Below are 228,937 nucleotides of genomic sequence, written 5' to 3'. Positions count from 1 at the left end.
CGCGATCGCCCCGGCCGTCGTACCGCCGCAGCCGTTCGGGCGGCCGGACTCGTACGACGCGGGGCTGAAGGTCCGCCGGGAGGTGCTCGGGGACGCGCACGTGGACCGGGCGCTGGCGCAGGCCGACGAGTTCTCCGGGGACTTCCAGGAGTTCATCACCCGCTACGCCTGGGGCGAGATCTGGGACCGGCCCGGCCTCGACCGGCGCTCGCGCAGCTGTGTCACGCTGACCGCGCTGGTCGCGGGCGGCCACCTGGAGGAGCTCGGCTTCCACGTCCGGGCGGCCCTGCGCAACGGCCTCACCCCGGACGAGATCAAGGAAGTACTGCTGCAAGCGGCGGTGTACTGCGGGGTGCCGGCGGCGAACAGCGCCTTCCGGGTCGCCCAGCAGATCATCCGCGAGGAGACCACCCCCGAGGACTGAGGGCCGGCATGGGGGCAGGATGGTGACCATGAAGCTCACCAAGAAGTCCCACTCGTGCGTGCGCCTGGAGAAGGACGGGCGCACGCTGGTGATCGACCCCGGCGGGTTCAGTGAGCAGGACGCGGCGGTCGGCGCCGACGCGATCCTGGTCACGCACGAGCACGTCGACCACTTCGACGAGGGCCGGCTGCGGGCCGCGATGGACGCCGACCCGGCCACCGAGATCTGGACCCTGAAGTCCGTCGCGGACCAGCTCGCGGCGGCCTTCCCGGGCCGGGTGCACACCGTCGGCCACGGCGACGCCTTCACCGCGGCCGGCTTCGACGTCCAGGTGCACGGCGAACTGCACGCGGTGATCCACCCGGACATCCCGCGCATCACCAACGTCGGCTACCTCGTCGACGGCGGCAGGGTCTTCCACCCCGGCGACGCGCTCACCGTCCCCGACCACCCGGTCGAGACGCTGATGCTCCCCGTGATGGCCCCCTGGAACAAGATCTCCGAGGTCATCGACTACGTCCGCGAGGTGAAGCCGCAGCGTGCCTACGACATCCACGACGCCCTGCTCACCGACCTGGCCCGGCCGATCTACGACCGCCAGATCGGCGCCCTGGGCGGCGCGGAGCACCTGCGGCTGGCCGCGGGAGGCTCGGCGGACGTCTGAGGCGCGTTGTCAGAGGGGCCCGGTAGGTTGTGGGACATGCGCATCGCGACCTGGAACGTGAACTCGATCACCGCCCGCCTGCCGAGGCTCCTCGCCTGGCTGGAGAGCAGCGGCACCGACGTGCTCTGCCTCCAGGAGGCCAAGCTCGCCGAGGCGCAGTTCCCGTTCGAGCCGCTGCGCGAGCTGGGCTACGAGGCGGCGGTGAACGCCACCGGCCGGTGGAACGGCGTGGCGGTGCTCTCCAGGGTCGGCCTGGAGGACGTCGTCAAGGGCCTGCCCGGCGACCCGGGATACGACGGGGCCGAGGAGCCCCGCGCGATCTCGGCGACCTGCGGGCCGGTCCGCGTCTGGTCGGTGTACGTACCGAACGGCCGCGAGGTGGACCACCCGCACTACGCCTACAAGCTCCAGTGGTTCGAGGCGCTGAAGGCCGCCGTCGCCGGCGACGCGGGCGGCAGCCGCCCCTTCGCGGTCCTCGGTGACTACAACGTGGCGCCGACCGACGACGACGTCTTCGACAGGGCCGCCTTCGAGGGCCTCACCCATGTCACCCCGGCCGAGCGCGCCGCCCTCACCGCCCTGCGCGAGACCGGCCTGTCCGACGTCGTGCCGCGCCCGCTCAAGTACGACCACCCGTACACCTACTGGGACTACCGCCAGTTGGCCTTCCCGAAGAACCGCGGCATGCGTATCGACCTGGTGTACGGCAACGAAGCGTTCGGCAAAGCCGTGAAGGACGCCTATGTCGACCGCGAGGAGCGCAAGGGGAAAGGCGCTTCCGATCATGCCCCGGTGGTGGTGGACCTGGAGGTGTGAGTGTCAACCTGGGACCATGAACATCCCCTTTCTGGGCAACAGGCACGGCCAGGCCGGTGGCGTCCACCACACCGCAGACCCCGATCTGCTCGCCGAGTGCGAGCTGCTGCGCGCCCAGGCGGCGGAGGAGGGTGTCGCGCTGGACGACACCCCGGCCTCGCTGGAGGCTCTCGACCAGCTGCTGCCGCGCTGGCGCGACGACGAGGAGACCGTGGCCTGGCTCGGCACCGACGCCGGTCTCTATCTGGGCACCGTCCTGATCCGGACCGTGCCGGGCGCGGAGTGGGAGATCCGGGCGGACGGGGAGCCGGTGGTACGGCTGGCCTCCGGGCGGGAGTTCGAGGTCGTCGCGTCCGGCCAGGACTGGGCGGCGAGCGGTGTACCCGAGCTCTCCCAGCTCTACGCCGAGGTCGCCGAGGCCTGATTGCCGTAAATACGGCTAATGCCCGAAAAGTGCGTGTCGTGCCCCCGGTTCAGTCGTCGCTGGATAGTTTGCGGCAACCACGACACGGCTGAGAGTGGGTAGGGCTGCGGATGGCCGTCGATCCTCTGATCGAACTGCGGGACGTCAACAAGTACTACGGGGAGCTCCACGTCCTGAGGGACATCGCTCTCACCGTCGGCAGGGGCGAGGTGGTCGTCGTCATCGGCCCCTCGGGGTCGGGGAAGTCGACGCTGTGCCGGACGATCAACCGCCTGGAGGCCGTCGAGTCCGGGACGATCACGCTCGACGGGCAGCCGCTGCCCCAGGAGGGCAAGGCCCTCGCGAGGCTCCGCGCCGAGGTCGGCATGGTCTTCCAGTCCTTCAACCTGTTCGCCCACAAGACCGTCCTGCAGAACGTCTCCCTCGCCCAGATCAAGGTCCGCAAGCGCAAGAAGGAACAGGCCGACCGGCGCTCGCGTGAACTCCTCGACCGGGTGGGCCTGTCGGCGCAGGCCGAGAAGTACCCCGCACACCTCTCCGGCGGCCAGCAGCAGCGGGTGGCCATCGCCCGCGCCCTCGCCATGGAACCCAAGGCCCTCCTCTTCGACGAGCCCACCTCCGCCCTCGACCCGGAGATGATCAACGAGGTTCTCGAAGTCATGCGGCAGCTCGCCAGGGACGGCATGACCATGGTCGTCGTCACCCACGAGATGGGCTTCGCCCGCTCCGCCGCCAACCGGGTCGTCTTCATGGCCGACGGCAGGATCGTGGAGGACCGCACCCCGGAGGAGTTCTTCACCAACCCGCGCAGCGAGCGCGCCAAGGACTTCCTTTCCAAGATCCTCAAGCACTGAGCGGGGAGCACCACCCATGGTCCGTACCACCCGTGTGCCCGCCGCCCCGGCCCGGTCCGCCGCCCGGGCCCTGCTCGCCGTGCTGCTGGCCGGCGCCGGCCTCGCCGCCGGCGGCTGCGGCAAGGAGGGCAGCCCGCCGGGCAAGGGCCCCGCGGCCGACAGGCTTCCCCACTACGAGATCGCGCAAGGCTTCCAGCTGCCCGACTCCCCGACCTGGACCCGGGCGAAGAAGCGCGGCTACTTCGTCGTCGGGGCCAAGGAGGACCAGCCCTACCTGGGCCAGAAGGACCCGGCCACCGGCGTCTACTCGGGCTTCGACATCGAGATCGCCCGGATGATGTCCGCCTCGCTCGGCCTCGACCCCCAGAAGATCCGCTTCCGGACCATCGCCTCCGCCAACCGCGAGACCGCCCTGCAGAACGGCCAGATCGACTACTACGTCGGCACCTACACCATCAACGACAACCGCAAGAAGCTCGTCGGCTTCGCCGGTCCCTACTACATGGCGGGCCAGTCCCTGCTCGTGCGCCGGGACGAGAACGACATCCACGGCCCCGAGGACCTCGCCGGCAAACGCGTCTGCTCGGCGGCCGGTTCGACGCCGTACCAGCGGATCAAGACCGACTACCCGAAGGCGATCCTGGTCGCCTACGACACCTACTCCGTCTGCGTCGACAACCTGCTCACCTACCAGGTCGACGCCGTCACCACCGACGACGCCATCCTCATCGGCTATGCGGCGAAGGCCCCCGACGAACTCAAGGTCGTCGGCAAGCCCTTCTCGAAGGAGCCGTACGGCATCGGCGTCCCGCGCGACGACAACGCCCTGCGCTTCGCGATGAACGACGCCCTGGAGGCACGTGAGAAGAACGGCGACTGGAAGCGGGCCTACGAGGCGACGCTCGGCCTCTCCGGCGTACCGGCCCCGCAACCGCCCCCGATCGACCGCTATCCCGCGAGCTGAGCGAGGACGGCATGAACGTACTGACCGACAACTTCCACACCTACGCTGAGGGTTTCCTCGGCACCGTCGAACTCACCGTCTACGCCTCGCTGCTGGCGCTGGCCCTCGGCTTCCTGATGGCCGCCTTCCGGGTCGCCCCGGTCGGCTCCCTGCGGATCTTCGGCACGGCCTGGGTCACCGTGCTCCGCAACACCCCGCTCACGCTCCTGTTCTTCGCGGTGCTGCTCGGCCTGCCCCGCTTCGGACTGGTGCTGCCCTTCAAAGTGTTCGCGGTCCTCGCCCTCGGCTGCTACACCTCCGCCTTCATCTGCGAGGCACTGCGCTCCGGCATCAACACCGTGCCCAAGGGACAGGGCGAGGCCGCCCGCAGCCTCGGCATGACCTTCGGACAGACCCTCAACCTGGTGATCCTGCCCCAGGCGTTCCGGTCGGTCATCCCGCCGATCGGCTCCACCCTCATCGCGCTCGCCAAGAACTCCGCGATCGCGGGCGCGTTCAGCGTCACCGAACTCCTCGGCACCTACAAGACGTTGAGCGAGCTCGGCTACAACATCGTCTGGACCTTCGTCTGGATCGCCGTCGGCTACCTGATCATCACCCTCGCCATCAGCGCCCTCTTCCACGTGATGGAACGCACCTGGGGAGTCGCCCGATGACCGAGGCCGCCACCGCGCTCTACGACATCCCCGGCCCCCGCACCCGCAGGCGCCACCGGCTCTACGGCGCCCTGGCCACCGCCCTGCTCCTCGCCCTGCTCCTCGCCCTGCTCGCCTGGATCCTGTACCTCCTCTTCGACACCGGGCAGTTCACCTACACGAAGTGGGCGCCCTTCGCGTACAAGGGAATCCAGGAACTCCTCCTGCGCGGCCTGGGCAACACCCTCAAGGCCTTCGCGATGGCGGCCGTCCTCTCCCTCGCCCTGGGCGGACTGCTGGCCACCGGACGGCTGTCGGACCACCGCCCGGTACGCTGGCTCGCCACCGTCGTCGTGGAGTTCTTCCGGGCGATGCCCGTCCTCGTGATGATCTTCTTCATCTTCGTGGCGCTGAAGGTCCAGCCGCTGCCCGCCCTGGTCGCCGGACTCACCCTCTACAACGGCTCGGTGCTCGCCGAGGTGTTCCGTTCCGGGGTGCTCAGCGTGGAACGCGGCCAGGGGGAGGCCGCGTTCGCGCTCGGCATGCGCAAGACCCAGGTCATGTCGTACGTCCTGGTGCCCCAGGCCGTCCGGGCCATGCTGCCTGCCATCATCAGCCAGCTCGTGGTGGCCCTGAAGGACACCTCGCTCGGCTATCTCATCACCTACGAGGAGTTCCTCCATGCCGGGAAACTGATCGCGTCGAACCTCGACTACGATTTGCCCTTCATCCCGGTGGTGATGGTGATCTCGCCGATCTACATCGGGATGTGCATGTTGCTCTCGTGGTTCGCCGGCTGGGTGGCCCGGCGGGAGCAGCGCAGTCCGCGGACCGAGGCCGTCGAGGTGGCCCCGGCCGAACCAGGGACGCTGTTGCCGTAGGGGGCAGCAGCCAGGGCCAGGCCCGGCCGGCGGCAGCCGGAGATCACTGCTCGCGCAGCGGGACGGACACGTACGACGGGTCGTCCACCGGCGAGGAGAAGGTCAGCTGCGCGCCGGACGGGTTGTGCTCGATGTAGAGCGGGTCCACCGTGTCGACCACCAGCGCGAGCCGGTGCCCGGCCGGCACGTCGTAGGCCGTGGAGAACAGGTCCAGGTCCACGTCGAACGCCTTGCCGGGCGTCCGGCCGTGCCAGGTGTACGGCGCGTGGGTGACCAGCTTGCCGAGGCCGAGCGGGCCCACGTCGTAGAGGTAGGCGACGAGGGTGCCGCTCTCCTCGGTCGGGGTGAGGGTGGTGTGCAACCGGGAGGTGCCGCGCACCCGCTGGGCGCCGGCGTACCGCTCGGACTGCCAGACGGCGGCCCAGCGGCGCGGCAGCAGCGGGATCGAGGCGACCGGGGGCAGCTGGGCGACCTGGTCGAGGATGCTCGACAGGAAGACGATCCCGCCGTCCGCGCCCGAGTCCACGTTCGCGTGGACGGTGGCCGTGCCCGCGAGGTCGACCTTCCGGCGCGTGGCGCCGACCGACTTCCAGTCCGGATAGCCCTCGTAGCCGCCCGTGGAACGGGACTTGAGCTCCACCGGCTGCTCGCGGTCGATCCCGTTGTCCGCGCCCTTGAGGTAGTGGTCGAACCAGCGCTCGGTGTCCGTCCACACGTCGTTGGGCAGCCCGAACAGTCCGGTCAGCTCGGCGGTGGCGTGGTCGCCGGGGCGCAGCTCCAGCCGCTTGGGGCCGGTCAGCCTGCCGTAGAAGCCGGCGATCTGGTTGGGCGGGAAGATCGTGTCGCCCCAGGCGTTGGCGAGCATGATCGCCGCGCCGTTCTTGTTGATCTGGTCGACATAGGTGGCGGCGGATCGTTTCTTTCCCCAGTCGATCAGTTCCTGTTCCTTGGACAGGTCGGCGGCGAAGAAGTCCTTGAAGACCTGGCTGGTCTCCGCGCTCGGGCGGCCGGTGACGAGGCCCACGCCGTCAAGGAGGGCGGTCGCCTGGGAGTGCTCTGTGCGGCCCGAGTAGATCGAGTCGATCAGGTCGGCCCAGCCGCTGAGCGAGGCGACCGCCTTGATCCGCCGGTCGTGCGCGGCCGCGAGCAGGCTGATGCCGGCGCCGTACGACACGCCCGCCATGCCGATGTGCCCGGCGTCGGAGGGGGTGTTGGCGAGCGCCCAGTCGATCACCTTGGACGCGTCGGCCACATCGGGCGGACCCGCCACCTCGATACCGCCGCCGGACTGCCAGAAGCCCCGGACGTTGTAGGCCACCACCACATAGCCGGAGTCGGCCAGTTTCTGGGCCTGGGCGAGGTACTGGACCTGGGGGAAGCCCCAGCTCGTGGGCATGACGAGCAGCGGATAGCGGTGCGTGCCGTCGGCGCCCGCGGGCGTGACGACGTTCGCCTTGAGCGTCGTACCGCCGTCACCGCTGATGTCGACGAACCGGACGCTGTTCTGGGCGGCCTGGGCGACGGGGGTGAGCCCGAGGACGCCTCCGGCGATCAGGGTCGCGGAGACGGCGCCCACGGCGGTCGTACGCAGGGCCTTGCGATGGGTTCCCACAGGTCACTCCCCGTATGTGTCAAAGCAAAGTGACCCGACGGTAACCGCGACCTCTTACTGCAAGTAACCCGTCGGTAAGTTACGTGCGGGTAAAGATTGTTGAAGGGTGCAGGTGTTCAGGTGGCGCGGTGCGAGGCGGGTGCGGGGTCGGTCGCGGCGGGCGGCAGCGGGGCCTGGGCGGCGCGGCTGACGTCCGAGACGAGTTCGACCACGTCAGGGCCGTACGCCTGCGAGTTGACGACCTTGAGGAGCAGCACGAAGGTGTTCTTGCCGTGCTTGCGGGCGAGCCGCTCGTGGTTGCGGGCCAGGTAGCGGGTGGCCGCCTGGTTGGTGATCGCGCGCTGCCCGCAGAAGAGGAACACCGGGCGGGCGTCGGGGCGTTGGCCGGCGGTGAGGCGCGCGAGGAGCACGTACTCCGTGATGCCCGGGTCCAGCCGGTAGCGCTCGGTGCCGATCTGGAAGGCGCCGCGGTCCGGACCCGGCTCCGGGTCCACGTTGACGCGCACGCCGGGCAGCATCGCCGACATGTGGGCCAGCATCCGGCGGTTCGACCCCGGCCCGCCGACGCAGAACTCCGTGCGTTCGCCGAAGCCCTGCTGGACGTTGTCCTGGGTCACCATCTGGAGGTTCGCGCCGCAGTCCTTGATCAGCGCGGCCAGCTCCAGGAGCGCGAACACGTCGAAACGGTGGACCGCCGGTTCGGAGGTGGCCGGATCGCGGTTGACGACCAGCAGCGACTCCGAGTTCTCCGGCAGCCCGAAGAAGGCCTGCTTGCGGCGCAGCCTCCGCCGCCAGATGTAGGTGCGGGCCAGCCAGCCGAGGGCGGCGCTGATGCCGGCCGCCACCACACCGAGGACAATGTTGCGCAGGTCGTCATTCATGGGCGCGCATGCTAGCGGGCACAGGTGGCCGGAACGTACCCGTGTTCGAAGTGTGGCGGTCATATGACAGTGCCCTGAATGTGCCTGTCGGGGCCATGGCCCCGCAGATACGCTGCGCGGACGTTCCCGAACTGGAGGTGCGGATGCGTCGCCCTGTCACGCGGAAACTGACGGTCCTGGCGGTCTCGGCCGCCGTGGTGTCGGTGGGAGCGGCAGCGCCGCCGGGCACCTCCGGCGGGAGCGCGGTGACGAAGGTCCCGGTGGCCGTCGGCTACGGCGGTGCGGTCGCCAGCGTCGACGCGGACGCCTCCGCCGCCGGTATCGAGGTGCTGCGCAAGGGCGGCAACGCGGTCGACGCCGCCGTCGCCACCGCCGCCGCGCTGGGCGTCACCGAGCCGTACTCCTCCGGCATCGGCGGAGGCGGCTACTTCGTCTACTACGACGCCAAGTCCCGTACGGTGCACACGATCGACGGGCGCGAGACCGCGCCGCTGACCGCGGACTCCAACCTGTTCGTCGAGAACGGGCAGCCGCTCGCCTTCGCGGACGCCGTGAGCAGCGGGCTGAGTGTCGGTACGCCGGGTACACCGGCCACCTGGCAGACGGCGCTGAACCAGTGGGGGAGCGAGCGGCTCGCCACCGTGCTGAAGCCGGCCGAGCGGATCGCCCGCGACGGGTTCACCGTCGACGACACCTTCCGGACGCAGACCGCCGCGAACGAGACACGGTTCCGGTACTTCCCGGACACCGCGAAACTGTTCCTGCCGGGCGGGCAGCTGCCGGTGGTCGGCTCCACCTTCAAGAACCCCGATCTCGCCCGTACCTACGAGGAGTTGGGGAAGAAGGGGACCGGGGCCGTCTACCGGGGAGACCTCGGCAAGGACATCCTCTCGACGGTCGACAACCCACCGGTGGACCCGAGTTCCGGGTGGAAGGCGCGCGCGGGCAAGCTGTCCGCGCAGGACCTGGCCGCCTACCGGGCCAAGCTGCAGGCGCCGACCGAGACGTCGTACCGCGGGCTGAAGGTCTACTCGATCGCGCCGTCGTCGTCAGGCGGCACGACGGTCGGGGAAGCCCTCAACATCCTGGAGAACACCGACCTCTCCAAGGCCGGCGAGGTGCAGTACCTGCACCACTTCATCGAGGCGAGCCGGATCTCCTTCGCCGACCGCGGACGGTGGGTCGGTGACCCCGCGTTCGAGGACGTGCCGACGAAGGGGCTGCTGTCCCAGCGGTACGCCGACGAGCGGGCGGCACTCATCCACGACGACTCGGTGCTGACCAGCCCGGTCGCGCCGGGTGACCCCAACGACCCGGGCTCCACGGGAACGGCGGCGCCGACCACGTACGAGGGCGAGAACACGACGCACCTCACGGTCGCCGACAAGTGGGGGAACGTCGTCTCCTACACGCTGACCATCGAGCAGACCGGCGGCAGCGCGATCACCGTGCCGGGGCGGGGGTTCCTGCTCAACAACGAGCTGACCGACTTCTCGTTCGCCCCGGCGAACCCCGCGGTGCACGACCCGAACCTGCCCGGTCCCGGGAAGCGGCCGCGGTCCTCCATCTCGCCGACGATCGTGCTGGACAAGGCGAACAAGCCGGTGGTCGCGGTGGGGTCGCCCGGTGGGGCGACCATCATCACCACCGTGCTGCAGGTGTTGACCGAGTTCATCGACCGGCATCTGCCGTTGGTGGACGCGATCGCGGCGCCGCGGGCGTCGCAGCGGAACGCGGCGAAGACGGAGCTGGAGCCGGCGCTGTACAACGACCCCGAGTTGAGGGGGAAGTTGGAGGCGATCGGGCATGTGTTCAGTCTGAATCCGGAGATCGGTGCGGCGACTGGGGTGCAGCGGTTGCCGGGTGGGAAGTGGCTTGCGGCTGCTGAGACGGTGCGGCGGGGTGGGGGGTCCGCGCAGGTGGTGGATCCGGTGCGGTAGTCGGGCGGGTGCGGGTGCGTGGGGGCTGGGCGCGCCCGCGCGGCGGTAGCCGCAAATCGATACAGCCCCGCGCCCCTAGAGGGGCGCCTTGCCCGGCCGGAACTCCAAGTGGCCGTTGGTTTCGTCCACGGTTACCTGGCTGCCTTCTGCGATCGTGCCGTCCAGGAGGAGGCGGGAAAGGTGGTTGTCCACCTCCCGCTGGATGGTCCGTCGTAGTGGTCGGGCGCCGTACTCCGGTTGGTAGCCGTGTTCCGCGAGCCAGTTGACCGCCGGGTCCGTGAAGTGGGCGGTGATGCCCTGGGCGTGGAGCATGCGGCGAGTGTGTTCCAGGAGGAGTTCGGTGATCTGGCGGAGTTGCTCGCCGGTGAGCTGGCGGAAGACGACGATCTCGTCGATGCGGTTGAGGAACTCCGGGCGGAAGTGGTCGCGGAGGGGGCGGAGGACCTGCTCGCGGCGGGCCTCCTCGGTCGCCTCCTCGTCGCCCAGGCCGAAGCCGATGCCGGCGCCGCGGCGGTTGATCACGTCCGAGCCGAGGTTGCTGGTCATCACGATGACCGTGTTGGTGAAGTCCACGGTGCGGCCCTGGGAGTCGGTGAGGCGGCCGTCGTCGAGGACCTGGAGCAGGACGTTGAAGACGTCCGGGTGGGCCTTCTCGACCTCGTCGAGGAGGAGCAGTGAGTAGGGGTGGCGGCGGACGACCTCGGTGAGCTGGCCGGCCTCCTCGTGGCCGACGTAGCCGGGTGGGGCGCCGACCAGGCGGGAGACCGTGTGGCGCTCCTGGTACTCGCTCATGTCGAGGCGGACCATCCGGTCCTCGCTGCCGAACAGGACCTCGGCGAGCGCGCGGGCCAGTTCGGTCTTGCCGACGCCGGTCGGGCCGAGGAAGAGGAAGCTGCCGATCGGGCGGTTGGGGCTGGCGAGTCCGGCGCGGGAGCGCAGGACCGCCTCGGAGACGGCGGCGACCGCCTCGTCCTGGCCGATGACCCGATGGTGCAGGTGGGCCTCCAGGCCGAGCAGGCGCTCCTTCTCCTCCTGGGTGAGGCTGCTGACCGGGATGCCGGTCTGGCGGGACACCACCTCGGCGATCGCCTCGGCCGTCACCTCCAGGTGCTGGCCCTCGTCGGCCTCGTCCTCGCCGGAGACATCGGTGATGCGGGTCTTCAACTCGCTGATGCGGTCCCGGAGTTGGGTGGCCCGTTCGTACTGTTCGTCGGCGACCGCCTGGTCCTTGTCCCTGGTCACCTGTTCGATCTCGCGCTCCATCGCCCGGACGTCGCTGCCCTTGGTGCCGGCGCCGAGGCGGACGCGGGCGCCCGCCTGGTCGATGAGGTCGATCGCCTTGTCGGGCAGCCGGCGGTCGGTGAGGTAGCGGTCGGAGAGTTCCACGGCGGCGACCAGGGCCTCGTCGGTGTAGCGGACCTGGTGGTGGGCCTCGTAGCGGTCGCGCAGGCCGCGCAGGATCTCGATGGTGTCCGGGACCGTCGGCTCGGGCACCAGGATCGGCTGGAAGCGGCGGGCCAGCGCCGCGTCCTTCTCGATCTTGCGGAACTCCTCCAGGGTGGTCGCGCCCACGATGTGCAGCTCGCCGCGGGCGAGGGAGGGCTTGAGGATGTTGCCCGCGTCCATCGCCCCGCCCTCGCCACCGCTCCCGGCGCCGACCACGGTGTGCAGTTCGTCGACGAAGACGATCAGCTGGTCGGAGTGGGCGCGGATCTCGTTGACGATGGTGGTCAGGCGCTCCTCGAAGTCGCCCCGGAAACGGGTGCCCGCGACCACGCCCGGCAGGTCGAGGGCGACGACCCGGCGGCACGACAGCACGTCCGGCACGTCTCCGTCGGCGATCCGCTGGGCCAGGCCCTCGACGATCGCGGTCTTGCCGACGCCCGCTTCACCGATCAGCACGGGGTTGTTCTTGCCGCGCCGGGAGAGCACCTCGATGGTCTGCTCGATCTCGTCGTCGCGGCCGATGACCGGGTCGATCCGGCCCTGCCCGGCCTGCTCGGTCAGATCGCGGCCGTACTTGTCGAGGGTGGGCGTGTTCGTACGGCGCCGGGTGTCCGGGCCGGTGAGGGAACGGTCGGTCTCCGTGGCGTCCGCGGGCAGGCCGGCGGCGGCGAACCGGGCGGCGTTCAGGATGTGCCCGGCGGCCGAGTCGGGGTTCGCGGCGAGGGCGCCCAGGACGTGCTCGGGGCCGATGTAGCCGGTGCCGCTGGCCCGGGCCAGGTCGTGCGCGTCCAGCAGGGCCCGCTTCACGGCGGGGGTGAGCGCGAGCGAGGTCGGCGGGGGTGCCTCGCCGGGCGGGTGCTGGACCGGGCCCGCGCGGTCGTCGATCTCCGTCGCCAGCGAGTCGGGATCGGCGCCGGACCTGCTGAGCAGGGAACGGGTGGGCTCGGCCGAGAGGGCCGCGCGCAGCAGGTGCTCGGTGTCCAGGTCGCGGCTGCCGTGTTCGGCGGCGTACTGGGCGGCGCCCCGGACCAGCTCCCGGGCGGGCTGGCTGAGCAGCCTGCCGATGTCGATCTGGCGGGGACCCTGACGTGCCCCGCCCTCACCGAAGAAGCGGGCGAGGAACTCGCCGAAGGGGTCCTGTCCGTTGTCGCCCGGTCCGGGGTAGCCGCTGGTCATGAGCGTTCGTTCCGTTCCGGCGTCCCGGCGCCTTGGGGGACGCGCTCGCTGGTCGACGGGCCGGCCCACGCGGGTGCCCCGGCAGGGCCCGGTCACACCACCTTCGCACGCCCGCCGTAGGCGGGCACGTCCAGCGGTTCGGGCGGCGGACCGACGGGCAGGACGGCGTCGGCCTGGGCGGCCAGTTGGGGATCGTGGGTGATCAGGAAGGTGGTGCGGGACGCCATGAGGCGGCGCAGCGGCTCCATCACCCGGCGCGCGGACTCGGCGTCCAGGCCGGTCGTGGGCTCGTCCAGGACGAGGACCGGGGTGTCGCGGACCAGCGCCCGGGCGATGGCCACCCGCCGCTGCTGGCCGCCGGACAGCTGCCGCCCGGCGGGGCCCACCGGAGTGTCGTAGCCGTCGGCGAGACGCCGGACGAAGTCGTCCACGTCGGCGGTAGCGGCCGCGCGCAGCACGCTCCGCTCGTCGGCGCCGGGACGGCCGTAGGCGATGTTCTCGCGGATGGTGCCGTCGAGGAGCATGGGGTCCTGCGGTACGAGGGTGACCAGCTCGCGCAGCCTGCGCAGCGGCAGGCCGGTGATGTCCCGGCCGTCCAGGAGGATCCGGCCCTCGGTGGGGTCGTAGAAGCGCAGCAGGAGCTTCGCCAGGGTGGACTTGCCCGAGCCGCTGGGGCCGTCGATCAGGACCAGCTGCCCCGGGTAGGCGGTGAAGCCGAGGCCGGTGACGATCCGCCGGTCGCCGCCGGGGTAGCTGAAGCCGACGTTGTCCAGGGTCACCACGCCGGGGCCGGTGCCGTACGCCGGTCGCACCCCGCTCTCCGCACGGGGGCTCCGGGTGACGGCGGGGCGGGTGTCCAGCACCTCGAAGAGGCGCTCGCAGGCCGCGGTGGCGGCGGAGACGCTCACGGCGAGGCCGCCGAGCGCCTGCATCTGCGGGTAGAGGTAGCCGAGGTAGGCGGCGAAGGCCAGCAGCCCGCCGACCGTCAGCCGGCCCGCGGCGATCTCCCAGGCGCCGACGCGCCGACCACGGCGAGCACGGACACCGACTCGACGACATTGGCGAGGGGCAGATAGGCGTTGGCCAGCCGGGCGCGGGCCAGGCTGCTGCGCATCCGGGCGGCACCGCGCCGGTGCACCCGGTCGCGCTCCGTGCGCGACAGCGTCCGGATCGGCCGGGAGAGCCGGCGCGTGGCCAGCCACAGCAGCGGGGCCGCGGCGAAGGTGAGCAGGGCCGGCTCCCAGCGCAGCCACAGTGCGGCGCCCGCGAAGAAGAGCAGGCTGACGGCGGTGTTGAGCAGTTGCACCGGGCCCGAGGCGACCACGTGCTCCGCCTCGTCGATGTCCCCGGTGAACCGGGCCAGCAGGTCGCCCGGCGGATTGTTCTCGTAGTAGTGCGGGGGCAGCCGCTGCGCGTGCTGGAACACCTCGTCACGACAGCGCAGCCGGAAACCCTCCTCGGCCCGGCTGGTCAGCTGATGGGCGGCGAACGTCACGGCGGCGCCCAGCAGAGCCATCGCGAGCCATAACGCGGCCGGTCTCCAGAATTTCGCCGGCTCGGCCGAGGTGAGCACCTCGTCGGTGAGATAGGAGAAAACCTGAATGGCCGCCGTATCGCATCCGACGGATATCGTCTGACAGGCCACGGCGGTCCAGAGATGAATTCTTTCCGGCCGGGTGAGCGGCCACAGTCTGCGAAATGTGGTGACCGGGGAGATTTTCGCGTGCCGCCGGAACATCGCCGTCCTCCCGCCCCGATTCGGCCCGGGCGCGGACCGGCGAAGGAGGGCATCCCTTCGCCGGTCCGGCTGCCACGGGTGGTGTTACGTCACGCGATCAGCGGCCGGCGGTATTCGGCCGGGGCGGCCGCTGACCCTGGGGCGGAGGCGGCGGAGGTACCGGGCGTCGCCGCGTGGGCCGGGGGACCGGTACTCGCATGCGCACGTTTTCCATGAGAACTCCTTCGCTGATTTGGGCGGCCTTTTCTCCGCCCGTCACGGATATGTGTACGGGCGCATTGCGGGGGCCGCTCAGTGGCACAGCCAATTCATGGTTCGGCACGCGGTGATAGGAGATGCTCGGGGATGAGCTGTGTCAGACCTTTGAATTCCGCTCGGTGAGGATCCGCGGCCGGTCCGCCGTCACGGCCACCGTGTGCTCGACGTGGGCGGCGCGGGAGCCGTCGTCGGTGCGCAGGGTCCAGCCGTCGGGGGCCGCGTGGTAGCCGTCCCGGCCGCTGCCGATCAGCATCGGCTCGATCGCGATGACCATGCCGTGGCGGAGCGGGAGCCCGCGGCCGGGGCGGCCCTCGTTCGGCACCTCCGGGTCCTCGTGCATCCGGCGGCCGACACCGTGCCCGCCGAAGCCGTGCGGGACGCCGTAACCGGCCTCGCGGCAGACCCGGCCGATCGCGTGCGCGATGTCGCCGATGCGGTTGCCGACGACCGCCGCCGCGATCCCGGCTGCCAGCGCCCGCTCGGCCGTCTCCACGAGCCGTACGTCCTCCGGGCGCGCCCTGCCGACCGTGAAGCTGACCGCCGAGTCGCCGACCCAGCCGTCCAGTTCGGCACCGCAGTCGATGGAGACCAGGTCACCGTCGCGCAGCCGGTAGCCGGTCGGGATGCCGTGCACGATCGCGTCGTTGACCGAGGCGCAGATGACGGCGGGGAACGGGGTCGGCGCGAAAGAGGGCCGGTAGCCGAGGAAGGGGGACGAGGCACCGGCCTCCCGCAGCACCTCCCGTGCCACCTCGTCCAGCTCCAGGAGCGAGACGCCGACGCCGGCGGCCTCCCGTACGGCCGTCAGGGCCCGCCCGACGACCTGGCCCGCCTCGTGCATCGCGTCGATCGACATGTCCGTCTTCAGTTCCACCATGCCAATTAATATACCGGTTTACTCGACGGGATTAGAATGACGGCATGGTACGCACCCCTCTCACCCCGGAAGAGCGAGAACGCGGCGAGCGGCTCGGGCAGTTGCTGCGCGAGGCGCGCGGCGGCCGGAGCATGACAGAGGTGGCGGCCGTGGCGGGCATCTCGGCCGAGACCCTCCGCAAGATCGAGACCGGCCGGGCGCCGACCCCCGCCTTCTTCACCGTCGCCGCGCTGGCCCGGGCGCTGGGCCTGTCGATGGACGACCTGGTGCAGCGCTGCGCCCTGGTCGTCGCCTGACGCGCATCGGTCAAGATCGGGCAATGAGGTCTCTGCACGCCCGCGGAAAACTCCCCGTAGCAGCCCCGTAACACAACTGGTGTTGCCTACGGAACCGGAGTGTTCCGGTCGGGCGGGAGTCGAGCGATGGCTGTGCATCAACTCCCCGGCCGGGTGCGGGAGTTCGCGAACTACCTGAGCGGCCTGCTGGCGCGGCTGGACCAGGGCGCCGGCTGGTGCGCGGTGTTCTGGCAGCGCGACCCCGACGGAATGCAGGCCTGTCTCGGCGGCCGGGAGATACCCCCCTGGGACGTCGTGGAGGCACTCCTCCAGGACCTCGTCACCCTCTATGGCAGCGACGCCGTCGCCCGCGAGGCCGCGCAGGCCCGCACGCTCCACGCCGAGGCCATCGCCGCCTACGATGCCCGCCCGGGCGCCCGGGAGGATCTCAGCGACCGCCTCGACAGCACGCTCCGCGAACAGCGCTACGCCGCCGAACGGCTGGCCCAGCTCGGCCGCGACCTCCGCGCCGCGCGCTCCCACGAGGAGGCCGAGGCCCTCAACATCGACCTCGCCTGGGCCCGCGACGACCACGAACGCGCCTCCGCCCGGTGCGCCGAACTCCGGTCCCGGCTCGGGGCGCTGGAAGCACGGATCGGCCTCGCCGGACGACTGCGCGGCGCACCGGCGGTGCGGCGTGCGGGCGGCGACGGGGCCGTGCTCCGTGCCGACGGAGACTTCTCGGCGGGCGGGGCGGCGGATCCGGATGCACCGGGCGCGGGCGACCTGGCCTCGGCCGGTCCGGCGACGAGGGCATCGTGGCCGGGCGTCCCGGGCGGCGAACCCTCGACGGGCGCACCGGCTCGCGGCGAGCCGGTGGCGGGCGACCCCCCGTCCCCTGGCCCGGCCGATCCCTGGACGACCGCGACCGCGACCGTGACCGCGACCGGCGACGGCGCCCCCGCATCCGCCCCCACCGACGCTCCCCAGCCGTCCCCCGCCCCCGCCAAGCAGCGCAAACGGCGGCGGGGCAGTGCCCGGTTCGCCGGCATGGCGGAGGACGAGGCAGCACCGTCCGTCGTACCGCAGGCACCGGACGTGGACCTGCCCGCGGCCCCCGAGGGCCGGCGCACCCCGCGCGGAGCCCGGTTCGCCGGGGCCGCCGAGGCGCCGGCGCGACCGCGACCGCCGGAGGCGCAGCCTGACGAGGAGGCGGGACAGGCCGTCGCCGGGGCCGTGGAACGGCTGGTACGACTGCGCTCTGAGGGCCGCACCGGCGAGGCGCACGCGCTCCTGGCCGAGGTCGCGCTGTGGCCCGCCCCCCGGTTCCCGCTGCTCGCGGAGGCCCTCCAGCGGTCCGGGCTCGGCGCCGACTGGGCCACGCTGCTGTGGGAGGCGGCCTCGCTGCCACCCGTCCGGCTGGTGGCCGCCGCCGACGCCCTGACCGCAGCGGGCCGGACCGACGACGGCCGGCAGATCCTGCGCCAAGGCGTCGTCCGCCCCGCCACCGAGATCGGCGAGGCGGTCCTCGCCCTGGACGCCGAGGGCCGCCACCGCGAGGCGCGCGCCCTCCTCGACACCTACGTCCAGGTCCGCACCCCGGAAGAAGCGGCCCACAGCGCCGAACCCGACCCCCAGCGCCTCGTCCCCCTCCTCCTGCGCTCCGCCCAGCACATCTCGGACCAACGCCACTGGGACCTGCTCCACGCGTTGCGGGTTGCGGGCCTCGCCGCTTGAGCGCCCTGTAGGGGCGCGGGGAGCCACAGCGCACCCGCAGCCCGAAGCGCTCCCGAGCCCAGGCGGCGTTGACGAATCGCCCCCGCATCCGCCAGCCAGGTAAGAAACGCGATCGACTCGGCGGCTTAACGACGATGGTCTTGGCAAGGACTCCAAGGAGGCTTACTTTCGACCCTCTACGGGCGTAGAAGGAGCAGCTCATGGCCAACGTCGTACGCGCCGCTCTGGTCCAGGCCACCTGGACCGGCGACACCGAGTCCATGGTGGCGAAACACGAGGTGTACGCCCGCGAGGCGGCCCGCCAGGGTGCGAAGATCATCGGATTTCAGGAAGTCTTCAACGCCCCCTACTTCTGCCAGGTCCAGGAACCCGAGCACTACCGCTGGGCCGAGCCGGTCCCCGACGGCCCGACCGTCGGTCGTATGCAGGAGCTGGCCCGCGAGACCGGCATGGTGATCGTCGTCCCGGTCTTCGAGGTCGAGCAGTCCGGCTTCTACTACAACACCGCCGCCGTGATCGACGCGGACGGCACCTTCCTCGGCAAGTACCGCAAGCACCACATCCCGCAGGTCAAGGGCTTCTGGGAGAAGTACTACTTCAAGCCTGGGAACATCGGCTGGCCGGTCTTCGACACCGCCGTCGGCAAGGTCGGCGTGTACATCTGCTACGACCGCCACTTCCCGGAGGGCTGGCGGCAACTCGGTCTCAACGGAGCCCAGTTGGTCTACAACCCGTCGGCCACCTCGCGCGGTCTGTCGGCCTACCTCTGGCAGCTGGAGCAGCCGGCCGCCGCCGTCGCCAACGAGTACTTCATCGCCGCCATCAACCGGGTGGGTCAGGAGGAGTACGGGGACAACGATTTCTACGGGACAAGCTATTTCGTTGATCCACGTGGGCAGTTCGTGGGGGAGGTGGCGAGCGACAAGGGCGAGGAACTCGTCGTACGCGACCTCGACTTCGACCTGATCGAAGAAGTGCGGCAGCAGTGGGCCTTCTACCGCGACCGCCGTCCCGATGCCTACGAAGGGCTGGTACAGCCGTGAACGACCTCTTCGCCCGCCACCGCCAGGTCCTGCCCGACTGGCTGGCGCTCTACTACGACGAGCCGCTGGAGATCACCCACGGCGAGGGCCGGCACGTCTGGGACGCGGAGGGCAACCGCTACCTCGACTTCTTCGGCGGCATCCTCACCACGATGACCGCGCACGCGCTCCCCGAGGTGACGAAGGCGGTGAGCGAGCAGGCCGGCCGGATCCTCCACTCCTCCACGCTCTACCTCAACCGCCCGATGGTCGAACTCGCCGAGCGCATCGCCCAGTTGAGCGGCATCCCGGACGCCCGGGTCTTCTTCACCACCTCCGGCACCGAGGCCAACGACACGGCGTTGCTGCTCGCCACCACGTACCGCCGTACGAACACCGTCCTGGCGATGCGCAACAGCTACCACGGCCGTTCCTTCAGCGCGGTCGGCATCACCGGGAACAAGGGCTGGTCCCCGACCTCCCTCTCGCCGCTGCAGACGCTGTACGTCCACGGCGGCGTCCGCACCCGCGGTCCGTTCGCCGAGCTGAACGACCGTGACTTCATCGCGGCCTGCGTCGACGACCTGCGCGACCTCCTCGGCCACACCCGCCCGCCGGCCGCGCTGATCGCCGAACCCATCCAGGGTGTCGGCGGCTTCACCTCCCCGCCCGACGGGCTCTACGCGGCCTTCCGCAAGGTCCTCCAGGAGCAGGGCATCCTGTGGATCGCCGACGAGGTGCAGACCGGCTGGGGCCGCACCGGCGAGCACTTCTGGGGCTGGCAGGCGCACGGACAGAGCGGCCCGCCGGACATCCTCACCTTCGCCAAGGGCATCGGCAACGGCAGTTCCATCGGCGGTGTGGTGGCCCGCGCCGAGATCATGAACTGCCTGGACTCCAACAGCATCTCGACGTTCGGCGGCACCCAGATCACCATGGCGGCCGGCCTCGCCAACCTGTCGTACCTCCTGGAACACGACCTCCAGGGCAACGCCCGCCGTGTCGGCGGCCTCCTCATCGAACGCCTCCGCGCCGTCGCCGCCCAGCTGCCCGGCGTACGCGAGGTCCGGGGCCGCGGCCTGATGATCGGCATCGAACTCGTCAAGCCCGGCACGGACGAGGCCGACCCCAAGTCCGCCTCGGCCGTCCTCGAAGCGGCCCGCGAGGCAGGTCTCCTCATCGGCAAGGGCGGCGGCCACAACACGAGCGCGTTGCGCATCGCCCCGCCCCTCTCCCTGACGGTGGCGGAGGCGGAGGAGGGCGCGGCGATTCTCGAACAGGCCTTGAGGAGTGCCTACTAGGCGCTCTGCCGGAGGCGCCGTGACCAGCCCCCACCGGCCCGCAGGCCTCCACACGCACCGAACCCGACCAAGGGACCACGCAAGATGACCGCCACTTGGGATCCCCCGCACACCACAGACCCCATACTGTCGGTCCGCCAGATCCTCGCCCTGGAACGGGTCCTCGCCGGCGACCCCGAGGTGGTCGCCGGCGCCACCCACCTCGACCGCCCCGTCCGCTGGGTGCACGTCGCCGAGGCCCCCGACGTCGGCGTCATGCTCACCGGCGGCGAAATGGTCCTCACCACCGGCGTCCTGCTCGCCGGCGACGAGCACAAACAGGCCGAGTACATCCAGTCCCTGCACCGGGCCGAGGCCGCCGCGGTCGTCCTCGGCCTCGGCCGTGCCTTCCCGGCACCCCCCGACGCCATGCGCCGTGCAGCGGACCGCTGTGGCCTCCCCCTGGTGGTCCTGCACCGCCCCTTCCCCTTCGCCGAGCTGACGGAGGAGGTCCAGTCCCGCCTGGTCCGCAGCAAGTTCGCCGCCGTCAGCCTCTCCGAGGCCGTCCGTACCGCCCTCACCGGACTCATCACGGCCGGCGTACCCCTCCAACGGCTCCTCGACGAAGTCGCCGTGCACAGCGCCTGCCCGGTCGTCGTCACCAACCTCGCCCACCGGGTCCTCGCCACCGCGGGTGAGCGGTCGGCCGTCGACGACGTGCTGCGGGACTGGGAGCGCATCGCCCGGCAGGCCGGCGGCGGCACGGGCGACGGCTGGATCCGCGCCGAACTCGGCGGACGCGGAGAACGCTGGGGCCAGATCATGCTGTGCGGCTACCGCGGCGACACCGCCACCGGCCGGCTGCTCGCGGACCGTGCCGCCGAGGCGCTCGTGCTGCACCGCATGCTCGGCGGCGGCTCCGCCCACACCTGGGAGGAACAGTCCGCGCAGAGCCTGCTGACCGACCTGGTCTCCGGGGTCGTACCGGCACGGCAGCTGCTGCCCAGGGCCCGGGCGGCCGGACTGCCGGTCAACCGGCGGACCTTCGTACCCCTGGTGGTACGGGACAGCGAACCGGCCCAACTAGAAAGAATCCTGCGTCTGTTGGGCCTGCCCGGCCTGGTCGCCGAACTCACCGAGCGCACCACCGCCGTCCTCCTCAGCCTCGCCCGCGACCAGGACGCGGACGCCCTGGCCGCCCACTTCGCCGCCCGGCTGCACGGCGAGTCGGCGGGGCCCAGGGGCGTGGTCGCCGCCGCGGGCTCCCGCACCGCCTGGGACGACGTGCCCGCCGGGCTGCGCGAGGCCCAGCACGTGGCCGCCGCGGTCGCCGACTCGACCGCGGCCCTCGACCTCCCGGCGGTCGTACGCCTCAAGGACGTGCACCTGCGGGGCCTGGTCCGGCTGCTGCGCGACGACCCGCACGTGCAGTCCTTCGCCGAGCGCGAGCTGGACGGACTGCTCTGCGGAACGGGCACCGACCAGGACCTGCTCGGCGTGCTGCGGACCTACCTCGCCACCGGCCGCAACAAGTCCCGCACCGCCCAGCTCCACCATGTCTCCCGGCCCGCGCTGTACCGCCGGCTGGAGGCGATACAGGCCCGGCTCGGCGTCGACCTCGACGACTTCGAGCAGGCGGCCTCCGTGCACATCGCGCTCCTCGCGCATGACGCGCAACAGGGGTGAAACATGCGACGACCTGGGAAAACGGCGGTGAAACATGGGCCATCCGCAGCGTGACACGGTGGCACGCCGGGCGCCCGCAGACGTGACACGATGGCAATCGAAGCCCGCTTTCGGACTTTCTAGGCTCCTCCCACATCGAGCGACGCACGCCCGAGCGACCGGAGGTCCCGATGAGCCGAGTGATTCGTGCCGCCCTTTTCCAGACCGCCTGGACCGGCGACAAGGAATCGATGATCCAGGTCCACGAGCAGGCGGCCCGCGACGCGGCCGCGCAGGGCGCCCAGGTCCTGTGCTTCCAGGAGCTGTTCTACGGGCCCTACTTCTGCCAGGTCCAGGACAAGGCGTTCTACGAGTACGCCGAGCAGGTCCCCGACGGCCCGATCGTCCAGCGTTTCCAGGCCCTCGCCCGCGAACTGGGCCTCGTCCTGATCCTGCCGGTGTACGAGGAGGAGCAGCCCGGCGTCCTCTACAACACCGCCGCAGTGATCGACGCGGACGGCTCGTACCTCGGCAAGTACCGCAAGCACCACATCCCCCAGGTCCCGGGGTTCTGGGAGAAGTTCTACTTCCGTCCGGGCAACGCGGGCTGGCCGGTCTTCGACACCGCCGTCGGGAAGATCGGCGTCTACATCTGCTACGACCGCCACTTCCCGGAGGGCTGGCGGGCGTTGGGCCTCGCCGGCGCCGAGATCGTCTTCAACCCGTCGGCGACCTCGCGCGGACTCTCCCGCTACCTCTGGCAGTTGGAGCAGCCGGCGGCGGCCGTCGCCAACGAGTACTTCGTCGGTGCGATCAACCGGGTCGGGGTCGAGGACCTCGGCGACAACGACTTCTACGGGACCTCGTACTTCGTGGACCCGGAGGGCCAGTTCGCCGGCGAGGTGGCCTCCGACAAGGAGACCGAACTCGTCGTCCGCGACCTGGACCTGGCCAAGCTCCGCGAGGTCCGCGACCGCTGGCAGTTCTTCCGGGACCGCCGCCCGGACGCGTACGGCCCGCTGACGGCGCCGTAAAAGCGCCCGTCGTAAGAGCGCCCCGTCAGGGGCGCGGGGCAGTGTCGAACTTGCGGCTGCCGCCGCGTGAGCGCGACCAGCCACATCGGACCGGCACGTGACCACGAACGAGAGGACCCCATGACCACCGGCCGAACCCTCATCCACGGTGGACTCGTCATCACCGCGTCCGACGAGATCCACGCCGACGTCCTGATCGAGGACGGCCGTATCGCCGCCCTCGCCGCCTCCGGCACCCCGGCCGCCGAGGCCTTCACCGCCGAGCGGACCATCGACGCCACCGGCAAGTACGTCATCCCGGGCGGCGTCGACGCCCACACCCACATGGAGCTGCCGTTCGGCGGCACCTTCGCCTCCGACACCTTCGAGACCGGCACCCGGGCCGCCGCCTGGGGCGGTACGACCACCATCGTCGACTTCGCCGTGCAGAGCGTCGGCCACAGCCTGCGCGAGGGGCTCGACACCTGGCACGCCAAGGCCGAGGGCAACTGCGCCATCGACTACGGCTTCCACATGATCGTCTCCGATGTGAACCAGGAGACGCTCAAGGAGATGGACCTGCTGGTGGAGGAGGGCGTGACCTCCTTCAAGCAGTTCATGGCCTACCCCGGCGTCTTCTACTCCGACGACGGCCAGATCCTGCGCGCCATGCAGCGCTCCGCCGAGAACGGCGGCCTGATCATGATGCATGCCGAGAACGGCATCGCCATCGACGTGCTGGTGGAGCAGGCGCTGGCGCGCGGGGAGACGGATCCCCGGTACCACGGCGAGGTGCGCAAGGCGCTGCTCGAAGCCGAGGCCACGCACCGGGCCATCAGGCTCGCCCAGGTCGCCGGCGCGCCCCTGTACGTCGTGCACGTCTCGGCGATGGAGGCGGTGGCGGAGCTGGCGAGGGCCCGCGACGAGGGGCTTCCCGTCTTCGGCGAGACCTGTCCGCAGTACCTCTTCCTGTCCACGGACAACCTCGCCGAACCGGACTTCGAGGGCTCGAAGTACGTGTGCTCGACGCCCCTGCGGCCCAAGGAGCACCAGGCCAAGCTCTGGCAGGGCCTGCGGACCAACGACCTCCAGGTCGTCTCCACCGACCACTGCCCCTTCTGCTTCGTGGGCCAGAAGGAACTGGGCCGCGGCGACTTCTCGAAGATCCCCAACGGCCTGCCCGGCGTCGAGAACCGGATGGACCTGCTCCACCAGGCCGTCGTCGACGGGCACATCTCGCGCCGCCGCTGGATCGAGATCGCCTGCGCCACACCGGCCCGGATGTTCGGGATGTATCCGAAGAAGGGCACCATCACCCCGGGTGCCGACGCGGACGTCGTCATCTACGACCCGCACGCCGAGCAGGTCGTCTCCGCCGAGACCCACCACATGAACGTCGACTACTCGGCGTACGAGGGCAAGCGGCTCACCGGCCGGGTCGAGACGGTCCTCTCGCGCGGCGAACCCGTCATCACCGAGCGGGAGTACACCGGACACGCCGGGCACGGCGTCTACACCCCGCGCTCCACCTGTCAGTACCTCAACTAGGAGTGGCGCCCATGGACTTCGGACTCGTCCTGCAGACCGACCCACCGGCTTCGAAGGTCATCAGCCTGATGAAACGGGCCGAACGCAACGGCTTCCGCTACGGCTGGACCTTCGACTCCGCCGTGCTCTGGCAGGAACCGTTCGTGATCTACAGTCAGATCCTGGCCAACACCAGCAAGTTGACGGTCGGGCCGATGGTCACCAACCCGGGCACCCGCACCTGGGAGGTCACCGCCTCCACCTTCGCCACCCTCAACGACATGTTCGGCAACCGCACGGTCTGCGGCATCGGCCGTGGCGACTCCGCGATGCGGGTGGCGGGCCGCAAGCCCAACACCCTGGCCCGGATCAGCGAGGCCATGAAGGTCATCCGCGCCCTCGGCAGCGGGGGAGAGGCCGACCTCGGCGGTACCGTCATCAAGTTCCCGTGGATCAAGCCGGGCGCCCAGCTCCCCGTCTGGATGGCCGCGTACGGGCCGAAGGCCCTGAAGATGACGGGTGAGGAGGCCGACGGCTTCATCCTGCAGCTCTCGGACCTCTACCTCACCGAGTACATGGTCAAGGCGGTGAAGGACGCGGCGGTGGCCGCCGGACGTGACCCGTCCGAGGTGACCATCTGCGTCGCCGCCCCCGCCTACGTCACCGAGGACGACTCGCCCGAGGCCCTCGCGCACGCCCGCGACCAGTGCCGCTGGTTCGGCGGCATGGTCGGCAACCACGTCGCCGACCTGGTCGACAAGTACGGCGAGCACTCCGCCGCCGTCCCCGACGAACTCACCGACTACATCAAGGCCCGCCAGGGGTACGACTACTCGCACCACGGGCGCAGCGGCAACCCCGACACCGAGTTCGTACCGGACGAGATCGTCGACCGGTTCTGTGTCATCGGGCCGCCGGAGAAGCACATCGAGAAACTGAACGCGCTGCGCGCGCTGGGCGTCGACCAGTTCGCGATCTACGACATGCACGACGCGCAGGAGGCCACCATCGACGCGTACGGGACGAAGGTCATCCCGGCCGTCAACGGCTAGCCACCGCACCGCAGTTGGTTTCCCCCTTCCCGCTGTCCCGGGAAGGGGGCCCGCCCCCCACGGCGAACCCCCCTAGGAGTCCCCGCACGGCCTCTCTCCCGTCCCACCTCACCCCGATTGGCCTGCCCATGACCGACACCGCTCCCTCGGCCATACCCACGTCCAGTCAAGTCGCCCTCCCCGACGGGCGCGTCGAGCTCACCCCGGGCTCCCCGCCGCCCAGCGGTCCGTACGCCAACGAGGACCTGCTGCCGGTCCCGGTCGAGAAGCGCACCTGGACCACGTACAACTTCTCCGCGCTCTGGGTCGGCATGGCCCACAACACGGCCTCCTGGACCCTGGCCTCCGGCCTGATCGCGGTCGGCATGGACTGGAAACAGGCCGTGTTCACCATCGCCCTGGCCAACCTGATCGTCCTCGTCCCGATGCTGCTCACCGGGCACGCCGGACCGAAGTACGGCATCCCCTTCCCGGTCTTCGCCCGCGCCTCCTTCGGGGTGCGCGGCGCCAACCTCCCCGCCGTCGTACGGGCGTTGGTGGCGTGCGGCTGGTTCGGCATCCAGACCTGGATCGGCGGCGAGGCGATCTTCTTCCTGGCCGGCAAACTGATCGGCGACAGCTGGGCGAACGCCTCGCACATCGGCGGCTATGCCTGGACCATGTGGCTGTCGTTCGCGCTCTTCTGGGTGCTCCAGGTCGCGATCATCTACCGGGGCATGGAGACGATCCGCCGCTTCGAGAACTGGGCCGCGCCCTTCGTCCTGGTCGGCGCGATCGTGATGCTGGTCTGGATGAGCAACAAGGCCGGCGGCCTCGGCCCGCTCTTCGACCAGCCCTCCAAGCTGGGCTGGGGCGGCGGCTTCTGGAAGATCTTCTGGCCGTCGCTGATGGGCATGATCGGCTTCTGGTCGACGCTGAGCCTGAACATCCCGGACTTCACCCGCTACGGCAAGAGCCAGAAGGCGCAGACCTGGGGACAGGCGCTGGGTCTGCCGACCACCATGACCCTCTTCGCCTTCCTCTCCGTCCTGGTGACCTCCGGTTCACAGGCCGTCTACGGCCAGCCGATCTGGGACCCGGTCCAGCTGGCCGCCAAGACGGACAGCGTGGTGGGCCTGCTCTACGCCCTGGTCACCGTGCTCGTCGCGACCCTGTCCGTGAACATCGCGGCCAACCTGGTCTCGCCCGCGTTCGACTTCTCCAACATCGCGCCCCGGAAGATCAGTTTCCGTACCGGCGCGCTGGTCACCTGTGTCCTCGGGGTGCTGATCTTCCCGTGGAAGCTGTACTCCGACCCGCAGGGCTACATCTTCACCTGGCTCGGTCTGGTCGGCGGTCTGCTGGGCACGGTCGCGGGCATCCTCATCGCCGACTACTGGGTGCTGCGCCGCACCCGCCTCGACCTGACCGACTTGTACCGCACGGGCGGCCGTTACTGGTACGACGGCGGCTGGAACTGGCGGGCGGTCCTCGCCTTCCTCGTCGGCGGCATCCTCGCGATCGGCGGCGCCAGCTTCAAACCGCTGATCGACGGCCGGCCCATCCCGGCGCTGTCCTCGCTCGCCGACTACGGCTGGGCGGTCGGTCTGGGCACGTCCCTGGTGCTGTATCTGGGGCTGACCCTGCTGACCCGGACCCGGACCGGGCCCAAGCAGGTCTGAACAAGCGCGAAGGGCAGCCGGGGCCGGTGGGCTACTGGCTGCCCTGCAGCGCGGTCACCGCGCTCTTCGCCGCCCTGATGGCACCCTTGTTGATCTCGTCCGTGCTCGGTGCCTTCTTGGTCTCGAAGTCGCTGCCGTTGTAGGTGATGATCACCAGCGCGTTGGAGACCTGGGCCATCACCACGCCCTCACGGGTCTGCTGCTTGTCCTCGGTGGTGAGGTTGACGACGGAGTAGCCGCTGTCGCCGAGCCCCGGCACGGCCCCGCCGCCGCTCTTCTCGGCGACCCGGTCCTTGTACTCCTTCGCCGCCGCCGCGTCCGTGTCCATGATCTCGAAGGAGACGTCCAGCCAGCGGTAGTCGTACCCCTTGAGCGCGTTCCAGGAGCAGGTGCGGCGCAGCTTGGTGTCCGTGGAGGGGATCTCCTTGCCGGCCGTCTTCGCGCCGGGCACCAGCGACTTGACGGTGGCCGCGGGGATGCTGCCGCAGGGGGCGGGCGCGGCGGAGTACGTCTTCGTGGCCGCCGTGGAGGACGAGGACGACGAAGGGCTGTCGCCGGCGGACTGGGAGGCCGTCTGCTGGGTCGAGGTGTTGCCGGAGGCTGCGGTGTCGGACGTCTTGTCCGGGCCCGACGTCATCGCCCAGCCCGCACAGGCGAGCACGGCGACCGGCGTCAGGCGCGCGGTGAGGGCGAGCGGCAGTGGTAGAGAACGCAAGTCGCACTTCTCGCTGGGGGGACGGTGTGCGGAGGAGTCCACACTGCGGACGGGACGCCAGTTTCACACGACTCCCTGTGGTGCGGAAGTGGAATCGGTGCCTTGCCTGTGAGGCACACGTGGAGCCCTGTTGACAGCCTCCGCGGGCCGTCCCCCTACGTCCGACATGTCGTGCGCCCGCGGTCCCTGTACATCCGGAATGTCGTGACTGCATCCGGCCCGCGGGGGTGACCGGCGTCACCGTGCCGCGGGCCGGCGCTCAGTCGCGTGAGTTGCCGAACAGCAGCCGGTAGCCGACGAGGAGGACCAGGGAGCCGGCGATCGCGGCGCCCCAGGTGTAGAGGTCGAAGAAATGGTTCTGCACCGGGCGGTCGAGGAAGCGGGCGGAGAGCCAGCCGCCGACGAAGGCGCCCGCGATGCCGATGAGGGTGGTGCCGATGAGGCCGCCCGGGTCGCGGCCGGGCAGCAGGATCTTGGCGATGCCTCCGGCGAGGAGGCCGAGGATGATCCAGCCGATGATGCCCACGTTCGTTGTCCTCCCAGTACGGGGTGGTTCCTTGCTGAGTTGCCTTGTTGCGCAAGCTTAGGAACGACGGCGGGTCCCGGCATCGTCCGACGTCGAGCCGTCGATGATCTGTCACCCGCTCATGACAATGCGGGGAACACGTGGAGGACATTGCGGGGAGGTCGTATCGGGGCCGGTGACCGCACGCCTACACTGAGTGTGCTTCTGTGCGGCCGCTGTGATGGGAGGGAGTGGACTGTGGGGGAGATCGTCGACTGCGCGGACCCCTCCGACGGGGTGCTGACGGAGGCGGCCGCCATGTTCGGGCTGCTCGCCTCGCCGGCCCGGCTGCACATCGTGTGGGCGCTGTCCCAGGGCGAGAGCGATGTGACCCGCCTCGCCGACCGGGTCGGCGGCGCTCTGCCCGCGGTCAGCCAGCACCTGGCCAAACTCAAGCTGGCCGGGCTGGTGCGGTCCCGCCGCGAGGGACGACGGCAGATCTACTACGTGGACGATCCGGACATCGTGACCGTGGTGCGGGTCACCGTCGGCCAGTTGACCGCGCGCTCCCACCAGCTCCCCGCGCCTGTGCGCCGGCTCCACGAGGCGGGTGTCTGACCGCACCGCGACGCACGCGTGGACGAGGGCCGACGGAATGGCCGCCCCCGGGGTTGCATGACATCCCTCACCTGTGAATTCGGGCGGGGTCTGTCCTGCTCCCGCTGTGGGTTTGTTAGATTGCGCAATCACGCAACCTAAGTGGGCCCACCTCAAGCCTGTCCGGACACCACCGTGTACCCGGCCGTACCGTCCGCGGGCCTGACCGTTCATGGGAGTGGAAGATGACCGACCCGTGGGACGGCCCGGGGGGCCAGGCGACGCGCAGCCGCACCGACCGGGTGCCCGGACAGCGCGGTGCCCTGCCCGACGGGACCCGGCCGACCGGTGGCCGCGCCGCGGCCCGGCAGGCGGCCAAGTCCCGCGGCGGCAGAGGCTCCCGGCGAGCCAGGCCGACCGGTCGCGGCAGACGGGTCCTGAAGGTCGTCGGCCTGGTCACGGCCGTCCTGGTGCTGGTCACGGCCGGCGCCGGCTGGTGGTTCTACCAGCACCTCAACGGCAACATCAACAGCGTCTCCCTGGACGGCAAGGGCGGCACCGAGAAGGCCGACGCGTTCGGCCGGACCCCGATCAACATCCTGGTGATCGGCTCGGACGGCCGGACCAGTGCGGCGGACTGCAAGCTGGGCGGTGGCTGCAAGGCGACCGGGGTGCAGACCGGCAACGGCAACGCGGACGTGGAGATGGTCGTCCACATATCCGCGGACCGCTCCAACGCCACGGTCATGAGCATCCCGCGTGACACCATGGTCGACGTGCCGGCCTGCAAGGACAGCACGAGCGGCCAGTCCACGTCCGGCTACTACGGCCAGGTCAACAGCGCCCTCCAGTACGGCGCCGCCTGCCAGGTCGCCACCGTGCACCAGCTCACCGGCGTCCCCATCGACCACTTCGTCAAGCTGGACTTCTCCGGTGTGGTCAAGATGTCCGACGCGGTCGGCGGTGTCTCCGTCTGCGTCAACAGCAACGTGTACGACACCTACTCGCACCTGAAGCTCTCCAAGGGCACCCACACCCTCAAGGGCGAGGCCGCGCTGGAGTTCGTCCGCTCCCGGCACGGCTTCGGCGACGGCAGCGACCTCGGCCGTACCGTCTCCCAGCACATCTTCCTCAGCGCGATGATCCGCAAGTTCAAGAGCGCGGGCACCCTCACCGACCCCACCGCGGTCTACAAGCTCGCCGACGCGGCCACCAAGGCGCTGACCGTGGACGACGACCTCGACAGCGTCAAGAAGCTGATCTCGCTCGCGGCCGACGTGAACAAGGTCCCCACCAAGCGGATGACCTTCACGACCATGCAGACCGCGCCCGACCCGAACAACAGCAACCGTGTGGTGGTCGGCGAGGGAGCCAAGGACCTGTTCGCCACCATGGCCAACGACCAGTCGCTGACCACCAGTTCGGGCAAGAAGTCCTCGGCAGCCTCGGCGGCCGCGAGCGCGAAGCCGACGCCCACCGCGACCGTCCCCGCCTCCCAGATCGCCGTGACCGTCGAGAACGGCACCGACATCACCGGCCGCGCCTCCGCCGTCGCGAACTCCCTGATCTCCCAGGGCTTCAGCACCGGCACCAGCACGGCCAACGCCCCGAACTCCGCGAGCACGACCACCCTGACCTACGGCAGCGGTGACAAGGCCGAGGCGCAGACCGTCGCCAAGGCCCTGGACGTGCCCAGCTCGCACATCAAGGCGGGCAGCGGCACCGGTGTGGTCCTGGTGATCGGCAGCGACTGGACGAGCGGCACCACCTACCCGGCCAGCTCCGGCGACACCAAGGCGGCCGTCTCCAACGCCAACGCCTCGACCGCCGACGACTCCAAGACCTGTGCCAAGGTCAGCCAGTACAAGACGGTCAGCCTCAACGGGATCGCGATGACACCGTCCCAGGCGTACGCGGCGGCGACGAACAAGGCCGACTCGGACAAGTGAGCAGGGGGCGCCGCCGCGGCGATCACGGCCGAGGGGGTTCGCGCGCCGGCGGCCGGGAAACGATGTAGCCGCCGGGCAGTCGGCCGCCGGGCAGTCGGCCGCCGGGCAGTCGGCCGCCGGGCAGTCGGCCGCCGGGCAGTCGGCCGCCGGGCAGTCGGCCGCCGGGCTGTCGGCCGCCGGACAGGCGGCGGTCGGCCGTCGGTCGTCGCGCGAGCAGTGAGGTGAGAGATGCCGTTCACCACCCGTCCCACGCTCCAGGGCACCTTCGGGATGGTGTCGACCACCCACTGGCTGGCCTCCCAGTCGGCGATGGCGGTCCTGGAGACCGGCGGCAACGCCTACGACGCCGCCGTCGCCGGCGCGTTCGTCCTGCACGTGGTCGAGCCGCACCTCAACGGCCCGGCCGGCGAGGTCCCGATCCTGCTCGCCCCGGCCGGCGGCGAGGTGGAGGTGCTGTGCGGCCAGGGCGTGGCCCCGGCCGGAGCCACCATCGCCCACTACCGGGGGCTCGGCCTGGACCTCGTCCCCGGTACCGGCCCGCTGGCCGCCGCCGTCCCCGGCGCCTTCGACGCCTGGCTGCTCCTGCTGCGCGACCACGGCACCAAGCCGCTCGACGAGGTCCTGCGGTACGCCATCGGCTACGCCGAGCACGGTCACGCGCCCGTGGAGAACGTCGGCGCGACCGTGGAGAGCGTGCGCGAGCTGTTCGAGACCGAGTGGACGTCCTCGGCGGAGCTCTATCTGCCCGGCGGCCGGGCCCCGCGCCCCGGCGAGCTGTTCCGCAACCCCGCCCTCGCCGCCACCTGGAAGCGGCTGCTCGCCGAGACCGCGGGCGCCGGGGACCGCGAGGCGCGGATCGACGCGGCCCGTGAGATCTGGCGTTCCGGCTTCATCGCCGACGCCCTGGTCCGGCAGGCCGCCCGTCCCACCCTCGACACCAGCGGCGAACGGCACACCGGCACCCTCACCGCCGCCGACCTGGCCGGCTGGTCCGCGGCCTACGAGAGCCCGGTGTCGTACGACTGGAACGGCTGGACCGTGTGCAAGGCGGGCCCCTGGAGCCAGGGCCCCGCCTTCCTCCAGCAGCTCGCCCTGCTGCCGCCCGAGCTGCCCGCGTACGGGTCGCCCGACTACGTTCACCTCCTCGTCGAGGGCTGCAAGCTCGCCATGGCCGACCGCGAGGCCTGGTACGGGGACGCGGCCGAGGTGCCGCTGGCCGACCTGCTCTCCGAGGGCTACAACGCCGGGCGGCGCGGGCTGATCGGCGTCAAGGCCTCCGACGAGCTGCGGCCCGGCAGCCCCGGCGGGCGGGTGCCCCGGCTGCCCGGGTACGCGCGCGTGGAGGCCGCCGGGAGCGGCGCCTTCGACCCGCTGGGCGCGGGCGAGCCGACGGTCGCGCGGGTCGCCGCCGACGGCCGTACCCGCGGCGACACCTGCCACCTGGACGTCGTCGACCGCTGGGGCAACATGATCGCGGCCACCCCGAGCGGCGGCTGGCTGCAGTCCAACCCCGTCGTCCCCGAGCTGGGCTTCCCGCTCGGCACCCGGCTCCAGATGGCCTGGCTGGAGGGCGGTCTGCCGAACTCCCTCACGCCCGGGCGCCGCCCCCGCACCACGCTCACCCCCTCGATCGCCCTGCGCGACGGCGTCCCGGTGCTGGCCTTCGGCACGCCCGGCGGCGACCAGCAGGACCAGTGGCAGCTGCACTTCTTCCTCGCCGTGGCGCTGCGCGACCGGGTGCGCGGCGGCCTCGACCTGCAGGGCGCGATCGACGCCCCGAACTGGCACAACGACAGCTTCCCGAGCTCCTTCTACCCGCGCGGATACCGGCCGGGGAGCGTGACCGTCGAGGCGGGGACGGACCCCGGGGTGGTCGAGGAGCTGCGGGTGCGCGGCCATGACGTGACGGTCGGACCGGACTGGTCGGAGGGGCGGCTGTGCGCGGTGGCACGGGACCCGGAGACCGGGGTGCTGTCGGCGGCGGCGAACCCGCGCGGGATGCAGGGGTACGCGGTGGGGCGTTGACCTCGGTCTCCGGCACCGCCTGTTCGTCCGCATTCCATGTCCCGTACATCGATCCGGCGGGGATTGTCAGTGACCCGTGTTCTTATGGGAGGCATGATCGAAGCAACGGAGACCATCGACGAGTTTCTCCTGCAGCACGCCGGTGACGTCGAGGACGCGATCCGCAAGGCGGCCCGCACCGAGATACTGCCCCGCTGGCGCCGGCTCGCCGACCACGAGGTCGACCAGAAGAGCGGGCCGCACGACCTGGTGACGGACGCCGACCGGCTCGCCGAGCGGTACCTCACGGGAGCGCTCGGCGCCCTGCTGCCCGGCTCCGTCGTGGTCGGCGAGGAAGCGGTGCACGCGGACCCGTACACCTACGAGGCGCTGCAGGACGACGCGCCGGTGTGGATCGTCGATCCGGTGGACGGCACCCGGCAGTTCGTGCGTGGCGAGGACGGCTTCTGCACGCTGGTCGCGCTCGCCCACCGGGGCGTCCTGCTCGCCTCCTGGACGTACGCCGCGGCCCGCGACCAACTGGCCACGGCGGTACGGGGGAAGGGCGCCTTCCTCGACGGCGAGCGGCTCGACTCCGGTTCGCCCGCCCCGGATCGGGACCTGCACATCGCCACCTCGCACCCGGACTACACGACCGACGCGCAGAAGCGCGCGCTGCACGCCCTGTGGGTCGACGGCATCGCGCCGCGCGCCTGCGGCTCGGCGGGACTGGAGTATCTCGCCGTCGCCCGGGGCGAGTTGGACGCCACCGCGTTCTCCTGGGAGGCCGCCTGGGACCACGCGGCCGGGCTGCTCCTGGTCGAGGAGGCGGGCGGCGCCCACCTCACCCTCGCCGGTGAGCCGTTCCGCATCACGGGCGGCAACGCCCTGCCGTTCACCGCGGCCCGTGACGCGGCCACCGCCCACCGGGTGGCGGACCTGCTGCGGAACCCGGTCTGGTAACCCCGAGCGAGGGCGGTGTCAGTCCCGCGGCATATCCTGAAGCCGAGTGGCCATCGGCTGACGAAGGGGTCCGAAGGTGCCGTCGATGCTCGATGCGGTCGTGGTGGGGGCGGGGCCGAACGGCCTGACGGCCGCCGTGGAGCTGGCCCGGCGCGGTTTCTCGGTCGCCCTCTTCGAGGCGAAGGACACCGTCGGCGGCGGCGCCCGCACCGAGGAGCTCACGCTCCCCGGGTTCCGCCACGACCCGTGCTCCGCCGCGCACCCGCTCGGCATCAACTCGCCCGCGTTCCGCGCCCTCCCGCTGGAGCGCTACGGCCTGGAGTGGCTGCACCCCGAGCTGCCGATGGCGCACCCCTTCCCGGACGGCCGCGCCGCCGTGCTGGCCCGCTCCGTCGCCGAGACGGCGGCCTCCTTCGGACCCCGTGACGCGGGCACGTACCGCAGGCTGGTCGAGCCGTTCCTGCCCCGGTGGGACACCCTGGCCCGGGACTTCATGTCCCTGCCGCTGACCGCACTGCCCCGCGACCCGGTCACCCTCGCCCGCTTCGGCCTGGTCGGGCTGCCGCCCGCCAGCCTGCTGCTGCGCCGCTTCCACGACGAGCGGGCCAGAACGCTGTTCGCCGGGCTCGTCGCCCACGTCATGGCCCCGCTCAGCGGCTTCGCGACCGGCGCCGTCGGCCTGGTCTTCGCGCTCGCCGCGCATGCCCGCGGCTGGCCGGTGGCCCGCGGCGGCTCCCAGTCCATCTCCGACGCCCTCGCCGCGTACCTCAAGGACCTCGGTGGCGCGATCCACACCGACTACGAGGTCAAGCGCCTCGACGACCTCCCGCCCGCGCGGTCGTACGTCTTCGACACCTCGCCCACCGCCCTCGCCCGCATCGCCGGCCTCGGCAACTACTACCAGGGCTACCGCTACGGCCCCGGCGTCTTCAAGATCGACTACGCGCTGGACGGCCCCGTTCCCTGGACGGCCCCGGAGGCCCGTCGCGCCGGGACCGTGCAGATCGGCGCCGACAGCAAGGAGATCGGCACCGCCCTGCGCGCCGCCTCCCGCGAGGGCCGCGCCCCCGACCGGCCGTTCATGATCACCGTGCAGCCCGGGGTCGTGGACCCGTCCCGCGCCCCCGAGGGCAAGCAGGTGTTCTGGGCGTACGCCCACGTGCCCAGCGGCTGGACCGGCGACCTCACGGACGTGATGGAGCGTCAACTGGAGCGTTTCGCCCCGGGGTTCCGGGACCTGGTCCTGGCCCGCGCCACCGCGGGCCCGGCCGAACTCGCCGCCCGCAACGCCAACTACGTCGGCGGCGACATCGGCACCGGAGCGGTCTCCGGCCTCCAGATCCTGCTGCGCCCCAGACTCTCCCTTTCCCCCTACGGCACCCCGCACCCCGCCGTCTTCATCTGCTCGTCGGCCACCCCGCCGGGCCCGGGCGTGCACGGCATGTCCGGGCACAACGCGGCGAAGGCGGTGTGGAGGAGGCTGAGACAGTCATGACCCGCATCACGTTCGTCCAGGGCGACATCACCCGGCAGACCGCCGACGCCATCGTCAACGCGGCCAACTCCTCCCTGCTCGGCGGCGGAGGCGTCGACGGCGCCATCTACCGGCGCGGCGGCCCCGCGATCCTGGCGGAGTGCCGCAAGCTCCGTGCCGGCCACTACGGCAAGGGCCTGCCCACCGGACAGGCGGTCGCCACCACGGCCGGGGAACTCGACGCGCAGTGGGTCATCCACACCGTCGGCCCCGTCCACTCCGGCACCGAGGACCGCTCCGCCCTGCTCGCCTCCTGCTACCGCGAGTCACTGAAACGCGCCGACGAACTCGGCGCCCGCACGGTCGCGTTCCCCGCCGTCTCCACCGGCGTCTACGGCTGGCCCATCGACGACGGCGCCCGCATCGCCGTGACGACGGTCCAGGAGACGGACACCGCCGTCGAAGAGGTCCGCTTCGTCCTCTTCGACGCCCACGCGTACGAGGCGTTCGCCCGGCGGCTGGCCTGAGACGGGTGGGGCTCGGAGGGGTTTGACCGGCGTCGCCCTAAGACGAGGCAGGTGACCGGCGGCTGCCCTGCCGGCAGGCACAGGGTGCCGCCCCGTCGTACGCCCCTCACTCTGGACGGCAGGGAAAGGAGCGGGCCATGCCGGTCGGTGGGCGGGAGCGGGGCGGCGGGTCGCGGTTCGGTGTGTCCCGGTGGCGGGAGCGGACCGCCCGGCTGGTGGTCGCCGCGAAGGCCGCGCACCGGCGGGCGGAGGCCCGGTTCCCGATCCTCACGCACCTCGCGGACCGGGTGGTGTCCGTGAACCTCTTCGACACCGGCACCCGGCTGGCCGCCCAGTGCTTCCTCGCCGCCGTTCCGCTCCTCTTCGTGTTCGCCGCCTACGCCCCGCCGGCGGTCCGGGACCAGCTCATCCGTTCCATGCGCTCGGTGTTCGGACTGACCGGTCCGGCCGACGCCCAGCTCCAGCAGCTGATGCAGCCCCAGGCCGAGAACCTGCGGGAGACCACCGGTGTGATCGGCGGGCTGATGGTGCTGATCTCGGCCACCGCCGTCAGCCGGGCCGTGCAACGGCTCTGCAAACGCGCCTGGGAGCTCCCCCGGGCAGGCACCCGGATCGCCCCCTGGCGCTGGGTGGCCTGGCTCGGGCTCTGGATCGGCGCCCTCCTCCTGCAGGGCGCACTGCACGACGGCTTCGGCCTGGGCCCCTGGCTGGGCATCCCGGTCACCCTCGCCTGCCAGACCGGCCTGTGGTGGTGGACCCAGCACCTGCTGCTCGGCGGCCGCATCACCTGGAAACCGCTGCTGCCCGGCGCCCTGATCACGGCGATCGCGCTCACCGCCCTCACCGTGACCGCCCGGCTGTACATGCCGCTGGCGCTCGACCGCACCCTGGCCGAGTACGGCTCCCTGGGCTCGGTGTTCGTGCTCCTGACCTGGCTGATCGTGGTCTGTCTCGCGGTCACCGGCAGCGTCAGCGCCGGCGCGGTCCTCGCCCAGGAGCCGTTCCTCGCACGCCGCCTCGGCAGCCCGCCGCCGCTCCGGGAACGGGACGCGCGGACGGCGGGGACGACGGGGACGGCGCGGACGTCCTGACGCCGGGGGCCCGTCGCCCGTTCGGCCCGCCGGGGAGCGCGGCCGGGCGCCCGGACTGAGGCAATGGGGAGGACCATCCATCCCCGTACCCCGGAGGTCTCGTGGCCGAGTCGCCCGCCCCGCAGACCCCCGCCCCGGACGCCGCCGGGGGCGGGACCGGGCCGGACGGGCACCGGGGCCGCACCGCCGGCCGGATCGCACGCACCGTCTCCTCGGCCGTCCTCACCGTGCTGACCTGCGTTCTGGTGCCCGTCGCCCTGCTCGCGGTCTGGGTGCACGACATCGCCCTGGACACCGACCGGTATGTGGCCACCGTCGCCCCGCTGGCCACGGAACCCGCCGTCCAGGACGCGGCCGTGCACCGGATCACCGAGGCCGTGGGCGCCCATGTGGACGGCCCCCAGGTCGCCGGGGACCTCGCCGGCTGGCTGCAGTCCAAGGGCCTGCCGCCCCGGGCCGCCGACGCGCTCCGGGGCCTCGGCCCGCAGATCGACGCCGCCGTCGACCAGACGGTGACCAAGATCGCCACGCGGGTGGTGCGGAGCGACGCCTTCGCCGACCTGTGGCGCACCGCCAACCGCGCCGCCCACCAGGCCGTCGACCACGCCCTGACCGGACAGGGCCGGGGCGCCGTCGGGGTCAGCGACGGCACGGTCACCCTCGACCTGGGCACGGCCGTGGACCGGGTGAAGCAGGAACTGGTCGACGCCGGTCTGAAGCCCGCCGACCGGATCCCCCAGGTGGACAAGCAACTGGTGCTCTTCCACTCCGACCAGCTGGCCAAGTTCCGCAAGGGCGCGCACCTCCTCGACATCGTCGGGAACTGGTTCCCCGTCCTCGTCGTGCTGCTCGGCGCCGCCGGCGTGTTCCTCGCCCGGGGCCGGCGCCGGGCACTGGCCCGCACCGCGCTGGGCGCCGCCTTCGCCTGCCTGGTGGTGGCCGTGGGCCTGGTCGTGGCCCGCCGCTACTACCTCGACCACCTGCCGCCCCAGGTGCAGTCCAAGGCGGCCGCCGCAGCCGTCTTCGACACCCTGCTGCGGTTCCTGCGGGTCAGTCTGCGCACGGCCGTCGTGCTGGGCGTGGCCATCGCCCTCGGCGCGTACCTCATCGGCCCGGGACGGCTGCCGGTCGCCCTCCGGGGCACGTCGGAGCGTACGGCGGACTCCGCGGCCCGCTGGGCGGCCGCCCACCACGTCCGCACCGGGCGGGCCGGAACCTGGGCGCTCGCCTACCGCCGCTGGATCACCCTCGGCGCGCTGCTGATCGTCGCCCTGGTCTTCGCCCTCTGGAACCACCCGACCGTCCTCACGGTCCTGCTGCTGGCGCTCGTGCTCCTCGCCGTCCTGGCCGTCCTGGCCCTGCTGGCGGCAGGCGGCCGCGTCCCGGACGACGCCGAACCTGCCGGACCGACCGCACCCGGCGAGCCCGGCGCATCCGGGGGGCCCGGCGCACCCGGGGGGCCCGGCGGTCGGTAGTGACGGCCGGGCCACCGGGGTCCGAGGGCTCCCGTACGGTCACGTGCATCCGGCCGCCCCTGTGGTCCCGCCGTCCCCGGCGTGCCCGGCCCGCTCGGTGTGCTCGGCGGTGGGCAGTGGCGGCCGTGGCCACCGGGGTCTGAAGGCTCCCGTACGGTCCCGTGCAGCCGGCCGCCCCTGTGGTCCCGCCGTCCCCGGCGTGCCCGGCCCACTCGGTGTGCTCGGCGGTGGGCAGTGGCGGCCGTGGCCGCCGGGGTCTGAAGGCTCCTGCATGGCCCGGTGCATCCGGCCGCCCCTGTGGTTGTGCCGCCCCCGCGTGCCCGGCCCGCTCGGTGTGCCCGACGGCCGGTAGGGACGGCCGTGGCTGCCGGGAGCTGCGGCTCCCGTACGGCCTCATGACCCCGCACAGCCCCATGCCCCCCCGCACCTGCCCTGCTCCCCCCCCGGCCCGCCCGCCCCGCCCCGCCCCTCCCGCGCCCTGCGCGGACGCGGCATCGCTGGGATCCTGATCGCGTGGAGTTCCGACCACGGCCGGCCGGACACGGGTGGTGATCTCTGTGGCCGCGAGGGACGACAGCACGCGCGGACCGGCGCTCGGGTACGCCGATCCGCTGGGGGAGCCGTTTCTCCGTACCCGGCTCGCGGTACCGGCCAGGCCCGCCACGTTCGTCCGCAGGCCCAGGCTGACCGCGCACCTCGACCAGGCCCTCGACACACCGCTGACCCTGGTCAACGGGGCGGCCGGTGCGGGCAAGACCCTCCTCGTCGCCGACTGGGCGGCCGGACTCGGGCAGCCGGTCGCGTGGCTCACCACCGAGGCCGGCGACCAGGGCCCCGGCATGTTCTGGGCCTATGTGCTGCACGCCCTGCACACCGCCGGAACCCCGCTGCCCGCCGGACTCGCCGGCCCCGGGGACGTCAGCGGGGACGTCGGCATGGTCGGCAACCGGCTGCTCGCCCGCCTCGCCGACGAGCTGGGCGGACGCGACCGGCCCGCGATCCTGGTCCTCGACGAGTTCGACCGGATGGCCGCCCCGGAGACGGCCGAGCAGCTGGAGTTCGTGCTGCACCACGCCGGGCGGGGGCTGCGGCTGGTCCTCGTCACCCGTACCGAACCCCTGCTGCCCCTGCACCGCTACCGGGCGGCGGCGGCCATGACCGAGATCCGCAACGACGAACTGGCCTTCACCCCCGAGGAGGCCGCCGATCTGCTGGCCCGGCACGGCCTGCGGCTGCCCGACCAGGCCGCCCGCGCCCTGGTGGAGCGCACCCGGGGCTGGGCGGCTGGGCTGCGTCTGAGCGCCCTCGCCGCCCAGCAGAGCACGGACCCGGAGGCGTACCTGAAGGAGTTCGAGGCCGGGCACAGCGTCATCGCCGACTTCCTGCTCGCCGAGGTGCTCACCCGGCAGCCGGCCGGGACCCAGGACCTGCTGCTGCGGGTCAGCGTCCTGGACCGGTTCTGCCCCGAACTGGCCGAGGCGCTGACCGGCCGCCCCGACGCCGGGCCGCGCCTGGCCGGGCTGTGCCGCCAGAACGCCTTCGTCGAGGACCTCGGACACTCCTGGTACCGGCTGCACCCGCTGTTCGGGGAGATCCTCCGGGTCCATCTGCGGGCGGGCTCGCCGGGGCTCGAACCGGAACTGCACCGGCGCGCCGCCTGCTGGCTGCGGGCCCACGGCGCCGTCCCGGAGGCGCTGGCCCACGGCGCGGCGGCGGCCGACTGGGAGTTCACCGCCGGTGCCGTCGTCGACGACCTGGCGATCGGCCGGCTCCTCACCGGCCCGCGCGCCGACGACCTCGCCGAGCTGTTCGCCGGGATGGGCCCGGAGGCTTCGGGCGCGGCCGTGGAGCTGGTGCGGGCGGCCCGTGAGCTGTCCGGGCACGACCTCGACCGCGGCCTCGCCCACCTCGGCCACGCCGAGGAAGACCCGGCTCCGGGTGCGTCGGCCGCCGCGAGTCGGCTCAGCCAGGTGCTCCTGGAGTCCCTGGCGGCCCGCCTGACCGGCGCCCCCGGCCGCGCCGAGCACGCGACGGCGACGGCCGAGGACCTGCGCCACGAGGTGCCCGCCCGGCTGCTCGCGAAGCATCCGGAACTCACCGCCCTGCTGCTCAGCCACCTGGGCTCGGCCCGGGTGTGGGCCGGGCACCTCGACGAGGCGCGCGCCGCCCTGGACGAGGTGGCCGGGCTGCCCGCCGATGCCGCGACCCAGCTGCCCCGGGAGGACTCCCTCGGGCACCTGGCGCTGCTCGACTACTTCGAGGGCCGCCTCGGCAGCGCGGAGAGCCGGGCGCTGGCCGCGGCGGACCTGACCCGGCACTGCGGCGGACGTCCGTTCCCCGGCGCCGGACTCGGCCAGTTGGTGCTGGCCGCCGTGGCCGTGGACCGCGACGAGCTGGGGCGGGCCCGGGCCCTGCTGGACGAGGCCGCCGAGTCCGGTCCGGGTTCCGGCGTGCCCGACCCGGTGACCGAGGGCTGCCGGGCCCTGGCGACGGCCCGGCTGCTGCTGGCGCTCGGCGACACCGAGGCCGCCGCGAGCGCGGCCGTCCCGGCCGTGCGGACGCAGATGCCCTCGCCCTGGGTGCGGGCAGGCGCGGACCTGGCCGCCGCGGCCGCCCGGCTTGCCGGGGGCCGCTCCGACCGGGCCGCCGAGGTGCTGGACGGGACACCCTGCCCCGGCGTGCCCGTGTACACGGCGGAACTGGCGTGGGCGCGGCTCGCCGCCGGCCGGCGCGAGGAGGCGGTCGAGACGGCCGTCCGGCTCTGCTCGGAAGGCGGCACCGGTCCCGGGGTCACGGTCCGCGCCACCCTGGTGCGTGCCCGCGCCGCGGCCGAGGCGGGGGACGACGACACCGCCCGCAAACTGCTCGCCAGGGCGCTCCTGGAGGCCCGCCAGGACCGGCTGCGGCGCCCGTTCCTGGACGCCGGACCGCGGATCCGGCACCTCCTGGACCTGCCACCGCTGCACGGCCTGGCCGCCGGCTGGCTGTACGGCGACGGCCCTGGCGCCGATCCCGCGCCCCTGCTCGTCGAGGAGCTCAGCGGACGCGAACGCGAGGTGCTGAGCCGGCTGGCACAGATGATGTCCACCCAGGAGATCGCCGCAGACCTGTACGTCTCCGTGAACACGGTGAAGACGCACCTCAAGAGCGTCTACCGCAAGCTCGGCGTGGGCCGGCGCGGCGACGCCGTACGCCGGGCCCGCGAGCGCGGACTGCTGTGATCCACGGCGCGGACTGCTCTGACCCGCCCGGGGCCCCGGATCCCCGGATCACCTGTGCCGGGTGAGGCCGGCCGGCCCCCGCCGGGCGCACGATCGCGGGACAGACCGCAGCACACCGCGGCGGGAGACGGCTCATGCACTACGAGATCCGCGTCGAAGGGACCATGTCGGAGACGCTCACCCAGGCCTTCCCGGAACTGGAACACGTGACGATGTCCGGCCAGACGGTCCTGTTCGGTCCGGTCATCGACGAGGCGCAGCTGTACGGCCTGTTGAACCGCTGTCTGTCGCTGGGGCTGCGAGTCGTGGAGATGCGCCGCCGGCCGGAGTGACGCCGTCGGGTTCCGGCCCGCGCACGATCACCCGCACCGGGTGAGGAAGCCCGGCGTTCGTCGTGCGCACGCTGAGACGGCAGAGCGCGGCCGACCGGCCGATGCCGTGGACGGAGGACACAAATGAGCGCGCAGAACTACCTCGCGTACGACTATCCGCTGCTGAGCGCCTTCTGGACCATGCTGTGGCTCTTCCTGTGGATCATGTGGCTCGTCCTGCTGTTCCGCGTCATCGTGGACATCTTCCGGGACGACACGATGGGCGGCTGGGCCAAGGCCGGCTGGCTGGCCCTCTGCATCGTGGTCCCCTTCCTGGGCGTCCTCGTCTACGTGATCGCCCGCGGCAAGGGCATGGGGCAGCGGGAGATCGCCCAGGCCCGCGACCAGCAGAAGGCGTTCGAGTCGTACATCCGGCAGACCGCCCAGAGCGGTACCGGCCCGACCAGCAGCGTCGACGAACTGGCCAAGCTCTCCGAGATGAAGTCCCGCGGTGACATCTCCGACGAGGAGTTCCGCAGGGCCAAGCAACTGGTCCTCAGCGACGCCGGACCGGCCGGACGCCCCGGCTCGGTGCCCACCGCCCACGGGCGCTGAGCACCCCCTCCGAGAACGAATCGAGGCAGCCGTATGACCGCCACACACCCCGCGCACCACCCGCGCCAGCACACCGCCAAGATGCAGTGGGCCGGAGGACTGACGGCCTTCGCCGCCGTCATGCTGATGCTCGCCGGACTGCTCGCCGTGTTCCGGGGCATCATGGCGATCGCCCAGGACGACGTCTTCGTCACGACCCCCAACTACGTGTTCAAGTTCGACCTCACCAGCTGGGGCTGGATCCACCTGGTCCTGGGTGTGATCGCGGTGGCCGTCAGCATCGGCCTGTTCCAGCCGGCCGCGTGGGCGCGCGGCGCCGGCGTGGCGATCGCCGCGCTGGTGATCATCGCCAACTTCCTGTCCCTGCCGTACTACCCGGTGTGGTCCGTCGTGATGATCGCGCTGTCCGGATTCATCATCTGGGCGCTCTGCGTGGCCCGCGGCGACGACTCCACGGACACGGCCTGATCCTCCGGGGCCCCGGCAGCCGCCCTCGCGTACCGCGCGGGCGGCACCGGCCTAGGCGGCGTAGGCGGGGACCAGATGGGTCTCGGCCGCGCGGTGGAACGTCGGGAAGAGGGGGTGGCGGTCACCGGCCCGGGTGGCCAGGACGACCTGGACGGGGTCCGCGTCCTCGATCGGGACGACGGCGATGTCCGGCCGGAGATTGCCCCGGAACCCGGCCGGCGCCAGGGACACCACCTCGCCGCTCGCGACCAGCTCCAGCTTGTCCTCCAGCGTGTCCACCAGGGCGCCCAGGTTGGTGTGGCCGGGCGGGTTCGCCCCGGCGCGGTCGGCGCCGGCGAAGCGGGGGAGCGGCTCGTCGGCGAAGTCGGCGAGGGCGACCGACTCCTTGCCGGCCAGCCGGTGGCCGAGCGGCACCAGGAGCACCCGCGGCTCGTCGTAGAGGACCGTGATGTCCAGGTCGTCGGAGAGGAACAGGAACCGGGTCACCACCACGTCCACCCGGTGGTCCAGCAGCGCGGCGCGCGGTTCGCTCCAGTCCACGTGCAGGGTGCGGACGTCGGCCTCCGGATGGCGCTGGCGCAGTTCCCGCACGGCCGGGGTGACGATCTGGTGGGTGGTGTAACCGACGGTGAACGGGCCCTGCCCGGCGGCCGAGCGCGCGCTGGCGGCGGCCCGCCCCGCGGTCCGCAGCAGGTCCCGCGCCTGCGGGAGGAAGACCTCCCCGGCCTCGGTGAGCCGCGTCCCGCGCGGGGTGCGGTCGAGCAGCCGGGCGCCCAACTGCTGCTCCAGGCGCCGGATCTGACGGCTCAGCGAGGGCTGGGCGAGGTGCAGCGCGTCGGCCGCGCGACCGAAGTGCAACTCCTCGGCGACCACGGTGAAGTAGCGCACCAGGCGCAGCTCCAGGTCCACCGGAGGCACGGGGGATACGGGAGATTGGGTCACCCGTCGACTCTAACTCCCGCCCGCTGCTGTGAGCTGCGGTCATGACCGGACAGGCATCACCCGGTGCGGAACAGGTCTTGGACCGGCGGCCCGGGCCGGGCGCACGCTGAAGTCATCCCAGAACTCGCACTCTCCGTGAGGTGATCTGTCATGCGTGTGTTTGTCACCGGCGCCACCGGGTTCATCGGCAGCGCGGTGGTCCGCGAACTGCTCGGCGCCGGGCACCAAGTGCTCGGCCTCGCCCGCTCGGACGCGGCCGAGGCGGCCCTGAAGGAGGTGGGAGCGGAGGCGCACCGGGGCGACCTGAACGACATCGACGGGCTGCGGGTCGCGGCGGACTCGGCGGACGGCGTGGTCCACACGGGCTTCGTCCACGACTTCTCCGACCTGCACGGCGCCCTGCGCACCGAACTCGCGGCCCTGGCGGCCTTCGGCGACGCGCTCGCCGACTCCGGCCGCCCGCTCGTCATCAGCTCCGTGACCGGCCTGCTCACCCCGGGCCGGATCGGCACCGAGGCGGACGGGACCGACCCCGCCGCGCCCGGCGCGCACCGGGGCGAGTCGGAACGGGCCGCCCTCGCCCTGGCCGAGCGCGGGGTACGGGTCTCGGCGATCCGGCTCCCTCAGGTGCACGGAGCCGGCGACCACGCCTTCGTCCCGTATCTGATCGGCGTCGCCCGCGACAAGGGGGTCGCCGCCCACGTCGGTGACGGCACCAACCGCTGGTCGTCCGTGCACCGTTTCGACGCCGCCACCCTCTACCGCAAGGCCCTGGAGGCGGCCCCGGCCGGGGCCGTGCTGCACGCGACCGCCGACGAGGGTGTCCCGCTCCGCGCCATCACCGAGGTCATCGGGCGCCGCCTCGACGTGCCGGTCGTCTCCCTCGCCCGGGAGGAGGCGGCCGCCCACTTCGGCTGGATGGCGGCCTTCGTCGGCAACGACAACCCCACGTCGAGCGCCGCGACCCGGGAGCGCTACGACTGGCGGCCCGGACAGCCCGGGCTGCTGGCCGACCTCGACCAGGACCACTACTTCACCCAGGAGTCGTAGGGTTCTCGCAGGAGCCGTGGCGGCCCGGAGGTCAGCGCGCCTTCGTGTCGGATTTTCGCCAGCATCGGCCGCCTCGATGGCCGATGCTGGAGCCATGCAGAAAGCGATGCACCTCGACCGCGAGCACTGCGTACGGGCCGTGCAGTCGAAGGACGCGCGGTTCGACGGCTGGTTCTTCACGGCGGTCCTGACCACGCGGATCTACTGCCGGCCCAGCTGCCCGGTGGTCCCGCCCAAGCCCGAGAACATGACGTTCTACCCGAGCGCGGCCGCCTGCCAGCAGGCCGGCTTCCGGGCCTGCAAGCGCTGCCGCCCCGACACCAGCCCCGGCTCCCCGGAGTGGAACCAGCGCGCCGACCTGGTCGCCCGCGCCATGCGGCTGATCGCCGACGGGGTCGTGGACCGCGAGGGCGTGCCCGGCCTCGCCGCCCGCCTCGGCTACAGCCCGCGGCAGGTCGAACGCCAGCTGCTCGCCGAACTCGGTGCCGGTCCGCTGGCCGTCGCCCGCGCCCAACGTGCCCAGACCGCCCGCCTGTTGATCGAGACGACCGCCCTGCCGATGGCAGAGATCGCCTTCGCGGCCGGCTTCTCCTCGATCCGCACCTTCAACGACACCGTCCGCGAGGTCTTCGCGCTCGCCCCGAGCGACCTGCGTGCCAGGGCCCCGAAGAAGGCCGCGAGCGCCCCCGGCGCGCTGACCCTCCGGCTGCCCTTCCGCGCCCCCCTCAACCCGGACAACCTCTTCGGCCACCTCGCGGCCACCGCCGTACCCGGCGTCGAGGAGTGGCGGGACGGCGCCTACCGGCGGACCCTGCGGCTGCCGTACGGCCACGGCATCGTCGGCCTCACCCCGAAGCCCGACCACATCGCCTGCCGGCTCACCCTCAGCGACCTGCGGGACCTGCCCGTCGCCATCAGCCGCTGCCGCCGCATGCTCGACCTCGACGCCGACCCGGTCGCCGTCGACGACCAGCTGCGCGCGGACCCCTTCCTGGCACCGCTGGTGGACAAGGCGCCGGGACGCCGGGTGCCGCGCACAGTCGACGAGGCCGAGTTCGCGGTCCGGGCCGTACTCGGCCAGCAGGTCTCCACGGCCGCCGCCCGCACCCACGCGGCCCGCCTGGTCACCGCCCACGGCACCCCCGTGGACGACCCCGAGGGCGGCCTCACCCACCTCTTCCCGACCCCCGAGGCGCTCGCGCAGGTGTCCCCGGACTCCCTGGCGATGCCCCGCACCCGCCGCACCACCTTCACCACGTTGGTCAACCAACTGGCGGATGGAACACTCCACTTGGGGGTGGAGAGCGACTGGGCGGAAGCCCGCGCCAAGCTCCTCGCCCTCCCCGGCTTCGGCCCCTGGACCGTCGACGTCATCGCCATGCGCGCCCTCGGCGACCCCGACGCCTTCCTCCCCACCGACCTCGGCATCCGCCGCGCCGCCCAGGAACTCGGCCTGCCCGGCACCCCGGCCGCCCTCACGGCCCGCGCGGCGGCCTGGCGCCCGTGGCGCGCGTACGCCGTCCAGTACCTGTGGGCGACCGACAGCCACCCGATCAACTTCCTGCCCGTGTAAGGATCTTGTCGTGAAGAACCACACCGTGACCGACAGCCCGTACGGTCCCCTCACCCTGGTGGCCGAGGACGGCACCCTCTGCGGCCTCTACATGGTCGAACAGCGCCACCGCCCGCCGGAGGAGACCTTCGGCTCCCGCGACGACGACCTGTTCACCGAGACCGAGGAGCAGCTCTCCGCCTACTTCGCGGGCGAGTTGAAGGAGTTCACCCTCGAACTGCGCCTGAACGGCACGCCGTTCCAGCGCAGCGTCTGGGAACAGCTGCTCCTGATCCCCTACGGGGAGACCCGGTCGTACGGTGAACTCGCCGAGGCCCTGGGCAATCCGCAGGCCTCCCGCGCCGTCGGCCTCGCCAACGGCAAGAACCCGATCGGCATCATCGTCCCCTGCCACCGCGTGATCGGCGCCAACGGCAGCCTCACCGGCTACGGCGGCGGCCTGCCCCGCAAGCAGCGCCTGCTGGACTTCGAACAGGGCGCGGGCCTCTTCTGACGGGCCGCCGCTTCGGCAGGCCTCGGCTACTCGTTCCGCAAGCCCGCCAGCAACTCCGGCAGCGCGGTGCCGATGGGCTCGCGGATCACCTCGTCCGCGAGTTCGTCGTACGGCGTCGGTTCGGCGTTGACGATGACCAGCCGGGCGCCGTGGTCGGCGGCGACGCCCGCGAGGCCCGCGGCGGGCTGTACCTGGAGGCTGCTGCCGACGGCGATGAACACCTGGCAGGCCTTGGTGATGGCGACGGCCTCCCCGAGCACCACCGGATCCAGCCGCTCGCCGAAGAAGACGGTCGCGGACTTGAGGATGCCGCCGCACTCCAGGCACGGCGGGTCGGCCTCGCCGGCCTCGACGCGGGCCAGGGCGTCCTGCATCGGACCGCGCGCGTGGCACGCGGTGCACAGGAAACTTCGCGCGCTGCCGTGGAGTTCGAGCACCTTGCGGGCGGGCAGCCCGGCGAGCTGGTGCAGCCCGTCCACGTTCTGGGTGATGACCCGCACCGGAACCCCGGACCTCTCCAGCTCGGCCACCGCCCGATGCGCGGCGTTCGGCTCCGCCCGCAGCGTGCGGTTCTTCCGGCGCAGCTGCCACGAGCGCCGCCAGATCTCCGGATCGCTCATGTAGTACTCGTACGTCACGAGCTTCTCGGCCTCGGGATCCCTGCGCCACACGCCGCTCGGGCCGCGGTAGTCCGGGATACCGGAGTCACAAGGCATCGGCAGATGTAACACGGGGGGCTTGATACGCCACGGACGCACCTCGCTGCACGTGCTATCGCCTTCGAGTCTCACAGGTGCGGCTCGTTGTGCTTCAGACGGACTGACAGACAGGCGTCAGCCTCGAAGAGCCCCAGGTCTGCGTGGCGACGGCCCGGACGGGCTGGGTACCGTATCTCAAATCGGGGCCAGGCGAAGAAGACCTCAGCTGGCCCGCTAGGCTCCCCGCTGACTTCGGTCTCGGCGCACGCCGGGGCTTCTTACGTGGGTGTTCCCGGTCGGGGGCACCGGGGGGCGAATGATGAATGCTTCTGTGCTCGGAAGACGGGTCGTCGCGGCGGCGGGTGTGGTGTCGGTGCTGGCGCTGACCGGCGCGTGCGGCGCGGACAGTGGGGACGATGCCGGAGCACGTAAGAAGTCTGCGAGTGCTGGGTCCACCTCGCCTGCGAGCTCGGCGTCGCAGCAGGTATCCGGATTGCCCGTCTCCGCGACCGGGAAGGGGCTCGACCAGAAGGATCTCGACCGCTTGGCGCTGACCGCGCACGACGTCCCGGGCTATACCGTCGACACGGTCACGGGCAAGGGCAGCCCGGTGGACCACGACGTGCTCACGACCTACCGCGCCGTCACCCCCGCACCGTGCCGACCCGTCTACGCGGCCGCAGGGCTGGGCAGCCTGCACGACTTCACGGCCGAGGTCACCCAGGACGTCGTCTCCGCGTCCGACGATCTCGGGCAGCATGCGAGTGTCGGCCTGACCTCCTACGCCCTTGCCGACGCCCGCACGGTGATGGCCGAACTGCGCTCAGCGCTTGCGAAGTGCGCGACCGCCGAGATACGTCCGTCCGCCGCTCACCCCGGTGCTGGGCTGGGGTATTCCAGTGCCCAGTCCCGGTCCGTTTCCGGCTACGGCGACGAGACCCTCGCTTTCGACGCCACCCAGGTCGTCGGCGACGGCGGCACGGGACCAAGCATCCCCTGCACTGTCCTGGTCGTCCGCCAGGACTCGACCATTGCCACCTTCTTGTCCCTCAACCCCATCCAGCCCCCGGCCATCCCCGAGGACGTCGTCGATGCGCAGCTGAAGAAGATCGCGTAGCTCGTTCAAAGGGCGAAGAACCTCAGGGGTTCTGGCTCGCCAGAACACGAAGGAGCTGAGGCAGCGCCGTGCCGATGGGCTCGCGGACGACTTGGTCGGCGAGTTCGTCGTAGGGCGTGGGTTCGGCGTTGACGATGATGAGTCGGGCGCCGTGGTCGGCGGCCACCCCCGCGAGTCCGGCGGCGGGCTGTACCTGGAGGCTGCTGCCCACGGCGATGAACACGGTGCACGCTTTGCTGATGGCGAGGGCCTCGCCGAGGACGACCGGGTCGAGCCGCTCGCCGAACATCACGGTCGCTGACTTGAGGATGCCCCCGCACTCCAGGCACGGTGGGTCCTCCTCGCCGGCCTCGACGCGGGTGATCGCGTCCGCCATCGGTCCTCGGGCGTGGCACTTGGTGCACACCACACTCCGTGCGGTGCCATGCAGTTCGAGCACCTTGCGGGCGGGCATGCCGGCGAGCTGGTGGAGCCCGTCGACGTTCTGCGTGATGACCCTGACCGCAACCCTGGACCTCTCCAGTTCGGCGATGGCCAGGTGCGCGGCGTTGGGCTCGGCTTCGAGCGCGCGGTTCTTGCGCCGCATCTGCCAGGACCTGCGCCGGATCTCCGGGTCGCCCATGTAGTACTCGTACGTCACGAGCTTCTCGGCTTCTGGATCTCGTCGCCACAACCCGTTGGGACCGCGATAATCGGGGATTCCGGAATCGGTGGAGATTCCTGCGCCACTCAGGATGGCTACGAGAGGCCTGTTCATGGGCTGAGACTAGGACGCCCGCGCGGACGGAGGCGAACGGATATCAAGGTGCGGCTGTGTCCTCAGCGGACCGCTGCGACCGAATGCCGTGGCTCCCCCTCGATCTCAGACCTGCGCTGGTCCTTGGTGCCAGGTGCGCTCACTGTCCGAGCGCCCGCACGATGGAGAAGCCGACGGAAGGGCCGGGGCGCAAGGCACTGGCAGAAGCGGGCGCACTGTCACGAGGCGGTGCCTTTTCAGCCGAGGTTGCTCGCGGCGGTCTTGTAGTCAGCAGCCTGCTTCGGCGTCAGGTAGTGGGACACGCGCACGAGGGCCGAGCCGTGAACGTAGTCGTATTCGGTGAGCATCGGCATCGACTTGGTGACGGACCGGATGTACTTCGCGCGGGCTTGTGCGTCGGCCGGACTGCCGAACACCTCGATAGCGCCGCCACGTTCGACGTCCCCCTTGTCGGTGCCGCTGACGTCGTCGGCCGAGATCCGCGTGTCATCGAATGTGATCTTCGACGTGTACTGATTCGGGCGGCCCAGCAGGTGGTTCGGGTCGTTGTCCGCGGTGACGGTTCCGGAAAGCCTGGTCGTGCTCATGGCGGCGGAGAGCTTGGCGAACGCGACCTGTGCGGTGAGGGGCTTGGCCTGTGCTGCTGTGACTTTGGGAGAGGCGGCGTTGACGGGTGCGCCGTTGCTGCTGCGGCGAAGGTGAGGGTCTTTCTCATGCCGACGATCATGAACGTTGGCCGGATTATGTGTAAGGGATGTGGCTGAGTTGTGATGCTGCGTTCGGACGTGCCGGTCACAGGCCCGTCCGTTGTCCATGCTCGCGCCGCGCTCGGGATGCATCGACGGAATCCCAGTGTCGCAAGGCATCGGCAGATGTAACCCTTGGGCTCGATCTTCAAGCTGACGTCTCGAACTGCGCTTCAGGCCTGCTCACTCACGTTGCAACTCGCATACGCCCAAAGGCCTTTGGCTGAACATACGCGGTGCAAATTACCCGATGGGGGGAGCACCGCGATTGTTAGCATCGGGCGGCTGATCCACCTGGGGCAGCGCGACAGAAGGTGGCGAACGATGCGTTTACGAAGAGGCAGACCCCTGATATCCCGGGCGGTCGTAGGTCTTGTGACAGCGGCTTTGCTGGGCGCGGTCTCGGTGGGGCCTGCGCAGGCCGCGGAAAACGAAGGAGGACTGGAGCTCAGTGCTCTCTCGTTCAGCCCGTTGACCGTTGACGCCACGGCCGGGGATGCGATCGCGACCCTCAATTGGGCTGTGAAGGACGGCAACGCGAGCGCCGCCGCTGTCTCGGGCGACGTCTACGTCCGGCAGGTCTCCGCCGTCGGCAGCACCGTGGGGCCCGCCTTCGACATCAGCTACTCGCTGCAGCCGAACGGCTCTGCGATGACCAACTCCGTGTCCGGGAACGCCCAGTCATCCACATACAGTTACGACTTCAGTGTGCCGCAGTACGCGGCGCAGGCCAGCGCCAACTGGGCGGTCGTCAGAGTCACCGCTTCGGACGACCGGGGGAACACCCTGACGGTCGACAAAGACCGGCTCTCGGAGTTCGCAAACTTCGTCACGGCCAAGGAGTCGGTCGACTCCACCGGACCGACTTACGAAGACGTCTCCCTGCCGCCCGACGCGCCGAGGTATCTCTACAACGCGGCAAAGCCCGTCACCGTGGCCTACTACATCGACGTCGCCGATCCCGAGTCCGGCTTCTACAAGGGTGAGGTCACCGTCGCCGGGCCGGGCGGGCAGACGGCATCCGGCAAGCTCAAGGTGGTGACAGCCGACGACGGCAACACCTCCTGCGGTCCCAACACTGGTGGTTGGGGCAGCAACGAGATCATCTGCAGCGTCTCGGTCACCATCCCGGCCGGAGCCGCAGCTGGTACGTGGGCCATCTCACGCATCGGGCTGACCGACAACGCCGGAAACACCTCCGTCTACCGAAACCTGAACCTCGCGCCTGTTCACATCACTCAGAACGCGACTCTGCAGGCCGGCGACTTCTCCATCACCCCGAAGGCCGTGAACGACTGGTCCGAACAGCAGAAGCTCTCGATCACAATGAAGCCCAACGGCGTGCGCGAAGGGCTCACCTCGGTCACTGTGTGGACGGACACGGGCTGCGGCGGATCGATCACCGAGGCGCCCGCCATCAGCGATGACGGCACGATCACCGTTCCCGCCAACATGTTCAATCGCAGCAAGGAATGCATCATCACGGGTATTGCCCTCGTGGACGGTGCCGGAGACGTGGCGGCGTACGGTTCATACTTCGACGGCCCGGACCTGAACCTGGTGGCAACGCAGATTCCGGATACCACGCCCCCCGTGGCAACTTCCGCGTCGCTGAGTTTCACAACGATCGCTGCTAGTGCCCTGCCCCGGAATGTCGTGCTGACCGCTGACGTGACCTCCTTCGCGGGAGTCAACGGATTCAGCGTCACCGTCTACGACTCCGCCGGCCGTCCCGTCAGCGGAGGCTACGGCGGTCTCTCCGCGGTGACCGAGGGGACCGTGCAGATAGGGGTCGATCTGCCGCAAGGGTTGACGCCCGGCGTGTATACCGTCGGATTCGAGCTGACCGACGAGGGCGGACTTTACGCGCAGTACGGCTACTCCAACGTGGGTTCCCCGGCACCGAGCGGGCCGTTGCAGGTCACGGTGACCGACTCCTGACGCCCGAGCCTCGGAGGCGTGGCGGTCGAATGGTCCGCCACGCTCCTCCTCCGGTTGTCACTTCATGCCCGAGCGGGGCTTCCAGCAACGTGGCTGGGGGCCTCTGCGGCGAACGGGAAACCCCTGCTCGGTCGAGATACCGGCGCCGCTGAGCAGGGCGACGAGGGGCTTGGTCATGTGTTCGAGGGTAGGGCGGGGTGCGTGCGGGCGGCGAACGGATATCGCCGCCCCCGAAGCGTCACTCGAAGGAGTGAGCCTGGCTTGGGTGGCCGCTCAGCCCACCCGGTCGCCGTTCTCCAGCTCCGCGGCGCCCGAGCCCTCGGCCAGCACGTCCAGGGCGACCAGGACGCGCCCGCCCAGCGTGCCCGGGAGGTAGTCGGTGATCTCCTCGCGGGGGACCAGCCGCCAGGACAGCAGCTCCTCCTCCTGGAGCTTGATCGCCGAGAGGTCCGTGTCGGTGAGGACGCCGCCGTCGTACACGTAGGCCACGATGGGCGGCCGGCCGGTGCCGTGCACCCAGTCCACCGTGAGCAGCCGGCCCGGCTCCCGGTCCAGGCCGATCTCCTCCAGGGTCTCCCGGCGGGCGCCCTGGCGCGGGGTCTCGCCGTCGTCGGACTCGATGGTGCCGCCCGGCAGCGCCCAGCCCTCCCGGTAGTTGGGCTCGACGAGCAGCACCCGCCCCTCGGCGTCCCGGAAGAGCGCGGCGGCCCCGGCGAGGATGCGGGGGAGGCTCGCGATGTACGCGGCGTAGGTGTCGGTGGTGGTCACTCAGGAAGGGTAACCAGACCGGGCCCGGCGCCCGTCCGGGCGAGCCGCGCGGTGCGCTCCGCCAGGTCGCTGATGCGGGCCCCGTCGAAGCCGAAGACCGCGCTGCGGACCGTGTCCTCCAGCGGCTCCCGCCAGCGCGCCGGGATGGCGGCCGCGCCGGTCAGCACGCCGGCCACCGAGCCCGCCGTCGCGCCGTTGGAGTCGGTGTCCAGGCCGCCGCGCACGGTGAGCGTGACGGTCCGGGTGAAGTCGCCGTCGCCGTGGAGCAGGCCGGCGGTGAGCACGGCCGCGTTCGGGACCGTGTGGATCCAGCCGAGGCCGGCCGTCTCCTCGGCGAGGGTGTCGAGGGTGTCCTCCCAGCCCATCCGGGTCTCGTACAGGGAGACCACCCGGCGCACGGTCCGGGCCAGGCGGCAGCTCGCCGGTACGACGGTGAGCGCGGTGTCGATCGCGTCCCGCACCGTCGGCGCGGTGAAGGCCGCCGAGATCAGCGCGGCCGCCCACATCGCCCCGTACACCCCGTTCCCGGAGTGCGACAGCACCGCGTCCCGGCGGGCCAGGGCCGCGGCCCGGCGCGGGTCGGCCGGGCAGGTCCAGCCGAAGACGTCGGCGCGGATCAGCGCGCCGATCCACTCCTGGAAGGGGTTGTCGTAGGTGGCGGTGAGCGGTGGCTTCAGTCCGTTGGCGAGGTTGCGGTAGGCGGCCCGTTCCGCCGTGAACGTCTGGAGGTAGGGCAGTCGGAGCAGCCACAGCTCGCCGACCTGCTCGGTGCTGAAGCCGAAGCCGTGGGTCTCCAGGAGGTGCAGGCCGAGGACGGCGTAGTCGACGTCGTCGTCCCGGCAGCTGCCGTGGATCCGGCCGCGCACGCAACTGCGCCACTCGGGGCGCAGCGCGAGGGCGTCGGAGTCGTCGGCGGGCTCGGGGAGGTAGTCGGTGAGCGGCAGGGCACCGGCCCGCCGCAGATAGCCGTCGATGCGCTCGCGCGTCCACACCTCGCCCCGCTCGACCGGTTTGCCGAGCATGTTGCCCGCGATCCGGCCGAGCCAGCCGCCGAGCACCCGGTCGGCGAGTTCCCGGTCCGCGAGCGCGGACCCCAGGTTGCCCATGGCTGTGGTCTACCCGCTTTCCCAGGTGGTTCCCAGCCCTTTCCCAGGGTTCGGGCGGGGAATGACGGGGAGGGCGTCCTCCGGTTAAGGTCACAGCGGCGCGACTGGCCTTGACGTGCGCGAGGCCCGGAGAGCAAGGGGATACAGGTGACACAGCGCGTGCTCATCGCCGCGGACAAGTTCAAGGGCTCGCTGACGGCCGTACAGGTCGCCGAGCGGGTCACGGCGGGGCTGCGGCGGGTGGTGCCCGGCCTCGACGTGGAGGCGCTGCCCGTCGCGGACGGCGGGGACGGCACGGTGGCCGCGGCGGTCGCCGCCGGGTTCGAACGCCACGAGAGAGACGTCGCCGGGCCGCTGGGGCAGGAGGTCACCGCCGCGTTCGCGCTGCGCGGCGACACCGCGGTCGTGGAGATGGCCGAGGCGAGCGGACTGCAGCGGCTGCCCCGCGGTGTCTTCGCGCCCCTCACGGCCTCCACCTACGGCTCGGGCGAGCTGCTGCGGGCCGCGCTGGACGCGGGTGCGCGCACGATCGTCTTCGGCGTCGGGGGCAGCGCCACCACCGACGGGGGCGCCGGCATGCTGTCGGCGCTCGGGGCGCGCTTCCTGGACGAGGACGGCGAACCGGTCCCGCCGGGCGGCGGCGGCCTCGCCGACCTGGCCCGCGCGGACCTGTCCGGCCTTGACCCGCGGTTCTCCTCCGTCGACCTGATCCTCGCCAGCGACGTCGACAACCCGCTGACCGGCCCGAAGGGTGCGGCGGCGGTGTACGGCCCGCAGAAGGGCGCCTCGCCGGACGACGTGGAGCTCCTGGACGCCGCGCTGGCCACCTTCGCGAAGGTCCTGGAGGCCGAGGTCGGCCCGCGGGCCGCCGGGTACGCGTCCTCGCCGGGCGCCGGCGCGGCCGGTGGTATCGGCTACGGCGCGCTGCTCCTCGGCGCCCGCTTCCGCGCCGGGATCGAGGTCATGCTCGACGTGCTGGGCTTCGCGCCGGCGCTGGAGCGGGCCACGCTGGTGATCACCGGTGAGGGCTCGCTGGACGAGCAGACGCTGCACGGCAAGGCACCGGCCGGGGTGGCCGCGGCCGCCCGTGCCGCCGACAAGGAGGTCGTCGCGGTCTGCGGCCGCCTCGCCCTGCCGCCGGAGGCACTCGGGCGGGCCGGGTTCCGCCGCGCCTACCCGCTGACCGAGATCGAGCCGGACGTGGTGAAGTGCATCGCCGACGCCGGCCCGATCCTGGAACGGGTGGCGGAGCAGATCGGCCGGGATTTCCTGACCTGAGGGCGGCCTAGTCCAGCGGGGTCAGCTCGCCGTTCGCGTCCCGGTAGTAGCTGCCGCTGGTGAGGCCCCACACCTTGTACTTGTTCAGGAGCCAGTGCCTGGAGATCTCGTGCAGGACATCGGCGGGGCGCTCCCAGACCATGGAGTGTCCCGCGCCCTCCAGCTGGAACATCAGCTTGTGCTGCCCTGCGATGGCCGAGTAGAGCGCCGGGACGGAGAAGCGCTGGTCGTCGGGGACCGGCGAGCTCGCGGGAGTGTTGGCGGTCTGGTCCAGCTGGCCGTGGACGAGGGCCACGGGCACACGGTCGCCGAGCACGTGGGTGCCCGTCGGACTCTCGAACGGCGCGGTCTCCTTGTTCCACCCCCAGAAGTAGGTGTTCCGGTAACGGTGGACACCCTGGGCGTCGCCTGACGGCAGTATGGGGCCCCAGGTACTGCCGACGGGGTCGTTGGCCATCATGGCGGCCCAGGCCCTGTCCACCATGTCGGGGTCCCGCTGGTCGACGCTGCCCTGCTCGCGGTCCCACGCCAGCGTGAAGTTCCGCTTGCTGTTGACGTGCATCGGGAAGCCGAACACGGGGGCGGGCTGGGACACGGGCAGGGTTGTGTTCGGAGGCAGGCCGAAGGGGTCCGTGGCGCTCCCCGACCACCGACCCAGCGGAGCGAAGATCGGGGCGAGCAGGAACAGGCTCTTGACGTTCTCGGGGTGCTGGAGGGTGTAGGGCCCCATGACCGGGCCGGCCGCGGACCAGCCGACGAAGTCGATCGGCGTGGTCATGTGGGGGAGCCCCTTGATGAAGCCGACCACGGTGGCCAGCTCCGCCCACTCGCTCCCGGAGTTGCCCAGCTGGTGGGGGTACAGAGGCGGACCGGTGTACGGCTCCGGCAGGGGGTTGGGGGTGAGCGCGCCCTGCTGTGCGGGGTTGGCGTTACGGGGCTCGTCCATTTTCGGGCGCGGGGACCGGCCGCTGCCCTGAAGATCCATGAGGAACACGTCGTAGTGGTGCGAGGCCAGCTGTTGCGCCCAGCTGTACGTGATGTCGTGTCCGGGGCCGGTGAGGTCGTACCCGGCCACCACCGGCACGCTCCTGCCGTGCAGCATCAGGACGGGGGAGCGGGGCTGGTTGCCCTGCGTTCCGTTGTACTCCCGCACGAAGAGGTTCACGGAGTCGCCCTCGTTCGCCGGGATCGACGAGATGTGCGGGACGAGGTGGTCCTGGGGAGTGAGTGCGGGCATGGCTGTCCTCCGATCTTCATGAGAGTGCGCATCCCACAAATAGGAATAAATCCTCGTAAATTTCACCCCAGTCCCACCGTCCTCTTCCGTCTCGCCCTGTGCAACTCGGCCCTGGGCAAGGGTGGTTGACCGGTCAAAGGGCAACGCCGTACGACCTTGAACGCGAAACGGGTGTGGCCCGAGCCTCGAAGGCTCGGGCCACACCCGTCGGTGTCGGGGCGGGGATCAGGGCAGCTGGGCCGCCCGCGCCTCGCGGCGGTTGTCGCGGATGTTGTTCACCCGGCGGGCCGTGGCGAACAGCGGGATCACCGCGCCCATCACCAGCTGCAGCGCGCAGCCGGTCTGGAGGAGCAGCTGGCCTGCCGGGGCGTCGAAGGCCCAGGCCGCCAGGAGCCCCATGGACAGGACGATCCAGGAGAGCATCGCGCCGGCGAGCGGGCCGCGCGGCTTCGGGTACTCGACCCGGCTCACCATCAGCCAGGCGGTGCCGAGGATCGCGAGCAGCGTCGCGAAGAACGGCAGCTCCAGCAGCACGATGGAGACGACCGTCAGCGCCCCGAAGGGGCTCGGCATGCCCTGGAACATGCCGTTCGGCGGTGTCACGCACGAGAACCGCGCGAGTCTCAGCACCACGGCGAGCAGGACGACGACGGCTCCGACCGCGGCCACCTTCTGGTACGCGTCGTCCGCCACCATGCCGTAGACGAGGACGAAGTACGCCGGGGCCAGGCCGAAGCTGACCAGGTCGGAGAGGTTGTCCAGCTCCGCGCCCATGGGGGAGGAGCGGAGCTTCCTCGCCACCAGGCCGTCGAAGAGGTCGAAGACGGCCGCGCAGAGCATGAGGATGACCGCGGTCGCGGCGCTGTGGCGCGCCATGCCCGCGGACTGGTCGTCCCCGGTGAGGTGCGGGATCAGGATGCCGGTGGTGGTGAAGTACACCGCCATGAAGCCGCAGGTCGCGTTGCCGAGCGTGAGGGTGTCCGCTATCGACAGGCGGAGAGAGAGCGGCATCTCCTCCTCGTCGTCGCCGATCTCGTCGGCCTCGGGCACCCAGCCCGCCTGGGTCTCAGGATCAATCACGGTCAATGCGAGTCACCCCAGCCACGGTCTTCTGGCCGACCTCGACCGCGACCTCCACGCCCTCCGGCAGGTAGATGTCGACGCGTGAGCCGAAGCGGATCAGGCCGATGCGGTCGCCCTGCTCGACCTTCGTGCCCTGCGGGACGTAGGGCACGATGCGACGGGCCACCGCGCCGGCGATCTGGATCATCTCGATGTCGCCGAGTTCGGTGTCGAAATGCCAGACTACGCGCTCGTTGTTCTCGCTCTCCTTGTTGAAGGCGGGAACGAAGCCACCGGGGATGTGCTCCACCGACGTCACCGTGCCCGACAGGGGCGCGCGGTTGACGTGGACGTTGAGCGGGCTCATGAAGATCGCGACGCGGGTCCGTCCGTCCTTCCACGGCATGATGCTCTGCACCACACCGTCGGCGGGCGAGATGACACGGCCCTGGGCGATCTCACGCTCGGGGTCGCGGAAGAACCACAGCATGCCCGCCGCGAGCGCGGTGGCGGGCACGGCGACGGCCTTGGCGGCACCGGAGCGACGGGCGCGGAGCAGGCTGACGGCTGCGGTGGCGACGGTCGGGAGAAGCCACGGCGATGCTCCGCGCGCGAGGCGTACGCCGGCCAGGCTGTCTCGATGTGCAGAGGTTTGGCTGTGGGGCATGGATGACCTTCGTAGCGGATGATGCCGCGCTCTAAAGGGGGACGGCGGCTTTCCGGGGATCGTACCGGTCGCGGGCTACAACTGGGCAAGCCAGGAAGCCGAGTCGGCGGCTGAAGACCGTTGACGGGGTGTGATCTTCTTCTCGAAGAAAGCACCCCGTATCCGGACAATCAGCCCTGGAATCGATACTCTTCGAGCAACCTGCGCCCGATGATCATTTTCTGGATCTCGGCGGTACCTTCGCCGATCAGCAACATCGGCGCCTCACGGTAGAGACGTTCGATCTCGTACTCCTTGGAGAAGCCGTAGCCGCCGTGGATCCGGAAGGCGTCCTCCACGACCTCCTTGCAGTACTCGGAGGCGAGGTACTTCGCCATCCCCGCCTCCAGGTCGTTTCGCTCCCCGGAGTCCTTTTTGCGTGCGGCGTTGACCATCATGGCATGGGCGGCCTCGACCTTGGTGGCCATCTCCGCCAGCTTGAACTGGATGGCCTGGTGCTGGGCGATCGCCTTGCCGAAAGTGTGACGCTGCTGGGCGTACTGGACACCGAGCTCGAACGCGCGCTGGGCGACACCGCAACCACGGGCCGCCACGTTGACGCGGCCGACCTCGACTCCGTCCATCATTTGGTAAAAACCTCGGCCCGTGACGCCGCCGAGCACCCGATTGGCCGGAATCCGCAACCCGTCCATGATCAGCTCGGTGGTGTCGACACCCTTGTAGCCCATCTTGTCGATCTTGCCCGGGATGGTGAGACCGGGACGGACCTCGCCGAAGCCGGGCTCCTTCTCCACGAGGAAGGTCGTCATCGACTTGTGGGGTGCGGTGCCCTCGGGGTGTCCTTCGTCACTCCGGACCAGGACGGCCACCAGCGACGAGGTGCCGCCGTTCGTCAGCCACATCTTCTGGCCGTTCAGGACGTACTCCTCGCCGTCCTTCACCGCCTTCGACGTGATCGCCGACACGTCCGAGCCCAGACCCGGCTCCGACATCGAGAACGCGCCCCGGATGTCGCCGGCCGCCATGCGCGGCAGGAAGTGGTCCTTCTGCTCCTGCGTGCCGTGCTGCTTGAGCATGTACGCCACGATGAAGTGCGTGTTGATGATCCCGGAGACGGACATCCAGCCCCGGGCGATCTCCTCCACGCACAGCGCGTACGTCAGGAGGGACTCGCCCAGGCCGCCGTACTCCTCGGGGATCATCAGGCCGAAGAGGCCGAGCTCCTTGAGGCCGTCGACGATCTGCTGCGGGTACTCGTCGCGGTGCTCCAGCTCGGTGGCGACCGGGATGATCTCCTTGTCCACGAAGTCGCGGACGGTGGAGAGGATCTCCTGCTGGATGTCGGTCAGACCGGCGGTCTGGGCGAGACGGGCCATCGCTTACTTCCCCTGTTCCTTCAGCTCGGGGCGGCCCGGCTGCTCGCCGCCGCGCTCCTTGATGTACGTCTCGGTCGGCACCATCACCTTGCGGCGGAAGATGCACACGAGCGTGCCGTCCTGCTTGTAGCCCTTGGTCTCGACGTAGACGATCCCGCGGTCGTTCTTCGACTTGGACGGCCACTTGTCGAGCACGGTCGTCTGGCCGTAGATCGTGTCGCCGTGGAAGGTCGGCGCCACGTGCTTGAGCGACTCGATCTCCAGGTTGGCGATCGCCTTGCCCGAGATGTCCGGCACGGACATGCCCAGCAGCAGCGAGTAGATGTAGTTCCCGACCACCACGTTCTTGCCGAAGTCCGTCGTCTTCTCGGCGTAGTTCGTGTCCATGTGGAGCGGGTGGTGGTTCATCGTGAGGAGACAGAACAGGTGGTCGTCGTACTCCGTGACCGTCTTTCCGGGCCAGTGCTTGTACGTCGCCCCGACCTCGAACTCCTCGTACGTGCGTCCGAACTGCATCGCGCTCAGGGCTCCTTAGCTGACGGGGGTCTCGAACTTCGAGGTGCGCTGCATGCCGGCGGCTCGGCCCTTGCCGGAGATGACCAGGGCCATCTTGCGGCTGGCCTCGTCGATCATCTCGTCGCCGAGCATCGCGGAGCCCTTCTTGCCGCCCGCCTCGGACGTGTAGTAGTCGTACGCGTCCAGGATCAGCTCGGCGTGGTCGTAGTCCTCCTGCGACGGCGAGAAGATCTCGTTGGACGCCTCGACCTGGCCCGGGTGCAGCACCCACTTGCCGTCGAAGCCGAGGGCCGCGGCACGCTGGGCGACCTCGCGGTAGCCGTCGATGTTGCGGATCTGCAGGTAGGGGCCGTCGATCGCCTGGAGGTTGTTGGCGCGGGCGGCCATCAGGATCTTCATCAGGATGTAGTGGTAGGCGTCCGCCGGGTAGCCGGGCGGCTGCTCGCCCACGACCAGTGACTTCATGTTGATGGAGGCCATGAAGTCGGCCGGGCCGAAGATGATCGTCTCGACGCGCGGGGAGGCGGTCGCGATCTCGTTGACGTTGTTCAGGCCCTGCGCGTTCTCGATCTGCGCCTCGATGCCGATCTTGCCGACCTCGAAGCCCATCGTCTTCTCGATCTGGGTCAGGAGGAGGTCCAGGGCGACCACCTGCTGGGCCGTCTGCACCTTCGGCAGCATGATGCAGTCGAGGTTCTGGCCGGCGCCCTCGACGACCGTGACGACATCGCGGTACGTCCACTCGGTCGTCCAGTCGTTCACGCGCACCACGCGTGTCTTGCCGGTCCAGTCGCCCTCGTTCAGGAACTTGACGATGGTGTGCCGTGCCCCGGGCTTGGCGAGCGGCGCGCACGCGTCCTCCAGGTCCAGGAAGACCTGGTCCGCCGGGAGACCCTGCGCCTTCTCCAGGAAGCGGGGGTTCGAGCCGGGCACGGCCAGGCAGGAGCGCCGCGGGCGGAGCCGGTTGACGGGCGTGGTCATGCGGGGACCTCCAGGGGGTCGAGCTTGTTCGCTTTCCGGATCTCGTCGACGATGCGGCCGATGATTCCGGTGATGTCGAAGTCCTTCGGGGTGAACACCGCGGCCACTCCGGCTTCCCGCAGCTGCTCGGCATCCCCGTTCGGGATGATGCCACCGGCGATCACGGGTATATCTGTGGCACCGGCCACACGGAGTCGTTCCAGGACGTCCGGGACCAGCTGCGCGTGCGACCCGGAGAGGATCGACAGGCCGACCGCGTGCACGTCCTCGGCGAGGGCCGCGTCCACGATCTGTTCGGGCGTCAGCCGGATGCCCTGGTAGACCACCTCGAAGCCGGCGTCCCGGGCGCGCACCGCGATCTGCTCGGCGCCGTTGGAGTGGCCGTCAAGACCGGGCTTGCCAACGAGAAACCTCAGCTTGCCGCTGCCCAGGTCGCGGGCGGTGGCGTCCACCCTGGCCCGCACCTCGGCGAGGGCCGAGCCCGGCTCGACGGGGACCGCGATCGGGGCCGAGGAGACCCCGGTCGGGGCCCGGAACTCGCCGAACACCTCCCGCAGCGCGCCCGCCCACTCGCCGGTCGTGACCCCGGCACGGGCGCACTCCAGGGTGGCCTCCATGAGGTTGCCGGTGCCCTTGGCGGCCTCCTTCAGCCGCTCCAGGGCCTTGCAGGGCCGCGGGTGGTTGAACGGCGGCTGGTAGCGCGTGTCGCGCCAGCGTCCGATCGCCGCCACGACCCTCGCCTCGACCGCCGGGTCCACCGTCTGGATCGCGGTGTCCAGGTCGGCGGTGAGCGGGTTCGGCTCGGTGGTCTCGAAGATGTTGACGCCGACGATCTTCTCCTGGCCCGACTCGATCCGGGCCCGGCGCTCGGCGTGCGAGGAGACCAGCTGCGACTTGAGGTAGCCGGACTCGACGGCGGCCATCGCGCCGCCCATCTCCTGGATCCGGTCGATCTCCGCGAGGGAGTCCTCGACCAGCTGGGCGACCTTCTTCTCGATGACGTGTGAGCCCTCGAAGATGTCCTCGTACTCCAGCAGGTCGCTCTCGTGCGCCAGCACCTGCTGGATGCGCAGCGACCACTGCTGGTCCCAGGGCGTCGGCAGGCCGAGCGCCTCGTTCCAGGCCGGGAGCTGGACGGCACGCGCGCGTGCGTCCTTCGACAGCGTCACCGCGAGCATCTCGAGGACGATCCGCTGGACGTTGTTCTCCGGCTGAGCCTCGGTCAGGCCCAGGGAGTTGACCTGGACGCCGTACCGGAACCGCCGCTGCTTGGCGTTCTCGATGCCGTACCGCTCGCGGGTGATCTGGTCCCAGATGCGGCCGAACGCCCGCATCTTGCACATCTCCTCGACGAACCGGACGCCCGCGTTCACGAAGAAGGAGATACGGGCGACGACGTCGCCCATCCGCTCCTGCGGCACCTGGCCGCTGTCGCGCACGGCGTCGAGGACCGCGATGGCGGTGGACATCGCGTACGCGATCTCCTGGACCGGCGTGGCGCCCGCCTCCTGCAGGTGGTAGCTGCAGATGTTGATCGGGTTCCACTTCGGCATGTGGGAGACCGTGTACGCGATCATGTCCGTCGTCAGGCGGAGCGAGGGCCCCGGCGGGAAGACGTGCGTCCCCCGGGACAGGTACTCCTTGACGATGTCGTTCTGGGTCGTGCCCTGGAGCTTGGTGATGTCCGCGCCCTGCTCCTCCGCGACGACCTGGTAGAGCGCCAGCAGCCACATGGCGGTGGCGTTGATCGTCATCGAGGTGTTCATCTGCTCCAGGGGGATGTCCTGGAACAGCCGGCGCATGTCACCGAGGTGTGAGACGGGCACGCCCACCCGGCCGACCTCGCCGCGGGCGAGGATGTGGTCGGGGTCGTAGCCGGTCTGCGTCGGCAGGTCGAAGGCCACCGACAGACCTGTCTGGCCCTTGGCGAGGTTGCGCCGGTACAGCTCGTTGGACGCCTCGGCCGTGGAGTGGCCGGCATACGTGCGCATGAGCCACGGCCGGTCCTTCTCGCGTGCCCCGTCGGCGATCTGACGCTCAGTCATCTATGACCTCGGGTGTCTCAGATGTTGCGGAAGCGGTTGATGGCGTCGAGGTGCTTGGCCCGCATCTCCTCGTCACGCACCCCGAGACCCTCCCCGGGAGCGAGGCAGAGCACGCCCACCTTGCCCTGGTGGAGGTTGCGGTGCACGTCGTAGGCGGCCTGGCCGGTCTCCTCCAGGGAGTAGACCTTCGACAGGGTCGGGTGGATCTTGCCCTTCGCGATCAGCCGGTTGGCCTCCCAGGCCTCGCGGTAGTTGGCGAAGTGCGAGCCGATGATCCGCTTCAGGGACATCCACAGGTAGCGGTTGTCGTACTCGTGGTTGTAGCCCGAGGTGGAGGCGCAGGTGACGATCGTGCCGCCCTTGCGGGTGACGTAGACGGAGGCGCCGAAGGTCTCCCGGCCCGGGTGCTCGAAGACGATGTCCACGTCCTCGCCGCCGGTGAGTTCACGGATGCGCTTGCCGAAGCGCTTCCACTCGCGCGGGTCCTGCTCCTGCTCGTTCTTCCAGAACTTGTAGCCCTCGGCGTTGCGGTCGATGATCGCCTCGGCGCCCATCGCGCGGCAGATGTCCGCCTTCTGCGGCGACGACACGACACAGATGGGGTTGGCGCCGCCGGCCAGCGCGAACTGCGTGGCGTACGAGCCGAGTCCGCCGCTCGCGCCCCAGATCAGGACGTTGTCGCCCTGCTTCATGCCGGCGCCGTTGCGGGAGACCAGCTGCCGGTAGGCGGTGGAGTTGACCAGGCCGGGAGCGGCGGCCTCCTCCCAGCTGAGGTGGTTCGGCTTCGGCATCAGCTGGTTGGACTTGACCAGCGCGATCTCGGCGAGACCGCCGAAGTTGGTCTCGAAGCCCCAGATGCGCTGCTCGGGGTCGAGCATCGTGTCGTTGTGGCCGTCGCTCGACTCCAGCTCCACGCTGAGGCAGTGCGCGACGACCTCGTCACCGGGCTTCCAGGCGTTGACGCCCGGGCCGGTGCGCAGGACGACGCCCGCGAGGTCGGAGCCGATGATGTGGTACGGCAGGTCGTGCCGCTTGGTCAGCTCGCTGAGGCGGCCGTAGCGCTCCAGGAAGCCGAAGGTCGACAGCGGCTCGAAGATCGAGGTCCACACCGAGTTGTAGTTGACGCTCGACGCCATGACGGCGACCAGGGCCTCGCCCGGGCCCAGCTCGGGCAGGGCCACCTCGTCGAGGTGGATGGACTTGCGCGGGTCCTTGTCGCGGGTCTCCAGACCGGCGAACATCTCCGTCTCGTCCTTGTGCACGGTGATCGCGCGGTACGACTCGGGGAGCGGCAGGGCGGCGAAGTCGGCCGGCGTCGAGTCCGGCGACTGGATCGCGTCCAGAATGGCCTGAGTGGTCACGGTGTTGCCTCCGGCGATGCTTGCGCCCCTTGAGGGAAGGGGCGCTGAGGGTTACGTCGGTGCTGCTGAGGGTTTTGGGAAGGATGCCGTCGGTTCGGCGGGGTGGTGCTGTGGCAGCGCTTTGTGGCGCGGGAGGTTGCCTGTGACGCAGGCGTCCGGCGGGGGAGCTGGTGGGCTCACCGGGACAGGCCGGACTCCATCAACGTATGACACCGCGTGTCAGGCCGCAAGGCACTGAGTGCCAGGACTTCACCTCAGATGAAATCTTTACGTAACAAATGAGCGATGATCGATCGAACGGCCTCGGAGAGTTGCCTGAAAAGGTGCTCTGACATGCCAAAACGGCCACCCGGGCGGGTGGCCGTCGTCACAGCGGCGGAGTGTCCGGGGACACCCCCGAGGGTGGCTCAGCGCTCCTTGAGTGCCTGCTCGATGGTCCGCATGACCTCGTCCAGCGGGGCGTCGGTACGGGCCACCGTCACCAGCACCTCCCCCTGGGATGCCACGGCGGCCGGCGCCGACGACCGGGGCGGCGTCTCCCGACCCGCCCCGATCCCGTTCCCGAAGGTCTTCCGGACGATCGCGAAGGCGTGGTCCAGTTGCAGCTCCACGTCCCCCTGCCCGCCGGCCCGCAGCCAGCGCCGCAGCACGTGGTTGTGGGCGGTGACCACCGCCGAGGCCGCGACCTCGGCCAGCAGCGGGTCGTCGTTCGCGTCGTCCGCGTGGGCGTGCTCGTCGAAGTGGCCCAGGAGATAGCGGGTGAAGAGGCGCTCGTAGCGGGCCACCGAGGCGATCTCGGCCTCGCGGAGGGTGGGTACCTCGCGCGTGAGCTTGTAGCGGGCGACCGAGATCTCCGGCCGGGCCGCGTACATCTTCATGACTTCCTTGATGCCACGGCACACGGTGTCGAGCGGGTGCTCGTGCGCCGGGGCCGCGTTCAGCACCGCCTCGGCGCGGATCAGGGTGTCGTCGTGGTCGGGGAAGATCGCCTCTTCCTTGGAGCGGAAGTGACGGAAGAACGTGCGGCGGGCGACCCCGGCCGCGGCCGCGATCTCGTCGACGGTGGTCGCCTCGTACCCCTTGGTCGCGAAGAGTTCCATCGCGGCGGCCGCCAGTTCCCGGCGCATCTTGAGCCGCTGGGCCGCCGCGCGACTGCCTGCGGCACTCTCCGGCGCGTCGGGCGTGGCTGGTGTACGTGAGGACCTGGCGGGCTGGGACATGACCCGAACGTACTGCATGTGCGCAGCTTGATGCGCATGTCCGGGGTTTCCCCCGCCCGTGAAGGGCGGGGGACCGCCGGGCCGGGTGGCCGGGAGCCGGCCGCCCGGGTCGAGCAGTCCGCCCCAGTCGTTCTCGTCCCGGAACCAGTCGCCGACGCCGTCAGCGGCGGGCATATTCGCGGAAGCCACGGCCGGTCTTGCGGCCGAGGCAGCCTGCGGCCACCAGGTGCTCCAGGAGCGGCGCGGGCGCCAGGCCCGGGTCGCGGAACTCCCGGTGCAGGACCTTCTCGATCGCGAGCGAGACGTCCAGACCGACCACGTCGAGGAGTTCGAACGGGCCCATCGGGTAGCCGCCGCCGAGCTTCATCGCCGCGTCGATGTCGTCCAGCGACGCGTAGTGCTCCTCGACCATCTTGATCGCGTTGTTCAGGTACGGGAACAGCAGCGCGTTCACGATGAACCCGGCCCGGTCGCCGCAGTCGACCGCGTGCTTGCGGATCTTCGCGCAGACCTCGCGGACGGTCGCGTGGACGTCCTCGGCGGTCAGCACGGTACGGACCACCTCGACCAGCTTCATGGCCGGCGCCGGGTTGAAGAAGTGCATGCCGATCACGTCCTGCGGACGCGAGGTGGCGCGGGCGCAGGCGACGACCGGCAGCGAGGAGGTCGTGGTGGCCAGGACCGCGCCCGGCTTGCAGACCTTGTCCAGGGTCGCGAACAGCTGCCGCTTGACCTCCAGGTCCTCGGCGACGGCCTCGACGGCCAGGTCGACGTCGGAGAAGGCGTCGTACGAGCCCGCCGGGGTGATCAGGTCCAGGGTCCGGGCGGCCGCCTCGGCGGTCATCCGGCCCTTGCCGACCGAGCGGTCCAGGGACTTGCCGATGCGGGCCTTGGCGGCCTGGGCCTTCTCCTCGCTGCGGGCGGCGAGGACGACCTCGTACCCGGCCTTGGCGAAGACCTCGGCGATGCCGGAGGCCATGGTGCCGGAGCCGGCGACACCGACCGAGCGGACCGTACGGCCCGGGGTGAGGGCGGAGCCGTCCAGCGGGGTCTGGGCGTCACGGACGACGGTCGCGCTGCCCGGGGCCTCGTAGCTGTAGAAGCCGCGGCCCGACTTGCGGCCGGTCAGGCCCGCCTCGCTGAGCTGCTTGAGGATGGGGGCCGGGGCGTGCAGCCGGTCGCGGGACTCGGCGTACATGGCCTCCAGGACCGTGCGGGCGGTGTCGATGCCGATCAGGTCGAGCAGCGCCAGGGGGCCCATGGGCAGGCCGCAGCCGAGCCGCATGGCCGCGTCGATGTCCTCGCGGGAGGCGTACTTCGCCTCGTACATCGCGGCGGCCTGGTTGAGGTAGCCGAACAGCAGCCCGTCCGCGACGAACCCGGGGCGGTCGCCGACCGCGACCGGCTCCTTGCCCAGTTCGAGGGCGAGGTCCGTGACGGTGGCGACGGCGCTCGGCGCGGTGAGCACCGAGGAGACGACCTCGACCAGCTTCATCGCCGGGGCCGGGTTGAAGAAGTGCAGGCCGAGGACGCGCTCGGGGCGCGCCGAGTCGGCGGCCAGCCGGGTCACGGAGAGCGCGTTGGTGCCGGTGGCGAGGATGGTCTCGGGGCGGACGATGCCGTCCAGCTCGCGGAAGATCTGGTGCTTGATGTCGTACGACTCCGGAGTCACCTCGATGACGAGGTCGGCGTCGGCCGCGGCCGTGAGGTCGGTGCCGGTGCGGACCCGGCCGAGGAGGTCGGCGCGTTCCTGCTCGGTGAGCCGGCCGCGCTCCACGGACCGGGCCGTGGAGGCCTCCAGGGCGGCGAGCGACCGGGCGGCCTGGGCCTCGCTGACGTCGATGCCGATCACCTCGCGGCCGGCCGTCGCGAGGACCTCGGTGATACCGGTGCCCATGGTGCCGAGGCCGACGACGGCGACGGTCCTGAGCGGGGACAGGGAAGGGTCGGACTGGGGAGTGGCCATCGCGGGACTCCAGGAATGAGGGTGACGACTGGAAACGCGCCCGGGTGCGCCGAGGGGCGCACCGGGTGCAAGGAGAGCTGCGTGAATGCGGGTGGTGCCGGGCTGCCAGCGCACACGCCCGGTGCTGCCGCCGCGGGCGCGCACACGCCCGGGAGCGGCGGATTCCGACCGGCCCTGTCCCGGAGCCGTGCCGTACTGCGGTACCGAGGTACCGAGGTACCGAACCGACCTGATGCTCACCGCGGTTGCGTCACCAAACCGATGTGAGCGTGAGTGCGAGTGGGTGACTCGCTCGATTGAGCTTAACCGGCGGGTAACGAGCGCGCCAGCCCCCCGACTTTGTGATGTACGTCCCCCCGTCCCCGCGACCCCTCTACGCTGGGCTTCGTGGACGAAGAGTTGCGATCACTCACGGAGCGTCTGCGCCAGGAGTCGCAGGGAACGGCCGCCTACGAACGGCTCCTGGCCACCGAGGACCACGACGAGTTGGCGGAGGTGCTCACCGCGGCCGGACAGCCCCTGTGGGCCAGGGAGTTGGCGGCGTACCGGCTGGGGACGGCCGGTGACCGGCGGGCCTTCGAGACCCTGGTCCTCCTCCTGAACCACCGTGACCCACCCCGCTGCGCCTCCGCCGCCTACGCCCTTTCCCGCCTCCAGGACCCGCGGACCGCCCGCGCGGCCGCCGCCCTCGCCACCAACGAACTCCGCGTCGCCTACGCCCTGCACCCGGTCCGTCTCCTGGTCGAACTGCGCGCCCCGGAGTCCGTCCCGGCGCTCATCACCACCCTGGAACGCCGGCTGCGCCCCCACGACCCCTACCGCCGGGTCGCCCTCGCCTGCGTCGAAGGCCTCGGCACCCTGGCCGACCCCCGCGCCCGCCGCGTCCTGAGCGAGGCGCTGGCCCACCCCACCCTCGCGCAGGCGGCGGTCCAGGCCCTGACCCACATCCCTAAGCCGCGGTGACACCGAGCTCCCTGACGTACCGCACCTCGGGCACGGCCACCCCGTCGACCTCGTACGGCTCCTCGGTGCCGTCGGCCCGGAAGCCCGCGAGCTCGTAGAAGCGCCGGGCGCGCGCGTTCCCCTTCAGTACCCACAGGTACAGGCGCGCGTGCCGGGCGCACTGCTCGAGGACCGTGGCCAGCAGCGTCCGCCCGGCCCCCGTCCCGACGTGTGCCGGGTCGACGTAGATCGCGTACAACTCGGCCGCGCCGGTGCGTACGTCACCGTCCCGGTACGGTCCGTGCGCCGCCCACCCGACGATCGTGCCGGCCTTCTCGACGACCAGGTCCGTCACCCCGTCCTCGCCGTCGCGGAAACGGGCCCGCCGCCGCTCGGCGTCCCGCTCGACGCTGAGCCCGTCCAGGAACGGCTGCGGCATGAGCCCTTCGTAGGCGTACTGCCAGCCCCGGACGCGTATCTCGGAGACCCGGTCGCAGTCGTCGAGGGTCATCGGGCGGATGCGGAGAAGGTCGTCGTTCATGACGGCACCCTAGACAGCGGACGGCCCCGGCAGCCCGGGTTTTCCGGGGTGCCGGGGCCGTCGGCGGGGTCTCAGCCGCGGAAGCCCAGCAGTCCGTGCAGGGTCGAGCCGCGGGACGAGGTCGAGGCCGCCTTCGTGGTCAGGGGCTTCGGGTCGGGGCTCTTCTTGCAGACCGCGTCGGCGGTGCCGGTGCCGCGCGGGACCGTGCCGTCGGTCAGGTAGGTGGCGAGGTACTTGTCCAGGCAGGTGTTGCCGCTGAGGGTGATGCCGTGGTTGCCGCCGCCCTGTTCGACGACCAGGCTGGAGCGGGCCAGCAGGCGGTGGGCGGTGACGCCGCCCTGGTAGGGGGTGGCCGCGTCGTCCGTGGCCTGGAAGAGGAGGGTCGCGGGGAGCTTGCCGTTGGCGATGTTCGTCGGCTTCAGCGTCTTCGTCGGCCAGTGGACGCACGCCGCGTTGTACCAGGCGTTGTTCCAGGTCATGAACGGCGCCTTCTGGTACGCCGCCCAGTTGTCCTTGCTCCACTGGTTCCAGTCCCGCGGCCAGGAGGAGTCCCGGCACTGGACGGCCGCGTAGACGCTGTAGCCGTTCTCGCCCGAGGCGTCCACGGCGGCGAAGTTCTTGTACGCCTCCACCAGCGCCGTCGTCTTCTTGCCGTTGACGTACGACGAGAACGCCTCGGCCAGGTAGGGCCAGTAGCCGTTGTAGTAGCCGCCCGGGATGAAGGCGTCCTCCAGTTCGGAGGCGCCCACCTTGCCGCCGGCCGGCTTCTTCGCCAGCGCGGCCCGCATCGCGTACCACTTGGCCTCGACCTGCTCCGGGTCGGTGCCCAGCTTGTAGGTCGAGTTGTACTTGGCGATCCACGCCATCAGGGCGCGGTGGCGGTCGTTGAAGGCGTAGTCCTGGCTCAGGTTGTCCTCGTACCAGACGCCCGTCGGGTCCACGATCGAGTCCAGGACCAGGCGGTGGATCCGGTCCGGGTGCAGCTTCGCGTAGACCGCGCCCAGGTAGGTGCCGTAGGAGTAGCCGAAGTAACTGATCCGGCGGGCCCCGAGGGCCAGACGGACGGATTCGAGGTCCTGTGCGGCACTGACCGTGTCGAGGTACGGCAGCAGGCTCGCGTACTTCTTGCCGCAGGCCGCCGCGAACGACTTCACCCGCTTGAGGTTCGCCTGTTCCAGAGCGGGCGTGGCCGGGACCGAGTCGGGGCGGACCGGCTTGAAGTAGCCCGGGGCGCAGTCGATCGCGGGGCTGCTGCGGCCGACCCCGCGCGGGTCGAAGCCGATGATGTCGTAGCGGGCGGCCACCTTCTTGGGCAGCGCGGAGGCCACGAAGCCGGCGAGGCCCAGCCCGCTGCCGCCGGGGCCGCCGGGGTTGACCAGCAGTGGACCCTGAGAGGTCGTCGCGGTGTGCGGGACGCGGGTGAGGGCGAGGGTGATCTGCCTCCCGGCCGGGTTGCGGTGGTCGAGGGGCACCTTGACCGAGCCGCACTGCAGCGTCGGGTAGTCGGTGGTGCCGCACTTCCTCCAGGTCACCGCGGACACCTGGAGGGGGGCTCGGGTGGTGGCGCTCGCGGGCAGCGCGGTGACCGACCCGGCCACGACAGCGGCGGCGGCGCACAGCACGGCTGCGCGTGTTCGCATGGGGTCCTCCCAGGACGGAGGGATCGCGGACCGCACGTGTCACGGTCCTCGCCGCATCGTCCCGGAGTCGGGCCCCGGAAGAACGTGTTCAGACGATTATTGACCCAATTGGGCCGAGGGTTGGGCTCGAACGCCCTCCCGGGCGACCGCTGCTCAGAGCAGCGTCAGCTGGGTCGGTTCCGGCAGTTCGGGCTCGTCCGTCGCCGGTACCGGGATGCGGCGGGGCGTGCCCCCGTTGCCGGGGCCGATGCCGTACTCCTGGGCCAGCTCGTGCACCTGACGGGTGATCCGGCGCTGGTACCACTTGGGCGCGTAGGCGCCCTCCGCGTACAGCCGTTCGTAGCGCCGGACCAGATGCGGGTGGTGGGCCGCCAGCCAGCTCATGAACCACTCGCGGGCGCCGGGGCGCAGATGCAGCACCAGAGGCGTCACCGAGGTGGCCCCGGCCGCCGCGATCGCCCGCACGGTGGCCCGGAGTTGGGCCGGATGGTCGCCCAGGAAGGGGATCACCGGCGCCATCAGGACCCCGCAGCCGATGCCGGCCCCGGCGAGGGCGCTGACGACCTCCAGCCGGCGCTCGGGAGCCGGGGTGCCCGGCTCCACCGTGCGCCACAGCTCGGGATCGACGAAGCCGACCGAGACCGAGATGCCGACGTCCGTGACGTCCGCCGCCCGGCGCAGCAGGTCGAGGTCGCGCAGGATCAGGGTGCCCTTGGTGAGGATCGAGAACGGGTTCGCGTGGTCGGCGAGGGCGGAGATGATCCCCGGCATCAGCCGGTAGCGGCCCTCCGCGCGCTGGTAGCAGTCGACGTTGGTGCCCATCGCGATGTGGTCGCCCAGCCAGCGCCGCGAGCCCAGCTGGCGGCGGAGCAGCTCCGGGGCGTTCGTCTTGACCACGATCTGGGTGTCGAAGCCGATCCCGGTGTCCAGGTCCAGATAGCTGTGGGTCTTGCGGGCGAAGCAGTACACGCAGGCGTGCGTGCAGCCCCGGTACGGGTTCACCGTCCATTCGAACGGCATCCGCGAGGCGCCCGGCACCCGGTTGATGATCGACCGCGCCCGCACCTCGTGGAAGGTGATCCCACGGAACTCGGGCGTGTCGAAGGTGCGGGTCGTCACCGCGTCCGCACCGAACAGCGCGGTTGCGGCCCGGCCGTGTCCGGCCTCCTCGGTGAGGTTCTCCCAGCGCATTGACGCCTCCTCGGTAGCACTGCTCACACAATAGAACATCTGTTCCCATGATCGTGCGAACGATCTGTGGAGACCGCGCGGACGCCGATTCCGATCGCGTTTCCGATCGCTTGGGGACCCCGATTTGGGCGGCCGGACCCCGGGGTGGTTGGCTTGGTGCAACCCCGAGAACTCAGGTGCTGGAGGAAAGCGATGGCGCAGGTCGAGGCCACTACGGAGCGGGTCGTCGCCGCGGACGCGGAGAAGGTGTTCGACACCGTCGCCGACTACAGCGGTACGCGCGCGAACCTGCTCACCGAGCACTTCAGCGAGTACGAGGTGCGCGAGGGCGGCGACGGCGAGGGCACCCTCGTCCACTGGAAGCTCCAGGCCACCAGCAAGCGGGTGCGGGACTGCCTCCTGGAGGTCAGCGAGCCCACCGACGGCGAGCTGGTCGAGAAGGACCGCAACTCCTCCATGGTCACCACCTGGCGCATCACCCCGGCCGGCGAGGGCAAGTCCCGGGTCGTCGTCCACACCACCTGGCAGGGCGCCGGCGGCATCGGCGGCTTCTTCGAGAAGACCTTCGCGCCCAAGGGCCTCGGCCGTATCTACGACGGGATCCTCGACAGGCTCGCCGCCGAGGTCGAGAAGTAACCTCGCGATGAACAGGGGGCGTTGGCCCCCTCACCGGTTCGAGTGGATCTCCATGTCGTACGGAGTCGTGCCGTAACTCGTCGCGCTTGCTCGTAGTTGTCGCCTTACGGCGGGAATTGTGCGCAGGTGCGACGAGGGGAGCGGTACATGGGCGGAACGACGCTGGTGGAGTACGAGGAACCGGCCCTGGCGCCTCCGGACGCCCCGGTGCCGGAACCCGCCCCGGCCCCCGAACTCGGGCCGCGCCGCACCCGGTTGGTGTTCTGCGGGCTGATGTTCGCCCTGCTCCTCGCCGCGCTGGACCAGATGATCGTGGCCACCGCGCTGCCGAAGGTCGTCGGCGAACTGCACGGCCTCGACCGGATGTCCTGGGCGATCACCGCCTATCTGCTCACCGCCACCGTCGGCCTCCCCGTCTACGGCAAGCTCGGCGACCTCATCGGCCGCAAGGGCGTCTTCCAGTTCGCGATCCTCGTCTTCGTCGTCGGCTCCGGGCTCGCCGGCCGCGCCCAGAGCATGGACCAGCTGATCGCCTTCCGCGCCGTCCAGGGCATCGGCGCGGGCGGGCTGATGATCGGCGTGCAGGCGATCATCGCGGACATCGTGCCGCCCCGGCGGCGCGGCCGCTTCATGGGCCTGATCGGCGCCGCCTTCGGCCTCGCCTCCGTCGCCGGGCCGCTGCTCGGCGGCTACTTCACCGACCACCTCTCCTGGCGCTGGTGCTTCTACGTCAACGTCCCCTTCGGACTGGTCACCCTGGCCGTCATCACCGCCGTACTGAAACTCCCCAAACCCCGGGCCCGCGCCCGCTTCGACATCCCGGGCACCCTGCTGCTCGCCGCCGCCTCGACCTGCCTGGTCCTGCTGACCAGCTGGGGCGGCACGGAGTACGACTGGGGCTCGCGCGTCATCCTCGGGCTCGGGGCCGGGGCGCTGGCCGCCACGGTGCTCTTCCTGATCGCCGAGCACCACGCGGCCGAACCCCTCATCCCGCTGCGGCTGTTCCGCGACTCCGTCTTCAACGTCACCGGGCTGGTCGGACTGGTCGTCGGCGTCGCCCTGTTCGGCGCCGCCAGCTATCTGCCGACCTTCCTCCAGATGGTCGACGGCGCCTCCGCGACCGAGTCGGGACTCCTGATGCTCCCCATGATGGGCGGGATCGTCGGCGCCTCGATCGTCGCGGGCCAACTCATCAGCCACACCGGGCACTACCGGATCTACCCGGTGCTCGGCGGCGGGCTGTCCGTCCTCGGCATGTGGCTGCTCTCCCGGCTCGAAGTCGACACGCCCCGCTGGCAGTACAGCATCTGGATGGCCGTGCTCGGCGCCGGGATCGGCCTGGTGATGCCGGTGCTCGTCCTCGCCGTCCAGAACTCCGTCCCGCCCGCCGACCTCGGCACCGCCACCAGCGCCAACAACTACTTCCGGCAGATCGGCGGCAGCGTCGGCGCCGCCGTCTTCGGGACCCTCTTCGCCGGCCGGCTCACCGACGCCCTGCACCAACGCCTCCCCGCCCGCGCCGGCGCCCGCCTGCCCGACCCCGAGTCCCTCACCCCGCAGCTCGTCCACGCGCTGCCCCCGGCGCTGCGCGACGCCTACATCCGCGCCTACGCCGACGCGATGCCCCGGATCTTCCTCTACCTGGTCCCTGTGCTCGTCCTCGGCCTGCTCGTGGCCTGCTTCCTCAAGGAGAAACCGCTGGTGTCCCACCCCACCGCCGAAACCGAGTCCGTTCCCGTGAACGCACCGATCCCGCAAGCACGCCCCCAGCCTTCGGCCGGGGGGACCCCCACCTCGCTTCGCTCCCCCTACACCGGCGCCGGGATCCCCGTCTGCGGCACCGTGCAGCACCCCGACGGGACCGTGGTGCCGCGCGCCGCGCTCACCCTCATCGACGCCGTCGGCCGCCAGATCGGCCGGGGCGCCAGCGCCGACGACGGCCGCTACGCGCTGGCCACGCCCGGCTCCGGGTCCTACGTCCTGATCGCCGCTGCCGGCGGGCACCAGCCGCAGGCCGTCACCGTGACCGTCGGCGAGCGGCCCGTCGAACTGGACGTGGTCCTCGGCGGCGCCGGACGCCTCGCGGGCAGCGTGCTCACCGCCGACGGCACCCCGGTACGGGACGCCACCGTCACCCTCACCAACGTGCACGGCGAGGTCGTCGCCAGCACCCGCAGCGGGCGCGAGGGCGGCTATGTCATCAGCGAGCTGGTGGCCGGCGAGTACACCCTCGCCGCCAGCGCCCCCGCCTTCCGCCCGGCCGCCCTCCCGGTCACCGTCCAGGCCTCCCGGGAGACTCGGCAGGACGTCGAACTCGCGGGCGGCGCCGTGCTGAAGGGCACCGTCCGGGCCGGCGGCGGGCGGCCCGTGGAGGACGCCCGGGTGACCCTGCTGGACGCCGCCGGGAACGTGGTGGACACCCTGACCACCGGCGCCGACGGAACGTTCCGGTTCGTCGACCTCTCCTCCGGCGAGTACACCGTCATCGCCGCCGGTTACCCGCCGGTCGCCACGGTTCTCCAGGTCGCGGGCGGCGGCCGCACCGAACGGGATCTCCAGCTCGGCCACGAGGACTGACCGAGGACGGAACCGGGAGTGAGTGCGCACGTTGCGGGGCGCGGACCTGCGCGCCGGCGTCATCCGGTGAAACCAATTCCAGGATTGCCACACATCGCGACCGGCCCCCACCGTACGGTAGTGGCGGGCGGCACAGATCTTTTGCGGAGCCGTGGGGAGAGAGGGCCTGGGCCATGGACCATGGCGGCGAGCGGGACGCACCCCCCAGCCTCGGTGCTGGGGACGGCGCGGCAGGCCGCATCCCCCTGGCCGTGGTCGTCGTCGACCGCGACGGCCAGGTCTCCCACTGGAGCACCGGCGCCCGGCGGCTCTTCGGCGCCGCCAGGGAGGAGGCCGTCGGCCGCTCCGTGCTCGATCTGCTGCCCGTCTCCGGAGCGCTCCCCGAAGAGGACGAGATCACCCCGTACGGGGCCTACGCCGCGTATGACGGACTCGGCCCCGACCTGGAGTCCTCCCTCGACGGGCGGCTGAACTTCCCGGCCGCGGGCCGCGCCCGGCTCACCGTCCCCGACCCCGACCGCGACCGCGACCGCGTCGATGTGCTCTGGTGGGCGTATCCGCTGGTCGGTCCGGGCGACGAGCGGCTGCTGGTGCTCGCCGCCGACACCGAACGGCTGCGCCGGTCCGGGCAGGACGAGGACATGGCCTTCGAGCGCGTCGCGCCCGGGTTCGCCCTGCACACCGACTTCCCGGGCGCCGAGGAACTCGCGCGCCGGCTCCCCGAGATCCTGCCCAGCATGAGCGTCGACGAGAGCGCCAGGATCGTCGCCCAGGTCCTCGAACTCGGCTACCCGATCCTGGAGTTCAGCCAGAACGACCGGGTCCCGGTCACCCCCGACTGGGGCGTCGCCCGGCGCACCGAGCGCAAGGCCCGCCGGGAGCGCGCCGCCGCCGTCGCCGCCCAGGGGCTGCCGCTGCCCGCCGAACTCGCCGAGGACGAGGGCGAGGACCTGGAGTACGTCGCCGTACGCGAGCGCCTCGAGTTCCTCAACGAGGTCAGCGGGAAGATCGGCACCTCGCTCGACCTGTCCCGGACGATCGTCGAGGTCAGCAGAGCCGTCGTGCCCCGCTTCACCGACGTCGCCGGCACCTACCTCCGCGAACAGGTCGTCGCCGGCGAGGGGTTCCCCGACGGTGTGCCCGACACCACCACCATGTGGCACCGGGTCGCCCTCGAACACACCGACGAACCCGGCCGCTGGGACGACGTCGTCCCGGTCGGCGAGGCCATGCCGTTCCCGGCGCACACCCCGTTCTTCCAGTGCATGACCAGCGGCGAACCGGTCCTGGTGCCCCGGATCAGCGAGGAGATGGGCCATGCCATCGCCTCCCAGTTCGAGAAGCGCGACATCCGGCCGCTGATCACCGGCCGCTCGATGCTGGTCGTCCCGCTCAAGGCCCGCAACGTCGTGCTCGGCTTCATGATCCTGCTGCGCCACCCCGAGCGCGAGATGTTCAACGACATGGACCGGGTCACCGGCGCCGAACTCGCGGCCAGGGCCGGGCTCGTGCTCGACAACGCCCGCATGTACACCTTCCAGGAGAGCGTCGCCGAGACCCTCCAGGACAGCATGCTGCCGCACATCCCGCCGCGCATGGCGGGCTGCGACATCGCCACCCGGTATCTGCCGGGCACCCTGCTCGGGCGGGTCGGCGGCGACTGGTTCGACTCCGTGAAACTCCCGGGCGCCCGCACCGCCCTGGTCGTCGGCGACGTCATGGGCCACGGCCTCAACTCGGCGGCGATGATGGGCCAGTTGCGCACGGCCGTCCAGACCATGGCGGCCCTGGACCTGCCACCCGCCCAACTCCTGCGCAACCTCGACGACCTGGCCCAGCGCCTCGGCGACGGCTATCTCGCCACCTGCCTCTACGCGGTCTACGACCCGATCGAGAGCGAACTGCACCTCGCCAACGCGGGCCACATCCCGCCCGTGCTGGTGCGGGCCGTCGACGCGCGCAGCGAACTCCTCGACCTGCCCACCGGGGCGCCCATAGGCGTCGGCGGAGTCGCCTTCGAGTCGCTGCGGGTGCGCGTGGAGCCCGGCGACCGCCTGGTGATGTGCACCGACGGGCTCGTCGAGATGCGCGGCGAGGACATCGGCGTCGGCCTCGCCACCCTCTGCGAGTCCGCCGCCCACCCGGCCGCCTCCATGGACGACGCCTGCGACACCATCATCCGCGCCCTCAACACCCGCGGCGGCCGCAAGGACGACGTCGCCCTGCTGATGGCCCGGCTCAACGGCATCGAGCCCGAGGACGTCGCCGAATGGCGGCTCGCCCTCGACCCCGCCGAGGTCCGCCGCGCCCGCGCCGCCGTCCGCGAGCAACTGCACGACTGGGACCTGGACCGGCTCGCCGACCCCGCCGCGCTAATGGTCAGCGAACTCGTCACCAACGCCCTACGGCACTCCCACAGCCGCCCGGTCCAGCTCCGGCTGATCCGCGGCGAGACTCTGCTGTGCGAGGTCGATGACGACGACCACACCCTGCCCACCCTGCTCGGCACGGACCCCGGCGCCGAGACCGGACGCGGACTGCGCGTGGTCAGCACCCTCTCCCGGGAATGGGGCACCAGCCGTACGTCCGCCGGGAAGACGGTGTGGTTCGAACTCACCTCACGGCGCCGCTGACACGGAGGCGCGCGTTCCCACGAAAGTGGGGTGAAGGAACGCGCCGGGCGCTTGTGGCCGTAACCGGCGCAGGGTAGACCGTACTGGCCCGTCACCTACGACGGGTCATATGCGGCTGCACCCTGGGGAGTTGGACATGAGCGTGACGAGTCGATACCGGGATGCCTGGGAGGGGTTCTGGCGCGAGGCGCCGGACGAGCCGGGGGCGGTGTTCTGGGACGCCGAACCGGGCGTGACCGCCGCGGTCCACGTCTCCCTCTTCGAGCCCCACCTCACCGATCCCGGCCTGCCCCTGGTCGACCTGGGCTGCGGCAACGGCACCCAGACCCGCTTCCTCGCCGGCCGCTTCCCGCGGGTCCTGGGCGTCGACATCGCCGAGGCCGCCCTGGAGCACGCCCGGCACGCCGACCCCGCCGAGGTGGTCCGCTACCGGGTCCTCGACGCGGCCGAGAAGACCGAGGCCGAGGCGCTGCACGCCGAACTCGGCGACGCCAACGTCTATATGCGGGGCGTCCTGCATCAGTGCGAGCCCGGCGACCGGCAGCCGATGACCGACGCCATCGCCACCCTCGTCGGCGCCCGCGGCCGGGCCTTCCTCGTGGAACTCTCCGAGGCCGCCCGGCCCGTCCTCGGCGGCCTCGCCCAGAGCCCGGCCGGCCCGCCGCCCAAGCTCGCCCCGATCTTCCGGCACGGCATTGCCCCCGGCGAGGTCGCCGACGACGCGGTACCTGAGTACCTCCGCAACTCCGGCCTGAGCGTCCTCGCGAGCGGTGAACTCCCGCTGATGACCACCGAGTTCACCTCGGACGGGGAGCGGATCGTGCTGCCCTCGAAGTGGGTGCTGGCCGGCCGCGCGAACTGACCGCCACGGACAGCCCGAGTCCGGCCCCTCGGCGTGGCGCGGCCGAGGGGTCGGACCGCTGAGCCGGGCCGGTCGGGTGCGGCCGCGGACCTCGCATGCGGAGGGCGTGGCCATGCTCGAACCTGCGGCAAAGGGCCTTGACCTGTGCGGTCGTGGATCTGATAGGTCTGCCCGACCTCTTTCGGAGTCCCGAGCGGGTACCCGTGCGGGTTCCCCGCGGGACCTGCTCAGCGCTGCCATGTCAGGTCACCGTCCCTCCGGCGGTGTGCCACGGCACGAAGGCGTTCGTCAGCCCGGTGAGAGCCGTGCGCAGCTCCGGGTGGTGGCGGAGCAGCACCGTGATCATGCTGTTGTCGTCGATCCAGGCCATACCGGCCTTGGAGTACACCTCGGGCGTGTAGTACTCGGTGAAGAAGCGGTCGCTGTTCAGCCGGCGCGAGGCCATCAGGATGAAGATGCGGAACGCCGTGTCGCTGAAGGCGAATCCGGCCGGCAGCTTCTCCGCGTACAGCCCGACCGTGAGGTCGACCTTCTCGATGTCGCCGTCGTAGAGCCACTGGATCTGCTCGGCCCATGCCCGGTTCTCCGTCAGCTCCAGGAAGCTCGCCGCGGGCTTCAGCCGCAGCAGCCGCCGGAACTCGTTGTAGCGGGGGACGCCGAACTCCCGAGAGCGCAGGATGTCGGTGGCGGCGAGGTCCTGCAGCTGCCCGTCGGGGCGCTCGAACTCCTGGAGGAACCTGGGGAAGTTGTGCAGGGTGACCAGTCCGGGGTGGAGCGTGCCGAAGCTGTAGAGCAGATCGGCCATCCCGGTGGTCTCCATGACCTTCAGGGCCCCGGGACCCGCGATGTCCCGGAGGGTGCAGTGGCGCAGGCTCGTGTCGTCGGCGGCGGAGCGCAGATGCCAGTCGTCGCGGATGAGCGGGTGCATGCGGTAGACGGCCACGAACTCCTCGGTGAGGGAGTACGGGACGCCGTAGTGGTCCGTCCCGCCGCCGGGGATACCGCTGACGACCTCGCTGTCGCTGATCCGGCCGAAGAGGTCGTGGACGCGCTCGCCCGCGATGCCCCACCAGTTGGCGCGCAGTGCGTTGACGGTGGTGGGGTGGCTGATCACGGCCGGTGTCCACTCCACGGTGTGGATCTTGGCGAGGAGCGCGGCGTTGACGAGCCGGGCGCGCTGGAAGAGCTCCTCGTCGTTCCAGGACGGGTACGCGCCGTGCAGGTGATCGCAGATCGCGTTGTGCTCACGGGCGAACAGGTCGTGCATCATGGCGAGGCCCAGCCAGAAGCCGGGGACGTGCGAGGGGTCACGGGAGGGGTCCGAGGGGACCGGGGGCTGCTCGTCGTCCCACAGGTGCAGCTTGCCCAGCTCACCGGCGCGCATCAGGCGCTGCTCGGTCTCGTTCGTCCCGTAGATCTGCGACGCGTCCCACCAGTGGGAGGACACGTTGACGCGGGTGTCGGGCGTTCCGGCCGGTGCCTGCGGGTCGCGGGTCGGGTCGTCCGGTGTCCGCATGATCCGCATGGGGTGTTCCGGCCACGGGTCGTCGTCCATGAGGGGCACTTCCCAGGGCCGGTCCGTGGGGCTGGTCCCGTGGCTGAACCAGTCGCGGACCATGAACTGAAGCCAGGCGGCGACCAGCGAGTTGACCGATTCGGCGGGGATGAGCTCGTCGCGGGTGAGCACGGCGCGGCTGACCTCGCGCGGGTTCGGCGTGGACAGTACGTCCTCGGGTGCGGACGGTGCGATCCGGTCCAGCGGGATGTTCCGGCCGAAGCGGGTGCCCGACATGCCCATGCGAGGCTCGGCGAGGTCGTTGTGGCTGCCGTCGGCGGTCCGGTTGACCTTCTGGGTCTCGGAAGGGGGCGCGGGATCGGGCAGATTGACCGACGGCAGTCGGCCGGTGTCGTGGAGGTTCTTCTGCCGAAGCCTGACGCGCAGTCCGAGGAGCGTCAGCAGGCCCGGAATGACGGGCAGTCTGTCCCAGCCGATGCGCCGGTCCACGTATTCGGCGCCGGCGGTGATAATCCGCCAGGGCAGTGACGTACGGTATCCGGCTGCGGAACCTCGTGCGGCTCGTCGTTGTCTGCTCATCGCGATACTCCTTGGGCGGTGGCTCTCCGGGCGGTCGCGAGAATGACGTCACTCGCTTTATCGCTGATCGTGTAGATGGGGGCGGCGACGAAGGATCCGGGACGGCCGAAGGATCACGGAGCCGGCTCCGCGGTTCATCTGGCGCTCGAACCCGACGGCGTCCTTGTCCGTGCCCTGGCAGGGGTCGGTGGAGGTGAAACGGTCCTTGTGGAGGCCGCCGAAGACGAACAGGTCGGGTGCGTCCAGCCCCGGGTCGCAGTCCTTGAGGACCGGGAACTCACGGTCCGTCGGGCTGACCAAGGCGGCCTCGTACCGGTGAGGCGAGGACCCTGCACAGAGGGGGCGCAGTCCGTCACTTCCGCTTCCCCTTACCCGAGTTGGCGAGCGAAGTGGCGGCCAGGGCCGTGTTGGCGGCCGAGATGAGCGTGGTCAGTGCCGCGGTACGCGGGGGAAGCCGACCGCTCAGGCCCAGTGTGGCCGCCGTCGCGGTGTCACTGCCGTGGATCAGGACGCCGTCGCGCAGGTCCTCCCGCAGCCGCTCGTCGCGGTCGGTCAGCAGATCGAGGCCGAGCAGGATCGTGCGGATCCCGAAGAGCCGAAAGGCGTACACGGCCGCCGGACTGGGCGGCTCACGATCGGGGTCGAGGCGCCGGATGAGCAGATCGGGTGCGAGCAGCCCGGTGACTCCGTTGAAGAGCCGGATGCCGGCGAGGGCGTAGACCGAGGCAGCACGAGACCCGGTTTTCTGGGTGGCCATCATGTCTCCTGACGGTGCTGTGGGTCTGGCGGTGACGGGAACCACCGCAGACCCTTCCGACGAGGGAGAAGATCACCCGAAAACGCTGCAATTATCAGATTATGGGCATCACGGCTCCCCCGCACCTTGAGCCCCAGGGCCTCCCAGCCTCAGGCCGCCAGGACGTACACCGTGGCGTCCGGCCACGCCCTCTGGCCAGTGGCACACGCTACGCGGGCCGCGGCAGCCCGGTGCGGCGTGCAGCGCGGACACCTTCGCGCGCCGGGCGGGGGAAACGTGCGAACATCACCATGTGCGGTGATACGCCAAGTCGCCATGGGCGGGCGCCCTAAGGTGGGAGCGTTCCGGCGGTCGTGCGTTCAGCGGAGCCCTCACCAGACCATCGCCCCGCCGTGGCCGGCCAGGATCTTGGAGTGAGGAGCCGGCGTGTCTCACGCGCGGTGGCTTGGCGAGACACGCCAGCGGGCCGCCCGGTCAGTCCCAGTGGATGTCGGCCAGGTCGTCCAATGGCCTTCTCTCGGCCACCGCCTCCGGCACGAGCAGGTGATCGCCCTTGTGAAGGGCGGTGGGGAAGCGGATGTGGGCTCGTTCCTCGATCTCGTCGAGGGTGACCTGGAAGACGCGGAACTCGTCGAGGTCCAGGGCTTCGAGCTGGTCCAGGTTCTGTGTGAGCAAGAACGCCTTGGCCTTCAGCTCACCTCGCTCGACGAAGGCGATGACCTTCCAGAACTCGCGGGGGATCTTCACGTCCCGGTAGACGCGGTCGTCGTCCTGGAGGACCGGCCCACCGAAGACGCTCACCTTGAGGTCGTCGACGTCGACGTCGGCGAAGACGGCGTCCTCCAACTCGCCCCACAGGCCGTTCTTGGCGCTCTGGTTGAAGTCGTCCATCTGCGGGGTGATGTTGGTGTAGAAGAACGAGTCGGTGTTCGCCTTCTGCGCCTCGGGCATGCTGCCCCAAATCAGGTCCGCACGGCGCGCTATGTGGCCGCGGTCGAGCCTGTTGGCCTCGTACAGCTCGTTCCCGACCTGCGTGTTCGAGGGTAGCCGGGGGTCCTTGACGAAGGGTATGCCGGACCGGCTGAGCTTCTTGAGGGTCCCGCCGTCGATGTTCCAGCCCACCCAGAAGGGGAAACGCCGCTTCTTGCTGAGGGTCAGCGAGTAGTGCGTGTAGGGGATGACCTCGGAGCCGCTGAGGCGTATGGCGTCCCCGCTGATCTCTGCGGTCAGCTGAGGTATGCCGATCTGCTCGCTGAGGAAGTCGGGGTTGTAGCCCTGCAGGGGCTGTACCTCCTCGGGAGAGGGCTGCTGCAGGGTGATGTCCAGCTTCTCGAAGACGGAGCTGGAGAGGCAGGCCAGCGCGTGGTCGTCGGGGTCGCCGGCGCTTTCGCCGCCGAAGTGCAGTCCGGCGATGACTTTGCCGGGTCGGCCGTTCTGCTTGAACAGCCAGGCCGCACCCGAGTCGCCGCCGCTGCTGATCTGCCGGTCTGCCGCCGGGTGTTCGTTGTCGGGCCCGATCTCGAAGCAGCCGATGGTCTTCTCACCGACGTCGCCACCGTAGTCGATCTTGGCCATCGTGTGGATGCGGCGGACGATCCCGTGGGTGACGCCCGTGGTCCGCCCGCTCTTGACGACCTTGTCTCCCAGCGCCGCCTCACCCAACTCCTGGGGTGCCACGTCGAGTTCCAGGATCTTGGGATCGAAGGTCCGACCCTCCTCGATGGTGGTCACGGCGCAGTCGCCGGCCGGGCCGAGGTGGGACCGCTTCAGGACGCCGAGGTGGTTGTGGGAGATCTGGTTGTCGTCGAACCGGCCGGGCTGGACGACTTCCTCGCCCAGCTGGCCGTCCGGGCCTTGCAGTACATGCCAGTTGCTGAGCGCGTACGGGGTGCCGTCAGTCCTGTCGAACACGATGCAGCCGATGGTGCCGGCTGTGACCGTCACACCGCCGACACTGGCCCCCGGGGCGACGGGGTTGAGGCGGGTCTTTCGTTCGGGCTTCTCGACCTCCGCGACCACGCGGAAGTGGGCCTGGTAGCTGCGCTCGATGATGTCGGTCGGCACCTCCACCCCGTCCACCGTGACGGTCTCCGGTATCCGGGTCGTGCCCAGCGCCTCAAGTGCTTCCGGCTCGGCCTTCTGGTTGACCGTGAACTGCAGTGCGATCTGTTTCCCTCGGGTGCCGTTCTTGAGCTTGTGGCCGATCCCGACGGACGACACGTTGGGGTCCGCGAGCAGGTCCGGACCTCGCGTGCGGATGTACTGCTTCAAGGACTCGATCAGCTTGTCCTGGGAGGACGTCGATTTTTTCGGCGCCGACGCAGTGCGGGTCTTGTTGTTGGTGGGCATGAAAGGGAGACATCCCTTCGCGGAGAGGGGAGAACGGCTCGCGCGATGCACCGCAGACCGGTCAGGGCGGATGCGGTGTCGCTGCGAGCGTCCGCTGGCCACCACTCATCAAAACAGTAAAAAAAGGCATATGTCCCGATATGGTGACCCGAAAGGGGTGCGATCGTGAGGTCCCCTCTGGGGGAGCGGCGAGGGGTGATGTGTCCTGCTGGGTGGGGCGGCGCCCAGGTCTGTGGTCGCCGCGGTGCCGAGGTCCGGCAGCGGGCTCAACCTCCTCCGCGCCTTGTGGGAAGTTCCCTCGCCGACGCGTAACGTGAAGCAGCATGAAGATCCTCATCAGCGCCGACATGGAGGGCGCCACCGGGGTGACCTGGCCCGGCGACGTACTGCCCGGGACACCGCAGTGGGAGCGGTGCCGGCCGATGTTCACCTCCGACGTCAACGCCGCCGTCCTCGGCTTCTTCGACGGCGGCGCCGACGAGGTACTCATCAACGAGGCCCACTGGAGCATGCGCAACCTGCTTCTGGAGCAGCTCGACCAGCGCGCCGAGATGATCACCGGCCGCCACAAGACCCTCTCCATGGTCGAGGGCGTGCAGCACGGCGACGTCGACGGAATCGCCTTCATCGGCTACCACACCGGCGCCGGCATGGAGGGCGTCCTCGCCCACACCTACCTCCCCAACTCCGTCACCGGCGTCTGGCTCAACGACGTCCGCGCCAGCGAGGGCCTGCTCAACGCGCATGTCGTCGCCGAGTACGGCGTCCCCGTCGTCCTCTTCACCGGTGACGACCTGGCCTGCGAGGACGCCCTCGGCTACGCGCCCGAGGCCCCCAAGGTCGCCGTCAAGGACCACGTCTCCCGGTACGCGGCCGTGTGCCGGACACCGGCCAGGACCGCCGCCGACATCCGCGCCGCCGCCAAGGACGCGGCCCGGCTCGCGGTACGGCACGAGCCCGTGACCGGCGGGCCGTTCACCATCGCCCTGGAGTTCGACGCCGAGCACCTCGCCCTCTCCGCCACCGTCATCCCCGGCGTCGAGCGGACCGGCGAGCGCAAGGTCGCGTACACCAGCGCGACCATGTACGAAGGCATCCGCACCTTCAAGGCGGTCACCACGATCGTCTCGGCCGCGGTGGAGGAGCAGTATGGCTGACGAGCAGGCATTCGACGAGGTCGTCCGGTTCACGTCCGACCTGATCCGGATCGACACCAGCAACTTCGGCGGCGGCGACTGCCGGGAGCGGCCCGCCGCCGAGTACGCGGCCGAGCAGCTGGCCGGGGCGGGCCTGGAACCGGTCCTCCTCGAACGCACCGAGGGCCGTACCAACGTCGTCGCGCGCGTCGCCGGCACCGACCCGGGCGCGGACGCGCTCCTGGTCCACGGCCACCTCGACGTGGTGCCGGCCCAGGCCGCCGACTGGAGCGTCGACCCCTTCTCGGGGGAGATCCGCGACGGGGTGGTGTGGGGCCGGGGCGCCGTCGACATGAAGAACATGGACGCGATGATCCTGGCGGTGGTGCGGTCCTGGGCCCGGGAGGGCCTCCGGCCGCGCCGGGACGTCGTCGTCGCGTTCACCGCCGACGAGGAGGCCAGCGCCGTCGACGGCTCCGGCTTCCTCGCCGACCACCACCCCGAGCTGTTCGAAGGCTGCACCGAGGGCGTCAGCGAGTCCGGCGCCTTCACCTTCCACGACGGCACCGGACGCCAGCTCTACCCCATCGCGGCCGGGGAACGCGGCACCGGCTGGCTCAAGCTGACCGCGCGCGGCCGGGCCGGACACGGCTCCAAGGTCAACAAGGAGAACGCGGTCACCCACCTCGCCGCCGCCGTCACCCGCATCGGCGAGCACGAGTGGCCACTGCGTCTCACCCCGACCGTCAGGGCGGCCCTCACCGAACTCGCCGCGCTCTACGGCATCGAGGCGAGGCTGGACCAGGCCGACGTGCTCCTGGAGAAGCTCGGCCCGGCCGCCAAGCTGGTCGAGGCCACCGTCCGCAACAGCGCCAACCCGACCATGCTGAACGCCGGTTACAAGGTCAACGTCATCCCCGGCGAGGCCGTCGCCTTCGTCGACGGACGTTTTCTCCCCGGCACCGAGGACGAGTTCCGCGCCACCCTCGACCGGCTCACCGGCCCTCACGTCGACTGGGAGTTCCACCACCACGGGGTCGCCCTGCAGGCACCGCTGGACACCCCGACGTACGCCCGGATGCGGGCCGCCGTCGAGGAGTTCGCGCCCGAAGGGCAGGTGGTGCCGTACTGCATGTCCGGCGGCACCGACGCCAAGCAGTTCTCCCGGCTCGGCATCACCGGCTACGGCTTCGCCCCGCTGAAGCTGCCCGAGGGCCTGGACTACCAGGCGCTCTTCCACGGCGTCGACGAACGCGTCCCCGTCGAGGCCCTTCACTTCGGCGTCCGGGTCCTCGACCGCTTCCTGCGCACGGCCTAGGAGACCCGGTGGAGACGAAGCCGTACGGCTCCTGGCCCTCGCCCGTCGACGCCGCCCTGGCCGCCGCCCACGACGGCCACCCCGAGTGGGTGGGCTTCGTCGGCGACGAGGCCTGGTGGACCGAACCCCGCCCGGCCGAGGGCGGCCGCCGGACCCTGGTGCGCGGGACCACCGGTGAGTCCGCGCTGCCCGCGCCGTGGAACGTCCGCAGCCGGGTCATCGAGTACGGCGGACACCCCTGGGCCGGTGCCGTGCGCGCCGACGGCCGGCAGCTCCTGGTCTTCGTCCACTTCGACGACCAGCGGCTGTACGCGTACCGGCCCGGCGGCGAGCCGCGCCCGCTCACCCCGCCCGGACCACGCTGGGCACAGCCGCAGTTGCTGCTGGACCGGGACGAAGTCTGGTGCGTGCTGGAGGAGTTCACCGGCGACGGACCCGACGAGGTGCGTCGGGTGCTCGCCGCCGTGCCGCTGGACGGCTCGGCCGCCGAGGACCGGGCCGCGGTACGCGAACTCACCGACGACCGGCACCGGTTCGTGACCGGACCCCGGATCTCGCCCGACGGCCGCCGGGCCGCCTGGCTGGCCTGGGACCACCCCCGGATGCCGTGGGACGGCACGGAGCTGCTCGTCGGCGAGGTGGGCGAGGACGGCGTCCTGCACGCGGTCCGCACGGTGGCGGGCGGCCCGGAGGAGGCCGTCGCACAGGTGGAGTGGTCGGCGGACGACCGGCTGCTGTACGCGAGCGACCGCAGCGGCTGGTGGAACCTCTACCGGGACGGCACCTCGCTCTGTCGCCGCGAGGAGGAGTTCGCCGGGCCGCTCTGGAAGCTCGGCCAGCGCTGGTTCGCCCCGCTGGACAACGGACTGATCGCCGTCGTCCACGGCCGTGGCTCGACCGCGCTCGGGATACTGGACCCGGACACCGGCGAGGTCGCCGACGCCGCCGGGCCGTGGACCGAGTTCGCGCCCACCCTCGCGGTGCACGGCAGCCGTGTCCTCGCGGTCGGCGCGAGCCCGCGCACCGCCTACGAGGTGATCGAACTCGACACCGCGAGCGGCCGCGCCCGGGTCGTCGGCGCCCCGCACCAGGACGCGGTGGACCCCGCCCACTACCCCGAACCGCAGGTCCGCACCTTCGCCGGACCCGGCGGCCGCGAGGTGCACGCGCACCTCTACCCGCCCCACCACCCCGGCCACACCGCGCCCGCCGGCGAGCTGCCGCCGTACGTCGTCTGGGCACACGGCGGCCCCACCAGCCGGGTGCCCCTCGTCCTCGACCTGGCGATCGCCTACTTCACCTCCCGGGGCATCGGGGTCGCCGAGGTCAACTACGGCGGCTCGACCGGGTACGGACGGGAGTACCGGAACCGGCTGCGCGGGCAGTGGGGCGTGGTCGACGTCGAGGACTGCGCGGCCGTCGCGCTCGCCCTCGCCGCCGAGGGCACCGCCGACCGCGCCCGGCTCGCGATCCGGGGCGGCAGCGCCGGCGGCTGGACCGCCGCCGCCTCCCTGACCGGCACCGACGTCTACGCCTGCGGCACCATCGCCTACCCCGTCCTGGACCTGTCCACCTGGGGGCCGGGGGAGACCCACGACTTCGAGTCCCGCTACCTGGAATCCCTGATCGGGCCGCACGCCGAGGTGCCCGAGCGCTACACCGAGCGGTCGCCCGTCGCGCACGCCGACCGGCTCACCGTGCCCTTCCTGCTGCTCCAGGGCCTGGACGACGTGATCTGCCCGCCCGCGCAGTGCGAACGCCTCCTCGCCCGGCTCGACGGACGGCGCGTGCCGCACGCGTACCTGACCTTCGAGGGCGAGGGCCACGGCTTCCGCCGGGCCGAGACCCTGGTGCGCGCGCTGGAGGCCGAGCTCGCCCTGTACGCTCAGGCGTTCGGGCTGGACGTGCCCGGGATCCCCGAGCTGGAGCTGGTGAAGTGACCGAACCGACACGGCCGGCGCGGCTCGCCGCCGGAGCGCGGGTCGCCGTGGTGGCGCCCAGCGGGCCGGTGGTGGAGGAACGGCTCCAGGCGGGCCTGGACATCCTGCGCGGCTGGGACCTCGACCCGGTGGTGGCACCCCATGTGCTCGCCAGGGACGGGCGGCTCGGGTACCTCGCGGGCTCCGACGCCGACCGTGCCGCCGACCTCCAGCGGGCCTGGTGCGACCCGTCGGTGTCCGCCGTGCTCTGCGCCCGCGGCGGCTACGGCGCCCAGCGCCTGGTCGACCTGCTCGACTGGGAGGCCATGCGGGCGGCCGGGCCGAAGGTGTTCGTCGGCTTCAGCGACGCCACCGTGCTGCACGAGGCGTTCGCGACCCGGCTCGGGCTCGCCACCCTGTACGGTCCGGTGGCCGCGGGCGCCGACTTCGTCAAGAACACCGAGGCACAGGAGCACCTGCGAGCCACCCTCTTCGCCCCGGAGACGGTCCGCACGATCACCGGCAGGGGCACGGCACTGGTGCCCGGCCGGGCCCGGGGCGTCACCGTCGGCGGCTGTCTGCGGCTGCTCGCCACCGGCCTCGGCACCCCGCACACCCACCCCGGCGCCCGCGGCGGACTGCTCCTCCTGGAGGACGTCGGCGAGCAGCCGTACAGCCTCGACCGCAGCATCACGCAGCTGCTGCGGTCCGGCTGGCTGGACGGCGTCGCCGGGATCCTCCTCGGCTCCTGGGACCGGTGCGGGCCGTACGAGGACGTGCGGGCGACGCTCGCCGACCGGCTCGGCGGTCTGGGCGTGCCGGTGCTGGAGGAGTTCGGTTTCGGCCACTGCGAGGCCGCCCTGACCATGCCACTGGGCGTACCGGCCGAGCTGGACGCGGACGCGGGCACACTGACCCTGCTGGAACCGGCGCTGAGCTGAGGCCGCCCGGGGTGTGGTGACGGCCGCCCGAGGCTGGTGCGGCGTGCCGCGTGCCGCGCGGGACGAGGTCCATGGGCGCCCGTGCGGAGCGGCGTGGTCGCCGTGCGGGCCCGGGTGCTCGCCGTGCGGGGCCGGGGCCCCGGGCGCACTCTGGTCGTATGAGCCCGAAGACCTCGGAGAGCCGGGAGCGGACCGGTGGGCGGCACGGGGTGCTGCTGACGCCCGGCCGGATCGCGGTGCTCGTGCTCGGGGTCCTCGGTCTTGTGTTCGTCTTCGGGAACACCCGGGCGACCCGGATCCGGCTGCTGGTCCCCGTGGTCACCACGCCCCTGTGGATCGCGCTGCTCGCCACCGGTCTCATCGGCGCCCTGTGCGGCTCCTATTTCACGCGCCGCCGCCGGTAGCCCGGCGTTAGGGTGGCCGGATGCCGCACATCGCCTCCCGCTACCTCGCCGAGGGCCCCCGCGTGGGCATCCGCCCCTACACCTACGAGGACGGGGCCGAGTTCATCGCCCGGGCCAGGGAGAGCAAGGACATCCACCAGCCGTGGCTGTTCCCGCCCACCACGGACGCGGCCTACGCCGGCTACGCGGGACGGCTCATCGAGGACCGCAGCAAGGCCGGGTTCCTGGTCTGCGAGAAGGACGCCGGCGAACACGGGGGTGCCCTCGCCGGGTTCATCAACATCAACAACATCGTCGAGGGCGGCTTCCAGTGCGGTGCCCTCGGCTACGGCGTCTTCGCGCACGCGGCCGGGCGCGGGCTGATGCGGGAGGCGATGGGGCTGGTCGTCGACCACGCCTTCGGCCCGATGCGGCTGCACCGGCTGGAGATCAACGTCCAGCCCGGCAACGCCGCGTCCATCGCGCTCGCACGCGGCGCCGGGTTCCGGCTGGAGGGCTTCTCGCCCAACATGATCTACATCGACGGTGCCTGGCGGGATCACGAACGGTGGGCGATCACCGCGGAGATGCGCACCGCCGGCTGACCTTTGCGCAATCCTGACCGGCAGCGCCCCTGGCCGACTCACCCCGCTGCGGGTTCCATGGTGATCGTGACGAGGATCCGACGTGAGGTACTGACCCTGCCCGCGGCGGAGTTGGGCCCGGACAACCCGCTGCCCCCGCTCCGCCCCCTCGAAGAACTCCACCGGGTCGACGACCGCGACCGGGAGGACCTGCCACGGGACACCGCCCGGCAGATCGGTTACGAACCGCTGCGCAGCCTCCTGCCGGTACGGATCCGCGACGGCTACGGCAGAACCCGGGCACCCCGGGCCCTCGACGCCCTCGTCATCGAGAACGACCGGCTGCGCGCCACCGTCCTGCCCGGCCTCGGCGGCCGGGTCGCCTCCCTCGTCCACCTGCCCACCGGCCGCGAACTCCTCTACCGCAACCCGGTGTTCCAGCCCGCCGACCTCGCCCTCAACGGCGCCTGGTACGCCGGTGGCATCGAATGGAACATCGGCGCCACCGGGCACACCACCCTCTCCTGCGCCCCGCTGCACGCGGCCCGCGTCACCGCCCCCGACGGCGGCGAGATGCTCCGCCTCTGGGAGTGGGAGCGACTGCGCGACCTGCCCTTCCAGGTCGACCTCTGGCTCCCGGACGGCTCCGACTTCCTCTACGTCGGCGTCCGCGTCCGCAATCCGCACGAACACCCGGTACCGGCCTACTGGTGGTCCAACACGGCCGTGCCGCAGGACCGCCGCGTCGTGGTTCCGGCCGCGGAGGCCTGGGAGTTCGGGCCCGAGCGGCGGCTGCGGAGGGTGCCCGTTCCGTCGTACGACGCCCAACCCCCGTACGCCACCGACTGGTTCTACGACATCCCGGACGGGCGGCGCCGCTGGATCGCCGCGCTGGACACCGACGGGCACGGGCTGGTGCAGACCTCGACCGGCGAACTGCGCGGCCGCAAACAGTTCGTGTGGGGCTCGGGTCCCGGTGGCCGGCGCTGGCAGGAGTGGCTCACCGCACCCGGGACCGGCGGCTACCGCGAGATCCAGGCCGGGCTCGCCCGCACCCAGCTGGAGCACGTCCGCATCGAGGCGGAGAGCGAGGTGTCCTGGCTGGAGGCGTACGGACCGCTGGCGGCAGCACCGGAGCGGGTCGAGGAAGAGCTGGAACACGCCCTGCCCCGGGTTGAGTTCGAGGCCGCCCGGGCCGCGTGGCAGCCGTACGCCGACACCGAACCCGGCGAGATCCTCGCCACCGGATCCGGCTGGGGCGCGCTCGAAGTGCTGCGCGCCGACTGGAAGTTGCCGGGGACCCCGTTCGCCGAGTCGACCCTGGGCGAGGACCAGGCGCCCTGGGCGGAGCTGCTGCGCACCGGCACCCTGTCCGAACCCCGCCGGGTGCGGCCGCCCGGTCCGACCCTGGTCGCCCCGCACTGGCGGGACATGCTGGAGACGGCCCCCGCCACCCCGCACACCGAGTACCACCTCGGCATCGCCCAGTGGCATGCCGGCGACCGCGCCCAGGCCGTCCGCAGCTGGGAGCGCGCGCTCCCGCTCGCTCCGTCCCTGTGGCCGTTGCTGCGCTGTCTCGCCGTCGCCGACCAGGAGTACGGGCACCACGAGCGGGCCGCCGAGCGGTACGCCGATGCCTTCGACGACCTGTGCCGGGAGCGCCGCGACGACGGCGAGGCCTGGACGGCGGCCTGTGCGGCGCTCGGCCGTGAGGCCCTCGAAGCGCTGCTGCGGGTACGGCGGGTCGCGGACGCCCGTGTGGTGTGGGAGGCGCTGCTGCCCGCGACCCGGGAGCGGGGCCGCTTCCGGCTCCTGGAGGCCGAGTTGCTGCTCGCGGAAGGGCGGCGGGCCGAGGCCGTGGCGGTGTTCGAGGCCGGGTTCGAGGTCGCCGACCTGCGGGAGGGGACCGATCCGGTCAGCCGGTTGTGGCAGCGGCTCGGTGACGAGCCGCTGCCCGGTCGCTACGACTTCCGGATGCGGCCGCGGACCCCCTGATCAGTCGTGGTTCTGGTCGACGTACTCGAAGATCGAGCCGTCCGGGTGCATCGCGAGCAGGGTGCGGCCGACGGGGGTGGGCACCGGACCCGCGAGGATCCGGGCGCCGAGGCCGTCCAGCAGCCGGTGGGCCTCCTCCACGTCCTTCACGGCGATCGTCGCGGCCACCTTGCGCAGCACCTCCAGCTCCGACTCCGGGCCGCTCATCACCAGGAAGGAGCCGACCGCGGCGACCTGGACCCCGCCGCGTTCGAAGCGGAGGGCTCTGCCGCCGGTGAGGCGTTCGTAGAACGGGATCGCGGTCTCGATGTCGTCGACGCAGATGCGCAGGGAGGCGCCCAGAATCTCCATACGACGAGCCTAGTTGGCGGGGCGCGGGATGGCGTCACCTCCGGTGATCTCCTGTTACGGCTTTTCGCGCCCGGGTACCCGGGCGGCATGGAGCACATCGAACATCTGGAGCATCTGGACAAGGAGCTCGTCGACGAACTGGCGCAGGTCGCGCGCGAGACCGTACGGGACGAGCTGCGCGAGCAGAGCCGGAAGCGGCGGCGGGCGGCGGTGTTGTACGGCGCGTCCGGTGCGGTTGCCTTGTACGCCGGGGGTGCGGTGGCGCTGGCCGTGGTGCTGGCGTGGGCGATCGTGCTGCCGGGGTGGGCCGCGGCGCTGGTCACGGCGGTGATCCTGGGCGTGGTGGCCTTCGCGTTGCGGGAGGCGGCACGGCCGAAGAGGGCGCATGCGCCGCGTCGGGTGGTCGGGGGGACGGCGCCGGTGGCTCCGCCGAGTGGGACGGGGATGCCTTATCCGCCCATGCCGGGGGCTCCGCCGGTTGTGCCGGGTGTGGATCCGGAGTCGCCTCATCACCGGGGTTGAGGGGAGCGCCGTTTTCGTTGCGGTCGTTGTTCGCTGCGGGATGGTGGGGGTTGATTGCGCCCGCGCGGCGGTAGCCGCATATGTGTACCGCCCCGCGCCCCTTTGGGGCGCGTTTCAGCGGGCGGTGTTTGAGGGTTCTGCCTACGGTTACCTGGGAGGGCCCTGGACCTCGTTGTGTTTCCGGAGGCGTGCTGTGAGTCGTCGACCCCGGATTGTGATCGTCGGTGCCGGGTTCGCCGGGTACCGGGCGGCGCGGACGCTTGCGCGGCTTGCTCGGGAGCGGGCTGAGATCGTGTTGCTCAATCCGACCGACTACTTTCTGTATCTGCCGCTGCTGCCGCAGGTGGCCGCGGGGATCCTGGAGCCCCGGCGGATCGCCGTGCCGCTCTCCGGTGCGCTGCGCGGGGTGCGGGTCGTGCTCGGGGAAGCGGATCATGTCGACCTCGACCGGCAGGCCGTGCACTACACGGACCCCGAGGGCGCCGGTGGCGGTCTCGGCTACGAACGGCTGGTGCTGTCGGTCGGGAGTGTCAACAAGTTGTTGCCGGTTCCCGGTGTCGCGGAGCACGCGCACGGCTTCCGGGGGCTGCCCGAGGCGCTGTATCTGCGGGACCACGTGATCCGACAGATCGAGCTGGCCGCCGTCGACGGTGATCCGGAGCTCGCTGCCGCGCGGTGCACCTTCGTGGTGGTCGGTGCCGGGTACACCGGGACCGAGGTCGCCGCCCAGATGCGGATGCTCACCGTCGACCTGGCCCGCCGGATCCGGCTGCCGCACGGGGTGCGGCCGCGCTGGCTGCTGCTGGACACGGCGCCCCGGGTGCTGCCGGGGATGGACGAGAAGCTGTCCCGGACGGCCGACCGGGTGCTGCGCCGACGGGGGGTCGAGGTGCGGACGGGGACCTCCGTGAAGGAGGCCACCCGGGACGGGGTGCTGCTCTCCGACGGGGAGTTCGTCGCGTCCCGGACCCTGGTGTGGTGTGTGGGGGTACGGCCCGATCCGCTGGTGGAGGGGACCGGGCGGCCGCTGGAGCAGGGGCGGCTGATCGTCGATCCGTACCTCCAGGTGCCGGGCTGCCCCGACGTGTTCGCCTGCGGGGACGCGGCCGCCGTCCCCGACCTGGTGCGTCCCGGGGAGTTCACGCCGATGACCGCCCAGCACGCCTGGCGGCAGGGGCGGGTGGCCGCCGAGAACGTGGCCGCCTCGCTCGGCGTCGGACGGCGCCGGCGCCCCTACCGCCATCGTGACCTGGGGTTCGTCGTCGACCTCGGCGGCGTCCAGGCCGCCGCCGACCCGCTCGGGGTGCCGCTGTCCGGGCTGCCCGCCGGGCTGGTGACCCGCGGCTACCACCTGGCGGCGATGCCCTCGGGCCGGGTCCGGGTCGCCGCCGACTGGCTGCTGGACGCCGTACTGCCGCGCCAGGGCGTCCAGCTGGGCCTCGTACGGTCCTGGTCGGTGCCCCTGGACACGGCCTCGCCCGAGCTGCCCGCAGCCCCCCGATCCGTTACGGACACTCCCTCGGAAGGAGCCTCATGAACACCGCCGAACTCGTCGAACTCGCCCAGCAGTTGCGCGTGGACAGCGTGCGGGCGGCCGCCGCGGCCGAGTCCGGGCATCCGACCTCGTCGATGTCGGCCGCCGACCTGATGGCGGTGCTGTTCGCCCACCATCTGCGCTACGACTTCGACCGCCCCGCCCACCCCGGCAACGACCGCCTCATCCTTTCCAAGGGCCACGCCTCGCCGCTGCTGTACGCCGCGTACAAGGCGGCCGGCGCCCTCGACGACGCCGAACTGCTCACCTTCCGCAAGCTCGGCAGCCACCTGGAGGGGCACCCGACCCCGCGCCGGCTGCCGTGGGTGGAGACCGCCACCGGCTCCCTCGGCCAGGGCCTGCCCGTCGGCGTCGGCGTCGCGCTGTCCGGGAAACGGCTGGAGCACGGCCGCTACCGGGTCTGGGTGCTGTGCGGGGACAGCGAGCTGGCGGAGGGCTCCGTCTGGGAGGCCGCCGAGCACGCCGGGTACGAGCACCTCGACAACCTCACCGCGATCGTGGACGTCAACCGGCTCGGCCAGCGCGGCCCCACCCGGCACGGCCACGACCTCGACGCCTACGCCCGGCGCTTCCAGGCCTTCGGCTGGCACACCGTGCAGGTCGACGGCCATGACGTGGACGCCGTCGACCGGGCCTGCGGCGAGGCCGCGGCCACCGCGGGACAGCCCACCGTGATCCTCGCCCGCACCCGCAAGGGCCGGGGCGTCGCCGCCGTCGAGGACCGCGAGGGCATGCACGGCAAGCCGCTGCCGAACCCGGAGGAGGCCATCGCCGAACTGGGCGGCCCGCGTGACCTCAAGGTCCATGTGAAGGAGCCGCCGGCCGCCCGCGCGCTGCACTCCGTGCCCACGGGCCCGCTCGAACTGCCCCGCTACGACAAGGGGGACCGGGTCGCCACCCGCGACGCCTTCGGCAAGGCGCTGGTCGCGCTCGGCCACGCCCGCGCCGACGTGCTCGCGCTGGACGGCGAGGTCGGCGACTCCACCCGTACCGAGCTCTTCGGGAAGGAACACCCCGACCGCTACTTCGAGTTCTACATCGCCGAACAGCAACTCGTCGCCGCCGCCGTCGGCATGGCCACCCGCGGCTGGGTGCCGTACGCGGCCACCTTCGCCGCCTTCCTCAGCCGGGCCCACGACTTCGTGCGCATGGCATCGATCAGCGGCAGCGGCATCAACCTGGTCGGCTCGCACGCGGGCGTGGCCATCGGACAGGACGGGCCCTCCCAGATGGGCCTGGAGGACCTGGCGATGTTCCGCTCGCTGTACGGCTCGACCGTGCTGTACCCGTGCGACGCCAACCAGACCGCCCGGCTCGTCGCGACCATGGCCGGGCTCGACGGCATCCGCTATCTGCGCACCTCGCGCGGGGCGGCCCCGGTGATCTACGGCGCGGACGAGGAGTTCCCGGTCGGCGGGAGCAAGGTGCTGCGCGCCTCCGAGGAGGACCGGTTGACGGTCGTCGCCGCCGGGGTCACCCTGCATGAGGCGCTGAAGGCCGCCGACACGCTCGCCGAGGACGGCATCCTGGTCCGGGTCGTCGACCTGTACTCCGTCAAGCCGGTCGACCGGCAGACCCTGCGCCGCGCCGCCGAGGAGACCGGGTGTCTGCTCACCGTCGAGGACCACCACGAGGAGGGCGGGCTCGGCGACGCGGTCGCGGAGGCGTTCGCGGACGGCAGGCCGGTACCGCGCCTGGTCCGGCTCGCCGTCCGGACCATGCCGGGCTCGGCCGCGCCCGACCAGCAGCTGCACGCCGCCGGGATCGACGCCGATGCGATCGCGGCGGCCGGACGGCTGCTGGTCGAGGAGGCGATCGTGCGCTGACCGGCGACGTGACCTGAAGGAGGAGCGATGACCGCACAGGGCGGACTCCGGTACGTGTACGCCGTCTGCCGCCCCTTCGCGGCGGCCCTCCAGGCCCAGTGCACCGGCGTGGCCGGCACCCCGCCGGGCCTGCTCAGGCACCACGGCCTGGTCGCCGTCGTGAGTACGGTCCCGGAGGGGGACTTCGCCGCGGAGGCGCTGCGCGAACGGCTGGCGGACCCGGACTGGCTGGCCGCGACCACCCGCGCCCACCAGTGCGTGGTCGACGCGCTCACCACGGTCACCACGCCCCTGCCGCTCCCGCTCGCCACGGTCTTCCGGGACGACAGCGCCGTCCGGGTCATGATGGAGGCCCGCGAGGCCGACTTCCTGCGCACCCTCGACCGGCTCGACGGGCGGGTCGAGTGGGGCGTGACCCTGTACGCCGACCCGCCCGAGGACACACCCCGGCCCGCCGAGGAATTCGCCCGCATTCTGCACGAGCGGCTTTCCCGGCGGGCCGAGGATTCCCGGCTGAACCGTCCGCATAACGCACCGTATTCCGGCGCTCCCGGGTGGAACCTGCTCGACGCGGCTTATCTGGTGCCGCGCGCGGATTCCGAGGAATTCGTGGAGCTGGTCGACCGTGCGAAGGGCGAGACACCGGGAATACGGGTGGAACTCACCGGACCCTGGGCGGCCTATTCGTTCACGGAACCGGGAGAGCCGGACTGACCGGCTGCGGGCGGCGCCGGTCGCCTCACCACCGGTACCAGCGGCCCCGGCCGCCCGCGCTGGTCGTGCCGCGCGCCAGGAATCCGAGGAGCCACAGCACCAGTACGGCGAGCGCGACCCACCAGAGTACGTTCACCGCGAATCCGGCACCGAAGAGAATCAGGACCAGAAGCAGGACGAGAAGAATGGCAACCATAATGTGAACCTCCTGCGGATCGAGTTTCCCGAAATCCGCGGATCAGGCTCACTTACGGCAGAGAATCTCTCCGTGCAGGACGGCGAACCAGCCGTCCTCCTGCCCCGCCCACTCCCGCCAGGCCGCCGCGATCTCCGCCAGCTGCCCGGTGGTCGCGTGGCCGCCCTCCGTGGCCAGCCCGGCGTAGGAGGAGGCGACCGTGCGGTCCGCCCACAGCCCGCCCCACCACGCCCGCTCCTCGGCCGTGCTGTACGTCCAGGTCCCGGAGGTGGCCGTGATGTCGGTCAGCCCCGCCGCCAGCGCCCAGGACCGCAGCCGCCGCCCGGCGTCCGGCTCGCCGCCGTTGGCCCGGGCCACCCGCCGGTACAGCTCCAGCCAGTCGTCCAGGCCCGGCACCGCCGGGTACCAGGTCATCGCCGCGTAGTCCCCGTCGCGTACGGCGATGAAACCGCCCGGCTTGGTGACCCGGCGCATCTCGCGCAGCGCCTGCACCGGGTCGCCCACGTGCTGGAGCACCTGGTGGGCGTGGACCACGCAGAAGGTGTCGTCCGGGTAGTCCAGCGCGTGCACGTCGGCGACCGCGAAGTCCACGTTCGTCAGGCCGCGCCCGGCGGCGGTGGCGCGGGCCTGCTCCAGGATGCCCGGCGCGTGGTCCACACCGGTGACCTGGCCCTCGGGGACCAGGGCCGCCAGGTCCGCGGTGATCGTCCCCGGGCCGCAGCCGATGTCCAGGATCCGCATGTGGGGCTTGAGCGAACCCAGCAGATAGCCGGCCGAGTTGGCGGCGGTCCGTGAGGTGTGCGAACGCAGCACCGACTCGTGGTGCCCGTGCGTGTAGACGGCGGTCTCCTGTGGCTTCGACATGGCTCAACCCCTTCGCGTCACACCGGCGGACGGGGCCGGACGACCCCGTCCCGCGGTAGCCGCAACGCTACGCGCGCATGCCGAATAATGAGACCCACGTTTTACGATGTGGACTGACGGTTGGTCACCTCAGGGCAGCGGCCGGTACACGGTCAGCGCCTCCGGCAGCTTCTCCACCGTCATCTCGCCCTTCACGTCGACGACTTCACCGTCGAAGGCGAGCGGAGTCCCGGCCGCGAGGCCGGTCAGGCGCAGCCGGTTCACCTTCACCTCCGCATGCGCGGGGTGGGGGTACCTCCCGCTCGAGCGCAGCCGAGAGTGGGGGAGGGGCAGCGGGCCCGCGAGGGCGGCGGAGAGGAGCCGGAGCGCCGGGTGCCGGCCGCCGTGCACCACCCGTACGTCGAGCAGCCCGTCCGCCAGGTCGGTGCGGCGGCCCGGGGTCAGGCCCATCCGGTGGTAGAGGCAGTTGCCGACGAACAGCAGCCACAACGGGTGTGCCTCGCCACCGAGTTCGACCCGCAGCGGATGCCGGTCCGTGCGCAGCACGCGCAGCGCGGCCAGCACCTCGGCGGGCCGGCCGCCGATGCGGTGCGCCCAGCGCTCCCGCTCACGCACCAGCTCCGGGTAGACGCCCAGGCTGAGCGTGTTGAGGAAGACACCCTCCCGGTCCTGGGAGGCGAAGCGGCCGACGTCCACCCGGACCGCCTCGCCCTCGCGCACCGCGCGGCCCAGATCCCGGCCGTCCTCCACGCTCAGGTCGTAGGCGAAGTGGTTGAGGGTGCCGCCGGGCAGCACCGCGAGCGGCAGCCCGTGGCGCAGGGCGGCCCCGGCGGCCGCGTTCACCGTGCCGTCGCCGCCGCACACCCCGAGCGCCCGGGCCCGTGCCGCCGCCTTCTCCAACTCGGCCCGCACGTCCGCCGGTTCGCACTCCACGAGCTCCGCGTCCGGCAGCTCGTCGCGCAGCGCCCGCACCCGGTCGGCGCTGCCCGAGGCCCGGTTGGCCACGACCACCAGACCCTCCCCGCCGGGCAGCGCCGGGGCGTGTGCGCGGGGCCGGGGCGGCGGGCCGGTCTGCGCCCGGGTCGGCACCAGCGCCCGTACGGCGAACGCGGCGCCCGCGCCGAGCACCGCACCCGCGAGCACGTCGCTCGGGAAGTGCACACCCGTGTAGACCCGGGACATGGCGACGGAGAACGCCACCGGAGCCACCACCGCGCCCCAGGCCGGGGACTCCAGGGCGACCCCGGTCGCGAAGGCGGCCGCCGACGCGGCGTGACCGGAGGGGAAGGACGTGGTGATCGGCTGCCGCTTCAGGTGCCGTACCGCCGGCACCGGGTCCAGGAGCGGCCGGGGGCGGCGCACCGAGCGTTTGCCGAGGGTGTTGATGGTCAGGGAGGCCAGGGCGAGCGAGGCCAGGCCGCGGGCGGCGGCCCGGCGGGCGCGCGGGGTACGGGACGCGGCCACCGCGGCGGCCGTGGCGCACCACAGCACCCCGTGGTTGGCGCTCCGGCTCAGCCGGGGCAGCACCGGCTCGGCGAACGGCCAGTGCCGCTCGGCGGCCACCTCGAACAACCGGCTGTCGAGGGCGAGCAGCCGGTCGCGCAGCGCGTGCCGGCCGGGCTTCGGGACGGTCAGGTCGACGTCTGGGCTCATGCGGGTGCGGTTACCCTGAAGTGGCCGTTTCCTGCCGGAAACGCGGTGCGGTCGAGTGAGAGGAACCCTCCGGATGCGCCTGCTCCTCATACGTCACGGGCAGACCCCGACCAATGTCGAGTTCCTCCTCGACACCGCCGTACCCGGCCCCGGGCTCACCGCGCTCGGCGAGCAGCAGGCCGCGGCGCTGCCCGCGGCCCTCGCCGAGGAGGACATCGAGGCCCTCTACGTCTCCACCCTGATCCGCACCCACCGCACCGCCGCCCCGCTGGCCGCCGCCCGCGGCCTCGACCCGATCGTCCGCGACGGCATCCGCGAGGTCTCCGCGGGCGACCTGGAGATGCTGCCCGGCCACTCCGAGCACGGCGAGGAGTACATGCGGACCGTGTTCGCCTGGGCCGGCGGCGACACCGCGCTGCGCATGCCCGGCGGCGAGACCGGGGCCGAGGTCCTGGCCCGCTACGACGCGGTGGTCGCCGAGGCGGTCGCGAGCGGTGCCGGGACGGTCGCCATGATCAGCCACGGCGCGGTGATCCGCCTGTGGGCGGCGGCCCGCGCGGACAACGTCGACGTCCCCTACGCCGCCTCCCGCCCCCTCGACAACACGGGCGTCGTGATCCTGGACGGCACCCCGGAGGACGGCTGGAAGGCCCTGTCCTGGGAGGGGGCCGTGGTGGAGCCGACGGGCGTGAGCGGGCCGACGGGGGAGCGGGTGGAGTCGGTGACGGAGTGATTACGACGCACCCGCAGCCGACGACGTCGGGCCGATAACGGTTTGCCCCATGCCGGGCGGGCCCCGCAGAATCCCTGACCATGGGACATCTGGAAGCCGCGCACCTCGAGTACTACCTCCCCGACGGGAGGGCGCTGCTCGGCGACGTGTCCTTCCGGGTGGGCGAGGGCGCGGCCGTCGCGCTGGTCGGCCCCAACGGCGCCGGCAAGACCACCCTGCTCCGGCTGATCTCGGGCGAGCTGAAGCCGCACGGCGGCACCGTCACCGTGAGCGGCGGCCTCGGCGTCATGCGCCAGTTCGTGGGCTCCGTACGCGACGAGACGACCGTACGCGACCTGCTGGTCTCGGTCGCGCCGCCCCGGATCCGGGAGGCCGCGCAGACCGTCGACAAGGCCGAGCACGCCCTCATGACCGTCGACGACGAGGCCGCCCAGCTGCGGTACGCGCAGGCCCTCGCCGACTGGGCCGAGGTACGCGGCTACGAGCACGAGACCCTCTGGGACATGTGCACGACGGCCGCGCTCGGAGTGCCGTACGAGAAGGCCCAGTGGCGGCAGGTGCGCACGCTCTCCGGCGGTGAGCAGAAGCGGCTGGTGCTGGAGGCCCTGTTCCGGGGCGCCGACGAGGTACTGCTGCTCGACGAGCCGGACAACTACCTCGACGTCCCCGGCAAGCGCTGGCTGGAACAGCAGCTGAAGGAGACCCGCAAGACGGTCCTGTTCGTCTCCCACGACCGCGAGCTCCTCGCCCGCGCCGCCGAGAAGATCGTCTCCGTGGAGCCCTCACCGACCGGCGCCGACGCCTGGGTGCACGGCGCCGGCTTCGCCACCTACCACGAGGCCCGCCGCGAACGCTTCGCCCGCTTCGAGGAGTTGCGCCGCCGCTGGGACGAGAAGCACGCCCAGCTGAAGAAGCTGGTGCTGAACCTCCGGCAGGCTGCCGCCGTCTCGCACGAGATGGCGTCCCGGTACGCGGCCGCACAGACCCGGCTGCGCAAGTTCGAGGAGGCCGGCCCGCCGCCCGAGCCGCCGCGCGAGCAGGACATCAGGATGCGCATCAAGGGCGGCCGTACCGGTGTCCGGGCCGTCACCTGCGCGGGACTCGAACTGACCGGCCTGATGAAACCGTTCGACCTGGAGGTCTTCTACGGCGAACGGGTCGCCGTGCTCGGTTCCAACGGCTCCGGCAAGTCGCACTTCCTGCGGCTGCTGGCCGGCGAGGACGTGACGCACGCGGGGGAGTGGAAGCTGGGCGCGCGCGTGGTGCCCGGGCACTTCGCCCAGACCCACGCCCACCCCGAGCTGCGGGGCCGCACGCTCCTGGACATCCTCTGGACGGAACACTCCCAGGACCGCGGCGCGGCGATGTCCCGGCTCCGCCGCTACGAGCTCACCCAGCAGGCCGAACAGACCTTCGATCGGCTGTCGGGCGGGCAGCAGGCCAGGTTCCAGATCCTGCTGCTGGAGCTGCAGGGCGTCACGGCACTGCTCCTCGACGAGCCGACCGACAACCTCGACCTGGAGTCCGCCGAAGCGCTCCAGGAGGGGCTGGAGGCCTTCGACGGCACGGTGCTCGCCGTCACCCACGACCGCTGGTTCGCCCGCTCCTTCGACCGCTACCTGGTCTTCGGCAGCGACGGCAAGGTCCGCGAGACCCCGGAGCCGGTGTGGGACGAGCGCCGGGTGGAGCGCGTCCGGTAGGGAGGCCCGCGGGCCCGGATGTTCGTACAGTGGATGCAGGAATCCGGACCGCCGGGACGGACACGACGAGCGGGGTACCACCATGACAGGAGTCGACCCCAGCCGGCTGGACGACCAGCAGCTCATGAAGGAGCTGGAGAACATCCACCGGACGCGCCACGACACCCTGCTGTACGGCTCCAACGACGCGCTGCGCGCCCACAACGAACGCATGGCCCAGCTGGAGGGCGAGTATCTGCGCCGCAATCCGCGCCGCCTCGTCGCGGCCGGCCGCACCCGGGAGGGCGCCCGCGAGCGCGGCTGCGCCGAGACGGCGACACCGGGGGCCTCCGCGAGCTGAGGCCCCCGGCGGCGCGGGGGTACTTCGTCGGCGTCCCGGCTCACTCCTCGCCGAGCACCGCCTCGGCCAGCGCGAACAGGCTGTCGTAACGCTTCGCGCGCGGCAGCCGGGACACCCGCCGGACCAGGGCGTCGGGCGCGTTGCCGCGGCGCAGCACGTCGGCCAGCTCCCTGGGCTGCGCCGGGAAGTCGTGCCGGGTCAGGGACCGGGCCAGCTCCAGCCGGACCGTCGCCGGTGACGGCTGCTCGCTGGTCCACGGCCGGATCGGGGCGCGGTACACCTCCGGATCGTCCTCCGCGGGCGGCTCGGGGTCGTTCCAGTCCTCCGTACGGGTCGGATGCCCGGACCTGAGCAGTTCCCGCAGCTCGTGCTTCATCTCGTCGTCCCGGTGGACGCTCAGCCGGTCACTGCCTCGCTGCATGTCTCCCTCCAGGTGCTTCGGGGGTGCCGGACGCGTACCCGGAGAGCGGGGGCCGACACGGGGATCGGTCACCCGAAAGTGCGGGCGTGTCCCGCGAATGGGGGTCGGCCGCGCGCGGCACGGTGCGGGGCGGGCTGTGATGGCTGCGGGGGCACGAGCCGCCTGTCCCACAGCCGTACGTCTCAAGGAGCCCACCTCATGCGCCGCACCGTTCGCGCCCTGTCCGTCGCCGTCCTGGCGGGTGCCGCGTGCGGCGCCGCCGGCACGGCCGCCGCCCGGCCCGGGACCACCGTCACCGTCTCCGTGACCTGTGGGGACCGGGCCGAGGTCTATACGGAAGGCGGTACGACGAGTGCCGCCGGTCGGAACCCGGCCTCGGCCCCCGACGGGGCCTGCCCGGCGGCGGGCGGGGAGCAGCCGCAACAGCCCTGGACCGCGCCCTTCACGGTTGCCGGCGGCGACGACGCCGGCGCGCTGCCGCCGGGCGTGGGCGGCGATGTGCCGCCGGGCTTGGACGGTGCCGTGCCGCCGGGGGACGGCGGCGGTACGGCACCGCGCGGGGACGCGGGTACGGCTCCGCGTGGGGACGGCGGTGTGCCTCCGCGGGGCGACGAGGGGACGGGCGCCCACTTCGGTGACGACGGCACGGCTTCGCACGGCGACGACGGTACGGTCTCGCACGGGGACGACGGCACGGCCTCGCACGGGGACGGCGGCACGGCCTCGCACGGGGACGGCGGCACCGGTGGTCATCGGGACGACGGCACGGCCTCGCACGGGGACGACGGCACGGCCTCGCACGGGGACGACGGCACGGTGCCGTGGAAGAACGACGAGCGGCCCTGTGCGGCGGAGGGGCAGCAGCAGAAGTCGTGCGGCGGGGACGAGCAGGAGTGCGACGGAGCGCGCGGCGGCGGTGACACGTCCTGCGCCCCGCCGGGCGTGCAGCACGGGGTGGAGGCCGGGGAAGGGGGCGCCTTCACCGAGTCGGTTCCCGCCCTGGCCGCGGGCGGGGTGCTGATCGCGGCCGCGTGCGGCGGCGCCGCGTACCGGCTGTGGGGCGGTAGGTTCCGCGCGGACGGCTGACCCGGCCACCGCAGCCGGCGACGGAGCACGGCCCGGACCGGACAGCGGCACACGGCGGCACCACGGACTGCGCGGAGGCGGACATGCGGCGTACGGACCCCGAGGGCAACGGACCGGCCCGGCACCCGCTTCCACAGCGCCACGGACCTGCCCGGCACCCGCTTCCGCAGGGCCACGGCCCGGTCCGCTACGGGCCGCCCCTGCCCGACGACGGGCTGCCCGTGCTGCCCGAGCTCTCCGCCGCGCTGGCCGCCGCCGCGCACCGGGGCGGCGAGGAGCCGGTCGGCGGCGGACCGGCGCTGCTGGAGGCCGCCTGCGGCTACTGGGGGCGCCGCGGGCTGCCCGTCGGGCCCGACCGCGTCACCTCGGGACCCGGCGCCCCCGCCCTGCTGCTCGCGCTCACCGCCGCGCTCGGCGGCGACGTCCTGGTGCCGCGGCCCTGCGCCGCCTGGTGGGCGCCGTACGCCCGGCTGCTGGGCCGCCCCGTCTTCCATGTGGCGACCCCGGCCGAGTCCGGGGGCGTACCCGACCCGTACGCGCTGCTGGAGACCGTGCGCCGGGTCCGGAACGAGGGCGGCGACCCCCGGCTGCTCGTCCTGTCCGTCGCCGACGACCCCACCGCCACCGTCGCCCCGCCCGAACTGCTGCACGAGACCGTGGAGGCCGCCACCGGCGAGGGGCTGCACCTGGTCAGCGACGAGACCTGGCGCGACACCCTGCACGCCCCGCACGCCACCATGCTGCTCAGTCCCGCCGAGATGCTCCCGGACCGGGTCACCGTCGTCACCGACCTGGCGGGCGCGCTGCTGCCGGCCGGCTGGCCCGCCGCCGTCGCCCGGTTCCCGGCGGGCGACACCGGTACGGACCTGCACGCGCGCGTGCTCGACGTCCTCACCGCCCTCGGCGCCCGTCTCGCCGGGCCGGTCGCGGTGGCCGCCGCGCACGCGCTCGACGAACCCGGGCCCGTCACCGCCCGCCGCGAGGCCGCCGTACGCCTGCACGCGCGCGTGGCCGCCGCCGTGCACGGCGCGGTGGTCGCCGCGGGCGGTCTGGTCCGGCCCCCGCAGGCCGGCCGGCACCTCTACGCCGACCTGGAGCCGCTGCGCGCCGCGCTCGGTGCCCAGGGGGTCGGCGACGCACAGGAGTTGGAGGAGTTCCTCACCGCCCGGCTCGGCATGCCCGCGCCCGGCGGCCACCGTTTCGGCGACGACCTCCAGGCGTTGCGCGTACGGCTCGCCACCGGCCCGTTGCTGGGCGACACCGACACCGAACGCCTGGAATGCCTCACGTCCCCCGCACCGTTGGAACTGCCACACGTGCAACGCGCGTTGATGTCCTTGGGGTCGGCACTCGACGATCTCCGCGACGACGCTCAGCGATGGGAGCCTCCTCGATGACGCAGCAGACGCATGAGTCAGGGTCCGCCACGGCGACCGCCACGACGACCCGGGACGCGGTGACCCCCGCAGCCCCGACTCCCTCCGCGCCTCCGTTCCCGCCGCTCGCCGACCCCCGCCCGCTGGGTGAACTCCGGGTCTGGCCGCGGACCTTCCACGACCGCCTGACCTCCCCCCTGCCCGGCCTCAAGGCCATGGCCCGCTTCGCCCGCGAGGGCTCCGTCCGCCCCGGCCGCGAGGGCCTCGCCGACGTCCCCCGACTCCCTTACGCCCCCGGCCCGCTGCCGCGCGTCGACACCGACACCATCGCCGTCACCTGGGCGGGACACGCCAGTTGGGTCGTCCGGATAGGCGGCCTGACGGTCCTCACCGACCCCGTCTGGTCCCGCCGCATCATCGGTACCCCCGCCCGCATCACCCCCGTGGGCGTCGCCTGGGAGACGCTGCCGCGCATCGACGCGGTCGTCATCAGCCACAACCACTACGACCACCTGGACGCCCCCACCCTGCGCCGGCTCCCGCGCGACACCCCCGTCTTCGCCCCGGCCGGACTCGGCCGCTGGTTCCGGCGCCGCCGCTTCACCACCGTCACCGAGCTGGACTGGTGGGAGGCGGCCGAACTCTCCGGAGTCCGCTTCGACTTCGTCCCCGCCCACCACTGGTCCAAGCGCAGCCTCACCGACACCTGCCACAGCCTCTGGGGCGGCTGGGTCCTCACCGCCCCCGACGGCGGCCGCCTCTACTTCGCCGGCGACACGGGCTACGGCCACTGGTTCTCCCGCATCGGCCGCCGCTACCCCGGCATCGATCTCGCCCTCATGCCCATCGGCGCCTACGACCCCCGCTGGTGGCTCAGCGACGTCCACCTCGACCCGGAGGAGGCGGTCCGGGCGACGGAGGATCTGGGGGCGAGGCGGATGGCCCCCATGCACTGGGGCACCTTCATCCTCTCGGCAGAACCGGTCCTGGAACCGCTCACACGGGTACGGGCGGCCTGGGAACGGGCGGGCCGGGACCGGGAGGACCTGTGGGACCTGCCGGTGGGCGGATCGAGGGTCATGCAGAGGTCCTCACTGGAAAGCACGGTGGACTAGGGCGCCCCGTCAGGGGCGCGGGGCTGTATCGATGTGCGGCTCCCGCCGCGTGGGCGCGCTCAGCCCCCACCCACCCGCAGTCACCCACGCACCGCACCCCCCCGAACTCGGCGCACCACACTCGGCGTCACACTGATCACCACCGTCAGTCCCACCGCCACCACAACCCCCTCCCACGGCTCCGGAAACAGCGACCCGCCCAGAATCCCGATCACCTGGTACGTGGCCGCCCACGCCAGACACGCGGGCGCGTTCCCCCGCGCGAACCGCCTGAGCGGCCACTCCGCCAGCAGACACGCCAGCATCACCGGAATCCGCCCGGCCGGCACCAGCCGGGACAGCACCAGCACGGCGACCCCGTGCTCGGCCAGTTTCGACTGCGCCTGCGACAGCCGCTCCTCCGGCGCCCGGGCCCGGATCGCCGCCAGCCACCGCGACCCGTTCTTCGACCCCATCCCGCGCCGTCCCAGCCAGTACAGCGCCGCGTCCCCGAGGAAGGCCGCCAGCGACGCCGTCACGAACACCAGCGCCAGCGCGAACGGCGCCGTCTGGTGAAACGCCACCACCGCCGCCGAACTCACCAGCGCCCCCGTCGGCACCACCGGCAGCAACGCCCCGATCAGCACCAGCAGAAACAGCGTCGGATACCCGATCGCCTGCTGCGTCGACTCGGTGGACGACGAGGTCGCCGCCGTGGACCCGGCGGCGGCCGCCAGCACCAGCAGCGGTCTCACCGCGCGACCTCCAGCCGCACACCCTCCCCGTGGCCGAGCCGGTGCACCGCCACCTGCGGCGCGTACTCCGCCGCGAGGCGCACGAACTCCTCGCCCGGCGCATGGAACTCGTGCGGGCGCACCGCGTCCATGCCGATCGGCCAGTACGTCCCGTAGTGCACCGGCACCGCGCTGCGCGGCGTCAGGGCGGCCAGCGCCCGCGCCGCCCGTCCGGCGTCCAGGTGCCCCTCCCCGAGATACGGCCCCCACCCGCCGACCGGCAGCAGGGCCACGTCCACCGGGCCCACCGCCTCGGCCATCTCGTCGAACAGCCCGGTGTCGCCGGCGAAGTACGTCCGGGCGGCGCCCTCGACGACGTATCCGAGGGCGGGGGAGCGGTGCGGGCCGACCGGCAGCCGGCGGCCGTCGTGGCGCGCGGGTACGGCCCGTACGACGAGGGGGCCGACGTGTATCTCGTCCCCGACGCCCATCTCGGTGATCCGCAGCTGACGGAGCCTGCGGAGCGCGGGCACCGCCCGTGGTGCGCCCCGGGGCACGAGCAGGCGCGTGCCCGGGGCGAGCCCGGCGAGCGAGGGGACGTGCAGATGGTCGGCGTGCAGGTGGGAGACGAGCGCGAGGTCCGCGTGGCGGGCCTCGGACGGCGGCGGGGCGCCCCGGCGGCGGCGCAGATGCGCGAGCCGGCGCGCGAACAGAGGATCGGTGAGCACGCGTACGCCCGAATCCTCGATCGTGCAGGTGGCGTGACCCCACCAGGTGATCTCCACCGGCACCTTCTTTGCCTCCTTCGCGTGACTCCCCGAAGCCTACGTGCAGGAGTAGGGTCGGCGGCGAAACCCGGAGGTGAGGGGGACGCCATGGGACAGCCGCGGGGTGCCTCCGGCGGGCTCGCGCCGGTGCGGGTGACCGCCATCGCGAGTCTGACGCCCCTGGAGGAACTGGAGATCGACCCCTTCCTGGTCGACTCCCGCAGCCAGCACGCGATGTGCGCGCGCTGGGCCGTGGAACACGGGTACGTCATCGCCCGTGAACTCCTGGTCCGCGGCCTGCGCCACGACCACAGCGCCCTCTGGTCCGGCGTCCGCCCCGGCCTCGACGTCTTCGTCGCCCCCAGCAGACGGGTCCTGGAGAGCGCGCTGTCGTCGGTGGAGGAGTTCACGGCGGAGTGCGCGAGACGCGGGGTGCGGGTGGAGACGGTGGGCCGGGCCGAGCCCTGCTACGACGCCCAGATGAAGGCGAGGGTCCACCGCAGGCTGTCGATGCCGACGGCCGGCTACGACGGGAGGTGAGCCCGCTCGCGCCCCGCGGCCGTAGGACGCCGTATGACAGTGTTGACGCCAGCAGACCCGCGGCCGGCGCGGGTCGCGGACGTGAGGTCGGTGGCGCGTGCGGTGGCGGCGGGTCGTCAGTCAGCTCGGGCGGAGCGTCGCGGTGTGGGCGGTGTCCACCGTCACCATGCTGGTCCTCGCCGGGATCCTGCCCGACTTCCAGCTCCAGTCCCCCGACGGTGACAGCGCCACCCGCATAGCGATGACGGCCGCCCTCGGCGCCGGCGTCTTCGGTGTGCTCTCCGCCGTCGTATGGCCCCTTCTCGTACGGCTGCTGCTGCTCGTGCCCGCCCTCGTCCTCGGTCTGCTGGTCTTCTTCCTCAACGGCTCCCTCCTGCTCGTCGCCCTGCGCGTCAACCCCTCCGGACAGAGCGAGGCGGCGCCGGAGACCGCCGTGATCGTCGCCGCCGTGATGTCCGCCGTCGCCTCCGCCACCGGCGGTGCGCTCGCCGTCCGCGACGACGACGCCTACCGGCGCCGGCTCTCCCGCCTCGCCACCCGCCGCCGCAAGTCCCACCCGCCGTGCCCGGCCGTCCCCGGCACCGTCTTTCTCCAACTCGACGGTGTCGGCCACGACGTCCTCACCACGGCCGTCGCCAAGGGCCTGATGCCGACGGTGGCCGGCTGGCTGGGCGCGGGGGAGGAGCAGCCCACCCGCCGGCCCACCCACCGGCTCACCCCCTGGCGCACCGACTGGTCCAGCCAGACCGGCGCCAGCCAGCTCGGCATCCTGCACGGCTCGAACTTCGACGTGCCCGCGTTCCGCTGGTACGAGAAGGAGCACCGGGAGGTGATGGTCTGCAACCGGCCGTCCAGCGCCGCCGAACTCCAGCGCCGGGCCGTCGAGCGCACCGCCGACGGAGGCCTGCTCACCCTGGACGGCGCCAGCCGCGGCAACCTCTTCAGCGGCGGCGCCGACGAACAGGCCCTCGTGCTGTCCATCGCCACCCGGCGCCGGGGCCGGGAGAACCGTTCCCGCGCCGGTTACTTCGCCTACTTCTCCGACCCCGCCAACGCCGTGCGCACCGCGCTCTCCTTCTTCGCCGAGGTCGGCCGCGAGATCCGCGAGTCCACCACGGCCCGGCTCCGCGAACAGCGCCCGCGCGTCGGACGCGGCGGCCTCTACCCCTTCGTCCGGGCCTTCGCGACCGTCGTCGAACGGGACGTCGTCGTCGCCGCGGTCATGGGCGACCTGCTCGTCGGCCGCAGCGCCGTCTACGCCGACCTCGTCGCCTACGACGAGGTGGCCCACCACTCGGGGCCGCACAGCCGGGACACCGAGAAGGTGCTGCAACGCCTGGACCGCGCCCTCGCCCTGATCGAGAAGGCCGCCGAGCACGCCCCGCGGCCGTACAGGATCGTCGTCCTCTCCGACCACGGCCAGAGCCCCGGCGAGACCTTCCGCACCCGCTACGGCCTCACCCTCGGCGACCTGGTCCGGGCCGGCTGCGGGCTGCACGTACCGCGCCGCGCCGAGCGGACCCACAGCGGTACGGAGGCCCGGGCCGCCGTCCGCGCGGCCCTGCGCCGGCCGGTCGAGGAGGGCGGCGAGAAGCACCGGCCGACCCGGCGTTGCGAGCCGATCGTGCTCGCCTCCGGCAACCTCGGCCTGGTCTCCTTCCCGGACGTGCCGCACCGGATGACCAAGGAGGAGATCGACGCCCGCCACCCGGCGCTGCTCACCACCCTCGCCAACCATCCCGGCGTCGGGTTCCTGCTGGTGCGCAGCGAGGAGCACGGCGGGGTGGTGCTCGGCGCGTACGGGGCGGAGATACCGCTCGACCGGCTCGACGCCTGTCCGGGGCCGCTGGCCGTGTTCGGGGCGGGCGCAGCGGAAGCCGTCCGGCGGACCCACTCCTTTCCGCACGCCGCCGACATCATGGTCAACTCGTGGTACGACCCGGACTCCGGTGAAGTGCTGGCCTTCGAGGAGCAGATCGGGTCGCACGGGGGGTTGGGGGGCGCGCAGGGGCGGCCGTTCCTGTTGTCGCCGGTCGACTGTTCGGCGCCGATGGGGGAGGGAGAAGAGCTCGTCGGTGCCGAGGCCGTGCATCGGGTGCTGCGGCGGTGGCTTCGGGAGGTGGATGGGCCGCAGGTTCCGGTGGCCGAGGAGGAGAAAGCTGCGTAGTTCGTTCACTGCGGGTCGGTGGGGGCTTGGCGCGCAGTTCCCCGCGCCCCTTTGGGGCGCGTCCCTACCGGCGAGAAAATCGGCTGCGTCTGCTCGACTCCCGGCTCACACTGTTCGAGTCGCCAACCTCTCGAACACCCCCAAGGAGCGGCCTCTTGCAGGCAGCCGTGACCGTCACGCCCTCCCGTCTCCCTGAACTTCTTCTTGGCCTTGCCACCGTGCGGCCCGTGTTCATCTGGGGCGCCCCCGGTATCGGAAAGTCCTCGCTGGTGCGGGAGTTCGCCGAGTCGCTCGGGCTGGAGTGTGTGAGTCTGCTCGGTACGCAGCTCGCGCCCGAGGACCTGATCGGCGTTCCGCAGATCCGTGACGGGCGGTCGGTCTTCTGCCCGCCGGAGGTGATCGCCCGGGACGAGCCGTACTGTCTGTTCCTCGACGAACTGAACGCGGCCACGCCGGATGTGCAGAAGGCGTTCTACTCGCTGATCCTGGACCGGCGGGTCGGCAACTACGAGCTGCCGAAGGGGTCGATCGTGATCGGCGCGGGCAACCGGGCCACCGACAACGCGCTGGCCCGGCCCATCGCCTCCGCGCTCGTCAACCGGCTGGCCCACGTCCATCTGGAGGCCTCCGCGCACGACTGGCTCGCCTGGGCCGGCGCCCACGGGATCCATCCGTGGATCGTGGACCACCTCACCGACCGGCCGGACCACCTGTGGTCCAAGCCGCCGAAGACCGAGGAGCCGTTCTCCACCCCGCGGTCCTGGCACATGCTCTCCGACGCCCTGCACTCCTTCGGGCACGGCCTCGACGAGGGGACGCTCAAGGTCCTCGCGCACGGCACGCTGACGCCCGCGCACGCGACCGCCTTCTGCGGCTACGTCAAGATCGTGCGCAGCCGGTTCGGGATCGAGGCCATCCTCAAGGGGGACGCCGGCTGGCCGCACCGGATCGAGGACCGCGACCTGCTGTACTACCTCGCCGAGTCGTTCCGGGGGCGGCTGGTCAAGGACCTGCCCGCCGCCAAGGAGCACATGTCGGCGAACGGCCGGCAGACCGCGTACCGCGCCAAGTCGCTGCTGGTGCAGCTCGCCGAGATCTCCGTCGAGGTCGCCCAGACCGTCATCGCCTCCGACACCGACGGCAACCCCGTGCTGCCGGCCTGGTTCCTGGTCGAGGCGGCCCGGGACATGCCCCGCCTGGTCGAGGCCCGGCGATGAGCCGGGCCGCCGCCGGCAAAGGGCAGAAGAAGGACCAGAAGAAGGAGCAGAAGAAGGACCCCGCGGCGGAGAACTTCGCGGCCGGGGTCGAGCTGCTGCGCGCCAACCCGGCGCTGCGGGCCGTCGAGTTCACCATCTGCCGTCACGAGAAGTGCGAACTCGCTCCCCGTGACGGGCTGGTGTGCGCCGACTCGGACGGCGTGCTGCACGCGCACGCCACCCGGCGTGCCGAACCGGCCGAGTGGGCCTGGGCGTTGGCCCACTGCACCATCCATCTCGGCTTCGGGCACCTCCCGGCCGCCACCGGGCCGCGCAGCCAGCCCGACCACTACGAGCTGGCCGCCCGCTGCGCCGTCGTCAACCGGTTCCTGGGGACCTTCCCGGTCGGCGAGGCGCCGGACCACCTGCCCGCGTCCTACCCGGAGGGCGACGAGGAGCGGCTCGCCGCCGGCTGGCGGCGCGTCGGCTCCGTCCCGGCCGCCTACGAACGCGGTGGCACAGGCGGCGGCGAACCGGACCAGCTCCTGCTCTCCTGGAGCAAGTGGGCCGGGCAGATCCCGGACTGGCAGCTGGCGTTCGCACACGCGCTGACCCGCACCATGTCCCGCGCCATGGACCTGGCCGGCGGCCGGCGCACCTCCATGTCCGGCCCGCCGACTCCGCGGCGCCCCTGGGAGCGGGCGCTGAACTGGTTCGTCTCCTCCTATCCGCTGCTCGGCGGTATCGCGGCCGGCATCAAGCTGGTCGCCGACGCCGAACTGGCCCGCGCCCACGACATCGCGATCGCCGCCGTCAACCCGGAGGCGGGCGAGATCTACGTCAACCCGCTGCGCACCCTGGACGACGAGGAGTGGCGGTTCGTCCTCGCCCACGAGATGCTGCACGCCGCCCTGCGCCACGGCGACCGCCTCGGCGGCCGTGACCACTACCTCTTCAACATCGCCTGCGACTACGTCATCAACGGCTGGCTGGTCGGGATGCGCGTCGGCACCATGCCCGAAGGGTTGCTGTACGACCCGGAGTTGAAGGACCTCTCGGCCGAGGAGGTGTACGACCGGATCGCCGTCGACCTGCGCAGGATGCGCCGGCTGGCCACCCTGCGCGGCAAGGGGCGCGGTGATGTGCTGGGCGCGCCGATCAGGCCGCCCGGCGCGTACGTCGACCTCGACGAGTTCTACCGCCGGGGGCTGGGCAACGGCCTGGACCTGCACCAGACGCAGGACCGGGGCTTCCTGCCCGGCGGGCTGGTCGAGGAGATCCGCGCGCTCAGCCATCCGCCGCTGCCCTGGGACGCGCGACTCGCCCGCTGGTTCGACGAGTTCGTCCCGAGCCCGGTGGCCGTACGGTCGTACGCCCGCCCCTCCCGCCGGCAGTCCTCCACCCCGGACATCCCGCGCGCGGGCCGGTACTTCCCGCCCGAGGAGATCGCCCGCTGCACCTTCGGGGTGGTCCTCGACACCTCCGGCTCCATGGACCGCACCCTGCTCGGCAAGGCCCTCGGCGCGATCGCCTCCTACGCCGGGGCGCGTGACGTCCCGGCCGCCCGGGTCGTCTTCTGCGACGCGGCCCCGTACGACGCCGGATACCTGCCGACGACCGAGATCGCGGGCCGGGTCCGGGTGCACGGCCGCGGCGGCACCGTCCTCCAGCCCGGCATCGACCTCCTGCAGCGCGCGGACGACTTCCCGCCGAACGCACCGGTCTTGGTGATCACCGACGGCTGGTGCGACGTCCTGCGGGTGCGACGCGAGCACGCGTATCTGATCCCGGACGGTCGTCGCCTGCCGTTCACTCCCCGTGGGCCGGTCTTCCGGGTGCGGTGAGCCCGGATGTGATCGGATGGGAGGCGGCGAATCCGGTTCGATCGCCTGCAATCGCCTGCACACGCCGAAAGGAACAACCGTGGCCACCACGCGCACCGCACACACCGTCTGGGACGGCAATCTCCTCGAGGGCAACGGTGTCATCACCTTCGACTCCTCCGGTATCGGCCAGCAGCCGGTCACCTGGGCCTCGCGCTCGCAGGAGGCGAACGGCAAGACCAGCCCCGAGGAGCTGATCGCGGCCGCCCACTCCAGCTGCTTCTCCATGGCCCTCTCGCACGCCCTGTCCGGCGCCGGCACGCCGCCCACCAAGCTGGTGACCAGCGCCGACGTCGGCTTCCAGCCGGGCGAGGGCATCACCGGGATCCACCTGACCGTCGAGGGCACGGTCCCCGGCCTGGACCAGGAGGGCTTCGTCGCCGCCGCCGAGGAGGCCAAGAAGAACTGCCCGGTCAGCCAGGCCCTGGCCGGCACCACCATCACCCTGGACGCCAAGCTCGCCTGACCGCCGTCCCCCTTCGGATGCCGCGCCTCGTCACCGGGGTGCGGCATCGTTGTTTACGGCGTACCCGGCATTGACAACGGCCCGCTCAAGTTTTGTGCTGGAGTCGGGGAAGTGCCCGGGCGGAAGGGGACGGACATGGCACGTGCGGTCGGGATCGACCTCGGCACGACGAACTCGGTGGTGGCCGTCCTGGAGGGTGGTGAGCCCACCGTCGTCGCCAATGCCGAGGGTGCGCGCACCACCCCGTCGGTGGTGGCCTTCGCGAAGAACGGCGAGGTGCTGGTCGGCGAGGTCGCCAAGCGGCAGGCGGTGACCAACGTGGACCGCACCGCGCGCTCGGTGAAACGGCACATGGGCGACGCGGACTGGCGGTTCCCGGAGAGCGGGTCCGTCGACGGCACCCGCTTCCGGGCCCAGGAACTGTCGGCGCGGGTGCTGCAGAAGCTCAAGCGGGACGCCGAGGCCTACCTCGGCGAGGACGTCACCGACGCGGTGATCACCGTCCCCGCGTACTTCGACGACGCGCAGCGGCAGGCCACCAAGGAGGCCGGGGAGATCGCCGGTCTGAAGGTGCTGCGGATCATCAACGAGCCGACCGCCGCGGCCCTCGCCTACGGCCTGGACCGGGGCGAGGAGCAGACCGTGCTCGTCTTCGACCTCGGCGGCGGCACCTTCGACGTCTCCCTCCTGGAGATCGGCGACGGCGTGATCGAGGTCAAGGCGACGAACGGCGACACGCGTCTGGGCGGCGACGACTGGGACCAGCGGGTCGTCGAGCACCTCGTCAAACGCTTCAAGGGGCAGTACGGCATCGATCTCGGCAACGACAGGATGGCGCTGCAGCGGCTGCGCGAGGGCGCCGAGAAGGCCAAGATCGAGCTGTCCTCGTCGACGGAGACATCGATCAACCTGCCGTATGTCACCGCCTCCGCCGAGGGGCCGCTGCACCTGGAGGAGAAGCTGACGCGGGCTCAGTTCCAGGAGCTGACCGCTGACTTGCTGGACCGCTGCAAGAAACCCTTCCACCAGGCCGTCAAGGACGCGGGCGTGCGGCTGTCCGCGATCGACCACGTCATCCTGGTCGGCGGCTCGACCCGGATGCCCGCCGTCACCGATCTGGTGAAGGAACTCACCGGCAAGGACCCGCACAAGGGGGTCAACCCGGACGAGGTCGTCGCGGTCGGGGCGGCCCTGCAGGCGGGTGTCATACGCGGTGACGTGAAGGACGTGCTGCTCCTCGACGTCACCCCGCTGTCCCTGGGCATCGAGACCAAGGGCGGCATCATGACCAAGCTCATCGAGCGCAACACCACGATCCCCACCCGGCGTTCGGAGATCTTCACCACCGCCACCGACAACCAGCCCTCGGTCGGCATCCAGGTCTACCAGGGCGAGCGGGAGATCGCCGTGTACAACAAGAAGCTCGGCGTCTTCGACCTCACCGGTCTGCCGCCGGCGCCGCGCGGCGTACCGCAGATCGAGGTCGCCTTCGACATCGACGCGAACGGGATCATGCACGTCTCGGCGAAGGACCTCGCCACCGGCCGCGAGCAGAAGATGACCGTGACCGGCGGCTCCGCGCTGCCCAAGGACGACATCGACCGCATGATGCGGGAGGCCGAGCAGTACGCCGAGGAGGACCGCAAACGCCGGGAGGCGGCGGAGACCCGCAACCAGGCCGAGCAACTCGTCTACCAGACCGAGAAGTTCGTCCGCGAGAACGAGGAGCGGGTGCCGGCGGAGGTCAGGGCCGACGTGGAGGGCGCGGTGGCCGAGCTGAAGGCGCTGCTGGAGCGGAACGCCGACACCGCCGAACTCCGGGGCGGGGTGGAGAAGCTGGCCACGGTGAGCCAGCGGATGGGCCAGGCCATGTATGCGTCCGCCGCCGGCGGTTCGGCCGGGGAACAGCGGGCACCCGAGGCCGACGAGGAGGAGGGTGTGGTGGACGCGGAGATCGTGGACGACGAGAGGGGTACGGCTGGGTGAGGCACCGCCTCAATCCGCCGCGGTGGAGAAAAGACGTTGAAGGCGCGGCGGGGAAGGAATGAGTGTGGAGGCTAGCGGCGGGTCGTTTCCCAGCCCCGGCGCTCCGGTCTCGGGCCCAGTTGGTTCGGGTCTCTCGTGCGGTACACCACGTACGGGCGGAAGAGGTACGGGAGTGGGGCGCTGAACATGTGGACGAGGCGGGAGTAGGGGACCAGGGCGATGAGGATCATGCCGATGACCGCGTGGACCTGGTAGAGGACCGGGACGTCCGTCATCAGGGCTGTCCGCGGCTGGAGGGTGGAGAGGCTGCGGGCCCAGGGGGCGATCGTCTCGCGGTAGTTGTAGCCGTCGCCGGAGGTGTGCGTCAGTTTCGCGGTCATGCCCAGCACGATCGCGGCGACCAGGAAGAGGTACATGACCTTGTCGTTGGTGGTGGTGGCGCGGAGGACGGGGGCGCGGGTGCGGCGGCGGTGGAGGAGGAGGGCGAGGCCCGCCACCGTCAGGGCGCCCGCGAACGTGCCGCCGTAGAGGGAGAACAGGTGGTAGGTGTGTTCGCTGACGCCGACGGCGCTCGTCCAGGACGTCGGGACGAACAGGCCGACGAGGTGGCCGGCGAGGACGAAGAGGATGCCGTAGTGGAAGGCGGGGGAGGCGATGTTGAGGAGTTTCGACTCGTAGATCTGGGAGGAGCGGGTGGTCCAGCCGTACTTGTCGTAGCGGTAGCGCCAGACCAGGCCCGCCACGAGGAGGGCGAAGGCGATGTAGGGCAGGGCGCCCCACAGGAGGGTGGTCATCGGCGTGCTCCGGTGGGTGCCGGCGGCAGCGTGGCGCAGACCGCGTCCAGGACGGACGCGTAGGGCGTGCCGAAGTCCGTGAGCCGGCAGCGGAGCTGTTCCAGGCAGTCGCGGTGCTCGGTGAGCAGGTCCGTGTTGCCGGTGCGGGCCGTGAACTCCAGGACCGCGGGCAGGAAGTCCGGCAGTTCCTCGCCGGTGAACTCCATGCCGTACGCCCTGTAGAGGTCCTTGAACCGGACCAGGGACATGCCCCGGCGGCGGGTGTCGCCGTCCTGCCACCAGCTGAGGTAGAGGCTGTGCCGGTTCTTGAAGTCGAAGACCTGTACGTAGTGCGCGGCCAGCTCCTGCGGTGGGGTCACCGTCGCGTGGTCGGTGAACTCCCGCAGTTGCGGGGCGGCTTCGCGCAGCAGCGGCAGCCGGGCGACGAAGTCGTCGTCCGGGTAGGTGAGACAGAGCGCCGCCGCCTGGTAGAACACCGCGTCCGAGGGCATCAGTCCTCCTTCGCCTGGTCGGGAGTGTCGGCTGTCTGCCGTCTGCGCAGCACGTGGAAGTTCTCCACCGACACCAGAGGGAGCAGTTTGCGGCCCGAGTCCTGGCCGAAGGGTCCGTCGCCGCCCATACCCGGGCCGCCGTCGTAGTCGAGGCTGCACCCCTCGGGCAGCGCGGACTCCTCCAGGCGGCGGGCGTCGCCGACCGCCGCCGTGGGGATGACATAGCGGTCCTCGTACGTGGCGATCGCGAGCAGCCGGTACATCGCCTCGATCTCCTCCGGTGCCATCCCCACGGCGGCGGCGATCGCCGCGTCCGGCTCCTCGCCGAGGTTGAGCGCCCGCATGTGGGAACGCATCGCGGCCAGCTTCTCCAGGGACGCCCGCACCGGGACGGTGTCGCCGGCGGTGAACATCTCGGCGAGGTACTCCAGCGGGATGCGCAGGGTGTCGATCGCGGCGAAGAGGTTCCCGGCGTCCTCGCCGTCGTGGCCGGTCTCCGAGAGCGCCTCCACGACCGGCGACAGCGGCGGGATGTACCAGACCATCGGCAGGGTGCGGTACTCCGGATGCAGTGGCAGCGCCACCCGGTACCTGCTGATCAGGCGGTGCACGGGGGAGCGGCGGGCCGCCTCCAGCCAGTCGTACGGGATGCCCGCCGCCTCGCAGGCCTGCCGCACCCCCGGATCCTCCGGGTCGAGGAAGACCCCCAACTGGGCCTCGTACAGCGCCTTCTCGTCCTTGGTCTCGGCCGCCGCCGTCACCTTGTCGGCGTCGTAGAGGACCACCCCGAGATAGCGCAGCCGGCCCACGCAGGTCTCCGAGCAGACCGTCGGCAGGCCCACCTCCAGGCGGGGGTAGCACAGCGTGCACTTCTCGGCCTTGCCGGTGGCGTGGTTGAAGTAGACCTTCTTGTACGGGCATCCGGTCACGCACATCCGCCAGCCCCGGCACTGGTCCTGGTCGACCAGGACGATGCCGTCCTCCGCCCGCTTGTACATCGCCCCGGACGGGCAGGACGCGACGCAGGACGGGTTGAGGCAGTGCTCGCAGATGCGGGGAAGGTAGAACATGAAGGTCTGCTCGAACTCGAACTTCACCTTGTCGGCGGCCTGTTGGCGGGTGCGTTCGACGATCGGGTCGAGGTCGCCGTAGGCGGGGGCGCCGGCCAGGTTGTCGTCCCAGTTCGAGGACCACTCGATCTTCATCGGCTTGCCGTCGAGCTGCGAGACCGGGCGGGCCACCGGGTAGTCGTCGCCGAGCGGGGCGTCGGTGAGGTTCTTGTAGTCGTACGTCCAGGGCTCGTAGTAGTCCTTGATCTCCGGGAGCCTGGGGTTGGAGAAGATCCCGGCGAGCTTGTGCAGCCGCCCGCCCGCCTTGAGCTTCAGTGCCCCGCGCCGGTTCAGCTCCCAGCCGCCGCGCCAGGTCTCCTGGTCCTCGTAGCGGCGCGGATAGCCCTGGCCGGGCCGGGTCTCGACGTTGTTGAACCAGACGTACTCCATGCCCCGCCGGTTGGTCCACGCCTGCTTGCAGGTGACCGAACAGGTGTGACAGCCGATGCACTTGTCGAGGTTCATGACCATGGCGATCTGGGCCATCGGACGCATCAGTACTCGACCTCCTGGCTGCGACGGCGGATCACCGTCACCTCGTCACGCTGGTTGCCCGTGGGGCCCAGGTAGTTGAAGGCCCAGGACAGCTGGGCGTAGCCGCCGATCAGGTGGGAGGGCTTGAGGATGAGGCGGGTGAGGGTGTTGTGGATGCCGCCGCGCCCGCCGGTGGTCTCCGTCTTCGGGACGGCCACCGTGCGTTCCCGCGCGTGGTGCATGTACACGGTGCCGGCCGGCATCCGGTGCGAGACCACCGCCCGGGCCGTCACCACGCCGTTGCGGTTGACCGCCTCGACCCAGTCGTTGTCCCGCACCCCGATGGCGTCCGCGTCCTGCGGGGACATCCAGATGTTCTGGCCGCCCCGGGAGAGCGCGAGCATGAACAGGTTGTCCTGGTACTCGGAGTGGATCGACCACTTGTTGTGCGGGGTGAGGTGACGGACCGTCACTTCGCGTTGTCCGTCGGGGCCGAGCCGTGGCTCGCCGAAGAGCCGGTGCATGTCGAGCGGCGGCCGGTAGATCGGGAGCGCCTCGCCGAGTTCGTGCATCCAGTCGTGGTCGAGGAAGAAGTGCTGGCGGCCGGTGAGGGTGTGCCAGGGCTTGAGCTGCTCGGTGTTGAGGGTGAACGCCGTGTAGCGCCGGCCGCCGGACTCGCTGCCCGACCACTCCGGCGAGGTGATCACCGGCACCGGGGCCGCCTGGGTGTCGGCGTAGGTGACCCGCTTGCCCTCGTGCTCGGCGGCGAGGTGTGCCAGCCGCTGCCCGGTGCGCCGCTCCAGCGTGCGGAACCCTTGGGTGGCGAGCCGGCCGTTGGTGGTGCCGGACAGCGCCAGGATGGCGTCGGCCGCCTTCACCGCCGTGTCGAGGGACGGGCGGCCCTGGTAGCCGACGCCGTTCGACTCCCGCAGCCGCGCGACCTCTTCGTCCGGCTTCAGGGTGATCCCCTTGACGGGCAGGCCCAGTTGCTCCACCAGCGGCCCCAGCGCCGCGAACTTGGCGCCGATCGCGGTGTAGTCCCGCTCGACCACGGTCAGGTTCGGCATGGTCTCGCCCGGGACCGGATCGCACTCCCCGCGCTTCCAGTCCCGCACCACCCCTCCGGGCTGGGCGATCTCACCCGGGGTGTCGTGCTGCAGCGGCGCGGCCACCAGGTCCCTGCGCACCCCGAGGTGGTCCACGGCCAGCTCGCTCAGCCGCTCCGCGAGCGTCTTGAAGGTGTCGAAGTCGGTGCGCGCCTGCCAGGGCGGGTCCACGGCCGGGGTGAAGGAGTGCACGTAGGGGTGCATGTCCGTCGACGACAGGTCGTGCTTCTCGTACCAGGTGGCGGCGGGCAGCACGACGTCCGACAGCAGGGTCGAGGAGGTCTGCCGGAAGTCCAGGGAGAGGAGGAGATCGAGCTTGCCCTCGGGTGCCTCCTCGTGCCACTTCACGTCCCGGGGGCGCTCGTCCGGGGCAGCCTCCTCGGCGCGCAGCGAGGAGTGCGTGCCCAGGAGGTGCTTGGTGAAGTACTCGGCGCCCTTCGCCGACGAGCCGAGGAGGTTCGCCCGCCAGAGGGTGAGCACGCGCGGCCAGTTCGCCGGGGCGTCCGGGTCCTCGCACGCGAATTTCAGGGTCCCCGCGCGGAGTTCGGCCACCGCCTTGGCCACCGGGTCGCCGAACACCTCACCCAGTTCCAGGGGGTTGCGGTCGAAGGTCGGGTACGAGGGCATCCAGCCCGTGCGGGCCGACAGCGCGAGGCAGTCCGCGCCGGTCATGCCCGCGAGCCGGCCCTCGCCGAGCGGCGAGGCCAGGACGTCGGCGCCGAAACGGTCGTAGCGCCACTGGTCGGTGTTGAGGAACCAGTAGGCCGTACCGATCATCTGGCGCGGTGGCCGGGACCAGTCGTTGGCGGAGGCCAGCGAGGCCCAGCCGGTCACCGGGCGGCACTTCTCCTGGCCGACGTAGTGCGCCCAGCCGCCGCCGTTGCGGCCCTGGCAGCCGGTCAGCTGGAGGAGGGACAGGAAGGCGCGGTAGATGGTCTCCGAGTGGAACCAGTGGTTGGTGCCGGCGCCCATCAGGATCATGCAGCGGCCCTTGGAGCGCTCGGCGGTCCGCGCGAACTCCCGTGCGATCTTGACGCACTTGGCGGCCGGGACCGAGGTGTGCCGCTCCTGCCAGGCGGGGGTGCCCGGAACGCTCGCGTCCTCGTAGTGGGTGGGCCAGCCGCCGCCCGGCAGGCCGTGCCGCCACACCCCGTACTGCGCGAGCAGCAGATCGTAGACGGTCGTCACCAGGGGGCCGTTCGCCCCGCCCAGCCGGGTCGCGGGCACCCCGCGCCGCAGCACGGCCCCACGCCCCTGGCCGTGCTCGCCGCCGTCCGTGTCGAAGCGCGGCAGCAGCACCTCGACCCCGCTCGCGACCTCACTGCCGTACAAACTCAACTGCGGTTCGATCGCGCCGAGTTCGAGGTTCCAGCGGCCCTCGCCGGTGTCGGTCCAGCGGAAGCCGAGGGAGCCGCCCGGGACGACCGCGCGGCCGGAGGCGGCGTCCAGGACGACCGTCTTCCACTCCGCGCCCTCGCCCCGCTGCCCGAGGTCGGTGGCGCGCAGGAACTTGCCGGGCACGTGGGCGCCGTCCCGTTCGGTGAGGGTCACCAGGAACGGCAGGTCGGTGAACTTCCGTACGTAGTCCGCGAAGAACGGGGTCTCGCGGTCGACGAAGAACTCCTTCAGGATGACGTGGCCCATCGCAAGGGCCAGCGCGCCGTCCGTGCCGGGGTGCGGATGCAGCCACTCGTCGGCGAACTTGGCGTTGTCCGCGTAGTCGGGGGCGACCACGACCACCTTCTGGCCGCGGTAGCGGGCCTCCGCCATCCAGTGCGCGTCGGGGGTGCGGGTCACCGGGACGTTCGAGCCCCACATCATCAGATAGGCCGCGTCCCACCAGTCGCCCGACTCCGGTACGTCCGTCTGGTCGCCGAAGACCTGCGGGGAGGCCACCGGCAGGTCCGCGTACCAGTCGTAGAAGGAGAGCATCGGGGCGCCGATGAGGGAGTGGTAGCGGGCGCCCGCCGCATGCGACACCATCGACATCGCGGGGATGGGGGAGAAGCCGGCGATGCGGTCCGGGCCGTAGGCCTTGATGGTGTGCACCTGGGCGGCGGCCACGATCTCCACCGCCTCGTCCCAGGTCGCCCGCACCAGGCCGCCCTTGCCGCGCGCCCGCTGGTAACGGCGGCGGCGCTCGGGGTCGTTCTGGATGTCCGCCCAGGCGGCCACGGGATCCCGCAGCCGGCTCTTCGCCTCCCGGTACATCTCCAGCAGCACGCCCCGGACGTACGGGTAGCGCACCCGCGTCGGCGAGTACGTGTACCAGGAGAAAGCGGCGCCGCGCGGGCAGCCGCGGGGCTCGTACTCGGGGCGGTCGGGGCCGACCGACGGGTAGTCCGTCTCCTGGGTCTCCCAGGTGATGATCCCGTCCTTGACGTACACCTTCCAGCGACAGGACCCTGTGCAGTTCACACCATGGGTGGACTGCACGACCTTGTCGTGGCTCCAGCGGTCCCGGTAGAAGGCGTCCGCCTCCCGGCCGCCGGTCAGGGCCACACTGTGCAGGTCGGGTGCGGGCGTGCCGGGCCGGAAGAACCGGGCGGCGCCCAGCAGCGCCGCGCCCGGCTCCTTGGACGGTGTCTCGGTGTCGGTCACCTGCGCTCCCTTGCTCACCCTTCGCTTCGACGCTAGGGGCGGGCGCGGGAACGCACCTGTTCAGGGCACCCGGACGGGTCAGACCTTGCGGGCCACCCCGCCGTACACCGGCACGATGCCCTCCTGCTGGAGCGCCACGTCCTGCGGTTCCGGACGCCAGCCGGAGACCGGGATCACGCCGGGGCCGAGCAGCTCCAGGCCGTCGAAGAAGCGGGAGAACGCGGGCAGCGAACGCGGGTGGAAGGGGGTGCCGCTGCGCCGGAAGTTCTCGGCCGCCTGCGCGATGGCCTCGGGGCTGAGGTCCGGGGTGACCTGGGAGAGGATCAGGTGGCTGCCGGGGGCGAGCGCGTCGACGTACCGCTTCAGCAGGCCGTACACGTCGTCGCCGTCCGGGTCGTCGCCGAGGTAGTGGGTCAGCGCCACCAGCGACAGCGAGACCGGCTCCTTGAAGTCCAGCGTCTCGGCGGCCCGGGCCAGCAGGGTGTCGACGTCCCGGACGTCGGCGTGCACATACGCCGTGCTGCCCTCGGGCGTGCCCCGCAGCAGGGCCTCGGCGTGCCGCAGCACGATCGGGTCGTTGTCCGCGTACACCACCTTCGACTCCGCCGCCACGCCCTGTGCCACCTGGTGCAGGTTGGGCTCGGTGGGGATGCCGGTGCCGATGTCCAGGAACTGGCGGGTGCCGGACTCGGCGGCGGTCCGCACGGCCCGCTGCATGAACCGGCGGTTGGCGCGCGCCCCGCGCAGCACCGTGCCGTCCACGGCGAGGATCTTCCGGGCGAGCTCCTCGTCCACCGGGTAGTTGTCCTTGCCGCCCAGCCACCAGTCGTACACCCGCGCCGGATGCGGCCGGCTGGTGTCGACGGCGGTGGGCGCGGGCTCGGGTGCGGTCACGGTGTGTGCTCCTTGGGTCCTCAGGTGGTGCGGGTCTTCGGATGGTGCGGGTCCTCAGATCTTGTCGCGGTACTCGCGCAGCAGGTCCTCGGTCCGCTGGGCCGAGGCGGCCCGGGCCGTCATGTGGTCCAGGACCTCCAGATGGGCCCCGACCTCGTCCCGCGAGTCCAGGTACAGGGCGCCGGTCAGGTACTCGGTGAAGACCATGTCCGGCAGCTCGGGCTCGGCGAACCGGAACAGCGTGAACGGCGCGTACGTCCCCGGGTGCGGGCCGCTCGCGAACTCGGCTATCTGCAGGGTGATCCGGTCCCGTTCGACGAAGGAGAGCAGCTTGTCCACCTGCTCGCGCATCACGCCGCAGTCGATGCTGACCGGGCGGCGCAGCACCGTCTCGTCCATGATCACCCACAGGTGGGGCGGATCGTCCTGCTCCAGCAGCCGCTGCCGGGTCATACGCAGCGCCACATGCCGCTCGACGGCCGTCGGGTCGGCGTGGCCGATCGTCCCGGCCTCCATCACGGCCCGCGCGTACGCCTCGGTCTGCAACAGGCCGGGGAAGAAGTGCGGTTCGTAGGAGCGCACCACCCGGGCCGCGCCCTCCAGGCTCACATACAGGCTGAACCAGTCCGGCAGCACATCGTGGAACCGCTGCCACCAGCCCGGCTGGTTGGCCTCCTCGGCCAGCCGCACGAACGCGGCCTGCTCCTCCTCGGCCACCCCGTACGTCTCCAGCAGCACCTGTACGTACGGGATCTTCAGCGCGACCTCGGCCATCTCCATGCGCCGTACGGTCGCCTGTGCCACCCGCAGCACCCGCGCCGCCTCGTCCCGGCCCAGGCCCGCCGCCTCGCGCAGCTCCTGGAGCCGCTTGCCGAGCACGACCTGACCTACCGTGGGCGCAGCACGCCGCTCACTCACGCCACGCCTCCCCTACGTGCACAAGTACGCGTGCAGTCTGACACGCGATGCCGCCGTCGCACACGTTGTCGAGGCAGACTCCTGTGTCTACGCGCGGAGCACCCTTTGCGTCAACCCACCAGCGCGTGCAGGTACTTGGCCGTCGCCGGGTCCGCCGGCAGGAACGTCTCGATGGCCAGCTCGGCGACCGTCACGTCCATCGGCGTGTTGAACGTCGAGATCGACGACACGAACGACAGCACCCGCCCCTCGTGCTCGATCCGCATCGGCAGCGCGAACCAGGCCACCGGTTCGGCGGGTTGTCCGTCGTCCGCACCCGGCGGCGCCGGATAGGCGGCGACCTCCTCGTACAACTCCCGCAGCGCGGCCGAGCGGTGCAGCGCGATCTGCCGTTCCATCTGCTCCAGCAGATGCCCGCGCCACGCGCGCAGGTTCCGGATGCGCGGCGCCAGGCCCTCCGGGTGCAGGGTCAGCCGCATCGCGTTCGGCGCGGGGGCGAGCAGTGGCTCCGGTACGCCCTCCAGCAGCAGCGCGATGCCCCGGTTGGCGGCGACCACCGTGTACGTGGCGTCCACGACCAGCGCCGGATACGGCTCGTAGCCCCGGATCAGCCGCTCCATACCGTCCCGCAGCGCGGCCAGCGCCGGGTCGTCCAGCGGGGTCTCCGGGTAGTGCGGGGCGTAACCGGCCGCCAGCAGCAGCGCGTTGCGCTCCCGGACCGGGACGTCCAGGTGCTCGGCCAGCCGCAGCACCATCTCCTCGCTCGGCCGGGAACGGCCCGTCTCGACGAAGCTGATGTGCCGGGCCGAGGAGTCGGCACGCAGTGCCAGCTCCAGCTGGCTCACCCGCCGCCGCTCCCGCCACGCGCGCAGCAGCGGGCCGACACCTTTGCCGTCGGGGGCGGTCGGGGAGGAGGCGGGACCGGACGCGGCGGTGGTCATGGACGCGACGGTAGTCGAGGAGCGGTCTCTTCGGCGACGCGCTGGTGACGGCGTGCGCACGACGCCCGCAGGGCCCGTCCATGGCAGGCTGACCCCACATACGCCCCCGTCGGACCAGGGAAGGAAGCCGCACCATGGCCGTCGCACCGCTGTCGCAGCAGGAGATCGAGGACCGGCTGACCGAGCTGCCGGGGTGGTCGCTGGACGGCGACCGGCTCGCCCGCGCCTACCGCCTCGACTCGCACTTCGCCGCCACCGCACTGGTCGTGCACATCGCCCGCATCCAGGACGAGCTCGACCACCACTCCGACCTCACCCTCGGCTACCACACCGTCACCCTCACCGTGAACACCCACAGCGTCGGCGGCGCCGTCACCACGCTGGACTTCGGACTCGCCCGCAGGGTGGAGGACATCGCCCCAGGTCACGGCGCACACTGAGCCGTGTGCTCGACTACGACAAAGAAGCCGAGGCCTACGACGCGTCGCGCGGCGGCGAAGCCCGCGCCGAGGCGGCCGCCGACGCCGTCCTCGGCCTGATCCCCGACAGCCCGGCAGGCCCCGGCGGCCCGGCAGGCCCCGGCAGCTCCGCTGCCCCCGACCGCTCCGGCCGTCTCCTCGACCTCGCCTGTGGCACCGGCATCGTCACCCGCCGCCTCGCCGCGGCCCGCCCCGCCCTCCAGGTCGTCGGAGCGGACCGCGCGCCCGGCATGGCACGGCGGGCGGCGGCCCGGCTGCCGGGGTCGATCGCGCTGGCCGACAGCCGTCAACTTCCCTTCAACGACGGCACGTTCGACGCCGTGACCACCGTCTGGCTGCTCCACCTCATAGCGGACACCGGCGAGGTCCGCGCGATCGTCTCCGAGTGCGCGCGCGTGCTGCGCCCCGGCGGGGTGTACGTCACGACCGTCGACAAGGCGGCCGCCCACGACGTCGGCAGCGACATCGACGCGGTCCTCGCGCCGCGCCCGCGCCGCCCGGTCACCGACGCCGCCGACGCCGTGACGGCACACGCGGCCGCCCACGGCCTGCTCCCCGCCGGACAGGCCGTTTTCACCGGCCGCGGCCAGGGCCGCAGCCCCCGCTCCACCATCGCCGACCTGCGGCGCGGCTGGTTCACGGTGCTGCGGCCCGGCGACCCCCGCGTCGAGGAGTTCGCCGCGCGGCTGGCGGCCCTGCCCGACCAGGACCGCCGCCGCCCCGACCCCTGCTTCGCCGTCCGGGCGTTCAGGAAACCGGCGGCCGGCTGAAGTCCATCGTCCAGTTGGTCACCCAGCTCTCCCCACCGTCCACCGAGAACGCCTGCTCCCAGCGCGCGCCGGTGGGGGAGACCTCCGACCACACGAACCGCACCCGGACGTCCCTCCCTTCATGCGTGTCGTCGCCGTAGAACTCCCCCCGGTCGCCCTCGAACCGCCCGACGACCGGCGGGAACAGCGTCCCGCTCCGGCTCGCCGCCCAGTTCAGCGACCACGCGTGGGTCTCCCGGTCGAAGAGTCGCAGGGTCGCGCCCTTCGCGCCCAGGGCCGGCATGTCGATCTCCTCGATGTTCGCGGCACCGTCGAACAGCGGCCGGCAGTGGCTGACGGCGGGGAACTCCTCCCAGTCGCCGTCCGGGGCCAGGAAGTCGGTCCGGCGGCGGTTGCGCACCTCCCAGTCGCCGTGCAGGAAGTCGAAGTCGTGCGGGCTGCTCATCGGTGGTCTCCTGTGGTTCCCTCGGGCAGTGAGTCGGCCAAGTAGGCGTCCAGGTCCGGGACTTCGGGCGCGAGCAGATGCCGTACCCAGGCGTCCCGTTCGTGCTGGATCGGCGGCAGCTCCCACACGCAGCCGATCCACGGCAGGTCGGGCCTGATGAAGTGGGCCGGGTCCGTGTCCGGGCAGCCGAGCGCCGGCTGGCCCGCCGAAGCGCCCTTGAAGTGCAGCACGTTGTCCCAGACCCAGCTGTAGGCGTTGAGGTAGGCGCCGGTGTCCCCGCCCCGGTGCAGGACCACGAAGGTCGCGGGCGGGGTGCCGTCCGGCTCCGGCAGCAGCTCGGGCAGGATCGCGTAGGCCGCCTTCTCCACCTCGGGCGCGATGCCCGCGGGGTCGGAGGTGACGTGGTAGCGCTTGACGCGCCGGCCGGCCACCTCGATCGGGGGCGGTACGGTCAGCAGCTTTTCCGTGAAGCTCATGGGCAGGACGCTAGGCCCGCTCCACTGACACCTTCTGTCAGTGGGAACCGGCACCCTGATGCGATGAAGTCCAGCCGGCTCGTCTCGATCCTCCTCCTGCTCCAGACCCGGGGCCGGATGACCGCCGCCCAGCTCTCCGAGGAGCTGGAGGTGTCCGTCCGCACGGTCTACCGGGACGTCGAGGCGCTGGGCGCGGCCGGCGTCCCGCTGTACGGCGACGCGGGCCACGCCGGCGGCTACCGCCTCCTCGACGGGTGGCGCACCCGTCTCACCGGCCTCACCACGGGGGAGGCCGAGGCCCTCTTCCTGGCCGGCGCCCCCGGCCCCGCCGCCGACCTCGGGCTCGGCCCGGTCCTTGCCGCCGCCCAGCTCAAGGTCCGCGCCGCCCTGCCGCCGGAGCTGCGCGCCCACGCCGACCGGATCAGCGGCCGCTTCCATCTCGACGCCCCCGGCTGGTACGCGGACGGCGACGAGGCGCCGTACCTCCCGGCGGTCGCCGACGCGGTCTGGAACAGCCGGGTCCTGCAGGTCCGTTACCGCCGCTGGGCCGAACCCACCGACGTGGACCGCCGCCTGGAACCGTACGGACTCGTCCTGAAGGCCGGCCGCTGGTACGTGGTCGCGGGCCCGGGCCCCCGCACCTTCCGCGTCGACCAGATCCTCGAACTCAGCGCCTCCGGCGAGAAGTTCACCCGCCCCGACGACTTCGACCTGGCCGCGTACTGGGCGGCCTACCAACGCGACTTCCACGACCGGCTGTTCCGCGGCGAGGCCCTGGTCCGGCTGGCGCCGGGGGTGACCCTCCCGAGGGCGGAGCCGGTCGGGACGACCGTGCCCCTCCCGCGAGCGGAGCCGGTCGGGACGACCGACGCCTGGACACTCGCCCGGGTCCCCGTCGAGTCGGCCGACCACGCCGTAGCCGAATTCCTGCGCCTCGGCACGGACATCGAGGTCCTGGGCCCGCCCGAGCTGCGCGAACGCATCGCCCGGACGATCGCCGAACTGGCCGAAAGATACGGCAACGCCGAGCCGGACGGCGGCCACTGAGAGGGGAATCCGTCCGCCCCGCCGGAGGTACCCCCGTGCAGCACCCGCATCGCAGACGCCGTTCCGCCGCGCTGTCGGCACTGACCGCCGCGGCCGCCCTGATCGCCGCCGGCCTCACCGCCCTCACCACGACGACCCCCGCCGAAGCGGCCACCGCCCGTCAGGTCGAAGCCCTGGACCGGGGCGTGGTCAGCGTCCACACCGACGCCGGCAACCTGGTCAGCTGGCGCTGGCTGGGCACCGACCCCGACGACGTCTCCTTCAACGTCTACCGCGCCGGTACCAAGGTCAACTCGACCCCGGTCACCGGCTCCACGAACTACTTCCACTCCGGCGCCCCGGCCCAGGCCGACTACACGGTCCGCGCGATCGTGAACGGCGTCGAACAGGCCGACTCGGTCCACGCGATCCAGTTCCGCGCCGGCTACAAGGACGTCCCCATCACCCCGCCCGCCGGCGGCAACACCCCCGACGGCGTCTCCTACACCTACGAGGCCAACGACGCCTCCGTCGGCGACCTCGACGGCGACGGCCAGCTGGACTTCGTCCTCAAGTGGCAGCCCACCAATGCCAAGGACAACTCCCAGTCCGGCTACACCGGCGACACCGTCCTCGACGGCGTCAAACTCGACGGCACCCGCCTGTGGCGCATCGACCTGGGCCGGAACATCCGCTCCGGCGCCCACTACACCCAGTTCCAGGTCTACGACTACGACGGCGACGGCAAGGCCGAGGTCGCCATCTGCGTCGCCGTACCCGCCGTCCCCGTCGACTCGTCGAAGGTGACCCAGACGATGCCCTGGTTGTCGGAGGCGTAGCCGGTGGTGTCGGTCGAATCCTGCACGTAGTTACCGACGTTGGGGAAGTTCGTGACCTGCGACCAGGTCACCCCCGAGTCCGTCGACCGCCACAGCCCCTTGCCGCTCGGGGCGCCCAGGTACAGCACGCTGTCCTTGTTCGGGTCGATCGCCAGCCGCTCGCCCATGCCCCGGCCCGGCATGTTGCCGCCCAGCTTGAAGGGCAGATCGGTCTTCTGCCAGCCGGCGCCCCGGTCGGCGGAGCGCAGCACCGCGCCGTTCGTCGGGTCCCAGCTGTTGGTGTACGTCCCGACGGCCGCGTACACCTTGTCCGGGGCGACCGGGTCGGAGGCCAGGCTCACCACACCCGTGTGCCCCCACTCGTCCCAGCCGACCGGGTCCAGCAGCGGCGTCCAGGTCTTCGTCGACTCCGACCAGCGGTACGCACCGCCGATGTCGGTGCGGGCGTAGGCGAGGTTCTTCTCGGTGCGGTTGAAGACGATCCCGGGGACGAATCCACCGCCGTCGATCCGGGCGTTGTTCCAGGTGTAGGTGTCGGCGGCGAGTGCCCCCCGCGGGGCGGCGGCGAGTGCGGGCGGGGTGCCCACGATCAGACCGGCCGCGAGGGCCAGCACGGCGGTGAGGATGCGGGTTCTTCGCACGGGGTTCCTTTCCAGGAAGGCAAGCGCTTTCTGTCCGGTGTGAGAGATGCCGGGCGACCCCCTGTGCGGGTGGGGATCGCCCGGCGGTCGGTCCCACCGTCAGGTGGCGGGACCACGCACGCGGAGCTCTTTCGGACGGTTCCTCGGGAGAGACGGTGCCCACAGCGCCCCGAAAGGGGCGCGGGACTGCGTTTGATATGCGGCTACCGCCGCGCGGGCGCGACCAGCCGAAACGGACCGCAGCCGACACACGCCCCACCCGCGGAGCGCCCGGCGGGGGCTATTCGAGAAGCTCCGCGTACGACCCCATGGCCAAGGCGATGTCCGCCTGGGCCCAGAACCGGTGATACGTGAAGACAGGCGCGGCCCCGCCCGCCAGATAACTCTCGATCTTCGACCAGGCGGGATCGTCCTGGTAGAAGCTCCGCAGCGACGCGAACGTCGACGACGAGTTGATCGCGTCCCCGTTCGGCATCTTCCCGGACCACCCGCTCGGCACGTACACCGTGTCGTCGAACCGGTTGTAGTCGGCCCGCGTCTCCGGCACCGCGATCCCCAGGCTGTCCTGGTAGTGGCCCCACATGCCGTCGAGCAGCGCCTTGGCCGTCGACTTCGCCGTCGCGTCACCGGACTTGGCGGCGTAGTACGTCAACGTCTTGGCGTACGCGGCCGCCACGCCCACGTCGTTCGTGTAGTCGGCGACGGTCACATGAAGTCCGCTGTTCGAACCCGGACTTGACGCGTTCCAGGTGTCGGGCTGGCCCGACCACTGGAGCGTCGACGGGATCTGGTACGTGCCGTCCGGGTTGATGGTCGTCTTGGACACCGCCCAGGCCACCCACTTGTCGAGGATCGCCTTGGCCGTCGCGTTCCCGGTCTGCTGGTAGTACTCGGCAACCCGCTCCATCGACCAGGCCTGGAAGCCGAACCACTGGTTGGAGGGCGGGTCGTGGTACACCGGTTCCCAGTCGTAGTACATGCCGTAGAACGTCGACGTACCGGACGGCGGGCTCGCGTACCGCCCCTGCCAGCTGTTGGTCGCGCCACCGGCGATCGCGCCCTCGGACGACTGCAGCCAGCGGTAGAACTCCAGCTGCCGGGTGAGCGAGGTGCCCCAGTCCGAGGCCCCCGTGGCCGACTTGGGCTTCAGATCGGCGTACGAGCTGAGCGCATACGCGGCGAGCGGGTTCTGATAGCCCCCGTGCACATGGCTCGACCCGATCCGCCACGCCCAGCCCGCGCTGGTGTCGGTCGCCCCGCCCCACGCGTAGTACCAGGACAGCAGATAGTCCGAGGCGTCCTTGCCGGTGCCGGCCGCACAGGTCGTCGGCCCGACACAGTTGCCGATCTTCTTGAAGTACTTGTCGTACATGGCGTAGCGCAGATAGTCGCCCATCTTCGCCGCCTTGCCCACGGTGGCGGAGACGTCGCTGCCCTTGCCCTGCTGCTTGGCCCACACGTCCGCCCAGTACGCGGCCTGCACCGCACGCGCGTCGGCGTCCGGGGCGTCCGTGTACTTCCACTGCTTGGCGTAGGACGAGTCGCCCGTGAAGAGGTCCAGGTAGCCGTTGGTGCCGCCGTACTTGAAGGCGTCGCAGGTCGGCTGCGGAACCGTCTCCCACACCGACTCCTGCGCACCGCGCTGGAAGGTGTTGATGTACGACGGACCGTCGGCCGTCGGCCCCGCCTCGCAGCCGCCGCCCGGCGTGTCACCGTAGCCGTAGACGTTGTCGACGTCCTGCAGCCAGTGCATGCCGTAGACGTCGTCGGTGCCGTACGCGCTCTTCAGTTCGGCGGCGATGGGATCCGATCCCACCGACACCGACGTGTCCAGCTTCGCCGGGTACTCGTTCGGGGTGTCCAGCTCCGGCGCGTACGTGGCCGGTTTGGACGCGTTGTAGAAGGAGTTGGTCGGCTGGTCGGCGTGGGTCGGGATCATGTACTTCTCCATGAGGGCCCACGCGCCGTTGAACTTGGACCAGTCACCGGTGACCTTGCCGTACATGGCCTGCAGCCAGAGAAGGTAGCTGTATGCCTCGGAGGTGGTCTCGTGGCCCTGGTCGGGGGCCTCGACGATCAGCGTCTCCACCGAGTGGTAGGGGATGCCCTCGGGGGAGAAGTAGCCGTTCGCCGGGTTGGTGATCTTCCCGTAGAGGTCCAAGAAGCGCGCGTCGTACGCCTTCGACGCGGCCAGTTCCGTCACGGTGACCGTCGCGCCGGTGTAGCCGGTCGCGGACGCCGTGAAGGTCGCGGTGCCGGTGCCGGAGGAGTCCGCCGCGATGGTCACGTTCTGCGCGGTGCTCCAGTTGGACGGAGTGAACGTGAGCGGCGAACCGGCGCTCACCGAAAGGCCGGTGTTGCCGCTCGCGCGGGCCACGGACACCGTCACATTCGCGCTCGGCTGCTTCGACAGGCTCACCCCGAAGGTGCCCGTCGCACCCTGCTGGATGCCCAGCTGGGTCGGCGAGGCCACCAGCGCGGGGCCCGAGGCGACCGTGATGCCCACCGGCGTCGAGGACGCGGAAGCGCCCAGGCTGTCGTACGCCTTCGCCACCAGGGAATGACTGCCCACGGTCAAACTCGAGACCGAGAGCGAGTACGGCGACGAGGTGTCGGTCCCCAGCAGTGTGGTGTCGTCGTAGAACTCCATCTTGCTGATCGTCGCGCCGTCGGCCGCCGCCGCGGTCGCCGCCAGCGGCACCGCGTCGCCCTGGGTGTACACCGCGCCCGCGGTCGGGCTGGTCAGCACGGTGACCGGGGGCTGGTGCGCGCCGGCGCAGGTGGTGCCGTTGATCGCGAAGCTCGTCGGGGCCGTGTTGCCGCCGGTGTACGAGAACTGGGCGCCCGTCGACACGGCGGCGCCCGCCGCGATCGTGCCGTTGTACGACGCGTTCTGCACCGTGATCGAGGTGCCGGACTGGGACCAGGTGCCGTTCCAGCCGTTCGACAGCCTCTGGTTGCCCGTGTACGCGTACGTCAGCGTCCAGCCGTTGATCGCGTCCGTACCGCGGTTGGTGATCGTGAGGTCGGCGGTGAAGCCGGTGCCCCAGTCGTTGGTCTTGTAGTCGACGCTGCACTGGACCGTCGCCGCCTGGGCGGGCGTCGTTCCGGTGGCGAGCATCGACAGCGGCAGGGCGAGGGCGGCGACGACCGCCGTCCACAACCGGCGCACGGCTCTGCGCCGCCGCCCGGTACCTCCGGGATGTGCGGGATGCATGTGCTGGTTCCTCCTTGCGCTTGCGGCTCGGGGAGAAGTCAAGGCTTGAACCAGTGGGAGCGCTCCCATAGTGGAGACGTGGCATGGTGCGGTCAAGGCAGTTGAAGAGTCGAAAAGATTCGACGGAGGCCGCTGGAGAAAAGTCAAGCAACTCCCCTGTTCTTTGCAGTCGCTTGGCGCTACCTTCCTTCGCACCAGTGGGAGCGATTCCGTTCAGTCGACGCGTCCGTCACGACGCGCCCGAGCTGCAAGGAGTCGCTCATGCGACACCCCCCGCGTTCAGTTCTTTTAGCCGTCACCGGTGCGGTCGCCCTCGTCGGGTCCGCGCTGGTACCGGTGGTGTCGGCGTCCGGTGCGACGCCGGCGTGCACGGTGCAGTACACGGTCACCAGCCAGTGGGACACCGGCTTCCAGGGCTCCGTGACCATCACCAACAACATGGCCGCCATGAGCAGTTGGAGCCTGGGCTTCGACTTCGCGAACGGTCAGAAGGTCACCCAGGGCTGGAGCGCCAAGTGGTCCCAGTCCGGTACGACGGTCACCGCCGCGAACGAGAGCTGGAACGGCTCCCTCGGCACCGGCGCGAGCGTCAGCGCCGGGTTCCTCGGCTCCTGGTCGGGGAGCAATGCCGTACCGACGGCCTTCAGGCTCAACGGCACGACCTGCAATGTGGACACGGAGCCCACCCCGACTCCGACGCCCACCGAACCGCCCGCCACCGGATCGGCCCCGGCCCTGCACGTCTCCGGCACCAAGCTGGTGGACGCCGAGGGCACGGCCCACCGCCTGCTCGGGGTGAACCGCTCCGGCGGCGAGTTCATGTGCGTGCAGGGGTACGGGATCTGGGACGGCCCGGTCGACGACGCGGCGATCAAGGCGATCGCCGACTGGAAGGCCGACGCGGTCCGCATCCCGCTCAACGAGGAGTGCTGGCTCGGCCTGTCCAACGTCAAGTCCGAGTACGGCGGCGCCCATTACATCAACGCCGTCAAGGACCTGGTGGCCCGTGTCGAGTCGTTCGGCATGACGCCGATCCTGGAACTCCACTGGTCCTACGGCCAGTACACCGGTAACTCGGCGGGCTGCTCCGACGTGCACGCCACCTGCCAGAAGCCGATGCCGGACGCCCAGTACACCCCGTCCTTCTGGTCCTCGGTGGCCGGTACCTTCAAGGACGACCCGGCGGCCGTGTTCGACCTGTTCAACGAGCCGTACCCGGACCGGGCGACCTCGACGACCACCCAGGCCTGGGAGTGCTGGCGCGACGGCGGCACCTGCTCCGGGATCGGCTACCAGGTCGCCGGCATGCAGGACCTGGTGGACAGCATCCGGGGCGCCGGCGCGAAGAACGTCATCATGATCGGCGGGCTGGCGTACTCCAACGACCTCAGCCAGTGGCTGACGTACAGGCCCACCGACCCGGCCGGCAATCTCGTCGCCGCGTACCACGTCTACAACTTCAACACCTGCGCCAGTGAGAGCTGCTGGAACTCCACCCTGGCCCCGGTCGCGGCCCAAGTGCCGCTGGTCGCCGGGGAGATCGGCGAGAACACCTGCTCGCACGCCTTCGTGGACCAGGTCATGAAGTGGTTCGACGACCGCGGTCTCTCCTACCTGGGCTGGACCTGGAACACCTGGGACTGCTCCTCCGGCCCCTCCCTGATCTCCGACTACAGCGGTACGCCCACGGCGTACGGCGCCGGACTGCGCGACCACCTGCAGGCGATCAACCCGTAAGCACGCCCACCGAAGAAGAAGGAACCCGCACTCATGAGTCGTACCAGAACAGCGGTACTCGCCGCCCTGGCGCTCGTCGCCGGGGTGTCCGGGCCCGCGGTCGCCGTGACCCCGTCCTCCGAGGCGGCGGTCTCCGCGATCCCCTGCACCGTCGACTACAAGATCCAGAACGACTGGGGCGCCGGCTTCACCGCCGCCGTCACCGTCACCAACAACTCGGCTGCGAAGTCGAGTTGGGCGGTGAAGTGGTCGTACGCCGGGAACCAGCAGGTGACCAGCTACTGGAACAGCAAGATCGCGCAGAGCGGCACCGCCGTGACCGCGAGCAACGAGACCTACAACGGCACCCTGGCGACCGGCGGTTCGGTCAGCTTCGGGTTCAACGGGTCGTACAGCGGGACGAACGCGATCCCGACCGCCTTCACCCTCGACGGCGTCACCTGCAACGTCGACGACGGCAGCGGCGGTGGCGGCGGCGGGGGCAACGGCGGCGGCTCCGGGACCCGTGTCGACAACCCGTACTCCGGCGCCAAGGTGTACGTGAACCCGGAGTGGTCGGCGAAGGCAGCCGCAGAGACGGGCGGCAGCCGGATCTCCAACCAGCCCACCGGCGTCTGGCTCGACCGGATCGCCGCGATCAACGGCACCAGCACCAGCATGGGACTGCGCGCCCATCTGGACGCGGCGCTCGCCCAGAAGGGCAGCGGCGAGGAGGTCGTCCAGCTGGTCGTCTACGACCTGCCCGGACGGGACTGCGCGGCTCTCGCCTCGAACGGCGAGCTCGGCGCGACGGAGATCGACAAGTACAAGACGCAGTTCATCGACCCGATCGCGGCGATCCTCTCCGACAGCAAGTACGCCTCGCTGCGGATCGTCACCACCATCGAGATCGACTCGCTGCCCAACCTGGTCACCAACACCGGCAGCCGGGCCACCGCCACCGCCAACTGCGACACCATGCTCGCCAACGGCAACTACGTGAAGGGCGTGGGCTACGCGCTCGCCAAGCTCGGCGCGATCCCGAACGTCTACAACTACCTCGACGCCGGCCACCACGGCTGGCTGGGCTGGGACGACAACTTCGCCCCGGCGGCCACCCTGTTCAAGCAGGCGGCCACCAGCGAGGGCTCGACCGTCGACGACGTGGCCGGGTTCATCACCAACACGGCCAACTACAGCGCCCTGAAGGAGAACAACTTCACCATCAACGACTCGGTGAACGGCACCTCCGTCCGCCAGTCCAAGTGGGTGGACTGGAACCGCTACGTCGACGAACTCTCCTTCGCCCAGGCCTTCCGCACCCAGCTGGTCTCGGTCGGCTTCAACTCCGGCATCGGCATGCTGATCGACACCTCCCGCAACGGCTGGGGCGGCAGCGCCCGTCCGGCCGGCCCCGGCCCGACGACCAGCGTGGACGCGTACGTCGACGGCGGGCGCTACGACCGCCGGATCCACGTCGGCAACTGGTGCAACCAGGCCGGAGCCGGCCTCGGCGAGCGCCCGCAGGCCAGCCCGGCGACCGGGATCGACGCCTACGTCTGGATGAAGCCGCCGGGCGAGTCCGACGGCTCCAGCAGCGCCATCCCGAACGACGAGGGCAAGGGCTTCGACCAGATGTGCGACCCGACGTACACGGGCAACGCCCGCAACGGCAACAACATGTCCGGCGCCCTGCCGAACGCGCCGCTGTCCGGGCACTGGTTCTCCGCCCAGTTCCAGCAGCTGATGGCCAACGCCTACCCGCCGCTGTCGTAGCGACCGGGTGAGGTGGGGGTCCGCCGGGGTCAGCCCGTCAGGGACAGGCCCCGGCGGACCGCGCGCTCGACCGGCGAGTGGTTGCCGTCCGGCCGGTCCAGCTCCAGCGGTGCCCTCAGGTACAGCGGGGGCTGGGCCAGGAAACGGGGACGGGAGCCGTGATGGGGCTGGGCGGCATGGACCAGGAAGGGATGGCAGAGGTAGACGTCGCCCGGGCGCCCGGTGGCGTAGGCGAGCGGGCGGTGCGCGGAGGCCGCGTCGAGCTTCGGGCCGAGCTCGTGGAGGGTGGCGCCCTGCTCGCCGTACGGCTCCAGGATCCGCGGCACGTCCAGGTGCGAGCCGACCCGGATGCGGGTCGGCGCGTCCTCCTCGGTCACCTCGCTGAACAGGAACAGCATCAGCAGCGCCCGCTCACGGGACCACAGGTTGGCGTACCAGTCGGTGGCCCCCTCCGGCATGAAACTGGTGTCGATGTGCCAGCCCGCGTCGTCCGGCTCCTCCTCGTGCGGGAACCGCAGCGGGAAGGCGCCCAGCGAGTAGCGTGGATCCCAGCGGCGCTCACCGACCAGCAGGTCGAACGCGTCGTGCAGGGCCTGGGAGTTGGGGGCGGCGGCGAAGGGGCCGTCCGCCTTGCCGGCCACCCAGACCACGGGGTCCTTCCAGGTGCCCGGGTCCTCGGGGTCGTATCCCGTCTCCCGCCAGAGCAGCCGGGCGCACCCCTCGGCGACGCGCGCCGGGAACGCGCTCTCGATCTTCACGAAACCGTCGGTCAGGAAGCGCTCGACCAGGTCGTCGTCCATGCGGCCATCGTGGCCCGGCCGTCTTGCCGTACGCATCCGGTTTTTTGCCGCACCGGCAACAGGACTGGCCTCCGGCCGGTGCGTCGGCGCACGCTGACGGCACCCGGACGAGAGGCTGAGCCCATGGCGCACGACCACCACCACCAGCACACCGAGACCAAGACCCACACCCACACCCACGATCACTCCCACACGGACATCGACTGGGCCGAGATGGCCGGTCACCTGGAGTCGCAGGCGGAGCTCTTCGCCCCCCTCTACGAGAACGCCCTGGGCTGGCTCGGCAAGGAGGTCACCGAGCCGGGGCTGATCGTCGACCTGGGCAGCGGGCCCGGGGTGGTGTCGTGTCTGTTCGCCGAGGTCTTCCCGGGGGCGCGGGTGCTGGCCGTGGACGGCAGCGAACCGCTCCTCGAGCGGGCAACGGCCCGCGCCGAGCGGCAGGGCGTGGCCGACCGATTCGGTGTGCTCGCCGGTGAACTCCCGGGCGTGCTGGACGAGTTGGACTATCCGGCGGATCTGCTCTGGGCCGGGCACAGCCTGCACCACCTCGGCGACCAGCGGGCCGCGCTCACCGCCTTCGCCGAGCGGCTGGCCCCCGGCGGCACCCTGGCCATCCTGGAGGGCGGCCTGCCCAGCCGCTTCCTGCCCCGGGACATCGGCATCGGCCGGCCCGGGCTGCAGGCGCGGCTGGACGCGCTGCTGGAGGGGTGGTTCGAGCAGATGCGCACCGACCTGCCCGGCTCGGTCACCGAGGCCGAGGACTGGCCCGCGTTGCTCGGCTCCGCCGGGCTCAAGTACACCCGCAGCCGCAGCTTCCTCATCGACCTGCCCGCCCCGGCCTCCGACCGGGCCCGCGCCTACGCCACCGAGATCTTCTCCCGGCTGCGGGACACGGTCGGCGAGGGCCTCGACGCCGACGACCGCACCACCCTGGACCGCCTCCTCGACCCGGCCGACCCGGCGAGCCTGCAGCGCAGGTCGGACCTGTTCGTCCTCGGTGCCCGGACGGTGCACACGGCCGTGCGGCCTGCTTGAGCGGTCCGCCGGAAGCCGCCGTGATGGCCGTCGTGCGGCCGCGGCGCCGTTGTGGCCGGTCGCGCCCACGCGGCGGTAGCCGCATATGCAATACAGCCCCGCACCTCTTTGGGGCGCTGCTCAGCAGCGGCGTGCGTACACGCTCACGCGCGCCCCGTGCACCGTACGTGTCCCGCACTCCTCGAAACGTTCGGCGAGGATCCTGCGCTTCACCACTTCGCCGGGTGTCGTGTCCAGTGGCTGCCCCGCCGGATCCCGCAGGACGACGATCCGGTGGGCGGTGCGCAGCCGGGCGCGGAGCACGGACGGGTCGGCCTCCGTGCCGTAGAGCGTGCCGGAGGCCGCCGGGGTGCGTTCCAGGGCGAGGTCGCGCAGGCCGCGTACGGTGCCCGGGTCGGCGAGGGACCACACCCGGCGGCGTGCGGGCAGGTAGAGGATGCCGTCGGCGCCCTCGCCCGCCGTGCGGACGGCCGCGCCGATGGCGGTGACGTCGTCCAGGCGGCTGCCGGGGGTGCGCAGATGCACGGTGACGGGGAGCAGCGCGACGATCGCCGCCGCGGCGGCGAGCAGCGCGGCCGCCCGGCGGGCGCCGCCGGCCCGGGTCAGCCGGTCCAGTGCGGCGCTGATCAGCAGGGCGGTGCCGGCCTGGCCGTAGAGGACGTACCGGTCGACGTACAACGGCTTGACCAGCGACACCAGCATCAGCAGGCCGGCCGGGAGCACGGCCAGCGGCAGAGCGAGGCGGACGACGGGCTTCGGCAGGAACGGCGCGGCGGCGCACCCGGGCACCACCACCGCGGCGAAGCCCAGCAGCGCCCCGGTCCCCAACCCGCCGATCCACGCCACCTGCGCCGACTGCCGCATGCTCAGCACGGCCAGGGGTGCCAGCGCGCCGACGACCGCGCACGCCGTCCTCGCCCAGGCGCGCCGCGCCTCGCGCGGTACGGCCACGGCGTGCGCGGCGAGCACCAGTACCGCGAACTCGTGCAGCAGGCAGGCGGCCAGCAGGACAGCGCCGTAGCCGGCCCAGGCGCGGGTGGTTCGGATGTCCACGGCCCGGATCAGCAGGTACGACGACCACACCACCAGCGCGCAGACCAGCGCGTACGACCTGCCCTCCTGCGCGTACCGCTGGACCGGCGGCAGCACCGCGAACGCCAGGCCGGCGAGCAGCCCGGTCCGTGGTCCCGCCAGCCGGGTGCCGAGCAGCGTGAGCAGGCCGGCCGTGACGGCGGTGGCCAGGACGGCGGGCAGCCGCAGCAGGACGAGCGGGTCGGTGCCTTCGAAGAGGCGGAACAGGGCGTGGGTGAGGAGGTAGTAGAGGCCGTGGACGGCGTCGACCTGCTCCAGGGCGTGCGCCAGGTCGGGGGGCCTGCGCTGTGCCATGTCATAGGTCACCACCTCGTCCCGCCAGATGCTGCCGCCGCGTCGCAGGCCCCACAGGCCCAGTGCCAGAGAGACGGCGACCGGGCCGAGGGCGTGGACCGGGCGGCGCCGTGCGGGAGCCGGGACGGCCGGGGGTGCGGTACGCGGGGCGTGGAGGGTGGCGATGACGGGCTCCGGTGCAGGTCGGGGGCGGGTGCACCGGCGAGTTCAGCGGCCGTCGGATTGATGGGCAGCCCCGAACCGGCCCCGCTATCAATTCCGGTTAGGTTGGGGCGGGTTGCTGTCGACGGGAGACGTGGATGGGGCGCAGGGAGAAACCGCTGGACCCGGCGGCGGGGGCGGTGCAGCGGTTCGCCTTCGAGCTGCGCAAACTGCGGGACGAGGCGGGTACGCCGACCTATCGGGCGATGGGGCTGCGGGCCGGGTACTCGGGTCCCACGCTCTCCGCGGCGGCCGCCGGGGAACGGCTGCCCACCCTCCCGGTGGCGGTCGCGTACGCCGTCGCGTGCGGCGGCGACCCCGAGGAGTGGGAGCGGCGCTGGCGGGCGGCCGCCGCCGAGGCCGCGGGCACGCAGGTCGCCGAGGACGACGAGCGCGGTCCCTATCCGGGGCTCGCCCGGTTCGAGACGGGCGACCGGGAGCACTTCCACGGCCGGGACGACCTGGTCGCCGACCTGGTCGCGCACACCCGGCGCTTCCGGTTCGGCGCGGTGGTCGGCGCCTCGGGGAGCGGCAAGTCCTCACTGCTGCGGGCCGGGCTGATCCCCGCCCTGCGGGAGGCGGCGGACGCGGAGCGCTGGCCCGCCGCCATCCGGATCCTCACCCCGGGCGCCCGTCCCGCCCGCACCCACGAGGCCCTGCTCACCCCGCACGACGCCCCCGGCGACACGCTACTCGTCGTCGACCAGTTCGAGGAGGTCTTCGCGCTCTGCGCCGACCCCGCCGAACGCGAGCTGTTCATCGGCCGGTTGCTGGCCGCCGACCCCCGGCTGCGCGTACTGCTCGCCGTACGCGCCGACTTCTACGCGCACTGCGCCGAACACCCGGGTCTCGCCGAGGCGTTGCGCGAGACCACGCTGCTGGTGGGCCTGATGCCGCCGCACCGGCTGCGGGAGGCGGTGGTCCGGCCCGCCGCCGCCCGGCAGCACGTCGTCGAACGCGCCCTGACCGCCCGGATCGTCGCCGACGTCAGCGGAGAGCCCGGCGGACTGCCGCTGATGGCCCACGCCCTGCGCGAGGTCTGGCGCCGGCGCACCGCCAAGACCCTCACCCTCGCCGCCTACGAGGCGGTCGGCGGGGTACGGGGCGCCGTCGCCCACACCGCCGAGGACCTCCACGGCCGCTGCACCCCGGCCGAGGCCGCCGCCCTCCGCGCCCTGCTGCTGCGCCTGGTCAACCCCGGCGACGGCACCGGCGACACCCGCCGCCCGGCCCGTCGCGCCGAACTCGGCACCGACCCCGTCACCGCCCGCGTTCTCGAACGACTCGTCCGGGCCCGGCTGCTGACCGTCGACGACGACACGGTCGACCTCGCTCACGAGGCCCTGCTCGCCGCCTGGCCCCGGCTGCGCGGCTGGATCGACGCCGACCGCGAACGCCTGCGCGCCCACCGCCGGCTCACCGAGGCGGCGGCCGCCTGGGCGGAGCTGGGGAGGGACGCGGGGGCGCTGTACCGGGGGGTGCGACTGACTCAGGCCCGGGAGGTCTTCGCCGAAGAGGGGTCGTACCAGGGGGAGTTGAGTGTGCCGGAGCGGGAGTTCCTGGCGGCGAGCGTCGCGTCGTACGACCACGGACGGCAGGCCGCCGTCCGGGCGGGGCGCCGGCTGCGGGCGCTGACCGGCGCGCTCGCGGTGCTGCTGTGTCTGGCCCTGGCGGCGGGTGCCGTGGCCTGGCGGCAGAGCGGGGTCAGCGCGCGGCAGCGGGACCAGGCCGAGGCCCGCCGGGTGGCCGCCCTCGTGGACGGCCTGCGCACCTCCGAACCGCGCATGGCGATGCAACTGGCCCTGGCCGCCTGGCGCACGGCCGACCTGCCGGAGACCCGGCAGGCGCTGCGGTCGGCCGTCGCGCAGAGCGAACTGGACGTGTTCACCCAGCCCGAGGAGGGCGGCCGGGCGCTGAACGCGCCCGCCTGGCTCAGCACGGACGGGCGGATCCTGACAACGGTGGCCCACGACCGGGCCGTGCAGTGGGACGTTCCCACCCACCGGCGCCTCCGCTCGGTGGACCGGCCCGGCCTGTCCGAGAGCGTGGTCGCGGTCAGCGACGACGGCCGGCTGATCGCCTACCGGGCGCCCGGCGGCTCCGGCACGGTGATCCGTTCGCTCGCCGACGGCCGCACCCGGCGGCTGGCGACCGGCCCCTGGCGGGACACCGAGGGGGAGTTCGGGCCGCGCGGACACACCTTCCTCGTCCGGCGCCTCGCCCCCGACCCCGGCGGGGACCGCGCCACCCTGGACCTGTGGGACGTGGACCGGCAACGCCCGCTCCACCACTCCCCGGACGGCGAGGACGACGGCCCGCTGCCGCCGCTCAGCCCCGACGAGCGCCATCTCGCCTGGTGCGGACAGGACGACTCCCGGCTGCGTGTCCTCGACCTCGCCACCGGCCGCCTGCTCGGCACCCGCCCGCCCCGGGACACCGAGAAGCTGCTCTGCCAGGGCGAGGAGGTCGTCTTCACCCCGGACGGCGACGCCGTGGCGGCCGCCACCCCGGAGGGCGTCGTGACCTGGGACTTCCGCACCGGCCGGGAACGCCCCCGGCTGCCGCTCGCCGACGGCGCGCAGTCCGTCGTCTTCCAGGGCGCCTACGCCCTGACCTGGACCTCCGGCTCCTTCGCCCTGTGGCGCACGGACCTCCCGGCCCCCGCCGCCGACAGCGTCCGCACGCCCCTGCTCACCTTCCCGGCGGCCGGCTCGTCCGTCGGCGGGCTCCGGCTGGACCCGGCGGCGGGTGTCCTGCGCTCTCTCGAAGGCGGCCGGACCAGCTCCGTGCACACCCTCTCCCTGCACGGGCTGCTGGGGGCGGGCTGGCAGCGGAAGCCGACAGCCCAGGCCGCGTTCGACAGCCGCGGCAGGCCGGTGACGGCCCATGAACCGCCGGTCGTCCACGGGGAGCGGACGCTCGCGGCCGACGCCACCGGCCGGACCGCGCTCACCCACGAGGGCGGGCTGGTGGACGTCCCGACCGGCAGGCGGCGGACGGGCGGAGTGACCGGCGAGGACCTGCTGCGCACCGCTGTCTTCAGTCCCGACGGCCGCCTGCTCTCCGCCGAGGACACGAACGGCCGCCTCACCCTGTGGGACGCCCACACCTGGCGCCGGCTCGCGGTGCTCAGACCGTCCGGTGACACCGTGGTCGACTCGGCACTCGCCTTCTCCGCCGACGGGTCACTGTTCGCGGCGAGCACCGCCGACGGTTCCGCGCAGGTGTGGGAGACGGACCGCACCCGGCTGCCCCCGGCGACGGTACCGGCCGGTGACGGCCCGGTTCTCGCGCTCGGATTCACCGCCGGGGCACGGGAGTTGCGCATCGCCACTCCTCATCTCGCCGACCGGGGCGTCCCGTTGCGGCCCGAGGAGGGCGCGGCCGAGCTGTGCGACCGGGCGCGCGGCGGTCTGACGCGGGCGGGGTGGCGGCAGTACCTGTCCTCCGTGCCGTACCGCGACACCTGCGGTACTTGACATCGAGAGCGCTCCAAGTGATGGACTCCCGTCGATCACCGAACGAGCCACAGGGGGACCTCATGACCGACTCTCCGGTCGCACTCATCACCGGCGGTGGCAGCGGTATCGGTGCCGCCGTCGCCCGCCAACTGCTGGACGCCGGGCACCGGGTGGCCGTCACCGGTCGGGGCGAGCAGCGGCTGCGCGCCTTCGCCGCCGAACTCGGCGACCCGGAAGGGCTGTTGAAGATCGTCGGCAACACCGCCGAGTACACCGACGTCCAGGCGGCTGTCGACAGCACGCTCAAGGCGTTCGGCCGGCTGGACACCGTGGTCGCCAACGCCGGTTTCGCCACCCACGACACCATCGCCGACGGCGACCCGGCGGGCTGGGCCGAGATGGTCCTCACCAACGTCCTCGGGCCCGCCCTGCTGATCCGCGCCTCGGTCGACGCCCTGAAGGAGACCCGGGGCCGGATCGTGCTGATCGGCAGCGTCGCCGGGTTCGTGAACACACCCGGCAATCTGTACGGCGCCACCAAGTGGGCGGTCACCGGGCTGGCGGAGAACACCCGCCGTCAGGTCACCGACTTCGGCATCGGCGTCACCCTGGTCGCGCCCGGCCGGGTGGAGACCCCGTTCTGGGACGCCAACGGCAGCCTGCCGCCCGGGCACCTGCTGACCGCCGGCCAGATCGCCGACTCGGTGGTCTGGGCGATCCGGCAGCCCGCCGGGGTGGACGTCAACACCATCGTCGTACGACCGCTGGGACAGCCCAACTGACCTGCCCCGACGGCCCGGTACCGTGCGGTACCGGGCCGCCCGCCCTCCCCGGGCCGGTGGGCGGCGGAGGAACCGCCGCGGTCAGTTGTTGGTCAGGAACTGCTTCGCCAGCGAGTCACCGAGGGACACCGCCGCGCTGTGGCTCTCGATGGGGGAGACCTTGGAGTTCTTGAAGAGGATGTAGGTCACGCCGGAGTCGGCGCCGCCGGTCGCCGGGTCGGGGTCGATGCCGAGCGCCTTGGCGGTGGCGTACGAGGCCTCGCCGATGATCTTCGTGGGGCCGGTGTCGCCGACCACCGCGTACTCGACCTTGTTGTTGTAGATCACGGCCACCACCCCGCCGCCCTTGATGCCGGCGCCGGAGTAGTTCCAGATGCTGCTGGAGCTGGGGACCACGACATACGGCAGCGACTCGGCCTTGAGCGGCTTGCCGTCGGACTGGTGGAACGCGGTGTCGTCCTGGTACCAGGGGTCGCGGTCCTCGTTGCAGTTGGTGGTGCGCTGGCCGTCGCAGTCGATGTCCATGTCGGCCTTCCAGAAGACCGCGCCGTTCTTGCCGCAGACCGGGACCGTGGCCGAGGTCTCGTCGTCGGTCTTGTACTTGCCGTTCGATATCTGGGAGCAGGACGTCACCTTGGCGAGCAGGTCCGCCGCGCTGACCGAGCCCTCCTGGGCGGACTTGGGGGTGGCGCCGGACGCGCTCGCGGGGAGCACGCCGGCGGCCAGCAGTGCGGCCCCGGAGGCCGCGGCAAGGGTCAGTGTTCGGATGCGCACTGTGGGGGGTCCCTTTCTGTTAGGAAAGTTTCCTGACCAGGTGCCGTACAAGGTGGACCCGACTGCATGTCCGCGTCAACCCCTAGGCTGCGAACTCGGGTTTTTGCCGTACATTGCGACGATATGACCCCAGGGCAACACTGGTGGGGCAGGACATTCCGAACATTTATGTAGGAGCCGTGCGAGTGTGGGGAAGTGGCTCCGGTGGCTCCTGGGAGGCGAGGAGTCATGTTCGTACGGACGGTGTACGTCACCGGCGATCCGGCACGGGTCGAAGCCGCAGTCAGGGCTCTGAACAGTGAAGGGCGCAGTCTGCTGGAGGAACGTCCCGAGTACCGGGGCGCGGGCGTCTTCGTCGACCGGGATCTGGGCAAACTGCTCGCGGTGAGCTGGTGGGGCTCCGAGGAGGCCCGGCGCAACAGCGACCAGGTGATGAGCGAGCGGCGCGGGCCGATGCTGGAGCCGTTCGCGGGCACCGTCTCCGTCGAGAACTACGAGGTGGCCGTCTTCCACTCGGTGCAGCCGCCGCGGGCGGGCGGCGGAATGCGGTCCACCAGGGTGGAGTTCGACCCGGCCGATGCCGATCTGTTCGCCGAGACGTTCCGCTCCTCGGCGATACCCCGGCTGGAGGCGTTGCCCGGTTTCGCGCGGTGCTCCGTGTTCCTCGACCGGCGGCGCGGCCGGGGCATGGTCGGCTCGCTCTTCGTGGACCGCGCCTCGATGGCCGCCTCGCGCGGCGGTCAGGCGGCCGCCCGGCACGCGGACGCCGCCAAGGCGCATGTGACCGTGGTCGCCCTGGAGGAGTTCGAGGTCGTGCACGCGGACGTGCACCCCGACTGACCCGCCCCGCCCGGAAACCGGGGAACGCGAACGGCCGTCCCGCCGCCGATGCGGCGGGACGGCCGTTCGCCGGGCGGAATCCCGCTCAGCCGACGTCGAAGGTGGCCGGGTCCGGGCCCAGCCGCCGGTCCTCGTTGAGCGCGCTGATCGCCGCGAGGTCCTCGGTGTCCAGGCTGAAGTCGAACACCTGGATGTTCTCCTTGATCCGGGACGGCGTCACGGACTTCGGGATCACGACGTTGCCGAGCTGGATGTGCCAGCGCAGCACGACCTGGGCCGGGGTGCGGTTGTGCTTCTGCGCGATCGCGACGATCGCCGGCACGTCGAGGAGACCCTTGCCCGAACCCAGCGGCGACCAGGCCTCGGTGGCGATGCCCTGCTCGTCGTGGAACTCCCGGGCCGCATGCTGCTGCAGGTGCGGGTGCAGCTCGATCTGGTTGACGGCCGGGATGACCGAGGTCTCCGCGAGCAGCCGCTCCAGGTGCTCCGGAAGGAAGTTGGAGACACCGATCGCCTTGACCCGGCCGTCGGCGTACAGCTTCTCGAACGCCTTGTACGAGTCGATGTACTTGCCCCGGGCCGGCAGCGGCCAGTGGATCAGGTACAGGTCCAGGTAGTCCAGACCCAGCTTCTCCAGCGACGCGTCGAAGGCGCGCAGGGTGGCGTCGTACCCGTGGTCGGCGTTCCAGAGCTTGGTGGTGACGAAGATGTCCTCGCGCGGAACGCCGGAGGCGGCGATCGCCTTGCCGGTGCCCTCTTCGTTGCCGTAGATCGCCGCTGTGTCGATGCTGCGGTACCCGGCCTCCAGCGCCGTGGCGACAGCCCGCTCGGCCTCGTCGTCCGGCACCTGCCACACGCCGAAGCCCAGCTGGGGCATCTCGACGCCGTTGTTGAGGATTTTCGGGGGGACCTTGCTGCTCACGAGCTCTCGATCCTTAGGTTGTCGACAGGTGGTACTCCCATCGTCAACGATCACCGGCCAGGATGCATTCCTGACCGTGGAATCCACCGGAACTGACCGATGGGTCAGCGCCTGTCGGCGGAGATTGGCCGGAAATGCATCCGACCTTATCGGTCCGGACCATTGACCGCGGCCCGTTCCTGCCGGGACTCTGGTTCGCACCGTCGGACGTATCGCTGAACCCGGTACAGAGATGTGAACCACTCTCTGGGTTTTCCAGCAGATCCCTGTGAACGCGGCCCCCTGTCTGCGCTCTGAGACCCCCCCAACCTCAGGAAAGCAGGTACGTACACCATGAACGAGACGACCTCCGAGGACCGTCAGCCGGAACCCACCGTTCTGCAGACATCGGATGAAAAGGTCTGGCGAAGCCCTGGTTACCAGGTGGTGGAGACCGCCCTGGAAGTGACCGGCTACGCCCTCGGCGACCGCTGACCCGCACCATGACCGTCACCACCGTCCACGCCGGGACGGCCACCGACCCCTGGCCGGTCCCCGAGTTCACCGAACGACTGCGCGCCGTCACCGCCGACCGCTACCACGACCGGCACCCCTTCAACCTGCGCATGCACCGGGGCGAACTGACCCCGGCGGAACTGCGCCGCTGGATCACCAACCGCTTCCACTACCAGCGGCACATCCCCGTCAAGGACGCCCTGATCCTCGCCAAGCTCGACCGGCCCGCGCTGCGCCGTTCCTGGCTGCGCCGCATCCGCGACCATGACGGCACCGCCGACGGCGAGGGCGGCATCGAGCGCTGGCTGCGCCTCGGCGAGGCGGCCGGCCTCGGCCGCGACCAGCTGTGGGACAGCTCCCGGGTGCTGCCCGGGGTGCGCTTCGCGGTCGAGGGGTACGTCACCTTCTGCCGGCTGCGCCCCGCACTGGACGCGGTCGCCGCCTCCCTCACGGAGCTGTCCGCACCCGGCCTGATGCGCACCCGCGTCACCGCCTTCGAACACCACTACCCGTGGATCGACCCGGCCGGCCTCGCCTACTTCCGCACCCGCGTCGACCAGGGCGCCCGGGACGGCGAGGAGGCCCTCGCCCTGGTCCTGGACTGGGCCCGCACCCGCCAGGAACAGCAGCGCGCGCTCGCCGCCCTCGCCTACAAGTGCGAGGTGCTCTGGGCGCTGCTGGACGCCGTGGACCGGGGGGACACCCGGGGCTGGAGCGACACCCCGGCCGGAGGCGGGCCATGACCTGGCGGCCCGTCCTCGCCCGTGCGGCCGTCCTGCGCCACGACCGGGTGCGCGGCACCGATCTGCTGCTGCTGCCCGAGCGCGTGGTCGTACTGCACGGCCGGGCGGGCGGGGTGCTCCGGCTGTGCGACGGCAGCCGGGCGGTCACGGAGATCGTCGCCGAACTGGCCGCGGCGTTCCCGGGCGCCCCGGTCGCCACCGAAGTCCCCGAGTTCCTCTCGGCGTTGAGGAGGGAGGGCTGGCTGCGATGACAGCCACCGTGGAATCACCGGAGCGGCGGGAACCGCCGGAACCGCCCTGGGCGCTGCTCGCCGAGCTCACCCACGCCTGTCCGTTGCGCTGCGGCTATTGCTCGAACCCCGTCCGACTGATCAGTCGGTCAGTCGAGTTGGCGACGGGGGAGTGGGCGGAGGTGTTCCGGAGCGCCGGTGAGCTGGGTGTCGTCCAGACCCATCTGTCCGGCGGCGAGCCGCTGCTCCGGCGCGATCTGCCCGAGCTGGTCGCCGCCGCCGACACCGCGGGCCTGCACACCCAGCTGGTCACCAGCGGGGTCGGGCTCGGCGAGCGGCGGCTGGCCGGGCTCGTCGGCGCCGGACTGCGCGGGGTGCAGCTGTCCGTGCAGCACGCGGAGCCGACGGCGGCCGAACGTATCGCCGGCGCCCGCTCGTTCGCGGCCAAGGAGCGCGCCGCCCGGCTGGTCCGGGCGACGGGACTCCCGTTCGGGCTGAACGTCGTCCTGCACCGGGGCAACCTCGACGCCGTCGACGACCTGATCGCGCTCGGGGTGTCCTGGGGCGCGGACCGGATCGAGCTGGCCAACACCCAGTACCACGGCTGGGCCGCCCGCAACCGGGCCGCCCTGCTGCCGCTGCCCGGCCAGGTAGAACGGGCTCGGGAGACGGTCCTGCGCTGGCGCGAACGCCTCGACGAACCGGAGTTGATCTGGGTCGCCCCCGATCTCCTCACCGGCACCGCGAAGCCCTGCATGGGCGGCTGGGGCCGGATCTCGCTCACCGTGACCCCCGACGGCACGGTCCTGCCCTGCCCGGCCGCGGCCACCCTGCCCGGCCTCGACCCACCGAACGTACGGGAGCGCGAACTCGCCTGGATCTGGAGGGAGTCGAGGGCCTTCAACGCCTACCGGGGCGAGTCCTGGATGCGCGAGCCCTGCCGGGGCTGCGCCCTGCGCACCACCGACTTCGGCGGCTGCCGCTGCCAGGCGTACGCGCTCACCGGCGACGCCCGCAACACCGACCCGGCCTGCCGGCACGCCCCCGGCCACCACCTCGTACCCCTGCGGCGGACCTCCGCTGCCGCCGCCCACCGAGAAGGAGGACCATGAAACGCCTGCGAGCCGCCGCGCTCACGGCCGTCGCCCTCACCACCGCCACCCTGGCCGCACTCCCCGCGGCCGTTCCCCCGCCCGCCGTGGCCGCACCCGCCGTTGCCGCCCGGACCAGACCGGCCGCCGCCTCCGACTGGTCCACCGCGGTCGTCGACTCCACCATGGCCCGCTACACCCCGGCCACCATCGGCGGCTGGTCCTACCCCGTCGGCCTCTACCTCTACGGCCAGTACCTCACCTACCAGCGCACCCACGACCCCCGCTACCTCACCTACATCAAGAGCTACGTCGACCGGTTCGTGAAGAGCGACGGCTCGATCGACCAGTCCTTCAACAGCCTGGACAGCATGCAGGCCGGCCGCCTCCTGGTGATCCTGCACCACGAGACCGGCCAGGACCGCTACCGCAAGGCGGCGAAGAAGATCCGCGACCGCCTGAACACCTATCCGCGCACCAGTGACGGCGGCTTCTGGCACGCGGACAACTCCAGCCGCGCGCACCAGCTCTGGGCGGACGGCGTCTACATGGTGAACCCGTTCCTCGTCGAGTACGGCAAGGAGTTCGGGGACAGCGCGTACACCGACGACGAGGCGGCCAAGCAGCTCGCCGTCTACGGCAGTCACCTCCAGGTCGCGAACGGCCTGCTCAAGCACGCCTACGACGAGTCGAAGACGGCGAGTTGGGCGGATCCGGCGACCGGGCTCGCCCCCGAGCACTGGTGCCGTGCCGTCGGCTGGTACGCGATGGCGATCGTCAACGTGCTGGACTCCGTCCCGGCGAACCAGCCCAGGCGCCCCCAACTCCTGTCCATCTTCCGCAAGCTGGCGGCCGGTCTGGAGAAGTACCAGGACCCGGCGACCGGCCGCTGGTTCCAGGTGATCGACAAGGGCGGCCGGAGCGACAACTGGACCGAGACCTCCTGCTCCAGCATGTTCACCTACGCCCTCTCGCGTGGCGCCCAGCAGCACTACCTCGACCCGCACTACGCGGACGTGGCCCGCCGCGGCTACCAGGGCGTGCTCGCGAAGCTGTCGGTCGGCGCGGACGGCCGCACCGAGCTCGCCGACATCTCCGTCGGCACCAACGTCGGCGACTACGCGTACTACGTCGCCCGCACCCGGGCCACCAACGACTTCCACGGCCTCGGGGCCTTCCTGATCATGAACGAGCAGCTGAGAGGTGATTCGGTGTCATGAGCGCCACATCCAGAAGGGCGGTTCTCGGCGCCGCGCTCGCCGGTGCCGCGGGAGCGGCCGTCGGGCTGCCCGCGACCACCGCGCACGCCGCGTCCTGGCAGCTCAAGTGGCAGCCGTCGGCGAGCGGTGACGGACTCGGCGCCTTCGAGACCGTCGAGGACGACCGCGCCGACTCCCACCCCGCCGGGCATCCGCACATCTACGCCACCGGCAACAACTGGCGCTTCAACATGCACACGGTCGACCGTGACACCTCCACCGACCGCCAGCGTCAGGAGGTCACCGGCCTGCGCACGAGCTCCAGCAGCTACCTCAAGTGGAACGAGGGCCAGACCTGGCGGGTCACCTACTCGATGTACATCCCGAGCTCGCTGAAGGCGACCACCACCTTCACGCACATCATGCAGATGAAGCAGCCCGGCAGCGGCACCTCGCCGATCGTCGTGCAGTCCCTGCGGCGGGATGGGGGCACCTCCCACGCGAGCGAAGCCGAGCGTGGGGGAGGCAAGCAGACCATCGAGCTGAAACTCGCCATCGACGACATCCTGGTCGGCCGCACCGACCTGGACCCGCTGCACGACAGCTGGACCGACGTGGACTTCCAGATCAAGGTCGGCAACGGCTCGGCGGGCTCGGTCCGCTGGATCCTCAAGTCCGGCGGCTCGACCGTGATCGACGCCTCCAAGACCGGCGTCGACACCTTCCTGGCCGACCGGGTCCGCCCGAAGTGGGGCATCTACCGCTCCCTGGGCGACACCTCCGGCTCGCTGCAGGACACCTACCTCCTGCTCACCAACCTCCGTGGCTACCAACTGGTGTGAGGCACCGTCATATGAAACCCCCCACCGCTCCACGGCACCGCGCTGCCGCGATCGTCCTCTTCGTCCTCGCCGTCGTGCTGGGACTCTCCCACCCGGCGGCCCTCGCCGCCCCGCCCGCCGCGCCGCACCCCGCCGCCGTCTTCGACGTGCGGGACTACGGCGCCAAGGGCGACGGCTCCGCCAACGACTCCCCGGCCATCGACAAGGCCGTCACGGCGGCGAACGCGGCGGGCGGCGGCACGGTCCGCTTCACCGCCGGCGCCTACAAGTCCAAGAACACCATTCACATGAAGAGCCATGTGACGCTCCAGCTCGACAAGGGCGCCACCCTCCAGGGCTCCAGCGCCGACACCTACGACAAGGCCGAGTCCAACCCGTACGACGCCTACCAGGACTACGGCCACAGCCACTTCCACGACGCGATGATCTACGGCGACAAGCTCACCGACATCGGCTTCGTCGGCCAGGGTGTCATCGACGGCGCCGGCAACCTGATCACCGGCAACCCGAAGACCGGCGAGGCCGACAAGATCATCTCGCTGACCCGGTGCGACGGCCTGCGCATCGGCGACGGCCTCACGCTCCGCCGGGGCGGCCACTTCGCGGCCCTGATCAACGGCTGCAAGAACGTGACCTCCGACCACCTGACCATCGACACCGCGAGCGACCGCGACGGCTGGAACGTCATCTCCACGACGAACGCCACGATCACCAACGCCACCATCCACGCCAACGACGACGCCCTGGTCTTCAAGAGCGACTACGCGCTCGGCGCCAAGCTCCCCAACGGCCATGTCCGCGTGAGCGGTTCGACACTCGGCGCCAAGTGCTGCAACGCCCTGATGTTCGGCTCCGAGACCTGCGGCGACTTCTCGGACTACCAGTTCGAGAACATCCGCATCGACGGCGCCGACAAGTCCGGCCTCGGCATGGTCTCGATGGACGGCGCGAAGATCTCCGACGTCCACTACCGCGACATCACGATGACGAACGTCCACTCGCCGATCATGGAGAAGATCGGGACGAGGAAACGCTGCGGGAACAGTCCTGGCGTCGGATCGATCAGCGATGTCACGTACGACAACATCACCGCCACCGGCAGCAGCCCCTCCTTCAGCCCGACCCTGTGGGGCGAGAGCGGCCACCGCATCAGCGGGATCACCTTCAACCACGTCAACGTCACCGTCCCCGGCGGCAACGGCACCATGTCCACCGGTGTGCCCGGCAACGACCCGAACGACTACAACCCCAAGGCCATCGGCACCCGGCCCGCCTACGGCTGGTACCTGCACAACGCCGACCACGTCCAGTTCACCGACAGCGGCGTGAAGTTCGCGTCGGACGACGGCCGCCCGGCGGTCATCGCCAACGCGGCCAGCGACATCCGCCTCACCCGGTTCACCGCGCAGAAGGGCGGTGACTCGCCGTACGACGTCGGCTTCCAGGACGTCACCGGAGCCTGCCTGACGGACAGTCACAACACCTCCGGCGGCGCACTGCGCGTCTCCGGCGGTCAGGACTGCACGGCGGCCGTGAAGCCGCTCGACCTGGAGAACCCCCGCCAGGACTTCCTCCGCAACTCCGTCGGCGGCCTCTTCCTGCACTGGGGCCTGCGCACCGCCCCCGCCCACACCAGCTGCACCGCCTGGGAGAACGACGTCACCAGCGGCGGCTGGACCCCCGACTACTGGGTGAACGAGGCCCAGAAGCTGCACACCCAGTACCTGGTCCTCGCCACCTTCCACAGCCGCCTCGGCTACGCCCGCCCCTGGCCGTCCAAGATCCCCGGCTCCTGCGCCACCAAGCGGGACTTCCTCGGCGAACTGATCACCGCCGCCAAGGCCAAGGGCATGAAGGTCATCCTCTACATGACCAACGACCCCCAGTGGCACGACGAGGGCGGCCACGAGTGGCTCGACTCGGCCGCCTACTCCGCCTACAAGGGCAAGAACATCGACCTGACCACCAACGACGGCTTCGGGCAGTTCAGTTACGACAACTTCTTCGAGGTCATGGACCGCTATCCCGACCTCGGCGGCTTCTGGATCGACAACGACAACGCCTACTGGGAGAGCCACGACCTCTACCAGCAGATCTACCAGAAGCGCCCGAACTACACGCTCAGCAACAACAACGAAGACACGTCGGTCATGGACATGATCAGCAACGAGCAGAAGACCGGCATGACCCCGGCCTACGACTACCCGCAGGCCGTCTACACCGCCCAACCCCGCCTCACCGAGGCCGACTTCAAGCTGCCCTCGACCGGCGCCTGGTGGTACGACGGCTCGAACCCGTCCGTCGACCGCATGCTCACCCTCGGCCGGCTCATCACCAACGCGGGCTCCTCGGTGAAGGCGCTGATGGCGGAGACCGCCCAGGTCAACGGCAAGTTCCCGAGCAACCAGGCCGCCTTCAACACCTTCGCGAACAGCTACCTCGACCCCATCTGGGAGTCCCTGCACGGCACCGAGGGCGGCGGCTACCTGTACGGCGGCCTCAAGCCCGGCTTCTGGAACGACGGCGCCCACGGCGTGACGACGGTCGCCAAGAACGATCCCAACCGCCAGTACATCCACGTCCTGACCCCGCCCAGCACCACCACCCTGCGCATCCGCGACAACGGCTACCGCATCGCCTCCGTGACGAATCTCCGCACCGGCAAGGCGGTTTCGTGGTCGCAGTCCGGCGGAGTCCTGACCCTGACCGGTCTCGGCGACTGGGACCCGTACGACACCGTCTTCAAGGTCACCACCGCCGGCCGCCAGGGCATCCTCTCCGGCGTCAAGGTGAGCGCGAGCGCCGCCGCGAGCGGCCACGCCGGTTCGGCCGCCGGAGACGGCGACTACCTCACCTACTGGGACAACAACAAGACGCTCCCCGTGAACCTCACCTTCGACCTCGGCTCGGCCAAGAAGGTGCAGTACCTCGGGCTCAACCAGCGCGAGGACTCCGTCGCCTACGCCCGCTCGGACACCGAGCAGTCGGCGCGGATCAAGGACTACAAGGTGTACGTCAGCAACGACGGCACGAACTGGGGGAGCGCGGTCAAGTCCGGGCAGCTCCCCAGCCGCCGCGGCATCCAGGGCATCGACCTGACCGCCACCGACGCCCGCTACGTGCGCCTCGAAGTCGACAGCACCTGGGCCGCCGCCACCGACTCCACCCGGTACAAGCGGCTGCGGATCGACGAGGCGTGGATCGGGACGTCTTACGCCACACCCGCGAACGGGGGACAGTCATGACACGCTTCAGATCACTCACGGCCGCGGTGGCCGGACTGCTCGTGGCGGCCGCCGTACCGCTCCTGGGCACCGCCGCCCAGCCGGCCGCCGCCTCCGACAACGGCCAGGCGAACCGCCCCGCCATGGGCTGGAGCAGCTGGAGCTTCGTGCGCCGCCAGCCCACCGAGGCGAAGATCGAGGCCCAGGCCGACGCACTGGCGTCGAGCGGCCTGAGGGACCACGGCTTCGTGTACGTCAACCTCGACGACTTCTGGCAGAAGTGCGACAGCAACGGCTTCGTCGTCGACTCCTACGGCCGCTGGACCGCCGACACCGCCAAGTTCCCGTCCGGCATCAAGGCGGTCGCCGACTACGTGCACTCCAAGGGACTGAAGTTCGGCTTCTACGTCACGCCCGGCATCGCGAAGAACGCCGTCCTGAAGAACACACCGATCGAGGGCACGTCGTACCACGCGAAGGACATCGCGGACACCTCGAAGACGGAGAAGAACTACAACTGCAAGAACATGTACTACATCGACTACGGGAAGCCCGGCGCCCAGGAGTTCGTCAACTCCTGGGCGAGGCAGTTCGCTTCCTGGGGAGTCGACTACCTGAAGATCGACGGTGTCGGCAGCCAGGACGTCCCCGACGTCCAGGCCTGGGACAAGGCGTTGCGGGCGAGCGGACGGCCCATCACCTTCGCCCTCTCCAACAACCTGCCGATCGCCGACGCCACCACCTGGCGCGGGCTCGCCAACAGCTGGCGCACCCAGGGCGACGTCGAGTGCTACTGCGGGCCCGGTGACAACGGCAGCGGCTATCCGCTGACCGACTGGTCCCATGTCTCCAAGCGGTTCGACTCGGCCGCCTCCTGGCAGCCGTACGCCGGACCCGGCGGCTGGAACGACCTGGACTCGCTGGAGATCGGCAACGGCGACCAGGTGGGCCTCACCGCCGACCAGCGCCGCTCCCACTTCACCCTCTGGTCGATGGCGGCGGCCCCGCTGCTGCTCGGCACCGACCTCACCCACCTCGACTCCGTCGACAAGGCCATGCTCACCAACGACCGGCTGATCGGCGTCGACCAGGACGGCGTGGCCGCGAAGCGGATCGTGAGCAGCGGGGTCAAGCAGGTGTGGAGCAAGAAGGAGAGCGACGGCCAGTACGTCGTCGCCCTCTTCAACACCGGGACCTCCGGCAACTCCACGGTCAGCGTGGACTGGTCCCAGGTCGGCTTCACCGGCTCCGGCGATGTCACCGACCTGTGGTCCGGCTCCCACAAGGGCGTGATCGCGAACTCCTACAGCGCCACCCTGCGCCCGGGCGAGACCCGCCTGATCCGCGTCAAGCCCGTCAACTCCCTGAAGTCCGCGGCCGCTTCACCGGGCTTCGCCGTCGCCCCCTACGAGTACCTCGGCTGGGGCAGCCCGCAGAACCCGACCTCGGTGATGTCGGCGACCGGCGTCAAGTGGTTCACCCTCGCCTTCGTCCTCTCCGACGGCACCTGCAACCCCAAGTGGGACGGCTCGCGCCCACTCACCGGCGGCGACGACCAGGCGAAGATCAACGCGATCCGGGCGGCCGGCGGAGACGTGGTCGTGTCGGTCGGCGGCTGGAGCGGCAACAAGCTGGGGGAGAAATGCTCCAGCGCCGCCGCGCTCGCCGGCGCGTACCAGAAGGTGATCAACGCCTACGGGTTGAAGGCCCTCGACGTCGACATCGAGAACACCGAGTGGTCCAACGCGACCGTACGGCAACGGGTCGTCGACGCGCTGAAGACGGTCAAGGCGAACAACCCGGGCCTGAAGACGGTCATCACCTTCGGCACCACGACCAGCGGTCCCGACTCCACCGGCGCCGACATGATCAAGCGCGCCGCCGACTCCGGTCTGGCGAACGACGTCTGGTGCATCATGCCGTTCGACTTCGGCGGCGGCGCCACGAACATGGGCACCCTCACCACCCAGGCCATGGAAGGCCTCAAGGCCAAGGTCAAGGCGGCCTACGGCTACAGCGACGCCACCGCCTACGCCCACATCGGGCTGTCCTCGATGAACGGGAAGACGGACGACTCCGGTGAACGGGTCCGCGTCGCCGACTTCAAGACCATGCTCGGCTACGCCCAGCAGCACCACATCGGCCGCCTCACCTACTGGTCCGTCAACCGCGACCGCCCCTGCGGCTCCGGCACCGACGGCGACGCCTGCAGCGGTGTGTCGCAGCAGCCGTACGACTACCTCAAGGTCTTCGCCCAGTACACGGGCTGACAGGGAGCAACCCCCATGAATCTCAGGAGAGTTCTGCCCTACGGCCTCGCCGCGGTGCTCGCGCTGCCACTCGCCGGACTGAGCCAGGGCACCGCCCTCGCCGCCACCGACTACCAGGCCGAGGACGCCACCATCTCGCAGGGCACGGTCGCCACCAACCACACCGGTTACACGGGCACCGGCTTCGTCGACTACACCAACATCAAGGGCTCGTACGTGGAGTTCGCGGTGAGCGCGGCCGCCGCCGGCACCTCGTCGCTCACCCTGCGCTTCGCCAACGGCACCGCCACCGACCGGCCGATGGACATCTCCGTCAACGGCACGGTCGTCGCCTCCGCGGTCTCCTTCCCGGCCACCGCCGACTGGAACACCTGGGTGACCAAGTCGGTCAACGTGCCGCTGACAGCGGGCACCAACAAGATCCGGGCGACCGCCACCACCGCCGACGGCGGCCCCAACCTCGACCGGATCAGCGTCGCCGCGGCGGCCGACACCCAGGCCCCCACCCGCCCCGGCCAGCCGTCCTGCTCCGACATCGGCGAGGACGGCCTCACCCTTGCCTGGGGCGCGGCCACGGACGACGTGGGCGTGACGGCGTACGACCTCTACGAGCACGGCAACAAGATCGGTGAGGCGACCGGGAGTTCGACGTCGAAGACCCTCACCGGGCTCACCCCGAACACCACCTACGACCTCACCGTCATCGCCCGGGACGCGGCCGGCAACACCTCAGCGGCCAGCCCCGTCGTCGACTGCACGACGAAACCGAGCAGCGACACCACACCGCCGACCGCGCCCGGCACCCTCACCACGGCCGGCATCACCGCGAACACCGCCGACCTCACCTGGGGCGCGTCCACCGACGACCGGGCGGTGACCGCGTACGACATCCGCAGCGGGGACACCGTCTACAAGACGGTCACCGGCGCCACGACCACCACCCTCACCGGTCTCGCCTGCGACAGCCCCTACACCCTGGACGTCGTCGCCCGGGACGCCGCCGGGAACGTCTCCCAGCCGAGCAACACCGTCACCTTCACCACCAAGGCCTGCGCCACCGACGGCGGTACGCCCTCCTCCATCGCCACGCTCTCCACCGGCTGGACGATCCCCTGGGGCACCTACTGGATGCCCGACGGCAAGACCGCGCTGGTCACCGAGCGGGACGACTTCCGGGTCTGGAAGGTGACCAAGGACGGCACGAGGACCCAGGTGGGCACCGTCCCGAACGCCGTCACCACCAACGGCGAGGGCGGGCTGCTCGGCGTCGCCGTCGACCCGAAGTGGGAGACCAACCACTACGTCTACTTCATGCACACCGCCTCCGAGGGCAACCGGGTCGTGCGCATGACCTACGACGGCACCAAGCTCAGCGACTACAAGATCCTGCTCCAGGGCATCAAGAAGAACCGCTACCACAACGGCGGACGGCTGCTCTTCGGCCCCGACGGCTATCTCTACGTCTCGACCGGAGAGGCCCAGACCCCCGATCTCGCCCAGGACAAGAACTCCCTGAACGGCAAGATCCTGCGGATGACGACCGACGGAAAGGCGGCCCCCGGCAACCCGTTCGGGAACTACGTCTACAGCCTCGGTCACCGCAACCCCCAGGGCCTTGCCTTCGACCGCAACGGACGGCTGTGGGAGGCCGAGTTCGGCAACAGCTCCAAGGACGAGCTGAACCTGATCAAGCCGGGAGCCAACTACGGCTGGCCGACCTGCGAGGGCACCTGCTCGGTCGCCGGGATGACCAACCCCAAGGCCACCTGGAACGTCTCCGAGGCGTCCCCGAGCGGTATCGCCATCGTCCGCAACGTCGTCTACATGGCGTCCCTGCGCGGCGAGCGGCTGTGGCGGATCCCGATCAACGGCAACGCGGAGACGGTCGGCACCCCGACGGCGTACTACGTCGGGACCTACGGGCGGCTGCGGACCGTGACCAAGGTGCCGGGCGCCGACCAGCTGTGGCTGTCCACCACCAACTGCGACAACAACGGCAACCAGGCGGACGGATCCGACAAGATCTTCCGGATCGACATCAAGTGAGGTGCCGTCAGGCCCGGTACAGGGCCTCGACCTCGTTGGCGTAGGCGTTCTCGATCGCCTTGCGCTTCAGCTTCAACGACGGGGTCAGCAGACCGTGTTCCTCGGTGAACGGCTGGGCGAGGATACGGAACGTACGGATCGACTCGGCCTGTGAGACCAGGGTGTTGGCGGCCACCACGGCCCGCCGCACCTCGGTCTCCAGGTCGGCGTCCCGCACCAGCTGGGCCGCGGACATCTGGGGCTTGCCGCGCATGGTCAGCCAGTGCTCGACGGCCTCGGTGTCCAGGGTGACCAGGGCGGCGATGTAGGGGCGGTCGTTGCCGACGACGATGCACTGGTTGACCAGCGGATGGTCGCGGACGCGTTCCTCCAGGACACCGGGGGAGACGCTCTTGCCGCCGGAGGTCACCAGGATCTCCTTCTTGCGGCCGGTGATGGTGAGATAGCCGTCCTCGTCGAGGGAGCCGAGGTCGCCGGTGGCCAGCCAGCCGTCGTGCAGGGTGGCGTCGGTGGCCTTCTGGTTGTTCAGGTAGCCCTGGAAGACGTTGCCGCCGTTCAGCCAGATCTCGCCGTCGTCCGCGATGTGCACGGTGGTGCCCGGGATGGCCTGGCCGACCGTGCCGTAGCGGGTGCGCTCGGGCGGGTTCGCGGTCGCGGCGGCCGTCGACTCGGTGAGGCCGTAGCCCTCGTAGATGTGCACACCCGCCCCGGCGAAGAACAGGCCGAGCCTGCGGTCCATCCCCGAGCCGCCGGACATCGCGTTGCGGATCCGGCCGCCCATCGCCGTGCGGACCTTGGAGTAGACGAGCTTGTCGAAGAGCTGGTGCTGCATGCGCAGCCCGGCCGACGGCCCCGGGCCGGTGCCCCAGGCCTTCGCCTCGACCGCGTCCGCGTACTTCACCGCGATCTCCACGGCCTTCTCGAAGGGCCCGCCCTTGCCCTCCTTCTCCGCCTTCCGGCGCGCCGCGTTGAACACCTTCTCGAAGATGTACGGCACGGCCAGGATGAACGTCGGCCGGAACGCGGCCAGGTCGGGCAGGAGCGCGGCCGCGTGCAGCTGCGGCTGGTGGCCGAAGCGGACGCCGTGCCGGATCGCGGCCACCTCCACCATGCGCCCGAAGACATGCGCGAGCGGCAGGAAGAGCAGGGTGGAGACCTCCTCGCCCTTCTTGGCGCGGAACACCGACTCCCAGCGGGCGACGACCGTGTCCGACTCGAACATGAAGTTCCCGTGCGACAGGACACAGCCCTTGGGGCGGCCCGTGGTGCCCGAGGTGTAGATGATCGTGGCCACCGAGTCGGGCGTGACCGCCTGCCGGTGCCGGTGCACGATCTCGTCCTCCAGGTGCGCGCCGGCGTCGTACAGCTCCTGCACCGCGCCCGAGTCCAGCTGCCACAGCTGGCGCAGCTGCGGCAGCCGGTCGATGACGGTGGCGATCGTCATCGCGTGGTCCTCGTGCTCCACGATCGCGGCCGTGCACTCGGCGTCGTACAGCATCCAGAAGCACTGTTCGGCCGACGAGGTCGGATAGACCGGCACCACCTGGGCGCCGATCGTCCACAGCGCGAAGTCGAAGAGCGTCCACTCGTAGCGGGTGCGGGACATGATCGCGACCCGGTCGCCGAACCGGATGCCCCGCGCGAGGAGGCCCTTGGCGAGGGCCAGGACCTCGTCGCGGAACTCGGCGGAGGTCACGTCACGCCACTGGCCGAGCTCGTCCTTGCGGCCCAGTGCGATGTGCAGCGGGTCCGTCTGGGCATGCTCGAACACACAGTCGGCCAGACCCCCGACCGGCGGCGCCGACGCCAACGGCGGGTTGGTGAACTCGCGCAAACCCCGCTCCCCGCTTCTCGCTCCACAGTGAGGCCAGTGACGCTCCGCACAGCGCCGTGAAAGCTACCCCACCGGAAGACCGTTCGGGAGGGGGTGCGAAAACGAGCATTGCTCGCGTATGGTCGCGCCCGCGCCTGGAAAATACGCTCACATGGGGAAGGGCCGGACAGAATCCCTTACGGTTCAGTAGGTTTCGGCTCCGTAATCTCCACTGAATCTGTACGACCCGATTACGGCCCCGAGCCGGTTACCGACCGGTCAGGAGCTCGGTGTGGACGCGCTCTTATGAGACAGCGTCGAGGGGGCGGATTTTGTCACTCCGCCTGCCGCCCGGGGTGCCCAGGCGATCAGCGGCAGCGTCGTCGCGAACATCGCCGCCGCGCCCACCCCCTGCACCGCGCGCGCCGCGACCAGCGTGCCCGGCCCGGACGCCGGCCCGCACAGCGGACTCGCCGTCGCGAACACCACGACACTGGCCACGTGCACCCGCCGCCGGCCGAGGATGTCGGCGGCGGCCCCCACGCCGAGCAGCAGCGCGGCCAGCGCCAGGGCGTAGCCGTCCACCCCCCACTGCAGATCGGTGAGCGACGCGTGCAGTGCCGTCGCCATGTCCGGCAGCGCCACCACCACGATCGTCACGTCCAGCAGCAACATGAACGTCCCCGGGCGCACCGCGGTCAGCGGCCCCCATGTGCGCGTCTCCGTACTCCTTGCTTCGTCGACTGACCTTCGCTCCGTAGGATGGCCGTACCGCGGCCGATCGGATCGAAGAAGAGCGGCTGCAAGGCGAAATCCGACGGGGGTTGCCGTGCTGGGGCTGGAATCCGACACGACGGATCTGCTGGACGTGCAACTGCTCTGCGCGCTGGAGGTGGACGGCCGCGCCTCCTTCAGCCGGATCGCGGCCGTGCTCGGTGTCTCCGACCAGACGATCGCCCGCCGCTACCGGCGGCTGTGCGCCGAGGCGGGGCTGCGGGTCGTCGCGGTCCGGGACGCCGAACGGCTCGGCCAGGACCAGTGGATGCTCCGGCTGCGCTGTGCTCCCGACAGCGCGACCGTGATCGCCGACGCGCTCGCCAAACGCCCCGACACCGCCTGGATCGGGCTGGCCTCCGGCGGCACGGAGATCGCCTGCATGACCCGGCCGCGCAGCCCCGGCGACCACGACGACCTGCTGCTCGGCAAGCTGCCGCGGACACCGAGCGTGGTGGAGATCCGGGCGCAGCAGCTGCTGCACCGCTTCTACGGCGGACCGACCGGGTGGGTGCAGAAGTTCCGGGCGCTGTCCGAGGAGCAGGTGGCCGCGTTGCGGGCCGCCGCGCCGGAGGCCGACGGGCCCGCGCGACTGGAGCCGGAGGACGGGCCGCTGCTCGCCGCGCTGGAGCGGGACGGGCGGGCGACCTACCCGGAGCTGCAGCGGGCCACGGGGCGGTCCGAGTCCGCGGTGAAGCGGCGGCTGGCCGCGCTGATCGGCTCCGGGGCGGTGTACATCGATGTCGAGTACCGGTCCGAGGTGCTGGGGTATCCCAGGGCGGCGCTGTTGTGGATCACGACGGTGCCCTCCGCGATGCACTCCGTGGGGGAGGCGTTGGCGGGGCATGACGAGGTGGCGTTCGCCGCGGCGACGGCGGGGCCGTCTCATATCGTCGTGACGGCGGTGCTGCGTGACACCGCTCATCTGTATGCGTACCTGAGTGGGCCGTTGGGGCGGTTGGAGGGGGTGCAGCATGTGGAGGCGATGCCGTTTTTGCGGAGGGTGAAGCAGTTGACCTATGTGGGGTCGTATTGAGGGTGCGGGGCGGTGGGGGCTGGTCGCGCCCACGCGGCGGTAGCCGCACATCGATACAGCCCCGCGCCCCTATGGGGCGCCTCCGGTCAAGGGCGTCTCAGGTGTGTGCCGCTCGCCAGGACTGCCGCTGCCAATGCGTCTGCCGCTGTCTGTGCCGGTGAGCGTCTGTTGCTGTGGACGAGTACGAAGTCGACCTTGCCCAGTTCCGGGAGGCCCGCGCGGTCGGGGACCCGGAAGAGGCCCGGGGGGATCAGGCCCCTTGAGTGGGCCATCACGCCGAGGCCTGCCCTGGCCGCCGCGATCAGGCCGTTGAGGCTGCCGCTGGTGCAGACGATGCGCCAGTCGCGGCCCTGGCGTTCCAGTGCCTCCAGGGCCAGGGCGCGGGTGATGCCGGGTGGGGGGTAGACGATGAGCGGGACGGGGCGGTCGGGGTCCAGACGGAGGCGTTCCGCGCCGATCCACACCAGGTCGTCGTGCCAGACCAGTTCGCCCAGGGGGTCCTCGGCGCGGCGCTTGGCGAGGACCAGGTCGAGTTTTCCGGCGGCGAGCTGCTCGTGGAGTGTGCCCGAGAGTTCCACGGTCAGTTCGAGGTCGACCTCGGGGTGGTCGTAGCGGAAGCCCTCCAGGATCTCCGGCAGCCGGGTGAGGACGAAGTCCTCCGAGGCGCCGAAGCGGAGCCGGCCGCGCACCCGTGTCCCGGTGAAGAAGGCCGCCGCCTGGTCGTGCACCTCCAGGATCCGCCGGGCGAACCCGAGCATCGCCTCGCCGTCCTCGGTCAGCTCGACGGAGTGCGTGTCCCGGGAGAAGAGCTGGCGGCCGGCGGCCTCCTCCAGACGGCGTACGTGCTGGCTCACCGTGGACTGGCGCAGGTTCAGCCGGCGGGCGGCCTGGGTGAAACTGAGGGTCTGGGCCACCGCCAGGAAGGTGCGCAGATGCGAGGGGTCATACACTCGAACATGTTATCGCGAAACGTGATGGCAGTCAGAGTGGTATGCCCGGTTCCCGATCACCGGCTCGGGGAGGACGATGGAGGGGGCCCTTCCGGGCCTGGCGACACCGCAGTGAGACCCGGTACGAACCCCTGATCGACCCGCAAGTGGAGCACCGTGAAACGCCTGAGCTGGCCCCGTTGGATGCCGATCGACCCGTACGTCCTTCTCCTGCTCGGGACGGTCTGTCTCGCCGCGCTGCTCCCGGCCCGGGGCACGGGCGCGGACGTGGCCTCCGGCGCCTCCACGGCCGCGATCGCCTTCCTCTTCTTCCTGTACGGCGCCCGGCTCTCCACTCGCGAGGCCGTCGACGGGCTGCGGCACTGGCGGCTCCATGTCACGGTCCTGGTCTGCACCTTCGTGATCTTCCCGGTGCTCGGCCTGGCCGCCCGCGGACTGGTGCCGGTCCTGCTCACCCATCCGCTCTACCAGGGCTTCCTCTTCCTGACCCTGGTCCCCTCGACGATCCAGTCGTCGATCGCCTTCACCTCGATCGCGCGCGGCAACGTGCCCGCCGCGATCTGCGCCGGGTCCTTCTCCTCGCTCGTGGGCATCGTCCTGACCCCGCTGCTCGCCGCAGCGCTGCTCGGCAACAGCGGGGGCGGGTTCTCCGCCGACTCGATCGTCAAGATCGTGCTCCAGCTGCTGGTGCCGTTCGTCGCGGGGCAGTTGCTGCGCCCCTGGATCGGGGGCTTCGTCGCCCGGCACAAGAAGATCCTCGGCCTGGTCGACCGCGGCTCGATCCTGCTCGTCGTCTACACCGCGTTCAGCGAGGGCATGGTCCGGGGCATCTGGCACCAGGTCAGCGCCGTCCGGCTGGCCGGACTGCTTGCCGTCGAGGCCGTCCTGCTCGCCGTGATGCTGCTGCTGACCTGGTACGGCGCCAAGGCGCTCGGCTTCGGTCGCGGGGACCGCGTCGCCATCCAGTTCGCCGGCTCCAAGAAGTCCCTCGCCTCCGGGCTGCCCATGGCCAGCGTCCTGTTCGGCGCCCATGCCTCACTGGCCGTGCTGCCGCTGATGCTCTTCCATCAGATGCAGCTGATGGTGTGCGCGGTCATCGCCAAGCGCCGGGCCCATGACCCCGAGGCCCAGGACGCGGCCGAGCCCCCGGCCGCCCCGGCGGCGCGGTCACGGCCCGCGGCCGTCACCGGGACGTCCGGCCGCTGACCCCCGGTCACGGGCGCAGCACGACCTTGCCCAGGTTGGCCCGTGACGCGACGGCCTCATGGGCCCGCGCCGCGTCCGCCAGCGCGTACTCCGCGTGCACGGCCGGCCGTACCACTCCTTGTGCGAACAGGCGCCACAGCTCCTGACGCCATTCCTCGTACAGCGCCGGCCGCTCGCGGGCGATCAGGGCCATCTGGAAACCGGTCACCGACTTGGCGCCGACCAGGAGGTCGTACGCCTGGACCGTGCCGCCGCCCGAGCTGTACGCCACCAGCCTGCCGCCGGGGGCCAGGGCGGCCAGGGCCGGGGTGAGCAGGTCGCCGCCGACCGCGTCCAGGGCGTAGTCGGCCGGGGTGTCCCAGTCCGCGTCGGCGTACGTCACCACCGCGTCGGCGCCCAGGGAACGGACGAAGGGGGCTTTCGCCCGGTCGGAGACGGCGGCCACGACCCGGCCCGCTCCCCGGACGCGGGCCAGCTGGACGGCGAGGTGGCCGACCCCGCTCGCGGCGGCCGTGACGAGGGCCGTCTCGCCCGGTTCGGGGCGGGCCGCGGCGAGGGCGCCGAGGGCGACCAGGCCGCCGCGGACCAGGGCGACCGCCTCGACGGCGGACGCGGTCCCGGGGACGGGGGAGGCCATCGCCTCGTGCAGGACGGCGAAGTCGGCGTAGCCGTGGCCGAAGCACAGGCCGGTGACCCGGTCGCCGGTGCGCAAGCGGGTGACTCCCGCGCCGACGGCCACCACCGCACCGGCGATCTCGCCGCCCAGCGCGATCGGCTCCGCCGCCTCGGTGACCTTGCGGACCACGGGCAGCGTGACCCCGACCGCCTCGCAGCGGACGAGCAGCTCACCGGGTCCGGCCTCGGGGATCGGGGCCTCCTCCAGAAACAGGGGGCCGCCGGTGGACTCGTACCGGACGCGACGCATCGCACCTCCGCGGAGCGTGAGATTCATTGGGATCCCCAACGATAGTGGGGGAGTCGTTGGTGAGTCCCATGGTTTTTCGTTGGGAGAGCCAATGGATTCTTGGCTACGCTGCCCCCATGGCCGAAGCCCCCCTCCCCGCGATCCGCGCCCTGCCCAGCTGGCTGCTCGGCCGGGCCGCCGCCCGTGGCCGGGCCCTGGTCGCCGAGGCGCTCGCGGAACACGGCATGCGGATGTGGCACCACGTGGTGCTCTCCGCCGTCCGCGATCTCGCCCCGGTCGCCCAGGCCGACCTGGGCCGGTCCGTGTCCCTCGACCCCAAGGACCTGGTCGGCGTCCTCAACGACCTCCAGGCCGCCGGGCTCGTCGTCCGTGCGCCCGACCCCGGCGACCGCCGCAAGAACGCGGTCTCCCTCACCGCCGAGGGCGACCGCCTCCTCGACCGCTGCGAACAGGCGGCGCGCGAGGCCAACGACATCTTGCTCGCCCCGCTGTCGGCCGCCGAACGCGACCAGTTCACGGGCCTGTTGATCCGGATTTCCGGTACGGACGGCTCATGACGGCTAACGTTCCGTCATGACCGCACCCCTGGCGCTCGATCCGGCGCGCACCGCTCTCGTCCTCGTCGACCTGATGGACCGCATCGTCGCGCTGCCCCTGGAGCCCCGCAAGGGCACCGAAGTCCTGCACGCCGCCGAGGAACTGGCCCGCTCCTTCCGGGCGGTCGGCGCCCCCGTGGTGCTGGTTCGCGTCGAGCGTCCCTCGCTCGGCGAGCAGCCGCCGGGCAGCGGACTGGTGGCCGGGCTGAAGGAGGAAGGGGACGTGGAGATCGTCAAGCGTTCCATCGGCGGCTTCCAGGGCACGGAACTCGACGCCCGGCTCCGTGAACTCGGCGTCAGCAGCCTGGTGTTCGGCGGTATCGCCACCAACCTCGGCGTCGAGTCCACCGCCCGAGCCGCCGCCGACCTCGGCTACGACCTGGTGTTCGTCGAGGACGCCATGGCCGCCCTCACCGCCGCCGAGCACGAGGCGTCCGTCCGGCTGGACTTCCCCCGGCTGGGCACGGTCGTGACCGCCGCCGGCGTGCGCCTCACCGCCGGCTGACCGCTCAGACCAGCGTCCCGCCGCCGTCCACGACCACCACCGACCCGGTGCTGTACCCCCCACGCATCAGGTACAGATACGCCTCCGCCACATCCGCCGGCTCGCCGACCCGCCCCACCGGCAGCGACTCGGCGGACGACCGGTACAGCCCCTCCCGGTCCGCCTCCGGCAGCTCCCGCCACACGGCCGAGCGGCTGCACATCGCGCAGCCGGTGCTGAGCCGTCAGATCCGCGCACTGGAGAAGGACCTGGGCGCCGACCTGTTCCGCCGGGACAGCCATGGCGTGACCCTGACCGAGGGCGGACACCAACTCCTCGACGACGCACGGCAGTTGCTGGCCGTCGCCGACGGCACCCGGCGCCGGGTCGTGCAGGCCGCGCGCGGCCGGCGGCGGCTGGTCGTGGGCTTCCGTGCCGGTGTCGTCGTCACCCGGGCGCTGCGCGCCTTCACCGCGGCCCACCCGGACGTGCAGGCCAACGCCCGCCGGGTCATGGGGGCACCTCCCGCTCGAGCGTAGTCGAGAGTGGGGGAGGGACGACCAGGAGCAGCTGATCCTTGACGGCACCGTCGACATCGCCTACGTACGGCTGCCGGTCAGGGAGAGCGGACTCGAACTGCGCCCGCTCTACAGCGAGCCCCGGGTGGCCATGCTCCCGGACCGGCACCGGCTCGCCGGGAAGCAGGAGATCTCCCTCGCCGACCTCGACGGCGAACAGTGGCTGCGCTACAACGACCCCCGGCCCGGCGACCTGCCGCTGCGCACCATCGAGGAGAAGTTCGAGTGCGTGGCCGCCGGCACCGCGATCACGATGGTGCCCCGCTCCGCCGCCGAGCAGTACTCCCGCCCGGACATCGTCTACGTCCCGGTCGTCGACGCCGAACCCGACCGCGTGCTGCTGGCCTGGGCGGCCGGCCGCCGCTCCCCGCTGGTCACCGCGTTCGCCGAGGCCGCGGTCGCCGTCGGGGAACCCGACTGAGGCGGGGCCCCTGCGGCGCAGGGGGCGCTCCCCGCCGGTCGGGGCCCCGCCGCCGTGACGCGGGGGATCGGTCAGCCCTGGGTGGCCGCGGCCCGCAGGGCGATGCGGTCCTCGCCCGCGTACACGTTCATGTTGCTGCCCCGCAGGAAGCCGACGAGGGTCAGACCGGTCTCCGCCGCCAGGTCCACGGCCAGCGAGGAGGGCGCGGAGACCGCCGCGAGCACCGGGATGCCCGCCATCACGGCCTTCTGCGCCAGCTCGAAGGAGGCCCGGCCGGAGACCAGGAGGAGGGAGCGGGACAGGGGCAGGTCGCCGTTCTGCAGGGCCCTGCCGACCAGTTTGTCGACCGCGTTGTGGCGGCCCACGTCCTCGCGGATGTCCACCAGCTCGCCGTCCTCCGTGAACAGGGCCGCCGCGTGCAGCCCCCCGGTCCGGTCGAAGACCCGCTGCGCCGCGCGGAGCCGGTCGGGGAGGCTCGCGAGCAGCTCGGGCTCCACCCGGACCGGGGGAGTGTCGGCTATCGGCCAGCGAGCCGTCGTACGCACCGCGTCGAGGCTCGCCTTGCCGCACAGCCCGCAGGACGAGGACGTGTAGACGTTCCGCTCCAGGGTGAAGTCGGGGAGCTTGACGCCCGGCGTGGTCCGGACGTCGACGACGTTGTAGGTGTTGGAGCCGTCGACCGTGGCGCCCGCGCAGTACACGATGTTCTGCAGGTCGTCGGCGGCCGCCAGGACCCCCTCGCTCACCAGGAACCCGGCGGCCAGCGCGAAGTCGTCGCCGGGGGTGCGCATGGTGATGGCGAGGGGTTTCCCGTTGAGTCTGATCTCCAGCGGTTCCTCGGCGACGAGCGTGTCCGGCCGGGCGGAGACCGCTCCGTCGCGGATCCGGATGACCTTGCGTCGTTCCGTGACTCGTCCCATGTCCTGATCAGCCCCGGTTCTGTACGTGCTGGTAGCCGAAACGGCCCTTGATGCAGAGATTGCCGTGGGTCACCGGGTTGTCGTGCGGAGAGGTGACCTTGACTATCTCATTGTCCTGCACGTGGAGCGTGAGGTTGCAGCCCACACCGCAGTACGCGCACACGGTGGTCGTCTCCGTCTGCCGGGAGGCGTCCCAGGTGCCCGCCGCCCGCATGTCGAACTCCGACTTGAACGACAGCGCCCCGGTGGGGCAGACCTCCACACAGTTCCCGCAGTAGACACAGGCCGAGTCGGTCAGCGGGGCGTCGTGCTCGACGGCGATCCGGGCGTCGAAGCCGCGCCCGGAGACGGAGATCGCGAAGCTGTTCTGCCACTGGTCGCCGCAGGCGTCCACGCACTTGTAGCAGAGGATGCACTTGTCATAGTCGCGCACGTACAGATCGTTGTCGACCCTGGGTTCCTCGTCGAGCCGGGCCGCGTCGGGGCCGAAGCGGTCCGGTTTCGCCTCGTACTCCTTGATCCACTCGGCCGCCTTCGGGGTCGTCGACAGGTCCACCGAGGAGGCCAGCAGTTCCAGTACGATCTTGCGGCTGTGCCGGACGCGTTCGGTTCCGGTGCCGACCACCATCCCCGGCTCGGCCTTGCGGGAGCAGGCCGGTACGAGGGTCCTCGACCCCTCCACCTCGACCACGCAGACCCGGCAGGCGTTCTTCGGGCGCAGGGTGTCGCCCTCGCACAGGGTCGGGATGTCCTTCCCGGCCGCCCGGCAGGCGTCCAGGATCGTCGAGCCCTCCGGGACCCTTGCCTCCTCGCCGTCGATGGTGAACTCCAGCAGCCGGCGCGGGATCCCCAGCGGTGTGACGGTCATTCGTACGCCCCCAGACGGTCGATGGCGGATTCCACGGCGTTCCACGCGGTCTGCCCGAGACCGCAGATCGAGGCGTCCCGCATCGCTCGCCCGACCTCGCGCAGCAGGGCGATGTCCCCGGCCGCGTCGGCGCCGGTGCGCGCGACGATCCGGTGCAGCGCCTCCTCCTGCCGGACCGTCCCGACCCGGCAGGGCACGCACTGCCCGCAGGACTCGTCCCGGAAGAACTCGGCTATGCGCAGCAGGAGCCGGGGGAGCGGCACGGTGTCGTCGAAGGCCATCACCACGCCCGAGCCGAGCGTGGTGCCCGCCTCCCGGGTGCCCTCGAAGGTGAGGGGGACGGTGAGTTCGTCCGGTCGTACGAAGCCGCCCGCCGCGCCGCCGAGCAGGACCGCCCGCAAGTCGTCGTGCACACCGGCCAGTTGGAGGAGCTCGCCGAGGGTGGCGCCGAAGGGGAGTTCGTAGATGCCCGGGCGGGCCACGCTCCCGGACACGCAGAACAGCTTGGGTCCGGTGGACCTCTGCGTCCCGATCGCCGCGTACGCCGGGGCGCCCATGGTCAGGATCGGCAGGACGTTGACGAGCGTCTCCACGTTGTTCTCGACCGTGGGTTTGCCGAGTAGCCCCTTCTCCACCGGGAACGGCGGCTTGGAGCGGGGCTCGCCGCGGTACCCCTCGATGGAGTTGAACAGGGCCGTCTCCTCACCGCAGATGTAGGCGCCGGCCCCGCGCCGGATCTCGATGTCGAAGGCGAAGCCCTGGCCGAGGACGTCGTCGCCGAGGAAGCCCCGGGCGCGCGCCTGGTCGATCGCGTGCCGGACCCGGCGGATCGCCCGCGGGTACTCACCGCGGATGTAGAGGAAGCCCCGGTGCGCGCCGATCGCGTACGCGGCGATCGTCATCGCCTCGACCAGCGCGTACGGATCCCCCTCCATGATCACGCGGTCCTTGAAGGTGCCCGGCTCGGACTCGTCGGCGTTGCAGACGAGGTAGTGCGGGTGGTCGGGCTGGGACGCCGTGGCCTGCCACTTGCGGCCGGTGGGGAAGGCGGCGCCGCCGCGCCCGACCAGGCCCGAGTCGGTGACCTCGCGGATGACCCCGGCGGGGCCGAGGCCGAAGGCGTGGCGCAGGGCGGTGTAGCCGCCGTGGGCGCGGTAGTCGTCCAGCGAGGACGGGTCGACCACGCCCACCCGCCGCAGCAGGGTCAGGCCCTCCTGGCCCGCCTGCGGCACGGCCATCGCCGCCGGCGGCTCCTCGGGCGCGGAGTCGGGGGCGGTCGCCGCGAGGACGGCCGCGGTCACGGTCGCCGGCGCCGACACCGCCGTGTGCACCGGGTCCCCCGCCCGGACGGCGAGGGCCGCCGGGGCGCGCTCGCACAGGCCCAGACAGGGGCTGCGTTCCAGGTGCACGCCGGGGCCGAGGCGCTCCTCGACCCCGGCGCACAGGTCCGCGGCCCCGGCCGCCGTGCACGCCAGGTCGGTGCAGACGTGCAGGACGGTCGCGGGGCGGGGCTTGACGGAGAACATCGCGTAGAAGGTGGCGACGCCGTAGGCCTCGGCCGGGGGGACCGTCAGACGGCGGCACAGGTAGTCGAGGGCGCCCTCGCTGATCCAGCCGATCCGGTCGTTGATCGCGTGCAGCCCCGGCAACAGCAGATCGCGGCGGTCCCTCGCCTCGCGGCCGCCCCGCGCCCATCGCAGATCCTGGTCCGAACGGTCGGCGCCCTCCCAGGAGGACTCCGGAGGGCCCAGCAGGGCGTCCACGGCGGCCCGTTCCTCGTCCGTCGGTTTGCTGTCGCCGAAGTGCAGGTCCACTTACGTCACCTCACGATGGTCGCGACCGGGAGCTTGTCGATACGGATCGCCGACGCCTTGAACTCCGCCGTCCCCGCGATCGGGCAGTTCGCCTCGATCGTCAGCTGGTTGGTGTCCACCTCGTCGGGAAAGTGCATGGTCATGAAGGCGAGACCGGGACGCAGCGCCGTGTCGATCCAGACCGGCGCCACCACCGCGCCCCGCCGCGAGGACACCTGGACCTCCTCGCCGACGACCACCCCGTACCGCTCGGCGTCCTCCGGGCACAGCTCGACGTACTCGCCGCGGCGCAGCGGGGAGGCGTAACCGCCGCTCTGCACACCGGTGTTGTAGGAGTCGAGGCGGCGCCCGGTGGTGAGCCGGATGGGGTAGTCCTCGTCGGTGAGGTCGACCGGCGGATCGTGCTGGACCAGCCCGAAGGGCGCCGGCATCCCGCGCTTGGCCGGGTCCTTCTCCCACAACCTGCCGTGCAGATAGGTCGGTTCGAGCCGGTCGGTGCTGGGGCAGGGCCACTGGATGCCCTGGTGCTCGACGAGCCGGTCGTACGTCATCCCGTAGTGGTCCGGGGAGACCGACCGCAACTCGTTCCAGACAGCCTCCGCGTCGGCGTACTTCCAGTCGTGGCCGAGCCGGGCCGCGAGCTCGCAGAGGATGTCGATGTCCTCGCGGGCCTCGCCGGGCGGGGTGACGGCCCGGCGCACCCGCTGCACCCGCCGCTCGCTGTTGGTGGTGGTGCCCTCGGACTCCGCCCAGCCCGCGGTGGCCGGGAGCACCACGTCCGCCAGCTCGGCCGTCTTCGTCAGGAAGATGTCCTGCACGACGAGGAAGTCCAGGGCCCGCAGCCGTCGTACGGCCTGCTCGCTGTCGGCCTCCGACTGGGCCGGGTTCTCGCCGATGCAGTAGACCGCCTTGAGCGAGCCCTCCTCCATCGCCTCGAACATCTCGGTGAGGTTCAGTCCGTAGTGCGGCTGGATCACCGTGTTCCAGGCCGACTCGAACTTCAGCCGGGTGCCGGGGTCGAGGATGTCCTGGAAGCCGGGCAGGCGGTTGGGGATGGCGCCCATGTCGCCGCCGCCCTGCACGTTGTTCTGGCCGCGCAGCGGCTGCAGCCCGGCGCCCCAGCGACCTACCTGGCCGGTGAGCAGGGAGAGGTTGATCAGGGCGCGGACGTTGTCGGTGCCGTTGTGGTGCTCGGTGATGCCGAGGGTCCAGCACAGCTGGGCGCGCTCGGCACGGGCGTAGGCGTGCGCCAACTCCCTTATCGCGCGCGCCGGTACGCCCGTCACCTTCTCCGCGAGCGAGAGCGTCCAGGGCTCGACGAGCGCCTGGTACTCCTCGAAGCCGGTCGTCGCCCGCTCGATGAACGCCTCGTTGGCGAGCCCCGCGTGGATGATCTCCCGGCCGATCGCGTGCGCCATCGGGATGTCCGTGCCGACGTTCAGCCCGAGCCAGCCCTCCGCCCACTCGGCGGTGGAGGTGCGGCGCGGGTCGACGGCGTACAGCCGGGCGCCGTTGCGGATCCCCTTCAGCACGTGCTGGAAGAAGATCGGGTGCGCGAAGCGGGCGTTGGAGCCCCACATCACGATGACGTCGGTGTGCTCGATCTCCTCGTACGAGGAGGTGCCGCCGCCGGAACCGAAGGCGGCGCTCAGGCCCGCCACGCTCGGGGCGTGACATGTCCGGTTGCAGGAGTCGACGTTGTTGGTGCCCATCACCACCCGGGCGAACTTCTGGGCCACGTAGTTCATCTCGTTGGTGGCGCGGGCGCAGGAGAACATCCCGAACGCGTCGCGGTTGCGGTCCAGGCCGCGGGCCGCCCGGTCCAGGGCCTCCTCCCAGCTCGCCTGCCGGAAGGGCTCGGCACGCGAGTCCCGGACCAGGGGGTGGGTCAGCCGGGTGTAGGTCTTCGGTGCACGCTTCCTGGTGCTGTTCATGCGGCGCTCCTCAGCGCGAGCAGGTCCGAGATGGCGTGCACGGTGCGCAGGGTGGGCACCTGGACGCCGGTGATCTCCGCCAGTTCGACGACGGCCGCGAGCAGGACGTCGAGTTCCAGCGGCTTGCCGCGATCCAGGTCCTGGAGCGTGGAGGTGCGGTGGTCGCCGACCTTCTCGGCGCCCGCGAGCCGGCGTTCTATGGAGATCCCGACCTCGCAGCCGAGCGCCTCGGCGACGTCCAGCGTCTCGCGCATCATGATCTCGATGACCCGGCGGGTGCCGCCGTGCAGGCACATCTGCCGCATGGTGGCCCGGGCCAGGGCGCTGATCGGGTTGAAGGAGATGTTGCCGAGCAGCTTGAGCCAGATGTCGTTGCGCAGGTCCGGCTCCACCGGGCACTTCAGCCCGCCGGTCCGCATCGCCTCGCTCAGCCGCAGACAGCGCTTGGACACGCTGCGGTCGGGCTCGCCGATGGAGAACCTGGTGCCCTCCAAGTGCCGTACCACCCCCGGGGCTTCGAGCTCGGTGGCCGCGTAGACCACACAGCCGACGGCGCGTTCGGGGGCGAGGACGGCGCTGACGCTCCCGCCCGGGTCGACGCTCTCCACGCGGTGGCCGTCGTGGGGGCCGCCGTGCCGGTGGAAGTACCACCAGGGGATGCCGTTCTGGGCGGCGACCACCACCGTGCGCTCGGACAGCAGCGGCTCGATCAGCGGCCCGCACGCCGCGTACGAGTTGGCCTTCAGGCCCAGGAAGACATAGTCGACCGGGCCGACCTCGGCCGGGTCGTCGGTGGCGTGGGCGTGCGCGGTGAAGTCGCCGCGCGGGCTCAGCACCCGTACTCCGTACTGCCTCATGGCCGCCAGATGGGGTCCACGGGCGATGAGATGCACATCGGCGCCCGCGCGGTGGAGCGCGGCACCGACGTAGGCGCCGATCGCACCGGCGCCGAGGACTGCGACTTTCACGGAACGCTCCGTTCGGTTTGAGGGATACCGCGGAGGTGGCCTCTCGTGGGCCGGATCCTGTGGGTCTTGGGCCGAAAACATGTCGACGAAATATTGTCTACAGTATGGAGTCGGAGCCGACAAGGGTTCGGACAGCGACCGTTCGGCGCATTCTGGATACCGCTCACCGCATACGATCGAGTCGTCGGGTTCTCAACCACCTGACGTGGCCGTACCGTTCGGGACTCATGAGCAGCCCCCCTGTAGCGCCGCCGGGCTGGAGCCGTTGGCTCGTCCCGCCCGCCGCCCTCTCCGTCCATCTCTCCATCGGCCAGGCCTACGCCTGGAGTGTGTTCAAGCCGTCGCTCGAATCCGCGCTGAACCTGAGCGGCACCCAGAGCGCGCTGCCCTTCCAGCTCGCGATCGTGATGCTCGGTCTGTCGGCCGCGTTCGGCGGCACCCTCGTCGAGCGCAACGGACCGCGCTGGGCCATGACGGTGGCCCTGATCTGCTTCTCCACCGGCTTCCTGATCTCCGCCCTCGGTGCCGAGACCAAGCAGTACTGGCTGATCGTCCTGGGCTACGGCTTCGTCGGCGGCATCGGCCTCGGCATCGGCTACATCTCGCCGGTCTCCACCCTGATCAAGTGGTTCCCGGACCGTCCCGGCATGGCCACCGGCATCGCCATCATGGGCTTCGGCGGCGGCGCGCTGATCGCCTCGCCCTGGTCCGCGCAGATGCTCTCGTCCTTCGGCAGTGACAACGATGGCATCGCGCTCGCCTTCCTGGTGCACGGGCTGTCGTACGCCGTCTTCATGACCCTCGGCGTGCTGCTGATCCGGGTGCCGCGCACCGAGAAGCCGGTCGAGGACGCGCCGAGCGCCTTCGAGGGCGTGCAGGTCTCCGCGAACAGCGCGATCCGCACCCCGCAGTTCTGGTGCCTGTGGGTCGTGCTCTGCATGAACGTGACCGCGGGCATCGGCATCCTGGAGAAGGCCGCCCCGATGATCACGGACTTCTTCGCCGACAGCTCCACCCCGGTCACGGTGTCCGCGGCGGCCGGGTTCGTGGCGCTGCTGTCCGCCGCCAACATGGCGGGCCGGATCGGCTGGTCCTCCACCTCCGACCTGATCGGCCGCAAGAACATCTACCGGGTGTACCTGGGCGTGGGCGCCCTGATGTACCTGCTCATCGCGGTCTTCGGCGACTCCTCCAAGCCGCTGTTCATCCTCTGCGCGCTGGTGATCCTCTCCTTCTACGGCGGCGGTTTCGCCACCGTCCCCGCCTATCTGAAGGACCTCTTCGGCACCTACCAGGTCGGCGCCATCCACGGCCGGCTGCTCACCGCCTGGTCGCTGGCCGGTGTGCTCGGCCCGCTGATCGTCAACTGGATCGCCGACCACCAGAAGGACGCCGGCAAGCACGGCTCCGACCTGTACACCCTGTCCTTCTCCATCATGATCGGCCTGCTGGTCGTCGGCTTCATAGCCAACGAACTCGTCCGGCCGGTCGACGCCCGCCACCACATCCCCGCCCCGAGGGAGGCCGCCGATGTCGAACGAGAGCAGCCCGCCCAGTCCTGACCGCCGCTGGCTGATCGCGCTCGCCTGGGTCTGGGTGGGCGCGCCCTTCGCCTACGGGGTGTACGAACTCGTACAGAAAGCGACACAGCTGTTCAACGGGTGAAGCGGGAGCATGCTCGGGCGTCCGAGGGTCTGCAAGAAGCCGACAACTCGGGCGCCCGTTTCCTGTGGCCTTACGTGCCGTCGTACCCGTGAGTCACTGAACAGACTGGTGGGCCCAGACCTAGGCAACGAGGGGGCTCCACCACCCATGAACGGCTCGCGCATCGCCGCCGTCGGCCACTACCAGCCCGCGAAGGTACTCACCAACGAGGACCTGGCGGGCATGGTCGACACCAGTGACGAGTGGATCCGCAGCCGGGTGGGCATCCGCACCCGGCACATCGCCGGACCCGACGAACCCGTCGACGAACTCGCCGCGCACGCCGCCGCCAAGGCCCTCGCCGCGGCCGGTCTCACCCCCGCGGACATCGACCTGGTCCTGGTCGCCACCTCCACCGCGATCGACCGCTCCCCGAACACCGCCGCCCGCGTCGCCGCCCGGCTCGGCATCCCGGGTCCCGCCGCGATAGACGTCAACGTGGTCTGCGCCGGCTTCACCCACGCGCTCGCCACCGCCGACCACACGGTCCGGGCGGGCGCCGCCACCCGGGCCCTGGTCATCGGCGCCGACAAGATGTCCGAGGTCACGGACTGGACCGACCGCACGACCTGCGTCCTGGTCGGCGACGGCGCGGGCGCGGCCGTGGTCGAGGCCTGCGGACCGGGCGAGGAGCCCGGGATCGGACCGGTCCTGTGGGGTTCGGTCCCCGAGATGAGCCACGCCGTACGGATCGAGGGCACCCCGCCCCGGTTCGCGCAGGAGGGGCAGAGCGTCTACCGCTGGGCCACCACCCAGCTGCCGCCCATCGCGCGGCGCGCCTGCGAGAAGGCGGGCGTGGACCCCGTCGACCTCGCGGCGGTCGTCCTGCACCAGGCCAACCTGCGGATCATCGAGCCGCTCGCGGCCAAGATCGGCGCGGTCAACGCCGTCGTCGCGCGGGACGTCACCGAATCCGGCAACACCTCGGCCGCCAGCATCCCGCTCGCGCTCTCCAAGCTCGTCGAGCAGGGACGCGTCTCCGGCGGCGACCCGGTGCTGCTGTTCGGCTTCGGCGGCAACCTGTCGTACGCCGGACAGGTCGTGCGCTGTCCCTGAGGTCTCCGCAGGGGCGCACGCGGCGATGTGACGCGCCCAACTCCCGCCCCGCCTGGCCTTTGTGCACCGTAGACTGTAGACGAAAGACAATCGATACTGGGATGGACTCTCTGCGCGTCTGACGAGGAGGGGGAGACCGATGTTGTCTGCCGGACTGCCGCAGGGCGCGGTGCCGAAGCTGGAACGCCCCGGCCCGCTCCGCGACCGCGTGTACGAGGCACTGCTGGAGCTCATCACCACCCGTGCCCTCCAACCCGGCCAGCACCTCGTCGAGAGCGAACTCGCCGGGCACCTCGGGGTCTCCCGACAGCCGGTCCGCGAGGCGCTGCAGCGCCTGAACACCGAGGGCTGGGTGGACCTCCGGCCCGCCCAGGGCGCCTTCGTCCACGAGCCGACGGAGGAGGAGGCCGACCAGCTCCTCACCGTCCGCACCCTGCTGGAGGCGGAGGCGGCCCGGCTCGCGGCGGCCAACGCGAACAGCGCCGGAGTGGCCGCCCTGGAATCCCTCTGCGCCGAGGGCGAGAAGGCCGTCGCCGCAGACGACGTGGACGGCGCCGTCGCCCTGAACGCCGCCTTCCACACCAAGATCATGACCCTCGCCGGCAACACGGTCCTGGCCGAACTCGCCGCCCAGGTCGACCGCCGCGTCCGCTGGTACTACACCCCCGTCGCCCGCCAACGCGGCCGCCAGTCCTGGATCGAACACCGCGAACTCATCGCCGCGATCACCGCCCGGGACGAGCAGCTGGCGACCACCCTGATGCGCGAACACACCGAGCACACCCGGCGGTCGTACCACGAGCGGGCGACGTCCTGACGTACCGCTACCCGTCGTCGCGGCACAGGCAGAAGGGGTGTCCGGCAGGGTCGAACAGTACGCGCACATGGTCCTGCGGCTGCTCCGGCGCCAGGGAGGCGCCCAGGGCGACGGCCTCGGCGACCGCCTCGTCCAGGTCGGCCACCTGGAAGTCGAGGTGCATCATCGTGCGCTGCGCGCCGTCCGCCGGCGGCCAGACGGGCGGACGGTATCCGGCGGCCTCCTGGAAGACGAGGTAGACGGACCCCTGGGGCGGGGCCACGACGGCCGTCCCCTGCTCCTCGTGCACGACCGGCCACTCCAGCAGTTCCGCGTAGAAGCGGGCCAGGAGCCCCGGGTCCGGTGCCTCCAGGGCCGTTCCCCACCACATACCGCTCGTCCGGGATCGCATGCCTGACCCTATCCCGGCGGGCCGCGGCCGGGCCGGGACCGGACAGGCCGACGAGCCCTGGGGCAGCGGTGCCCCCAGAGCCCGTCGGACGCCGGACACGGACGGTACGAGACGACCCCGGGGGCCGTCAGGTCGCCGCCTGCGGTTGTGCCGTCACCACCTTCGCGCCGGTGCCCGTCTCGCGGCCCGGCTGGCGGAGGAGGAGGGCGACGCCCGCTGCCAGCATCGAGATCCCGCCCGCCAGGGCGTACGCGCCGTTGTAGCCCCAGGCGCCGACGACCATGGAGCCGAGGCCGCCGCCGAAGAGGCCGCTGATGAGTTTGCCGCTGTAGACGAGGCCGTAGTTGGTGGCGTTGTAGTTCTCGCCGAAGTAGTCCGGGGTGAGGGCGGCGAAGAGCGGGTAGAAGGCGCCGCCGCCGAAGCCGGAGAGGAAGGCGAAGAAGAGGAACAGCCACTCGCTCTTGACGTCACCGGCCCAGATGACGCCGAACTGGGCCAGGCCCAGGACGACGATCACGAAGACCAGGGTCGGCTTGCGGCCGAAGCGGTCGGAGAGCCAGCCGACGACACCGCGGCCCACACCGTTGATGACCGCCATCACGCCCATGGAGGAGGCCGCGACCAGGGGGCCGAAGCCGACGTCCTTCGCGAAGTCCACCTGGAAGGAGATGCCGAAGATCGAGACGCCGGCCGTCATGACGATCGCGATCCACATCAGCGGGAGCACGCCGGTGCGGATCGCCTCCTTCGGGGTGAACTGCCGTACCGCGGGAGGGTTCTTGGCGAGGGCCGTCGCGGTCCTGGTGCCACCCGAGTGGGTGAGCGGGTCGATGTCGGCCGGCCACCAGTTCTTCGGCGGGTCCTTGAAGAAGAACGCGGTGACGAGGACCACGACCATCACGTAGGCGCCGATGAGGTCCAGGACCCGGTGGTAGTTCGCCGTGTCGAAGGCGTAGTTGAAGATGAAGATGAAGGGGAGCGAGCCGTAGGCGAAGCCGCCGTTCACGAAACCCGTGCGGGCGCCCCGGCGTTCGGGGAACCACTTGCCCACCATGTTGATGCAGGTCGCGTAGACGAGGCCGGAGCCGAGGCCGCCGATCACACCGAAACCTATGATGGCCAGCCAGATCTCGCTGATGTGAGAGAGGGCCAGGAAGCCGATCAGGCACATCACGGAGCCGGTGTACATCGCCCGGCGGGCCGTGAGGATGCCCTTCTCGCGCAGCCAGCCCGCCGGGAAGGCGATGCCGGCCTGGAAGAACACCCAGACGCTCAGGATCCAGAAGGTGTTGGACTGCGTCCAGCCGTGCGCATGGGACAGCGTGTCCTCCGCGGAGCCGTACGCGTACTCGAAGACGCTGATGGCCATCATGGCGATCCAGGGCAGGTACACCATGATGTTGCGGGAGTGGCCGAGGATGTCCCGGTCGGTCTCGCCGATCCGGTAGACGCGGCCGCGGGCGTCCGTGACCTCGCGGTACGGGCGCCGTTCGGCACCGGTGCTGTTCGTGGCTACAGGGTCTGCCGTCATGTCAAGCCATCTCCTCGCCGAGCGGCTGCGGGTTGGGGACGATGCGCCGGGCGCTGGGCCTGCCCGGTGCCTTGAGGAAGAGGGCCAGCACTGCGGAGGCCAGGCCGACGGAGCCCGCGAGCACGAACGCGCCGTCGTAGTCCCACTCGCCGACGACGACCGCGCCCAGACCCGAGCCCACCAGGCCGGAGATCAGCTTGGAGCTGTAGACCATCCCGTAGTTGGTGGCGTTGTTGTTCTCACCGAAGTAGTCCGCCGTCATGGCCGCGAAGAGCGGGAAGATCGCCCCGCCGCCGAAGCCGGAGACCATGGAGCAGAACAGGAAGAACGGCATGCTGCCCATCTGGCCGGAGACCAGCACACCGAACTGTGCCGTGCCGAGCACGATGCAGACGATGATCAGGGTGTTGCGGCGGCCGTAGCGGTCGGAGATCCAGCCGATGACACCGCGCCCGGTTCCGTTGACGATCGCCTTCAACGACATCGCGGTGGCGACGATCCCGCCCGCGAAGCCCATGTCCTTGCCGAACGGCACCTGGAAGGCGATGCCGAAGATGTTGATCCCGGCCGTGCAGAGCAGACAGAACCACATCATCCACAGGACCGGTGTACGGGCGGCCTCCCTCGGGGTGTACTGCTTGATCGCCGGCGGGTTCTTCTCCAACGCCCGCCGTATCTTCGGGTCCTGAGTGACCGTCAGCGGGTCGACGTGCGGCGGCCACCAGTTCTTCGGCGGGTCCTTGAAGAACCAGCCGGCCGATGCCACCACCAGGCACAGCCCGATGCCGACCGCGGAGAGCACCACCTTGTAGTTGCTCAGGTCGAGGACCGAGGTGAAGAGGAAGACGAAGGGCACGGACCCGTAGGCGAAACCGCCGTTCACGAAGCCCGTCTTGCCGCCCTTGCGCTCCGGGTACCACTTGCCGACCATGTTCACGCAGGTCGCGTAGACGAGACCGGCGCCGATACCGCTGCACATGCCGAAGCCGAAGTAGGCGACGACCACGTTCGGTGCGAACGCGAGCGACACATAGCCCAGCAGTGTGCCGACCGCGCCGATCAGCATGGCCGTACCGGCGGGGAGCCGTCCGCTCTCCCGCAGCTGCCCGGCCGGGAAGGCCACGGCCGCCTGGAAGAAGACCCAGACGCCCATCAGCCAGAAGATGTGCCCGCTGCTCCACAGATGCGCCTCGTGGAGCGTGTCCTCCGCCGACGTGAACGCGTACTCGGCGGAGCTGATGCCCATCATGCCCACCCAGGGCAGGATGACCATCCACTTGCGTGTGCGGCCCATGAGATCGACATCGCGTTCGCCGATGCGGTACGTGCGGCCGTTGCGGTCCGTCACCTCCCTGAAAGGGACGGACGTCGATAGATCGATGGATGACATGTCTGCTCAGCACCCCTTGCGTCGAAAGTTCTGGCCAGCGCCCCCTGTCCAATGCCTTTCGTGCGCGCACGGGTCCCGGGGCCGGCCGGGGACGCGCTCCGCCGGCCGGCCCCTTCCTCGGCTACGTCATGACGCGCCCCCCAGCAGTCCGGCCGCCCGCGCCCAGCGGTACTTGGCGCCGAGCACGGCCACCGGCCGTTCGGTCGTGTACGGGTACGCCGCGACCCCCCGCTCGTACAGGTACTGGCAGGCCTCCTCGACCTCGACGTCCCCCGCGAGCGAGGCGACGACCGGCTTCTCGATGCCCCGCTCCCGGAACTCCGCGACCACGCGGGCCGTCAGTTCGGCGAAGACCATCGGCGGGGTGACGATGGTGTGCCAGTAGCCGAGGACGAGCGCGTGGATCCGCGGGTCCTCCAGGCCCAGCCGGATCGTCGCCTCGTACGTCGACGGCGGCTCGCCGCCCGTGATGTCCACCGGGTTGCCGGCGGCGCCGAAGGGCGGGATGAAGCGCCGGAACGCCTCGTCCAGGTCCGGCGGTATCTCCATCAGGGTCAGCCCGTTGTCGGTGATCGCGTCGGAGAGGAGAACGCCACTGCCGCCGGCGCCGGTGATGATCACGACGTTGTCGCCCTGCGGGGGCGGCAGCACCGGCAGGCCGCGCGCGTACTCCAGCATGTCGTTCAGGCCGGGCGCGCGGATCACGCCCGCCTGCCGCAGGATGTCGTCGTACACCGCGTCGTCGCCCGCGAGGGCGCCGGTGTGCGAGCCGGCCGCCTTGGCACCGGCCGCCGTACGGCCCGCCTTGAGGACCACGACCGGCTTCTTCGGTACGGTCGCCCGCGCGGCCTCCACGAAGGCGCGGCCGTCCTTCAGGTCCTCCAGGTGCATCGCGATGCACTCGGTGTGCGGGTCCTCGCCGAACCAGGTCAGCAGGTCGTCCTCGTCCAGGTCCGACTTGTTGCCGAGCCCGACGATCGCCGACACGCCCGTCTTGGTGGTGCGGGCGAAGCCGAGGATCGCCATGCCGATGCCGCCCGACTGGGACGTCAGGGCGACCCCGCCCTTCACGTCGTACGGCGTGCAGAACGTGGCGCACAGGTCCTGCCAGGTGGAGTAGTAGCCGTAGATGTTCGGGCCGAGGAGGCGGATGCCGTACCGCTCGCCGATGGCGACGATCTCGGCCTGGAGCTCCTCCTCGCCGGTCTCCGCGAAACCGGACGGGATCAGGACGGCGTTGGGGATCCTCTTCCGGCCCACCTCCTCCAGCGCCGCCGCCACGAACTTGGCGGGAATGGCGAAGACGGCCACATCCACCTCACCGGGAACGTCCGTGACACTCTTGTACGCCTTGCGGCCCAGAATGTCATCGGCCTTGGGGTTCACCGGATGGATCTCCCCGGCGAAGCCGCCGTCCACGAGGTTGCGCATCACCGAGTTGCCGATCTTGCCCTGCTCGTTGGAGGCGCCGATCACGGCGACCGAGCGGGGCTGCATCAGCCGGCGCATGGACTCCAGGATCTCGTCGCGCGTGTACTTCCTGCGCTCCGGCGGCTGCTTCTCCGCGAGGATGATCCGGATGTCGGCGGCGATGGCGCCCTCCGGGGTGGCGATCACCGGGTTGAGGTCCACCTCGGCGATCTCCGGGAAGTCCGCGACCAGTTGGGAGACCCGGCGGATCTGCTCGGCGACCGCCCAGCGGTCCACCCCGGCCTGTCCGCGCACCCCGCGCAGCACCTCGGCCGCCTTGATGGAGTCCAGCATCGACAGCGCCTCGTCGGCGGAGACGGGCGCGAGCCGGAAGGTCACGTCCTTCAGCACCTCGACCAGCACCCCGCCGAGGCCGAAGGCGACGACCTTCCCGAAGGTGGGGTCGGTGACCGCGCCGACGATCACCTCCGTGCCCTTCGGCAGCAACTCCTGTACCTGGACGCCCTCGATACGGGCCTCGGCGTCGTAGCCGCGCGCGTTCTCGATGATCCGGTGGAAGGCCGCGCGCACGTCTGCCGCGCCCTCCACCCCGACGATCACCCCGCCCGCGTCGGTCTTGTGCAGGATGTCCGGCGAGACGATCTTCATCACCACCGGTCCGCCGAAGCGCGCCGCGTACGCCACCGCCTCGTCGACGTCCGTCGCGAGTTCCTCGCCCGGTACGGCGATCCCGTACGCGTCGGCGATCACCTTGCCCTCGGGCGCGGTGAGTGCGGTACGACCCTCGGCCCGCACGGAGTCGAGGAGCGCGCGGACCCGCAGCTCCCGGTCCTCTGCCATCACGTCAGATCACTCCGTTCGACTTGAGCAGGCGCAACTCCTCGTCGCCGAGACCGAGTTCGCCGATGTAGACCGCTTCGTTGTGCTCGCCGAGCAACGGCGAACTGGTGACGTCGACCGGGGAGTCGGAGAGCTTGAGCGGGCTGCCGACGGTGACGAACTCGCCGCGCTCGGGGTGCGGGACGGTCACCACCATCTCGTTGGCGACCAGCGACTCGTCCTCGATGATCTCCTTGGTGGAGAGGATCGGCCCGCACGGGATGTTGTGGGCGTTGAGCTGCTCCAGCACCTCCCACTTGGGGAGCGTGGAGGACCACTCCTCGATCAGCTGGAACATCTTGCCGAGCTTGGGGAGGCGGGACTCCGGGGTCGCCCACTCGGGGTCGTCCGCCAGTTCGGGCCGGCCGATCAGCTGGGTGATCGGCTGCCAGCCGACGGGCTGCACGATCACGTACACGTAGTCGTTCGGGCCGCCCGGCGCGCACTGGACCGCCCAGCCGGGCTGGCCGCCGCCGGAGGCGTTGCCGGAACGCGGCACCTCGTCGCCGAAGTCCTCGTTGGGGTACTCGGCGAGCCGGCCGTGCGCGAGCCGCTGCTGGTCGCGCAGCTTCACGCGGCAGAGGTTGAGCACGGCGTGCTGCATGGCGACGTTGACGCGCTGGCCGCGTCCGGTGTGCTCGCGCTGGAAGAGTGCCGCCAGTATTCCGGCTACTGTATGCACTCCGGTGCCCGAGTCGCCGATCTGTGCGCCCGTGGCCAGCGGCGGGCCGTCCTCGAAGCCGGTGGTGGCCATCGACCCGCCCATCGCCTGGGCGACGACCTCGTACGCCTTGAAGTTGGTGTACGGGCCGTCCCCGAAACCCTTGATGGAGGCGTACACGATCCGGGGGTTGATCTCCTTGATGCGGTCCCAGGTGAACCCCATCCGGTCGACCGCGCCCGGCCCGAAGTTCTCCACCATCACGTCCGAGCGGCGGATCAGCTCGGTCAGGATCTCCTTGCCGCGCTCGGTCTTGGTGTTGAGGGTGATGCTCCGCTTGTTGCAGTTGAGCATCGTGAAGTAGAGGGAGTCGACGTCCGGGAGATCGCGCAGCTGCCCCCGCGTGATGTCACCGGACGGCGCCTCCAGCTTGACCACGTCCGCGCCGAGCCAGGCGAGCAGCTGGGTGGCGGAGGGGCCGGACTGGACGTGTGTCATGTCGAGGACGCGAATGCCCTCAAGTGCCTTGGTGGTCATGGGCGTTCCACCTCACTTGTACATGGTCTGGTTCATGGTTCCGGGGGCGTACGCGTCCGGGTCGACCCAGACGTTGATCAGCGACGGCTTGCCCGACTCCCGGGCCCGGCGCAGCGCGGGGCCGATGTCGGCGGGGTCGCGGACCTCCTCGCCGTAACCGCCCAGCATCTGGGCGAACTTGTCGTAGTGGACGTCGCCGAGGGTGTTGCCGACCCGCTCGCGCTCCTTGCCGTACTTGGCGGCCTGGCCGTAACGGATCTGGTTCATCGAGGAGTTGTTGCCGACGATCCCGACGAAGGGGAGGTCGTAGCGGACCAGGGTCTCGAAGTCCCAGCCGGTGAGCGAGAAGGCGCCGTCGCCGAAGAGGGCGACCACCTCCTTGTCGGGGCGGGCCTGCTTGGCGGCGAGCACGAAGGGGACGCCGACGCCGAGGGTGCCGAGGGGCCCTGGATCCATCCAGTGCCCTGGCGACTTGGGCTGCACGACCTGCCCGGAGAAGGTGACGATGTCGCCGCCGTCGCCGATGTAGATCGAGTCCTCGGTGAGGAAGTCGTTGATCTCGCTGACCAGGCGGTACGGGTGGATGGGGGAGGCGTCCGACCGCAGGCTCGGCAGCCGCTTCTCCAGCGCGGTCTGTTCGGCGGCGCGCAGTTCGTCCAGCCACTCCTTGCGTCGGGAGGCCCCGCCGTTCACCCGGCCCGATGCGGCCTCGGTCACGGACTTCAGGACCAGGCCCGCGTCCCCGACGATCCCGAGGTCGATGTCGCGGTTCTTGCCGACCGTGCGGTAGTCGAGGTCGATCTGCACGACCGTCGCTTCCGGGGAGAGCCGCTTGCCGTAGCCCATGCGGAAGTCGAAGGGGGTGCCGACGATCACGATGACGTCGGCGTTGGAGAAGGCGTACCGGCGGGAGAGCTGGAAGTGGTGCGGGTCGCCGGGTGGCAGGGTGCCGCGGCCGGCGCCGTTCATGTACGCCGGGATGTTGAGGGTCCGCACCAGCTCGATGGCGTCCGCGGTGCCGCGGGTCGTCCAGACCTGGCTGCCGAGCAGGATGGCCGGCTTCTCGGCGTGCACGAGCAGGTCGGCGAGCTTCTCGATCGCCTCGGGGTCGCCGGCCGAGCGGGTGGAGGCCCGGTAGGCGCCCGCCTTGGGTATGCGGGCCTTCGCGGCCGGGACCTTGGCGTCGAGGACGTCGCGGGGTATCTCCAGGAAGGAGGGGCCGGGCGCGCCGTGGTAGCACTCGCGGAACGCCATGGAGACCATGTCGGCGGCGCGCGCGGTGTCCGGGACGGCGGCGGCGAACTTGGTGATCGGCGTCATCATGTCGACGTGCGGCAGGTCCTGCAGGGACCCCATCTTGTGCTGGCTGAGCGCCCCTTGGCCGCCGATCAGCAGCATCGGGGACTCCGCGCGGAAGGCGTTGGCGACTCCGGTGACCGCGTCGGTCGTACCCGGCCCCGCGGTGACGACCGCACAGCCCGGCTTGCCGGTGATGCGCGCGTAACCGTCGGCGGCGTGGGCGGCCACCTGCTCATGGCGGACGTCGACGACTTCTATGCCCTCGTCGACGCAGCCGTCGTAGATGTCGATGATGTGGCCGCCGCACAGGGTGTAGATGCGGTCGACCCCCTCGGCCTTCAGCGCCTTGGCAACGAGATGACCACCGGAAATCACGTCCTGGGTGTCGTCGGGCATGGCGAAGTCCTGTCCCTTCGTAGGGGGTTGGAACGCTCTCGCGGTACATTGCATACAGTCGACGAATACTGTATGAACCTTGTTATCCCGCATCCAGTGGGTGGTGTCCAGGGGGCGTGCGGCACTTTTAAGACAGGAGCCGAAATGGACCTGTACGAACACCAGGCAAGGGAACTCTTCGAGGAACACGGCATCGTGGTGCCGAGGGCCGAGGTCACCGACTCGCCCAAGGAAGCCCGGGAGATCGCCCGCCGACTCGGCGGCAAGGTCGTCGTGAAGGCGCAGGTCAAGACCGGTGGCCGGGGCAAGGCGGGCGGGGTGAAGCTCGCCGCCGACCCGGCCGCGGCGGAACTGACGGCCCGGCAGATCCTGGGCATGGACATCAAGGGACACACGGTCGGCAAGGTGATGCTGGCCCAACCCGTCGACATCGAGAGCGAGTTCTACGTCTCCTACGTCCTCGACCGGGCGTCCGGCGGCTTCCTCGCCATCGCCTCCGCCGAGGGCGGCATGGAGATCGAGGAGGTGGCCGCGACCCGGCCGGAGGCGGTGGCCCGGGTCCCCGTCGACCCCGCGGTCGGCGTCACCTCCGCCAAGGCCCAGGAGATCGCCGCGGCCGCCGGACTGCCGGCGCAGACCGTCGACGTCCTGGTCCGGCTCTGGCAGGTGCTGGTCCGCGAGGACGCGGTGCTCGTCGAGGTGAACCCGCTCGTCCGCACCGAAGAGGGCCGGATCCTGGCCCTCGACGGCAAGGTCACCCTCGACGACAACGCCCGCTTCCGGCAGGCCCGCTGGGGCGCCGACGAGGCCGAGCACCACGACCCGCTGGAGGCGACGGCCGCCGCGAAGGGCCTCAACTACGTCAAGCTGGACGGCCAGGTCGGCATCATCGGCAACGGCGCCGGCCTGGTGATGTCGACCCTGGACGTGGTCGCCGGCTGCGGCGCGCGGCCCGCCAACTTCCTGGACATCGGCGGCGGGGCGTCCGCCCAGATCATGGCCGACGGCCTGTCGGTGATCCTCTCCGACCCCTCGGTGAAGTCCGTCTTCGTCAACGTCTTCGGCGGGATCACGGCCTGCGACGCGGTCGCCGACGGCATCGTCCAGGCCCTGGAGGCCGTCCGGTTGACCAAGCCGCTGGTGGTCCGCCTCGACGGCAACAACGCGGCCCGCGGCCGGGCGATCCTCGACGCACGTGCGCACCCCCTGGTCGAACAGGGCACCACCATGGACGGCGCCGCCCGCCGCGCCGCCGAACTCGCACACACCGCCTGAGGAGCCGGGACATGGCGATCTATCTCAGCAAGGAGAGCAAGGTACTCGTCCAGGGCATGACCGGTGGCGAGGGCATGAAGCACACCCGGCGCATGCTGGCCGCCGGGACCGACGTCGTCGGCGGCGTCAACCCGCGCAAGGCCGGGCAGACCGTCGACTTCGACGTCCCCCAGTGCCTGAACGGCCTGGGAGGTGCCCCCATCGCCGTCCCGGTCTTCGGCACCGTCGCCGAGGGCATGGCCGCGACCGGCGCCGACGTCACCGTCGTCTTCGTGCCGCCTGCCTTCGCCAAGGCGGCGGTAATGGAGGCCGCCGACGCCGGTATCGGCCTCGCCGTCGTGATCACCGAGGGCATCCCGGTCCACGACTCGGTGGCCTTCACCTCGTACGGCCAGCGCAACGGCACCCGGATCATCGGCCCCAACTGCCCCGGCCTGATCACACCCGGCCAGTCCAACGCGGGCATCATCCCGGCCGACATCACCAAGCCCGGCCGGATCGGACTCGTCTCCAAGTCGGGCACGCTGACCTACCAACTCATGTACGAGCTACGGGACATCGGCTTCTCCACCTGTGTGGGCATCGGCGGCGACCCGGTCGTCGGGACGAGCCACATCGACTGCCTGGCCGCCTTCCAGGAGGACCCCGACACCGAACTCGTCGTCCTCATCGGGGAGATCGGTGGTGACGCGGAGGAGCGGGCCGCCGCCTACATCCGGGACCACATGACCAAGCCGGTCGTCGGCTACATCGCCGGGTTCACCGCGCCCGAGGGCCGCACCATGGGCCACGCGGGCGCCATCGTCTCCGGCTCGGCCGGGACCGCGCGGGCCAAGCAGGAGGCGCTGGAGGCGGTCGGGGTACGGGTGGGGAGCACCCCGACCGAGACCGCACGGCTGGTGCTCGAACTCCTGGAAACGGGGGACTGACCATGGACCTCGTCCGCAAGCCAGGCACCGGCTGGGACGACGCCTGGGCACGCTGTCTCGCCCTCGCCCCCGAGGCCTTCCGCGACGACCGGGTCCTCAACCTCTGGGCGGGCACCTGGCAGTCCGACGGCCGGCCGCTGCCCGCGAGCAGCCCGGTCGACGGCAGCCCGATCGCCGGCGCCCCCCGGCTCGACCGGGACACCGCCCGGCGAGCCGTGCGCGCCTGCCTCGACCAGCACCGCGCCTGGCGGCACATCCCGCTGGCGGAACGCCGGGCCAGGGTCGCCGCCACCCTGGACGCCCTCACCGAACACCGCCGGCTCCTCGCGCTGCTGCTCGTCTGGGAGATCGGCAAGCCCTGGCGGCTCGCCCAGGCGGACGTCGACCGGGCCATCGACGGGGTCCGCTGGTACGTCGACGGCATCGAGCCGATGCTCGCCGGGCGGACCCCGCTGGACGGACCGGTGTCCAACATCGCCAGCTGGAACTACCCGATGAGCGTGCTCGTTCACGCGGTACTGGTCCAAGCCCTCGCGGGCAACGCGGTGGTGGCGAAGACCCCGACCGACGGCGGGGTCGCCTGTCTCACCCTGGCCTGCGCGCTGGCCGCCCGGGAGGGCCTGCCGGTCACGCTGGTCAGCGGCAGCGGCGGCGAACTGTCGGAGGCGCTGGTACGGGCGCCCGAGATCGGCTGTGTCTCCTTCGTCGGCGGCCGGGACACGGGGGCCGCGGTGGCCACCGCCGTCGCCGACCTCGGCAAGCGGCACGTCCTCGAACAGGAGGGACTCAACACCTGGGGCATCTGGAACTTCACCGACTGGGAGGCGTTCACCGCCGTCGTCCCCAAGCTCTTCGACTACGGCAAGCAGCGCTGCACCGCCTATCCGCGCTTCGTCGTCCAGCGCGAGCTGTTCGACGAGTTCCTCACGGCGTACCTGCCGGCGGTGCGCGGACTGCGGGTCGGCCACCCCCTCGCGGTCGCCGACCCCGCCGACCCGCTGCCCGAGCTGGACTTCGGGCCGGTCATCAACGCGGCCAAGGCCAAGGACCTGACCGACCAGGTGGCCGAGGCCGTCGACCGCGGTGCCGTCCCGCTGCACCGCGGCAGCGTGTCCGACGCCCGCTTCCTGCCCGGCCAGGACACATCGTCGTACGTCCACCCGGTCACCCTCCTCAACCCGCCCCCCTCCTCACCTCTCCACCACGCGGAACCCTTCGGCCCGGTCGACACGATCGTCCTGGTCGACACGGAGGCCGAGCTGCTGGCCGCCATGAACGCCTCCAACGGCGCGCTGGTCGCCACCCTCTCCACCGACGACGAGGCCACCTTCGCGCGGCTGGCCCCGCAGATCCGCGCCTTCAAGGTCGGCCACGGGAAGCCACGCTCCCGCGGCGACCGGGACGAGCTCTTCGGCGGCTTCGGCGCGTCCTGGCGGGGCGCCTTCGTCGGCGGGGAGCTGCTGGTGCGGGCGGTGACCAACGGGCCGGCGGGGGAGCGGCTGCCGGGGAACTTCCCGGAGTACCAGCTCATGCCATGACGGCACGCACCGGCGCGACAACCTCCTCGGCGAGCTTGCGCACCACGCCCCGCGGATAGGGGCGCGGCAGGCTCAGCACGATGTGGTTCACGCCCGCGCGGACCAGGTCGAGGATCGTGGCCCGGGTCGCCGCCGGGTCGTCGTACGACACCAGGACCTGGACCGAGCGGACGATCTCCGCCGGATCCCGGCCCAGTTCGGCGCAGTGCGCGTCCAGCACCCTGGCCCGCCCAGCGACGAACTCCACGCTGTTGTGCGGCGGCCCGGGCACGTTCCAGGCGTCCGCGTGCTCGGCCACCAGCCGCAGCAGCCGGGTGCCCCAGCCGCCGATCAGCAACGGGGGCCCCGGGCGCTGCACCGGCCGGGGCTCGTTCCGGGTCCCCCTGAGCCGGTAGTAGGCGCCGTCGAAGTCGAAGACGTCCCGGGTCCACATCAGCTTCAGGATGCGTACGGTCTCGTCGAGCCGGGCGATGCCCTCGGCGGGCGGCACCAGCGTGAGGCCGTACGCCTCGTACTCCGCGACCGCCGGATTCGGGCCCGGGATCCCGCCCGCCCCCGGCGGCTGGTGCGTCCCGCCGACACCCAGGCCCAGCACCAGCCGTCCGCCCGAGACCACGTCCACGGTCGAGGCCATCTTGCCGAGCACCGCGGGCGGCCGGATCCGGTTGCTGGTCACCAGCAGCCCGAGCCGCAGCCGCTCCGTCTGCGCGGCCAGGGCGGCCAGCAGCGTCCAGCCCTCGTGGACGGCGCCGTCCTTCGGCCCGGCCACCGGCAGCAGATGGTCCCAGAGCCAGGCGTCCGCGATCTCCGGTATCGCGTCGGCCTCCTGCCAGACGCGGCGGATGTCGTCGTAGGGAACGTGCATGGGTGTGGTCTTGATGCCGAAACGCACGGTCGGCGCCGTCGTCACAGTCGTCGTCATGACCGTCAGCCTAGTAAATCATCAGGTCTACTGACGATCAGTTTTCGATATCGTCTACGGCATGGTCAGCGACCCCCTCGAATCCCGGCTCGGCTACCTCCTCAAACACGTCCAGGCGGAGCTGGCCCGGACCTCGGCCGAGACCCTCGCGCCGTACGGCATGGACGGGCACGAGCTGGCGGTGCTCGTGGTGCTGGCCGGAGCCGAGCCGCTGTCCCAGATCGAGGTGGCCGGGCGGCTCGGGGTGGACCGCACGACGATGGTCGCCCTGCTCGACGGCCTGGAGCGGCGCGGACTGGTCGCCCGCCGGCGCAGCCCGCAGGACCGGCGGCGCAACATCGTCGAACTGACGGGCACCGGACGCGAGCGGATGGCGCAGGCCGAGGAGGCCCGGCTGGCCGCCGAGCGCCGCTTCCTCGCCCCGCTGGACGACGAGACGGCCGCGACCCTCGTCCGCGCCCTGCGCGCGCTGCTGCCCGTCCGGTAACGACCGGGTCACCGGTGGTGACACCCCGCCCACCTGCGGATACACCGCCGGAAACGCAGGTGAAGGGCACTCCGAAAGCTTGGTATTGTTGTCCATGTCGCCGCGGGGAACCCCCCCGGTCAGGCGGCAGACACCTAGTCCGGGTGGCGGAATGGCAGACGCGCTAGCTTGAGGTGCTAGTGCCCTTTATCGGGCGTGGGGGTTCAAGTCCCCCCTCGGACACAGACCATAACCCCAACTTGTGCGGGTCGAGCTGAGCCTCGGCCCGCACGAGCTGTTTTGCGGGGTCGTAGGTGAGCTTGAGGCCGAGGTTCTGGTAGACCTCGGCCTTGTCCTGGGGTTCGGCGTCGGCGAGCACGTCGCGGATGCTGCCGAGTGATGTGATCATCGAGCGGATGTCCTCTTTGGTGAGTCGGTTCTCGCGGGTGGCTGGTCGGCTTTTGGCGATCGCCTGGGCGCGGCGGGTCTGGACCTCGGTGATCCACTGACCGACGAGTGCCGGGTCGGTGCCGGCTTCGAGGGCCTCTCGGTAGCGGGCGATCTTCGCATCGCATTCGGCGACCACCTGAGCCGCCTTCTGCGCCTCCGTGGGAACCGCAGGGTCGGGCTGCTGGGCAGCGTGCATCCGGGCGACGGTGTCCTCCAGTCGATGGGGGGCGAAGGCGCGCGCGAGCCAACCGTCGAGCGGAGTGATCAGGTCTCGTTCGGGGACGTAGACGTTGCGTGGGTGGGAGATCTTGTTGGCCAGCCCGTACTCGTTCGGGAAGCGGCAGCGGTAGTACAGGACGTCGTGACTGCTATGCGCCTGCATGCGTCGGCCGCACAGTCCGCAGTGCAGCAACCGGCGCAAGACATATTGGTCGCTTGTGTGCTGCCGTCGCTCCCGTGTCGTGTACTTGGCGCCCTTGCCTGCTCGGACGGCCTGGGCCAGTTCGAAAGTCTCGGTGTCGATCAGCGGCGGGTGTGCTTGATCGGTGGACCAGATCCAGGCGTCCGGTTGGTTCCAGCGCAGTCGGGTTTCGTGGCCGAGCGCCACGTTGTCGACGTCGAGGAGGGTCTCTTCCTTGCGCTGTCTGTTCCACACCTGGCGTCCGGTGTAGCGGGGGTTGGAGAGGATGGCTGCCACAGCCCCCTTGGACCAGGCGATGCCGTTGCGATGCCGGTTGCGCGCTTGGTCGTGCGCGGACGGGCTCGGGATTCCGTCGCGAGTGAGGGACTCGGCGATGGCGAAGAACCCGCGACCGCGGCAGTAGTCGTAAAAGATGCGCTGGACGATGTGCGCGGTGGCGGGATCCGGCTCAAGTCGGTGAAGGCGCTTGCCATCGCTCGCCTTGGCCGGGTTCGGGTGGGGTCCGGCGTCGGTGAGCCGGTAGCCGTAGGGCGGTCGTCCGCCGAGGTAGCGGCCTTCGATCTTCGCCTGGGAGGCCATGGCTGCGCGGACCCGGATCTTGATCCGGTTCCGCTCTCCCTTGCTCATGCCGCCGAAGACGGACATCACCAGGTCGTGGGCCTCGGATTCCGGGTCGATCGGGCCGCCGACCTCAGGCACCCAGAGCTGCACGTGGTAATGCACGAAGAGCGGGAAGATGAGGCCGTACTGGTTTCCGTAAAAGGCCCGCTGTGGTTCCCCGATGACCACCGCGTCAAAGCCGCGGTCCGGCTGTTTCAGCGCTTCGAGTAACTCCGCCGCCCGAGGTCGGCGCTGCCAGGGGATGGAACGGGACTGACCGACGTCGAAGTACTCGGCAACGACGGTCCCGTACGGTTCGATTAGGGTCTGGGCGCGGGTGAGTTGCCAGTTGCGTGATGCTTCGGGGTCTTGTTGGTCTTCTGTCGAGACCCGACCCGCGAAGGCGAAGGCTGTGGGCACGTGGCTGTTCCTTCGGTGGGGGATGGGTAGTCGCTCTTCCACGTCGGTTCGGGGATGTCTGAGTGGCCAGTCTTCGCCCTGCGATGGTGTGCCCTGCGGAGGAGACGCAGCAGGGCCGCAGCAGCGACGGAAGTGAGGGCCGGCGGTTCCTCGGGCACTGCGACCGTCAGGCCGGACCGAGGCTGAGGGGATGTCTTCGTCTCCGGGTGCTGTTCGGGCCCAGCCATCAGCTGTCCCCAGAGGCTCGGGCAACTGCAACGCTCTGGCTGGACCCGCCACTCGGATTCACGGTAGCACTTACTAGATTTAAGTGACGCCTAAATTTTGATAGTTGCACCTGGATCTTGCATGCGCTGTCTGCCTCAAGGTGTGGCCGATCCCGGTCGGAGACCCCGGTGGGGGAGACTTGGCCTGCTGCGACGTGACGCGTCGCAACGGGAATGCTGCTGAGCGGGAGGCGTGGGCTGGTGGAAATCCGGTGGAGGCTGCGGAAGGCGTCGGCCGATCGAGAGGTATGGACCGGGGCGCAGCTGCGTCGTCTTCTGGCCGAGAAGGCGGGGTTGGAACTGTCGTCTGCGTCCATCTCGGCGTTGATGACCAAGCAGCCGAGCCAGGTGAAGCTGGAGACGCTCCTCGCACTCTGCACGGCACTGCAGTGCACGCCGAACGACTTGTTCGAGGTGGACACAACGCCCGTCACGGATGCCAGCGAGGGCGGTCCGAGCGGGGAGCCGGCTGTCCCATGAGCGGTGATGGTCGCGAGAAGCCTGAGCTGACCCAGCGATCCTGAGGTTGCATCGAGCTCAGACAGAGCGTCTGGAGGAGCCGCATTGCTGACGGGATGACGGCCGGTAGCCCGAAGGTGCGGCACCCCGACCAAGCTGTGAAGCAGCACTTCCCAACTGCCTGTCGCTGAGTCGGAGTCGAGTTGGGTCACGACGTCGGAGTCCGGCCTCGGACTGGCGGCCGGTCCGGACTGCGACCCTCGGGAAGTCGGTCTCAGTGCCCCTGGCAGTGTCATGTCGGCTCCATCGGGAGTGCGTTGAAATGCCTGACGCCTCAAAAGGCCGAGAAACCGCGGGGTTTTGGTCATGCTTGTTTGAAATATTTCGTCGCGCGTGGACGCACCGTGATCGTTCATGGTTGGGGAGATGACTGGCGCCAGAGTTGCAGGGGCCGGTCGGACCGTTACGAAACTACTAGATCACGAATAAAACGGCAGGTCGTGGGATGCAAGGCTGCCGTTGTCTCGTTGTCTGCAGCTTGTCCGTGCGCGGCAAGGCGGCGTCCTGTGGCTCGTTCTTGATGCCGTTCTGCAATGGAGCCGATTGTGGACCCTGGCCGACTTCGCGGTCGGGTACGTCAGTCGACTGTAGCGTCGCTAGCCGGACTCCCGCTGACTGGTGCTCCGACCGGTCGACCTACCGTCTGGGGCGTGCTCGTCCGCTCGAAAGGACAGTCGAAGCGCGCGGACTGGTATTTGCGTGCAGAACTAGGGTCCGTCTTCAAAGATCATCGCGCGGTGGATCATGGTCACGTGATACGTCACCATGAACTCACCGATCAGGAGTGGGAGTTACTCGCTCCGCTGATGCCACGAGCCGTCACGGGGCGGCCACGCGTCGCGGATCGGCAGGTCGTCAACGGCATGGTCTACAAGATCCGGACCGGTGCCTCCTGGCGTGACCTGCCGGAAGGCTACGGGCCGTGGAAAACGGTCTACACCCGCTTCCGCCGGTACGCCCTCGCCGGCGTCTTCACCCAGGCTCTGCAGCAGATCCAGGCTCAGGCGGACGCGGCCGGCGACATCGACTGGCTGGTCCAGATCGACTCCACCATCGTCCGCGCCCACCAGCACGCCGCCGCCACCGGCTGAAAAGGGGGCAGCACCACCAGGACGAACCGGACGATCACGCCCTCGGTCGATCCCGAGGCGGACTGACCACCAAAATCCATCTCGCCTGCGACGGCAAAGGACTGCCCGCTCGCGATCCTGCTGACGCCCGGCCAACGCCACGACAGCATCTGCGCGCGCCCACTACTCGAACGCATCCGCGTTCCCCGCACCGGCCTGGGCCGACCAATCTGCAGGCCCGACCAGGTGATCGCAGACAAAGCCTACAGCTCCCGTGGCTTCCGCTCCTACCTGTGGAAACGCGGCATCGCACACACCATCCCGGAGAAGGCGGACCAACAACGGCATCGCTACAACCGCGGCCGCCACGGCGGCAGACCACCACGATTCGACCGGCAGATCTACCGCCGACGCAACATGATCGAGCGCTGCTTCAACCGGCTCAAGGGCTTCCGCGGCATTGCCACCCGATACGAAAAGACCGCCACCTCCTACGAAGCGGCGGTCACGCTCGCGTCATTCCTTTTGTGGGCAAGATCCGTTTGAAGACGGACCCTAGTTGGGCGGGGTCGGGGGCAGGTAGGCCAGGATCTCGCCGGTGCGGCCCGGGGGGCGTGGTGGCGGCCCAGCCGGGGACCGGCCGCGACCAGCAGCAGGCAGACGGTCAGGTACACGAGCGATGGGGGCCTTCCTGGCCGGGTGGTCGAGCTGCGCGGCCGGCTCGGCCGTTGATTCCCTCTGCGGCGTCGCCGTGCGTCTGGTCCTCAGCCGCTGGATTGGGCCCACTCCAGCCGTTTCCGCCGAAGCTGTTGACGAGTTCCGGGGCAGGCCTGCCCCGACGCTCTGACTGCACGGGGGGATGCCGACTACCACCCAGTGCGCGAAACCGCCCACGCGACGCGGCGGTGTCGCGTGGGCGGTTGCACCGCTTGCTCCCCGTAGGGTCTTACGGTCCGAAAGCGGCGGCAAGACCCTGTGCGTCACCGTACCTTCTCATCCGAGAGGCACCTTGGCGAAGGGCTCCCACTCGTACATCTGGTTGTCTCGGTGGATCACTATGAGTTCCGCGCTGCTGATGCGTGCTTGTGCTGGCCTGAGGTTGAGGCCGTCGAGGATCTGTGCGATCGGCAGCGCGGGCCCGTCCTGGGCGCTGTATGCCACTGAGACATGAGGTGTGAAGTCCTCGGCCTTCTCCGGGATCTCTCCGAGGACGTCGCCGATGGCATTCCGGATGGCGCTCCGGACAGCTCGGACCGGGCTGTCAGGGTGGACATGCAGCAACACCGCTTCAGGGTCCAGCACCTCTGGCCCGATCCGTAGGTCGAAGGCCGGGACGGCAGCCAGTCGCGCGTGCGCTGCCTCGACGATGGCGTCAACATCCTGTTCTTTGGTCTCACCTACGAAGCCGATGCCCTGCATGGTCAGGTGCAGCCACTGGTCGGGGATCGGCGTGAGGATGTCTCCGAGAGGCGCGAGCGCGGACCTGTACTCGGCGGCCAGCCGGTGCACATCGTCCTGACCCTCAAACGTCAGATGCCAGGTGTAGAAGCGGCGGCCCACACTCCAGCCAGGCCGCCACCACCAGTGATTCCGCATGGTCTCGGGTTGCGTCGTCATAATCCGGGATCAAATCAGGCCGAACCCTGTCCTGGCGAGAGGGCTACATGCCGCGGAGTGGATTCCAGGCAGAACTCTTCGATGGCCTGCCGCAGCCCAACGACCGCGGTGCTGCCAGCGGGCGGCCTGCCGATACCGGAACACAGTTCAGCGAGGCGACGGGTGACCGGCGTCAGACGGTGGTCCGGCGGAAGGGCGAGGACGGGGGCGAGGGCTTCGAAGGCTCCGTCTGCTTCGCCGGTGGCGAGATGGGCGGAAGCCTGGCTGATGTGGATCTGCGCTTCGGTTCCGTACGCCCTCACCGGCTGCACATGCAGGAGCGTGAGGGCGCTGTTCGCCGATCGCAAGGCATCGACGGGGCGACCGACACGCAGTTGGACCGCGGCTGCGTAGTTCTCTTGCCGTGCTGGCTGGCAGGCAAAGATGCCACCGATCTCGTCCCGGCCCCTCATTGCCGCGCGCGCGTCTTCGGCGCGGGAAAGAGCTGCCAGGGCCTCGTCCTGCGCCCCCAGCTCGGACCAGGCGTCGGCTTCCTGGCAAGCGAGCAGTACCGCGACCGTGCCCGTCGTCTCATAAGTAGCGCCTCGCCGTGCGAAGTTGACTGCATCCCGCAGGCGTCCGTCCCAGAACGCCACCTTGGATCGAGTCGACAACACCCAGGCGCGCAGGTCGTTGTGCCCGGCCAGTTCTGCACAGAGCCACGCCGTCCGCCCCTGGGTGTCCGCATCGTGGAGCTGCCCCAAGTCGGATGACATCCACGCCAGGAGACCACACAGGTAGCCGGCCGCGACGTACAAGTCGGCCGACTGGCGAGGGTACTGATGGCCTTCGAGGAGAGAGAAGAGGCGGTCGCGCAACGCTCGTGTTCGGACGAAGAGCACGACGGGCTCTGATGTGAGGTAGTCGGACGCGAGCGTCCGTGTCTCGGCCATGAGCTGCTCAAGTGCGATGTCGCCGACATTCGAAGCTTCGGCCCATTGGGCCCAGGTCGCCGACTCGTCGGCAGCGAGACGTACTAGATCCGTCCCAACCGGGTCCGGCGGGGCGGTGATGCTCGACGGCGTGACCGGTGGCGCCGGTGGCTCCGGAGCCGACGGACGTTGGACGATCAGGTGCAGGTCTGCCTCGGGCAGCGCACGCCGGTCTTCCAGATCCAACAGGTCCTCTATACGGCAGGCCAAGGCGTCCGCCATGGCGAACAGGACAGCCAGGCTGGGACGGCGCGAGGAAGGACCTGGCCACTTCTCCCACTTACCCACAAGAGACGCATCAGCGGCGATGGACTCGCCGGGTCCGCTGGTGCTTGCCTGGGTGATTCGGTCTGCTGCCTCTTGAAGCGTCCAGCCGTGGGCGTGGCGCCATGCTTCCCTCGGGCGCATCCGAAAGCGCGTGCGCATCTCGACGGCGATGTCCGCGAGTGTGCATCCGGCGGCGGTCATGTCTTGGCGGAGGGCGTCCCGATCTGCCTTGGAACCAGGTTTCGAGGGGGCGTTCATGGGCGTGCTCCCTGTGCGGTGTCGTGGACTCAAGGTAGCGGCACTGTCGCTCTCCTGGGCGAGTGTGACCTGGAAGAACGTGGGTGAGCAGTCCAACTTGCAGTCCGCTGCCGCAAGTTCTTCCTCGTCAGTGCGCCGCTGAGCGTCCACAAAAGTTGGTCACGGGCGCCCGTGACGTTAAGCGCCCCGCTTGGAACGGTAGGAGCTCCGAAACCACCACCCCGAGGACAGAGATGTTCAGCAGTCCACAGCGCGTGCGGCTGGGGCAGCGCGAGCGCGCAGATGGCGGCCGGCCCGACGCCGAGCCAAGGAGCCCCCGCATGACCCCGACGGTGAGCGCCGCTCTGGCCTTTCGCCCGGCGGGCGCCTGTTCAACTGAGTCCCCCGGTTTTGAATGGGGCAGTCCAGCGGCTGACGCCGAGGTCCAGTCAGCCGCCCTCAGTAGCCGTCCGGTCCGCCCGCAGACCTGGGCGAAAGAGTGGATCACGGGGGCCTGCGTTCCCAGACTGGCTCGCCTGCATGCCCGCACGCGCCTGGGGATGATGGCCTGGTCCGGCGGTCCAGATGCCGCTGTGCGGGTCGTCACGGAAGTCGTACGGAACGCTGTGCAGCACGTAGGTACGGGCACGGTGGAGTTGACCATGTCTGTCCACGAAGACGACGTGCTGGTCATTGACGTGGCGGACCCGGGCCCCGGACACGACGGTCTCAACGAAGCCCTCGCTGAGGCGACGGAACTGGCCTTTGGCTTGCGCGACATCTGGGCGGCGAGGTCATCTGGTTCCCCACCGAGTCTGGGAGCGGCAAGACCATCAGGGTCCAGATGTTGCCCAGCAGGCCCGGTCAGACGCCTCCAACCGCCTTGTCCGCCCTCTGAACGGCCGCCGGGCAGTAGCCGCCTACCTCCCCAAGGTCTGAGCCCGGTTGCTGCCCGGCGGTCTCCCGAACCCCCACACCGCGAGGCTGCCGTGTCCCCCATTCCCTTCTTAGACGGGCGGAGCATCGATGCCGCTCCCTCGACTCCCAGGCGGCGGGAGTGCACCGATGGCCGCCCATGACATGGCCCTGCTTGTCGACCTTGCGGGCCGCGACGACGACCTGCGCCGAGCTCTCGAAGATCTGCGGATGAACCGCTACTTCGCCATGCGGGACGTACTGATGAAGACATTCGGTGACTGGCCGCTGCGTACCGCGCGCAGCCAGGTCCTCGCCGTCGGAGCGGGCGATGGCAGTGCTGTCGCGGCCTGGCTCGACGAGGAGCCTCGCAGCGCAGACGCGCTGATGATGTGGGCGCGCGTCCTGACCCGCCAGGCCGTACGCGCCTTTCGCGAGGACAAAGACGAAGCGTTGCTGTACCGGGCCGCTGGAGTCGCCCGGGATGCCTGCTGGACGGCACTCCGGTACTGGCCGGAGGACCCGGTGCCGTGGGTGTGCCTGCTGGACATGGCCAAGCTGCCCATCGACCTTCGGCACCTCGACCCCTTCTTCAGGCAGCGCCCCCATCAGTGGGGTCGACCACCGGAGATGGGCCTGTTCGGCGGCCCGTGGCCCCTGCTTCACGAAGTGGACCAGCGTGATCCGGGCAATCGGGAGGCGTATCACCGCATGCGGGAGTACGCCGATACCCGGCTGTCCGGCGGCCAGGCGGTGGACTTCACCCGGTGGACGACGGGCCGTGCTCCGCACGGCTCGCCACTGCACGTACTGCCTCTGTACGCATTCGTCACGGAGTACCGGCGGCGCCACCCGGATGGTCGCGGCGGGGCCATCGCCTTCTGGACAACCGCGCAGGTCAAGCACTACGCGCGGAAGGCCTGCGGCGACTGGTTCTACGCAACTCCCGTCCCGAAACGCTCACGGCTGTCCTTACTGGACCTCAATCACCTGGCCTTCGTACTGGTCACCTGCGGGGAAAACGGAGCGAGTGGGGTGTTCGAGGCGATCGGCCCGTACGCGACCAGTGCGCCGTGGGCGCAGGTCAGCGAAACCCTGGGCCGGGACTGGCAGAGCGAGTTCCGGCGCATGCGCGACACCTCTCTCCGTCGGTGAGGGGAACACCGCTCATGAACAGCCGCTCACCCCCGCCCTGCGGGCACGTCCCTCCCGCTCCGTCTCATCCCACGTAATCACAGAGGAACTCTTGTGCCTGGAAGAACAGCTGCCCCTTCGTTAGCGAACGACGACGCCGTCCTGGCCCAGCTGGGCATCCGAGCCGAACTCTCCCGCAAAATGGGTGTGTTCGGGAATTTCGCGATCTCGTTCAGCGTCATCTGCATCCTGGCCGGAGGCATGAGCCTGTTCGGCTTCGGCCTGAGCCACGGCGGTCCCGTAGTGATGCTGGGCAGCTGGATCGTCATCGGCTTCATGACGCTGCTGGTGGGCCTGTCCCTGGCCGACGTCGTCTCCGCCTACCCCACCAGCGGCGGACCGTACTTCATGGCCGACAAGCTCGGCGGTCCCCGGTGGGGTTGGACGACCGGGTGGCTCAACTTTCTCGGCCTGCTCGGCGCGATCGCCGGGATCGACTACGGCGCCGCGACGTTCATCGGCGCCTTCGTCCAGCTGCAGTGGAGCGTCGCACCGACCGGTGGCATGACGATGGGCATCTTCGGCGGCATTTTGCTGCTGCACGGCCTGCTGAATGTCTGCGGCGTGCGTCTGGTCACCGTCCTGAACTCGATCTCGGTGTGGTGGCAGCTGTTGGGCGTCGCGATCATCGTCGGCGCGCTCACCCTCGCCCCGGCCAAGCACCAGTCCGCCCAGTTCGTGTTCACCCACTTCCACAACGACAGCGGCATCGCCAACCCGCTGTACGTCTGCCTCATCGGCTCACTACTCGCCGGCTACACCTTCTGCGGCTACGACGCCAGCTCGCACGTCGCCGAGGAAACCACCAAGGCACAGACTTCGGCGCCGCGCGGGATCGTCCACGCCATCACGGTCTCCTGGATCGCCGGGTTCATCCTGCTGGCGGGGATGCTGTTCGCCATCCAGGACTACACGGCCACTCAGAACTCCGCCACCGGCGTTCCACCGGCCCAGATCTTCATCGACGTCCTCGGCGCCGGCGGCGCCAAGGCACTGCTGGCGATCGTCATCGTGGCCATGCTGTTCTGCGGCAATGCCGAGGTCGCGGCCGCGAGCCGGATGATCTACGCGTTCTCCCGCAGCCGCGCCCTGCCCCGCTGGCAAATCTGGCGGAGCGTCAGCACCCGCACCAAGACCCCGGTCCCGGCCGTATGGCTCGCGGTGGTGCTGCCGTTCCTACTCGCCCTGCCCGCGCTGTGGTCGCCCGCCGCCTACGGCGCCATCACTGCCATCAACGCGGTCGGCATGATTCCCACCTACGGCATCCCTGTCTTCCTCGCCCTGCGCAAGGGCGAGCACTACATATCCGGGCCGTGGACGCTGGGCCGCTGGCGGCGCCCGATCGGCTACGTCGCCGTGGTCTACGTGGTGGTCATCACCGTGGTCTTCTGCCTGCCGCAGTCCGCCCCGATCACCGCCGAGTCCTTCAACTACGCGGGGATCACGCTGGCCATCGCGGTGCTGCTGGCTTGGCTGACGTGGATCACCCGCGGCCGCCGCGACTACCAACTCACCGGACACACCACCGCAGCCGAACAGGCCAGCATGGACGAGGTCGTCTGATGACCGACAAGGAACAGCATGCCGAGCCCGACACCGAGCCCTGGCCTGCTGGAATGGTCACCTCGCGCGCGCTGCGAGGCTACGTCGAACGCGGAGAGATCACCACGGTCCGGCTGGCCGTGCCGGACATGCAGGGCCGCCCCAAGGGCAAGATCCTTTCCGCGCCCGTCTTCGTGGACCGGATGGACTCCCAAGCGGAGATATGCGCCTACGTCCTGGCCACCGACATCAACATGACCCCGCTCGACGGGTTCGACCTCACCAGTTGGGAGCAGGGCTACGGCGACCTCGGGGTGAAGGCGGACCCGTCGGGTATCCGGCTGCTGCCCCACCAGCCCGGAACCGCATTCGTCATGGGGGATGCCTTCCACCACGACGGCACCCCCGTCGAGGTCGCCCCGCGGTACTTGCTGCGCACCCAGCTGGAGCGGCTGGCCGACTTCGGCTACCACGTGGCGCTGGGCACGGAAGCGGAATTCGTGCTGCACCAGGGCACGCTGGAGGAAGCGCACCGGACCGGATACCACGGTCTGCGCCCGGCCTGGCCCCACAACCTCGACTACGCCCTCGGGCATCCCCCGCAGGCAAGCGACTTCTTCCACCATCTCCACGACGTCCTGCAGGAAGCTGGCATCCCGGTCGAGGCGATCAAGACCGAGGGCGCGGCAGGACAGGTTGAACTGACCTTCGTCTACGGGGACGTGATGGCGGCGTGCGATGCCTACACCGCCTTCCGACTGATCGTCCACGACCTCGCCCAGCGCCGCGGCATGACGCCCAACTTCATGGCAGCCCCATCCACCGGTGTGGGCAACGGGCTGCACCTGCACCTGTCGCTGTGGTCCGCCCACGGCAACGCCTTCACCTACCACCGCAGCGAGGACCTGCCCCCGGTGATGGAACGGGCCATCGCTGGCCTGCTCTCCGCGATGCCGCACCTGGCCCCTCTGTACGCGCCGACCGTCAACTCCTACAAGCGGTACGCACCGCACACCTTCGCCCCCGCTGGCTACACCTGGGGCTTCGACAATCGCGGCTGCGCCGTCCGTGTCACCGGCGTCGGCGAGAAGGCGCATCTGGAGGTCCGGCTGCCCGGCGCCGACGCCAATCTGTATCTGGCCGTCGCTGCCACACTCGCCGCCATCATCCACGGCCTCCAGGACCATCCCGACCTTCCCCCGCCGTGCGTCGGCGACCCGTACGCGGCCAACGACGCCATCCCGGTGCCGGCCGACCTCGCCGAAGCCGTCCGCCGCTTCGATGGAAACAAGATCGTGCTCGACGCGTTCGGTGAGAACGTCGTGCGCCACTACGTCCGGGCGGCGCAGGCGGAGATCTCCTGGCACTGCTCCCAAGTCACCGACATCGAGCGGGAGTACGGGTTCGGGCGGGCCTGACGTGCCCCTTTGCCTCAACACGCACTGGCCTCCGGCGCCGTGCCCTCTCTATCGGCCGGTACGCGGTGGGACCGCATCACAGACATAGTGCTCGACCTGCTGTTTGAGCTGACCCGGCAAGCCGCCCGCTTCGGCGCCGTCGCCGCCCCGTGGAGTCGGCTGGCCGTGTACGACTTCGCCCCCTTCACGATGGAAGTAGTTGCATGAAGACGCGCTTCGGGCCCGGAAAGATCGGCATTCCGCCCTGGCAACAGCACTTGCAAGAGTTACCTGTCTACACACCAGGCGTACGGCTCACCCGCGACGAGCGTGCTCGGTACGCAAAGGCGGTCGTCGACGCACGCCATGCGGGGGGATCCAAGCTGGGCATCGCCTCCTTCCTGGGCTGCTCCTTCGCTCTCGTGCAACGGCTCCTCGACCTCGGGGAAGGCCTAGACGAAGCGAGCGAGGCCCATCGGGTGGAAACGGTCCTGCGGGCCGGCATTGCCGACGGCACCTACCAGGTCGGTGACGTGCTCCCCACACCGGAACGGCTGTGCGTGCAACTCGGTGTCCGTGACGAGTCCGTACGACGAGCTCTGGCCCGACTGGCCCAGGAAGGTCACACCCTCGGCATCTCCGGTCTCGGCACCGTGGTCACGAACCCCGACGCCCCGCCCACCGGATCCACCTTCCAGGTGCGCACGCGGTCGGGGCAGATACAGACCTGGACCCTGCCAAGGACCCAATCCCCGCACATCCGGAACGTGATCACGACCCGGATCAAGGATGGCATCTATCCGGAAGGCAGCAGGATGCCCGGGACGAAGGCGCTCACCGAGGAATTCGGCGCCACCGAAGGCACACTCAAGTCCGCGCTCAGGCCGCTGAAGAAACGAGGGATTCTCAGCGGTACCCGGCAGGAGGGGACGTTCGTCCATTCCGCTGCCCGCAGCCTTCTGGCCGGTGTCGAGTCGAACGGTACGAACCCCAAGAGGGCCTGACACACGGCCGCCTCTGGAACCGCTCTCTTCGAGCCGGTCTCCGGAATGCGGCGTAGGACACCAGCCCTGGGAAAGGCGGCCTCGATTCACTCCAAGATCGGGGCACGGCACCCGGGGCCGGTGGCTGGGAAACACGTGCGACGTAGCGGCCTCAAGACGTGCGCCGAGCACGCGCCCGGCTGAACTGCCCAAGCAGATAACCATCGAATAAGTGGAGTTGACATGAGTCCTCGCATCGAGCCCAGCACGAAGGCGACCCAGCCGTCGGCCGCGACACCGGACGGCTTCGACCTCGACGTCACCTTGGTCGAGATCGCCGACGTCGCCGGCCTGATCAACCTGACGGACGACGGCTGCGGCGAGACCTGCGGCGCCTGCACCACCAACGTGGCCTGACCCAAGGCGCGCATCAGTACAGGCCGGTGCCTTCGCACCTCGCACAGCGAGGGCACCGGCCGCCCTTCTGGATCACGGAGGTTGTGATGGCTTCGAAAACCGGTTACCGGGCCGGTAAGACGGCTCTTGTCCGTGCAGTCGCCCGGCCGGAGCTTCCCCTTTCTCCGTGCCCTGACCTTGATGACCCATCTCCGAACGGTGCGGCCTCCCGGCTGGCGTGGTTGCGGGAAGCGTGGTCGGACGAGGAACTCGTCGAGGCCGTGGAACACGCAAGCCCCGAGCTCGCGTCCCAGGTCCGTACCCTGTTCTCGTCCGGCACTCCGGCCACGCGCGACGTGCGCCGCGCCGTCGCTTCCGTAGCCCGCTATCTGCTGCGGGCCGAGCATCGGGCGACTCCGTTCGGATTGTTCGCAGGGGTGACCACAGCGGCTCTCGGAGCACGAGCGGCCACGGTTTGGGGTTCGGACCATGTAGCGATCGGGCGGGCGAGCGCAGAATGGCTGGCGGTCGTCATCGACCTGCTGGAGTCATGCCCGGAACTACTTCGGCGTCTACCAGTGCTACTGAACAACGTCGTTGCGGAACGCGGCGATCGGCTTGTCGTGCCCTACAAGCCCGACACTCAGGATGACCCGCGGCACGCAGTCGAGGCGTCCATCGGCTTGTCCGCGCCGGTGCGCATGATCCTGGATGCCGCCCAATCGCCGATACGCGCGGGTGATCTGGCCGACAAGCTTGTCTCGGAGTTCCCCCACGCAGGGGCGGAGAAGGCACGCGGACTCGTGCGCGAATTGATGCGGCACCAGGTGCTGGTCTCCAGCCTGCACGCGCCGAGCACCGAGACCGACGCGCTGGACTATCTGCTGGGCAGCCTCGCCGCCGCGAACGCCGACACGGTGGCGCCGGTCGCCCTATTTGTAAGTGAACTCCGCGCTGTGCAAGCTGACTTGAGAGGCAAACGCTCCCGTTGTGGCCGGGTCGGGACGGCGGCGCGGATGCGGGCCCTGGTTCCAGAGGTTCGCCGCCATCCGATCGCTCTTGATCTCCGGCTGGACGCCCAAGTCGCATTGCCTGAGTCGGTTGCCCACGAGATCGAGCGTGCCGCCTGGGCCCTGACCCGGGTCAGCCCTCTTCCCTACGGGACCGCAGCCTGGAAGGCGTACCAGCGACGGTTCTACGAGCGATACGGCATCGGCACCATGGTGCCGCTCAAGGAAGTCCTCGCGGACAGCGGCACCGGCTTCCCTGACGGTTACCCGGGCACATCAGCAGACGTACGGCGTCGACGGACCTCAGTGCGGGACGACACCTTGGTGGGGCTGGCCCAGGCTGCCGTGCTCGACGGCCGCGACGAAGTGGTGCTCACCGACGACTTGATCGCCGCGATGGATATCGGGCCCGAGCACCCAAGGGTTCCGCCCCACGTGGAGATCGGTGTCCGCGTGCACGCCGCCAGCCTCGGCGATTTGCAGAGCGGGCGGTTCCGGCTGGAGATCGTGAGCGTCTCCCGAGGCGTCGGCGTCGCCTTGGGTAGATTCCTCAGCGTGCTGGCCTCTCAGGACCGTGCCGCCCTGGAAGCGGAGCTGTCCGATCTGCCGGCGGCGGACGCCGGGACCGTCCCCGCCCAGCTGTCCTTCCCACCGCTCTTGCCCACGAGCGCCCATGTCACCCGCGCCCCACAGACCCTGCCCACCGTGATCAGCATCCAGGAACACCGCACCCCTCGTGCGGGTGTACTCACGCCCGACGACCTGTCGGTGGCATGCGACGGCCGCCGCATGTACCTGGCCGTCCCGGAGCGCGGGCACCGGATCGAAGCCGTGGGCATGCACGCGTTGAACCTCGCTACGCACACCCCGCCGCTCGTACGATTCCTCACCGAGCTGTCCCGCGCCCAGTGCGCCCAGGTCACCCTGTTCGACTGGGGCGCAGCCTCGGCCATGCCCTTCCTGCCCCGGCTGCGCTACGGGCGTACCGTACTCGCCCCGGCGCGGTGGCGGCTGGAGCCCGCAGAGCTTCCCGGCCGCGACCGACCGCAGGCCGAATGGGACGCGGCGCTCGACGACTGGCGACTCCGACGGCGGACGCCGCAGCGGGTGTTTCTGGCCGAGGACGACCGTCGCCTGCTCCTGGACCTAGACGAGGCTGGGCACCGCTCGCTGCTGCGCCAGCACCTGAACCGCGCCCGCCTCGCCTTCCTCGTCGAAGCCCCACCCCAGGGCGCCAACGGCTGGAGCGGCGGGCGCTCGCACGAGGTGGTCGTACCGCTCAAGGCGATCCGGCAACCAGCATGGCCACCCCTGCCTGCCCCCGCCCCGGCCCGCGCCCTCTCTCCGGCGCAGATCCAGGCCCCGGGCATCTCGTCCCTGCTGCTGGCCACCCTGTACGGCGACGTCCGACGCCAGGACGTCCTGCTGACCAAGCACGTCCCCGAGCTGGTGAACCAACTCGGAGCTCCACCCTGGTGGTTCATCCGCTTCCGGGACCCCGAGCAGCACTTGCGGTTGCGCGTCGCCTTGCCCGACTCCACCGCCTTCGCAGAGACCGTCCGTACGGTCAGCGCCTGGGCCGACGAGCTGCGCACCCAGGGGTTGCTGTCGGATCTGCGCTACCCCACCTCGTACCGCGAGATGGGTCGATGGGGCTCCGGAGCTGCCTGGGACGCCGCCGAGGACGTCTTCCGAGCCGACTCGCGCGTAGTGGTCCACCAGCTCCGTCAGCCTCAGCGTCCGCACCAGCGCACACTGGTGGCCGCGCACAGCATCGCCGTCGCCATCGCGTTCCTCGGCAGCACCGAGGCCGGCATGCGCTGGCTGGTCAACCACATTCCGCGCACGGCGCCGGCAACGATTCCCCGCGCTCAACTGTCGGAAGCCGTTAGGCTGTCCGACCCCTCCGGCGGCTGGACGGCTCTGCGTAGCGCGCCCGGGGGGCAGGCCATCGTGGAAGCGTGGACCGATCGGAACACGGCGTTGGCGGCCTACCGAGGCCACGTCCCCGGCCCGCACACCCAGGGCATCGCGGAAGACGACGTCCTCTCCTCACTGCTGCACGTCCACTTCGTACGCCACGTCGCGGTCGACTTCCCAGAGGAAGCCGCCTGCTTGTACCTCACGCGCGCCGCCGCCATGGCCTGGATGCACCGGAGGGCACGGTGAACGACGCGATCACGCGTAAGGTGGCGACGGCTATCGCCGATCTGCTGGCCCGCCCTGCTGCGGAGCTGCCAGGGCGGGATGGTGCGTCCGCTCGCCAGCACCTCGCGTACGGCCCGACCGGCATCGCGCTGCTGCACATCGAACGGGCCGCGTCCGGCCTGGGCCCGTGGCAGCGCGCACATGACTGGCTCGATGCTGCCGTACGGTCCCCGTTCACCAGCGGTCCCGAAAGCCACCCCTTCTACGGGGTGCCCGCCCTCGCGCACGCCATGGCCTGCGCCGCCGACCACGTGCCCGGCGCTTACCAGCGCACACTGGGCCTGATCGACCGCCAACTGACCGTAGACGTCCGCCGCAGGTTGGACGCCGCGCACCGCCGAATGGACGCGGGAAAACTGCCGGAATTGGCCGAGTTCGACACCATCCGGGGCCTGACCGGATATGGGGCCTACTTCCTGCGCCGCGCCCCCAGCGGTGACGAAACGCGAGCCATCCTCGACTACTGCGTACGCCTCACCGAACCGGTCACTCACAGCGGCGAAGTGCTGCCCGGCTGGTGGACACCGACCGGTCCCTCCGGACGACCGGACAGCCGGTTCCCAGGAGGTCACGGCAACACAGGCATGGCGCACGGGATCGGCGGGGTGCTCGCCCTCCTGGCGCTCGCCGCCCGTCGCGGCACCTCCGTCGGTCATCACCATCGAGCCCTGCAAACGATCCTGGCCTGGCTGGACCGCTGGCAGGAGGAAACCAACCGTGGCCACGTCTGGCCCTACTGGATAAAGCGAGACGAACTGCGGAGCGGGCTCCTCGCTCCGTCCGCGCCACGGCGACCGTCATGGTGCTACGGCACCGCGGGATTGGCCCGGGCCCGGCAACTTGCTGCGATCGCCCTCGGCGACACCGACCGTCAGGTCGAAGCCGAGAACGCGCTCGTGGGCGCTCTCACCGACACCGCGCAGCTCAACGCGACCACAGACAACGGTCTCTGCCACGGCTTCGCCGGCCTGACCCACATCGCTGCCCGGACCGCCGACGACGCAGACCCGTCGACCGAAGGCCAGCTGCGCGCAGCGATCCCAGCCCTCCTCAGCGTCGTCTGCCCGCCGGGCACAGATCCGGACGATGCGGCCTCGGCGATCGTCAACGACGAGGAAGCCGGGCTCGGCTTCCTCAACGGCGCCGCCGGGATCGCCTTGGCGCTCATGGTCCCCGCGACCGAGGCCCCGCCCCGAACCTCCTGGGACGCCTGCCTGCTCATCGCCTGACCACACACCGAAGGACCAATGCCATGCACCCGGCCCCCTGGCGCCAGCACAACATCACCTTCTCCGACCGCGAGAGCGGCAAGCGCACCATCGTCGAGCGGCTTGGCCCCACGCTGCGCGCTGCCGAAGAGGACGGTCAACTCTCCGGCTGGTGGTTCATGAACAAGCAGCCCTGGCCGCTGCGGTACCGGGCGCCCGAGCCTTCCCAGCGCGTCGAGCTGTTGCTGAGCGACCTCGTCGACGACGGCACGGCGACGGCATGTGTACGCGGAGTCTACGAACCGGAGACCGATGCCTTCGGCGGTACACAGGCCATGGACGCCGCCCACGACCTGTTCCACCAGGACAGCCGTCACCTGTTCATGTACCGGCCCAGCACCCGACGGCTGGGCCGCGGGGAGGCCGCCGTCCTCCTCATCAGCGCCCTAATGCGGGCTGCCAACCTCGACTGGTTCGAGCAAGGGGACGTATGGGCGAAAGCCGCCGCGCTCCGGCCGGCTGCCGAACCCCTCGCACCTGAACGGGCGACCTCCCTGATTCCGGCCATGCAGAAGCTGATGACGGTCGATGCCCACAGCCTGTGCCGCCCGAGAGGACCGCTCGAAGGACAAGCCGAGTGGATCGCCGCTTTCGAGCAGGCCGGGGCAACCCTCACCCGCCTTGCCGCCGGCGGTCGTCTTGCCCGCGGTCTGCGAGCCGTCATCGCACACCACCTGATCTTCCACGCCAACCGCGCCGGTCTCCCTTCCGGAGACCAGAGCGCCCTGTTCAACATTGCAAGAGAGGCAGTCATGGGATCGAGTGACAACACCGCGTCGTCCGCCGAGGGCACGTCCGAAACCACTAGCGTCAAGGCGGTGAACACCGACACGATCACCACCCCCGATGCCGAGGCCACCCGGCTCCGCAACGCCCTGGTCGACCAGATCCGCGCGTCCGGATACGCTCGCGCCGCCGTCGTCGAGACCGCGCTGCGCACCGTCCCCCGGCACCTGTTCGTGCCCGACGCCTCGCTCGAAGACGCCTACGCCAACGTGCCGGTCAACATCAAGTACGACACCGACGGCACGACGATCTCGTGTGCATCCCAGCCCGGAATCGTCGCGCTCATGCTCGACCAGTTGGAGGCGCAGCCCGGTGAACGCATCCTCGAACTCGGCGCGGGCACCGGCTACAACGCGGGCCTGCTCGCCCACCTGGTCGGCGAGGGCGGTCACGTCACCACCATCGACGTGGACGACGACCTCGTGGAAGGGGCCCGGGCGCACCTCGCGACCGCCGGGTTCACCAACGTTCAGGCTCTGACCCGTGACGGAGCTGTCGGCCATGCCGAAGGCGCGCCGTACGACCGGATCATCGCCACGGTCGGTGCACATGGCGTCCCGCACTCCTGGCTGCAGCAACTCGCCCCGGGGGGACGGCTCGTCGTGCCCCAGCGCCTCAGGGGATCGGTGTCCCGCTCCATCGCCTACGAACTGCACGACGGCCGCTGGACGAGCGTCAGCAGCAAGATGAACACCTTCATGCCGCTGCGCCGGGGCATCGCGGACGACGACCGCCGCGTCGTTCCGCTCAGCACGGACGGCACCGTACGGCTCCAGGCCCCGGCCGGCCAGAGCATCGACGCCGACGCCCTGGCCGGAGTGCTTCAGCAGCCGCGCATCGAGGAATGGACCGGGATGACGGTCCAGGCAATGGAATCTCCGGAGTGGATGGAGCTGTTCGTCTCCTGCTCGCTGCCCAGCGGCTTGATCCGGATGCTGTTCACGAAGCAAGCCAAGGGGACAGTCCTCGCCGAGGACCCCTATCCCTCTTCTACCGCGGCCGTCGACAAGGGCGCCATCACCTACCTAGCTCGCCGTCTGTCGGACCGAAAGACCCCGGAGGGCGGCAAGCTCTGGGAGTTCGGCGTCGTCGGCCACGGTCCCGGCAGTGACGAGCTGGCCGCGAAGGTCGTGGATGCGATCCGCACCTGGGACCGCGAGTACCGCGATCGCGAGGCCGCCTTCGAGATCCAGCCACTCGACGCTCCCGTGATCGAGCAGCGCCCTGGCCTCTTCGCTCTCGACACGCCGCTCAACCGCATCGTCGTCGACTGGCGCTGACGGGCCGTACAGACAACTGCCCATGCAGGAAGGGGTGGTGTCCGTCGGCCATGTCGACGTGCGCCGCCCCGGCCCGTTCACTCATCGTGTCAACGTTGCCCGAGGGGACCATGGATCCGAACGGCTCAACAGCAAGGCGATTTCCGCTGATTGCGCGATTCCGACCCGCCTGCCTTCCGCTGCCCGATCGGGTACGGTCTGTGACCGAGCTGGCCGCACGTGCCATGGAGCAGCGCGACCAGGGACTGGCCTCCACCGTTTTCAACCAGACGGCGCTCATCGCCTCCGACCTCGGCCTTCCGGAGCTCGCCCGAGCGATGTGCCACCGGCACGCTGCGGCCTACCTGAATGCCTGCCCTCTCCCCGCCATGGGCGCCATCCGCGCGCTGGAGCCCCTGGTCAACCTCGCCCGCCTGCAGATCCGCGCCGGCCGAACCGACGAGGGCCGTCAGCGGCTGCTGGACCTGTACGAGGCCGTCGGCTCCGCCACCGCAGTCTCCTTCGAAGGCATCACGGTGCCGGCTGACCTCACCGACACGGAGGACGACCGACAAGAGGTACGGGCATGGCTATGGCGCGTCGTCCTGGCCGACGGCACACGCAGCCTCACCACCACAGGGCGATGGTTCGAGGCATTGGCCCACATCGAACGGCACAAGGGCGTGGGCACCAGGATGCTGGACGGACGGCAAGTCGCAGTCATCGCGGCTCTCACGTCCGGCCAGATCGGAAGGGCGGACGAGCTGCTCGCGGCTACGGCACCCAGGGAACGGTGGGAGCAGGCCGTCAGCGCATGCCTGAAGACGCTGTGTCGCCGTGAGACGGGCCAACCGGTCGACGACTCCCTGACGAACATGTACCTGAACCACGAGGCGAAGGCGGGCATGACCGTCTTCGACATCCGTCTGGGTCTCACTGTCCTGGACGCCGTCGGGTCAGCCGAACACCCTGCAGCCCGCCTCCACATCGACGAACTGGTCCGGCGAACAACAGAAGCACGCAACGGATACGCGGCCCGCGAACTCCTCGGCCATCCCCTGTTCAGCACGCTGGCTGGCGACACCCAGCGGCATGGTTGTGAGAAACTCCTCCGGGGCTGTGCTCTTGATACAGGGGAACTTCCAGAAGTACTGGGCCGCAGCCTCACAACCGCTCTGGACACCAGCGAGACCGTGCTGAGCCGATCTTGAAACCTGAGAGCGCGTAAGCTCTGCCGCCATCCTCGATATCTCAGCGGAAATCATGTATGAGCTCGTCAGTCAGAGACGTCTTCCTTTCGTCGTTGCCTCACTCGATCGAGTAGGTCTGCGTGATCCTCTGCCCACAAGACCAATGACGAGGCGGCGGTCAATAGTTCTACTGCGGCCAAAGAGATTTCATAGGTCGCGTGGTAAGGGAAGGTTGCCTCGCGCGTGCGCTTTACGAGCTCGCCTTGCTCCAGACGGCGGAGTGTCCGGTTCAGCTGGCTGTCTTGAAGATGGCGGTGCTTCCGGCTCGGCCACCCCGTGTCGTTGTCGAGGCTGCGGATGGTGTCCAGCAGCTTCGTGTACTGAAGTGGTTCGTCGAGGAGGGCGACAAGGACATCCCATGTCCACTCACCGCTCAGTAAGTGGCGGATGTCGTGGAGCCCCTGTAAGAAGCGATGCTTATCAGAAGACGGCGAATCCGGTCGTAACTTATTGGCGTCCGGTTTCCGGCGTCTCCATCGACTCGTATGGTCCGACACGGAAGCCCTTCGGGTAGTGGGGACACGGAGCTGTGCCACGACAGCCAACGAGCAACTGTGCGGCCGCGTCGGCAGTGCCTCAGCCACTGGGTACACCACAGCACCGTCGTCACTTCAAGGTCAGTGCCCTGTCGGCGTTCAGATCTTCCGGGCGACGCCCACGTAGAGGGGTTGCTCGTCACGGACCCGCATCTCGTCATCAGGGCGCCAGTGGGTGGAAAGGATGACCCCGGGGTCGCACATCTCGAGCCCGTCGAAGAAGCGGGTGACCTCGTCGTGCGACCTCGCTTTGACCGGCGTGCCGCCGGCGCGATAGATGGCGTCGACACGCTCCCAGATCTCGGGGTCGAACTCCCAGGTTACGTGCGACAGCATGAGGTAGCTGCCGGGAACCAACGGGTCCAGCAGCCTCTTGACGATCTCGTACGGCGCCTGATCGTCGGTCACGAACTGCATGAGGGCGACCAAGGACAGGCCGATCGGACGAGTGAAGTCCAAGTGGTCCTGCGCGTATGAGAGAACGACCTCCGGGCGCCGAATGTCGGCGTGGATGTAGGCGGTGCGACCTTCCGGCGTCCCCAGGAGGAGGGCCTCGGCGTGCCGTAGAACGATCGGATCGTTGTCCGCGTACAACACGCGGGCGTTGGGTGTGATCCGCTGGGCTACCTGATGGAGATTGGGTTCGGTGGGGATACCGGTTCCGACGTCGAGGAACTGAGTTACCCCGGCCTGGCTCAGGTATCGGGTGGCTCGATGCATGAACTCGCGGTTGCTGCGCGCAGTGTCCTTGACTCCGGGCATGAGAGTCATGACCTTCTTGGCTGCGGCCACGTCGGCGGCGTAGTGGTCTTTCCCGTCGAGGAACCAGTCGTACATCCGGGCAGAATGCGGAACGCTTGTATCGATATAGTCGGCACTGAATCCTTGGTCGGTCACTTCAGCTCCCGTCGTAGCCTGAATTCATTGTCTGGCTCATCGTTTCCTCACTTGATCAGGAAGTCCGCAAGGCCGGACTTGATAGCAGCGACGAAATGGGATATCTCAGACGAAGGGAAGATGAGAGCGGGGCCGAGAGGGTCGGTGGATTGCCGCAGTGCAATCCTTCCCTCTTCAAGTCGCTTCGCTTCGACGCAGTTTCCGTTGTTGCTGCCACTCCAGGGCTTGCACCAACCCTCGGAACCCAGTTCACGTTCGGCGTTCTTGGCGTGCATCATCCGTCTAACTCCTTGCGGACGTCCAGCAGGAATTGCCTGGTACGTCGTTTTGACATTGCTTGAGCGCTCATCCGGTCGAACACCTCGCGATGCAGCGACACTTCGCTCTCGTCCTCGCTGTATGTCGCGCTGCTCAAGTTGTCGGTGCCCACGATGTCCGGGAAGTCGGCGATCGGGAACCGGAAGAGAGTGAAAGGACCGAATGCACCTGGGTGCAGTCCGGCTGAGAAGGGCAGAACCTGAAGAGTCACGTTCGAAAGACGGATGGCGTCCAGCAGATGATCGATCTGGGCGCGCAGCACCGCCTCTTCGCCGGCCGGGCGGCGGAGGACTGTCTCTTCCAGGATGATCCAGACAAGCGGCGGCGAGGGATCGCTGCGGGTCAGCAGCGCCTGGCGCTCCAGGCGCAGGCTGACACGCCGTTCCAGTTCCTCCGACGTCGGATGGGGTCGGTTCAGGGACAGCACCGCTCGGGCGTACTCTGCTGTCTGGAGGAGGCCCGGGACGACATGGGGCTCGTAGCCCCGGATTTGCGTGGCGGCGTTCTCAAGACTTACGTGGACACCGAACCAGGTCGGCAGGGCATCGCGGTAACTCTGCCACCAGCCCGGATCATTCGCCTGGACGGTGAGGGCGAGGAACTGCTCAGCCTCGGACTGCCCGACGCCGTAGAGCTCAAGCAGGGCCTTGACCGTTGCCCACTTCAGGGCGACCTTGGCCTGTTCCATCCGAGTGACCGTGGTGTGAGCGATGTGCAAGCCGGCGCCGGCCTCCTGCGCCGAGAGCTTTGCGGCCTTCCGTAACTCCTGAAGCCGTCGCCCGAGCACCATCTGCAGGACCGTCGGGGCGGACCGTGGTGCGCTCACTTCGTATGCCTCCTGGATGCCAGGTTGTCTTGCAGTCTGCCACGATCCTCGCAACACGGACAGAGTGCACACCCAGGACTATGCACAGTGCATGGTGGGTGTTGCCAAGTGTGCAAAGGGGCGAGCATAGTGGCGCGCGTGACTGGGCTCACCCTTGTTCCCTGGCGCGTGCCGACCACAAGGAGTCGACGACGCGAGCCGACGACGGGTGATGTCACTTGCCGGTTGCTGTGGGTCGGGCTCTCTACCGACACCGCGCCACGTTGCGCGGGCGCCCCGATCCCCCCACGAACGCGTCCTCATGGGCCGCTGCCTTCCACGCATCCCCTGTCACGATTACCGGGGATGCTCCTCACGGCGCTGGCCTGCGGCAGACTCTCAAATCCTGTTAGGAATCAGTCGTGGCTCTCCCTGACGTCACTACCTCGGGGGGACCTCCTCCCGAACTCACTTCTTCAGCACGACGAGTTGATTTTGTCCTCCCGGCCGCCGCTGCTTCGGTGGCCGAAGCCCGGCGCCGCGTACGACGCCACCTCGGCACCTGGCACCTTGATTCCGACAGCCGTGACACGGCCGTCCTCGTGGTGAGCGAGTTATTCACCAACGCCGTTCTCCACTCGAACGGGCAGGCTGTCACCTGCGTCCTCGCGGTCGCCGAAGGCCAGTTGTTCATCCAAGTGGAGGACGGCAACACGGAACAGACGACGCCGAAACCCCGCCACGTGCCTGTGCACGACGAAGGAGGGCGTGGGCTGATGCTCGTTGAAGCTGTGTCCCGGCGTTGGGGCGTGAGCCGTTCGGAAGACCGAGGCGGCGGTTGGATCGTATGGGCCACGTTGGATGCAGCACCGGAGCAGCGAGCTCAACTCCATTCTCAAGGGCGGTACTTCGAATGAGCGTCCGAAACGCGGTCAGCTGATGGCCGCGGACTTAAGAAGGCTGCGGGACATCGGAATGTCCCTGGAGCTGCTCCGGAACCGTTGGACCTACCCGGTCCTCGTTGCTCTTTTGGGCGGACCGCTCCGCACCAGCCAACTGCTGAAGCTCATCAACGAGGGGACGGCCCGGAACGCGGACCTAGGGGGCAGCCGCGCTCTCCATGAGAAGGTCCTTCTGGCCACGCTGCGTCAGATGGAGAAGGAAGGCCTCCTGCTGTGCCAGCGAGTCGCTACGGACCGGGTGACTGGTTACGGCCCATGGGAGATGACGGCAGCGGGCAAAGAACTGCTCCACTCCATGCACCGTGTGGCTGCATGGTCGGCCGCCCACCGAGACCAGCTTGCCGCAGCTCTACGGAACCGGCGCGGGAAACCGTCAACTAGCTTCGACGGGTTGCCCATTGGCGTGCCTGCATTGAGTCCGGAACAGGAGCACTGGCGCGGGGTGGGGATGGCGCTCGCGGTTCTCCGCCTCCGCTGGGGGTTTGCGGTCCTCTGTCAGTTGAACCACGGGCCTCAGCATCCGACTGGTGTCGCAGCGGCCGTCAACGCGGGCATCGCCCGGAACCGCGACCTCACAGGACGACGTTCCCTGTCAGAAAAGGTGCTCTGGGACACCCTCCACCGTCTTATCGATGTGGGCCTCGTCATCCATCGGCCTCGGCCGGGTCAGTTCGCCTCTACCGCCCGTTGCATGCTCACCCCGGCCGGCCACGCGCTTCTCGCGGCCCTTGTGCCGGTTGGCTACTGGGCGGCCGGCCACGAGGAGCGCCTCCTCGTGATAGTTCGTCGACGACGCGGTCTGCTCGAAGGGTAGTCGAACGGCGTGCTCGGTAAAGGATTCACCAAATCCCCGCTCCCTCGGTGAAGTTGGAACGATCGGGGAGGCGTTCGCACCTTGCAGTGGGAACGGGGTGAAGCGATAGGCATGGGAACCGTTCGTACGCCGGACAGCGAGATCTGACCCATTCCGAGGTGATGTAGCTGTGGTGGCCTTAGGTAGACGCGCGTTGGCTGGACGGGCCGCTGGCTGGGCGGCTGTAGCCGCCCTGTTGTTGGTGATCGCCGGCTGCAGTACGGAGGCGGGGACAGGTTCGGCTCCGTCGGGAACGCGTGAGACTCCCTCCAGTCGTAAACCCGCTTCCTCGCCGTCCTTCTCGCTGGCGCAAGTTGCGCGCGCACAGGCGAGCACGGCGTATCTGGGCATGTGGCAAGACATGGCTGAGGCAGCGAAGACCTCGGACTGGGACTCACCGACGCTGGCCCAGCATGCTACCGGGGAGGCACTGTCGGCGATCATGCGTGGCATGTACGCGGATCATCTCAACGGCTTGGTGACGGAGGGCGAACCGAAGAACGCTCCGAAGGTGAGCTCGGCAACGCCGATGCAGGACCCGACGACGGTCGTGTTTTCTGACTGCGGTGATTCCACGCACTGGCTGAAGTACCGCAAGGACAACGGCAAGCTCGCGGACGACAAGCCCGGTGGGCGGCAGGCGATCACGGCCGAGGTGAGGAAACTCAACGGAGCGTGGAAGGTCGCTCGCTTCGCGGTCGAGGCGGTGGGCTCATGTTGAGACAGGCGGTTGCCGCAACGGGCTTGTCCTTCGTCATCGTGGGGGTGGCTGTGGCTCCCGCGTTCGGCGATGGCGGGTGGGGGTCGGTGCAGTGTGACCAGAACCCGCATCCCGGCTGTGAGCTCGGTGCTGGATCGGGCGGCCAGAACAGCACGCCCCGGCATGGCGGCGGCCAGTCTTCTGGGTCGGGGGGTTCGGCGACTGGCGGTGGGAGCAACGAGGGTGGTGGCGGGGAGGTGCCGCGGTCTTCGAATCCCAATCTGAACTTGGCCGACTGCTCGTATCAGCGCAGCGGCTACAAGTCCCCGCCCGGGGTGTCACAGACCGCGTACGAGAGTTCGTCCGGCGAGGTGGCTGCGGCGGTGCCCGCGGTGTACTCCTCGGCTACGTCGTTCGCCGTTGTGCCGGCGGCTGATCCGAAGCCGGGCGAGTCGGGCGCGTGGTACGTGTACAAGTGCACGGCAGACGGTGTGCGGGATGCGGTGTACCGGCCGCCCATCTGGATCGCGGACACGCCGCGCAACGGCGGGGCGGCCCAGCCGACGCCGGCGCAACTGGCAGAGGTAGCCCGCAGGCAGCTGCGGCTGTCGTCACCTCGGATCAGGGCGAACCCTGCGGATGAGCAGTTGGTCGGCCTGCCGACTTGGCTGTGGCTGGCGCGCGGGGAGTGGAAGGCAGTGTCGGCCACGGCGTCGGTGCCGGGGGTCTCGGTGACGGCTGTGGCCCGACCGGGGTCTGTCGTGTGGACGACAGGCGATGGCAACTCGGTGACGTGCAAAGGGCCCGGGACACCGTACGGATCTGGCGCGGGGGCGAAGAGCGCGTCGCCCGACTGCGGTTACACCTACCTCACTTCCTCAGCCGGTCAACCCCAGGGTGCCTTCGCGGTCTCGGCGACGGTGCACTGGACGGTGACCTGGTCCGGCGCCGGCCAGACCGGTGTATACCCCGACATGACCACCACGTCAAACGCCGACTTCCGCGTCGCGGAGAGCCAGGCGCTGAACAACAACGGCTGACGCCAAGCCTCAGGCGCCGTCAGCCGTCCCGCGCCGGGGGAGACCCCGCACACTCTTGACCTTTTCGCCGCTTCGGTGGCGCGGTACCAGGAAGCCCTCTGCCGGGAGGTGGCAGTTGATGAGTACCGGTGTGTCCACGCACTCGGATCCGATAGGCCCGGGGAATACCTCTCCTGCGGGCTGGGCGGGCCGCCATGACGGCCGGCCTCCGACGTGGATGGCCAGTGTGCCCAGACGGCGTCGGCTTCCCTATCTGCTCGTGGGGGTGCTGCTGGTTCTGGGCTGCACCGCGGGCGGAGTGGTGGTGGCGACGCGAATCGGTGATCAGGAGCCGGTGCTGGTGCTGACCCGCGCGGTCTCGGTGGGGCAGGCACTGTCCGCCAAGGACTTGGGAGAGGAGAACGTCTCGGTCGGCACGACGCTGGCGTTCATCCCGTCGAGTGCGCGGGCTGAGGCGGTAGGGCACCCCGTCGCGTACAGCCTTCCGGCCGGGACCCCGTTGACCAGGAATCTGCTGGGCGAGGCTCATGTCCCGCCGGCCGGGCAGGCGGTGGCGGCAGTGGGGCTGAAAGCGGGCCAGTTTCCGCCCGGCGTACAACCGGGCAACCGCGTGAGCGTGGTGGTGACGTCGGCCGGCGGAGCCTCCACCAGTTCGGCACCGTCTTCGTCTCAGGCGTCCGCTTGGGACGCCACGGTGACCGACGTACGCGGCAACAGCACCGATCAGACCACGGTGATCTCGCTGCAGATGGCCCAAGAGGACGCCCGCCAGCTGGCCGCGGCACCGGCGGGCCAGGTCAGCGTGGTGACAGTGCACGGAGGCGGACGGTGACGCTGGTGGCGGTATGCAGCCTGAAGGGCTCTCCGGGTGTGACCACGGCCGCGGTGGGTCTTGCTGCCTTGTGGCAGGCAGGGGAGACCCCGGTGGTCGTCGAATGCGATGCGGCCGGGGGTGACCTGCTGGGTCGCTATCGGTTGGAGACGGCCCCGGGGCTGATGAGCCTGGCGGCGGCCGCCCGGCGCAGCGCGGGACAGGGGCTGGTGTGGCAGCACACGCAGCGGCTGCCCGGAGGACAGCTGGTCGTGGTGGGTCCGGCCGGTGCCGCTCAGGCACGCGCGTCGCTGGCTCAGCTCACCCGTGTCGGTTCCGGGGCGCTGCGGTGGGCCGCGGCTCGGGTCGGGACAGTGGTGATCGCGGACTGCGGGCGCATCGAGCCGGATTCCCCAACACTGGAGGTGGTGCGGGAGGCGGACGTCATGCTGCTGCTCGCCCGCGCCCGCGACGACGCCCTATCCCACGTGGCCATGCAGTGGCCCACCGTGGCGCGCTGGTCGCGACGTCCGTGCCTCGTGCTCGTCGGCGACGGCTACCCGACCGGCGAGGTAGCGCGCGAGCTGGAGATCGAGGTGATGGAACGTATCCCGGAGGATCCGAAGGGCGCCGCGGCGCTCGGAGGACAGCCCATGCGACGTGCGACGCCGCCCCGTTCGCCGCTGGGCAGGGCCCTGGCCCGGATCGCCGATCTGGCCGCCTCCCGAGTCGTCGTTCCTCCGGGATGGGGACCAGAACAGGCAGCCGGCGTCGACCCGGGGATCGGAGCCGTCGGCTCGCCTGCCGAAGAAGCCCGCAATCCGCGGCAGTCATGGAGCGGGGTGCAGCGGTGACAGAACCGGGAAAGAAGTACACCGCCCGGCCGTCCCAAGGACAAGTCCCACCGCCGGATGCCCAGACTGCCATCCACGCTGTCGGGTTCAACGGCCTCGGCGCCCGCCGCATGCAGATAGGGCCGCCGGCCGAGCGGCTGCGCATCCATCTGCGGCAGCGGCTCTCGGAACGGATGGCGCAGCAGATTCGTGACGGCGAAGCCGCCGGTCGCCCGCCGATGACGGAAGCCGAGCGCCTGGCCCTGGCGGGAAAGATCCTCACGGAGGCAGCCGAGGAGTACACCCACAAGATGCTCACGGCCGGACAGGAGATGGTGGCACCGGATGTCGAGCAGATGGTGATCACCACCGTCTTGAACGAGGTGTTCGGCATGGCCGGACTTGATCCGTTGCTGAAGGATCCACAGGTCGAGAACATCAATGTGACTGGAGACCGGGTCTTCGTCCGCTATGCCGACGGCCGCCGGGACCGCCTGCCGCCCGTCGTGGGTTCCGACACGGAGCTGGTGCAACTCATCCGTGATCTGGCGGCGCGCAGCGGCCTGGAGGAACGCCGCTTCGACCGCGGCAGTCCCGGAGTGAGCTTCCAACTTCCCGGCGGCGAGCGGGCCTTCGCGGTGATGGCGGTGACCGCCCGTCCGTCGCTGTCCATCCGGCGGCACCGTTTCCAGGGGGCCACCCTGGCTCAGCTGCGCGAGAGCGGCACCCTCGACCGGCACTTGGAGTCCTTGCTCGCCGCTATGGTCCGTGCCAGGAAAAACATTCTGGTCACCGGCGGGACCGCGATCGGCAAGACCACGATGCTGCGCGCCCTGGCCTCCGAGATCCCGCCGTGGGAACGACTCGTCACCGTCGAGGACGTCTTCGAACTCGGCCTGGACGCCGATGAGCAGACCCATCCGGACGTGGTGGCGATGCAGTCCCGCGAGGCGAACATCGAGGGCCAGGGCGAGGTCAGTCAGGCCGAACTGGTGCGCTGGGCACTACGGATGTCCCCGGACCGGGTGATCGTCGGGGAGGTACGCGGGCCTGAGGTGATCCCGATGTGCAACGCGATGTCCCAGGGCAACGACGGCTCCATGGGCACCCTGCACACCTCCACCAGCCGGGGGGCGTTCACCAAACTGGCCGCCTACGCCGTCCAGGGCCCCGAACGGCTGCCGCTGGAGGCCACCAATCTGCTTGTCGCAGGCGCCCTCGACTTCGTCGTCCACCTGGACAAACCGCGCGGCCAGGACAGCCTCCGTGTCGTCTCCTCAATTCGGGAGATCGTCGATGCCGACGACAAGCAGATCGTCTCCAACGAGGTCTTCCGGCCCGGCCCGGATCTGCGTGCGGAACCCGGCGTACCACTGCGCAGCGAGACCATGGACGACCTGGTCTCGGCCGGCTACAACCCAGAGCCGGTCGACCGCCCCGAGTGGACGTGGCGGCAGCCGTGAGCGGATACGCGCCCTTGATGGGTCTGATGGGTCTGATGGGACTCGGAGTCGGCTCGGGACTGGTGCTGCTGATCGGCGTATGGCGCACTCCCAACCCTGCCACCGGCCTGGCCCGCTGGCCGCGATGGAGCGATCCGCGCCGCCACGCAGGGCGGTGGCTGGCCGGCGCTGTCGGGGCGGGACTGCTGGTCGGCATTATCACTGGGTGGGTCGTCGGCGGACTGCTGGCGGCGATGGCCGCGTGGAGCCTGCCGCGCATCCTCGGCTCCGGCACGACCGAGCGCGAGCGGACGACCCGGATCGAGGGCATCGCGGGATGGACTGAGATGCTGCGTGACACTCTTGCCGCGGCGGCCGGTCTGGAACAGACCATCCTGGCTACAGCTTCCACCGCGCCGAAGGCCATCCGCCCCCAGGTGGCGGAGCTGGCCGCCCGACTGGAACGCGGAGAGCGCCTGACGGCCGCCTTGCAGCAGATGGCGGATTACGTGGCCGACCCGACCGCCGACCTGGCGATCGCGGCCCTGATCCTTTCCTCGGAGCATCAGGCCCGGCAACTCGCTCCACTGCTCGGCGAACTCGCGGCCACCGCCCGCGCGCAAGTGGAGATGCGCCACCGGATCGAGGCCAGCCGTACCCGTACCCGCACCACCATGCGCGTGGTGGTGATCACCACCCTGGCGTTCGCGGGCGCCCTCATCCTGTTCAACCCCCAGTTCCTCACCCCCTACGACTCTGTGACTGGGCAGCTGATCCTGCTGGTGATCGGCGGTCTGTTCACGGCTGCGTTCATCTGGCTGCGCCGTATGGCCCGCATCGAGGAACCGGACCGGTTCTTCATCGGCCTCAAAACCACGGAGCAGGCAGCCAAACCGACCCGGACCGCGAGCTGGGAGGTGACCTGAGTGATCGCTCTGACGCTGCTGGGCACCGGTGCCGGCCTGGGTCTGTGGGTGCTGGCCCTGTGGCTCGTCCCGCCCCGTCCGACCCTGGCCGCACTGGTCTCCCGGCTGAAAGCCACCCCTGCGCCGCCGCCCATCCTCGCCACTGACAGCGGCGGCTGGGCCGTAAGAGTCGGCAGCCCGTTCACCGGCCTGCTGCGTGCCGCTGGCTTGCCCGGACCCTCGCTCAGCCAAGACCTCGCAATCGCCGAACGCTCGGCCGAAACGCATCTGGCAGAGAAGGCCGCGCTGGCGCTGACCGGCCTCCTGCTGCCGGCAGCGGTCGGTGTGCTGGTGACCCTGGGCGGTCGCCCGCTGCCCTTGCCCATACCGCTGGGAGGGTGTCTGGCCCTTGCGGTCGGAGGCTTCCTCCTGCCGGATGCCGCCGTGCGCGTTGAAGCAGAACGGCGCAGGGAAGCCTTCCGCCACGCACTCGGCGCCTACCTGAACCTGATCCACGTCCTGCTCGCCGGAGGCGCCGGCGTCGACGGCGCCCTCATCGACGCGGCGGGCATCGGGCAAGGCTGGTCGTTCCGCCAATTGCGCCGCGCGCTGCACACCGCCCGCCTCACCCGCACTTCCCCCTGGACGACCCTCGGCCTGCTCGGCGAAGAACTGCAGATCAGCGAGCTGAGTGAACTCGCCGCAGCACTCTCCCTGGCCGGCACCGAGGGAGCCAAAATACGCGCCTCACTGGCAGCCAAGGCCGCTGCCATGCGTTCTCGCAACGGAGCCGAGGCAGAAGGCAAGGCCAACGCCGCCACGGAACGGATGGCCATGCCCGGTATCCTCATGGCCTTCGGCTTCATCATCTTCGTCTTCTATCCCGCCTTGACCCAGATCACAAAGTCCCTGTGACCAGGCGTCGATGTCGACTCGACGCGAAAGGAACGGCCTGATGCCTCCGCTCACCTCCCTTGCACACCGCATACGGTTACTCATTCGCCGCCTCGCCGCCGACGACCGCGGGGTCACTACGGAACACGTCATCTGGATCGCGGGCCTGGCCGCCCTCGCTCTCACTATCGTCGGCATCTTCGGCCCGGAGATCACCTCCGCGGCGAAGAGCGTGGTGTTCAGGTAGTCCGAGCCGACATGTCCCTCACCGTGGCCGGACAACAACGCCGCGCATACCGCGCGGCCCGAACGGCTGCCCGCTACCTCTCCAGCCTGCTGCGGGACGACGGGGGAGCGGTCACCGCCGAGATAGTGATCATCATGCCGGCGCTGCTCACCATGGTGCTGCTGCTCGCGCAGGCCACCGTTTGGTGGCACGCCGCCCACATCGCCCAGGCAACCGCCTCTGATGCGCTGTCCGTCACCCGTGCCCAAGTTGGCACAGCGTCTGCTGGCCAGAACGAGGCCCGGCGTGTCCTCGACCAGCTCGGACAGGGACCGCTGCGCGGCGCGCACATTACTGTCACCCGCACTGCCGACCATGCCGCGGTCGAGATCACCGGCACCGCCAGCAGCGTCGTCCCGTTCCTGCACCTACCGGTGCGTACCCACGCCTCAGGCCCCGTCGAACGGTTCCGCCCGGTGGTCACCCAGGCGGCGCCATGAGACATCCTTCCACCACCACCGATCCGAACCCGGCCCGGGAACGGCGGCCATGCACGACGCGCCGGCTCGCCCAGCTGCTGCACGACGCACGCGGATCGGTGACGCTCGAACTGGTGCTGACCATCCCGATTCTGATCCTGATGCTGTGGTTCCTGGTGTACTGCGGGAGGCTGTCCGACACTCGGCTGAGCATCGAGGACGCCGCTCACCAAGCCGCCCGCGCCGCCACCTTGGACCGCAGCGGTCACGCCGCCGCGGCCGACGCACGCTCCACCGCCACCAGCGCCCTCAGCGAGGCCGGTGTCACCTGCCAGTCGTTGTCCGTCGCCACCAGCGGCACGCTCCACGCCGGATCCACCGTCACGGTCTCCGTCTCCTGCACCGTCGGCTTGCACGACCTGGCCCTGCTCCAGGTGCCCGGCACTACCACCCTCACCGCCGAATCCACCTCACCGGTCGACGTCTACCGCTCCAGAGCTCTTGGGTTCGCGAATACCGAAGCGCCGTAGAGCACGAACCAACACCACCCGGGGAGGTGACACATCGTGAGATCACCGCATAGCCAAGCCAACCCTCAGCGCAGCCCCACTGGTGCCGACGACGGCCAGGTCACCCCGTTTGTCGTCATCCTCGCCGTCGCGATCGTCATGTTCGCCGGTCTCATCGTGGACGGCGGCCTCACCCTGGCAGCCAAGGTCCGCGCCATCGGAGAAGCACAGGAAGCTGCCCGCGCCGGCGCCCAGGCACTGGACCTGACCGCCTACCGAGACACCGGCACCCTGCGCCTGGTCCCCGCCCAAGCCCGCGCACGCGTACAGACCTACCTCGCCTTCACCCACGACACCGGAACCGTCACCCTCACCGGCAACACGGTCACCGTGACCGTCACCGCCCACCAGCACACTCAACTCCTCGGCCTGCTCGGCCTGGACTCCTTGACGGTGACCGCAACCGGCTCAGCCCACCCCGTCCGCGGCGTCACCACCTCCGAACCCTGACAAGGCCCCGGCCATGCCCGCACACGCACAGCCTCCCCGCCCCCGGACCGCCCTCGGCCTGCTGTGGCGGGGGGCCCACCTGCTGCGCGGCCTGCTCGCCACAACGGTGCTGACCGTCCTCGTCGCCGGGATCCCCTGGGGACTCGCGTGCTACATCGGCTGGCCGCTTCCACACCACCTCCCCACCTGGCCTGAAGTCAACGCGGTCCTGCTCGCCCCGATGAGCACCACGTTCCTGCTCCACACCCTGGCCTGCATCCTCTGGCCGGTCTGGGGCGCCTTCGTCCTCGACGTCGCCCGCGCCACCACAGACCAGGTCCGGGCCGGTCCGCGGCCAACCCTTCCCAAAACCGGCCCGCTCAACAGCCTGGCCACCGTGCTCGTAGCAACGATCATCATGACCCTGGTCTCCCGGCCCCTGACGCCCGCAGCCGCCGCGCCGGCTCCCTTCGTGACGGCTTCCGCCACGACAACCACGAGCTCTCCAACACCACGGCCCGCAACGCTGATCGCCTTCACCCAGGCGACCGCCACCGCCTTCCGGACTTCACACGACATCGGCATCGCCGGCACCGTCGAAGTCAAACTGCCGCATGACGGCATCTACGACAGCCTGTGGCGCATCGCCGACCGCACACTCGGCGACGGGAGCCGCTGGCCCGAGATCTACGCCCTCAACCGCCGCCGCCCCCAGCCCGATGGACACACCCTCACCCAGCCCAGCCTGATCCGCCCTGGCTGGATCCTCCGCATTCCGGCCGACTGGTCCATCTCCGGCACGCACCACACTCCCGCACCACCAGCGACGGCATCCCCGCATCCACCGCAGAGCAGCACACCGACCGCACCGAGTGAGGCATCTTCACCCAGCCCATCACAGCCCACCCACACGTCGCCGCCCAGCAGCAGCCCGACTGCGCCTTCAACCCCCAACGCCCCGTCGCGGCCCCTCCCCGTCCACCGGCCTCACCGGCAGCCCGGCGTCAGCCTGTCCACAGGAGCGTTCGTCGGCATCGGCCTCGCCGCGCTGATCAGCGCAGCCCTGCTCACCGTCCGGCGCCGCCGCCGGATGCGCTACCGTCCCGGCAGCGGGGACCGCGACGACCTGATCATCGCTCCCGTCGTACGCGCTCTGCGCCTCGCTCACGACAACGCAATCCGGACGGACGACGCGGACGACCTGAGTCTGCTCGTCGAATCCCGTTCAGCCGCTGCCGAAGCCGTCCAGCCGCCCGGCGAAATCCCGGAAGTCGGCGCACCCACACCTTCACCAGTTGGCAGTCGGGTCATCGGCGTCAAGGACGGTCAGGCACTCGCCTGGAACCTGGCTCGCGCCCGCGGCCTCGGACTCATCGGCCCGGGAGCCCTCGACGCCATGCGCGCCCTGCTGATCTCACTGCTCGCCGAGAAAAGTCGACAGCCTGCCACGGGCCCCGTCGAGATCCTCATCCCCGCCACCGACGCCAGCCTACTGATGGGGGAGAACACCAACCATCCGGCCGGGGTGCACATCGTCGATGATCTCGACGCAGCACTGGACACGATGGAAGTCGAACTACTCGCCCGTACAGGCACAGACGCTGCCTCGAATACGGCCAGCCCGCAGGCTGGCGATCTGGTGCTCGTCGCCACGCCCGCTCCACACGCGGATCGCCGGCTGCAAGCTGTCCTCGACAACGGTTCCACCCTCGGCTTGGTCGGCATTCTCTTCGGTCCCTGGCGCCCAGGCGCGACCGCCCGTATCCGCTCCGACGGTACGGTTGCCACCACGGATTCCTCCGTGGCCGATGTACTCGGCGGTGCCCGGCTTTTCACCCTGCCGAGCGCCGATGCGCAATGCCTGCTGGACCTCCTCCACGACGCACAATCAGGGCAGTACCGCCGCGCTGAGCGCCCTCCGGTAGTCCCGTCCGCGCCGCCTGCCGTCTCAGGCCCACGCGATCTCGGCACCGACGCACGCGCGCCCCGGCCAACCACCACAAGACCGCGTCGCCGCCCAGCCCAGGGCCCCGCTCCTCGCCTCGACGCGCAGCAACCCCCCGCCGGCGAGAACGACCGGCACCAGGCCGATGCAGACACCGTGTCAGGAGACGAGGCCTCCGCGGCGACACGTGACGACGATCGACCACCCGCAAACGCCACCTCCCAAGCACTCCAGGTACTGGACCCCGAACTCACATCCTCCATAGCCGACGATGAATCGGACCGCGGTATTCCGTTCGCCAAGGAGGGCCCTCGCGGCCCATACACAGCCATGCCGGCCGATCCAACCACGGCTGCCCCACCACCGTCTGCCAGCGCCGATGAGTCCCTTACCATGCTGCGGCCGTTGCAATTGGCTGTCCTCGGCCGCATGCGGCTGACACATCATCAAACCGGCGGTGGCGAGCACGCCGATCTCAGCCCCACACTCGCCCCCAAGCAGCGTGAACTCCTTGCCTACATGGCCCTGCACCGCGACGGTGTCCGCCGCGAGGCCCTGGCCACCGCCTTGTGGCCTGATGCTCCACGAGACCGCCCGTTCAACAGCTTCCACGCGACATTGAGCCAACTACGGCGGGCACTGCGCACGGCAACCCATGGCGCACTCCGCGATGTGACCGTCCATGAGGACGGTCTCTACGGCCTGGACCGCGGCCAGATCACGGTCGACCTGTGGCACTTGCAAGACGCTCTGGAGACGAGCCGGAACGACGCCCATGGGCAGGACCGCCGCACGGCCTCGGAGCGGGTTGTCGAGCTCTACTCCGGTGACTTCGCCGCCAATCTCACCGCGGAATGGATCGAAGCCCCCCGAGAGGCCCTCCGACGGGATGTGCTGGACACGGTCAGTGCCCTGGTCCGCATCCTGCGCGAAGACGAGCCCGAGCAGGCGTCGGCCCTGCTGGAAAGGGCTCGCGCACTGGATCGCTACAACGAAGCCATCTACCGCGACATCGCCCGGTTGCAAGCACGCCTTGGCCGGCACGACGCCATCCCCCGCACCCTCGCCCTGCTCACCACGACTCTCGCGGAGATCGATGAGGAGCCGAGCCAGGAAACCCTAGCCCTGTGCGCGTCCCTCCAACGGCCGCAGCCAGCCGGCAGGAGGCCGAGCGGTAGAGCGGCCAGGTGACCGTTCCTGCGACCAGAGTGAGGTCTTCCGGCCTGCGCCGTGGGCAACTTCATCCGGTTGCTGGCGTCGAGTTCACTTTGGGTGCGGCTCTCGGCTCATACAAGATTTTCGTAGCCGTTGATCGTCCACAGATCGTCGAGATCATCGTGGGGGTGGAGGGTGCGACGGGAGTGGGCGACGAGGATGA

The 228,937-nt window shown here is 70.8% G+C and carries 195 protein-coding genes, 1 tRNA gene and 6 pseudogenes (1 of these 202 cut by a window edge); 124 read left to right on the top strand and 78 right to left on the bottom strand.

The window, feature by feature from the left end:
- The 8 genes from pcaC to ACFZDK_RS28620 all read left to right on the top strand — a co-directional run.
- On the top strand, window positions 1-424 hold the 3' end of the coding sequence (pcaC, locus tag ACFZDK_RS28655) for a 4-carboxymuconolactone decarboxylase (protein ID WP_390976790.1). Its footprint begins 896 nt before the window's first position; the window shows 424 of its 1,320 coding nt (coding positions 897-1,320); the start codon falls outside the window, past its left edge; its stop codon occupies window positions 422-424.
- Window positions 425-452: 28 nt separating this feature from the next.
- Complete coding sequence (locus ACFZDK_RS28650) at window positions 453-1,088, top strand: MBL fold metallo-hydrolase (RefSeq protein ID WP_390976789.1); 636 nt, start codon at window positions 453-455, stop codon at window positions 1,086-1,088.
- Between the two features lie 36 nt (window positions 1,089-1,124).
- On the top strand, window positions 1,125-1,904 hold the full coding sequence (locus tag ACFZDK_RS28645; RefSeq protein WP_390976788.1) for an exodeoxyribonuclease III: 780 nt from the start codon (window positions 1,125-1,127) through the stop codon (window positions 1,902-1,904).
- A 16-nt stretch (window positions 1,905-1,920) separates the two neighbouring features.
- Window positions 1,921-2,328: a DUF6278 family protein gene (locus tag ACFZDK_RS28640; RefSeq protein WP_390976787.1), complete on the top strand. Its 408-nt coding sequence runs from the start codon at window positions 1,921-1,923 to the stop codon at window positions 2,326-2,328.
- A 110-nt stretch (window positions 2,329-2,438) separates the two neighbouring features.
- Entirely contained in the window at window positions 2,439-3,182 is a 744-nt protein-coding gene (locus ACFZDK_RS28635; RefSeq protein WP_390976786.1) for an ATP-binding cassette domain-containing protein, read from the top strand.
- A gap of 16 nt (window positions 3,183-3,198) precedes the next feature.
- Window positions 3,199-4,146 (top strand): transporter substrate-binding domain-containing protein, encoded by a 948-nt coding sequence (locus ACFZDK_RS28630; protein ID WP_390976785.1) that lies wholly within the window; start codon window positions 3,199-3,201, stop codon window positions 4,144-4,146.
- Window positions 4,147-4,157: 11 nt separating this feature from the next.
- Complete coding sequence (locus tag ACFZDK_RS28625; RefSeq protein WP_390976784.1) at window positions 4,158-4,802, top strand: ABC transporter permease subunit; 645 nt, start codon at window positions 4,158-4,160, stop codon at window positions 4,800-4,802.
- Window positions 4,799-5,662: an ABC transporter permease subunit gene (locus tag ACFZDK_RS28620; protein WP_390976783.1), complete on the top strand. Its 864-nt coding sequence runs from the start codon at window positions 4,799-4,801 to the stop codon at window positions 5,660-5,662. The genes ACFZDK_RS28625 and ACFZDK_RS28620 overlap by 4 nt, the downstream gene beginning before the upstream one ends.
- A gap of 43 nt (window positions 5,663-5,705) precedes the next feature.
- Here the strand turns inward: ACFZDK_RS28620 and ACFZDK_RS28615 are convergent, their stop codons facing one another.
- Together ACFZDK_RS28615 and ACFZDK_RS28610 are read right to left on the bottom strand one after the other, a co-directional pair.
- Window positions 5,706-7,274 carry a CocE/NonD family hydrolase gene (locus tag ACFZDK_RS28615; RefSeq protein WP_390976782.1) on the bottom strand — a complete coding sequence of 523 codons (1,569 nt, stop codon included), beginning with the start codon at window positions 7,272-7,274 and terminating at the stop codon, window positions 5,706-5,708.
- A gap of 116 nt (window positions 7,275-7,390) precedes the next feature.
- Complete coding sequence (locus ACFZDK_RS28610; RefSeq protein ID WP_390976781.1) at window positions 7,391-8,155, bottom strand: hypothetical protein; 765 nt, start codon at window positions 8,153-8,155, stop codon at window positions 7,391-7,393.
- Window positions 8,156-8,298: 143 nt separating this feature from the next.
- On the opposite strand from ACFZDK_RS28610, the gene ggt reads away from it, so the two are divergent.
- On the top strand, window positions 8,299-10,095 hold the full coding sequence (ggt, locus tag ACFZDK_RS28605; RefSeq protein ID WP_390976985.1) for a gamma-glutamyltransferase: 1,797 nt from the start codon (window positions 8,299-8,301) through the stop codon (window positions 10,093-10,095).
- 75 nt (window positions 10,096-10,170) lie between these two features.
- On the opposite strand, the gene ACFZDK_RS28600 is transcribed toward ggt, so the two are convergent.
- The 4 genes from ACFZDK_RS28600 to map all read right to left on the bottom strand — a co-directional run bounded on the left by ACFZDK_RS28600 (window position 10,171) and on the right by map (window position 15,590).
- Complete coding sequence (locus ACFZDK_RS28600) at window positions 10,171-12,717, bottom strand: AAA family ATPase (protein WP_390976780.1); 2,547 nt, start codon at window positions 12,715-12,717, stop codon at window positions 10,171-10,173.
- Window positions 12,718-12,809: 92 nt separating this feature from the next.
- Window positions 12,810-13,649 (bottom strand): ATP-binding cassette domain-containing protein, encoded by an 840-nt coding sequence (locus ACFZDK_RS28595; protein WP_390976779.1) that lies wholly within the window; start codon window positions 13,647-13,649, stop codon window positions 12,810-12,812.
- A 53-nt stretch (window positions 13,650-13,702) separates the two neighbouring features.
- The gene (locus tag ACFZDK_RS28590) at window positions 13,703-14,455 is read right to left on the bottom strand and encodes an ABC transporter transmembrane domain-containing protein (RefSeq protein WP_390976778.1); all 753 of its coding nucleotides are present in this window, start codon (window positions 14,453-14,455) and stop codon (window positions 13,703-13,705) included.
- A gap of 355 nt (window positions 14,456-14,810) precedes the next feature.
- Window positions 14,811-15,590, bottom strand: coding sequence for a type I methionyl aminopeptidase (gene map, locus ACFZDK_RS28585; protein WP_390976777.1), 780 nt, complete (start codon window positions 15,588-15,590; stop codon window positions 14,811-14,813).
- A 44-nt stretch (window positions 15,591-15,634) separates the two neighbouring features.
- Between map and ACFZDK_RS28580 the strand changes: the two genes are divergently transcribed.
- The 9 genes from ACFZDK_RS28580 to ACFZDK_RS28540 all read left to right on the top strand — a co-directional run bounded on the left by ACFZDK_RS28580 (window position 15,635) and on the right by ACFZDK_RS28540 (window position 26,822).
- Window positions 15,635-15,886 (top strand): helix-turn-helix domain-containing protein, encoded by a 252-nt coding sequence (locus ACFZDK_RS28580; protein WP_390976776.1) that lies wholly within the window; start codon window positions 15,635-15,637, stop codon window positions 15,884-15,886.
- Window positions 15,887-16,012: 126 nt separating this feature from the next.
- Window positions 16,013-17,602, top strand: a complete 1,590-nt coding sequence (locus tag ACFZDK_RS28575; RefSeq protein WP_390976775.1) for a hypothetical protein — start codon at window positions 16,013-16,015, stop codon at window positions 17,600-17,602.
- 200 nt (window positions 17,603-17,802) lie between these two features.
- Window positions 17,803-18,645: a nitrilase-related carbon-nitrogen hydrolase gene (locus tag ACFZDK_RS28570; RefSeq protein ID WP_359225889.1), complete on the top strand. Its 843-nt coding sequence runs from the start codon at window positions 17,803-17,805 to the stop codon at window positions 18,643-18,645.
- Window positions 18,642-19,925, top strand: coding sequence for an aminotransferase class III-fold pyridoxal phosphate-dependent enzyme (locus tag ACFZDK_RS28565; RefSeq protein ID WP_390976774.1), 1,284 nt, complete (start codon window positions 18,642-18,644; stop codon window positions 19,923-19,925). The genes ACFZDK_RS28570 and ACFZDK_RS28565 overlap by 4 nt, the downstream gene beginning before the upstream one ends.
- Window positions 19,926-20,009: 84 nt before the next feature.
- Window positions 20,010-21,590 carry a PucR family transcriptional regulator ligand-binding domain-containing protein gene (locus ACFZDK_RS28560; RefSeq protein ID WP_390976773.1) on the top strand — a complete coding sequence of 527 codons (1,581 nt, stop codon included), beginning with the start codon at window positions 20,010-20,012 and terminating at the stop codon, window positions 21,588-21,590.
- Window positions 21,591-21,760: 170 nt separating this feature from the next.
- Complete coding sequence (locus ACFZDK_RS28555; protein WP_359225892.1) at window positions 21,761-22,603, top strand: nitrilase-related carbon-nitrogen hydrolase; 843 nt, start codon at window positions 21,761-21,763, stop codon at window positions 22,601-22,603.
- 120 nt (window positions 22,604-22,723) lie between these two features.
- Complete coding sequence (hydA, locus tag ACFZDK_RS28550) at window positions 22,724-24,130, top strand: dihydropyrimidinase (protein ID WP_390976772.1); 1,407 nt, start codon at window positions 22,724-22,726, stop codon at window positions 24,128-24,130.
- Between the two features lie 11 nt (window positions 24,131-24,141).
- Window positions 24,142-25,161, top strand: a complete 1,020-nt coding sequence (locus ACFZDK_RS28545) for a TIGR03842 family LLM class F420-dependent oxidoreductase (RefSeq protein ID WP_390976771.1) — start codon at window positions 24,142-24,144, stop codon at window positions 25,159-25,161.
- Between the two features lie 128 nt (window positions 25,162-25,289).
- A complete protein-coding gene (locus ACFZDK_RS28540; RefSeq protein WP_390976770.1) occupies window positions 25,290-26,822 on the top strand; it encodes an NCS1 family nucleobase:cation symporter in 1,533 nt (510 codons plus the stop codon).
- Between the two features lie 31 nt (window positions 26,823-26,853).
- On the opposite strand, the gene ACFZDK_RS28535 is transcribed toward ACFZDK_RS28540, so the two are convergent.
- The gene (locus ACFZDK_RS28535) at window positions 26,854-27,537 is read right to left on the bottom strand and encodes a hypothetical protein (RefSeq protein ID WP_390976769.1); all 684 of its coding nucleotides are present in this window, start codon (window positions 27,535-27,537) and stop codon (window positions 26,854-26,856) included.
- A gap of 259 nt (window positions 27,538-27,796) precedes the next feature.
- On the bottom strand, window positions 27,797-28,063 hold the full coding sequence (locus ACFZDK_RS28530; RefSeq protein WP_390976768.1) for a GlsB/YeaQ/YmgE family stress response membrane protein: 267 nt from the start codon (window positions 28,061-28,063) through the stop codon (window positions 27,797-27,799).
- A gap of 297 nt (window positions 28,064-28,360) precedes the next feature.
- Between ACFZDK_RS28530 and ACFZDK_RS28525 the strand changes: the two genes are divergently transcribed.
- The 12 genes from ACFZDK_RS28525 to ACFZDK_RS28470 all read left to right on the top strand — a co-directional run bounded on the left by ACFZDK_RS28525 (window position 28,361) and on the right by ACFZDK_RS28470 (window position 42,737).
- Window positions 28,361-28,660 carry a metalloregulator ArsR/SmtB family transcription factor gene (locus tag ACFZDK_RS28525; RefSeq protein WP_390976984.1) on the top strand — a complete coding sequence of 100 codons (300 nt, stop codon included), beginning with the start codon at window positions 28,361-28,363 and terminating at the stop codon, window positions 28,658-28,660.
- Window positions 28,661-28,884: 224 nt separating this feature from the next.
- Window positions 28,885-30,588, top strand: a complete 1,704-nt coding sequence (locus ACFZDK_RS28520) for an LCP family protein (protein ID WP_390976767.1) — start codon at window positions 28,885-28,887, stop codon at window positions 30,586-30,588.
- Between the two features lie 228 nt (window positions 30,589-30,816).
- On the top strand, window positions 30,817-32,613 hold the full coding sequence (locus ACFZDK_RS28515) for a gamma-glutamyltransferase (RefSeq protein ID WP_390976766.1): 1,797 nt from the start codon (window positions 30,817-30,819) through the stop codon (window positions 32,611-32,613).
- Between the two features lie 93 nt (window positions 32,614-32,706).
- Window positions 32,707-33,555, top strand: a complete 849-nt coding sequence (locus ACFZDK_RS28510; protein WP_390976765.1) for an inositol monophosphatase family protein — start codon at window positions 32,707-32,709, stop codon at window positions 33,553-33,555.
- Between the two features lie 85 nt (window positions 33,556-33,640).
- Window positions 33,641-35,050 carry an FAD-dependent oxidoreductase gene (locus tag ACFZDK_RS28505; protein ID WP_390976764.1) on the top strand — a complete coding sequence of 470 codons (1,410 nt, stop codon included), beginning with the start codon at window positions 33,641-33,643 and terminating at the stop codon, window positions 35,048-35,050.
- Entirely contained in the window at window positions 35,047-35,556 is a 510-nt protein-coding gene (locus ACFZDK_RS28500; protein WP_390976763.1) for an O-acetyl-ADP-ribose deacetylase, read from the top strand. The genes ACFZDK_RS28505 and ACFZDK_RS28500 overlap by 4 nt, the downstream gene beginning before the upstream one ends.
- A 137-nt stretch (window positions 35,557-35,693) precedes the next feature.
- Entirely contained in the window at window positions 35,694-36,647 is a 954-nt protein-coding gene (locus tag ACFZDK_RS28495) for a YhjD/YihY/BrkB family envelope integrity protein (RefSeq protein ID WP_390976762.1), read from the top strand.
- A 101-nt stretch (window positions 36,648-36,748) separates the two neighbouring features.
- Window positions 36,749-38,122 (top strand): hypothetical protein, encoded by a 1,374-nt coding sequence (locus ACFZDK_RS28490; protein WP_390976761.1) that lies wholly within the window; start codon window positions 36,749-36,751, stop codon window positions 38,120-38,122.
- A gap of 548 nt (window positions 38,123-38,670) precedes the next feature.
- A complete protein-coding gene (locus tag ACFZDK_RS28485; RefSeq protein ID WP_390976760.1) occupies window positions 38,671-41,343 on the top strand; it encodes a LuxR C-terminal-related transcriptional regulator in 2,673 nt (890 codons plus the stop codon).
- Window positions 41,344-41,477: 134 nt separating this feature from the next.
- On the top strand, window positions 41,478-41,675 hold the full coding sequence (locus tag ACFZDK_RS28480) for a hypothetical protein (RefSeq protein WP_355729719.1): 198 nt from the start codon (window positions 41,478-41,480) through the stop codon (window positions 41,673-41,675).
- A 123-nt stretch (window positions 41,676-41,798) separates the two neighbouring features.
- The gene (locus ACFZDK_RS28475) at window positions 41,799-42,269 is read left to right on the top strand and encodes an SHOCT domain-containing protein (protein ID WP_390976759.1); all 471 of its coding nucleotides are present in this window, start codon (window positions 41,799-41,801) and stop codon (window positions 42,267-42,269) included.
- Between the two features lie 33 nt (window positions 42,270-42,302).
- Entirely contained in the window at window positions 42,303-42,737 is a 435-nt protein-coding gene (locus ACFZDK_RS28470; RefSeq protein ID WP_355729717.1) for a hypothetical protein, read from the top strand.
- A 51-nt stretch (window positions 42,738-42,788) separates the two neighbouring features.
- Here ACFZDK_RS28470 and ACFZDK_RS28465 read toward each other — a convergent pair whose 3' ends face one another.
- On the bottom strand, window positions 42,789-43,655 hold the full coding sequence (locus ACFZDK_RS28465) for a LysR substrate-binding domain-containing protein (protein ID WP_390976758.1): 867 nt from the start codon (window positions 43,653-43,655) through the stop codon (window positions 42,789-42,791).
- Between the two features lie 174 nt (window positions 43,656-43,829).
- Here ACFZDK_RS28465 and ACFZDK_RS28460 point away from each other — a divergent pair, with 174 nt between their 5' ends.
- From ACFZDK_RS28460 to ACFZDK_RS28450, 3 genes are all read left to right on the top strand, one after another.
- Window positions 43,830-44,729 (top strand): NAD-dependent epimerase/dehydratase family protein, encoded by a 900-nt coding sequence (locus tag ACFZDK_RS28460; RefSeq protein WP_390976757.1) that lies wholly within the window; start codon window positions 43,830-43,832, stop codon window positions 44,727-44,729.
- A 106-nt stretch (window positions 44,730-44,835) separates the two neighbouring features.
- Window positions 44,836-46,302 (top strand): AlkA N-terminal domain-containing protein, encoded by a 1,467-nt coding sequence (locus tag ACFZDK_RS28455; protein ID WP_390976983.1) that lies wholly within the window; start codon window positions 44,836-44,838, stop codon window positions 46,300-46,302.
- A 10-nt stretch (window positions 46,303-46,312) separates the two neighbouring features.
- The gene (locus ACFZDK_RS28450) at window positions 46,313-46,795 is read left to right on the top strand and encodes a methylated-DNA--[protein]-cysteine S-methyltransferase (protein WP_390976756.1); all 483 of its coding nucleotides are present in this window, start codon (window positions 46,313-46,315) and stop codon (window positions 46,793-46,795) included.
- A 26-nt stretch (window positions 46,796-46,821) separates the two neighbouring features.
- Here ACFZDK_RS28450 and ACFZDK_RS28445 read toward each other — a convergent pair whose 3' ends face one another.
- Window positions 46,822-47,511 (bottom strand): Sir2 family NAD-dependent protein deacetylase, encoded by a 690-nt coding sequence (locus ACFZDK_RS28445; RefSeq protein WP_390976755.1) that lies wholly within the window; start codon window positions 47,509-47,511, stop codon window positions 46,822-46,824.
- A gap of 475 nt (window positions 47,512-47,986) precedes the next feature.
- Between ACFZDK_RS28445 and ACFZDK_RS28440 the strand changes: the two genes are divergently transcribed.
- Window positions 47,987-48,610, top strand: a complete 624-nt coding sequence (locus ACFZDK_RS28440) for a hypothetical protein (protein WP_390976754.1) — start codon at window positions 47,987-47,989, stop codon at window positions 48,608-48,610.
- A gap of 22 nt (window positions 48,611-48,632) precedes the next feature.
- Here the strand turns inward: ACFZDK_RS28440 and ACFZDK_RS28435 are convergent, their stop codons facing one another.
- Window positions 48,633-49,367, bottom strand: coding sequence for a Sir2 family NAD-dependent protein deacetylase (locus ACFZDK_RS28435; protein WP_390976753.1), 735 nt, complete (start codon window positions 49,365-49,367; stop codon window positions 48,633-48,635).
- 236 nt (window positions 49,368-49,603) lie between these two features.
- Complete coding sequence (locus ACFZDK_RS28430; protein WP_390976752.1) at window positions 49,604-50,206, bottom strand: hypothetical protein; 603 nt, start codon at window positions 50,204-50,206, stop codon at window positions 49,604-49,606.
- Between the two features lie 282 nt (window positions 50,207-50,488).
- Between ACFZDK_RS28430 and ACFZDK_RS28425 the strand changes: the two genes are divergently transcribed.
- Window positions 50,489-52,054 (top strand): hypothetical protein, encoded by a 1,566-nt coding sequence (locus ACFZDK_RS28425; RefSeq protein ID WP_390976751.1) that lies wholly within the window; start codon window positions 50,489-50,491, stop codon window positions 52,052-52,054.
- Window positions 52,055-52,150: 96 nt separating this feature from the next.
- On the opposite strand, the pseudogene ACFZDK_RS28420 reads toward ACFZDK_RS28425, so the two are convergent.
- The 3 genes and pseudogenes from ACFZDK_RS28420 to ACFZDK_RS28410 form a co-directional block, all read right to left on the bottom strand.
- Window positions 52,151-52,231 (bottom strand): annotated as a pseudogene (locus ACFZDK_RS28420) (NAD-dependent deacetylase); the annotation flags it as partial.
- A gap of 96 nt (window positions 52,232-52,327) precedes the next feature.
- Window positions 52,328-52,822: an NUDIX domain-containing protein gene (locus tag ACFZDK_RS28415; RefSeq protein WP_390976750.1), complete on the bottom strand. Its 495-nt coding sequence runs from the start codon at window positions 52,820-52,822 to the stop codon at window positions 52,328-52,330.
- Window positions 52,819-53,928 carry an ADP-ribosylglycohydrolase family protein gene (locus tag ACFZDK_RS28410; protein ID WP_390976749.1) on the bottom strand — a complete coding sequence of 370 codons (1,110 nt, stop codon included), beginning with the start codon at window positions 53,926-53,928 and terminating at the stop codon, window positions 52,819-52,821. The genes ACFZDK_RS28415 and ACFZDK_RS28410 overlap by 4 nt, the downstream gene beginning before the upstream one ends.
- 159 nt (window positions 53,929-54,087) lie before the next feature.
- On the opposite strand from ACFZDK_RS28410, the gene ACFZDK_RS28405 reads away from it, so the two are divergent.
- Entirely contained in the window at window positions 54,088-55,206 is a 1,119-nt protein-coding gene (locus ACFZDK_RS28405; protein WP_390976982.1) for a glycerate kinase, read from the top strand.
- A 7-nt stretch (window positions 55,207-55,213) separates the two neighbouring features.
- On the opposite strand, the gene ACFZDK_RS28400 is transcribed toward ACFZDK_RS28405, so the two are convergent.
- The 10 genes from ACFZDK_RS28400 to ACFZDK_RS28355 all read right to left on the bottom strand — a co-directional run bounded on the left by ACFZDK_RS28400 (window position 55,214) and on the right by ACFZDK_RS28355 (window position 67,637).
- Entirely contained in the window at window positions 55,214-56,443 is a 1,230-nt protein-coding gene (locus ACFZDK_RS28400; protein ID WP_390976748.1) for an alpha/beta fold hydrolase, read from the bottom strand.
- 225 nt (window positions 56,444-56,668) lie between these two features.
- On the bottom strand, window positions 56,669-57,493 hold the full coding sequence (pssA, locus tag ACFZDK_RS28395) for a CDP-diacylglycerol--serine O-phosphatidyltransferase (RefSeq protein ID WP_355719360.1): 825 nt from the start codon (window positions 57,491-57,493) through the stop codon (window positions 56,669-56,671).
- A gap of 22 nt (window positions 57,494-57,515) precedes the next feature.
- The gene (locus ACFZDK_RS28390) at window positions 57,516-58,172 is read right to left on the bottom strand and encodes a phosphatidylserine decarboxylase (protein ID WP_365684803.1); all 657 of its coding nucleotides are present in this window, start codon (window positions 58,170-58,172) and stop codon (window positions 57,516-57,518) included.
- 170 nt (window positions 58,173-58,342) lie between these two features.
- Window positions 58,343-59,548, bottom strand: a complete 1,206-nt coding sequence (locus tag ACFZDK_RS28385; protein WP_107907975.1) for an acyl-CoA dehydrogenase family protein — start codon at window positions 59,546-59,548, stop codon at window positions 58,343-58,345.
- A gap of 3 nt (window positions 59,549-59,551) precedes the next feature.
- Window positions 59,552-60,064 (bottom strand): MaoC family dehydratase, encoded by a 513-nt coding sequence (locus tag ACFZDK_RS28380; protein ID WP_217547894.1) that lies wholly within the window; start codon window positions 60,062-60,064, stop codon window positions 59,552-59,554.
- A gap of 15 nt (window positions 60,065-60,079) precedes the next feature.
- On the bottom strand, window positions 60,080-61,045 hold the full coding sequence (locus tag ACFZDK_RS28375) for an aldolase/citrate lyase family protein (RefSeq protein WP_390976747.1): 966 nt from the start codon (window positions 61,043-61,045) through the stop codon (window positions 60,080-60,082).
- Window positions 61,042-63,090: a methylmalonyl-CoA mutase family protein gene (locus ACFZDK_RS28370; protein WP_390976746.1), complete on the bottom strand. Its 2,049-nt coding sequence runs from the start codon at window positions 63,088-63,090 to the stop codon at window positions 61,042-61,044. Before ACFZDK_RS28370 ends, ACFZDK_RS28375 begins: the two co-directional genes overlap by 4 nt.
- A gap of 17 nt (window positions 63,091-63,107) precedes the next feature.
- On the bottom strand, window positions 63,108-64,451 hold the full coding sequence (ccrA, locus tag ACFZDK_RS28365; protein ID WP_390976745.1) for a crotonyl-CoA carboxylase/reductase: 1,344 nt from the start codon (window positions 64,449-64,451) through the stop codon (window positions 63,108-63,110).
- Between the two features lie 407 nt (window positions 64,452-64,858).
- The gene (locus ACFZDK_RS28360) at window positions 64,859-65,671 is read right to left on the bottom strand and encodes a TetR family transcriptional regulator (RefSeq protein ID WP_390976981.1); all 813 of its coding nucleotides are present in this window, start codon (window positions 65,669-65,671) and stop codon (window positions 64,859-64,861) included.
- Window positions 65,672-65,831: 160 nt separating this feature from the next.
- Complete coding sequence (locus tag ACFZDK_RS28355; RefSeq protein ID WP_390976744.1) at window positions 65,832-67,637, bottom strand: 3-hydroxybutyryl-CoA dehydrogenase; 1,806 nt, start codon at window positions 67,635-67,637, stop codon at window positions 65,832-65,834.
- A gap of 387 nt (window positions 67,638-68,024) precedes the next feature.
- On the opposite strand from ACFZDK_RS28355, the gene ACFZDK_RS28350 reads away from it, so the two are divergent.
- A complete protein-coding gene (locus ACFZDK_RS28350; protein WP_390976743.1) occupies window positions 68,025-68,600 on the top strand; it encodes an adenylosuccinate lyase in 576 nt (191 codons plus the stop codon).
- On the opposite strand, the gene ACFZDK_RS28345 is transcribed toward ACFZDK_RS28350, so the two are convergent.
- The 3 genes from ACFZDK_RS28345 to ACFZDK_RS28335 all read right to left on the bottom strand — a co-directional run bounded on the left by ACFZDK_RS28345 (window position 68,587) and on the right by ACFZDK_RS28335 (window position 71,951).
- On the bottom strand, window positions 68,587-69,120 hold the full coding sequence (locus ACFZDK_RS28345) for a GNAT family N-acetyltransferase (RefSeq protein ID WP_390976742.1): 534 nt from the start codon (window positions 69,118-69,120) through the stop codon (window positions 68,587-68,589). The two genes, ACFZDK_RS28350 and ACFZDK_RS28345, sit on opposite strands and share 14 nt — an antisense overlap.
- A 71-nt stretch (window positions 69,121-69,191) precedes the next feature.
- Window positions 69,192-70,760 carry an alpha/beta fold hydrolase gene (locus ACFZDK_RS28340; protein WP_390976741.1) on the bottom strand — a complete coding sequence of 523 codons (1,569 nt, stop codon included), beginning with the start codon at window positions 70,758-70,760 and terminating at the stop codon, window positions 69,192-69,194.
- Between the two features lie 153 nt (window positions 70,761-70,913).
- Window positions 70,914-71,951 carry an Rv2578c family radical SAM protein gene (locus ACFZDK_RS28335; protein ID WP_390976980.1) on the bottom strand — a complete coding sequence of 346 codons (1,038 nt, stop codon included), beginning with the start codon at window positions 71,949-71,951 and terminating at the stop codon, window positions 70,914-70,916.
- 192 nt (window positions 71,952-72,143) lie between these two features.
- Between ACFZDK_RS28335 and ACFZDK_RS28330 the strand changes: the two genes are divergently transcribed.
- The 4 genes from ACFZDK_RS28330 to ACFZDK_RS28315 all read left to right on the top strand — a co-directional run bounded on the left by ACFZDK_RS28330 (window position 72,144) and on the right by ACFZDK_RS28315 (window position 78,659).
- Window positions 72,144-72,587: an SRPBCC family protein gene (locus tag ACFZDK_RS28330; protein WP_390976740.1), complete on the top strand. Its 444-nt coding sequence runs from the start codon at window positions 72,144-72,146 to the stop codon at window positions 72,585-72,587.
- Between the two features lie 147 nt (window positions 72,588-72,734).
- Entirely contained in the window at window positions 72,735-75,164 is a 2,430-nt protein-coding gene (locus ACFZDK_RS28325; RefSeq protein ID WP_390976739.1) for a DHA2 family efflux MFS transporter permease subunit, read from the top strand.
- 173 nt (window positions 75,165-75,337) lie between these two features.
- The gene (locus ACFZDK_RS28320) at window positions 75,338-77,797 is read left to right on the top strand and encodes a SpoIIE family protein phosphatase (protein ID WP_390976738.1); all 2,460 of its coding nucleotides are present in this window, start codon (window positions 75,338-75,340) and stop codon (window positions 77,795-77,797) included.
- Between the two features lie 136 nt (window positions 77,798-77,933).
- Entirely contained in the window at window positions 77,934-78,659 is a 726-nt protein-coding gene (locus ACFZDK_RS28315; protein ID WP_390976737.1) for a methyltransferase domain-containing protein, read from the top strand.
- A gap of 241 nt (window positions 78,660-78,900) precedes the next feature.
- Here the strand turns inward: ACFZDK_RS28315 and ACFZDK_RS28310 are convergent, their stop codons facing one another.
- The 4 genes from ACFZDK_RS28310 to ACFZDK_RS28295 all read right to left on the bottom strand — a co-directional run bounded on the left by ACFZDK_RS28310 (window position 78,901) and on the right by ACFZDK_RS28295 (window position 83,860).
- On the bottom strand, window positions 78,901-80,754 hold the full coding sequence (locus tag ACFZDK_RS28310) for a peroxidase family protein (RefSeq protein WP_390976736.1): 1,854 nt from the start codon (window positions 80,752-80,754) through the stop codon (window positions 78,901-78,903).
- 57 nt (window positions 80,755-80,811) lie between these two features.
- A complete protein-coding gene (locus tag ACFZDK_RS28305; protein ID WP_390976735.1) occupies window positions 80,812-81,054 on the bottom strand; it encodes a hypothetical protein in 243 nt (80 codons plus the stop codon).
- Window positions 81,055-81,106: 52 nt separating this feature from the next.
- The gene (locus tag ACFZDK_RS28300; RefSeq protein ID WP_390976734.1) at window positions 81,107-81,511 is read right to left on the bottom strand and encodes a hypothetical protein; all 405 of its coding nucleotides are present in this window, start codon (window positions 81,509-81,511) and stop codon (window positions 81,107-81,109) included.
- A 474-nt stretch (window positions 81,512-81,985) separates the two neighbouring features.
- Window positions 81,986-83,860 (bottom strand): DNA/RNA non-specific endonuclease, encoded by a 1,875-nt coding sequence (locus ACFZDK_RS28295; protein WP_390976733.1) that lies wholly within the window; start codon window positions 83,858-83,860, stop codon window positions 81,986-81,988.
- A 323-nt stretch (window positions 83,861-84,183) separates the two neighbouring features.
- Between ACFZDK_RS28295 and ACFZDK_RS28290 the strand changes: the two genes are divergently transcribed.
- The 7 genes from ACFZDK_RS28290 (at window position 84,184) to ACFZDK_RS28260 (ending at window position 92,136) form a co-directional block, all read left to right on the top strand.
- Window positions 84,184-85,017 (top strand): M55 family metallopeptidase, encoded by an 834-nt coding sequence (locus ACFZDK_RS28290; RefSeq protein ID WP_390976732.1) that lies wholly within the window; start codon window positions 84,184-84,186, stop codon window positions 85,015-85,017.
- Complete coding sequence (locus ACFZDK_RS28285) at window positions 85,010-86,314, top strand: M20/M25/M40 family metallo-hydrolase (RefSeq protein WP_390976731.1); 1,305 nt, start codon at window positions 85,010-85,012, stop codon at window positions 86,312-86,314. Before ACFZDK_RS28290 ends, ACFZDK_RS28285 begins: the two co-directional genes overlap by 8 nt.
- Window positions 86,315-86,322: 8 nt before the next feature.
- A complete protein-coding gene (locus tag ACFZDK_RS28280; RefSeq protein WP_390976730.1) occupies window positions 86,323-88,254 on the top strand; it encodes an LpqB family beta-propeller domain-containing protein in 1,932 nt (643 codons plus the stop codon).
- Window positions 88,251-89,174: an LD-carboxypeptidase gene (locus ACFZDK_RS28275; RefSeq protein WP_390976729.1), complete on the top strand. Its 924-nt coding sequence runs from the start codon at window positions 88,251-88,253 to the stop codon at window positions 89,172-89,174. The genes ACFZDK_RS28280 and ACFZDK_RS28275 overlap by 4 nt, the downstream gene beginning before the upstream one ends.
- A gap of 158 nt (window positions 89,175-89,332) precedes the next feature.
- Complete coding sequence (locus ACFZDK_RS28270; RefSeq protein ID WP_390976728.1) at window positions 89,333-89,578, top strand: DUF1049 domain-containing protein; 246 nt, start codon at window positions 89,333-89,335, stop codon at window positions 89,576-89,578.
- A gap of 20 nt (window positions 89,579-89,598) precedes the next feature.
- The gene (locus tag ACFZDK_RS28265) at window positions 89,599-90,162 is read left to right on the top strand and encodes a GNAT family N-acetyltransferase (protein ID WP_390976727.1); all 564 of its coding nucleotides are present in this window, start codon (window positions 89,599-89,601) and stop codon (window positions 90,160-90,162) included.
- A 57-nt stretch (window positions 90,163-90,219) separates the two neighbouring features.
- On the top strand, window positions 90,220-92,136 hold the full coding sequence (locus tag ACFZDK_RS28260) for a DUF5107 domain-containing protein (RefSeq protein WP_390976726.1): 1,917 nt from the start codon (window positions 90,220-90,222) through the stop codon (window positions 92,134-92,136).
- On the opposite strand, the gene ACFZDK_RS28255 is transcribed toward ACFZDK_RS28260, so the two are convergent.
- Window positions 92,137-92,487, bottom strand: a complete 351-nt coding sequence (locus ACFZDK_RS28255; protein ID WP_390976725.1) for a VOC family protein — start codon at window positions 92,485-92,487, stop codon at window positions 92,137-92,139.
- Window positions 92,488-92,574: 87 nt separating this feature from the next.
- Between ACFZDK_RS28255 and ACFZDK_RS28250 the strand changes: the two genes are divergently transcribed.
- From ACFZDK_RS28250 to ACFZDK_RS28235, 4 genes are all read left to right on the top strand, one after another.
- Window positions 92,575-93,009, top strand: coding sequence for a phage holin family protein (locus tag ACFZDK_RS28250; protein WP_390976724.1), 435 nt, complete (start codon window positions 92,575-92,577; stop codon window positions 93,007-93,009).
- A gap of 214 nt (window positions 93,010-93,223) precedes the next feature.
- Window positions 93,224-94,546: an FAD-dependent oxidoreductase gene (locus tag ACFZDK_RS28245; RefSeq protein WP_390976979.1), complete on the top strand. Its 1,323-nt coding sequence runs from the start codon at window positions 93,224-93,226 to the stop codon at window positions 94,544-94,546.
- Entirely contained in the window at window positions 94,543-96,390 is a 1,848-nt protein-coding gene (locus ACFZDK_RS28240) for a transketolase (RefSeq protein ID WP_390976723.1), read from the top strand. Before ACFZDK_RS28245 ends, ACFZDK_RS28240 begins: the two co-directional genes overlap by 4 nt.
- A gap of 27 nt (window positions 96,391-96,417) precedes the next feature.
- The gene (locus tag ACFZDK_RS28235; RefSeq protein WP_390976722.1) at window positions 96,418-97,104 is read left to right on the top strand and encodes a GvpL/GvpF family gas vesicle protein; all 687 of its coding nucleotides are present in this window, start codon (window positions 96,418-96,420) and stop codon (window positions 97,102-97,104) included.
- A 25-nt stretch (window positions 97,105-97,129) separates the two neighbouring features.
- Here ACFZDK_RS28235 and ACFZDK_RS28230 read toward each other — a convergent pair whose 3' ends face one another.
- The 3 genes from ACFZDK_RS28230 to ACFZDK_RS28220 all read right to left on the bottom strand — a co-directional run bounded on the left by ACFZDK_RS28230 (window position 97,130) and on the right by ACFZDK_RS28220 (window position 99,817).
- Window positions 97,130-97,300 carry a hydrophobic protein gene (locus ACFZDK_RS28230; protein ID WP_390976721.1) on the bottom strand — a complete coding sequence of 57 codons (171 nt, stop codon included), beginning with the start codon at window positions 97,298-97,300 and terminating at the stop codon, window positions 97,130-97,132.
- A gap of 48 nt (window positions 97,301-97,348) precedes the next feature.
- Window positions 97,349-98,164, bottom strand: a complete 816-nt coding sequence (locus tag ACFZDK_RS28225; protein WP_390976720.1) for a methyltransferase domain-containing protein — start codon at window positions 98,162-98,164, stop codon at window positions 97,349-97,351.
- Window positions 98,165-98,293: 129 nt separating this feature from the next.
- Window positions 98,294-99,817, bottom strand: coding sequence for a phosphatase PAP2 family protein (locus tag ACFZDK_RS28220; RefSeq protein WP_390976719.1), 1,524 nt, complete (start codon window positions 99,815-99,817; stop codon window positions 98,294-98,296).
- 73 nt (window positions 99,818-99,890) lie between these two features.
- Here ACFZDK_RS28220 and ACFZDK_RS28215 point away from each other — a divergent pair, with 73 nt between their 5' ends.
- The 3 genes from ACFZDK_RS28215 to ACFZDK_RS28205 all read left to right on the top strand — a co-directional run bounded on the left by ACFZDK_RS28215 (window position 99,891) and on the right by ACFZDK_RS28205 (window position 102,590).
- Window positions 99,891-100,550, top strand: a complete 660-nt coding sequence (locus tag ACFZDK_RS28215; protein WP_390976718.1) for a histidine phosphatase family protein — start codon at window positions 99,891-99,893, stop codon at window positions 100,548-100,550.
- A gap of 80 nt (window positions 100,551-100,630) precedes the next feature.
- Complete coding sequence (locus tag ACFZDK_RS28210) at window positions 100,631-102,250, top strand: ATP-binding cassette domain-containing protein (RefSeq protein ID WP_390976717.1); 1,620 nt, start codon at window positions 100,631-100,633, stop codon at window positions 102,248-102,250.
- Between the two features lie 82 nt (window positions 102,251-102,332).
- Window positions 102,333-102,590 carry a DUF6158 family protein gene (locus ACFZDK_RS28205; protein ID WP_355719251.1) on the top strand — a complete coding sequence of 86 codons (258 nt, stop codon included), beginning with the start codon at window positions 102,333-102,335 and terminating at the stop codon, window positions 102,588-102,590.
- A gap of 40 nt (window positions 102,591-102,630) precedes the next feature.
- Here the strand turns inward: ACFZDK_RS28205 and ACFZDK_RS28200 are convergent, their stop codons facing one another.
- Window positions 102,631-103,011: a DUF2795 domain-containing protein gene (locus ACFZDK_RS28200; RefSeq protein WP_390976716.1), complete on the bottom strand. Its 381-nt coding sequence runs from the start codon at window positions 103,009-103,011 to the stop codon at window positions 102,631-102,633.
- 198 nt (window positions 103,012-103,209) lie between these two features.
- Here ACFZDK_RS28200 and ACFZDK_RS28195 point away from each other — a divergent pair, with 198 nt between their 5' ends.
- From ACFZDK_RS28195 to ACFZDK_RS28185, 3 genes are all read left to right on the top strand, one after another.
- The gene (locus ACFZDK_RS28195; RefSeq protein WP_390976715.1) at window positions 103,210-104,097 is read left to right on the top strand and encodes a hypothetical protein; all 888 of its coding nucleotides are present in this window, start codon (window positions 103,210-103,212) and stop codon (window positions 104,095-104,097) included.
- Between the two features lie 83 nt (window positions 104,098-104,180).
- Window positions 104,181-105,494, top strand: coding sequence for an aminotransferase class I/II-fold pyridoxal phosphate-dependent enzyme (locus ACFZDK_RS28190; protein WP_390976714.1), 1,314 nt, complete (start codon window positions 104,181-104,183; stop codon window positions 105,492-105,494).
- Complete coding sequence (locus ACFZDK_RS28185; RefSeq protein ID WP_390976713.1) at window positions 105,491-106,588, top strand: MBL fold metallo-hydrolase; 1,098 nt, start codon at window positions 105,491-105,493, stop codon at window positions 106,586-106,588. Before ACFZDK_RS28190 ends, ACFZDK_RS28185 begins: the two co-directional genes overlap by 4 nt.
- 80 nt (window positions 106,589-106,668) lie before the next feature.
- Here the strand turns inward: ACFZDK_RS28185 and ACFZDK_RS28180 are convergent, their stop codons facing one another.
- Both ACFZDK_RS28180 and ACFZDK_RS28175 read right to left on the bottom strand, forming a co-directional pair.
- The gene (locus tag ACFZDK_RS28180; RefSeq protein WP_390976978.1) at window positions 106,669-107,310 is read right to left on the bottom strand and encodes a VTT domain-containing protein; all 642 of its coding nucleotides are present in this window, start codon (window positions 107,308-107,310) and stop codon (window positions 106,669-106,671) included.
- An 8-nt stretch (window positions 107,311-107,318) separates the two neighbouring features.
- Window positions 107,319-108,092, bottom strand: coding sequence for an MBL fold metallo-hydrolase (locus ACFZDK_RS28175; RefSeq protein ID WP_390976712.1), 774 nt, complete (start codon window positions 108,090-108,092; stop codon window positions 107,319-107,321).
- Window positions 108,093-108,176: 84 nt separating this feature from the next.
- Here ACFZDK_RS28175 and ACFZDK_RS28170 point away from each other — a divergent pair, with 84 nt between their 5' ends.
- The 6 genes from ACFZDK_RS28170 (at window position 108,177) to dnaK (ending at window position 116,306) form a co-directional block, all read left to right on the top strand.
- Entirely contained in the window at window positions 108,177-108,608 is a 432-nt protein-coding gene (locus ACFZDK_RS28170) for a hypothetical protein (protein WP_390976711.1), read from the top strand.
- Window positions 108,609-108,750: 142 nt separating this feature from the next.
- Window positions 108,751-110,775: a phage holin family protein gene (locus ACFZDK_RS28165; RefSeq protein WP_390976977.1), complete on the top strand. Its 2,025-nt coding sequence runs from the start codon at window positions 108,751-108,753 to the stop codon at window positions 110,773-110,775.
- Between the two features lie 155 nt (window positions 110,776-110,930).
- On the top strand, window positions 110,931-111,992 hold the full coding sequence (locus ACFZDK_RS28160; RefSeq protein ID WP_390976710.1) for an AAA family ATPase: 1,062 nt from the start codon (window positions 110,931-110,933) through the stop codon (window positions 111,990-111,992).
- Entirely contained in the window at window positions 111,989-113,815 is a 1,827-nt protein-coding gene (locus ACFZDK_RS28155; RefSeq protein ID WP_390976709.1) for a hypothetical protein, read from the top strand. The genes ACFZDK_RS28160 and ACFZDK_RS28155 overlap by 4 nt, the downstream gene beginning before the upstream one ends.
- A 79-nt stretch (window positions 113,816-113,894) precedes the next feature.
- Window positions 113,895-114,320 carry an OsmC family peroxiredoxin gene (locus tag ACFZDK_RS28150; protein ID WP_390976708.1) on the top strand — a complete coding sequence of 142 codons (426 nt, stop codon included), beginning with the start codon at window positions 113,895-113,897 and terminating at the stop codon, window positions 114,318-114,320.
- Between the two features lie 135 nt (window positions 114,321-114,455).
- Window positions 114,456-116,306 (top strand): molecular chaperone DnaK, encoded by a 1,851-nt coding sequence (gene dnaK / locus ACFZDK_RS28145; RefSeq protein ID WP_390976707.1) that lies wholly within the window; start codon window positions 114,456-114,458, stop codon window positions 116,304-116,306.
- 71 nt (window positions 116,307-116,377) lie between these two features.
- Here the strand turns inward: dnaK and narI are convergent, their stop codons facing one another.
- The 7 genes from narI to ACFZDK_RS28110 all read right to left on the bottom strand — a co-directional run bounded on the left by narI (window position 116,378) and on the right by ACFZDK_RS28110 (window position 125,634).
- Window positions 116,378-117,100: a respiratory nitrate reductase subunit gamma gene (gene narI / locus ACFZDK_RS28140; protein ID WP_390976706.1), complete on the bottom strand. Its 723-nt coding sequence runs from the start codon at window positions 117,098-117,100 to the stop codon at window positions 116,378-116,380.
- A complete protein-coding gene (narJ, locus tag ACFZDK_RS28135; protein WP_390976705.1) occupies window positions 117,097-117,591 on the bottom strand; it encodes a nitrate reductase molybdenum cofactor assembly chaperone in 495 nt (164 codons plus the stop codon). The genes narI and narJ overlap by 4 nt, the downstream gene beginning before the upstream one ends.
- Entirely contained in the window at window positions 117,591-119,195 is a 1,605-nt protein-coding gene (gene narH, locus ACFZDK_RS28130) for a nitrate reductase subunit beta (RefSeq protein WP_390976704.1), read from the bottom strand. Before narH ends, narJ begins: the two co-directional genes overlap by 1 nt.
- Complete coding sequence (locus ACFZDK_RS28125; protein ID WP_390976703.1) at window positions 119,195-122,881, bottom strand: nitrate reductase subunit alpha; 3,687 nt, start codon at window positions 122,879-122,881, stop codon at window positions 119,195-119,197. Before ACFZDK_RS28125 ends, narH begins: the two co-directional genes overlap by 1 nt.
- A 78-nt stretch (window positions 122,882-122,959) precedes the next feature.
- Window positions 122,960-123,775 (bottom strand): SAM-dependent methyltransferase, encoded by an 816-nt coding sequence (locus ACFZDK_RS28120; RefSeq protein WP_390976702.1) that lies wholly within the window; start codon window positions 123,773-123,775, stop codon window positions 122,960-122,962.
- A 54-nt stretch (window positions 123,776-123,829) separates the two neighbouring features.
- Window positions 123,830-124,693, bottom strand: a complete 864-nt coding sequence (locus tag ACFZDK_RS28115) for a Scr1 family TA system antitoxin-like transcriptional regulator (RefSeq protein WP_390976701.1) — start codon at window positions 124,691-124,693, stop codon at window positions 123,830-123,832.
- 110 nt (window positions 124,694-124,803) lie between these two features.
- Complete coding sequence (locus tag ACFZDK_RS28110; RefSeq protein WP_390976700.1) at window positions 124,804-125,634, bottom strand: helix-turn-helix domain-containing protein; 831 nt, start codon at window positions 125,632-125,634, stop codon at window positions 124,804-124,806.
- Between the two features lie 134 nt (window positions 125,635-125,768).
- Between ACFZDK_RS28110 and ACFZDK_RS28105 the strand changes: the two genes are divergently transcribed.
- Both ACFZDK_RS28105 and ACFZDK_RS28100 read left to right on the top strand, forming a co-directional pair.
- Window positions 125,769-126,074 (top strand): 4a-hydroxytetrahydrobiopterin dehydratase, encoded by a 306-nt coding sequence (locus tag ACFZDK_RS28105; RefSeq protein ID WP_390976699.1) that lies wholly within the window; start codon window positions 125,769-125,771, stop codon window positions 126,072-126,074.
- Window positions 126,075-126,079: 5 nt separating this feature from the next.
- Window positions 126,080-126,883 (top strand): methyltransferase domain-containing protein, encoded by an 804-nt coding sequence (locus tag ACFZDK_RS28100; protein WP_390976698.1) that lies wholly within the window; start codon window positions 126,080-126,082, stop codon window positions 126,881-126,883.
- Here ACFZDK_RS28100 and ACFZDK_RS28095 read toward each other — a convergent pair.
- The gene (locus ACFZDK_RS28095) at window positions 126,861-127,328 is read right to left on the bottom strand and encodes a hypothetical protein (RefSeq protein WP_390976696.1); all 468 of its coding nucleotides are present in this window, start codon (window positions 127,326-127,328) and stop codon (window positions 126,861-126,863) included. The two genes, ACFZDK_RS28100 and ACFZDK_RS28095, sit on opposite strands and share 23 nt — an antisense overlap.
- Window positions 127,325-127,804: a hypothetical protein gene (locus tag ACFZDK_RS28090; RefSeq protein ID WP_390976694.1), complete on the bottom strand. Its 480-nt coding sequence runs from the start codon at window positions 127,802-127,804 to the stop codon at window positions 127,325-127,327. Before ACFZDK_RS28090 ends, ACFZDK_RS28095 begins: the two co-directional genes overlap by 4 nt.
- Window positions 127,805-127,867: 63 nt before the next feature.
- Here ACFZDK_RS28090 and ACFZDK_RS28085 point away from each other — a divergent pair, with 63 nt between their 5' ends.
- Complete coding sequence (locus ACFZDK_RS28085) at window positions 127,868-128,851, top strand: WYL domain-containing protein (protein WP_390976692.1); 984 nt, start codon at window positions 127,868-127,870, stop codon at window positions 128,849-128,851.
- Window positions 128,852-128,886: 35 nt separating this feature from the next.
- Window positions 128,887-129,603: pseudogene (locus ACFZDK_RS28080) on the top strand (rhamnogalacturonan lyase); the annotation flags it as partial.
- Here ACFZDK_RS28080 and ACFZDK_RS28075 read toward each other — a convergent pair.
- Both ACFZDK_RS28075 and ACFZDK_RS28070 read right to left on the bottom strand, forming a co-directional pair.
- Window positions 129,594-130,310, bottom strand: a pseudogene (locus ACFZDK_RS28075) (xyloglucanase); the annotation flags it as partial. The pseudogenes ACFZDK_RS28080 and ACFZDK_RS28075 sit on opposite strands and share 10 nt — an antisense overlap.
- A gap of 280 nt (window positions 130,311-130,590) precedes the next feature.
- A complete protein-coding gene (locus ACFZDK_RS28070; protein WP_390976690.1) occupies window positions 130,591-133,527 on the bottom strand; it encodes a glycoside hydrolase family 48 protein in 2,937 nt (978 codons plus the stop codon).
- A gap of 261 nt (window positions 133,528-133,788) precedes the next feature.
- Here ACFZDK_RS28070 and ACFZDK_RS28065 point away from each other — a divergent pair, with 261 nt between their 5' ends.
- Window positions 133,789-135,264: a cellulose binding domain-containing protein gene (locus tag ACFZDK_RS28065; protein ID WP_390976688.1), complete on the top strand. Its 1,476-nt coding sequence runs from the start codon at window positions 133,789-133,791 to the stop codon at window positions 135,262-135,264.
- Window positions 135,265-135,297: 33 nt separating this feature from the next.
- Window positions 135,298-137,019, top strand: coding sequence for a glycoside hydrolase family 6 protein (locus tag ACFZDK_RS28060; protein WP_390976686.1), 1,722 nt, complete (start codon window positions 135,298-135,300; stop codon window positions 137,017-137,019).
- A gap of 29 nt (window positions 137,020-137,048) precedes the next feature.
- Here ACFZDK_RS28060 and ACFZDK_RS28055 read toward each other — a convergent pair whose 3' ends face one another.
- The gene (locus tag ACFZDK_RS28055) at window positions 137,049-137,819 is read right to left on the bottom strand and encodes a phytanoyl-CoA dioxygenase family protein (RefSeq protein WP_390976684.1); all 771 of its coding nucleotides are present in this window, start codon (window positions 137,817-137,819) and stop codon (window positions 137,049-137,051) included.
- Window positions 137,820-137,942: 123 nt separating this feature from the next.
- Between ACFZDK_RS28055 and ACFZDK_RS28050 the strand changes: the two genes are divergently transcribed.
- Window positions 137,943-138,854, top strand: coding sequence for a methyltransferase domain-containing protein (locus ACFZDK_RS28050; protein ID WP_390976682.1), 912 nt, complete (start codon window positions 137,943-137,945; stop codon window positions 138,852-138,854).
- A gap of 120 nt (window positions 138,855-138,974) precedes the next feature.
- Here the strand turns inward: ACFZDK_RS28050 and ACFZDK_RS28045 are convergent, their stop codons facing one another.
- Window positions 138,975-140,240, bottom strand: a complete 1,266-nt coding sequence (locus tag ACFZDK_RS28045) for a glycosyltransferase family 39 protein (RefSeq protein WP_390976680.1) — start codon at window positions 140,238-140,240, stop codon at window positions 138,975-138,977.
- A 299-nt stretch (window positions 140,241-140,539) separates the two neighbouring features.
- On the opposite strand from ACFZDK_RS28045, the gene ACFZDK_RS28040 reads away from it, so the two are divergent.
- Window positions 140,540-143,920 (top strand): hypothetical protein, encoded by a 3,381-nt coding sequence (locus ACFZDK_RS28040; RefSeq protein WP_390976678.1) that lies wholly within the window; start codon window positions 140,540-140,542, stop codon window positions 143,918-143,920.
- Window positions 143,921-143,982: 62 nt separating this feature from the next.
- Window positions 143,983-144,684 carry an SDR family NAD(P)-dependent oxidoreductase gene (locus tag ACFZDK_RS28035; RefSeq protein ID WP_390976676.1) on the top strand — a complete coding sequence of 234 codons (702 nt, stop codon included), beginning with the start codon at window positions 143,983-143,985 and terminating at the stop codon, window positions 144,682-144,684.
- Window positions 144,685-144,765: 81 nt separating this feature from the next.
- Here ACFZDK_RS28035 and ACFZDK_RS28030 read toward each other — a convergent pair whose 3' ends face one another.
- Window positions 144,766-145,458 (bottom strand): glycoside hydrolase family 75 protein, encoded by a 693-nt coding sequence (locus ACFZDK_RS28030; protein WP_390976674.1) that lies wholly within the window; start codon window positions 145,456-145,458, stop codon window positions 144,766-144,768.
- 228 nt (window positions 145,459-145,686) lie between these two features.
- On the opposite strand from ACFZDK_RS28030, the gene ACFZDK_RS28025 reads away from it, so the two are divergent.
- Complete coding sequence (locus tag ACFZDK_RS28025; RefSeq protein ID WP_390976672.1) at window positions 145,687-146,298, top strand: hypothetical protein; 612 nt, start codon at window positions 145,687-145,689, stop codon at window positions 146,296-146,298.
- A gap of 85 nt (window positions 146,299-146,383) precedes the next feature.
- Here ACFZDK_RS28025 and ACFZDK_RS28020 read toward each other — a convergent pair whose 3' ends face one another.
- Entirely contained in the window at window positions 146,384-147,220 is an 837-nt protein-coding gene (locus ACFZDK_RS28020) for an aldo/keto reductase (RefSeq protein ID WP_390976670.1), read from the bottom strand.
- A gap of 333 nt (window positions 147,221-147,553) precedes the next feature.
- Here ACFZDK_RS28020 and ACFZDK_RS28015 point away from each other — a divergent pair, with 333 nt between their 5' ends.
- From ACFZDK_RS28015 to ACFZDK_RS27975, 9 genes are read left to right on the top strand one after another with little or no spacing between them, the layout of a single operon-like run.
- Window positions 147,554-147,694, top strand: a complete 141-nt coding sequence (locus tag ACFZDK_RS28015; RefSeq protein WP_355717636.1) for a pyrroloquinoline quinone precursor peptide PqqA — start codon at window positions 147,554-147,556, stop codon at window positions 147,692-147,694.
- A gap of 8 nt (window positions 147,695-147,702) precedes the next feature.
- The gene (pqqC, locus tag ACFZDK_RS28010; protein ID WP_390976667.1) at window positions 147,703-148,458 is read left to right on the top strand and encodes a pyrroloquinoline-quinone synthase PqqC; all 756 of its coding nucleotides are present in this window, start codon (window positions 147,703-147,705) and stop codon (window positions 148,456-148,458) included.
- On the top strand, window positions 148,455-148,709 hold the full coding sequence (gene pqqD, locus ACFZDK_RS28005) for a pyrroloquinoline quinone biosynthesis peptide chaperone PqqD (protein WP_390976663.1): 255 nt from the start codon (window positions 148,455-148,457) through the stop codon (window positions 148,707-148,709). The genes pqqC and pqqD overlap by 4 nt, the downstream gene beginning before the upstream one ends.
- Window positions 148,706-149,800 carry a pyrroloquinoline quinone biosynthesis protein PqqE gene (gene pqqE / locus ACFZDK_RS28000; RefSeq protein WP_390976661.1) on the top strand — a complete coding sequence of 365 codons (1,095 nt, stop codon included), beginning with the start codon at window positions 148,706-148,708 and terminating at the stop codon, window positions 149,798-149,800. Before pqqD ends, pqqE begins: the two co-directional genes overlap by 4 nt.
- Window positions 149,797-150,999, top strand: coding sequence for a glycoside hydrolase family 88 protein (locus ACFZDK_RS27995; protein WP_390976659.1), 1,203 nt, complete (start codon window positions 149,797-149,799; stop codon window positions 150,997-150,999). The genes pqqE and ACFZDK_RS27995 overlap by 4 nt, the downstream gene beginning before the upstream one ends.
- Window positions 150,996-151,820, top strand: a complete 825-nt coding sequence (locus ACFZDK_RS27990; RefSeq protein ID WP_390976657.1) for a heparin lyase I family protein — start codon at window positions 150,996-150,998, stop codon at window positions 151,818-151,820. The genes ACFZDK_RS27995 and ACFZDK_RS27990 overlap by 4 nt, the downstream gene beginning before the upstream one ends.
- A gap of 11 nt (window positions 151,821-151,831) precedes the next feature.
- Complete coding sequence (locus ACFZDK_RS27985) at window positions 151,832-155,065, top strand: glycosyl hydrolase family 28 protein (RefSeq protein ID WP_390976655.1); 3,234 nt, start codon at window positions 151,832-151,834, stop codon at window positions 155,063-155,065.
- Window positions 155,062-157,314 carry an alpha-galactosidase gene (locus ACFZDK_RS27980; protein WP_390976653.1) on the top strand — a complete coding sequence of 751 codons (2,253 nt, stop codon included), beginning with the start codon at window positions 155,062-155,064 and terminating at the stop codon, window positions 157,312-157,314. The genes ACFZDK_RS27985 and ACFZDK_RS27980 overlap by 4 nt, the downstream gene beginning before the upstream one ends.
- 15 nt (window positions 157,315-157,329) lie before the next feature.
- A complete protein-coding gene (locus ACFZDK_RS27975) occupies window positions 157,330-159,360 on the top strand; it encodes a PQQ-dependent sugar dehydrogenase (protein ID WP_390976651.1) in 2,031 nt (676 codons plus the stop codon).
- A 7-nt stretch (window positions 159,361-159,367) separates the two neighbouring features.
- On the opposite strand, the gene ACFZDK_RS27970 is transcribed toward ACFZDK_RS27975, so the two are convergent.
- Together ACFZDK_RS27970 and ACFZDK_RS27965 are read right to left on the bottom strand one after the other, a co-directional pair.
- Entirely contained in the window at window positions 159,368-161,194 is a 1,827-nt protein-coding gene (locus ACFZDK_RS27970) for an AMP-binding protein (RefSeq protein ID WP_390976649.1), read from the bottom strand.
- 345 nt (window positions 161,195-161,539) lie between these two features.
- Window positions 161,540-161,848, bottom strand: a pseudogene (locus tag ACFZDK_RS27965) (MFS transporter); the annotation flags it as partial.
- 157 nt (window positions 161,849-162,005) lie between these two features.
- On the opposite strand from ACFZDK_RS27965, the gene ACFZDK_RS27960 reads away from it, so the two are divergent.
- Entirely contained in the window at window positions 162,006-162,983 is a 978-nt protein-coding gene (locus tag ACFZDK_RS27960; protein WP_390976976.1) for an AsnC family transcriptional regulator, read from the top strand.
- Window positions 162,984-163,069: 86 nt separating this feature from the next.
- Here the strand turns inward: ACFZDK_RS27960 and ACFZDK_RS27955 are convergent, their stop codons facing one another.
- A complete protein-coding gene (locus tag ACFZDK_RS27955) occupies window positions 163,070-163,933 on the bottom strand; it encodes a LysR substrate-binding domain-containing protein (RefSeq protein WP_390976647.1) in 864 nt (287 codons plus the stop codon).
- 183 nt (window positions 163,934-164,116) lie between these two features.
- Between ACFZDK_RS27955 and ACFZDK_RS27950 the strand changes: the two genes are divergently transcribed.
- Complete coding sequence (locus tag ACFZDK_RS27950; protein WP_390976975.1) at window positions 164,117-165,139, top strand: bile acid:sodium symporter; 1,023 nt, start codon at window positions 164,117-164,119, stop codon at window positions 165,137-165,139.
- Window positions 165,140-165,146: 7 nt separating this feature from the next.
- Here ACFZDK_RS27950 and ACFZDK_RS27945 read toward each other — a convergent pair whose 3' ends face one another.
- On the bottom strand, window positions 165,147-166,064 hold the full coding sequence (locus tag ACFZDK_RS27945; RefSeq protein ID WP_390976645.1) for a zinc-binding dehydrogenase: 918 nt from the start codon (window positions 166,062-166,064) through the stop codon (window positions 165,147-165,149).
- A 116-nt stretch (window positions 166,065-166,180) separates the two neighbouring features.
- Between ACFZDK_RS27945 and ACFZDK_RS27940 the strand changes: the two genes are divergently transcribed.
- On the top strand, window positions 166,181-166,621 hold the full coding sequence (locus ACFZDK_RS27940; protein ID WP_390976643.1) for a MarR family transcriptional regulator: 441 nt from the start codon (window positions 166,181-166,183) through the stop codon (window positions 166,619-166,621).
- A 16-nt stretch (window positions 166,622-166,637) separates the two neighbouring features.
- Window positions 166,638-167,165: an isochorismatase family protein gene (locus tag ACFZDK_RS27935; RefSeq protein WP_390976641.1), complete on the top strand. Its 528-nt coding sequence runs from the start codon at window positions 166,638-166,640 to the stop codon at window positions 167,163-167,165.
- Between the two features lie 4 nt (window positions 167,166-167,169).
- Here ACFZDK_RS27935 and ACFZDK_RS27930 read toward each other — a convergent pair whose 3' ends face one another.
- Window positions 167,170-167,367, bottom strand: a complete 198-nt coding sequence (locus ACFZDK_RS27930; protein ID WP_390976639.1) for an SDR family oxidoreductase — start codon at window positions 167,365-167,367, stop codon at window positions 167,170-167,172.
- A gap of 10 nt (window positions 167,368-167,377) precedes the next feature.
- Between ACFZDK_RS27930 and ACFZDK_RS27925 the strand changes: the two genes are divergently transcribed.
- Window positions 167,378-167,683, top strand: a complete 306-nt coding sequence (locus ACFZDK_RS27925; RefSeq protein ID WP_390976637.1) for a LysR family transcriptional regulator — start codon at window positions 167,378-167,380, stop codon at window positions 167,681-167,683.
- Window positions 167,577-168,143 (top strand): LysR substrate-binding domain-containing protein, encoded by a 567-nt coding sequence (locus ACFZDK_RS27920; protein ID WP_390976635.1) that lies wholly within the window; start codon window positions 167,577-167,579, stop codon window positions 168,141-168,143. Before ACFZDK_RS27925 ends, ACFZDK_RS27920 begins: the two co-directional genes overlap by 107 nt.
- A gap of 71 nt (window positions 168,144-168,214) precedes the next feature.
- On the opposite strand, the gene fdhD is transcribed toward ACFZDK_RS27920, so the two are convergent.
- Genes fdhD through ACFZDK_RS27895 form a run of 5 tightly spaced genes read right to left on the bottom strand, consistent with a single transcriptional unit; the run spans window position 168,215 to window position 174,647 of the window.
- Entirely contained in the window at window positions 168,215-169,063 is an 849-nt protein-coding gene (fdhD, locus tag ACFZDK_RS27915) for a formate dehydrogenase accessory sulfurtransferase FdhD (protein ID WP_390976633.1), read from the bottom strand.
- 7 nt (window positions 169,064-169,070) lie between these two features.
- Window positions 169,071-169,931, bottom strand: a complete 861-nt coding sequence (locus tag ACFZDK_RS27910) for a 2Fe-2S iron-sulfur cluster-binding protein (protein WP_390976631.1) — start codon at window positions 169,929-169,931, stop codon at window positions 169,071-169,073.
- Complete coding sequence (locus ACFZDK_RS27905) at window positions 169,928-171,745, bottom strand: NAD(P)H-dependent oxidoreductase subunit E (protein WP_390976629.1); 1,818 nt, start codon at window positions 171,743-171,745, stop codon at window positions 169,928-169,930. The genes ACFZDK_RS27910 and ACFZDK_RS27905 overlap by 4 nt, the downstream gene beginning before the upstream one ends.
- Window positions 171,746-171,750: 5 nt before the next feature.
- Window positions 171,751-173,679: a molybdopterin-dependent oxidoreductase gene (locus tag ACFZDK_RS27900; RefSeq protein WP_390976627.1), complete on the bottom strand. Its 1,929-nt coding sequence runs from the start codon at window positions 173,677-173,679 to the stop codon at window positions 171,751-171,753.
- Complete coding sequence (locus ACFZDK_RS27895; RefSeq protein WP_390976624.1) at window positions 173,676-174,647, bottom strand: 2-dehydropantoate 2-reductase; 972 nt, start codon at window positions 174,645-174,647, stop codon at window positions 173,676-173,678. Before ACFZDK_RS27895 ends, ACFZDK_RS27900 begins: the two co-directional genes overlap by 4 nt.
- A gap of 227 nt (window positions 174,648-174,874) precedes the next feature.
- Here ACFZDK_RS27895 and ACFZDK_RS27890 point away from each other — a divergent pair, with 227 nt between their 5' ends.
- The 4 genes from ACFZDK_RS27890 (at window position 174,875) to ACFZDK_RS27875 (ending at window position 178,224) form a co-directional block, all read left to right on the top strand.
- Window positions 174,875-176,209, top strand: coding sequence for an MFS transporter (locus ACFZDK_RS27890; protein WP_390976622.1), 1,335 nt, complete (start codon window positions 174,875-174,877; stop codon window positions 176,207-176,209).
- The gene (locus ACFZDK_RS27885) at window positions 176,178-176,312 is read left to right on the top strand and encodes a hypothetical protein (protein WP_355717584.1); all 135 of its coding nucleotides are present in this window, start codon (window positions 176,178-176,180) and stop codon (window positions 176,310-176,312) included. Before ACFZDK_RS27890 ends, ACFZDK_RS27885 begins: the two co-directional genes overlap by 32 nt.
- A 147-nt stretch (window positions 176,313-176,459) precedes the next feature.
- Entirely contained in the window at window positions 176,460-177,407 is a 948-nt protein-coding gene (locus tag ACFZDK_RS27880; protein WP_390976619.1) for a beta-ketoacyl-ACP synthase 3, read from the top strand.
- Between the two features lie 139 nt (window positions 177,408-177,546).
- Entirely contained in the window at window positions 177,547-178,224 is a 678-nt protein-coding gene (locus tag ACFZDK_RS27875) for an FCD domain-containing protein (protein WP_390976617.1), read from the top strand.
- Between the two features lie 7 nt (window positions 178,225-178,231).
- Here ACFZDK_RS27875 and ACFZDK_RS27870 read toward each other — a convergent pair whose 3' ends face one another.
- The 6 genes from ACFZDK_RS27870 to ACFZDK_RS27845 form a co-directional block, all read right to left on the bottom strand.
- Window positions 178,232-178,615, bottom strand: coding sequence for a VOC family protein (locus ACFZDK_RS27870; RefSeq protein WP_390976615.1), 384 nt, complete (start codon window positions 178,613-178,615; stop codon window positions 178,232-178,234).
- A 127-nt stretch (window positions 178,616-178,742) separates the two neighbouring features.
- Window positions 178,743-180,146, bottom strand: a complete 1,404-nt coding sequence (locus tag ACFZDK_RS27865) for an MFS transporter (protein ID WP_390976613.1) — start codon at window positions 180,144-180,146, stop codon at window positions 178,743-178,745.
- A gap of 1 nt (window position 180,147) precedes the next feature.
- Entirely contained in the window at window positions 180,148-181,536 is a 1,389-nt protein-coding gene (locus ACFZDK_RS27860) for an MFS transporter (protein WP_390976611.1), read from the bottom strand.
- A 126-nt stretch (window positions 181,537-181,662) separates the two neighbouring features.
- Window positions 181,663-183,807 (bottom strand): acetate--CoA ligase family protein, encoded by a 2,145-nt coding sequence (locus ACFZDK_RS27855; protein ID WP_390976609.1) that lies wholly within the window; start codon window positions 183,805-183,807, stop codon window positions 181,663-181,665.
- Between the two features lie 4 nt (window positions 183,808-183,811).
- Window positions 183,812-185,044, bottom strand: a complete 1,233-nt coding sequence (frc, locus tag ACFZDK_RS27850; protein ID WP_390976607.1) for a formyl-CoA transferase — start codon at window positions 185,042-185,044, stop codon at window positions 183,812-183,814.
- 12 nt (window positions 185,045-185,056) lie between these two features.
- Window positions 185,057-186,739, bottom strand: coding sequence for a thiamine pyrophosphate-binding protein (locus ACFZDK_RS27845; RefSeq protein WP_390976605.1), 1,683 nt, complete (start codon window positions 186,737-186,739; stop codon window positions 185,057-185,059).
- A 144-nt stretch (window positions 186,740-186,883) separates the two neighbouring features.
- On the opposite strand from ACFZDK_RS27845, the gene sucC reads away from it, so the two are divergent.
- The 3 genes from sucC to ACFZDK_RS27830 are packed head-to-tail and all read left to right on the top strand — an operon-like array spanning window position 186,884 to window position 190,481.
- Window positions 186,884-188,014, top strand: a complete 1,131-nt coding sequence (gene sucC, locus ACFZDK_RS27840; protein ID WP_390976603.1) for an ADP-forming succinate--CoA ligase subunit beta — start codon at window positions 186,884-186,886, stop codon at window positions 188,012-188,014.
- A gap of 11 nt (window positions 188,015-188,025) precedes the next feature.
- Window positions 188,026-188,943, top strand: a complete 918-nt coding sequence (gene sucD / locus ACFZDK_RS27835) for a succinate--CoA ligase subunit alpha (RefSeq protein ID WP_390976601.1) — start codon at window positions 188,026-188,028, stop codon at window positions 188,941-188,943.
- A gap of 2 nt (window positions 188,944-188,945) precedes the next feature.
- Complete coding sequence (locus tag ACFZDK_RS27830; RefSeq protein ID WP_390976600.1) at window positions 188,946-190,481, top strand: aldehyde dehydrogenase family protein; 1,536 nt, start codon at window positions 188,946-188,948, stop codon at window positions 190,479-190,481.
- Here the strand turns inward: ACFZDK_RS27830 and ACFZDK_RS27825 are convergent.
- Window positions 190,471-191,403: an LLM class flavin-dependent oxidoreductase gene (locus ACFZDK_RS27825; protein ID WP_390976598.1), complete on the bottom strand. Its 933-nt coding sequence runs from the start codon at window positions 191,401-191,403 to the stop codon at window positions 190,471-190,473. The two genes, ACFZDK_RS27830 and ACFZDK_RS27825, sit on opposite strands and share 11 nt — an antisense overlap.
- Window positions 191,404-191,464: 61 nt before the next feature.
- On the opposite strand from ACFZDK_RS27825, the gene ACFZDK_RS27820 reads away from it, so the two are divergent.
- The 3 genes from ACFZDK_RS27820 (at window position 191,465) to ACFZDK_RS27810 (ending at window position 192,269) form a co-directional block, all read left to right on the top strand.
- A complete protein-coding gene (locus ACFZDK_RS27820; protein WP_390976596.1) occupies window positions 191,465-191,890 on the top strand; it encodes a MarR family transcriptional regulator in 426 nt (141 codons plus the stop codon).
- Window positions 191,891-192,027: 137 nt separating this feature from the next.
- Window positions 192,028-192,112: transfer RNA gene (locus ACFZDK_RS27815), tRNA-Leu, on the top strand.
- 19 nt (window positions 192,113-192,131) lie between these two features.
- Window positions 192,132-192,269 carry a hypothetical protein gene (locus ACFZDK_RS27810; protein ID WP_390976594.1) on the top strand — a complete coding sequence of 46 codons (138 nt, stop codon included), beginning with the start codon at window positions 192,132-192,134 and terminating at the stop codon, window positions 192,267-192,269.
- A gap of 378 nt (window positions 192,270-192,647) precedes the next feature.
- Here the strand turns inward: ACFZDK_RS27810 and ACFZDK_RS27805 are convergent.
- Window positions 192,648-193,760: pseudogene (locus ACFZDK_RS27805) on the bottom strand (recombinase family protein); the annotation flags it as partial.
- Between the two features lie 440 nt (window positions 193,761-194,200).
- On the opposite strand from ACFZDK_RS27805, the gene ACFZDK_RS27800 reads away from it, so the two are divergent.
- Both ACFZDK_RS27800 and ACFZDK_RS27795 read left to right on the top strand, forming a co-directional pair.
- Window positions 194,201-194,506: a helix-turn-helix domain-containing protein gene (locus tag ACFZDK_RS27800; protein WP_390976592.1), complete on the top strand. Its 306-nt coding sequence runs from the start codon at window positions 194,201-194,203 to the stop codon at window positions 194,504-194,506.
- A gap of 572 nt (window positions 194,507-195,078) precedes the next feature.
- Window positions 195,079-196,161: pseudogene (locus ACFZDK_RS27795) on the top strand (IS5 family transposase).
- A 447-nt stretch (window positions 196,162-196,608) separates the two neighbouring features.
- On the opposite strand, the gene ACFZDK_RS27790 reads toward ACFZDK_RS27795, so the two are convergent.
- On the bottom strand, window positions 196,609-197,232 hold the full coding sequence (locus ACFZDK_RS27790; RefSeq protein ID WP_390976590.1) for a 2'-5' RNA ligase family protein: 624 nt from the start codon (window positions 197,230-197,232) through the stop codon (window positions 196,609-196,611).
- Window positions 197,233-197,246: 14 nt separating this feature from the next.
- A complete protein-coding gene (locus tag ACFZDK_RS27785; protein WP_390976588.1) occupies window positions 197,247-198,728 on the bottom strand; it encodes a helix-turn-helix transcriptional regulator in 1,482 nt (493 codons plus the stop codon).
- 1,044 nt (window positions 198,729-199,772) lie between these two features.
- On the opposite strand from ACFZDK_RS27785, the gene ACFZDK_RS27780 reads away from it, so the two are divergent.
- The 9 genes from ACFZDK_RS27780 to ACFZDK_RS27740 all read left to right on the top strand — a co-directional run bounded on the left by ACFZDK_RS27780 (window position 199,773) and on the right by ACFZDK_RS27740 (window position 212,876).
- Window positions 199,773-200,777 (top strand): hypothetical protein, encoded by a 1,005-nt coding sequence (locus ACFZDK_RS27780; protein ID WP_390976586.1) that lies wholly within the window; start codon window positions 199,773-199,775, stop codon window positions 200,775-200,777.
- A 93-nt stretch (window positions 200,778-200,870) separates the two neighbouring features.
- Window positions 200,871-202,379 carry an amino acid permease gene (locus ACFZDK_RS27775; protein ID WP_390976584.1) on the top strand — a complete coding sequence of 503 codons (1,509 nt, stop codon included), beginning with the start codon at window positions 200,871-200,873 and terminating at the stop codon, window positions 202,377-202,379.
- The gene (locus tag ACFZDK_RS27770) at window positions 202,379-203,776 is read left to right on the top strand and encodes a glutamine synthetase family protein (protein WP_390976582.1); all 1,398 of its coding nucleotides are present in this window, start codon (window positions 202,379-202,381) and stop codon (window positions 203,774-203,776) included. Before ACFZDK_RS27775 ends, ACFZDK_RS27770 begins: the two co-directional genes overlap by 1 nt.
- 203 nt (window positions 203,777-203,979) lie before the next feature.
- Window positions 203,980-204,759, top strand: coding sequence for a GntR family transcriptional regulator (locus ACFZDK_RS27765; protein ID WP_390976580.1), 780 nt, complete (start codon window positions 203,980-203,982; stop codon window positions 204,757-204,759).
- Between the two features lie 222 nt (window positions 204,760-204,981).
- Complete coding sequence (locus tag ACFZDK_RS27760) at window positions 204,982-205,155, top strand: FxLD family lanthipeptide (RefSeq protein ID WP_390976578.1); 174 nt, start codon at window positions 204,982-204,984, stop codon at window positions 205,153-205,155.
- A gap of 86 nt (window positions 205,156-205,241) precedes the next feature.
- Complete coding sequence (locus ACFZDK_RS27755) at window positions 205,242-208,313, top strand: thiopeptide-type bacteriocin biosynthesis protein (protein WP_390976576.1); 3,072 nt, start codon at window positions 205,242-205,244, stop codon at window positions 208,311-208,313.
- Window positions 208,310-209,581 (top strand): lanthionine synthetase LanC family protein, encoded by a 1,272-nt coding sequence (locus ACFZDK_RS27750; RefSeq protein ID WP_390976574.1) that lies wholly within the window; start codon window positions 208,310-208,312, stop codon window positions 209,579-209,581. The genes ACFZDK_RS27755 and ACFZDK_RS27750 overlap by 4 nt, the downstream gene beginning before the upstream one ends.
- A 23-nt stretch (window positions 209,582-209,604) precedes the next feature.
- Complete coding sequence (fxlM, locus tag ACFZDK_RS27745) at window positions 209,605-211,686, top strand: methyltransferase, FxLD system (RefSeq protein WP_390976572.1); 2,082 nt, start codon at window positions 209,605-209,607, stop codon at window positions 211,684-211,686.
- A 110-nt stretch (window positions 211,687-211,796) separates the two neighbouring features.
- The gene (locus ACFZDK_RS27740) at window positions 211,797-212,876 is read left to right on the top strand and encodes a hypothetical protein (RefSeq protein ID WP_390976570.1); all 1,080 of its coding nucleotides are present in this window, start codon (window positions 211,797-211,799) and stop codon (window positions 212,874-212,876) included.
- Between the two features lie 65 nt (window positions 212,877-212,941).
- Here the strand turns inward: ACFZDK_RS27740 and ACFZDK_RS27735 are convergent, their stop codons facing one another.
- From ACFZDK_RS27735 to ACFZDK_RS27720, 4 genes are all read right to left on the bottom strand, one after another.
- A complete protein-coding gene (locus tag ACFZDK_RS27735) occupies window positions 212,942-213,412 on the bottom strand; it encodes a winged helix-turn-helix transcriptional regulator (RefSeq protein ID WP_390976568.1) in 471 nt (156 codons plus the stop codon).
- Window positions 213,413-213,550: 138 nt separating this feature from the next.
- Window positions 213,551-214,348, bottom strand: a complete 798-nt coding sequence (locus ACFZDK_RS27730) for an SAM-dependent methyltransferase (protein WP_390976566.1) — start codon at window positions 214,346-214,348, stop codon at window positions 213,551-213,553.
- A 47-nt stretch (window positions 214,349-214,395) separates the two neighbouring features.
- Window positions 214,396-214,626 (bottom strand): DUF397 domain-containing protein, encoded by a 231-nt coding sequence (locus tag ACFZDK_RS27725; protein WP_390976564.1) that lies wholly within the window; start codon window positions 214,624-214,626, stop codon window positions 214,396-214,398.
- Entirely contained in the window at window positions 214,623-215,492 is an 870-nt protein-coding gene (locus ACFZDK_RS27720) for a Scr1 family TA system antitoxin-like transcriptional regulator (protein WP_390976562.1), read from the bottom strand. The genes ACFZDK_RS27725 and ACFZDK_RS27720 overlap by 4 nt, the downstream gene beginning before the upstream one ends.
- 401 nt (window positions 215,493-215,893) lie before the next feature.
- Here ACFZDK_RS27720 and ACFZDK_RS27715 point away from each other — a divergent pair, with 401 nt between their 5' ends.
- The 14 genes from ACFZDK_RS27715 (at window position 215,894) to ACFZDK_RS27650 (ending at window position 228,750) form a co-directional block, all read left to right on the top strand.
- Window positions 215,894-216,388 (top strand): ATP-binding protein, encoded by a 495-nt coding sequence (locus tag ACFZDK_RS27715; protein ID WP_390976560.1) that lies wholly within the window; start codon window positions 215,894-215,896, stop codon window positions 216,386-216,388.
- A gap of 58 nt (window positions 216,389-216,446) precedes the next feature.
- Entirely contained in the window at window positions 216,447-217,247 is an 801-nt protein-coding gene (locus tag ACFZDK_RS27710; RefSeq protein WP_390976558.1) for a winged helix-turn-helix transcriptional regulator, read from the top strand.
- A gap of 400 nt (window positions 217,248-217,647) precedes the next feature.
- A complete protein-coding gene (locus ACFZDK_RS27705; protein ID WP_390976556.1) occupies window positions 217,648-218,007 on the top strand; it encodes a hypothetical protein in 360 nt (119 codons plus the stop codon).
- A gap of 266 nt (window positions 218,008-218,273) precedes the next feature.
- Window positions 218,274-219,026, top strand: coding sequence for an ATP/GTP-binding protein (locus ACFZDK_RS27700; RefSeq protein ID WP_390976554.1), 753 nt, complete (start codon window positions 218,274-218,276; stop codon window positions 219,024-219,026).
- Window positions 219,027-219,285: 259 nt separating this feature from the next.
- Window positions 219,286-219,858, top strand: coding sequence for an SAF domain-containing protein (locus tag ACFZDK_RS27695; RefSeq protein ID WP_390976552.1), 573 nt, complete (start codon window positions 219,286-219,288; stop codon window positions 219,856-219,858).
- Entirely contained in the window at window positions 219,855-220,691 is an 837-nt protein-coding gene (locus tag ACFZDK_RS27690) for a hypothetical protein (protein WP_390976550.1), read from the top strand. The genes ACFZDK_RS27695 and ACFZDK_RS27690 overlap by 4 nt, the downstream gene beginning before the upstream one ends.
- Entirely contained in the window at window positions 220,688-222,133 is a 1,446-nt protein-coding gene (locus ACFZDK_RS27685; protein ID WP_390976548.1) for an ATPase, T2SS/T4P/T4SS family, read from the top strand. Before ACFZDK_RS27690 ends, ACFZDK_RS27685 begins: the two co-directional genes overlap by 4 nt.
- A 35-nt stretch (window positions 222,134-222,168) precedes the next feature.
- On the top strand, window positions 222,169-223,038 hold the full coding sequence (locus ACFZDK_RS27680; protein WP_390976547.1) for a type II secretion system F family protein: 870 nt from the start codon (window positions 222,169-222,171) through the stop codon (window positions 223,036-223,038).
- On the top strand, window positions 223,039-223,932 hold the full coding sequence (locus ACFZDK_RS27675; RefSeq protein ID WP_390976545.1) for a type II secretion system F family protein: 894 nt from the start codon (window positions 223,039-223,041) through the stop codon (window positions 223,930-223,932).
- Between the two features lie 40 nt (window positions 223,933-223,972).
- Window positions 223,973-224,158 carry a hypothetical protein gene (locus ACFZDK_RS27670; protein ID WP_390976543.1) on the top strand — a complete coding sequence of 62 codons (186 nt, stop codon included), beginning with the start codon at window positions 223,973-223,975 and terminating at the stop codon, window positions 224,156-224,158.
- A gap of 11 nt (window positions 224,159-224,169) precedes the next feature.
- A complete protein-coding gene (locus tag ACFZDK_RS27665; RefSeq protein WP_390976541.1) occupies window positions 224,170-224,637 on the top strand; it encodes a TadE/TadG family type IV pilus assembly protein in 468 nt (155 codons plus the stop codon).
- Window positions 224,634-225,146, top strand: coding sequence for a TadE/TadG family type IV pilus assembly protein (locus tag ACFZDK_RS27660; RefSeq protein ID WP_390976539.1), 513 nt, complete (start codon window positions 224,634-224,636; stop codon window positions 225,144-225,146). Before ACFZDK_RS27665 ends, ACFZDK_RS27660 begins: the two co-directional genes overlap by 4 nt.
- 36 nt (window positions 225,147-225,182) lie before the next feature.
- Entirely contained in the window at window positions 225,183-225,635 is a 453-nt protein-coding gene (locus ACFZDK_RS27655) for a pilus assembly protein TadG-related protein (protein ID WP_390976537.1), read from the top strand.
- A 13-nt stretch (window positions 225,636-225,648) separates the two neighbouring features.
- Window positions 225,649-228,750 carry a hypothetical protein gene (locus ACFZDK_RS27650; RefSeq protein ID WP_390976535.1) on the top strand — a complete coding sequence of 1,034 codons (3,102 nt, stop codon included), beginning with the start codon at window positions 225,649-225,651 and terminating at the stop codon, window positions 228,748-228,750.
- The last annotated feature ends 187 nt before the right edge of the window (window positions 228,751-228,937 follow it).

It is taken from the genome of Streptomyces sp. NPDC007901, assembly GCF_042959465.1.
In the GTDB taxonomy this organism is placed as follows: Bacteria; Actinomycetota; Actinomycetes; order Streptomycetales; family Streptomycetaceae; genus Streptomyces.
This window is presented reverse-complemented; position numbering and strand designations above follow the sequence as displayed.

What these genes read in the sequence shown, in the direction of transcription:
- ACFZDK_RS28040 (WP_390976678.1), top strand. Translation starts at nt 140,540, where the DNA reads ATGGGGCGCAGGGAGAAACCGCTGGACCCGGCGGCGGGGGCGGTGCAG.
- ACFZDK_RS28205 (WP_355719251.1), top strand. Translation starts at nt 102,333, where the DNA reads ATGACAGGAGTCGACCCCAGCCGGCTGGACGACCAGCAGCTCATGAAG.
- ACFZDK_RS27705 (WP_390976556.1), top strand. Translation starts at nt 217,648, where the DNA reads ATGGCTGAGGCAGCGAAGACCTCGGACTGGGACTCACCGACGCTGGCC.
- ACFZDK_RS28385 (WP_107907975.1), bottom strand. Translation starts at nt 59,548, where the DNA reads ATGGCCCGTCTCGCCCAGACCGCCGGTCTGACCGACATCCAGCAGGAG.
- ACFZDK_RS27945 (WP_390976645.1), bottom strand. Translation starts at nt 166,064, where the DNA reads ATGCGTCGCGTCCGGTACGAGTCCACCGGCGGCCCCCTGTTTCTGGAG.
- ACFZDK_RS28250 (WP_390976724.1), top strand. Translation starts at nt 92,575, where the DNA reads ATGGAGCACATCGAACATCTGGAGCATCTGGACAAGGAGCTCGTCGAC.
- ACFZDK_RS28330 (WP_390976740.1), top strand. Translation starts at nt 72,144, where the DNA reads ATGGCGCAGGTCGAGGCCACTACGGAGCGGGTCGTCGCCGCGGACGCG.
- ACFZDK_RS28590 (WP_390976778.1), bottom strand. Translation starts at nt 14,455, where the DNA reads ATGTTCCGGCGGCACGCGAAAATCTCCCCGGTCACCACATTTCGCAGA.
- ACFZDK_RS27900 (WP_390976627.1), bottom strand. Translation starts at nt 173,679, where the DNA reads ATGAACAGCACCAGGAAGCGTGCACCGAAGACCTACACCCGGCTGACC.
- ACFZDK_RS28270 (WP_390976728.1), top strand. Translation starts at nt 89,333, where the DNA reads ATGAGCCCGAAGACCTCGGAGAGCCGGGAGCGGACCGGTGGGCGGCAC.
- ACFZDK_RS28090 (WP_390976694.1), bottom strand. Translation starts at nt 127,804, where the DNA reads ATGAGCTTCACGGAAAAGCTGCTGACCGTACCGCCCCCGATCGAGGTG.
- ACFZDK_RS27800 (WP_390976592.1), top strand. Translation starts at nt 194,201, where the DNA reads ATGCTGCTGAGCGGGAGGCGTGGGCTGGTGGAAATCCGGTGGAGGCTG.
- ACFZDK_RS28435 (WP_390976753.1), bottom strand. Translation starts at nt 49,367, where the DNA reads ATGAACAGGCCTCTCGTAGCCATCCTGAGTGGCGCAGGAATCTCCACC.
- ACFZDK_RS28050 (WP_390976682.1), top strand. Translation starts at nt 137,943, where the DNA reads ATGGCGCACGACCACCACCACCAGCACACCGAGACCAAGACCCACACC.
- ACFZDK_RS28510 (WP_390976765.1), top strand. Translation starts at nt 32,707, where the DNA reads ATGATCGAAGCAACGGAGACCATCGACGAGTTTCTCCTGCAGCACGCC.
- ACFZDK_RS27870 (WP_390976615.1), bottom strand. Translation starts at nt 178,615, where the DNA reads ATGCGATCCCGGACGAGCGGTATGTGGTGGGGAACGGCCCTGGAGGCA.
- ACFZDK_RS27985 (WP_390976655.1), top strand. Translation starts at nt 151,832, where the DNA reads ATGAAACCCCCCACCGCTCCACGGCACCGCGCTGCCGCGATCGTCCTC.
- ACFZDK_RS27665 (WP_390976541.1), top strand. Translation starts at nt 224,170, where the DNA reads ATGTCCCTCACCGTGGCCGGACAACAACGCCGCGCATACCGCGCGGCC.
- ACFZDK_RS28355 (WP_390976744.1), bottom strand. Translation starts at nt 67,637, where the DNA reads ATGGCCACTCCCCAGTCCGACCCTTCCCTGTCCCCGCTCAGGACCGTC.
- ACFZDK_RS28105 (WP_390976699.1), top strand. Translation starts at nt 125,769, where the DNA reads ATGGCCGTCGCACCGCTGTCGCAGCAGGAGATCGAGGACCGGCTGACC.
- ACFZDK_RS27875 (WP_390976617.1), top strand. Translation starts at nt 177,547, where the DNA reads ATGTTGTCTGCCGGACTGCCGCAGGGCGCGGTGCCGAAGCTGGAACGC.
- ACFZDK_RS28525 (WP_390976984.1), top strand. Translation starts at nt 28,361, where the DNA reads ATGTTCGGGCTGCTCGCCTCGCCGGCCCGGCTGCACATCGTGTGGGCG.
- ACFZDK_RS27830 (WP_390976600.1), top strand. Translation starts at nt 188,946, where the DNA reads ATGGACCTCGTCCGCAAGCCAGGCACCGGCTGGGACGACGCCTGGGCA.
- ACFZDK_RS28110 (WP_390976700.1), bottom strand. Translation starts at nt 125,634, where the DNA reads ATGACCACCGCCGCGTCCGGTCCCGCCTCCTCCCCGACCGCCCCCGAC.
- ACFZDK_RS28480 (WP_355729719.1), top strand. Translation starts at nt 41,478, where the DNA reads ATGCACTACGAGATCCGCGTCGAAGGGACCATGTCGGAGACGCTCACC.
- ACFZDK_RS27910 (WP_390976631.1), bottom strand. Translation starts at nt 169,931, where the DNA reads ATGACCGTCACACCGCTGGGGATCCCGCGCCGGCTGCTGGAGTTCACC.
- hydA (WP_390976772.1), top strand. Translation starts at nt 22,724, where the DNA reads ATGACCACCGGCCGAACCCTCATCCACGGTGGACTCGTCATCACCGCG.
- ACFZDK_RS28325 (WP_390976739.1), top strand. Translation starts at nt 72,735, where the DNA reads ATGGGCGGAACGACGCTGGTGGAGTACGAGGAACCGGCCCTGGCGCCT.
- ACFZDK_RS27860 (WP_390976611.1), bottom strand. Translation starts at nt 181,536, where the DNA reads ATGTCATCCATCGATCTATCGACGTCCGTCCCTTTCAGGGAGGTGACG.
- fdhD (WP_390976633.1), bottom strand. Translation starts at nt 169,063, where the DNA reads ATGGGACGAGTCACGGAACGACGCAAGGTCATCCGGATCCGCGACGGA.
- ACFZDK_RS28560 (WP_390976773.1), top strand. Translation starts at nt 20,010, where the DNA reads ATGACCGCCACTTGGGATCCCCCGCACACCACAGACCCCATACTGTCG.
- ACFZDK_RS27885 (WP_355717584.1), top strand. Translation starts at nt 176,178, where the DNA reads ATGTCGAACGAGAGCAGCCCGCCCAGTCCTGACCGCCGCTGGCTGATC.
- ACFZDK_RS28360 (WP_390976981.1), bottom strand. Translation starts at nt 65,671, where the DNA reads ATGTCCCAGCCCGCCAGGTCCTCACGTACACCAGCCACGCCCGACGCG.
- ACFZDK_RS28390 (WP_365684803.1), bottom strand. Translation starts at nt 58,172, where the DNA reads ATGCCCCACAGCCAAACCTCTGCACATCGAGACAGCCTGGCCGGCGTA.
- ACFZDK_RS28545 (WP_390976771.1), top strand. Translation starts at nt 24,142, where the DNA reads ATGGACTTCGGACTCGTCCTGCAGACCGACCCACCGGCTTCGAAGGTC.
- ggt (WP_390976985.1), top strand. Translation starts at nt 8,299, where the DNA reads ATGCGTCGCCCTGTCACGCGGAAACTGACGGTCCTGGCGGTCTCGGCC.
- ACFZDK_RS28060 (WP_390976686.1), top strand. Translation starts at nt 135,298, where the DNA reads ATGAGTCGTACCAGAACAGCGGTACTCGCCGCCCTGGCGCTCGTCGCC.
- ACFZDK_RS28580 (WP_390976776.1), top strand. Translation starts at nt 15,635, where the DNA reads ATGGTACGCACCCCTCTCACCCCGGAAGAGCGAGAACGCGGCGAGCGG.
- ACFZDK_RS28015 (WP_355717636.1), top strand. Translation starts at nt 147,554, where the DNA reads ATGAACGAGACGACCTCCGAGGACCGTCAGCCGGAACCCACCGTTCTG.
- ACFZDK_RS28300 (WP_390976734.1), bottom strand. Translation starts at nt 81,511, where the DNA reads ATGGCCACCCAGAAAACCGGGTCTCGTGCTGCCTCGGTCTACGCCCTC.
- ACFZDK_RS27980 (WP_390976653.1), top strand. Translation starts at nt 155,062, where the DNA reads ATGACACGCTTCAGATCACTCACGGCCGCGGTGGCCGGACTGCTCGTG.
- ACFZDK_RS28635 (WP_390976786.1), top strand. Translation starts at nt 2,439, where the DNA reads ATGGCCGTCGATCCTCTGATCGAACTGCGGGACGTCAACAAGTACTAC.
- ACFZDK_RS27780 (WP_390976586.1), top strand. Translation starts at nt 199,773, where the DNA reads ATGGCCGCCCATGACATGGCCCTGCTTGTCGACCTTGCGGGCCGCGAC.
- ACFZDK_RS27825 (WP_390976598.1), bottom strand. Translation starts at nt 191,403, where the DNA reads ATGACGACGACTGTGACGACGGCGCCGACCGTGCGTTTCGGCATCAAG.
- ACFZDK_RS28430 (WP_390976752.1), bottom strand. Translation starts at nt 50,206, where the DNA reads ATGCATCCCGAGCGCGGCGCGAGCATGGACAACGGACGGGCCTGTGAC.
- ACFZDK_RS28455 (WP_390976983.1), top strand. Translation starts at nt 44,836, where the DNA reads ATGCACCTCGACCGCGAGCACTGCGTACGGGCCGTGCAGTCGAAGGAC.
- ACFZDK_RS27790 (WP_390976590.1), bottom strand. Translation starts at nt 197,232, where the DNA reads ATGACGACGCAACCCGAGACCATGCGGAATCACTGGTGGTGGCGGCCT.
- ACFZDK_RS28575 (WP_390976775.1), top strand. Translation starts at nt 16,013, where the DNA reads ATGGCTGTGCATCAACTCCCCGGCCGGGTGCGGGAGTTCGCGAACTAC.
- ACFZDK_RS28380 (WP_217547894.1), bottom strand. Translation starts at nt 60,064, where the DNA reads ATGCAGTTCGGACGCACGTACGAGGAGTTCGAGGTCGGGGCGACGTAC.
- ACFZDK_RS27855 (WP_390976609.1), bottom strand. Translation starts at nt 183,807, where the DNA reads ATGGCAGAGGACCGGGAGCTGCGGGTCCGCGCGCTCCTCGACTCCGTG.
- ACFZDK_RS27935 (WP_390976641.1), top strand. Translation starts at nt 166,638, where the DNA reads ATGACCGCACCCCTGGCGCTCGATCCGGCGCGCACCGCTCTCGTCCTC.
- ACFZDK_RS28295 (WP_390976733.1), bottom strand. Translation starts at nt 83,860, where the DNA reads ATGCCCACCAACAACAAGACCCGCACTGCGTCGGCGCCGAAAAAATCG.
- ACFZDK_RS27765 (WP_390976580.1), top strand. Translation starts at nt 203,980, where the DNA reads ATGAAGACGCGCTTCGGGCCCGGAAAGATCGGCATTCCGCCCTGGCAA.
- ACFZDK_RS27770 (WP_390976582.1), top strand. Translation starts at nt 202,379, where the DNA reads ATGACCGACAAGGAACAGCATGCCGAGCCCGACACCGAGCCCTGGCCT.
- ACFZDK_RS28095 (WP_390976696.1), bottom strand. Translation starts at nt 127,328, where the DNA reads ATGAGCAGCCCGCACGACTTCGACTTCCTGCACGGCGACTGGGAGGTG.
- pqqE (WP_390976661.1), top strand. Translation starts at nt 148,706, where the DNA reads ATGACAGCCACCGTGGAATCACCGGAGCGGCGGGAACCGCCGGAACCG.
- ACFZDK_RS28070 (WP_390976690.1), bottom strand. Translation starts at nt 133,527, where the DNA reads ATGCATCCCGCACATCCCGGAGGTACCGGGCGGCGGCGCAGAGCCGTG.
- ACFZDK_RS27670 (WP_390976543.1), top strand. Translation starts at nt 223,973, where the DNA reads ATGCCTCCGCTCACCTCCCTTGCACACCGCATACGGTTACTCATTCGC.
- narH (WP_390976704.1), bottom strand. Translation starts at nt 119,195, where the DNA reads ATGCGTCCGATGGCCCAGATCGCCATGGTCATGAACCTCGACAAGTGC.
- ACFZDK_RS28370 (WP_390976746.1), bottom strand. Translation starts at nt 63,090, where the DNA reads ATGACTGAGCGTCAGATCGCCGACGGGGCACGCGAGAAGGACCGGCCG.
- ACFZDK_RS28155 (WP_390976709.1), top strand. Translation starts at nt 111,989, where the DNA reads ATGAGCCGGGCCGCCGCCGGCAAAGGGCAGAAGAAGGACCAGAAGAAG.
- ACFZDK_RS28640 (WP_390976787.1), top strand. Translation starts at nt 1,921, where the DNA reads ATGAACATCCCCTTTCTGGGCAACAGGCACGGCCAGGCCGGTGGCGTC.
- ACFZDK_RS27785 (WP_390976588.1), bottom strand. Translation starts at nt 198,728, where the DNA reads ATGAACGCCCCCTCGAAACCTGGTTCCAAGGCAGATCGGGACGCCCTC.
- ACFZDK_RS28260 (WP_390976726.1), top strand. Translation starts at nt 90,220, where the DNA reads ATGGTGATCGTGACGAGGATCCGACGTGAGGTACTGACCCTGCCCGCG.
- ACFZDK_RS28220 (WP_390976719.1), bottom strand. Translation starts at nt 99,817, where the DNA reads ATGAGCCCAGACGTCGACCTGACCGTCCCGAAGCCCGGCCGGCACGCG.
- ACFZDK_RS28470 (WP_355729717.1), top strand. Translation starts at nt 42,303, where the DNA reads ATGACCGCCACACACCCCGCGCACCACCCGCGCCAGCACACCGCCAAG.
- ACFZDK_RS28400 (WP_390976748.1), bottom strand. Translation starts at nt 56,443, where the DNA reads ATGCCCGCACTCACTCCCCAGGACCACCTCGTCCCGCACATCTCGTCG.
- ACFZDK_RS28035 (WP_390976676.1), top strand. Translation starts at nt 143,983, where the DNA reads ATGACCGACTCTCCGGTCGCACTCATCACCGGCGGTGGCAGCGGTATC.
- ACFZDK_RS28065 (WP_390976688.1), top strand. Translation starts at nt 133,789, where the DNA reads ATGCGACACCCCCCGCGTTCAGTTCTTTTAGCCGTCACCGGTGCGGTC.
- ACFZDK_RS28520 (WP_390976767.1), top strand. Translation starts at nt 28,885, where the DNA reads ATGACCGACCCGTGGGACGGCCCGGGGGGCCAGGCGACGCGCAGCCGC.
- ACFZDK_RS28255 (WP_390976725.1), bottom strand. Translation starts at nt 92,487, where the DNA reads ATGGAGATTCTGGGCGCCTCCCTGCGCATCTGCGTCGACGACATCGAG.
- ACFZDK_RS28625 (WP_390976784.1), top strand. Translation starts at nt 4,158, where the DNA reads ATGAACGTACTGACCGACAACTTCCACACCTACGCTGAGGGTTTCCTC.
- ACFZDK_RS27880 (WP_390976619.1), top strand. Translation starts at nt 176,460, where the DNA reads ATGAACGGCTCGCGCATCGCCGCCGTCGGCCACTACCAGCCCGCGAAG.
- ACFZDK_RS27820 (WP_390976596.1), top strand. Translation starts at nt 191,465, where the DNA reads ATGGTCAGCGACCCCCTCGAATCCCGGCTCGGCTACCTCCTCAAACAC.
- ACFZDK_RS28190 (WP_390976714.1), top strand. Translation starts at nt 104,181, where the DNA reads ATGCGGCGTACGGACCCCGAGGGCAACGGACCGGCCCGGCACCCGCTT.
- ACFZDK_RS27760 (WP_390976578.1), top strand. Translation starts at nt 204,982, where the DNA reads ATGAGTCCTCGCATCGAGCCCAGCACGAAGGCGACCCAGCCGTCGGCC.
- ACFZDK_RS28335 (WP_390976980.1), bottom strand. Translation starts at nt 71,951, where the DNA reads ATGCGCTGGGAGAACCTCACCGAGGAGGCCGGACACGGCCGGGCCGCA.
- fxlM (WP_390976572.1), top strand. Translation starts at nt 209,605, where the DNA reads ATGCACCCGGCCCCCTGGCGCCAGCACAACATCACCTTCTCCGACCGC.
- ACFZDK_RS28595 (WP_390976779.1), bottom strand. Translation starts at nt 13,649, where the DNA reads ATGCAGGCGCTCGGCGGCCTCGCCGTGAGCGTCTCCGCCGCCACCGCG.
- ACFZDK_RS28025 (WP_390976672.1), top strand. Translation starts at nt 145,687, where the DNA reads ATGTTCGTACGGACGGTGTACGTCACCGGCGATCCGGCACGGGTCGAA.
- ACFZDK_RS28505 (WP_390976764.1), top strand. Translation starts at nt 33,641, where the DNA reads ATGCTCGATGCGGTCGTGGTGGGGGCGGGGCCGAACGGCCTGACGGCC.
- ACFZDK_RS27725 (WP_390976564.1), bottom strand. Translation starts at nt 214,626, where the DNA reads ATGATGCACGCCAAGAACGCCGAACGTGAACTGGGTTCCGAGGGTTGG.
- ACFZDK_RS28200 (WP_390976716.1), bottom strand. Translation starts at nt 103,011, where the DNA reads ATGCAGCGAGGCAGTGACCGGCTGAGCGTCCACCGGGACGACGAGATG.
- dnaK (WP_390976707.1), top strand. Translation starts at nt 114,456, where the DNA reads ATGGCACGTGCGGTCGGGATCGACCTCGGCACGACGAACTCGGTGGTG.
- ACFZDK_RS27710 (WP_390976558.1), top strand. Translation starts at nt 216,447, where the DNA reads ATGTCCCTGGAGCTGCTCCGGAACCGTTGGACCTACCCGGTCCTCGTT.
- ACFZDK_RS28265 (WP_390976727.1), top strand. Translation starts at nt 89,599, where the DNA reads ATGCCGCACATCGCCTCCCGCTACCTCGCCGAGGGCCCCCGCGTGGGC.
- ACFZDK_RS28315 (WP_390976737.1), top strand. Translation starts at nt 77,934, where the DNA reads ATGAGCGTGACGAGTCGATACCGGGATGCCTGGGAGGGGTTCTGGCGC.
- ACFZDK_RS28230 (WP_390976721.1), bottom strand. Translation starts at nt 97,300, where the DNA reads ATGGTTGCCATTCTTCTCGTCCTGCTTCTGGTCCTGATTCTCTTCGGT.
- ACFZDK_RS28375 (WP_390976747.1), bottom strand. Translation starts at nt 61,045, where the DNA reads ATGACCACGCCCGTCAACCGGCTCCGCCCGCGGCGCTCCTGCCTGGCC.
- ACFZDK_RS28085 (WP_390976692.1), top strand. Translation starts at nt 127,868, where the DNA reads ATGAAGTCCAGCCGGCTCGTCTCGATCCTCCTCCTGCTCCAGACCCGG.
- ACFZDK_RS27680 (WP_390976547.1), top strand. Translation starts at nt 222,169, where the DNA reads ATGGGACTCGGAGTCGGCTCGGGACTGGTGCTGCTGATCGGCGTATGG.
- frc (WP_390976607.1), bottom strand. Translation starts at nt 185,044, where the DNA reads ATGACCACCAAGGCACTTGAGGGCATTCGCGTCCTCGACATGACACAC.
- ACFZDK_RS28225 (WP_390976720.1), bottom strand. Translation starts at nt 98,164, where the DNA reads ATGTCGAAGCCACAGGAGACCGCCGTCTACACGCACGGGCACCACGAG.
- ACFZDK_RS28500 (WP_390976763.1), top strand. Translation starts at nt 35,047, where the DNA reads ATGACCCGCATCACGTTCGTCCAGGGCGACATCACCCGGCAGACCGCC.
- ACFZDK_RS28475 (WP_390976759.1), top strand. Translation starts at nt 41,799, where the DNA reads ATGAGCGCGCAGAACTACCTCGCGTACGACTATCCGCTGCTGAGCGCC.
- ACFZDK_RS27890 (WP_390976622.1), top strand. Translation starts at nt 174,875, where the DNA reads ATGAGCAGCCCCCCTGTAGCGCCGCCGGGCTGGAGCCGTTGGCTCGTC.
- ACFZDK_RS28650 (WP_390976789.1), top strand. Translation starts at nt 453, where the DNA reads ATGAAGCTCACCAAGAAGTCCCACTCGTGCGTGCGCCTGGAGAAGGAC.
- ACFZDK_RS28210 (WP_390976717.1), top strand. Translation starts at nt 100,631, where the DNA reads ATGGGACATCTGGAAGCCGCGCACCTCGAGTACTACCTCCCCGACGGG.
- ACFZDK_RS27950 (WP_390976975.1), top strand. Translation starts at nt 164,117, where the DNA reads ATGCCGATCGACCCGTACGTCCTTCTCCTGCTCGGGACGGTCTGTCTC.
- ACFZDK_RS27940 (WP_390976643.1), top strand. Translation starts at nt 166,181, where the DNA reads ATGGCCGAAGCCCCCCTCCCCGCGATCCGCGCCCTGCCCAGCTGGCTG.
- ACFZDK_RS28610 (WP_390976781.1), bottom strand. Translation starts at nt 8,155, where the DNA reads ATGAATGACGACCTGCGCAACATTGTCCTCGGTGTGGTGGCGGCCGGC.
- ACFZDK_RS28445 (WP_390976755.1), bottom strand. Translation starts at nt 47,511, where the DNA reads ATGCCTTGTGACTCCGGTATCCCGGACTACCGCGGCCCGAGCGGCGTG.
- ACFZDK_RS27650 (WP_390976535.1), top strand. Translation starts at nt 225,649, where the DNA reads ATGCCCGCACACGCACAGCCTCCCCGCCCCCGGACCGCCCTCGGCCTG.
- ACFZDK_RS28185 (WP_390976713.1), top strand. Translation starts at nt 105,491, where the DNA reads ATGACGCAGCAGACGCATGAGTCAGGGTCCGCCACGGCGACCGCCACG.
- ACFZDK_RS27865 (WP_390976613.1), bottom strand. Translation starts at nt 180,146, where the DNA reads ATGACGGCAGACCCTGTAGCCACGAACAGCACCGGTGCCGAACGGCGC.
- ACFZDK_RS28240 (WP_390976723.1), top strand. Translation starts at nt 94,543, where the DNA reads ATGAACACCGCCGAACTCGTCGAACTCGCCCAGCAGTTGCGCGTGGAC.
- pqqD (WP_390976663.1), top strand. Translation starts at nt 148,455, where the DNA reads ATGACCTGGCGGCCCGTCCTCGCCCGTGCGGCCGTCCTGCGCCACGAC.
- ACFZDK_RS28495 (WP_390976762.1), top strand. Translation starts at nt 35,694, where the DNA reads ATGCCGGTCGGTGGGCGGGAGCGGGGCGGCGGGTCGCGGTTCGGTGTG.
- narJ (WP_390976705.1), bottom strand. Translation starts at nt 117,591, where the DNA reads ATGCCCTCGGACGCGGTGTTCTACCAGGCGGCGGCGCTCTGTCTCACC.
- ACFZDK_RS28540 (WP_390976770.1), top strand. Translation starts at nt 25,290, where the DNA reads ATGACCGACACCGCTCCCTCGGCCATACCCACGTCCAGTCAAGTCGCC.
- ACFZDK_RS28340 (WP_390976741.1), bottom strand. Translation starts at nt 70,760, where the DNA reads ATGCGAACACGCGCAGCCGTGCTGTGCGCCGCCGCCGCTGTCGTGGCC.
- ACFZDK_RS27740 (WP_390976570.1), top strand. Translation starts at nt 211,797, where the DNA reads ATGGATCCGAACGGCTCAACAGCAAGGCGATTTCCGCTGATTGCGCGA.
- ACFZDK_RS28045 (WP_390976680.1), bottom strand. Translation starts at nt 140,240, where the DNA reads ATGGCACAGCGCAGGCCCCCCGACCTGGCGCACGCCCTGGAGCAGGTC.
- ACFZDK_RS28290 (WP_390976732.1), top strand. Translation starts at nt 84,184, where the DNA reads ATGAAGATCCTCATCAGCGCCGACATGGAGGGCGCCACCGGGGTGACC.
- ACFZDK_RS27995 (WP_390976659.1), top strand. Translation starts at nt 149,797, where the DNA reads ATGAAACGCCTGCGAGCCGCCGCGCTCACGGCCGTCGCCCTCACCACC.
- ACFZDK_RS28515 (WP_390976766.1), top strand. Translation starts at nt 30,817, where the DNA reads ATGCCGTTCACCACCCGTCCCACGCTCCAGGGCACCTTCGGGATGGTG.
- ACFZDK_RS28195 (WP_390976715.1), top strand. Translation starts at nt 103,210, where the DNA reads ATGCGCCGCACCGTTCGCGCCCTGTCCGTCGCCGTCCTGGCGGGTGCC.
- ACFZDK_RS28235 (WP_390976722.1), top strand. Translation starts at nt 96,418, where the DNA reads ATGACCGCACAGGGCGGACTCCGGTACGTGTACGCCGTCTGCCGCCCC.
- ACFZDK_RS28310 (WP_390976736.1), bottom strand. Translation starts at nt 80,754, where the DNA reads ATGAGCAGACAACGACGAGCCGCACGAGGTTCCGCAGCCGGATACCGT.
- ACFZDK_RS28170 (WP_390976711.1), top strand. Translation starts at nt 108,177, where the DNA reads ATGGGACAGCCGCGGGGTGCCTCCGGCGGGCTCGCGCCGGTGCGGGTG.
- sucD (WP_390976601.1), top strand. Translation starts at nt 188,026, where the DNA reads ATGGCGATCTATCTCAGCAAGGAGAGCAAGGTACTCGTCCAGGGCATG.
- ACFZDK_RS27975 (WP_390976651.1), top strand. Translation starts at nt 157,330, where the DNA reads ATGAATCTCAGGAGAGTTCTGCCCTACGGCCTCGCCGCGGTGCTCGCG.
- ACFZDK_RS27990 (WP_390976657.1), top strand. Translation starts at nt 150,996, where the DNA reads ATGAGCGCCACATCCAGAAGGGCGGTTCTCGGCGCCGCGCTCGCCGGT.
- ACFZDK_RS28570 (WP_359225889.1), top strand. Translation starts at nt 17,803, where the DNA reads ATGGCCAACGTCGTACGCGCCGCTCTGGTCCAGGCCACCTGGACCGGC.
- ACFZDK_RS27930 (WP_390976639.1), bottom strand. Translation starts at nt 167,367, where the DNA reads ATGTGCAGCCGCTCGGCCGTGTGGCGGGAGCTGCCGGAGGCGGACCGG.
- narI (WP_390976706.1), bottom strand. Translation starts at nt 117,100, where the DNA reads ATGACCACCCTCCTGTGGGGCGCCCTGCCCTACATCGCCTTCGCCCTC.
- ACFZDK_RS27755 (WP_390976576.1), top strand. Translation starts at nt 205,242, where the DNA reads ATGGCTTCGAAAACCGGTTACCGGGCCGGTAAGACGGCTCTTGTCCGT.
- ACFZDK_RS28410 (WP_390976749.1), bottom strand. Translation starts at nt 53,928, where the DNA reads ATGGGCAACCTGGGGTCCGCGCTCGCGGACCGGGAACTCGCCGACCGG.
- ACFZDK_RS28215 (WP_390976718.1), top strand. Translation starts at nt 99,891, where the DNA reads ATGCGCCTGCTCCTCATACGTCACGGGCAGACCCCGACCAATGTCGAG.
- ACFZDK_RS28600 (WP_390976780.1), bottom strand. Translation starts at nt 12,717, where the DNA reads ATGACCAGCGGCTACCCCGGACCGGGCGACAACGGACAGGACCCCTTC.
- map (WP_390976777.1), bottom strand. Translation starts at nt 15,590, where the DNA reads ATGGTGGAACTGAAGACGGACATGTCGATCGACGCGATGCACGAGGCG.
- pqqC (WP_390976667.1), top strand. Translation starts at nt 147,703, where the DNA reads ATGACCGTCACCACCGTCCACGCCGGGACGGCCACCGACCCCTGGCCG.
- ACFZDK_RS28630 (WP_390976785.1), top strand. Translation starts at nt 3,199, where the DNA reads ATGGTCCGTACCACCCGTGTGCCCGCCGCCCCGGCCCGGTCCGCCGCC.
- ACFZDK_RS28555 (WP_359225892.1), top strand. Translation starts at nt 21,761, where the DNA reads ATGAGCCGAGTGATTCGTGCCGCCCTTTTCCAGACCGCCTGGACCGGC.
- ACFZDK_RS28345 (WP_390976742.1), bottom strand. Translation starts at nt 69,120, where the DNA reads ATGAACGACGACCTTCTCCGCATCCGCCCGATGACCCTCGACGACTGC.
- ACFZDK_RS28055 (WP_390976684.1), bottom strand. Translation starts at nt 137,819, where the DNA reads ATGGACGACGACCTGGTCGAGCGCTTCCTGACCGACGGTTTCGTGAAG.
- sucC (WP_390976603.1), top strand. Translation starts at nt 186,884, where the DNA reads ATGGACCTGTACGAACACCAGGCAAGGGAACTCTTCGAGGAACACGGC.
- ACFZDK_RS28620 (WP_390976783.1), top strand. Translation starts at nt 4,799, where the DNA reads ATGACCGAGGCCGCCACCGCGCTCTACGACATCCCCGGCCCCCGCACC.
- ACFZDK_RS28320 (WP_390976738.1), top strand. Translation starts at nt 75,338, where the DNA reads ATGGACCATGGCGGCGAGCGGGACGCACCCCCCAGCCTCGGTGCTGGG.
- ACFZDK_RS28285 (WP_390976731.1), top strand. Translation starts at nt 85,010, where the DNA reads ATGGCTGACGAGCAGGCATTCGACGAGGTCGTCCGGTTCACGTCCGAC.
- ACFZDK_RS27660 (WP_390976539.1), top strand. Translation starts at nt 224,634, where the DNA reads ATGAGACATCCTTCCACCACCACCGATCCGAACCCGGCCCGGGAACGG.
- ACFZDK_RS27845 (WP_390976605.1), bottom strand. Translation starts at nt 186,739, where the DNA reads ATGCCCGACGACACCCAGGACGTGATTTCCGGTGGTCATCTCGTTGCC.
- ACFZDK_RS28460 (WP_390976757.1), top strand. Translation starts at nt 43,830, where the DNA reads ATGCGTGTGTTTGTCACCGGCGCCACCGGGTTCATCGGCAGCGCGGTG.
- ACFZDK_RS28645 (WP_390976788.1), top strand. Translation starts at nt 1,125, where the DNA reads ATGCGCATCGCGACCTGGAACGTGAACTCGATCACCGCCCGCCTGCCG.